Source organism: Acinetobacter sp. YH16040_T (assembly GCF_024605785.1).
Lineage (GTDB): Bacteria > Pseudomonadota > Gammaproteobacteria > Pseudomonadales > Moraxellaceae > Acinetobacter > Acinetobacter amyesii.
Genome location: NZ_CP094541.1, coordinates 2,075,594 through 2,306,279, shown reverse-complemented (window position 1 = coordinate 2,306,279; position 230,686 = coordinate 2,075,594). Strand labels below are relative to the sequence as shown.

Genomic DNA, 230,686 nt, shown 5'->3' with positions numbered 1-230,686 from the left:
CGTTTTGCCCTAAGTTCACTTCGTTTAAATAAGCTTCAAGAATTTCATCTTTGTCATAGTGAAGTTCAATCAGCATCGCCATTAAGGCTTCGTTGGCCTTACGCTTAATGGTTTTTTCAGGCGATAAATAGAAATTTTTCACCAATTGCTGAGTGAGGGTCGAACCACCTTGACGTTTACCACCAGTGACATTACTTACGATGGCACGTGCTGTACCACGAATGGAAATACCATGATGCTGATAGAAATTGCGGTCTTCGGTAGCAATTAAAGCTTGGATTAAAGGCTTAGGTACTTTATCGAGTTTAATCAGCACACGGTCTTCATTGTGCTGAGGATAAATACCACCAATTAACATCGGCTCTAAACGGGCAATACCACTACTTGAAGGTTTGGTCGCACTTACTTCAGTGATTTGATCTTCACCAAAGGTCACTTTAAGGACTTGTTCAGGGTCGACACTATCACCAAAGTCAAAACCACGCGTATGGATATAGGTCACATTGCCAGAAGTAACGTAACTCCCCGTTTTCGCATAGCTGTCTTGAGCGTTATAGCCCAAAAGTTTCAGTTCTTGGTTGAGGTCTGCTTGGCTTACAGGCGCATTGGTGTAAATTTCTAAAGGACGTGCAAATACCTTGGCTGGAATGTCCCAACGTTGACCTTCGAATTTATCCCGTACAATATTATCTAGACGAATAAGATAAATGCTGAACACGAGAAATCCGCCGATAATCAACAGCGAAAAAATCAGTGCAATTATGCCTATGCCACGTTCAGAATTCATAAATAGTGATAAGACCCTGAGAAATTTTGCTAATCATGCGAAGCTTTTCAGTATTTTGCAATATTTAAACTGTTATATGTATGCAAAATATTGGAAGCTACTTCACTAAAGTCGAAACTTTAAAGTTTTTTTAAATCATTTCTGTTAGTGATATGATACCAATGAGGCGAAGCGGAGCAAAAGCGCAGGTGCAAATTTCACATAAATCATTTCGAAACATTGGGTTGATTGGTCGTCCAGACAAATCATCAGTGATCGAAACCCTATGTTTGATCCACGATCATATTTTGAGTTTGGGATTACATCCTGTATTTGATACGCAAACAGCGCAGCTGGTTCCCTACAATAATACTCAGACGGTCAGCCGTAATTTATTGGGTGAAGTTGTCGATTTGGTGATCGTTGTCGGCGGTGATGGTTCATTGCTTCATGCTGCACGTGCCTTGGTGAAATACAATACTCCTGTGATTGGGGTGAACCGTGGTCGTTTGGGCTTCCTGACCGATATCAAACCGACAGAAGTGATTTTCAAGTTAGATCAAGTGCTCAAAGGTGAGTTTCAGCTAGACCGACGTTTCTTGTTGGAAATGGAAATTCGCTCGAAAGGCGAGTCGATTTATGATGCTGTGGCTTTAAATGATATTGTGCTGCATTCAGGTAAATCGGTACATATGATCGACTTTGAACTGAATATTGATGGGCAATATGTATACCGCCAACACAGTGATGGTTTAATTGTTTCGACACCAACTGGCTCTACAGCCTATGCATTATCTGGTGGTGGTCCGATTGTCCACCCAAGTATGGATGCGATTGCCTTAGTGCCAATGCATCCTCATACTTTGTCGTCACGTCCGATTGTCGTGGGCGGACAAAGTGAAATTAAAATTTTGATTCGTGAAAACCGTGTTTTACCAATGGTCAGTGCCGATGGTCAACACAGTGTATCATTGGGTGTAGGCGATAGTTTACATATCCGCAAACATCCATTTAAGCTCAACTTATTACATCCACCTGGTTATGACTTCTATATGGCATGTCGTACCAAGCTAGGCTGGAACCAAGATTTTGACTCATTAAAGCAGGATTAATTATGAATATTGAACAGATGCTTGCCGTACTCGATCCTGAAATTGTTGGTCGATTAAAAACGGCAATTGAAATTGGTAAATGGCCAAATGGCGTAGCGCTGACTCAAGAACAACGTCAAATTTGTATGCAAGCGGTGTATGCATGGGAAATTAAACATTTGCCAGAAGATGAGCGTAGTGGTTATATCGACCGTGGGACCAAAGAAGAAGATGAGCATTGTGACTCGCATGTGGAAGAACCTGAGTTCAAGCCGATTCGTTTCGTTTAATCTATTTTCTTTCTGATTGAAAAAGCCAGCTTAATGCTGGCTTTTTATTGGCTTGATGCATGCCTAAATTTTTTGCTTCATACTGCTTATTTAAACGTGACGATTTGCCCACATGGTTTTGGCAGTTTGCATTGCATCATCAAAACTTGCGACGGCGCCCATGGTATACAGTGCGATTCCCATGGTTTCGGTGACCGCGATTTCACCATATTCATGTGTCTGCTGACCGTCCCAAACGGCTTTAAAAACGGCCAAATCGAGTTCTTCTTCGACTGGACTACGGTTGTCCGTCAGTTTAGGCAACTCATGTTCATACATTTCACCCTCTTTGATGCCACAAATTAAGGTTTTTGCATCGGGGTTACGTTCGAATTCACCACCTTCACCCTTAATGACAGCACTATTTTGATAACCCAATTGGAATGCCGCACGTTGGTGTGATCCACGATAGGCCGGATGGAAAATCGCTTGCATGGTGGCTTTGGCATTAAATGGATTTATCAGACGCGCAAGGGTGTGAATTGGGGAACGTAAGCCCATGACATTGCGTAGTGAAATTAAATCACTGAGTATTGGTGAAATCACGTCGAGCGGAATATAAGCAAAATGACGTTGTATAAGCTGCTGTTCCACATCTGTATCATTTTTGCAAATAGGAAAACCCAAATACTCTAATACTTGTTCTGTATAAAGGCGGTTAATGGTATGACCTGAAGCGCCATGCATTACGACATTGTAGCCGTGTTTTGCCAGCGTTAATGCGGCCAATAAAAACCAAGGATAATGTTTGCGTTTACCTGCATAAGATGACCAATCTAAATCGACATCAAGCTTTTTAAACTTGAGCTGATCACGTGTGGCTTGGACAAAGCCTGTCAGTTCATCGACAGATTCTTCTTTTACACGCAATAACATCAAGAAAGCGCCCAATTGAACGTCTAAAACCTCATCTTTTAAGATCATGCTGAACGCTTGGTATGCTTCATCATAAGTGAGCGAACGTGCACCATTTTTGCCTTTACCCACGATACGGACAAATTGCGCAAAAGGATGTTCAAAATCTTTGTAAATATTTCGTTTATTGTTCATGCAAATACTGGGCTTAAAATTAGGACTTAAGGATAGTTTACTTCTATAGTTGGTATTTTTCAGCCTGATAACAGGTTTAAAAAAGGATGTCTTTAGACTATCGTCTAATAAACTCGGTCTATTATTTAACCGAAATTAACATTTGTGGCAGAACAAGCCCTTAAAAAACAGGTAAAATTTAACCTACTTTAGTATGTGTTTCATCTCCTGATCAATGCGCTGATTTTATATCAGGTCCTGATGTGATTATTTAATCACCATACATATTTCGTTTTTCTGTATTTGGCTAAGTCAAATACCTTTGGTGCTCTTTTGTCGAAGACAAAGGGGTTTTGGGCTGTTTATTTTTTGAAAATAGACAAAAACTGAATATTTCTTTGAAGCAGAAATATATCGTGAAGTAATGTCATGGCTAAAAAACCAATTTATAAGTCACTATATTTTCAAGTGATCGTTGCCATTATTGCGGGTGTTTTGGTGGGGCATTTCTCACCAAGTGGCACGCAAATTATCAATGGTACCGAGCAATACGTAAAAGGCTGGGGTGAATTGTTCTATCCACTAGGACAAGGTTTCATCAAGCTGATTAAAATGATTATTGCACCTGTGATCTTCTGTACCGTGGTAAGTGGTATTGCAGGTATGGAAAGCATGAAATCTGTGGGTAAGACAGGTGGGGTCGCTTTACTATACTTCGAAATCGTTTCGACCATCGCACTCATTATCGGTCTTGCAGTGATTAATATTGCAAAACCTGGTGTAGGCATGAACGTAGATCCAGCATCTTTAGATACTGCAGGTATTTCTAAATATGTTGAATCTGGTGCAGCACAATCTACCCAAGAATTTTTTATGAATATCATCCCAAACACCGTTGTTGGTGCGTTTGCTGAGGGTGAGATTCTTCAAGTTCTATTATTTGCCTTATTATTTGGTTTTGCATTGCATAAACTTGGTGATGCAGGTAAGCCTGTATTGAAGTTTATTGATCAAATTGCACATGTATTCTTTAACATTGTAAACATGATCATGAAGCTTGCGCCAATTGGTGCCTTCGGTGCGATGGCTTATACCATTGGTAAATATGGTATCGGTAGTTTGGCGCAATTGGGTCAGTTGATCATCTGCTTCTATATTACCTGTTTGCTGTTTATTTTCCTTGTACTTGGCTCAATTGCACGTATTTGCGGTTTCAGTATCCTCAAAATGATTCGTATGATTCGCGAAGAACTCTTGATCGTACTAGGTACGTCATCTTCAGAATCTGTACTGCCACGTATGTTGAAAAAACTCGAACTTGCAGGTGCAGAAAAATCTGTAGTGGGTCTGGTTATTCCAACAGGCTATTCATTTAACCTAGATGGTACGTCTATTTACCTGACTATGGCGGCGATCTTTATTGCACAAGCGACCAATACGCCGCTTGATATTTCGCATCAGATCACGTTGTTGTTGGTACTACTCATCTCATCTAAGGGTGCTGCGGGTGTGACGGGTTCAGGCTTTATTGTAATGGCTGCAACACTTTCTGCTGTGGGTCATATTCCTGTTGCCGGTTTGGCATTGATTCTTGGTATTGACCGTTTTATGTCAGAAGCACGTGCATTAACCAACCTTGTCGGTAACTCATTGGCAACGATTGTGGTTGCGAAATGGGTGGGTCAATTAGACAAAGAAAAACTGGATTTTGCTTTAGCAAATCCTGAAGAAATTGACCGTCAGATGCAAGAAGAAGGCAATGCACATCATGCATAACGCTGATGCTGTGATGTAAAAGATGTAATTAAAAAGGAAGCTTCGGCTTCCTTTTTTAATGCAAGGTCAAAGCCAAATTTGAACGCTTTAGTTTTTAGGCATGACGGCTGTTCTAAACTGCAATAGGATGGAGTTCAACAAAACAACAAACTCAACCAAGGAAGAAACACATGCTGGCTTATGATGCAGACTTAGAATTATTTCGAGATAACTTTCGCCGTTTTATGGCAGAGCATGTCGCACCACATTATGAGCAATGGGAACGTGAAGGCATTATGCCGCGTTCAGTATGGAATGCCTTGGGTGAAAATGGCTTTTTATGTGTCGATGTGCCTGAAGAATATGGCGGCTATGGCGTCCCAACGCATTATTCACTGATGCTAGTTGAAGAATCTGCGCGCGCAGGTTTTAGTGCATTATCGACAGGTATTTCATGCCATTCTGAAATTGCAGCACCGTATATTTTGCACATTGGTTCAGAAGAACAAAAACAACATTGGTTGCCGAAAATGGTCACGGGTGAAGTGGTTGGTGCCATTGGTATGACGGAGCCGGGTGCAGGTTCAGACTTACAGTCTATGCGCAGTAGTGCAATTTTGCAGGGCGATCATTATCTTCTCAATGGTTCGAAAACCTTTATCTCAAATGGTCAACATGCAGACCTAGTGGTATTGGCGGCGAAAACTGATCCACAAGCACGTGCTAAAGGCGTGTCATTACTTTTAGTCGATACCCATTTGGATGGATTTAAGAAAGGTACCAACCTCGACAAAATTGGTCTGCATGCGCAAGATACGTCAGAGTTGTTTTATGACAACGTCAAAGTGCCAAAAGAGCAACTTTTGGGACAAGCTGGACAAGGCTTTGCTTACTTGATGCAAGAGTTACCGCGTGAACGTACCGCAATTGCCTCGACTGCAATTGGTGCGATTCGTGGTTCCATTGATGTAGCAACGCAGTATGTTAAAGAGCGTCAAGCGTTCGGGCAGGCAATTGCACAGTTCCAAAATACTCGTTTTGTCTTGGCACAGGCTAAGATTGACGAATTGGCTACAGCGGCATTTTATAATCAAAATGTTGAACTTTATATGCAAGGCAAACTTGATGTTGAAACTGCAGCAGCACTCAAGAGCTTTTCTACCGATATGCAAATGAAAGTGGCCCATAATCTACTTCAATTATTTGGTGGCTATGGTTATATGACCGAATATCCAATTTCACGTTTCTTTGTTGATGCACGTATTCAGCAAATCTACGGTGGCACCAATGAAATTATGAAAGAAATCGTGGCACGAAGTATTTTAGGTCGATAAACAATTTATCAGGCTGAAATTAAAATAGCGAAGTGAAGACTTCGCTATTTTTTTTAGGATGTATTTCTATAGAGACGATGTATTTCTATAGATTTGCGTGTGTGAATTAGATTATGTGGTTGAGTTTGAGTGAATATATTGAGACCTATGACAATGAAGATTGCCCCAAAACTTGCAGACAGACTTCAATAAATTCAGACGTATCTGAAGTACTACGCGACGATATATACAGGTTATTATCATTCACGACCGATTGATCCGACACCACCACACCTGCGTTTAACAAAGCAGATTTCAGCGTTTCAGATTGGGCGAAATGGCGACCTTGTATGACACCAGCTTCTAATAACAACTGTGGACCATGGCAACTGCTTAAGATCGGCTTTTGGCTATCTGCAAAATTACGAACAAAATAGATAAAACGGTCATCTAAAGAGAGTTTCTCTGGGGAATAACCGCCGGGAATAAACAAGGCATCAAAATCATGCACAGAGGCGTCATCGATACTCTGATCAATGGTGATCTGGGAGCGTCGTTTCATGCCGTGAACGATTTTTCCAACCTGATCTTCGATATTGATAATGCTGTGCCGAGCGGCTCGAAAGGCCTCCACAGGCTCAAGGTACTCAATATCTTCAAAATCGTAGGTCACTAACACTGCAATTTTCTTGTGCATACTTGTACCTATGGGTCTGTTATTTTTTTTCTGATATTTAGACTACAAAGCAATGAAAAAAATTACCTGTGTCTTTTGTAATAAATGCGTCAATGACTGTAAACACTAGATGAAAGTGCCTATTAAGTCACTGAAAAAACGATCAATGACCAAGTGTTTATATAGATCATCTTTAAGTTTTAAATTATTTCTATGCCATGAAAGCCAAGTTTTGAATTTTTTCTTTTGCTTCAAGTATTGAAAGCAAAATTTAAAAATGAAATGACCAATGAAACAAATTGATTGATGGGCTTATAAGGGGATGGATCTGATGCAAATTTGGAGGAAAAGAGAAGGTCTATTTATTGTGCTGCTCAAGATGAATGATCAATAAAGCCGTCAAAAGGTAAGATTTGCCTTAATTATGGCTTTACCTATCAGTTTGGCTGTTTTGGCTCTTAAGTTAAGCTGATGAAGCTTTAATCAATTGTCTGTTTTTAAGGCTGAAACCATCAAAGTCGTATTGCGCAACATTTGAAAGCTAACTATTGTTATACTGTTTGCAAAATTTTTTTGAAGGGCGACATAACAATGATCAACGATGATCAAAACACTCCGACTTCTCTGGACTTAGCTCAAATTCGTGAAGATATCGACTCTGTTGATATGCAGATTCAACAACTTATCAACCGTCGTGCGAAACTAGCTGAAGCTGTGGCAAAAGCAAAATTTGCTGCAGAAGAGAATCCATTGTTTTATCGTCCTGAACGTGAGGCGCAAGTTTTACGTAAAGTTATGGATCGTAACGAAGGCCCATTGTCTGATGTGACAATGGCACGTTTATTCCGTGAGATCATGTCGGCTTGTTTAGCTCTTGAAGCACCGCAAAGTATTGCGTTCTTAGGTCCAGTTGGGACATATACACATTCGGCGGTGTTGAAACACTTTGGTCAAGACGCTGTTGTTCGCCCTCTTCCAACGATTGATGAAGTATTCCGTGAAGTAGAAGCAGGCAGTGCGCACTATGGTCTTGTGCCTGTAGAGAACTCATCTGAAGGTGTAGTGAACCATACCCTAGATTGCTTCAAATCTTCACATCTGAATGTTATTGGTGAAGTGGAGCTGCGTATTCATCACCAATTCTTAGTGTCTGAAAACACACGAAAAGACAGCATTAAACAGATTTATGCACATCAACAAACTTTGGCGCAATGCCGTGGTTGGTTAGATGCTCATTATCCAGGTGTAGAACGTGTTGCACTCAGTTCAAATGCAGAAGCTGCACGCCGTATTCGCAATGAATGGCACTCAGCAGCAATTGCTTCTGAAGTCGCTGCGAACATTTACAACCTTGAAATTTTGCATAGCAATATTGAAGACAATCCTGAAAATACTACTCGTTTCTTGGTGATTGGTCGTGAGAAAGTACCGCAATCGGGCAATGATAAAACTTCATTGTTGATTTCTGCGCATGACCGTGCAGGGGCGTTGCTTGAAATTCTTGCACCATTTGCAAAACACAATATCAGTTTGACCAGTATTGAAACACGTCCTGCCTTGCCTGAAAAATGGGCTTATGTCTTCTTTGTGGACTTGGAAGGTCATGTTGAGCAAGAAAACGTGAAAGCGGCAATTGAAGAAATTCGTCCATTGGTTAAAGAAATTCGTGTATTGGGTTCATATCCGATTGCTGTTCTTTAAGATCACAACTGTGATCAATTCCATCAGGAGTTGATCACCTTCATCATTTGAAAAAACTGGAAGTGTAAAATGACGTTTGTCCCAGCCAATGAAGGCATTGCAAAGCTAAAGCCTTACCAACCAGGTAAACCAATTAGTGAACTTGAGCGTGAGTTGGGTATTACAGATATCGTAAAACTCGCATCAAATGAAAACCCATTGGGTTGTTCTGACAAAGTGAAAGAAGCGGTTGCTGCTGAACTTGCAGAAATTGGTCGATATCCGGATGGTGGCGGTTTTATTTTGAAAGACCAAGTTGAAAAACAATTTGGTATTGCACATGACCGCATTACGTTGGGCAATGGTTCAAACGATCTTCTAGAAATTTTCGCTCGTGCTTTTGTTTCAGAGCAAGACTCTGTGGTGTATAGCCAACACGCATTTGCTGTGTATGGTCTGGTGACACAAGCCATTAATGCTGAAGCGATTGAAGTGCCTGCAAAAGGTTTTTCACATGACCTAGATGCAATGGCTGCGGCAATTAAAGACAATACTAAATTAATTTTTATTGCGAACCCAAATAATCCAACAGGTACATGGTTTGAAGAAGCTGAATTTGAAGCGTTCATGCAAAAAGTACCTGCAAATGTGATCGTGGTTTTAGATGAAGCTTATGTGGAATATTTCCCAGAAAACTTCAACAGCTTGAAATTCTTAGATCAATACGCAAACTTAATTGTGAGCCGCACCATGTCTAAGTGCTATGGCCTGGCTGCGCTACGTGTTGGGTTTGCTTTGGCTTCAGTTGAAGTGACGGATTTCCTTAATCGTATTCGTCAACCATTTAACGTGAACCATCTTGCGATGGTGGCTGCAGTTGCTGCACTTAAAGATGAAGCGTTTATTGAAAAATCACGCGTAGTGAACAAAGCGGGTATGGCTCAACTTGAGTCAGGCTTTGATGCTTTAGGTTTAGCGTATGTGCCTTCACGTGCCAACTTCATTTTAGTAAATGTAAAAGCAGATCCTGCACAGACTTTCAATGCTTTATTAAAAGAAGGTGTGATTGTTCGTCCAGTTGGTATCCCTGAGCATTTACGTGTATCAATTGGGACTGAAGCTGAAAATGCTAAATTCTTAGCGGCATTGGCTAAAGTTTTGGGCTTAGAGGTTAAAGCTTAAGTCATGTCTGTGCCACTATTTGAAAAAGTTGCTTTTATTGGGCTTGGACTGATTGGCTCAAGCCTAGCTCGTGTCATGATTGCTGAAGGATTGGCTAAGGAAATTGTGGCGTCTACGCGTTCACAAAAAACTTTAGAAGATGCAAAAGCTTTAGGGCTTATTCAGCAGGGTTATAGCGATCCTGCTGAAGCGGTCAAAGGTGCAGATCTCGTTGTCTTGGCTTTGCCTGTACGTGCGACACAAAAAGTCCTTGAAGCGATCAAACCTTATCTATCCGAACAGACGATTATTACCGATGTTGGAAGTACCAAAGGCAATGTTGTTGATGCAGCTAAAGCGGTTTATGGTGAGCAATTACCTGCTGGTTTTGTACCGGGGCATCCGATTGCGGGGGCTGAACTAACAGGTGTGCATGCCGGTAAGGTAGATTTATTTGCTAATCACAAAGTGATTTTGACACCATTACCTAGCAGTGCAGATTGGGCTGTAGAGAAACTGATTCAATTGTGGCAAGCTGCCAAAGCGGAAGTGATTTGCATGGATGTGGAAAAACACGATGAAGTGTTGGCCCATACCAGTCATCTTCCGCATTTGATGGCATTTAACTTGGTTGAGCAACTTGCGAACCGAGAAGATAATCTAGATATTTTCCGTTATGCCGCTGGCGGTTTTCGTGATTTCTCACGCATTGCTGCAAGCGACCCACATATGTGGCATGACATCTTTTTTGCCAATAAAAAGGCAATTTTAAATGCGGTAGATGGCTTTGAAAAACAATTGGCTATTCTTCGTAAACTGATTGAAGATGAAAACTCACAAGCGTTGATGGGACTGTTGGGGCATGCACAAGCGGCACGTCAACATTTCAATCACATGCTCGCAAAGAAACCACTGATGGAGAAAAATAAAGTGACGACACAGCAATTCAAAATTTTACCGGGTCCAAAGCAATTCCAAGGTAAATTTACTGTGCCAGGTGATAAATCTGTGTCACATCGCTCTATCATGTTTGGTGCTATTGCAGAAGGCACAACGCATGTCACGGGTTTCCTTGAAGGTGAAGATGCCTTGGCAACCCTCCAAGCATTCCGTGATATGGGAGTGAGTATTGAAGGCCCTAAAAATGGCGAAGTCACCATTCATGGTGTAGGCATGCATGGTTTAAAAGCACCTGCAGGCGCTTTGTATATGGGTAACTCAGGCACTTCAATGCGTTTGCTTTCAGGCATGTTGTCGGCACAGAAGTTTGATTCGGTGATGACGGGTGATGCGTCATTATCAAAACGTCCAATGGAACGTATTGCCAAACCATTACGTGAAATGGGTGCGCAAATTCAAACTACAGGTGAGCGTGGTACGCCGCCCGTGTCTATTTCCGGAAGTCAAAACCTGAAAGGTATTCACTACGACTTACCAATGGCATCTGCACAAGTAAAATCTGGTATTTTGTTGGCAGGTCTTTGGGCGGAAGGTGAAACTGTTGTCACTGAGCCAGAACCGACACGTGACCATTCTGAACGTATGCTTCGTGCATTTGGTTATGACGTGAAAACAGAAGGCAACCGCATTTCACTTCAAGGTGGCGGCAAGTTAGTCGGTACGGACATTCAAGTACCCTCTGACATTTCATCTGCAGCATTCTTTATGGTGGGTGCAGCGATTACTGAAGGTTCAGATGTCACACTTGAAGCGGTCGGCGTTAATCCAACACGTACAGGTGTGATCGAAATTTTAAAACAGATGGGTGCTGACCTGACTGTTGAAAATGAACGTATCGCTGGCGGTGAGCCGATTGCAGATATTCGTATTCGTGGTTCACGTACACTCAAAGGCATTCATATGCCAGAAGATCAAGTGCCATTGGCGATTGATGAATTCCCAGCGTTATTTATTGCTGCTGCATGTGCAGAGGGTCAAACCATTTTGACTGGTGCAGCTGAACTTCGAGTGAAAGAATCAGACCGTATTCAAGTGATGGCAGATGGCCTAAAAATTATGGGTATCGATTGTACGCCAACCGAGGACGGCATTATCATTGAAGGTCAAGGCAAAGCGGGTGAGTGGGGTGCAATCTTCACAGGTGGTCAAATCGAATCACATCATGACCACCGTATTGCAATGAGCTTCTCAATGGCAGGTTTACGTACTTCGGGTGAAATTAATATCGTGGGTACAGAAACTGTTGCGACCAGCTTCCCGACATTTACAGAGCTAGCGATTCAAGCCGGTTTAACGATTGTGGTAAGTGAATAAATAATTCACTAAATTTGTATATTTATTCAACAACAGCCAAGCAAATGCTTGGCTGTTTGGTTTGAATTGCTTATGCTAAAACCATACAACAAGAATGTCTTTGGATAGATACATGAGAAAACTACAATTCACCGCCCATAGCGATTCAAATCGAGTTGAAAGCAGTGCTGATACGCAAACTCAAGTGGCTGAGTTTTTAGCAAGTAAGCTTGAGAAATATGGCTTTCAAACGTTATCGCAAAGTGGTGATCAGATTGCAGTCAGTGTCGATCAACATGAATTGCCACTTTCAGTGACATGTCAGGGGCAGGATGAATCAGGTCGTCTAGTCTGTGAAATTACCTCTTATCCAGATGAAGACCAAGATTGGTTAGATCGTATTACTGAGCAAAGTTTGTTGAATCAATTGGCTCAAGCGGTCGAAAACAGTTTAAAAGAAGAAGACTCGTATAGTGAGTTTCAATGGAAACAAATGACGAAATGAACTGAAAAATTGAATTAAAAATCATCTATAAAAAAGCAGCATAGCGCTGCTTTTTTGTTTTTAACAGAATGTATTGAACAAGGTTATAGACATTCAATATTGATTGGATTAATGGTTCGATTGCTCTTTTTCACATAGTCACACATTTTTTCTGACTCTTGTTCATTGAGTCCCCAAAACACAATCACACCACGTTGATCAGTCAATTTGCTATCGCTAAGATAAATATAATGGGTGTCATGATAGTTTTTATCGAGCATATCTTTATATTTTTGATCGGTAAAAGATGAACAAGACGAAATATCTGCTTCTTTACACACCGAGTCACTCGAACAGCGTTGCTTAAAGGTTGAAATCATATTCATGGTGTCAGTGCTGTTGAGTTGGGCTTCACACACTTGGCTGTTGGGAAAGTCATAGACCATCTTTAAGCTAAAATCACGACCATCGACATTCATCTTGTATGACGCAGTCAAATAGGCTTTGGGACCATCGTTCGCTGCAACTGTAGACGATGGCAAATTCGTCGTTGTGGAAGGGGTTGAATTAAAATAATAGACCAAAGCTGCAATGCCTAGACTTAAAATCACAGCAACAATATATTTCATTTTTCCCTCTAAATTTTATCTTAATTTTTCTGGGTATTATTTCTATAGTTGGTCATATAAACAAGTAAATAATTGGTTTTTCGATAAAAAAAATGTTGCGTAATAAAAATTAAACTAGCGACGAATTAGGTCATTACATGTTGAATAGATAATGATGGCCAATGCACTAAAAAGATGGATAAATCGAAGTGCTGTAGGTGAATTTATCTGAAATATGGGTGGGGAATAGAGCGGTCACTAGGCAAGAAAAATGAGCCAGTTAAGCTGACTCATTTTTGGTATTGTTTATACTAAAAAGCGTGAAATCGCGATACGAAGCTGTTTTAGATAACCTGTAAAGAAGTGGTTTGCACCTGGTAAAACCGTGATTAAATGGCGCTGTGGTTTGGCCCACTGAATCAAGTCAGATAACAGTGTGACATTATCTTCTTCACCATGAATAAATAAAATATCACCCTTAATATGCGGAGTCACATAGTGACGCACACCTGCAACTGTTGTGGTTGGTAGGCCACATAAAATAGTTTGTACAGGCTGCAATTCTACTGGCAATAGGGCATAGCATTTAGTCATGACATTTGCACCAAAACTAAAACCGCCTGCATAAAATGGCAGGTTCGGATGTTGGTTACGAGCAAATTCAATGACTTGCATAGTGTCTTTGGTTTCACCATTGCCTTCGTCATGTATTCCTGCACTTTGGCCAGAACCACGGAAACTTGGGCGATAGACAACATAGCCACGCTCTAAGAACATTTGTGCTAAAAGCACAGGGACTTTGTGCTGTGGTGTGCCACCTTGCAATGGGTGAGGGTGTGTAACTACCGCGAATCCTTTCACTTCACCCTGTGGATAATCAACAAAAATTTCAAGTTGACCCATCGGCCCTTGAATGAACATTTGTTTTGACATAATTACTAAAATGTGAAAGCGGGAGAGACTATAGTTTACAGATTAATATTATCTAAAACACAGATTGGCTTTGAAATTACTCTACTGTTATAGTTTGTTTAATTAAAAATTAATCAGGATGTTTATGCTCGCTTTAATTTCTCCAGCAAAAACTTTAGATTACGAAACCGCTTTACCGACTGAAAAATTTACTCAACCACGACTATTAGATCATTCTGAAGAATTGATCTCAGTCGCACGTAAATTGTCGGCGAGTGAAATTTCAAGCTTGATGAGTGTCAGTGAGAAAATTGCGACATTAAATGTTGAACGCTTCCGAGATTGGCAGCCTGATTTTGATTTTGCGAATGCACGCCAAGCAATCTTTGCCTTTAAAGGTGATGTTTATACGGGTTTAGATGCATACAAACTTGCAAATACCGACCTTCAATATGCACAAACCCATTTGCGTATGCTCTCGGGTCTCTATGGTTTATTGCGTCCGCTTGATCTAATGATGCCATATCGTTTAGAAATGGGAACCAAGTTACAAAACCCACGTGGACATAACCTGTACGAGTTTTGGGACAATATCATCACCAATCTGATTAATGATGATTTGGCAAAAGCGGGTTCTGAAATTTTGGTCAACATCGCTTCAGATGAATACTATAAGTCGGTAAAAGAAGCAAAAATCAAAGCCGAAATCATCAAGCCTGTTTTTCTGGACCAAAAGAACGGCAAATATAAAGTCATCAGTTTCTATGCCAAAAAGGCACGTGGCTTAATGGCGCGTTATTTGTTGGAAAATAAAATTGAACGTATTGAAGACATTAAGTCCTTCAATACCGATGGTTATTATTTCGATGCAGAGAGTAGCTTAAAGGGCGAATTGGTCTTTAAGCGAGACGAACAACAAGCCGCTTAATTTCGAAATTGAAAAACTTAGACCGAAAAGAATATGAATAGCCGCTGCTTAGAACTCAGCGGCTTTTTTTATCTTCTTCATTCGAGATGTAATGGTGGGTCTGTGAAATTGATCGTGCTTTAAATTTCGCAGGTGAAATGATCTATGATTTGAGGTTGTTTGCGGAAAAGGCTTCGAAAAAACATTCAGTTATTATCTTGTCTATCAGTCTAAAATATATTACAAAGTTAACATTGATCGAACAAATAGCTTATTAAATGACTTAATAAGATATAAAATTGTGAAACACGTCACTTTTTTGTTTAAGTTTTTTGTTATTATAGCCAAATATTTAAACATGAATAAAATTTTGTTATGAAAAAAATACTGATACCAATTTTTATACTCAGCATTGTGTTTTTAGGGTTTAGTGTTTATAAGAATGCAGAGTTAAAGCGACAGCAAGAAATTAATCAGGTGTTCAATGATGATTTGAGCGCATCACCTTATATGCGCTAAAAAAAATCAATCTTGCTGCTTTTGCATTGAGCTCAAGCATGGTCTTGAAGTGTTCGTTTAAATATTGATATTTTATTTTTATATATAATAATTTGAAACTTTATAAAGAAAACAATGTCTTAAATTTACTAAATTGAAAAGCGATGAAAATGTGGAAACATTAAAAAATCAATGTGTTATAATTTGCCGAAATTAATTTGATCAGTATTTATTGATATTAAATACGAATTAAATGACATAAATAGAGGAGCTGCATAGGTTTATGCAGCTTTTTTGTTTGCAAATTTCAACATTTGTACCGTGTTGTATGTTGTTGAAAATAGGATTTTTTAAAGCCTACAATCTGCCGAATTGGCATATTCGTTGCTTAGGCATACACAAAATTAATGATGAATACATGACATGATTAATTTTGTGGAATGCTTATATGCATAAAGTTTACTTCATAGGGGCTAGGTCATGACGACTCCTAATCCATCTTCCGAGAACATGCTTGAACGTCTGTTTAAACTGAGCGAAAACAAAACCAGTTTCAAAACAGAAGTCATTGCAGGTGTAACTACTTTCTTGACAATGTGTTACATCATTATTGTCAATCCAATGATTTTGTCCGAAACGGGTATGGATCATGGCGCTGTTTTTGTCGCAACCTGTCTAGCAGCAGCCATTGGCTGTTTGGTGATGGGGCTTGTTGCTAACTATCCAATTGCCTTAGCACCCGGTATGGGCTTAAACGCTTACTTTACCTATTCTGTATGTTTGGGTATGGGCGTGGAATGGCAAACTGCTTTAGCAGCTGTTTTTGTCTCTGGCCTTGTTTTTATCGCTATCAGCATGTTCAAAATCCGTGAAGCGATTGTCAATGCGATTCCAATGTCGCTTAAACTGGCGATCGGCGGCGGTATTGGTTTATTCCTTGCACTGGTTTCTTTGAAAAATGCCGGCATTATTGTTGATAACCCTGCAACATTGGTTAGTCTGGGTGATTTAAAACAGCCGTCTGTCTTGTTGGCTTTACTTGGCTTCTTGATGGTTGTGGTTATGCATCACTTCAAAGTACGTGGTGCAATCATCATCAGTATTTTGGTGATTACTGCAATTTCAACCCTACTGGGCTTCAACGAATTTAAAGGTGTTGTAGGTGCTATTCCTTCAATCGCTCCAACATTCATGCAAATGAACTTCGAAGGTCTATTCACAGCAAGTTTGATTGGCGTAATCTTTGTATTCTTCTTGGTTGATTTATTTGACTCTACAGGTACATTGGTCGGTGTATCACACCGTGCAGGCTTATTAAAAGACGGTAAATTACCACGTTTGAAGAAAGCATTATTTGCTGACTCATCTGCAATTGTTGCGGGTGCGGCATTGGGTACGTCTTCGACTACGCCTTATATTGAATCATCAGCAGGTGTTGCTGCCGGTGGTCGTACAGGGTTAACTGCAGTTGTAGTTGCTGTATTGTTTATTTTGGCATTGTTCTTAGCACCACTTGCTCAGTCTGTACCAGGTTTTGCAACTGCGCCAGCATTATTGTTTGTTGGTGTGTTGATGATTCAAGGTATCGTTCATATTGAGTGGGATGATATTACTGAAGCAGTCCCTGCATTCTTAACAATTGTATTTATGCCGTTTACCTATTCAATTGCAGACGGTATTGCAATGGGCTTCATCAGCTATGCATTAGTTAAATTGCTTACAGGTAAAGCGAAAACTGTACCGTATATGGTCTGGATTATTGCTGCACTTTGGGCATTAAAATTTGCTGCATTTGGCGGTTAATACTGTCAAATAGCGAAAGGGTGTAAACTCAGTTTGCACCCTTTTTTATTTTTATGAGGATAAAAGATGGATCAACTTGAGCTGATTCGCGCTTTGCCAAAAGCAGAGCTACATGTGCATATTGAAGGGACATTTGAGCCTGAACTCATGTTTGCAATTGCCCAACGCAACAATATTGCAATCCCTTATCAATCAGTCGAAGAATTAAAAGAAGCGTATAATTTTCATAATTTACAGTCTTTTTTAGATATTTATTATGCAGGTGCAAATGTACTGATTCATGAGCAAGATTTTTATGATTTGGCATGGGTATACTTTGAAAAATGTGCAGAAGATCATGTGGTTCATACCGAAATGTTCTTCGACCCACAAACCCATACAGACCGTGGTGTTGCTTTTGAAACTGTTTTGAATGGCTTACAACGCGCTTGTGATGATGCTAAAACGAAACTGGGCATTAGCTCACATCTGATTATGTGCTTCTTGCGTCATTTATCTGAAGACGCAGCATTTGCAACATTAGAACAAGCTTTACCATATAAAGATCAAATTATTGGTGTCGGTTTAGATTCGAGTGAAGTGGGTCATCCACCATCAAAATTCGAACGTGTTTTTGCAAAAGCCCGTGAAGCAGGTTTTCTTATCGTTGCGCATGCAGGGGAAGAAGGTCCAGCAGAATACGTATGGGAAGCCTTGGATCTACTGAAAGTAAATCGTGTTGACCATGGTGTACGTTCAGAAGAAGATCCTGCTTTGATGCAGCGTTTAATTGCAGAGAAAATGCCATTAACCGTTTGCCCACTGAGCAATTTAAAGCTCTGTGTGGTAAAAGATATGGCTGAGCATAATATTCGCCGTCTCTTGCAACAAGGTGTGCATGTGACCGTCAATTCAGATGATCCATCTTACTTTGGTGGTTATATGAATGATAACTTTGTTGCGATCACCAAAGCGCTTGATTTAAGCAATGTAGAGTTAAAGCAACTGGCAATCAACTCTTTTGAAGCATCATTTATTTCAGATGCTGAAAAACAAGCTTGGATTAAAAAGATTGAAGCGTTGAATTAATAATCAGCGTATAATCTCAGGCAGTGAATATTCACTGCCTTTTTTATGTTTAAATCATGCTTTTCTCTCATTCAAATCGCTCTATATTTGCCTCATCGATTACATTTTTAGCCGTAGTATTGATTTCATCGGCTGCTATTGCAGATAAATCAAGTTTAAGTCAGCGTATGCTAAAGCCCGTGATTGAATATCAATGCTCGCAAGAATTAAATACTTCTAAAATTTGGAAAGGTGCTGCGTTGTTTATGAGTGCTCAACAGAAAAAAGACAATCAAGCTGCGATTTGTCAGTGCGTGAGTGAGCATGCCATGGATGATATCGGTGCGAAAGATCTGATGACTGCTGCTGTGAATGAAACTGAAAAGAATAAACTGATTTCTAAAGCGGTTTTGAATAGTATGCGCGGCTGTGCTCAGCAAGTGCTGAATTAAAAGATGATGCTCACAATAAAAGCCACATGATGTGGCTTTTATTTTGTCTTTATTAGGGTTTTGGTTGTCGTGTCATACTTTTGAGCACATGGTCTTTATCAATAAAATGATGTTTCAACGCTGCCAAAATATGACCCACTAAGAGCAAGCCTGCTGCCCAAGAAATCCAAATATGTAGCGGTTTCACGATGGCTAATAATTCAGGATTATCTTGGACCAAGCGTGGTATTTCAAACAAATACAGGACAGGGGCAGGGTGAGCTGCACTCCAGCTAAATAAGCAACCTTTAATCGGTAAAGCCAGTAGTACAAAATACAGTGCTAAATGACCCAAATGTGCCAAGGTTTTCATGCCGGATGACATACTGTCAGGTAATTCAGGTGTGGGGTGGGTATAACGCCAAAAGATTCGTAGCACCACCATAAAAATAATCGTAGTCGCAATATTTTTATGGAGGGTAATGACTTGCCCTTTAAAGCTACCATCGACGTCATAACTCAGAAAATTGCCACTATAAAAGCCAATTAACCATGCCACGATGAATATGATCGCCATCAGCCAATGTAAGACCTGAGCTGTTCGAGTGTAGTATTGTGTGTTATTGCTCATGTTGATTATTTAAGCGTCCAATCTTATGCAGATTCTAATACAGACCACAAAAATATGCGTCGTTTAAAATCGGGACACTGTGTTGTGAATATGCAACACAGGCTTTGATGATTAACTACACAACTACCGAATTTATTTTAAATAGTCATATCAGATGGTGTGTGATTTGGGGCACAATATGCGCGTTAATTAACAGAACAAAGGAAATATTCGTGAAAAAATTAGTTGCTGTTCTAGCGCCATTAGCGCTTGTTCTTTCTGCATGTGCTGCGACTGGTACAACAGGTACAAGTTCTACAGGTACAACTTCAGCAAACAGCTTGGCAATGATGGCGGTTAAAGTGGGTGTTCAAGCGAAATGCGTGACTGAGCTAAATAACAACAGCTACTGGAAAACAGGTTCAAAATTATTAACAGAAACTCAAAAATCTGAACTACAAACTGAAGTTTGTTCATGTGTAGGCGAGAAAGCGACAACTAGCGTGACTGCAACGGATTTGGTTGTAGCAGCAATGGATAAAACTTCACAAGCTAATCTTGCGGCTAAAATCGTGACAAATACTTTAAATGCTTGCGTGATCGAAACATTTAAAAACTAAGATTTAGAACAATTTATACGACCCAAACAGTGGTATTGCTGAGTATTAGCAAATCCAAATTAAGGGTCGTATTTTATTTTGAGTGAGAGATATATGAAAATTGCTGGTGCAGATGAAGCGGGTCGCGGTCCATTGGTGGGTTCGGTTGTTGCGGCAGCTGTCATTTTAGATCCAAATAACCCGATTGAAGGTCTAAACGATTCTAAGAAACTCACTGAAAAAAAACGTGAAAAGTTATTTATTGAGATTCAAGAAAAAGCCTTGGCTTGGGCGATTGCTGAAAGTTCTGCACAAGAAATTGATGAGATCAATATTTTGCAAGCATCATTACTTGCAATGCGTCGTGCAGTGGAAAAACTCAGTGTGCAGCCAGAACACGTGTTGGTCGATGGTAATAAAGTCCCAACCGGTTTAGCGATGAGCTGTGATGCTGTCGTAGGTGGTGATGCGATTCATCCTGAAATTTCGGCTGCGAGTATTTTGGCAAAAGTGACTCGAGACCACGAAATGGTTGAACTAGATGCAAAATATCCACAGTATGGTTTTGCGAAACACAAGGGCTATCCAACCAAAGCACACTTTGAAGCAATTGCGCAGTATGGGGTGATTGATGAACATCGCCGCAGTTTTGGTCCCGTACGTAAAGTTCTAGAAGGGCAGTAATAAAGCTTAGTTGAACGTCTATAGTAAAAGCATGTTCTAGATAAATTTAAAGCGGCCTAATGAGCCGCTTTATCATTTAAACAACTTAAATCTTAACGATTATAGTTATTTTGGGAATAATCAGTTTCTTCAAAAGATGGCTGATATTCTTGATCAATGTTTTGGAGATGTTCGTGCATTGCGCGTTCATGTTGAATTCGTTGGTAAATTTCTTCACGATGAACAGATACTTCTTTTGGAGCATTCACGCCAATACGAACCTGATTACCTTTAACACCAAGTACAGTCACGCTAACTTGGTCTCCAATCATTAATGTTTCTCCGACACGACGAGTCAGAATCAGCATGTTTCTCTCCTTGCAAAATGCAAAACCTGCAAATGATCTGTTATGTAAAATTCATAACTTGTAAAAGCAAAAAATTTAGCAGTGCATCTGAAACAATCATTGTGACAGTCGCAAACTGAGTAAATTTTAAAATCCTCAGGTTTAATATAACAGAGCCACTATAAAAAAAACTATAGTGGCTCTGAATTTTTACGATGTTTTTCAAAATCTGTCTAACAATGACAAATTTTGACACACAGCAAGGTTAATTAAGCACGTGCGCTTGATTCACCTGTTTCACGGTCTAGACCGAATGCAGTGTGTAGAGCACGTACAGCAAGCTCTAAGTATTTCTCATCAATAATCACTGAAATTTTGATTTCAGAAGTCGAAATCATCAAAATATTAATGCCTTCTTTTGCAAGAGCAGTAAACATTTTGCTTGCAACACCTGCGTGTGAGCGCATACCAACACCAACAATCGATACTTTAACGATGTCTGCGCGAGTTGCAACTTCACGTGCACCAATTTCTTGTGCAGTCGCTTCAAGAATGGCTTTCGCTTTTGATAATTCACTACGGTTAACTGTAAATGTGAAATCAGTTGTGCCGTCTTCTTCAACGTTTTGGATAATCATATCCACTTCAACATTGGCATCACCAATTGGTGAAAGGATGTTTGAAGCGATACCTGGTTTATCCGGTACACCAAGAATAGTTAATTTAGCTTCATCACGGTTGAACGCGATACCTGAGATGATTGGTTGTTCCATGTTGTCTTCCGCTTCAGTGGTGATTAGTGTCCCGACGTTTTGTTTAAAGTTTTCGTCGAATGCGCCATCATCGTCATTATCAAAACTTGATAATACGCGTAAAGGCACTTGGTATTTACCGGCAAATTCTACAGAACGAATTTGAAGGACTTTAGAACCAAGTGATGCCATTTCAAGCATTTCTTCAAAAGAAATACGATCAACTTTTTTCGCTTTTGGAGCGACACGAGGGTCAGTGGTGTAAACACCATCAACGTCTGTGTAAATCTGACATTCATCAGCTTTAAGTGCGGCGGCCAATGCAACACCCGAAGTGTCAGAACCACCACGACCTAGAGTCGTAGTGTTACCTTCGGCATCAAAGCCTTGGAAACCTGCCACTACAATGACACGTCCAGCGTCAAGGTTTGAAGTCAATACATCCGTATCAATCGCTTCAATACGCGCCTTGGTAAATGCGCTGTCGGTTTTAATACCGACTTGACGGCCTGTAAGTGATTTAGCTTCAACACCAATAGAGTTAAGTGCCATTGCTAACATAGAAATCGTTACCTGTTCACCCGTAGACACCATTTGGTCTAATTCGCGTGGATCAGGGGTTTCGGTAATGGCTTTCGCTAAAGCAAGTAGACGATTGGTTTCGCCACTCATTGCAGATACAACAACCACAACTTTGTGACCGTGATCATGCCAACGCTTTACACGACGAGCAACATTTAAAATGCGCTCTGGAGTACCCATTGAGGTACCGCCATATTTTTGAACGATTAATGCCATAACTATCCTTACCAAGTAAATAAGTCTAAAGACTTAAAGCACTTACACATATTTTAAGACCGCACTTGAGCGCGATTTTAATATACCACGTAGCTCATGAACTCCAAGGTAGGAGGAGTTCAAATAGATACTTTGTGTCTGCAGGGGATTCACATGAACCCAGCCTTTTAGACTCCATTTTCATCATTTAGCCAGAGGTTGAATATTGGTTTCAACATGATGATTGAGTTTGCGTTTTCACGCATCAACAGGGTTTAAGCAGGATCCAGCATTAAAAAACACACTACTTAAACCTGTTGATTTGCTCAAAGGAGGTGAGTCACTTTGAGCTATAGGACTTTTGGTCTTATTTTGCAGCTAACCATGCAACGAGGTCAGTCATTACTGCTTCAAGTTTGTCGCTATAAGGCGCACCACCTTGAGCCATATCAGGTTTACCACCACCTTTACCACCAAGCTCTTGACCAAGGTGTTTGATGATGTCACCTGCTTTTACAGCAGCAGTGTATTCTTTAGCAACCGAAGCAATCAGGCTCAATTTGTCGGCATCAACCGCTGCGATCACGATCACAGCATTGTCTAACTTAGATTTCACACCATCGTGCAAGTTGCGAAGTGATTTCGCATCTACACCTTGAACGGTAGTGATTAATGTTTTGCGGCCAGCAATCTCTTGAACTTGACTTAATAACTCAGCTGCTTGGAAGCTTGCTAATTTTTGGTTCAATTGTTCAATTTGTTTTTGCAAGCTAGACGCTGTGTGAGATAAAGCTTCAACTTTTTCTAAAGTTTGATCTTTTTGCGCTTTAAGCAAGTCGTTAATTGCATGAATGTCACGATCAGCTTTTTGCGCAGCTTCAACCGCTTTAGTACCAGTAACGGCTTCAATACGACGTACGCCTGCAGCAACACCGCCTTCAGATGTGATCTTGAATAGGCCGATGTCACCTGTGCGTTTAACGTGAATACCGCCACAAAGTTCGATAGAGAAGTTTTTCTCATCTTTGGTTGTACCCATTGAAAGTACACGTACTTCGTCACCGTATTTCTCACCGAACAACATCATCGCGCCTTTTTCTTTAGCCGCATCGATGTCTAAAAGTTCAGTTGAAACAGCCGTATTGGCAATCACTTCGGCATTGACAATGCGTTCAATTTCTTGAAGCTGTTCAAATGAAACAGGTTGATCATTGGCAAAGTCAAAACGTAAAAGTTCGCTGGCAACCAATGAACCTTTTTGCTGTACATGCGTACCCAAAACTTGGCGCAGCGCTGCATGTAAAAGGTGAGTCGCAGAGTGGTTGCGTGAAGTTGCTGCACGGATATCCGCCTTAACAATCGCTTCAACCGCTTGAGCCGCTTTTAAGTTACCCATGGTCACGATGCCTTGGTGTACAAAAGCGCCGCCTGATTTTTTGGTGTCTTGAACTTCAAAAATACCAGTTTCGTTTTTGAAGATACCTGTATCGCCAACTTGACCGCCGCTTTCTGCATAGAAAGGAGTTTGGTTTAGAACGATCAGCGCTTCATCGCCTTCAAAAACTTCATCAACTTGTTCGCCGTCTTTGTAGATTGCAACAATTTGACCTTGGCCTTGAGTTGCGTCATAGCCGTCAAATTGAGTCTCGCCTTCAACTTTCACAATTGAGTTGTAGTCGACAGCAAATTTACCAGCATCACGCGCACGTTGACGCTGAGCTGCCATTTCAACTTCGAAACCAGCTTCATCAATGGTGAGATCACGTTCACGTGCAATGTCTGCTGTAAGGTCAGTCGGGAAGCCGTAAGTATCGTAAAGTTTAAATACTGTTTCGCCCGGAATCACTGAACCTTTAAGTTGAGCCAATTCACCTTCAAGCAATTTCAAACCTTGCTCTAAAGTTTTTGCAAATTGTTCTTCTTCTTTTAAAAGCTGAGCTTCGATACGTGCTTTTTGTGCTTCCAGTTCAGGATATGCAGCACCCATCACGTTAATTAACGGTTGAAGCATTTTGTGGAAAAATGAACCTGTCGCACCCAATTTGTTACCGTGACGCACTGCGCGGCGGATAATACGGCGAAGTACATAGCCGCGGCCTTCATTAGAAGGGTTAACACCGTCTGCAATCAAGAAGCAGCATGAACGTGCATGGTCAGCCACAACTTTAAGTGAAGCAGGGTATTCAACCGGTTTGTTTTCTGCTTGCGCTTTTGCTTCAAGTTCAGTGGTATCTAAACCGATGATTTCTGCAGCAGCTTTAAGCAGGTTTTGGAATAGGTCGATTTCGTAGTTTGAGTTTACATGCTGTAAAACTGCAGAAATACGCTCAAGGCCCATACCTGTATCTACAGAAGGTGCAGGAAGGGCATGCAGGACACCATCAGCAGTACGGTTGAACTGCATGAATACGTTGTTCCAAATTTCGATGAAACGGTCGCCATCTTCTTCAGGCGTGCCCGGCAAGCCGCCCCAAATGTGGTCGCCATGGTCAAAGAAGATTTCAGAACATGGACCGCAAGGACCTGTATCGCCCATTGCCCAGAAGTTATCTGAAGCGTATTTTTCGCCTTTGTTGTCACCAATACGGATAATACGTGAAGCGTCTAGACCAATATCTTTGTTCCAGATATCAAATGCTTCGTCATCTGTGTGGTAAACAGTGGCATATAGTTTATCTTTTGGTAGACCTAACCATTTTTCGTTGGTTAAGAAATCCCAGGCAAATGTGATGGCATCACGTTTGAAGTAGTCACCAAATGAGAAGTTACCCAACATTTCAAAGAACGTGTGGTGACGTGCTGTATAACCAACGTTGTCTAAGTCGTTGTGTTTTCCGCCGGCACGGACACATTTTTGTGAAGAAGTTGCACGAACGTAGTCACGTTTTTCAAGACCGAGGAAGCAGTCTTTAAACTGGTTCATACCAGCATTTGTGAACAATAGTGTTGGGTCGTTGGCAGGTACCAGAGAACTCGACGCGACACGTGTATGCCCTTGCGATTCAAAGTAGCTTAAAAAAGCTTCGCGAATTTCAGCTGATGTCATAAAACGAGTACTCACAACCAAGTCTCTCCTAATTTCGATTTGGTAATAGCCTATCAAGCAAGTCTCACAAAATTTTAAAGCTGGCTTGAGATGCTGACATAAAATTTAAAAACGCTAAATTATAACGGAAAAAGGTGTAGTGACCAATGATTTTCGGCTATCTCTATGACTTTTTATATGTTTTAAATTTAGCACCTATATTTTTAGATTTTTAAACCTTTGGAACGCTGAAAGTATTCATTGATTAATCTTGTGAGCGCACTGTTGCTGCGTTTTATTTACTGATGTTGCGCAGTAACATCAGAAGCGCAATTTGATCCAAATAAAAGAACGATACGCGGTAACGTCATCCGCAAGTGTTTGAGATAGTGCTACTTTTAATCAAAAATGTTTTTGCGATATTTTCAATAATTTGACGCTAGTGAAAGAGTTTTGTCGGTGAGGTGCATTCACGGCAAGTTGGTTTCCTTACGAAGCACGCTTCTCATTTTGCCGAATGAGAAACAATGTTTCGTAAGAGTACCTCCAGCCGAAGGCTAATACCTTTATCAATTCAAAAATGTAAGACTCCGTCGAATAAACTTAAAAAGCATTTTAAAAATGCTTAATTACTTTTACGACATAACATGAGTTGTTTATATGTCTTGAAAAGCTTTGAAATTTCAAATTCAACATGTTGATGAATGCTCTACATGAAGGTGGGTTGCTTTTATATTTTTCAGTTCATTGGGAAAATTGCATGTTTATACCCAATTTAATCATAGTGTTTGGACTTGATCTTAGTGCTGTACATTTCTAGTGAAGCTAATATTTAGATCTATACAGGTGCTAAAGTTGAACCGTACCGGGTTTGTCGGAGACCAACTTTCTTGAGAGAATGTTCCAATGACAAAACCAAAATATACCCCTGAAATCAGAGAAAGAGCGGTTCAATTATTGATTGAATCTGAAAAAGATTATCCTTCTACTTGGGCTGCAATCACAGCTATTGCACCTAAGATTGGTTGTACTCCTGAAACATTGCGTGTTTGGTATTTAAAGCATATGGATCAACTAAATCCTGCCAAAGTACAACAGATATCTGACCAAGAAAAAATGAAGCAAATGGAACGTGAAATTAAAGAATTAAAACGTGCCAATGAAATTCTACGTAAAGCAGCCGCTTTTTTCGCCCAGGCGGAGCTCGACCGCCCACACAAATAATGGTGGATTTTATCCAGAACAATAAAGATCGATATGGTGTTGAAGCGATTTGTAGAATTTTACCGATTGCAGCTTCGACCTATTATCGGGCTTTAGATCTCGTTGATAACCCAGAACATCGAGCGAAACGTGCTCTGCATGATTTATATCATGCAGAGCAAATCAAACGTATTTGGAAAGAAAGTTTAGGTCGATATGGTGTGCGTAAGGTCTGGCAACAATTGAAACGTGAAGGTTATGTTATCGCACGTTGTACAGTTGCTCGATTGATGCAGAAGCTAGGTATACAAGGTGTTTGGCGTGGTAAGAATAAACAAACCACCCGTAGCCGAGATGATCAAAAACGAGCAGATGACTTAGTAAAACGCAATTTTAATGCAGATCATCCTGACCCTTGCGAAGCAATGCTTCTCAGGTCGCTGACTTCACGTATATTCAAACTCATTCAGGCTGGGTCTATACCGCCTTTATTATTGATGTGTTCTCGCGAGCAATTGTTGGATGGAAAGTATCAACACGTATGAATACAGATATGGTGCTCGATGCACTGGAGCAAGCATTGCATGATCGAGGCATGCCAAAGAACGTGATTCATCATAGTGACAGAGGCGTGCAATATCTTTCCATTCGTTATACCAATCGTTTAGAAGCAGCAAATTTACGAGCATCAGTCGGTACGACCGGTGATTCATACGATAATGCTTTGGCTGAAATGGTGAATGGCTTATACAAAACAGAGGTGATTGAATATTTAAAAGCGGATTGGCAAGGTTTAGCGGATGTACAACTTGCGACACTAAACTGGGTAGATTGGTTCAATAAAGAGCGTGTACACAGTGCACTGGGTTATGTATCACCTTTTGAGTTTGAAGCAATGTACTATGATAAGATTAACCCGTTAGGTCAGGTGGCCTAACTTAAATAAAAAAGTCTCCGACAAACCCGGTACGATTCAAGTTTTATAAAAATAAAGCCCAATAAGCATTAAACGAATAAATGATAACGTTTTCATGTTGAAATCCATTAATATATAGATGCTTTATTTTTGTTTTAAAACGAAGGATTGGTCATGCAGCGAGTGGCAATTAATGGATTTGGTCGAATCGGACGCAATGTATTACGCGCTTGGTTTGAAAATCTAAAGGAATTTCACTATGAAATTGTTGCCATAAATGATGTCGCTGATGTGGAAACCATGGTGCATTTGTTTAAATACGACACCACGCATGGTCGTTTTGCAGGCCAAGTCGACATTCTTGAACAAGATGGCGCTATTTTTCTAGAGATCTCTTGTGCCCAAGCACATCTCAAAGTGCAAGTTTTAAATGAAGCACAGCCGAGTCTTTTGCCTTGGCAACACCTGAATGTCGATGTGGTACTCGAATGTACAGGTTTATTTAGATCGCGAGAGGCAGCCACACAGCATATTGGTGCAGGTGCCAAACGTGTGATTATTGGTGCTGCGCCGTTTGACAGTGTTGATGCTGCGATTGTGTATGGTGTTAATCATCATGAAGTCAAAGCGACGGATCAAATTATTTCGAGTGTGTCGTGTACCACGCAGGCTTTGGTGCCTTTAGTCAAAATTATTGATGATGCCTTTGGTATAGACACAGCACTCATGACAGAAATTCATGCTGTGACTGCGGATCAGTCTGTATTGGATCATGCACATCGTGACTTACGTCGTGCGCGAGCTTCAGGTCAAAATATTATTCCAACAACCTCTTCAGCTCTAGGTGCGTTGAAACGGGTCATGCCGAAAATGGAAGATCGAATCGATGGCTATTCGATTCGTGTGCCGACTATCAATGTTGCTGCAATCGATTTAAGTTTTGTGTCTCAATCAGTTATCACCAAGCATAAGTTAAATGCAGTGTTAAGCAAAGCTGCACGTTTTGATTATCATGAAATTATGTCAGTAACCGATGAGCCCTTGGTCTCAAGTGATTTTAATCATTCACCTTATTCATTGATTGTCGATTTGAATCAAACCATGGTGGTAGGAAAGCAAGCAAAAGTTTTCGCATGGTATGACAATGAATGGGGCTATGCGAACCGCTTGCTCGATTTATGTGAAAGTTTTCACTCTTTATAAAAATTCAAACTTATCCAATATAGAAAACATCTACTAGCTTGTAGGTGTTTTTTTATTTTCTAAAATTAGATGAAAAATCATGCGTAATCTCGTTGATGTATCTCGAAAATATTGAAAAACTTTAAAAAATATTCAAGCACAGCCAATTTATTGTTTAAGATGAAAGTCAAAGAAATATATAAAGAGTATTGAGCATGATGTTGATGTTACTTTGGGGATTTATTTTATTATTGGCGCTGGCGGTTATATTTTTAATTTGGCTACAGTTTAATCGTGACGTATCGCAATCTACCGCGCATGAAACCTTGCCACTTGAAGAAAAAGTGGTGCATTTAGAAGCCAACCTGAAAAAGACCTTGGAAATTATGCAAGATCTTGCAAAGAAAATGCATATCCAGCAAGAAGTATTAGATCAAACCACTCACAAATTACAGCAAGTTGAATTGCAAAATGCAGAGTTGGTGAACCTTTTGGCAAAAGTAGTCAAGACAGACCAAAGCTAATCAAAAAAATACAAAAGACTGCCCACACCTCGATATCTGCATGAAGCATGTGATCTCAAGGTATGGGTATTTTTTATCCAATAAGATGATTCCTAATATTCATCATCATTGGGTTTAAATCGTAGTTCACGCGTTATTCAAAACATGATCGCGTATTACTTAGTTAAATCAAAATTTGTCTTAATACTGCTGCTGAAAGCATGCTAATCACAACGGTAGGCAATAACGAAAAACGTGATGCTGCAAATAGGGTAATAGCCATCGCGATCAAATCAGCAGGATTATCTTTAACAAAATAAGGCGCGATCACTGAGATCAACACACAGCCGGGAACAACTTCCATAATTTGACGTTGTTTGTTGGTGAGGCTACGGTTTTTCAGTAACACATAACCCAAGATACGGGTCAGGTAAGTGGTTAAGGCTATAAATAGAATCGCGATCAGGGTGCTAGTGTGGATCATGCATCATCTCCAATTAGGAAAAATGCAGAAGCAATGCCAGTAACTGCGCCAATCGGAACATACCAGCCCGCAGGGAGATACAAGTAAGCCAAAGATGCGGCAATCAAACTGACCAGCCATGGACGCGCCGCTTTAAAGCCTTTCCACATGCCACGCAGTAAAACAAGAAATACAGCAGGGAAGGCCATATCAAAACCAAGTCGACTAATATCGCCAAGTATCGGCCCGATCATTGCCCCTAGCGTGGTAAAGCCAACCCACATCAAATATAGAGCACAGCATAAGCCTGCATAGAACATCAAACTAAAGGCGCGCTGAATTCCCAAAACATTAGATTTTTTTTGCGCATCGGCCAAACCTACGGCCCAACTTTCATCGCACATAAAAAATAAAGCGGTATAAACCTTACGATTCGGTAGATGTCGTAAATACGGGACAAGGCTCGCCCCCATTAATAGGTGCCGACTATTCACTAAAAACGTAATAAACATCAGCATGAGAATATTAGGGGGATTGGTCCAAACTTCCAAAATGGCAAATTCAGAACCACCGGCAAAGTTAAGGCCAGTCAAAAGCGGAACTTCTAAACTAGAAAAGCCTTTATGTGTTGCCTGAGCACCCAAAACTAATGCAAAAGGAATAATGCCCAGCAGCATTGGAATAGATGTTTTTAGACCTCGTTTAAACTCAATAGAATGCTGTGAGTGGGTGTGATTGAGTGTACTTTGTCTAAACATCAACATGACGTTTTCCATGAAGCGAGATCGAAAGCAATATTTTATGGATATCTGAGCGGCATTTGGCAGCTATTTTATGGAAGATTGCTTTTATTGTGCAATAAAATTGCTAAAATAAAGATTATTGTGAAATTTAGTGCCTTTATTGATGGATCAGATAGATAAACGCATTTTGCAAGCATTACAGCAAAATGGAAAACTACAAAATAATGAATTGGCCCAACTAGTTGGTTTATCACCTTCGCCGTGTTTGAGACGGGTTAAGCAACTAGAAGATGAAGGCTATATTGAGAAATATGTGGCTTTACTGAATCAGTCAAAATTGAATTTAAGTTTAACGGTATTTGCGCGGATTTGGCTAAAAGGTCAAGATGCAAAAACCGTGAATGATTTTGTCGCAGCGATTCAAACGATGCCTGAGGTGGTTGAATGTCAACTCATGGCAGGGGATTGTGACTTTTTCTTACGTATCGTCGTGGCAGATTTAGAAGCCTATCGAAAGTTTCAGATTCATCATTTAACGCAGATCGCCAGTGTGCAAAATGTAAAAACAGAGATACCGTTACAGGCTGTTAAACAAACTACAGCGCTTCCATTGGATTGATGTTCGTGTCTTAAATTAAGTTATTGAGCCTGATCATATTTATAACTTTGTTTAAAACTTCATCTATAGAAAGTAGGATGCTTATTATTTTTTATCAAATGGTTAAAAAATAACGTTCACAGGATTTTAAAATATAAGCATAAACATATATTTATTTGTAAAAATTAAAGCTGTTGATGAAGTAATGAATGCTGAAGCATCTTTTATGAAAAAGTCGTGTGCAAGCGTAAAACTATCGTGCTAAACTAGGAGAAATCGGGTGTGCTCCCGATTTTTTTATGCGGATTTGTTCCGCGCTGACAAGAATTTAGGTTTACAACATGCCCATTTCAGAGACATGGTTATTACCTGATGGTGTAGCTGATGTACTGCCAGAACAGGCGCAAGTGATTGAATCTTTGCGTCGTGAAGCATTAGATTTCCTCGCATCTCGAGGTTATCAGTTGGTGTACACGCCATTCATTGAATACATCGAATCTCTATCTTCTCTTTCAGAATCGAATCAAGATTTAGACTTAGCCACTTTTAAAGTGATCGATCAACTTTCAGGTCGTTTGCTTGGTGTGCGTGCCGATATGACACCACAAGTGGCTCGTATTGATGCGCATGTACATCCTGTCGAAGGTGTAGCTCGTTATTGCTACGCTGGTACAGTACTACATACTAAACCACAGGGTTTTAATACCACACGTGCACCTTTACAGTTAGGTGCAGAATTATTTGGTTCAGACAGCATTGATGCTGACGTTGAACTGATTGATGTCATGATCAACTTGCTTGCTAAAGCAGGTCATGCAGATGGTATCCATCTTGATTTAGGGCATGTCGGTTTATTCCGCAGCATGGTGAAACAAGCTGGCTTGAGCAAAGCAGTTGAACGTCAGTTATCTGACTTGTATCAACGTAAAGCTTTACCTGAACTTGCTGAATTCACACAAAGCATTCCAAATGGTGCTGACTTCTATACTTTAGGTCGTTTTGCAAGTGACTTAGATGCATTGCAAGCCAATTTAACGGCTGATGTATTGGCAAATGAAGCATTTAAACTGGCTTTTGATGCAGTGAAATCGACTCAAGCGGCAATCCAAGCTCGTTGGCCAGACTTACACATTGGTATCGATGTGGTTGAACTTCGTTCATATCATTATCACACTGGTTTAATGTATGCCGTATATGCACCAAACCGTGCTGCGCCATTGGCTCAAGGCGGTCGCTATGACGGTATTGGTGAACACTTCGGTCGCGCGCGTCCAGCTACAGGTTTTTCTTGTGACCTATATGCATTAACTGCAGGTCAAGTTCAGAAAAACCAAGTTTTGGTTGCACCAAAAGGCATCGAAGCAGATTTATTAAAGGCAATTGAAGCAGCACGTACCGAAGGATTCAGTGTTGTTCAATTGTTAGGTAATGATGATTTAAGCTCAGCACCGTATGCAACGCACCAGTTGGTGAATGCAAATGGCGAGTGGACAATCAAACAAATTTAATCTCGGATGTGCCTGCGGGCACACACGTTTTTTCCAATTTTAACAGCATGATGCAATGAGGCTATTATGGGCAAGAATGTTGTGGTACTTGGTACCCAATGGGGCGACGAAGGTAAAGGTAAGATAGTCGACCTGCTCACAGATCAAGCGGCTGCGGTAGTTCGCTATCAAGGCGGACACAACGCAGGTCATACACTTGTGGTTGGTGGTAAGAAAACTGTTTTACACCTCATTCCATCTGGTATTTTACGTGACAACGTATTGTGCTTAATTGGTAATGGTGTTGTTTTATCACCTGAAGCTTTAATCCACGAAATGGAAGTTTTAGAAAAAGAAGGCGTGCCTGTACGTGAACGTCTACGTATTTCTCCAAACTGTCCGTTGATCCTTCCACACCATATCGCCCTTGACCAAGCACGTGAGAAAAAACGTGGCAATGCGAAAATTGGTACAACAGGTCGTGGTATCGGTCCTGCATACGAAGACAAAGTGGCTCGTCGTGCAATCCGTGTTGCTGACTTGGTTCGTGGTGGTGCTCATCTTAAAGCTCAACTAGAAGAGCTTCTTGAATACCATAACTTCCAATTGACTCAATTCTTCGGTGTTGAAGCCGTTAAAGTTGAAGATGTAATCGCTCTATGTGACGAATGGCGTAAAGTCATCGAACCTATGGTGATGGACGTGACTGGCGAACTTCATGCTTACCGTAAAGCAGGTAAGAAAATCATGTTTGAAGGCGCGCAAGGTTCACTTCTTGACGTTGACCACGGGACATACCCGTATGTTACTTCTTCAAACACAACTGCTGGTGGCGTAAGCTCTGGTTCAGGTCTTGGTCCATTGCACCTTGACTATGTATTGGGTATCACTAAAGCGTACACAACTCGTGTAGGTGCTGGTCCGTTCCCAACTGAACTTGTTTATGATGCTGCTAACGATGTTGGTGATGCAATCGGTAAACACTTGGGTACTGTAGGTTCTGAATTTGGTGCGTCTACTGGCCGTCAACGTCGTTGTGGCTGGTTCGATGCTGAAATTCTACGTCGTTCAGTAGAAGTAAACTCACTTTCTGGTATTTGCTTAACTAAACTAGACGTTCTAGATGGTTTAGAAGAAGTGAAAATCTGTGTAGGTTACGAAGCAGCTGATTCTGGTTGTGTAGGTTCTTCTGATGCGCTTGCATTTGAAACTTTAAAACCAATCTACGAAACCATGCCAGGTTGGTCTGAGTCTACTTTCGGTGCGAAATCACTAGATCAATTGCCACAAAATGCAATTAACTACGTGAAACGTTTAGAGCAATTGATTGAATGTCCAATCGACATCATTTCAACTGGTCCAGACCGTGATGAAACAATCGTATTACGTCATCCATTCGACGCATAATGTGCTGTTGAATTAAGATGTAAAAGCCTCGCGAAAGCGGGGCTTTTTTTATATAGCGAAGAACATAACTTCAAAAAACAGCATGTATTATAAACTGATAGTACTCAGTAACATCCGAAGTGCCATTTGATTCAAATAAAAGAATGATACGCGATAATTCATCCGCAAGTGTTTGAGACAGGACTACTTTTAATTAAAAATGTTTTTGCAATACTGTAAATATTTTGACACTAGTGAACGAGTTTTGTCGGTGAGGTGCATTGCACCGCAAGATGGTTTCCTTGCGAAGCACGCTTCTCATTTTGCCAAATGAGAAACAACGTTTCGTAAGAGGTACCTCCAGCCGAAGGCTAATCCCTGTATTTAAACCCAAGATGTAAGACTCCGTTGAATATACTTAAAAGTATTTAAAAAATGTGAAATTATTTTTACGGGGTAACATCAGATATTAAATTTAAATAATGGAAAAATAAAGATTTTGAAAAAAATAAGCATAAAAATATTGAGTCAGTCAATTTTTTGTATATATTTGACACTCTTTATAAATAACTAGAGATCATGATGAATTATAAAAAATCTTTGGCATGCTTTGCCGTAGCAGCTTCTTTATCAGGTTGTACCACGATTGCTGATCTTGCAGGTGCTGATTCTGCATCTTTGAACTTACAAGCAACACAGTCTTATAACGCAATGCTGAAAGACGCGCAGACCAAACAAGTGCTCGATACCAAGTCTGCGACTTATCAAAAAGTAAACCGTGTTTTCTGGAAAATGAAACCGTTTGCAGATCAGATGAATCAAACGGGTCAGGCTTTTGATTGGAAAGTTGCCGTGATCAAGTCTAAAGAAATCAATGCCTATGTCGCACCCGGTGGCAAAGTTGTTTTCTATACAGGAATCGTCGAAACACTCAAACTTACGGATGATGAAGTCGCTGCAATCATGGGTCACGAAATGGTTCATGCCTTAGAAGAACATGCAAAAAATAAAATTGGCGCTTCAGCACTAACCAATCTTGCGGTGAGTATCGGTTCACAATACGTAGGCAACGCTGCAGGCGGCTATGGTGCAACCTTGCTTGATTTGGGTAGTCAGTTCGGTGTGGGCTTGCCGTATTCTCGTAATTTGGAAAGCCGCGCGGATAAAGGTGGCCTAGTGATGATGGCAAAAGCTGGATATAACCCAGAAGCAGCGATCTCGTTGTGGAAAAAAATGAATGCGAATGACAACAGTGGCAATGATGCACTGAGCAAATTTATGTCTACACACCCAAGTAATAATGATCGTATTGCTGCTATGCAAAAAATGATGCCAGAAGCACAGCAATATTATAAAAATGCGACACCTTCGAGTGTACGTCGTTAATATCGGCTGTTTTCAAGACTAAAGTTGCATTTTAGTACGCTATACACTTTGTGGTGAGTTGCTAAAATGCAATTTGAATTAGGAAGAGAAGTGCAGGATGCAAAAGAATATTTCGACCACCATTTTTTATTCTTTATTATTTGCGATGGGGGGTGCACCTACCATCGCTATGATGATCATTCGTGCCCAAACACAAGATCCACAATTGATTTATCAAGCCCTGATTGGATTGTCGGTAATTATTGCCTGTATTCTTGTGCCCATAGTTTTGATACAAAATGCTGTCCTATTTTTTAAGCGAAAAAATGTGCAGTTAGAAGAAAAAATTAAGCCTTTAATGCATGCGTATTTGGGGTTGAATGTGGTTTGTTTAATCTATTGGTTGGTTCTTCAATTTTCGGCTTAAAAAAATTACATAAATACTATTATAAGTCGCTATAACTTCGTTTTAAGCTCTAAATCATAAGAATATAATATGCATAAATTTACTTATATTTTAATGGTCTGGAGTAGCCTAAGTGAAAAAAATAATTTTAACGAGCCTGTGTGTGGCTGGTGTAATGACGATTTCGGGCTGTGCGACAGTGGCAGATATGGCAGGAGCGGATACTGCGACATTGAATGCGCAAGCAACGCAAAGTTATAACCAAATGGTGACGGAAGCTCGTGCTAAAAACCAATTAGATACATCATCAAGTACTTATAAGCGTATTAACTCAGTATTCTTAAAATTACGTCCGATTGCCAACCAGATGAATCAAACGGGTCAAGCGTTCCAATGGCAATTGGCAGTCATGAAATCTGATCAAGTTAATGCTTTTGTTGCTCCAGGCGGTAAAGTTGTATTTTATACAGGTATCGTCAATAAACTGAATTTGACCGATGCAGAAATTGCAGCGGTCATGGGGCATGAAATGGTCCATGCTCTTGAAGAACATGCAAAAAGTAAATTGGGTGCGCAAGCCTTAACTGATCTTGCACTGAATATTGGTTTAAGTGCAGCAGGTAATAATGTCGGTCAATTGGGTACTGCAGCTGCACAGTTGGGTAGTCAAATCGGTGTAGGTTTGCCTTATTCACGTTCTTTGGAAAGCCGTGCTGACCAAGGTGGCTTAATGTTAATGGCACGTGCAGGATATAACCCACAAGCGGCAATTACGCTTTGGGAAAAAATGAACAAGCTTGAAGGTGCGGGAGGTTCATCATTCTTATCAACGCATCCATCAAACTCACAACGTATTGAAGCGATGCGTAAAAATCTACCTGCAGCGCAGCAGATTTATAACCAACGTCGTTAATAGTATGAATGAATTATCCATTTTAAAAAAGCAGGCCGTGGCCTGCTTTTTTTCTATCACGAACAAAAATCATTGATAGATTTTGATGATATTTCATTTAGAGATTTAATTTCATTATCTTTTTTATCAAATTCTTTAAGGTTGTTTTGATAAGTTTTAAAGATTGTACAATTCCATTGCTTTAGCTTTTGATCCGATTCTTTCCATTGATAAGGGTTCCATTTTTTTTCGTTACTTATTTTAATGGATGAATTTTCTAGGTCGGTTAAAAAATATTTTGCAAATTTAGTTCCATACCAAACATTATCTTTAAATACCAGTGAACCATCAATATAAGTTCTCTTTAGAAGCTCATCGGGGACTAAGAATGCATCTTTTTGTTGTTTGAAAAACAAACGCCGCCACATGTGATTATAGTTTTTATTAAAGAATTGCTCATTAACTTGTAATGCATTTTGGGGTAATGCACGTAATTGAGTTGTTTGCGGTGTAATATCACGTCTATAGCCAAATCCTAAAAACTATAGAACAATAGAGATATGGGATATTCAAAAGATTTTAAAGACAAAGTCATAGAAATTATGATTCGAGATGAAATGTCTGTGCGAAAAGCAGCACAGCATTTTAACATCTGTATACAAACGATTCAGAACTGGAAAAAGTCCACTACAAACAAACCTATTCCTGGCCGTCCAGCTAAAATTAGCAGAGAGCAAATATTGAAGGATGTTGAACAATATCCTGATGATTATCAGTATGAGCGAGCTGAACGTTTAGGAGTAAGCACTCATGCGGTATTTAATGCATTACATGCCGCAGGAATATCGCGTAAAAAAAGACGTTAAAGCATCCTAAAGCAGATCAAAATCAACGTCAGCAATTTCAAAATCTCATAGAGTGTTTAGAAGGGAAATTGCCTCTGATTTACATAGATGAAAGTGGTTTTCAAAGTGAAAGTACCAGAACTCATAGTTATAGCCTTCAAGGAACACGTGCTGAAGGTGAATTTAACTGGCAGTTGAAGAATTGCAGTAATGCGATCGGTGCAATTATCGAAAATAGATTGTTGACAGTTGGTGTGTTTAATTGTTCTGTGAATACAGAAGTATTTGAATGTTGGATTGAACAGGATTTATTACCTAAGTTGAAAGAAAGCAGTGTTTTGATTATGGACAATGCGACCTTTCACAAAGGGAAAAGACTTCAGGAGTTGATACGTTGTGCAGGCCATTACATTGTGTGGCTTCCTAAATATAGTCCAGATTTAAATCCAATAGAAAATATGTGGTCACGAGTCAAGGCGATTCGAACTAAGTTTAGAGTTAAAGATATTGATAAATTATTTAAAGATTACTGTAATGATTTATTTGGTATTTAGCTATAAGTGCACGTTCAGCCCAATTAGCCATACTTTCCAAGTACCATGCGTTTTTAAATTGTGCATAGCTATATTGGTATAAATGAAATAATTCGTGAGTGATCGTAGTCCAATAATTTCCAGGAAAGTCTTTTAATTGATTTGAAATAGAAATGCTGATAAAGCAAAGATTATTTTTAAGATTCGTGGCACTTGGCGCTCGAGATGAGTTTTCATAGGCGAGCCCATTTCCTTTTAGTTCGTGTACATATATGGCAATAGCCTTTACATTCTTATATCTTGGGCTTTTTAGAGGATGTCTAAATCCTGCTAGTTTAAAGATATCTCTTGATGCGACTGCTTGGATGGCAATATCTTCGATATAGTCAGGAATTGCATTATTGTTTGTATCGTTCAGATTTTGGATGCGGTCTGTACTTTTCTGTTTATCCGAATAAAAAATATAGAATTCATCTTTTTGATAGACGCGATTGAGTTGCTTTGCGCTTTTTAATTCGAAACTGCGACAAGTATCGCTAGATCCGTATGCTGGAAAAGACATATTTATGAGACATAGACTTAATAGAAGGGTATGAGTTTTCATTCTTATTCAATAAATTATTTGCTTTACATGAAATATAGCAAATAAAAAAAGGCAAAGTAAAAACTTTGCCTTTTTGCACTTGAGATCAGAGGATCTTAGTGGTGGTGACCGCCTGCACCGTGTACGTGACCGTGTTCAAGTTCTTCAGCAGAAGCTTCACGGATTTCAACGATTTCAACTTCGAAAGTTAAATCTTGACCAGCAAGTGGGAAGTTTGCATCAACAAGAACGTTGTCGCCTTCAACCGCTTTAACTGTCACGATTTGAACGCCGTCATCAGTTTGAGCTTGGAATTGCATACCAGGTTGGATGTTGTCCACGCCTTGGAACATTTGAGCAGGAACTTCTTGAACGAGATCAGGATTGTATTCGCCATAACCTTCAGCAGCAGGAACAGTTACAGTGAATTTTTCACCAACAGTTTTGCCTAAAAGTGCTTTTTCAAGACCTGGAATGATGTTACCAGCGCCGTGCAAATATGCTAGTGGCTCACCTTGAGATTGGTCGAGAGTTTCACCCTCTGCATTAGTCAATGTGTAGTGGAAAGAAACCACAGAGTTATTTGCAATAGCAGTCATGTTATTGATCCATTCAATTTTTTAAGGGTTACATCATAAAGTGAAATTGCACTTTTGTAGACTAAATTTATCAAAAAAATGCAATTTTTAAATGTTTATGATGCTTTTTTCATTAATCGGGGCAGATCTGTAAATTTCAATGCAATTTAATTTTAGGCGCGATTTTTCGTGTAACAAAATCTTTAGCCGTTAATAGTCCTGCATGTGCATAGCCGTAAATTGTGGCTTGATGCATTCGATACAATGAAACATACATTGATTTGGCAACAAAGCCTTGAACATTGACCTGACCTAAAAGTTCACCAACCGCTTTATGCTTGCTTAATGAGACTAGGGAGCCTTTGTCTGAAAATACGAATATTGGGAGTTGCTGACCACGGATGCGTGCCTTTAAGCAATCCACGAGAAATGACGCTTGTTGGCTGGCAACTTGAGCGCGTGGGCCGAGGACGGGTTCATCTGCACGCGGTTGGCAATGAGCACAATCACCAAACGCGAAAATGTCAGGGTAGGCTTTGGTTTGTAGTGTTGCATACACACTTAAACGCCCCATACGGTCTTTTTCAAAACCTTCAAGCTTCGAAATCACTTCTGGTGTTTTAATACCTGCCGCCCAAACTTTCAGTTCAGCTTTAATTTTACTGCCATCATTAAAATAAACATGTTCAGCATCGACTTTTTCCACACGTTTAGAGGTTAAGACTTCAATTTTCATGCGTTTTAATTGCTGCTGTGCATGCTCGGCCATTTTTTCAGGGAGTGCAGGTAGAATCCGATCAGCACCTTCAATTAAATTGATCTGTACGCTTTGCGGATGAATTTTATTTAAACCATATTTATAAAAATTATGTTTGGCTTCGACCAATTCTGCGGAGAGTTCAACGCCAGTTGCACCTGCGCCAATAATGGCAATTTTCAACTCACGTGCTGTATTACTATTTTGTGCATCCAAATACAACTGTAAGAGATCTTGTTGGAAGATTTCAGCTTGTTGCAGGCTGTCCAAATAGTGACAATGTTCATACACGCCCGGCGTGTTGAAATCGTTGGAAACTGAGCCTAAAGCAAGAACAAGGGTGTCATAACTCAGTTGCAGTTGTTCTTGAGTAGATTCATATTTACCTTGTTGGACTTTGCTAAGCTGAATGGTTTTTTCAGCAGGCTGAACATTTTCAAACTTAGCCAAGACAAATTCATAATGATGCTTCGCAGCATGCGCATAGTAGTTGATTTCTTCTTCGCTGACTGACATCGTCCCTGCGGCAATTTCATGCAAGAGGGGCTTCCAAACATGCGTGAGTTTCATATCTACGAGGGTAATGCGCGCTTTCTTTTTTTTACCGAGTAAATCACCGAGTTGTGTGACCAGTTCTAAACCACCGGCACCACCACCGACAATGACAATATGGTGTAACTTGGAGTCATCAGCGTTATTCATTGAATTACCTATTTTATTATTGTTGAAAAAAAGAAGATGGCACGAGTATGCCATCTTCTTTTTTGCACGAATAACGAATTGTCTTACAAGTTACATAATCACATCATTGACCTAGAGGGTAGGTTTTAACTTCTGCTGCATCCGTATTAAAGATGCTAAAAAGACCTTTAATCCACATCATGAAACGCTCAAAAATATTGGCTTCTTCAATTTGCACGTCATCTTCAATATCAAAGGTATTGATCAGCTGATTATTTTGATAAACCGTAACGGTGGCTAATTTCATCACTTCAGCCAATGGCGCAGTGAGTTCTTTTTCATTTACTTCAACACTCAGTTTAGTCTGTGTTTCATGAAGTGGTTCAATGGCTTGAATTTGACCATTGCCAGTATTTAAAAGAATACGTTGCTGTGTAGGGTCAAAAGCTTTTAAATCGATGGCATAAGCTTGATCATAAAGTGAAGTTGTAATTAGTTTGGGTTGTTGAGTTTCCACCTTAAACATTTTCAAGGTTGATTTAACCACAGGTAATTCTGCAATTAATTGCTTATCTTTGATTGCAACTTCATTACGTGTATAGGTATAAGCCAAGTTCATGAGGTTGTGTGCTACTTCTGCACGTTTTAATCCACTTTTTGCCCCTAATACTACAACAATCAAACGACGTTCTGGCGCGTCAGGATTCGCGATCAAACGGTTGGCTGTTAAAGCTAAGTTATAACCTGCAGCTTTAGTAAAACCTGTTTTTAAGCCATCAACGGTGGGATCTTGTTTTAATAAGATATTGGTTGCACGGTGGAAGCGTTGGTTATAACTAAAACTTTGTTGTTTTGAATAATACAAATAGTCAGGTGTGTCAGTCACCAGTGCTTGCCCTAAACGTGCAAGGTCAGCCGCCGATGAATAATGTTCTGGCATGGTAATACCGGCTGGATTTTGAAAATTGGTGTCATTCATGCCCAAAGCTTTAGCTTCTTTGTTCATGCGTTCAATAAATTTTGGAATATCACCAGAAATGCGTTCAGCTAAAGTCACAGCGGCATCATTGGCAGACATGACCACAAGACCTGCTAAAAGCTGATCAACTGAAATTTGTTCGCCTGCTTTGAGATACATTTGTGATTCATCCCATTGAACCACTTGTACAACTGGGGTTGCGGTTAGGATTTCATTTTTCTTTAAATGACCTGCTTTAATTTCCTTTAAAGCAATATAAGCCACCATCATTTTGGTAAGTGAAGCAGGGGCACGCTGAACATGGCTATTATGTTCTGCAATCACCTGACCCGACTGAGGATCTAAAATGGTCCAAGCTTCAGCTTCAACAGTTTCAGGGACAATATTTAAAAGGGCAGCATTTGCTATCGTGGAGCATAGAAAACTAAGCAGCGCGATGAGGTAGATCACGTGTTTCAATGAGGTTCCTTAACCAACCATTCCGTTGGTGGTAAAACGAAAAAATTTTTAGGCATGCTATGCCTTTTTTTTTCTGCTGACTAGTCATAATTGTAGACAATTGCGACAGTTCCGCATTCAGTTGTAAAAAATGTTAATCTAATTGATAAGTTATCTTTTACTAATTTTATATCGCCCATTATGTTGCATTATCAAATCGAATTTGACGATTATCGTCAGCATCTAGTCCATGTCACTGCACGTTTCTTGGCAAATCCAACACAGGTGCTTTCTTTGCCAACTTGGATTCCCGGAAGTTACTTAATCCGAGAATTTTCGAAGCATATCGAAGCTGTTCGAGCTTATGATGAAGATGGGCGTTTGTTACAAATAGAGAAATTTGAAAAAAATAAATGGCGTTTATTTAATACTGATCATGAGTTGATCACCGTTGAATATGATGTTTATGCCTTTGACTTGTCGGTCCGTGGTGCTTATGTTGATCAAAGCCGTTTATATGTCAATCCAGCTTGCGCATGTTTAGGTTTAGTTGACCAAGAAGATACAGCCATTGAGGTTGAAGTTTTCTTGCCACCCGAGTTAAAGCATTTCCAACTTGCGACTGGATTGAAGTCAAAAAGTTTAGTGAAAGGTCGTTATACCTTATATGCAGATAACTATGCCCAGTTAATTGATGCACCGTTTGAACTGGCGGAACAAACCCATTTTAGTTTTGAAGCCAACGGCATTCCACACGAATTTGTGGTTTCGGGCAAACATGCCATGAACGCGCAGCGTATGCAGCAAGACATCGAAAAAATTTGTTCGACAGAAATTTCCATGTTTGGTTCAGCACCATTTAAAGACTATACCTTTATGACCATGGCAACGGCCAATAGCTATGGTGGTTTAGAGCATCCAAATAGTACAAGTTTAATTAGCCCGCGTGATGATTTGCCAAAAGCCAATGAACCTGTAGAGCCATCGGCAGATTATCAACGTTTCTTAGGGTTATGCAGCCATGAATATTTCCACTCATGGTTGGTAAAATTTATCCGTCCAGAAAACTTTGTGAATTATGATTTGAACAAAGAAGGCTACACTTCTTTGCTTTGGATTTTTGAAGGTTTTACATCGTATTATGATGATTTGATTTTACTGCGTAGCGGTGTGATTAATCAGGATTCATATATCAAACTTTTGAAAGCACAAATTGATCGCTATTTACAAAATCCAGGTCGTGAAATTCAAACCGTTGCTGAGTCAAGCTTTGATGCATGGGTGAAATTCTACCGTCAGGATGAAAACTCAAATAATGCAGGTACAAGTTACTACAACAAAGGCTGCCTCGTGGCGCTATGTTTAGATCTTGGCTTACGTCTACGTGGTTCAAGTCTTGATGCCCTAATGCGTAAATTATATGCAAATGCGCAAAATGGCATTCAAGTGAATGAACGGACTATTTTCAATTTATGTAATGAATTAACGGGTGATGATTGGTTAGAACAAATCAATCACTTGATTAATACTACAGATGAATTGCCGTTAGATCAGTTGTTCCCTGAGTTTGGCTTAAGCTATACACTCAAAAATGACAAATCATTGCCATTTGGTTTAAAACTGGCTGATAAGCCTGAAGGTGTGTTGGTTCAGTCTGCTCGCCGTGACGGTGCAGCTGCAAAAGCTGGCTTGTCTGCGAACGATGTGATTATTGCAATTGATGGTCTAAAAGCAACCGTTAAATTGGCAGAAAAATATGCCAAGCAAGACGGAACTTATACCGTACTAGCATTCCGCCGTGATGAGTTGATGAGCTTTGAAGTGAAAGCTGCAGGTTCAGAATTAACTGAAGTTGAACTTAAAGTGGAAGATCAGGCTAAAGCTGAGAAGTGGTTGAAGGCTTAATTTGATAAGTATTTAATTTTCATGTAAAACCCATACTTAGGTATGGGTTTTTTATAAGAAAATGAATAGTAAAAATTTAATAATTGGAATTTCGATAACTGTAATTTGGTTCTTAGTGATAGTACTGTTTTGCGTTCAAAACAATTTTGTATTTACCAATAGAGAGCTGAATTCACTAGGGGACTTCCTTGCAGGTATCTTTGCTCCAGTTGCTTTTCTTTGGTTAATACTCGGGTATCTCCAGCAAGGTAAACAATTAGATCAAAATACTAAAGCGTTGGAACAGCAAGAAAAAGCGCTACAGTTGCAAATTGAAGAAATGAAAAATGGAATTGAGCAGCAAAAACAGTTGGTTCAAACACAAAAAGAATAACAGTTGGAACAGCGAAAACAGTTATTTCCAAAAATTTTTATTTCAGATTTTCACGCAAGAGCTGCTTTTGGCAATGATCTATCTGCTGATAATAGCTCGGGTGAGTATATTTACAATAATGTTGTATTTATTACTATATATTTTAATTTAGAAAACTTAGGTGAAGAAGCCTATCACTTTAAAATTATTGAAAAAAATAGTCTAGAGTGTTTGGAGCAAATAGATGTTTTGAAAAGATCAGAAACCTATAAAATTAAATTACATCTATCAACAAAATTGGTTGATCAATTGAATTTAAACAAAATATTAGATGAATTCTTCAATCTTTCTTATGAGTGTAAAAATGGGGTGAAAATTCAAAGAGATTTATTCATGCAATTGTATCCAAGAAATGTAAATTCCCCTTTTTTTCATGTAAACATGTATTTAGATGATTAGTTAAAGTAAATAGTAAAAAAGCCCACATCTGTGAGCTTTAATTTCTATCGAATAAAATTTTTAATTAATAGATAACTGCTTTTTTTGCATGACATTTATAAAAACTCAGTTCTTGAGATTTTGCCCTCAAATCTTCTGCAAGTTGTTGAGTCACGATTTGTTCAATATGTTGAGCATTTAATTTTGGCTTGATATATGCAGCTTCAGTAATCTGCCCAATAGTTTTACGTTGTATTAATTCGAGATCTAAATAATTTTGAATAATTTCATCTTTTTCAGAATATTCACGACAAACTGAAATAACAATGCGACCGGTTTGGATTGATTCGGATAACATCGTTGCACTATCTTCAGTAACAAAAATATATTCACTTCGCTTTAACACATCGCAAATAGAAGTTTTAGAACAAGTATTCACAAGCTCAATATTTTTATCTTTTAACATTTGAATCACATGTTCTGATAACGCAGGTGTTCTACGAGAACATACGACTGACGCCTGAATTTGATGGTGATCTGCGAATTGAACAAATTGCTGAATCATCTCTTCAAAGTCTTGATGGGTAAAAGGGTACTCTTTTGTCGGTCCACCAATTAACAGGCATGCTTCATGATTCGACGGAATATGCGCTAAGCGAGTAATTTTATCAGGTACAGCACCTGTAGGAATAATGATTTGTCGACCTGAATGATCTTCTGGAATCGTTGTAATAGTCCAATCAATAAGTCGCCAATTAAATTTACGTGTACCGCCTGCATAAATAAGTGGGATATTGAAACGTTGAGATAAATAAGCGGCATAAATTAAATTAGGCATACCTGAACAGACGATAACGTCGGTATGCTCTAAATTTCTTGGTAAGAATTTAAAGTATAAGCGCCCAAGTGTGCGAAACAAATTTGGGAAATGAGACAATTTCTTAAAAATACTCACTGTACGTTTAGGTAAAGTGGGGATTGCAAACTGCTCAGATTGTAGATAAAAGCGCTTTTCAATCATTTCACTGACAGCGATTGCTGGATTTAAATGTCCAATTCGGTTGTCATGAATAATTAATACTTTGCTTCTATTGTGTGTAGATGTGCTGCTCATTTTTGAAGTTCAAATAATCAACGTTTATATTAGATCTCTTTCATAAATCAAAAAACGATCTTCTTTTTGGTTAATATTTGCACTCCGGATTTCTTAGCATTCGTGCATAATCTGCGGATGAAATACATCGATTCAAACAAGCTTTCTGATCCTCAGTTCAAGCGATACACAGGAATCTCATGGTCAACTTTCTATTTGATGGTTGAGCAATTGAAGAAACATGTCCCTGCCAAAGGCAGACCGCCCAAGTTAAGCCTGGAAGACCAGGTTCTGCTCTGTCTAAGCTATTGGCGGGAATACCGAACCTTATTTCACGTTGCGACGAGCTACGGGGGTTCAGAGCCCACAGCCTCAAGAATTGTCCGTCATGTTGAAGACTGCCTGATTCGGTCCAATCTCTTTAATTTACCCAAAGATTTACCCGAGGGCGAAGGCATCGATTGGAATGTTGTGATCGTGGATGCCACAGAAATTCCAATCCAAAGGCCTAAAAAAACAGAAGAAAAGCTATAGCGGCAAGAAAAAGACCCACACTTTCAAAGTACAGGCCATCATTCATTATCAAACTCAAAAAATCCTGAGTTTATGTACGAGTCGTGGTGCCGTACATGATTTCGAACTCTTCAAACGTAACTTGAATCAGATTCCTGCAGGTGCATTTATCCTTGCGGATAAGGGTTATCAGGGAATTTATACAGTGTATCCAAATAGCTTGTTGCCATTAAAAGCAAAGAAGCGCTGTAAACTGGATTCCGAACTAAAAATCTATAATCAGGAAATCAATAAAAGAAGAATTGGAATTGAGCATGTATTTGGCAGTTTGAAAACCTTCAAAATTCTTGCTGAGCGATATCGCAATCGAGGCAAAAGACTAGCATTAAGATTCAATCTAATTGCTGGAATTTATAACTTAGAGCTGAGTGAAAAATGACTTATGAAAGAAATCTATTGTTATAACTTATTATAGTGTCGAAATATGAAAATAATCTTAAATAATTGTTAGGTTTATAAAAAAATGTAAAGGCCTACGTAGGTTGTAGGCCTTTTTTGAAGCTTTATATCAACGTCCGTTACGACCGCGGCCACGAGGGGCTTTAGTATTCGGACGAGTTGTGCCATTGGTACGGCGTTTGGGTTTTTCGCTCTCATCCATTTGCCAGATACGTTTTGTACCTGACTTTTTCACTGAGCCATCTTTATTCTTACGAACCATTGGCTTACCACCTGTACCGCCTGGTTTTTTCACATAAGAGCGCGAACGGTAAGGTTCTTCTGCAGGTACATTTTGAAAGTCAGGGTACAGTAAAGGCTCAATTTCTTTGGTTTCACCTGGTTCTAAACCCAATTGAACTAAATCGATGGCACCAATACGTGTACGAATTAAACGTAAAGTCGGGAAACCTACTGCTGAAGTCATACGACGAACTTGACGGTTACGGCCTTCGCAAATTTGGATTTCAACCCAAGAGGTTGGAATGTTTGCACGGAAACGTACAGGAGGATCACGATCCCATAACCATTCTGGCTGTTGCACTTTAATGGCTTTGGCTGGCAAAGTCATACCATCTTTTAGCTCAACGCCTTTACGTAATTGTTCAAGCGCTTCTTCTGTGATGTCGCCATCGACTTGCACTAAGTAGGTTTTGAACTTTTTATTTTCAGGGTTGGTAATGTACTGATTTAAACCACCATGATCAGTTAAAAATACCAAACCTTCAGAGTCCATATCTAAACGACCTGCAATACGTAGACTAGGATCGTCCACGAAGTCAGATATGGTCATATGCGCTTCGTCTTTACGGAATTGGGAGAGCACGTCATATGGCTTGTTTAAGATGACGATTTTCATAGGAAATAACTTCTATTAAATACAATAATTCAAATTGGTTAAGATTTATTCAATAGGGAAATGCAGCTATTTCCCATCTAAATCTCAAAAAAGGTAGATTTGCTTTAGAGTATTATGCGTGAAGCGCAATTAAAAGTCTTATCAAACAGCAATTATTTTTTCACTCGCTTCTCAGGGAGGGTCATAAAAATGGGTTATCAAAAGATCGTCGTTCCAGTGGATGGGACAAAAATTACAGTAAATTCAGACTTATCATTCAATGTTCCCAATAATCCAATTATTCCATTTATTGAAGGCGATGGTATTGGCGTCGATATCACGCCCGTGATGAAAACTGTGGTGAATGCCGCAGTACAAAAAGCTTATGGTGGAAAACGTGCCATAGAATGGATGGAAGTTTATTGTGGTGAAAAAGCCAATAAAATTTATGGTACCTATATGCCCGAAGAAACCTTTGAGGCTTTACGCGAATTTGTGGTTTCAATTAAAGGGCCGTTAACGACGCCTGTCGGTGGTGGCATTCGTTCGCTAAATGTTGCACTACGTCAAGAATTAGATCTCTACGTCTGTGTGCGTCCTGTCCGTTGGTTTAAGGGCGTTCCTTCACCTGTTCAGCATCCTGAACGTACAGACATGGTGATCTTTCGAGAGAACTCAGAAGATATCTACGCTGGGATCGAATGGAAAGCAGATTCACCTGAAGCCAAGAAAATGATCAAATTTCTTAAAGAGGAAATGGGCGTCACTAAGATTCGCTTTGAGGAAAATTGCGGTATCGGTATTAAGCCTGTATCTAAAGAAGGTTCTCAGCGTTTGGTTCGGAAAGCTATTCAATTCGCCATTGATAATGATAAGCCGAATGTCACCTTGGTGCATAAAGGCAATATCATGAAATATACCGAAGGTGCGTTTAAAGAGTGGGGTTATGAAGTCGCACTTGAGCGCTTTGGTGGTGAATTGCTAGATGGAGGTCCTTGGGTCAAAATAAAAAATCCGAAAACTGGCAAAGAGATCGTGATTAAAGATGCGATCGCAGACGCTTTTTTACAGCAGATTCTGATGCGTCCGACCGATTATTCAGTCATTGCTACCCTAAATTTAAACGGTGACTATATTTCAGATGCTTTGGCGGCCGAAGTTGGCGGTATTGGTATTGCACCGGGTGCCAATATTGGTGGCGCTGTGCAAGTATATGAAGCGACACATGGCACAGCGCCTAAATATGCGGGTCAAGATAAAGTAAACCCAGGTTCTATTATTCTGTCTGCAGAAATGTTGCTCCGAAATATGGGCTGGAAAGAAGCCGCAGATCTGATTATTAAAGGTATTGCGGGGGCGATTGAAGCCAAAACAGTGACCTATGATTTTGAACGACTCATGCAAGGTGCAAAACTCTTGCGTTGTTCGGAGTTTGGACAAGCCATCATTGAGCATATGGACTAACTTAATTTGCTAATCTAGGTGTAAAAAAGCTAGATGCATAAAAGGCTAGGTAAAAAGGATTGAATCATTCAGTCCTTTTTTAGGACTAAACATTAAAAACACAGAATCATAGCTTCTCAATACCATTCAAAAAACAGCAATCAAAAGGTGACTTCACGCAATCAATCAGATGGTCTGGCATGCTTGTCATGTTACCAAAAGTTTAAAACCGCACTATTAGCGTGAACTTAGGTAATGCAAAAAAAAGAGGGGGATTGATTTCAAATTAATTATTCGCCAGTGATTTTACAATGACGTAATTCGAAACATTTATCGGCTTGGATCCTTAAAAATTAGCGGTACATTGGTTGTTGTCCTTTAGTAGAAGTACATCTAGTAGTAGTACATTGCGACACTTGTGATGAAAAGGAGAAATGAAATGTCTCGTAAACAGCATCAACAAAACCAACAAACTGATCAACAGCAGCAAACTGATCAGCAACAGCAACAGCAACAGCAACAGCAACAGCAACAAGACCAAAAGAAACAGAAACAACAGCCACATCAACGAAATCAGCGTCAACAACATCATTAATAGGCTAAAGACTTTGTGAGTCAAAGTTCATTTGGCCGAATGGTTTTTAATTGATCGAAATTTAAGTTTTATACGTAGACGAGAAGGAGATGAATTTGTCTAAGAAAACCAAATCACTTAAAAAGGAAATTAAAGCGAGGTTGAACAAAATTTCAAAGCATAATTCTGCTTTGAAAAAGTTAAAGAAAAAGCTGAAAAAAGCTTAGTCCATTCACGATTTATCAAAAAGAAAAGACCTATTTAAATAGGTCTTTTCTTTAAGTTGTCATTAAAAAGTAAACATGTATTCTTTTCCGAATTGGTTTGATACTTTCTCCACCCATTGCTCTATTTTATCAGCTGTCATGACTTGAAAATCTCGCCAATAATATTTCATCTGCTTCCATACCATCTCGATTCGATTTAACTCAGGGCTATAAGCTGGAATAAAATACAAATTCGTCGAAAAGTTACTTTTAAGTAGCTCTCTGTAATCAGCCATCTTTTTACTTCTATGAATCGAGGCATTATCAACAATAAGAACCAATGGAAGGTTATAAGTCTGTTTTACTTGTTGAGCTATTCCAGTTAAATAGGCATAAAACCAAGTGCTTGTAACTGACTCTTGTAAACAACTTGTCACCAGTTTCCCCGTTGAAAGCAAACACCCCATGACATTAACTCGTTTTAATCTTATTGCATCAACCGCATGAACATCACCTATCTTTGTCCACGCATAGCGGTTATCAGGTGTAGATGAAAACCCTGTTTCATCAACATAACCTAATATAATTTCACCACGTGCCGCTTGCTCTCGTAATTTTTCAATCTGCTGTGTTGCTTGTTCAAATGCAATCGGATCTCTTTTTTTTCAAGCTATGACGGGTACGCTTGAAGACCATATCTGAATCACGTAAAAACTTACGAATGGTTTCAACAGACACGGACACTTCGTATTCTTCATGTAGTTTGACTCGGATTTGTTCTGCATTGAGTGGACTTGTATTGACCCAATCTAGGATTTTCGCCTGATAGTCTGAGATCAATGTATTGGGCCGACCTGAGCGACGACCTTCTTTAATCGATTCAAACTCATACAATTCCCAACGTCGGCGTTGTAGCCTTATGGTTTCTGGGATACGTTCTTGTAGAGTGGCAACTTCCGCAACACTTTTACCTTCAGAAAGCCAGAGAATAGTTTGGGCACGTTGTCTTTCACGCCAATGTTTTGCATGCTTGGCCAGAAAAATGAGTCGTTCTCGCTATTCTAAACTAAGTGGTACAGAAACAATTCGAGGCATGTGTGAACATCTGTTAACTAAAAAAACCTTTTCGCATGATTAGTTATTTTTGTCAACTTATATACATGATTGGTGATGTAGTTGAATGTCTTGTGATCTACCTAGACGAGATGCTTACTTAATTTTGCAGTGCGAGTGAACCAAAAGAGTTGTAGTGTTCCAATGAAGAGCACGCATGCGGCCAAAATAAATTGCTGTGAATAATCAATACCGATTCGCTGTAAAAAACTAAAGCTTATACCGCCAATCAATTGAATAGATGCAAAGCACAGGGTTGCAATACTCCAGAGCTTTTTATAGGCGCTACCATAGATTTGCAGAATGGTATAAGAGGTAAGAAAAACCACTGCTGGATTGAGTAGGCCTGTAGCAAAAGAAGATAAAAAAGTAAAAAGTGGATGGATATTAATAATTGCTATAAAAATCGCGAAGACATAGCAGCTATATAAAATTTTAAGAGCGCTGATATTTCCCAGTTTTTGTGCTAGGCAGTAAGCAGCAAATGCCCCTAAAGCACTCCCCAGACCATATAAAATCCAATTGAAATTGATCCCGATCGGGCTCAGGTGTAGGGTGTGAGTTAAATAGTCAATCCAAAATAATGAATGGGGCACGTAAGCAAAAGCACTGGTGCTATACACAATTAAGAGACAATAGAAAATTCCATCGACTTTATGTTCTACTGCAGGAATCGCGGTGAGTGTTGTGAGCTGTAATTTAAAACTCTTCAAAAGCACGCTGAGTAACATACAAATCAGGCTTGAAAAAGCAAACAAAATCAACCAAGCCCACATTGTCGAAATTTGTTGGATGTAAGGCAAAAATAGCGTTGCCATTAACACCCCTAAGCCAATACCACTGAAACCAATAAAGTTGATTTTAAAGCGGTCTTGAAGCTGTGAACATTGGGCCACGACACTTGGGGAGAGGATCATTAGTAAGCCGCCGCTGATCCCTGAAATAACGCGCCAAGTGCTATACCAAAGTTCTGAAAAACCTGAAAATGCACAACTGAGTAAACTGAGTGTCCCTGCAATAGCTGCGAGTTGGATATAATTCACCATGCTTTTATTTTGGGGTAATTTCATGGCCCAAAATGCACCGATCAAGTAGCCGAGCAAATTGGCACTGCCTAAGATGCTGGCAAAACTTGGGCTCCAACCAAATGCTTCACGGGTTGAAGGGAGGAGTGCGGTATAGGAAAAACGTAATATCCCGATGCCTAGGCACATGCTTAGACAGAGAAATAGGCTCAGTTTAATTTTGTTAGAGAACATCCTGTACTCATGTATTTTTATGATTGGTTAAAAAATAACATGAATATGCTGTAGAAAAATCAACAGATCTTAAAGTTTTGACTAAGGTCTAAGCTCAAAATAAATTATTAAAAACTTAACTATTCAAAAAGATAGCTGTGGTGTGAGTACAGTAAGAAGTCAAATTTAAAGATACAGTAATAAAAAACCGTACACGGCGTACGGTTTTTTATTTTTAAAGCACTTATGAATTAACGCATTTTCGCCAAGAAACGACCTAAACGAGTGAGTGCTTCACGTAGTTCATTTTCAGCAGGCAAGAACACCACACGGAAATGATCAGGTGTCGGCCAGTTAAAACCTGTACCTTGAACCAAAAGCACTTTTTCAGCACGGAGGAAATCTAACATGAATTTCTCATCGTCTTGGATTGGGTAAATTTCAGGATCCAATTTAGGGAAGCAGTACATTGCACCCTCTGGTTTCACACAAGATACACCTGGAATATCATTCAACATTTCCCAAGCAATGTTACGTTGTTCATATAAACGGCCGCCCGGACGGATGAGATCATTAATTGATTGATAACCGCCTAAAGCTGTTTGAATCGCATATTGCGCTTGGTGGTTGGCACACAGACGCATCGACGCCAACATGTCTAAACCTTCAATGTAGTCGAGCGCACGTGATTTATCGCCTGTAATTGCCATCCAGCCCGAACGGTAACCTGCAATTCGGTATGCTTTCGATAAGCCATTGAAAGAAATACACAACTGATCACCTGCCAATGACGCAACAGAAACATGTTCAATACCGTCATAAACGATCTTGTCGTAAATTTCATCAGCAAACAAAATTAAGTCGTATTTCTTCGCAAGAGCCACAATTTGCTCAAGCACATGACGTGGGTAAACCGCACCTGTTGGGTTGTTCGGGTTAATCACCACGATACCGCGGGTATTCGGGGTGATTTTACTTTCCATGTCGGCAATATCTGGATACCAGAAATTTTCTTCATCACATTTATAGTGAATGGCAGTACCGCCAGAAAGGTTAACTGCTGCAGTCCACAATGGATAATCTGGCATTGGCACCAGCATTTCGTCGCCATCGTCGAGCAAGCCTTGCATTGCCATCACGATCAGTTCAGATACGCCATTTCCGACATACACGTCATTGACGTGCATGTTTAAAATGCCTTTTTGCTGGTAGTACTGACAAATTGCTTTACGCGCAGGGAAGATGCCTTTTGAGTCGGTATAACCAATTGCATTTGGCAGGTTGAGTGCCACGTCGTTAATAATTTCTTGAGGTGCTTCAAAACCAAAAGGAGCAGGGTTACCAATATTTAATTTAATAATTTTATGGCCAGCCTCTTCCATCTCATTGGCCGCTCGCAACACTGGTCCGCGAATGTCGTAGCAAACATGCTCGAGCTTAGACGATTTCTTAATTTCGCGTGGGGTGTTAAACGTATTCGGCATTTTTATATTCTCGGAAAGAGTGGAGGTCACTTTTGCATAACGGTATAAATAGCTTTTAAATGTCTCGGTCGTTACTAAATCGAGATGATGTTCGTCTCTGAGTAAAGCAACTATTTTTTCATGCGTAAACCCTGCCTGTTGATATTGTTTGATCACGGGCAGCAGATTTTTAAAAATTACGCTCTTTTTCTGCGACATTTTTTTATCCTGAGCAAGAGTAGGGCTAAGATTATCACTAAAGTTGCTCACAAAAAAGCATTTAATTTGGTATTTTGCTCACCACGATTTTATATTTGCTTACTTTTTGCTTTTTTGGTAATTATATAGATTTTGTAAATTGTTGAATAAAGACTAGAAATTTAAGAATGAATGACGTAAATATAGGATTATCCTATTTTAAATACCACGATATAAAGGGACGTCATCATGGGAAAACTCAATAAAACAGAAAGAGAATGGCAAAGAGAATTGTCACCAGAAGAGTTTCGCATAACGCGTCAGAAAGGCACGGAGCAAGCTTTCACTGGAAAATATTGGAATACGAAACAAGCTGGCACGTATGTATGTCGTTGTTGCGGGGAACCGCTTTTTTCTTCTGAAACAAAATACGATAGCGGTTGTGGTTGGCCGAGCTTTTATAAGCCAATTGAACCTGCTGCGGTGGAAGAAAATGTAGATACGACACACGGTATGGTCAGAACAGAAATTGTTTGTCATCATTGTGACGCACATTTAGGGCATGTTTTCCCTGATGGACCACAGCCGACTGGATTGCGTTATTGTATTAATTCAGCATCCTTAGAATTAGAAACAAAACAAAAAAATGATGAGGAAACTTATCCATGACCACCATTCACCAGTTTGAAGCAGAATTACTGGACGGAAGTAATAAATCCTTTGCAGATTATGAAGGCCAGGTTTTATTAATTGTAAATACCGCTAGTAAATGTGGATTTACTCCTCAATTTGCTGGTTTGGAGAAAATTTACGAACAATATAAAGATCAAGGTTTTGAGGTTTTAGGTTTTCCATGCAACCAATTTGGCGGACAAGATCCGGGTTCAAATGATCAAATTGGCGCATTTTGTCAAAAAAACTATGGCGTATCTTTTCCGATGTTTGCCAAAGTGAATGTAAAAGGCCCTGAAGCGCATGTGATTTTCCGTTATTTAACCAATAACTCGAAAGGCGTATTGGGTAATGGTATTAAATGGAACTTCACCAAGTTTTTAATTGGCAAAAATGGGCAAGTTATTAACCGCTATGCACCCACGACCAAGCCTGAAACATTGAATGAAGATATTGAAAAAGCTTTGGCTCAGTAAAATGAAGTGAATCATTGGCCGAACTGAGGTTGATATAAAGGCGCGGAAGCGTCTTTATTTTTTTGGATGTTTATACTGAAGTCTCTTTATTTGAAGGTCATAACATTGTTTAAGCAGATGGTTAAACGTCGAATTTGTGTTTTAACGTTTTTTTTACTTGTATGTGTGGGGATAGCTTGGGCAGATAGCAATCCAAGTGCATCTGAACCTACAAAAATGTCTGTTGTTGCAAGCAATCTAGACCGCACGACAGATGCTCGGGTCAATGCATTATTGCAATTATTAAAAACACCTGTTGAAGAATACCAACCTACGCGTGTTGCCGATGTAATTGATCCACATGTCAAACCGAAAATGTATGAAGTCTCTTGGGTAAATGCACCACAATATGTGCTGTCTGCGTCTGAAATGAAAACATATAAGCATCCTGTCAAACTACAGCTCACTGTGATTGCTGCAACAGGCTATATTGGTAGCTCAAAACTCATCGCAAGTTCAGGCTCTAAAAGCTTTGATCAAAAAGTACAAAAATCCCTATTGGTTGCGCGACTTGAACCTATTCCGATGGTTGATAAAAATCTCAGTTATACCGTTGAATATGAATTTACTCTTCATCCACCTCAATAAGCTTATAGCAGAAGGCAAATTTTGAGTTCCATAAATGATCTGTTATTACTGGTGGATCTAATTGATAAAGAAAGATATTACTTTGCAACTAGCTAAAACCTTTCAGTGTCTGTTTGTCTATACGCTTTACAACAATTCGTTATGACCATACTTATTTTTCATACAGCGTTTAACAGTGAGAGAACCTCGAACATTTAAATTGAGTGCAACATTTGATTTCTAATAGTGTTCAATGATTTCTTAATGATTGTTTATAAATAATTATTGCTAGATGATTAGCTCTGAATGATTGTTAAGAAATGACTCAAATAAAAATGCCCCAAATTTGGGGCATTTTTTGTTTTAAGCAAAACACTTTAAATCAATTAAAGTACTGCTTTTAAGCGACGAATCACTTCTTCACATTGGGTAATATCAGCAACCAGAGCTAAGCGGACATGGTTTTCACCCGGATTACCTTGTGCTGTATCACGTGATAAATAACGGCCTGGAAGCACTTTAACGTGTGCTTTTTCCATCAGCATTTTGGCAAAAGTTTCATCATTATCCACTTTTAACCAGTAGTAGAACCCTGCATCAGGTTTTTGTAATGGTAGTAGGTGACCCAGTTCGCGTTGGAATAATTCAAATTTTGCACGGTACTGGACGCGGTTTTCTTCGACGTGTGCTTCGTCATCCCAAGCTGCAATTGAAGCCAACTGGTGTTGAACAGGCATCGCAGCGCCATGATAAGTACGGTATTGTAAATAAGGTTTTAAAAGCGCTGCATCACCTGCAACAAAGCCAGAGCGCATACCCGGTAAGTTAGAGCGCTTAGACAATGAGTGGAATACCACGCAGTTTTTATAGTCATCACGACCCATTTCAGCACAGACTTCAAGCAGACCAATAGGTGCTTCATCAAACCAAAGTTCTGAGTAGCATTCATCAGATGCAATCACAAAATTATATTGGTCAGATAGTGCTATCAGTTTTTTAAACTGTTCTTTAGAGAGTACGGCACCTGTAGGATTACCCGGTGTGCAGACAAACAGTAAAGCGGTTTTTTCCCAAACTTCAGCTGGTACAGCGTCAAAGTCGCCAAGGTAGTTATTTTCTTCTGTACAGTTGATGAAGTAAGGCTCTGCACCCGCAAGTAAAGTTGCGCCTTCATAGATTTGGTAAAACGGATTTGGCATCACCACATAAGGGGCATCTTCACGTTTAACCAAAGCTTGTACAAACGAGAAGATCGCTTCACGTGTACCTGATACAGGCAGGACGTTGGTATCTGCACTGATGCTATTGAGTTTAAAGCGACGGGTTAACCAATTTGCAATACTTGTGCGGAGCTCAGGTAAACCTTTACTGTTTGGGTAAGTGGATAAGTGCTGAAAATTATCAATAATGGCCTGTTTCACAAACTCCGGTGCAGGATGCTTTGGCTCACCAATCGATAGGGGAATCAAAGGCAAATCTGCGGGTTTCACATCCTGAAATAGCTTATTTAGCTTTTCAAATGGATAAGGGTGCAATAATGACAAACTGGAGTTCATGGAATGGATACCGATCAATTTAAGTTAATGATGACTACAAACCTGATTCGATGCTTCATCGAGTGCTGACTTTAACTGTGCAGCAAACGTTTCCGCTTCTGAATCACTCATAGGTGAGCCATCTTTTTTAGTGACATAGAAAATATCTTCAGCACGTTCACCGAGCGTTGCAATTTTCGCAGAGTGAATATCTAGACCTTGCATCATAAATAAACCACCAACTTTAGCAAGTAAGCCCGGATGGTCAAGTGTCGCAATTTCAACCATATTTTGTTGAAGTGCTTCATTGAAAGAAATACTCACGGTATTTTCAATATCAAAATGACGCAGTTGACGTGGGATACGACGTTGCATCAGGCCTGGATACTTATCAGATTGGCTTAAGGCTTTTTTGAGCGCTTCAATAACAGTTTGCTCACGTTCAGGATCTGTTAATAAGGTGCCAAAACGGTCAAGTACAACATAAGTGTCCAAACTAAATGCAGTGGATGCAGTGATAATTCGAGCATCCTGAACATCTAGATTCATTCTGTCCAAAATAGCCACTGTGGTCGCAAACAAGTTAGGTTGATCTTGAGTGTAAATAAAGATCTGTACCGCATCTTGTGCAAATTTGCGATGTGCTCGCATCATCACCAATGGTTCTGCATTATTGCCATGTTTTAAAATGGCGCGTGTATGCCATGCGATTTCATCGGCAGATTCTTTTAGGAAATATTCATCACCGAGTTCTTGCCAAACAGTTTCTACATCGTAGAGCGCAAAATCATTGACTAACAGTTCGCTGGCCGCAAATTTAGTGTCTTCGATCAGCATTGGATAGTCTACAGGACGACCCAAACCTGAACGAATCACATCACGCGCTTGTGTATACAGTTGACGCATGAGTGATGCACGCCATGTATTCCAAAGTGTCGGATTGGTTGCGTTGATATCAGCAACTGTTAAGGTGTAGAGATAGTCGAGATGTTCCATATCACCCATTTTCTCAGCAAATTCTTTCACCACATCTGGATCGGAAATGTCTTTTTTCTGAGAAGTAACGGACATCAATAGATGGTTTTGAATCAACCATGCGACAAGGTTACATTCACGTTCAGTAAACCCATGGGTACGGCAGAAATCAATTGCATCCGCAGCACCAAGTTCACTATGGTCACCACCACGACCTTTGGCGATATCATGGAAAATTGCCGCTAAATATACGATGTCACGGCGCGCCAGTCGTTGGAATACAGAGCTAACGACAGGGAAGTCCTTGGCAAATTCAGGTTCTTTAAAACGGTTTAAATTACGCAGTAATAACAGGGTATGGGCATCGACAGTATAAATATGGAACAAGTCGTATTGCATGAGTCCCATGATTTGCCCAAAGGCAGGAATATAGTTGCCGAGCACGCCATAACGTTTCATCGCCACCATGGTGTCGTATAAACGGTAGGGTGAGCGAATGATCGCCATAAATAAGGCTTGATGTGCAGGATTGTCACGGAAGTTTTGATCAATACGTTTTGCCGCAAGAGACAATAGACGTAAAGTTCGGGCACGAATCCCTTCAATTTCTGGACGATTCGCCAAGAGGTAGAAAATTTCTAAAATAGCACTTGGATTTTCAGAGAAAATTTTATGATGCTGCACCGCCAATTTGCCATCGACTAATTTGAAGTTGGCATTGATCTCTTCAATCTTACGTTCATAGTCAGGCAAGCGTGGCGTGATGACCGATTCATTGAAATAAGCCAAAAGCATTTCATTCAAAGTCGTCACTTGCTGAGCGCTACGGTAGTAACGTTTCATGAACTGTTCGATTGGATAATTCGGTGATTTGCCTTCTTCACGCTGATAGCCAAATTTAGCGGCAATGTCACGTTGATAATCAAACAGTAAGCGGTTTTCGTCGCGCTTGGTTAAGCGATGTAAATGATGACGGATTTCCCAAAGAAAGCTTTCTGTTTCTTCAAGAACGCCAAGTTCAAACTCTGAAATAAAACCTAGATGTACAAGGTCATAGATGCGATTGACACGGAAATGACGCTTTGCAATCCAACCGATTTGGTTGATGTCGCGGATACCACCGGGCGCATTTTTAATATCGGGTTCTAAGTTGCTTTCGGTATTGTTATGTTGAGCATAGCGTTTGGCTTGCTCTTGCATTTTGGCATCATAGAAGGTTTTATCCGTCCATGTCTGTGACACGATACGGCGTGGCCATTTGGCTAGGTGTTCATTGCCCACAATCAAACGTGCTTCGATCAGCGCTGTTGCCACGGTTAAATCATTGGTGGCTTGAGCAACACAATCGTTAATAGTACGTACACTGATGCCCGGTTTGAAATTACCAACATCCCAAAGTGTTGAAATAAAGCTGGAGATGAGTTTTTCTTGTTCTGGGCTGATTTCATCTTCAGACAAAATCATGATATCGACGTCGGAGTATGGCAGCATTTCACGGCGACCATAGCCACCTACAGCAAACAAACCGAGATCGGTTTGGTCGAGTTCAGCATGTGTCCATAAGAACTTTAAGGCTTCATCGATTAGATTCGAACGAGCCAAAATCACATCACGAATCGACTGTCCATTTTCAAAGCATTCCTGTAGCTGATTTTCAACATCTGAGCGCCATTGGTTAATCGCCTGAATGTCGTGGTTACTTTTAATGTAATTCAGCAGAGGAAGCGTATTGATCATGAACAGTGGTCCGTTAAGGTGTTACAAACTTAGTTTTGTTGAACACTGACTTGTTGTGCAGCATGTTGAGCAAGTTCACGCGCGTGATCTGTGGTTTCAGCGCGTGCTGTTGCTACGCCCATACGGCGACGTTTAAAGCCTTCTGGTTTACCAAAGAGGCGTAAATCGGTGTCTGGATTAGCCAAAGCAAGATTTAAGCCAGTAAATGATAAATTGGTATCATCCACGCCTGCATAGATGACTGCGCTCGCAGCAGTACTGTGTCGAGCAGTATTCACAGGCAGACCAAGAATGGCACGTGCATGCAGTTCGAATTCGCTTTGGAATTGCGATGCAAGCGTGACAAGGCCTGTATCGTGTGGACGAGGTGATACCTCACTAAACCATACTTTATCGCCTTTGACAAACAGTTCCACCCCAAAAATGCCACATCCACCTAATGCAATGGTTACTTTATTGGCAATACGCTTGGCTTCCTCTAAAGCAAGAGCAGTCATGAGTTGTGGCTGCCAACTTTCTACATAGTCACCAGCGTCTTGGCGGTGGCCAATCGGGTCGCAAAATGATGTTTCAATTTCACCTGTTTCTGCATTTTTTGCACGAACAGTCAGCAGGGTGATTTCAAAGTCAAAGTCAATTTGTGATTCCACAATCACAGTACCTTGATTTACACGTCCACCTGTTTGTGCATATTCCCAAGCAGCATCGACTTCATCAAAGCTTTTTACACGTGACTGTCCTTTACCCGAAGACGACATGACAGGCTTAACAAAGTTTGGATAGCCAATGTCATCGCATGCAGCACGGAACGCTTCAAGGGTATTGGCAAATCGGTAGGCTGAAGTCGGGAGTCCAAGCTCTTCGGCAGCTAGACGGCGAATCCCTTCACGGTTCATCGTCAGGTTGACAGCTTTTGCAGAAGGAATGACAGTGGCAATATTTTGTTCTTCGATCTCGACTAAAACTTGAGTCGCAATAGCTTCAATTTCAGGAACAATCAAATGAGGCTTCACTTGAGAAATTAAAGCTTTAAGTGCCTCAGGATCTGCCATATTTAAAGTATGAGAAAAATGTGCAACTTGCATGGCAGGAGCATGGTCATAACGATCGGCAGCATGAACTTCTACACCCAAACGTTGCAATGAAATCACAACTTCTTTACCGAGTTCACCAGAACCTAACAGTAAGACTTTATACGCTGAAGACTGAAGTGGAGTACCAATAGTGACGCTCATGTAAATCATCCATGCTTGATTTTATGGGAATTTAAGCATAGCAGAACTTGTTCGAGAGATAAGAGAGTGTTCACATAAATAAATGATATTGTCCAACAATTTTTTTTATATCTTTATGGGGGAGCGTTCGTGTAATTATTTATCTGTTAAAATCTTTAAAAAGTGGTAATTAGTTGTTTTTAGTTAAATTCACTTTAAATATGCCTACATTTTTTACAGATGCAGGGAGTGGCTCAATATCCAAATTTGCACATTGCAGTGCACGGAGCTGCACAGATGTTTGACGGAAGTTGGGCCAGTACAGCAATCCGAGCAGTGGTACGGCGCATATGCATATAATCAATATTAAGCTAATTAAAATGGCAGTGAAATAGAGCGCGTCTGCAGCTACCGATAGAAGGTGAAATGATGAATTGAGCCATGCGCCAATGCTGAAAATACACAATAGAAAAATCAATAAGAAGTCGGTCAGCTGCAGAAAATTGCTAAACAAGCGGGGTATCGATATGTGTGAAAACATCAGGCGGCGTGGATGTAAGTGCAGAATCTGCTGTGTGTAGTTATATAAGCCCACAATCGTCTTTTGCTGATTTTTCTCTATATAAATGGCGCGGATCAGATCTGCAGGTTGGCAATGTACAGCGCAGAAATTACCACTGAACAGCTGGCTTTGAATGAAGCATTGAAAATATACGCTTTCGATGGGCCTATGCAGTCCCCAACTCAATTTAGATGGTTGTCTAGAATGAATATAAATTTTGCCTTGAATACAATGGTACTTTGCCATCTATGGGGTTTCGCTAGATTTTTATGTTATGCGTTGACTATCTCATAAATATTGCTAATTAAAAGGCACAGGCTGAAGAAGCTTGTGCTTGAGGTTTTTATTTGGATTGTCGCTGACTCAGCTTTAGAGATGAAAAGGTATATAGGTATAGACTAAGCCGTAAGTCAGTGCCGCAGTCAGTGTAGCAGGGACAATTTTTTTAAACTTGAAATACAAGCCTGCAAGCACAGCAAAACCAACCAACATGGCAAAGCTTTTATTTGGTGTCTCAAGCAAAGGTGGTAAGGTTGCAACCACCAACATTGAACTAATTGCGGCAATGCCAATCGAGCCCAAAGCGATTTTGAGCCATAAAGAACCACGCTGCTGTGAACCTTGCTGAAATTTCTGAATTACAAAAAATGGCCCAAACCGTGATGCAAAATTCGCAATTCCGACCAAGATCCCGACCAAGATAATTTCTAGATTCATGATGCTTCACCCATATGTTCAGGATCAGGTTTTTTTAAGACATAATGTTTGAATAAACCGGCAAAAATACCAGAAGAAATACCGATAAAAATCGCGGCAGACAAGTCGATAAAGTAGCAGGCAATTGCAGAAACAATAATTGTAACCGTGACCACAAATGTATGTTTTTTCTCAAATGCTGCGAGTAAAAAGCTTAAAAACAATGCAGGCAGTAGGAAGTCGAGTGCGGCTTGTAAAAATTGTGGAAGGTTGCTGACTTGATCGGCAAATAAACCGCCTAAAAATGAGCCTGTTGCCCAAGACAGCCAACTAAATAAGCTGAGTCCTAACATCCAAGATTCTGACCATTCTTGACGACGTTGCGACAGTTTGATCATGCCTGATGCGAAAACTTCGTCGGTTAAACCCCAAGCCCAAACTGCCGTTTTCTTTAAATTGAGTCGGTCTTGAATCAAGTTTTGTAAGGCAGGGCCATAGAGTAAATGGCGGATATCGAGGGCAATTACAGTAAGAGCAGTCATCCAAATAGATGTTCCACTTCCAAGTAAAGCAACGACGAGAAACTGACTGGCACCTGCATACATAGAGCATGATAAAAATAAGGCTTCCCACGCAGTGAAACCAAATTGAGTCGCGGACACCCCAAATGCAAAAGAAACAGGAAGATAGGTAAAGATAATGGCTTGACTATCTTTAGCACCTTGCCAAAAACCCGCAGGCTGAACTGTAGGAAGTTTGTGCTCAGACACGACACACCTTTGAAAGAGTTGAACAACAGGTCAAATGATGATTGAGTATTGTACGCGAATTCACTAGCATATTGCCGAATATGTTTGCTGAAATGAGCCGGATATGCAGAGGTTAAAGATGCGTGGGATACTGATTGTTTCATTATTGAGCAGCACGGTGTTGTTGCAGGCCTGTGGTAATGATGGAGCTGAACAAGCTCAAGTCGAAATTAAAGCAGCACCTAAATTAACCAATGATGCAACGGAGTATGCTGCCAAAGCTTGGGCGTTTATCAATGAAGTCGATCCGATTGTTTATGCAAAACAAGTCGATCAGATGGAAGAGAAAGTTCGTATTCCAGCGCGTAAATTGAGTACCGAATGGCGTATCAATGTCAAAATGACCGATTCTGTGACTGAAGGTAAATATGCACTGTGTCGTAAGGCTTTAACAAGTCTGGAAATTTGGGCACGTGAAAGCATTGATCAGAGTTCGACTGTTGCACAGAAGCAAGCTGATTATGAGCGTGATAAAAATCAATGCAAAGGTGCGATTGAAAACCCTGAACTTGGAAATACCGATCCGAAAAAAGTAGGCGTTTAACCCGATCAAAGCAGTGAAGATTCACTGCTTTTTTTTGGAAAATATCAAAAAACAAGAATAAATCTATAAGAGAGGATTGGAAAATCCTCCTCAAAGTATCGCTATTTCATATAAAAATTAAATCAGACTGCTGTCTTGGTATTGAGCTAAATTCCAAATTGTATGGTTGTTTTTTGAAGTCAAATAGATAAAAAGCATTGATTATTAAGTACATAATTATTTTTTATAAAGATTCAGTGATAAAAAATACTCCATTTTAGAACGCCAGTCGTCTGTCCTTCCCTTTAATTAATATTTTTAAAATATTAATAATACGAAGTATAGATAATGTGATAAAAAATTAAAATTATCAGTATTTGATAAAATATGTAAAAATAACTGCGTAAAAGATGAAGTATGTAAATTAAATTAAAGACGTTGAATAGGTGATTAAGATGAAAAAAACATTAATGATGTTATCGGTTTTGGCTGTTTTGACTACAGCAGTCAATGTACAAGCAGCAACTGAAGACAAATCAGAAGCATCAACTCAAGAAGTTGCAGCATGTACAAATGGTTTTGACAGTGTAAATGTTTGCCAATTATTGTCTTGATCAAAATTCGATAAAGCGAAGTGCCACAAATAAAAGCAAAATAATTATAAAGAATCATTCTGGTGCAATTAAATGCACTTATTTAAATCACAAATGTCAGACATCATGCACAGGAAGTGCATGAGCAATCTGATGTAACTGCGCTAGATCTAAAATTTCAATTTGTTTAAACGCTACACGAAGCACCTGCATTTTTTCCAACTGCTGAAGCTCCTGATTGACTGATTGTCTTGAGCAATTCATCAGTTGCGCGAGTTGTTCCTGTGAGATGTGTATGGTGTGTTGCTCAATTTCCAAATGATTTCCATATCCATTTAAAATAAACAGCAGACGCTGTGCGAGACGTTGACTTAAACTTTGCGTTTGTAAGGCTATGAGTTCCATAAAGGCATAGCGAAGTTTTTGACTGGTGAGCTGGGCAATATGAAACCAAAACTCAGGGTGTTGTTGTAATAATTGCTGAATTGCTTGAGCCGGTAAGTGTAATAAGGTGGACTTTTTGGTACAGATGGCATCGTGAGAACGTGGTAATTGGTCAACCAAGGATATTTCGCCAAACCACATAATCGGCTCAGCAATGGCGGCAATCGCTTCTTTGCCATGAATATCAATATAGCCTAAGCGAACTGCGCCTTCTAAGACCGCATACATACCATTAAAACGCTGTCCTGATAAAAAAACACGTGCGTCTTTTTCGAAAGTTAAGGTCAGGGCATGGCGGCAGATAAAGTCTTGGAAGGAAATATTTAAGCCTGAATACCACACATTTTTATTGAGTTGATGCACATATTGAGCGTCCAGCACAGCATATCCTTATTTTATGGTCCAACTTGTCTATTAGATGACAACTTTATTGATGCATTTTTTATATAGTGAAATGAGTGAATGAACAAGGAGTAAGTTGATGAGCAAACTTGAAAAGCTGCTAAGCCAATATGCAGCATATCATTTGGATCGAAAAAATGTGCTGACACATTTTGTGGGTATTCCGCTTATTGTATTTTCGATTATGTGTCTAACCGCACGAGCAGGGCTGATGATTTCAGGTTTTGAACTGACCCTTGCATTGTTGTTGATTATTGCCAGTGTCATTTATTACCTGAGTTTAGATAAAATTTTCGGTTTGATTATGCTTTTGGTGTTTGCCGTCACATATCCCTTAGCCTTAATGATCGCAAAAATGAGCCTTATGTCATGGTTGATCTGGAGTGTGGGGATCTTTGTTGTGGGTTGGATCATCCAATTTATCGGTCATTATTATGAAAAGAAAAAGCCTGCGTTTATGGATGATGTTATTGGCTTGGCAATAGGGCCTTTATTTGTCCTAGCAGAATTTGTGTTTCTACTCGGCTTTCGTAAAGAGCTTGAACAACGCATGTTGACAGAAGCAAGAAGACAGCGTGCAGAGATGGATGCAAAAGCATTACATATTGCTCAACCATAAATGAGTTGAATAAAAAAGCCGGATAATTCCGGCTTTTTTTGCGATGTGTTGATTCTCAACTGTTTAGGATTTCACAGCAACTTTATGTTGTTCCGCTGCGACCTTTTGTGCAGCGATTTTTGCTTTTGCGTCAGTATTTGCAGCTTTGGCAGCATGGGCTGAAGTTTTAGCTTCTGATTTTGCTTGTGTTGCAAGATGCTGTGCTTGAGCTGCATCATGTTTTGCTAATTTTTGATTATGTTTCACTTTACTCTGAGCCAATTGGCTGGCTTGTTTTGCATCGTGTCGAGCGACTTTTGCATCATGCTGTGCAACTTGTGCTGCATGTGTAGCAGTACGGTCCTGATGTTTTGCATCTTTAGCAATGGAAACACAAGTACCACCTTTATGGTTTGCACCTGTGCCACCTGTAAGTTTGGTGCCTTGTGGACATGCAAACGCAGTTACACTAAGCATTGTAAAGATACCTGCTGTTAGAATTTTGCTGATTTTTTTCATTGCTATTGTTCTATGAAAATAGGCATTAGTGCCTATGAGTAAATTTATAGCAGAACGGTAGCGATTTAAGTCGTTGCACTGTGGTGACTCAGCAACCAAATCATGTATTCGTGTCGATATAATTTTGTTTTTAAGCAGGTTTTAAGTTTTTAAATATGCTTATTTTTTGGCTTCATCATTTGCCTAAAATTAAAGAAGCCAGCAAATTGCTGGCTTCTTATGGGTGCTGTTTTATACGTTAAAACGGAAGTGTAAAACATCGCCATCTTGAACGATGTATGTTTTACCTTCTAAACGCCATTTACCTGCTTCTTTAGCGCCAGCTTCACCATTGTATTGAACGAAGTCGTTGTAGGCAACACATTCAGCACGAATAAAGCCTTTTTCGAAGTCAGTGTGAATCACACCTGCAGCTTGAGGTGCAGTTGCACCAATTTTTACTGTCCAAGCACGAACTTCTTGTACACCAGCTGTGAAGTATGTTTGAAGGCCGAGTAAGCCATAACCTGCACGAATAACTACGTTTAGACCAGGTTCTTCCATGCCTAAAGCTTCAAGGAATTCCGCACGGTCTTCGTCTTCAAGTAATGAAATTTCTGCTTCGATTTGGTTGCAAAGTGGAACCACAATCGCATTTTCTTCAGCAGCTAATTTTTGTACTGCTTCTAAGTGAGGGTTATTTTCGAAACCATCTTCTGCAACGTTGGCAATATACATGGTTGGTTTAAGGGTTAAGAAGCCATAACCACGCACCAATTTACGTTCATCTTCATCAAGGTCAGCTGCACGCGCAGGTTTACCTTCATCCAGTAAAGGTAAGATTTTGTCTAAAACAGCTTTGGTCGCAATCGCTTCTTTATCGCCACCTTTTGCAGATTTTGCTAGACGTGTAATTGCTTTAGAAACAGCTTCTAAGTCAGCAAGTGCAAGTTCAGTGTTGATTGTTGCGATATCGTCAAGTGGGTCAATTTTGCCATTTACGTGAATGACATTCTCGTCTTCAAAACAACGTACAACATGTGCAATAGCATCCGTTTCACGAATGTTGGCTAAGAATTGGTTACCAAGGCCTTCACCTTTAGATGCACCAGCAACGAGACCTGCGATATCCACAAATTCCATCGTGGTTGGGACAACACGTTGTGGGTTTACAATTTCAGCAAGTTTATCCATACGTGGGTCAGGTACAGGTACAATCCCAGTATTTGGCTCAATTGTACAGAATGGGAAGTTTTCAGCAGCAATCGCAGCTTTGGTTAATGCGTTGAAAAGCGTTGATTTACCAACGTTCGGCAGGCCGACAATACCACAGTTAAAACCCATGAAATAACTCACAAAGTATTATAAAAAAATTGTGGATGATTTTACATGAAAGCCATAATAAAGTCAGGTGATATGGGCAGGAGAATGTATAAGTTGACAAAAATAACTAATCATGCGAAAAGGTTTTTTTAGTTAACAGATGTTCACACATGCCTCGGATTGTTTCTGTACCACTTAGTTTAGAACAGCGAGAACGACTCATTTTTCTGGCCAAACATGCAAAACATTGGCGTGAAAGACAACGTGCCCAAACTATTCTCTGGCTTTCCGAAGGTAAAAGTGTTGCAGAAGTTGCCACTCTACAAGAACGTATCCCAGAAACCATAAGGCTACAACGCCGACGTTGGGAATTGTATGAGTTTGAATCGATTAAAGAAGGTCATCGCTCAGGTCGACCCAATACATTGATCTCAGACTATCAGGCGAAAATCTTAGATTGGGTCAATACAAGTCCACTCAATGCAGAACAAATCCGAGTCAAACTACATGAAGAATACGAAGTGTCCGTGTCTGTTGAAACCATTCGTAAGTTTTTACGTGATTCAGGTATGGTCTTCAAGCGTACCCGTCATAGCTTGAAAAAAAAGAGATCCGATTGTATTTGAACAAGCAACACAGCAGATTGAAGAATTACGAGAGCAAGCGGCACGTGGTGAAATTATATTAGGTTATGTTGATGAAACAGGGTTTTCATCTACACCTGATAACCGCTATGCGTGGACAAAGATAGGTAATGTTCATGCGGTTGATGCAATAAGATTAAAACGAGTTAATGTCATGGGGTGTTTGCTTTCAACGGGGAAACTGGTGACAAGTTGTTTACAAGAGTCAGTTACAAGCACTTGGTTTTATGCCTATTTAACTGGAATAGCTCAACAAGTTAAACAGACGTATAACCTTCCATTGGTTCTTATTGTTGATAATGCCTCGATTCATAGAAGTAAAAAGATGGCTGATTACAGAGAGCTACTTAAAACTAACTTTTCGACGAATCTGTATTTTATTCCAGCTTATAGCCCTGAGTTAAATCGAATCGAGATGGTATGGAAGCAGATGAAATATTATTGGCGAGATTTTCAAGTCATGACAGCTGATAAAATAGAGCAATGGGTGGAGAAAGTATCAAACCAATTCGGAAAAGAATACATGTTTACTTTTTAATGACAACTTATCTTATTGAATCGCGCTGAGATCGAGATAAATTCACGTCTGAATAAAGCTTAAGTTGCACTACGGATGCAGAATATAGCCAAATCCTAAAAACTATAGAACAATAGAGATATGGGATATTCAAAAGATTTTAAAGACAAAGTCATAGAAATTATGATTCGAGATGAAATGTCTGTGCGAAAAGCAGCACAGCATTTTAACATCTGTATACAAACGATTCAGAACTGGAAAAAGTCCACTACAAACAAACCTATTCCTGGCCGTCCAGCTAAAATTAGCAGAGAGCAAATATTGAAGGGTGTTGAACAATATCCTGATGATTATCAGTATGAGCGAGCTGAACGTTTAGGAGTAAGCACTCATGCGGTATTTAATGCATTACATGCCGCAGGAATATCGCGTAAAAAAAGACGTTAAAGCATCCTAAAGCAGATCAAAATCAACGTCAGCAATTTCAAAATCTCATAGAGTGTTTAGAAGGGAAATTGCCTCTGATTTACATAGATGAAAGTGGTTTTCAAAGTGAAAGTACCAGAACTCATAGTTATAGCCTTCAAGGAACACGTGCTGAAGGTGAATTTAACTGGCAGTTGAAGAATTGCAGTAATGCGATCGGTGCAATTATCGAAAATAGATTGTTGACAGTTGGTGTGTTTAATTGTTCTGTGAATACAGAAGTATTTGAATGTTGGATTGAACAGGATTTATTACCTAAGTTGAAAGAAAGCAGTGTTTTGATTATGGACAATGCGACCTTTCACAAAGGGAAAAGACTTCAGGAGTTGATACGTTGTGCAGGCCATTACATTGTGTGGCTTCCTAAATATAGTCCAGATTTAAATCCAATAGAAAATATGTGGTCACGAGTCAAGGCGATTCGAACTAAGTTTAGAGTTAAAGATATTGATAAATTATTTAAAGATTACTGTAATGATTTATTTGGTATTTAGCTATAGGTGCAAAAATGACATTGTGTTTCAATAACACAGTGACTAAAGTATCCCTATAAAATTACTGGGTTTTATAAACCACAGTTACAACAAAAACTTGGAGCATTTATGCGAACTCTCTACCAGTTTCCACTCTCACATTTTTGTGAAAAGGCGCGCTGGTTACTCGATCATAAAGAGTTGGATTATGTGGCTCATAATTTAATGCCGGGTGTACATCGTGCATTTGCACAGCTTAAAACAGGGCAAAACAAATTACCGATTTTACGTGATCAAGATCATTGGGTTGCAGATTCAACTCAAATCGCCTTTTACTTGGATGCGACCTACCCCGAACATAGTCTGATCCGTCCAGATGTCAAACTGCGTGAAGACGCTTTAGAAATTAATGAACTCTCCATTGAGTTAGGCCAACATGTGCGCCGTTGGGGGTTGGCACATGTATTAAATGAAAGTGAAGAATCACTTGATATTTTAATTGGTGAAAAGGGCTATTTACGTCAGTTTGAAAAATATTCCAAGCCCATTATAAAGGCACTGGTTTCTAAAGGTTATCAATTAGATACGGATAAGGTTGCGGCTTCACGTGAGCGATTGGACGAAATTGTGGTTGATTTAAATCAACGTCTGATCGAACAAGGTGGGCGTTATTTTGTAGGCGACCGATTAGGTTTGGCTGATATTGCAGTGTGTTCAATGTTGGCGCCGATATTAGAGATTGTTGGAACGCCGTGGGAAAAAGAGCATGGCGAAACCTTGTCAGAAGAGTTTAAAGCTTACAAAGCCTATTTGAGCGATTTGCCTTTAGGTCAATATGTGCAACGTATATACCAAACAGAACGTAACGCACGTGTAGATTGGCGTGGTGTATAAGCTCTTTATATGAAAACTTTGCGTCATACTGCTTTAAAAAAGCGCGCCTAACAGCGCGCTTTTTCATCAGACATTCAATCCTTAAATATAGCTTTGTTGTTGAATATCCAAAATATTCAGCACTGGACTGATACTATCGGCTTGTAAAGTATTCAGCGGCATAACAGGGTAGAATATATTGCCTAGCGCATCCTTAATACTTGGGATGATGGTGGAGATATCAAAATCACCTTGAGCAGAACCTAAATTTTCCAATAGGTCATTAATATTCGGTAATTGGCCCGTGAGGTTTTCAGTCAATTGGTTGAACTGATCCGTGATAGAACCAAGATCAATTTTTTCAGGAGCAAGATTGCCAAGTAAATCGCCAAGATCTGGAATGGTCAGTTGATCGAGGAACTGAGTCGCTTCACCATTGCTGTCCATCAGAGCAATGACTGGTTTCAACGAGTCAATCACTTGATTTAAATTAGTTGAAAGCGTCAGTAAGGCTGGATTGTTGACCACATCCAAAATGGTGCTCACGCTATTTAATACATCATAAATCGCTTTGACGGTTTGAGCCTGATCCGTATCGATGACATCGCTTTTTGCCAGTAAATCTAAAAGCGGATTAAGTCCTTTGATCACCCCTGAAATGGTCTCAGGGATATTGCCTTGGTTGGCTGATGAAATGGCGGTCACTAGATTGGTCACACTTCCAATCACAGTCGGTAAAGCATGGCTCAACTGTTCCATATCAATAGTTGAGTTATCTTTATTGATTGAGGCTAATAAAGGTAGGAGGGCACTCGTTGCACCTTGTGCAATTTGCCCAAAGTCAATGTTTCCAGAAGACGAGCTCCCAATCATCTGAATAATGGGTTGCGCATATTCTAAAACTTGACTGAGTGTATTGATAATTTGCGTTGAATCCGTTGACCCAGTTGCGCTTCCAAGCATAGCAAGCAATGGTTTGATGGCATTTACAGCACTGCTAATATTGTCAGGAAGATTACCTTGATTATTGGTGCTACTCAGTAAACTTTGCAAGCTGTTGACAATGGTAGGTAAGGATTGAACCAACTGATTCATCTCTGTTGAGCCAGCGTTGCCACCTAAATTTTGTAGGAGCGGTTGCAGTGTTGTCATCAAAGTCTTGAGTGCATCCGAATTTGAACCGTTATTGGATGTAAGACTTTGAATCGTGCTAATCACTTGGGGCAGCGTTTTAGTCAGTGCGCTAAAATCAAAAGACTTTGTGCCACCTAAATTACCCAATAATCCTGTCAGCGTATCCGTGATATTGGTTGTAGGTTTAAGCGGGCTAAGTAGGTTACTGACCGTGCTGCTAATTGTACTGAGCTGTAGGGAAGGGCTTAGTACAGAACTTAATTTTGAGCTGAGTGAACTCAGTGATTTAATTGCCATGTTTATTCTTCCGTTTTTGTTTTTTTTGTATATTTATGAACCGCCGCTATTTTTTAATGTAATTACCAAACCAAGTAAATAAGTGAAAAAAAAGAAATGTGACATAGAGCGCACATTGAAAAATAAAGTAAAAATAAAAAATTGAAAAATATAAATAAAATATCTTTCCCTTTTATCTGAAATTGATTTATTCAGATCAATGGAATGCATTTTTGAAGCTTTATTGGTAGGTTGTCTAAAGGCGTTATTTAGAATATAAAAACTAAACTTTGATGAAAAAACATTCATTTAAACACGATATATATGAAAATTATTATGTTCATAATGCATATGAGCTTTATTATTTTTAATAAATCATGCTATACATGAGAAAACTTGCACATAAATGCTGATTTTAAAACTTAAAATAACATTGAAAATGACAACAGGTGTTTGATGAATCTGGATCATCAGCACTGTTTTCAAAAATGGCTGGAGTAGACTGATGGAACTAGACCGTTTTGATAAACAAATTTTAGAAATTTTGACCCATGAAGATGTCAATTTAAATGAACTGTCAGAGCGAGTGAATTTATCGGTCAGTTCAGTTCATCGTCGGATCAAACAATTGATTGATCACAATATTATCAGTGGTCTAAAACGTGAAATTAATTATCAAAAATTGGGCTTTAGTTTGCATGTGCTGCTACAGGTGTCCTTAAGCAAACATGATACAGATACTTTTGCTAAATTTTTAGAAGAACTTGAAAGTATTCCGGAAGTCATCAATGCATTTTTAGTGACAGGGCAGTCTGCCGATTTTATTGTGGAAGTCGTTGCACGAGATATGGAAAACTATAGTGAAATTTTACTCAAACGCATTGGTAAAATTGAACATGTGGTCGCATTACATTCGAGCTTTGTAATTAAACAATATAATGTTTTTAACTGTAATGGCTTATTAAATAAGGTTTAAATGCAGCCCTCATATATAAACTCAAACAGTTGAAAGCTAGGCAATAAAAAACGCACCGAAGGGTGCGTTTTATACTTCACTCGATTGAATTATAGAGCTTCTAATTCAGCCATCACTTCATCTGTAAATTCAACGTTGGTATACACGTTTTGAACGTCGTCTAGATCTTCAAACATATCAATCATTTTGATGATTTTTTTCGCTTGTTCGATATCTGAAATTAACGCTTTAGTTGAAGGGTTCATGACCACTTCGGCGTTATCAGATTTTAAACCTGCTGCTGCTAGCGCATCCTGAACTTCACCGAAAGTTTCAGGTGTGGTGATAACTAGAATTTCTTCTTCGTCCACTTCGATGTCTTCAGCACCCGCTTCTAAAGCGATGTCCATGATTTGATCTTCTAAAGAAACATCTTCAAAAGTAATCTCACCACGTTTGGTAAACATATAAGCCACTGAACCTGCAGTACCTAAATTACCATCAGTTTTAGAGAAACAGTGACGAACGTCAGGAACAGTACGGTTCAAGTTGTCAGTCATTGTTTCAATGATGACAGCAACACCACCAACGCCATAACCTTCGTAAGTGACTTCTTTTAGATCAGCATTTTCTTCACCGCCTACACCACGTTGGATTGCACGGTTAATGGTGTCACGTGTCATGTTTGCAACTAATGCTTTTTCAACAACAGCACGTAAACGTGGGTTAGACGCTACATCACCGCCGCCTAAACGTGCAGCTGTCACGATTTCACGGATAAATTTTGTGAATACTTTAGCGCGGCTCGCATCTTGTTTTGCTTTACGATGCTTAGTATTAGCCCACTTGGAATGACCCGCCATGCGAAATATGCTCCTTGTAGATTGGCCTTATGCCTATCAAATTGAGCAAATTCTACCATAATGGCTTTTTTGTGTGAAAGTACTGGATTTCAGGAATTGAGTAGTTGAAAAAAAAATATCCAAATTTGAGAAAATAATGCGAAATGTCTAAACGCTCGTACTGTAATTTTTCTTATGATGAGAATTGGGCTGAAAGGAGCGAGGTGATCTTGTTATAAAAGGAAGATATAAATGTACAATGCATGGAGCACGATACATTTATATCTTTAAGTACGTATATCTTAAAAAAACGTGAATGGCACTTAGTCTTTATTTTTAGGTTCTGGGATCACGATGTCTAAACCTACTTTATCTTTATAGAGCTGCTTAATTAAAGCTAAATCGTGATCGAGGTCAGTTGGGTAAATCTTACCGAAAATACCGCCTTGTTTGGTTTTTGAGTTGGCATACATTAATACAATTGGCACACCTGCAGCTTTAGCGATATACCAAAAGCCTGTGCGAATCGGTTTTCGTGCTTCACCATGTTCTGCTCGTGTCGCTTCTGGAGCAATGACTAAATTAAATTTTTCATTGGCTTCAAAATGCTCAACCATTTGAGTCACGATGTCTTTATTGGCTTTACGGTCTACAGGAATACCGCCAATCGCTTCAAGAACAGGTTTAAATGGACCTTTAAAGAGTTCTTTTTTAATCAGCGTGTGAATTTTAATGTCGTAAATTTGGCAAAGGGCCAGTGAAAGAACAGCATCCATCATTGAGGTGTGTTCAAAGCCGACGATCACTTGTTTATTTTCTAAAACATCAGGCTCTACGTGGTATTTCCAGCCTGCCAATTTAAATGCAGATTCGCCAATAAACTTTTTCAACATAGTCGGTGGTACGGTGATTTTAAAAAGGTGTAATTTCTGCTTGTTTGGATCATCAGTCAAGAGGATTTAAGTGAGCTTTGATCTGAATTATGCATATATTTCAAATCGGAATAAGAAGGGGGGATTGAAGAATTATACTTTTTAGCAATAAATCGGTTAAATTTTATATAGCAAAGCTATCATCATAGATAAAAATACTCTTAAAAATTTGCTAAATATGGCTAGGCACCGTCAGAAATTCTTATTAGACTTTTGTCGTAGGTTAAAATTTTTAACCTGTTGGTCTTAACTCGTTTTCTAACGGAGAACTCAAGCATGATTTATTTAACTGCTGTGTTATTCGCTGTTGCTATGTTTGCTTTGATTGTTATTTGGTCAATTGTTGAGTTTTATTTGGACTTAAGAAAGCCTGAACAGGTTGAGTCTTAATATTTGTGCTTTTAAAGTGTGAAATATATAGTATTTCTAAATGTCATGAATCAAAAAACATTTGCTTATAATGAATAAAATAATACCTTTTAAGTATAACAAATCGTGACTTTATTTAAGGGTATCTAGAACTTAAGCTTTTAAATTTTTCTTGAATGTATTTCTTTATAACCTACTTCTCGTATTAACCAATCGTAGCTTACTCAAGTTGACTTGAAGTTTTGTACGTATCTATATGTTATCTGCCATATCTTTTAAAGGCTTAGACAAACTTTACTTAGCTTTTAACATTAAAAAACCCCTCACGATTAATGCACGTAAGGGGTTGTTTTATATGGTGGGCCCACACAGACTTGAACTGTGGACCAACGGATTATGAGTCCGTTAATATAAAAATAAAAAATCAACGACTTAAGTGAATATAATTAATAATATCATCTATTTAATAAATTTTTAAAGTTTACTGTTCACTCTTTTTGTTGATTGATATATATTGATTTTTAGTACTATTTGCTTACCAGATGCTTACTAGAATGAAGTTTACAAAACCAGCTATAGACAAAATTGATTGTACAGATAAGACCAAACCAACTTTTTTTTGGGATGAAAGAACACCTGGATTCGGCGTTAAAGTTACACCTAAAAATAATAAGAGCTACATTTTCCAAGGCCGTATTGGACTTCAAAATCGCCGTATCAAAATTGGCGATGTTAATACGTGGAAATTAGAAGATGCTCGTAAATATGCACAAGAATTAGCGATTATGTGCAATAAAGGCATTGATCCTTTTATTGAGCGTAAGAAGGCTTTAGCTGATAATAAAGAGTTGTTAAAACAAGAAAAACGTAAGACTATTAAATTTAAAGACGTATGGTATGAATATTTAGCAGCAAGGCAACCTAATTGGCGGCCAAGAAGCTATCAGGATCATATCGAATTATCGAGAGGTGGTTATGATCCTGAAAGAAAAAGTGTGTATGCCAGTCAACCCATTTATCAACTGTTTGATTATAAACTTTCTGAATTAACTGCAGATGTATTTTGTGACTGGCTTGATCAAAATGACTACCGTCCAACAACATCAGGTAAAGCATATCGACTCACACGAGCTTTCCTCAATTGGTGTGAGGAACATGAGGATTATGAGAATCTAGTGCCTCCGAAATCATATAACTCTAAAAAGGTTAAAGATAAAGTCCCTTCTCCAAAAGCCAAAAATGATTGTTTAATGAAACAGCACCTAAAACCTTGGTTTGAAGAAGTCAATAAGTTAACTAATAGAAAAATCGCAATTTTTTTGATATGTAGTTTAATCACCGGTTGCAGAAAAAATGAGTTACTTTCATTAAAATGGAAAGATGTCGATTTTCGTTGGAAAACTGCAAAGGTAAAAGATAAAATTGAAGATACAGGTCGCCTAATCCCTCTCACAACATTTGTTGAAATTCTTTTATTAGAGCTAAAGAAAAATTCTGATTCTGAATTTGTATTTAGCAGTAAGGACTCTGAATGTGGCTATATTGTTAATCCCTACGATAGCTTAGAGAAAATATGTAAAAAATTAAATATTGTACTTACCCCCCATGGCTTAAGAAGGTCGTATAAAACGTTAGCAATTTGGGCTCAAATTAATGAAGGATCTTTAGCACAGATTTCTGGTCATAAGCCAAGTGCGTTAGTTGAAAGGCATTACATTGTACGCCCAATGGATATGCTACGCGAAACACTACAAGAATATGAGAATTGGATTTTGAATTGTGTTGGAATATCGTCAATTTAGTTGAAAAATAAGCGATTTATTTCAATTTAAAATATTTTTACCAAAAAAAAAGAGAGAAAATATAGATTTTATCTTTATATAATAGACCACTTGCGTTAGTAAAATTTAAACAGTCGCGAGCTATATTTTATAAGGTTTTTAGCTGATTTAAAAATTAAGTAAAACATACTTTCGGAAGAAGTCTAATATATTGAATAGTTCTATAGTAATAAGTTTAATGGCATCTTTGTTTATCTTTTGCAATTAGATTCTTTTATTTTTAGAAGGTATTACTATTCATTTAGAAGTTGTAGGTAAATAGTAATACTCGTAGAATACGATTTTTAATAAAGTCTCTTTATCCTAAAATCTTTTTATATAGATCTGCAAGGCTCTCATCTATGCAAGGTATTAAATGGCTTGTTTTTGGGTGGGAAATAAGCTCATCTTCAATTTTTTTAGATTTTTCTCGAATTTCAATATCCCAATTACTATTTCTGTATTGTCGCCAATTTAATTTAATTTTAAGTGGTCGATTATATCCCTTTAATTCCATAATAAATATCTGATCACATATTTCATCAAATAAAAATATATGTGATCGCTGAAGATAAGTGGTTTTTTCTAACACTAATTCTAAATTGTTTATAATTAGTGAGCAGCAATCATTTACTAGACTTGTACTTCCAATAGTATATCCCCACTGATGTAATAAATATAATGCACACAGGCTATCTAAAGAGCCATATTTAGCTATTTTTTCTAAATCAGATTTATTAAAACCTTTTATATGTCTATTTTGTATTAAATTTTCAATTATATAATCAGGAAGATTGTTTAGTTCTAGTAGTATTAAATATTCTTCTGTGGTTCGATATTTTAAATTTTTCCATATAGGATGATTGATAATATGAGATGAGCCGATACATTTTGAATCTACTGTTTTAATCCAATCATCTTTAGGTGTTGATAATCCAAATTTATATTTTTTAAATAAATTTGTTACATAGCCATTTTTTGGTTCCTTATAAAGTAACTTCTCTAAACCAAATTCATTTCTAATTTCACCGGAATTTAATAATTTATTATAAAAGAAGTCATACCAGCTTATTGTTTTTGCAAAATCTATCCTAGTTCTTAGTGGTCGGCCCATACATCATTCAGCTTTACTAATATTAATAGGTATGATTATACGAAAAATAGTAATGAAATGGTGTTTAAAATTACAATTTCTTTACTATTTTTAATGTGCTTTTATATCCTTAAATCAATTGGAATAGAAAGATATGGTACTTAAGCATAGGCAAAAGAAGATCACTGAAGATCGACTTTTGCTAACTACGAAAGAAGCAGCGAGATTGCTGGGATATGCAGAACAAACTTTGCGTAAATGGGCATTGTACGAAAACGGACCAATAAGTCCTATTAGGCATGGTCGTAGTCTTCGATGGAGTAAAGCAGAAGTCTATAAATTTGCTTGTGTCAAAGAAGAAGTCTAGAAAAATTGAGCTAGTTTTTCCTGTTTATTAGGTTAATTACATTTAATGTAAAAAGACATGCAATAACAAGAGATGCTAGCTCATCCATAAAATTTTTATCCGTAATTTTTTAAAAATATCATTAGCTTAAATTTCATCTCAATTTAGGCTCTAAGCTTTGTCATGCTCAAAAAAAGGCTTTATGAAATTTTTAGAGGGTTAAATTTGGAGTTAATAATGTCCAAAAATCAAGCTAAAACAAAGAAGAGTTTTAAGCTATCGCGTTTGAAAAAAACTAATTTAATTGAACGTTCGCTAAGAAAATATTCCAATCTAGTCGAGCAGACAGTAAAACTTACTGTTGTTGGAGTTAGTGAGCAAAAGAAGGTAAAAGATCGACTGAAAAATTCAATGATTAATCGCGTTATGAAAGACTATTTGAGCCTTACTCAATATACGTATCTTTTATCCATTGAAGGCAAAAGTCATGAAGATTGGTTTAAGAATCAAGCTAACTATATTTTTTGGTTAGAGCTATTTACTTATCTTCAAAGTCACAAAATAAAATGTGAATATAGAATTAACTTCTATAAGGAACTTTTTGATTATTTAACTAAATTAGAAGATGAAAATTTATTTTATTTAATTAATAAGGAAATCTTGAAGAGGGATAAATATCATATTCCTAAAATAATTTATAAAACAGATTTTATAAATTATTTTAAATTACCTAGAAATATTTTTGAAAACTATAAACTTGATAATATGGAATGCTGAAATGAATAATAAATTGAATTTAGAAATTTTTGAATCAAGATGTGATTGTTTAACTAAAATTTTATCTTCATATAGGGGGGATTTGGTTGTATTGGACTCATGTGGTGTAAAGGATTTTCATAATACTTATATGACTGATGAATTCATGAGAGAATTAAAAGTATTATGTGAAGATATATATTCATATTTGAAAATAAATAAATCTAAGACTCAATATAAGAATATTTTGGGGTCATCAAGTATCTGCATTTTATATAAAAATGTTGAAGATTCGGATGTTATAGATAAAGAAAAACAACTTTCGATTAACCAAAATATTTTGAAAATTTTTAATGTTGTAATTTTTTTAGTTGGGTTGATGTCCAATATAGAGAACTCTCAAGCTAAAATTGAAAGGCTAAACTATAATTTCTATCTAATTTTAAAAATGATGGAAAAAAGTTTTAAAGGTTTTCTTTCTGAAGCTTTACCTATAATTTCTCAATATTTTAATCATGTTATTGAGTTCGATCATACGGCTAAGACCATTAAAGAATTCAATACTTATGCAAAAGCCCAAAATGTACATGTCACAGAATTCTGTAAGCGCCTTGATGCTAATGTTTCAGAAAATATAATCAAATCTCTAACAAGGTATTTAGACGAGTACAGAATCGCAGTTGAGGATATCTTTTATCACAACAATGTAAGAATTAAAAAAACGGATCAGATTGATAGTATTGAAGATTTAGCCGTTGATCCGCAGACTTATAATAACCCGCCTTTAGTCACCGAGAGTCAGTCTGATTACTCAGATGACAAAGATAGTATTGATGATGAAGTTGATGAAGATAAGGTATTTAAGCAGTATGATTATAATCTAAATGAAGATACGCGCAGATTAGCACCGTTTGTCTCACATCCAAAATTGAATCGTCATATAGATAGAACTCAGCAACCAACGGTGAGTAATATTTACTATTTGGACATACCCTTATTAAAAATTGTAAACCAGGTTTTACTTGACCAACTTCATGAAAACAAAGATATCATGGAATCTGCAAAAGCAGCTTGTTGCTTGATGTCAATCTTTACCGGGCAGAGTGCCGTTATATTTCAAGATATCGACCAATTGCTAAAAACTAAGCAATTAAAACGTAGCTCCAATCGTGCCTATTATTTGTGGATCGTTGATGCAAATGTAAATAAAAATTTGAAAGGTCAAATTGCTAAAAAAGACAATAAATATAACGAGCATAGAACTTGGGCATTTCAAATTCCTGCTATGTGGATTGATAGAATTAGAGAGGCTAACCTTTCCAATCTAACGAATACAGATTTCGAAAAGTCTTTATCAGAATGGTTTTATCATCGTCGTATAGGCCCGATATCAGTTACTTCAATTGCTTTACAACTTTCCTTTCATTTGAACCGTATATGTAAAGATGATCTTACGAAAAATTTCTTAATCGGTAGACAGGTTTCACACCAACCTGATCTAGCGTATGGGGGATTTTCTTATAAACATTTAAATGAGGTATATGAGCAGTATATATATCTATGGTTTCAAAATAAAAACGAGGTAAATGTTTTAGATCGTCCGCAATTTATTCAAGTAGAAGAGCAAGCCCGCGTAGGAAGTCAGCGTGTATGGTCATTTGATAAAGCGAAAAAATTCTTAAATACATTAAACTTAAAAGTTGTCCAAGTTTTAAAAGAAGAACAAGACATTGCTGAAAAATTTAATGCTTTCAGTGTTTGGATCTGGTTTTGTTGTTTATTGTCTTCAGGTGCACGTCCTGCTATAGGTGCATCTAGTATCAGAGAAAACTTTGATTTTATTACTAATATTGTATATATCCATGATAAGAGCAGTAGATCTCGTCCACATGGTCGTTATTCACCACTGATCGAATTCGTTGTTAATGAGTTACAGCATTATGATGAATTTATCAAAAACATTAATGCCTTAGAGCTAGCTAATACAGCAGATCATAACTATTACCTTTCTTATTGGAAGAAAGGTTCAGAATTCATGAGCTTCACATTGGAGCCACTTACACAAAAGCATATAGCATCTTATTTATCAGAAAACTTTCCTGAAATTGATGAGTTATATCCCAATTGGACGCGGCATTTTGTAAGGAATTTTTTAGAATTGCCCGACGCGATTTTTAAGAGTTGGTATGCGCACGATCAACAAAATGAAATTGGATTTTCAAAATACTCATCTTTACAGCCTTATACCTACTTGACTGATATTAAATATGCAGTAAATCATCTGTTCAAAAGGCTTGAATTAAAATCGGTGGTGGGCTAATCATGACAGATGAAGAGTTACAGCAAATTCGAACTAAGCTAGAGACTTCGGTGAATATTTTATTTGAAAAAATTTCAGGATTACTTATTCATGAGATCACGGAATCTTGTGGAAAAAAGAAACTCGATGATCAGATTCAAACTGAAATGTATATTGCTAGAGCCAAAGTCGAAAAACACTTTCACAATAGAAAAATCTCAAAAAAAGATTTAGAAGAATTAAGGGAATTTTGGTCTGAATTATGTGTGAAAAAAAAGCAAGAAATTGAGTCAAAAATTCCGTGGTTAAAGGATCAATATGAAATTAAGCTTATTCAAAGAGCATATTCAGCTCCAAATATTAAAGACATTGAATCAACGCAAATTAAGTTGATTAGAGGGCAAAGGTTACATGAGTTTAAGCTCAAGTTGCATTTCTTTTGGGAAGCTGAATTACCGAAAAGGCTTAAAACTGATGTTTTTAATGCTGATTTTACGGATGCGCAAAAGGAATTACTTTTTCGACAATTTTTAATGGCACTAATTATTGATTGTGGGTGTAGTCATAAAGAAGACTTAATGGCGATTTTAAAATCACTCAGAGCATATTTTTCAAATGATCAGTTAAAATGATGTGTGCTTAAAAAACAGGAGGGTTTAACTTGGTAAACTATACATACTCATTAGGAGTTTACCATGAGCAAGAAACAGAAGACTTACACCGCAGAATTTAAAGCTGAAGCCATAAAAGCCATTGAAGAGAACCAAGGTAATGTATCGGAATCCGCTAGACAACTTGGCATTTCAATGCAAACCCTTTCGAACTGGAATAACAAAGCAAAGGCTGGAACTTTAGCAGGCACAAAACAGTATTCGCCCGATCTAAACGCCTTACTCGAAGAAAATAAGAAGCTTAAACAACAGCTCAAAACAGCTGAAATGGAACGTGAATTTTTAAAAAAGGCAGCAGCGTACTTTGCCAAAGAAAGTCAGTGAGGTACGCCTATATGAAATCGCAAAGCCACTTATTTCCGATTATTTTAATGGCTCGATTACTTCGTGTATCCGTTTCTCGCTTTTATGATTGGCTAAAGCGAGGCATGAGTAAAAGATCAATTCAGCGAAATCAGCAGACAATTTTGGTCAAAATAGCCCATGAAGAAACCAAACAAAGCTATGGCTATGTTCGATTAACCAAGCATTTACAAGCGCAAGGTATCAAAATAAGTACGTATGCTGTGCGCCAAATAAAAAAATCAAATCAGTTGTATTGTAAGCGCCATAAGCGTTTCAAAAGAACCACGAACAGTGATCACAACCGTTCTATTTATGACAATTTACTCAAGCAACAGTTTTCAATGACGAAGCCTAATCTTGCGTGGTCGAGTGACATTACCTACATTTGGACGGCTGAGGGCTGGTTGTACTTGGCAGCTGTCAAAGATCTTTACACGAAACAGGTTGTTGGCTATAGCTTAAATGAGCGCATGACAGCCAAGCTTGTTTGTGATGCATTGAATATGGCTATTCGCAATCAGAAACCTGCTAAAGATCTCATTGTACATTCAGATAGAGGCAGCCAATATTGCAGTAATGAATATCGAAACTTACTTGAGAAATTTGATTTTCAGGGTTCAATGAGCAAAAAAGGCGACTGCTTTGATAATGCACCGATAGAGAGTTTCTGGGGCATACTCAAAAATGAACTAGTCCATCATCGCAACTACAAAACAAGGGAAGAAGCCAAAGCGGATATTACAAAATATATAGAGTTATTTTATAATCAGGGAAGAATTCAAAAAGGCTTGGATTTTAAGACACCAAATCAAATGGCAGAAGACTTTTATCGGTTAGCTGCCTAGAATCTCCCAAGTGAAAGTCTCCTGCTAATTCAGCACACATCAAAACCATCAGAATTGTCGAGTGGACTTGTATCCTTATATTGTCAAGGTTCACCAAAAACGGGTTACTTATATAATTATCCAGTAGAAAATGAGAAATATGCGAATTTAGTATATCTCGATAATCCATTTCAAATTAAACAAATTTATCTCACACCAATCAGCCTATTAATGATGGTGCGACTCGTTAATATTATAGAATCTGAAACTCAGGTTGAAAAACGTCAGAATGAGAAATGGCTCATTCACATTTTGGATGCAATTGATACTCAGAATGAAGATCACTTAGATCAATATATTGATTTGGCTATATTGGATGTTGATCAAAATAGTGTGTTGCGCAATTATTTTTCTAAGGAAAAATATAAGTTATTTGAGCATATCGATTACGTGCAGTATTTTAGTCAAAAGAATACGCTTGACGGTTTTACAACGGCATTATCTACGGGGACGTTAGACAGCGCTGCACTATCATTGTCAACCTTAAAAATGCTTGAGACACTTCATGCATTTAAAGACAAGAAATCTTTAATAAAGAAATCGATTACTTCCGAAAATAAGTTTGATGATCCGACCGATATTTATCGAAAGCCTAAGTCTGAAAATATCCAAAAGTTGAGCACAGGGTATCATTGTGCCGCAGAAATTAAAAAAGGATTGATAGGGCAATTTCAAGGTAGAAAAAAGACCGAGACAATTAAGCAATTGTCAGAAGATATTCAGTCACTTAAAGAAAGTTACAATAATCAGAAGTATGAAATAGCTAAAGATATTGCGCTTGTGAGTGTTCAGATTGCCTTGATGACATGGTATCGGGATTACCTCGTGAGTGGTCAATCTTCAAATGTTTCTAGAGCAAAAGACGGAATTGCACTGAGTTCCTTGGATACCTACAAATCATCATTCGCTGAAGATCTTTTTATGTATGTTGTTACTCATGACCTTGATCTTCTGAAGATGGATGAAGAACAATTTGAGGGAGCATATGAGTATATTTTAAGTGAAAAATTTATTGCTGATAAGCGACGACAACATAAAGCATCTAAAAATAATGTTAGGGAGGTGAAATATAATAGCTATGGTAAAGCTGTAAAAAATTTAAAAAAATTTCATAGCAGTTTAATTCACAATTTTGGTGCTCCTCGAGTAAATTATTTAGACCAGTTAAAATCTGATGATCTTCAGATGTGTAGAGCATCATATATAACTCCAGTGATGTGGGTGCATTTTAATAATTTGATTGATCGCCAAGTTGATTTGAGTAAAGAACAAAAAAGTATATTCAAAATAATTTGTATGCTTGCTTACCGCACAGGTTTAAGGATTGGTGAGATTCTTGGGTTAAGGCTGAGAGATTTGGCTATGACGGATTTGGATGTTAAAACAATTGGCTATGAGCGATATTATTATTTAACAGCAAGCAATCCTCAATTTTTTAAAATCTTCATTCATAATAACTATTATCGTCAGGTTAAAACGGAAAATGCAAAACGAGGAATCCGTCTTGATGAGTTGCTAACTGAACGTGAACTGAATGAATTTATTGGCTTAATCAAAAAGCATCTTAATGTAAAAGTTGATCAAAGAAGGTTGGGGGCAGAAGATTGTTTTATCTTCCAAGATGAATTTGGTCAAATTTTTTCATCTCGTTTTATTGGTGCTAAGACAAAGGAAATTTTTGATACTTTATTCAATAACGAACCACACGATTATTCCTTTCATAGCTTTAGGCATACTGCGACAAACAATTTAGCTTTAATTTTGAAAGGAAGTGAAGCGTTAATCAGAAGTTGGATTGGCTACTCACCTGATCAGATTGCCAAAATTAAAAATTATTTATTGGGTGATACAGACAGTATTGCTGGACGTCAGGATGTTTGGAAGATTTTGGCACATTTTATTGGCCATTCATCTATTGAGATGACAGCCAACTATTACCTGCATTTTGGTTCAATGTTAGTCGGGGATGCATTATGTCCAGATGAAAGTAAAATATCAGCAAATATTGTAAGAGCTTTACTCTCTTGCAGAGTATTCAAGAAACAATTGAATACGTCGCAAATGAAAGAGAAGCTTGAATTAAAAGAAATCTTAGAGAAGATAGCTCCCAATTCAAAGATTATTCAAGACGTAATATTTCCTGATCGGTGGCATACTCAGATATTAAAACGAGAAGATGTAGAGCAAACAGATCATGTAACCGAAAGGCTCAAACTGACATCAGAATTGAATGATATTATAGATGTACTTTCAGGAAAAAATGAAAATCTGAAGTTGAAAGAAATTGGGAGAGACTTGGCCTCAAACCTGTATAAAAATAGACACTCTCAACACAAAAAAGATATTTCTAAAAGTAATCCTTTAGACATGCTGTTAAAGCATATCAATAGAAATAAGTCTGGAAATGTATTTAGCGAAGCTGATTTTAAAATTTTCACAGCTTTACTGGATAGCAACTTTATGTTGGATTATTTTGAGCGCCGTATTCGTCTTATAGATGCTCGTATGGAGGTGTATATCCAAAGCGAAGTAGAGTATCAGGAGTTTGATAAATTTTGTCGTGAGTTAAAATTTATATACAAGCAGTTTAAAGAAAAAATTAAAATATCAAAACTGTCATGGAAGGAAATTAAAGCTGAACTTGAAGCGGCTAAAAGTAAGAAAGGGGTAATCTTAAAAATTAGTAATGACAACTATAAAGATAATACCTGCCAAAAAATCTTTAGTGATTTATTTTTAGCAGTCATCTATCGCCGTTGGAGTTTAGCCCAGATTAATGATTAATTACTGCGTTAAATAATTTAACAGGTTTGGAAATCCCATTACTTAAAAATGGAGGCGAATTCAATGAAGCATACGTATATAGATGTAGATTACTGTATTCAAGAAGCTTTACAAGGAAATATTGTCCACTTAAACGATAATTTATATTTTTTAAGTGCTGAAACAGCCTTACAGCAAGTCCTTTTACCTGAGTATGTTTGCTGTACAGCACCATACTGGATCATTGGATATGAGTTGCCTAAGCCGATTCAAAATAAACAGGAATTAGAGTCATTATTCGCATGGCATAACTTTTTTGTTAAATTTGCTAGCAATGCTGATGAGTTTAAAGATTTTAATTCTAGGGATGAGTAATGAACTTTTATAGTGTGCCATCCGCTATAATTTTTAAATTGATTAGTGTGAGTACACGATAACTTCAGTCTGAACTGGATATAAAAGGATGATTTGTGACTAGGAGTGTAAAGAGGCAACTCAGTTTCTTTTTAATCGTACTTTGCGGATTCATTACATATAATTATATTGCTGCTCGTCAAGTTGAAAATACGGAGTTGAATTCCCGTGTTCAAGAGCGTGAGCGAGCATTTATGCTAAAACGAGCTGAATACATAAAAAATCATGGCGAGACTAGTATTGCCGAGCAAGAGATGACTCAAGAATTAGCATTCAGAAGTGGGCATGCTTTAATGAATAGTTCGTCTTCATATCAGCGTGTTGAAGAGCAAGATCCTGAACAATTTGTAAAGTGAGGTAAATATGATGGTAGATCGGATTGCTTCTAAAGAGAACACAAATATAACCGCTGAGTCCGAAGTAAAAAATCAGCAAGATGTAATAATAAAAGAGAATTATATCAAGTTGATACTAAATGCAACTCATCATCTTCCTATGAAAGTCGTTAGAACTGAACAAGATATGATAGAGTTTTTAGAAGACTGATTTTAAATGCATTGATCAAATTTTATTTGATCGCCGTGATTAAAAAGGGGGATTATCTGATCGCTAGATCATTCCCTCATTTCAATTTATATTGTAATTTGTTGGTCTTATTTAAAATAAAAATCAAGGGGGGTAATTGATGTCGAGAAAAACAATAATGACCACAAATGAAAGACGTCTTCAAGCATTAAATCAAATGCGTGCTAGCTACCGTGGTGTACAGCTTTTAAGGCAAGATAGAACTAGATTTATGCAAGATGAGTCTATTGTTCAATCCAGCTTATCTTCTACAAGCGATAGTAGATATCCTGCATGTGATGAATTATCAATGGAAACGGATGATAGAGATGTGTTGAAAGAAACTGCTGAAGCTATGTACGCATCTACAGGTGATACAATTTGGTTAAGCTTTTAAATATAAAATTCAAGCGCTTTATATCGTTTCAATGAGCAGAGTTCAAAATTGCTTGAGTACGTCATCAATTGATATTTCCTCTTCTACATAGAAAACACCATTTTGGTCTGCTTTCATTTTTTTAATAGTATTACCTTGGATTTTATGGATATCGAGTAGATCTTTAAGTATTTGATCTGCAATTTTATTCTTCCAATCATTTTCAGGATCTAAAGGAATCGACATGAGTTTCTCCTAGTTCGGATGTGGTATAAATTTCATTATCAGTATCACAGAAAATTTGAAATAAATTGATGTAGTGGAAAAAGTGGCCAAATATAGGTATGAACATTTAAACGTGGATAATGAGCTTTATTTATAGGCAAGCTTTTGTAGTTCATCTCTATGTTGATGAATTACACGTTTTAAATGATGTAGTACAATACGTTGTGTTGCTTGACTGTTGTCAAATGCCATAGGTATAACTTCAATAATTGGGCGTGATCTTTGTTCAATATTTTTAAAATCGATCGGTCTTCTCATTTTGCCATAAAACTTTATTGGTGTTATGTAATTTTATACTAATTCTAACTATGAGCTAAAGCTTAAAAGTCCTAACAGCACTATTGAGTACCAAAAAACATGTGACGACACTTATTTTAGGTTTTGATAGGACTAATGCTTCATCATTAATATTGCAGACAATTTTAAAATCGAGTTATCTGATGCTTTAAAAAGGTTTCAGAAAAAATATCTATTTAAACTTCGATGATCAAATTTTCTCTAAACCCATTTTTACCTTGCTCTGGTGGATAACCCAAAGGATTGATCACTAATCTACATCCATCGACTACAGTATCCACTGATGTATGCGTATGTCCTGCAATCCATAACTTAAACCCTTTTACATCTAGATCATTAATAAAATAGGGATTGAGGGCTGATGCAACAGGGTGCGTACCCCAATATGGATCAAGACAAGCTAAATGAGGTGGAAAATGCGTAATAACGATCACATGATCTTGCCCTCTAAACTGCAAAATATTTTGATGATATTTGTTAAATAGTTTTATGTAGTCATCGGCGGTTATAGGTCTATTTTCATTGCTAATCATGATTTGATCAAAATCATAAATCGATTGTTCAGCATCTTTTTGGGACTGTAAAAGCACCTCAGGAGATATAAGTGGAGAATTGGAGCGAAAGTTCGTAAACAGCGTGCCACCTACAAATATTTTATCTTGAATTTTGATATGGTTGTCATCAAGTAGTGCATTTTTTGGGTAGTTTTCTTTCAAGAAATTCACGACTGAACTGTAGTTAGAGCTGTAGTAATCATGATTACCTAAAACAAAGATAAATTTTTTATTCAGAGATTTACATTTTTCGGCAAACTCAATTGCACCACTTAAGCGATTAGAAAAATCGCCAGCGTGAATAATGACATCAGCTTGCTCTGATATTGAATATTTAGAATTGTGAGTATCCGATAAAATTTGCAGTTTCAATCTACTTCCTTTATTAAATCACGCTGCTTAAATATATAGAGTTTCATTGCGATTAGTTTACAGCAACTAAATATTGTAGAAATTATAAGATACTTATCTGTATTCTTAAGCCTCTAAAAATATAGGTAATTATTTTTGAATCAATTGATTAAATATTGATCATAAAATTTGACCAATTGAATTTATGCACATAAGATAAAGATGTTACAGCAAAATCTGTGACCAGGCGTGGAAACCTGTTACTCAACGAACTAAAGAGTCGCTTTTAGTGGCTCTTTTGTGTCTACATGGCGCTTTTATGGTAAGCCAGGTAGGGCAGTCTTTGACTGGCCGTTTCGTTGAGCGGTATTTCCACACCCTATTTGGTTTGCCTCCATCTCGTGGAAAAGATGTTGGCAAACGACAATCTATCAACGAGGTTTAAAATGCATCTTTATATTATTTCTATCTGTTTTTTCTCTAGCAAAAAGATACTTCTGAGTTGATGAGTTTTTAATTCATTTATCACTGATTTTAATTTTAATTACTTCTAATTTCGTAATCTCACGAGATCTAGAGAAGTATTGCCTAGAGAAAATAAAATGGCTCGTACTAAGCTTTTAACCAATATTATTCAAAGAAAAATGATGCTGCTTGACGAAATGTCGCACTCAAATCTGCACCATAACTTTGAAATATCACTTTATGACTTCGCCAACCATGAGATCCTAGAAAAACTATATAAAGCAGACAATCAACGCTCCACAGAGTGTTGGAGCCCTGCCGAAATTCAGGAGTTTATTCTAAACTGTTTGAATGATCGTAATGTCAATTTATGCGTTCGCTATTGGAAAGATGCTGCTGGTAATATTTATATCATCGATGGTGGGCACAGGATTTCAATTATCTATGCTTGGATCAAAAGATACTTTATTGATGAGCAAGTAGCAGGAGCCCCAAAATTCACGGCACCACAAAAACGAGATATTCGTCAGATTCGTAATCGATTAGGTGGATTAGCTGATTTTCAAGAGTTATGTGGCGATTCTGAGTTTCAGCAAAAATTAAAATCAACCAAAATTAATTTTATTGAAGTCATTGGGACACCTGAGGAAGCTCGAAAAGCCTTTTGTTCAATCAATTCGGATACGAAGCGATTAGATCCAGATGAAGAATATCATTTACAAAATAGGGGGAGTGATGCTTTTTATGTGATTTATGCGTGTTGTTATATAAACGATAATAAATCCAACTTGGCTGAACTGAATTACGAGCGGATAAATGAAGTGATCACTTTGGGTGAGCAAATTCATGATCATCTTTTTAAGATAATACTTTTAGAGCCGGATTTAACACACGGTAAAAAAATCGGCTTGGTCAATGAACTCCTGAATATCATGTTTGGTGATACTTGTCAGAATAATGTGAGTATAGACCAAGGTCAGCGTGTAGAAAATTTAATGCTAAAACTTAGAGTTGTGCTGTGTCGTATCGCTACACCAGCAATTAGTATTCGGATTCCAAGTCTGGGCTTACACCCAAAACTATATTTTTATAAAGATAATCGTTTTCAAGTGACATCCTTTTTGGCCTGGTTCTCTATCGTCTGTGAAATTGAAGAAGACTGTTTTGAAATACAGAATAAAAAGATAGATTTTATTGGATTTACTCGAGCACGCCGTGGTGTTGAAAGTTTAATTGAAAAAATTCCTGTGGCCATCAAAGAAACTGTCGGTAAGTTTGGTAGCGGGATCAGATCACATGAGCGATTGAAGAACGTGTATCAAGCCTTTATCTGTATTGGACTCAATATGGAATTAGATTTTGAAGATGAAGTTTGTTTGAACACCGTCATTCTTTCGATGAGTCAATCATTTGATTATATTAATTTTAATGATTTTTACCTTGACCGTTTTGGTGGTGATTATGATGAGAGCATTGTGGATGATGTTGTTAGCTTTGTGAAATCAGTAAGACTAACAAAGAAGAAAAAACCTCTAAATTTTTCACTCGCGACCAAAAGAAATCTTTATCAACGTGAGGAAAGGAAAACATGGAGCTATTGTGAAGTATGTGATAGCGCTTTATACCTTGAATCGACTGAAGTAGATCATCGAGAATCGAAAGCAGAAGGTGGTTACGGTGTTTTAGAAAATGGAGCAATTATTCATCCCATATGTAATCGTTTTAAGTCAGATCGTGCTTTGGAAGAAGTAAGAGCAGATTTATTTGACTAAAAAGATAAGGGAGCAAATGCTCCCTTATTTTTTTGTTTTTTAGTAGACTGGGGTCAGTGTTTAGCCTAAGCAATCAATATGAAAACAATAGACTATTACAACCAATACGCAGATCAATTTTTACAAGCCACGTTGTATGTGGATATGGAAAGTCTATACCAACCATTTTTAGCTGAGTTGCCAGATTCTGCACGGATCCTGGATTTAGGCTGTGGCTCAGGGCGTGACACTTTGGCTTTTAAAAATAAAGGCTATCAAGTTGATGCTATCGACTATTCTGAAGTATTGGTCGAACGAGCGAGCCAACTGACTGGTATCGCTGTTCAGCAGCAAAGTTTTTATGAGCTTGATATACACGATGTTTATGATGGGGTATGGGCATGTGCCTCTTTACTACATTGTGCTCGTAATAGACTCCCTGATGTTTTAAAACGTATTCATGCTGCATTACGCCGTGGCGGTGTGTGCTATATGTCTTTTAAATATGGAACAGCAGATAGAGTAAAAGGCGGTAGGGCGTTTACTGACTTAAATGAAGAGCAGGCTCAGGAATTGTTAGAACAGTTGAATGGGGTTAGGGTACTAAAACAGTGGATTACAGTAGATCAGCGACATGATCGTGATGAACAGTGGCTGAATATACTTTGGGAAAAACATGCCTGATTTTATTCTTACAGCTCAAAAAAATTGAAATTCTTAAAAAATATCCAACTGGTTCTATAGTCGGAGAGTTTTAGTAGTCATTATAAATTTGCACTATTGATTATTCTCAAACGATTAGCTATTGAAAAATGGCAGGACACAAGGACTACATAACTGATTGGGTGTGGCATTCGAATCATGAAAGACCACAACAAGCTAACAAAGGAAGATCACCTTTAATGGCTGCTTAACCTCTACTTATAACTTCGGTTATTTATAGGCTACCGAGGATTCCATGGTTTTTAATCCGCGTCTGTTTATGAAGTTATTTTACTGTACAAGTTTCCAAGTTATATAGAAAATTATGGTTATCAATATGATTTAATTACCCCCATAATATCAAGATATGTGTGGCGATTTAAGAAATCTCTAAATAACTTATATTTACATTCTTAATTAAAAAAAATATGATCAAAGTTCAGACAGAGGATTTTGATATTTAATAAATATAAAAAGACCTCTTAGTGCCAACTTTATCATGGAAAAACTTAATGCAATTAAATAACAATGGTTCTAGTACAGAACTAAGTACACTCGCACCTAAAATAATTCTTTCCCCTTTATTAAAAGCCATGGTGGGGACTCTTAAAAACCATCAACCAGCTCATTTCTTTAATTATTATGGGCCTTCTCATAATCTGCATTTTGATGCGACCGCTTTTGTGTCTGCAGTATTTAAGCAAATCGGGACTAAAAACGACTCAAAGCCAATCTATAACATCATCAAAGATATTCAATTATTACCTGAAGATTCAAAACTTCGAATTAGTACCTTATTTGATAAGGAATCTGAAGCTAAAACTGCCCAGACCTATCGTGATTTAGACCAAGTGATGTCTGAAATTGTTCGGCAAGTACTTCAAAATGCTCCGACAGGTATGGCACTGAATTCTCTCAACCAATTCTTAGGCGATCTCAAATATTCTGATCCAGTGATTGCCAAAAATTCTCAGTATCCTATGCAAGTCAAAGGACAATCTAAAGTAGCTTCTTTGCAATATACAAACGACTTAAAAGCAAAAGATGGCGAATTACGACTTTTCACTGTTACTGAAGAAATCAGCAAACCTCAATGGGTGAAAGAGGTTTGCGAGGCAATCAAAGCCATTGTGAAGCAGTCCTACTCAGCTGGTGAAAAGATGCCATTAGAGGTTGCTGAACGTATGCAGGAAATTCTTGATGATGAATGTTCTGCTGAAAATAATGATATCCAAAATCTACTTCATTTCGTAGAAATCAAAGCACTATCACGAGCTCGTATCCGAAATTGCTTCAAAATAATGGAGATCATTGCTGATCACATTGAGAAGACTGAGCGTAACGATTTCAAGCGTGAGTCCGCTGTTTCCTATATCCGTAAAGCAATTGCTTTCTTTGAGATTTTTGGTAATCGAATTGCTCCATGGAATGAGGAAACAACGGAAACCATTAAGGACTATGGTATTGACTTTAGTGCTATCTATGGCGCTGTAGGTAAAGTAGATTTTAATGGTTTGCTGGCCTATGTTGGAGCAACAGATGCTTTGCCAATCTGGGTAAAACCAAAAATTGAAATGAATGATATTCGTCATGAGGATAAGGAAGGGCTATCTCTAAAACGTGAAGTCACTTATGCCTTTCGGGTGAATGGGGAGTTTGTTAAAGAGGAAAAAGTAAGTTCATTTAATTCTAAGTTGCAGATCAATTATAAGACAAGCAAAGGCAACCGTTCGGGTACAGATACCATGCTGACTGCTTATGAAGCTCGTCTGCATACTATCAATAAAGCATTGCTGCTGAAGGATATTGTGGATGATAAAGGTCAGCCGATTTCTGAAGAGCGATTAAGCAAAGAGTGCTCAGATCGCGTTGCTCAAGTAGAGATGTTCCAGCTCATTATGATGTACTTCGTCCTATCTGGGGCAGACATGAAGATTTCAGATTTTGAAGGGGCATTCAATAAACTGGTTGATGCATTCAAGAATCCTCAAAAAATCCGACTTAACCTTACTCGTATCTTAGACGAAAAGCTCAATACCGAAAAAATGCATGAGCGAATGGAGGTGATCACGTCTACGATCACTACAGCGCTAAAAGCGAATCTGGATTCCATCATTAGTGAGATGGAAAAGGATAGTAGTCTTAAAACTGTACTCTACATCCTTCCAAGTATTGTGAATCTAGATGTATTCAAGAGTTCAATTGGTGAAGATGCTGAACAGTTCTTTAGTATATTTAAGGGTAAAGAATCGAACTTTTACAGCTATATCTCGATGGTGGATGCTAGCCGTAAAAAGTTGGCGAAAATGTGCCAAGACGAAATCATTCGAAAGAATGATTATGCTCGTAAAGCCCTAAGCGAGATTGAGTTTAATTCCACACTGAAAATTCGCACGTTGGTACCGATTGAGAATCCTAATACCGACCTAGATCAATTTGATGTCGCTCGTAATCTGAATATTCCTTGTTTACCAGTATTGATGGTGCCGACCAACAAGAAGGTCAGCGACAATGGGCTGCCACATTTTTATCATCCTGAGAGCTTAAGTTATGACAACTTGTTATCTAAATACAAGGTCATGATTCATTATTCATCTAAGCTATTTCGATTGAGTGACTTAAAAGGCGGCCATGCTCAATTATGTTTGGATGAAAAAGAAAATGCTTTGATCATCAGTACGTCATGTTTTTCGATTGCGATTCATCTATTCCTTAAACATCTGATTAAAGAAGTAAAAAATCAACTGGGTATTGAAGAGCGCTTATATGTACCTGTAATGCGAATTGACTCAGTTGATGAACATGAGAATGAAGAAAAAGCCCAATTTCAAAGGAAATCAAAAAAGATCCAAAAAGGTGGGTTTAATCCTGAGTGTAAACGAGCGTATGCCACCGCTTATACCCTTGAGAAGTTGCTGAACAATGATGATGCTATTGTGAAGGTACAGGGCCTTAAGTATCAACCAGATCCTATGCCTTATGGTAATCAAAATGGTGAGCGAGTTTGTGCCCCGGTGAATCTCGCTATGGATAAAACAGTGACTTACCGTATTCAGGCTGCAATTGAAGCACTGTCAGGATATTCAGAAATCATCATCCCATTTGAGGGCACTAAGGACAAAATTGCCTGTATTAGTTATAACTCTCGACCTGAGAATGATGTGGAATTTAAGTATCAGCATCAGAAGGATTTGCTACTTCTTAAACCAGATTATGGCTACATCTGCTACGTCTATACACTTGAGCGTATCAACGATAAACAGGGTCGCTTATCACTACAGAAGGTCAGTCATGCCCCAGTTGCTGAAGACAATCTGAGAACAAGTAAGGCGATGCACCGTATCATCGAAAAACTGCAGTCAGATGGTTTTGAAGATGTTGTATTGCTTTCACACCATTTTGCACAGCGTAAGATCGGTAAGACTGAAACCAGCAACTTGATTCATGAAAGTGAAAGTGCTTTGGATCAACTTGATCAGTTGTTCCCGAATATGAATTTCTATCCATTCCAGTCTGATACGATCCCAGCACTGAGCTTAAAAACCAGTGATAACAGTCGTGTCTATGAGGTACCGCACCATCAGTACCATACTGCGATCATCAATCAAAAAGAATATAAACAATCCTTGTCCGTATATAGCTTTGCGACTAAACGTACTGTGGGTGTTCGTACTCAGAATGGTATTTGCTCGTATTTCTATATGCTAACCAGTCAGGAGCATTCGATTCATAACGATAAGCGAATCAGATTGCACAGTAAAATTATTGATGTGAATGATTCCAATGAAATGAAATCAATTCGCTCTGTATTGCGTGGTCTGCATTACTTTGAGTCTGAACGTCCTACAGCTGGCAAAAACTTCACTCCGGTACTTGAGCCTTCCCATATTCGTGGCACTACTGGCATTCAAGAGCTTGGTGAAGTCATAGTGTCGAGTCGTCTAAACAAAGGCGAAGTCGTCATGAGTCTGCCAGCCTTAATCGGCAAGCTCGAAGAATACGTTATTCTGATGAATGAAGACTTGATTGAGCCAATCGAGCCGTCTCCAGAGGGAGCTGAAGAAATTTTAGCGACTGATGTGGAGTAAGCGCCGTGGTGAACAATGAAGCCAAAGTTTGGGGCGAGGTTTATGAGATCGCTGTTAAACGTGGTTCGATTATGGCTTTGCTTGATGCAAAGCTATTATCAGCCAGCCATCCTGTAGTAGCAGAATGGAATAGTAAACAGATTGCTGATGTCTTTCAGGAAATGAAGGAAGCGCTATATAGCGATGTCATTAATGCCGCTATCCATGAAAATATCGAAAGCTATTTTCAGCAATTGATAAAAACTGGATTCGGGCATGGTTATACCAATACTCGTGAGTTTCTAAGAAAGATCAAGCCAAAAGGTATTGCAAGGGCTAAAACGGCGAATGCAAGACCAAATTGGAGCTTATCTGGCATCTGGTGTCCACTGACGATGCCAAATGATATAACCCAGACTTGGATTGATGACTATACGACTGAAGCAGAAATAGAAGCGATTGCGACCTTTAAAGAGAAAGCAGTTGAATCATGGAATCAGCAATTTGGAGTTTCTAATGCCAAATTGTTTGGTAAGGGCATGTTTGGCCGTGCTGATTTCTTGGCGGTAATCAAAGTCAAATCCAACTATCATGTGCTGGTTCAGGAATATTCATTATTTTACGTTTTAGGTGAACCAGAACAATTCAACGCCAAGGATTCTTGTACCTATTTGCAAGAGTACAAGCGTTACATCAAACATTCTGAATCCCAAAGTGTTTTCTCATACGTGAATGCAGAAGCTCAAGAGATCCCATTTAAGTTCTCAAAAAAACTACGTGAATACTTGAGAGCCTATGTCCGTAAGGAAAAAGTCCTATTTAAGATGGCGCAAGGCTGTTCGTATGCAACCACTTTTGTTGATTCTTTTAAATGGAAGTTTGAACAAGATGACATGCCAAATATTCGTCTGAGTGTGATGGCGATCACCAGCCGGGGAAGTGAGTACATCTCTGCTGAATTTGCGGATAAAGATAAATCACCAGAGCTGGAAATTATGTATCAGCTGGGCAAGGAGTATCAGGATAACGTTCTGAGTCTGGACGATATGGATGAACGCACGAAACTGCAAGTTGAGATTCTGAATTATCTGGTGAATGAACCTGTCAAAAACATCTCGGAAATCGTGTCCAAAAATATTAGCGATATTTCCTACGGTCAGGATCTTACTTTCACTATTACTGAAAGGCTTAAGGATTTTGTGAATCCTAACCAGCCACTGGCTTTAGAGTGGGTTTTTGACTTGATAGATCGGCAAGTCGATGACGAAGACCATAACCAAAAACTTAAAGATATGGTGCGGGCTGAGTTTAAAACAATTCGTAAGGGAAAAATTGAGAATAAAACTTCATTCACCTTACGTGATTTGCATAAATGCGCCGTAGTACTGGCACTGAAGGAAAGTAAACAAGGTCGGGTGAATTTCATCTGTTTGACTGGTACGCCGGGGATTGGGAAAACATCGAGCGTTAAGACCTTGTTGGTAGATTTGGAAGGGTTTTTCTTCTTCTACGCCAGTCCACGAGTGTTGATTAACGATGATGTGGTCAGTGATTTATCTAAAATATCAGCTACGATTACCAGTAACAGTGATGTGGTGACACAGGCACAGCAAATCTATTCGAAGATTCACAATACGGATTGTAAGGTGAATGCTCGTGGTGCCGCTATTGTGGGTGGTGTTGAAGATATGAAGATAGATCATGGCTCAAGTGTTCTATTGTTCAAACAAGATGAATACCGGAAGCTCAAAGACCTGGAACAGAGTGCAAATGCCAATAGACGCTATGCCAATACCTCAGAATCTAAAATTACGGCAACCAATAAGAAGTTTGCCAGAGTGTTTGATTCATTAGGGGAAGCGACCCAGCAATTACTTGTATTCCATCCAGAGCTCAATAAACTGACGATGACTGTAGCAAGTCAGGCATTCATGCCATATAACACCACACCAGCTGGGCCACGAAACCCAAGGGAAAACCAAAATAAAACTGTGGCAGCTTCCAGTTTGGATGGGCTGGAAAAAATGTTCCAATACAAAATCGATAAGAAGCCGACAGAGGCCAAAATCGAACGGAGAGAGTTTGCCAAAAAGTTCCCTAACATTGTGGTGATGTTTGATGAAATTACAGGGGATTCAGGCACTCGTACTTTTATCAATGAGATGTTGAAATTCCTTTCCAAAAACTTCATTGAACCGTTTCAAGGTAATTCACCATTTACGGTGACTGTGATTCTTGCTGATGCATCCCTCAGTAATGTGAATGCAATCCAGAATTACATGAAGAAACAGGATCAGTTACCAGCAAAAATGTTCATCTCTCCATCTTTGGGTAATTTCCCATTCAAGATGCAGACTGCAGATCTGGATGATGGTAACTGTGTTCGTTCTAGTATCCATATCATGGCGAACTGTTACCCGGCAAGTGATCTTAAAATCCAATATATGCTCAAGCAATACGCCGTAGTCCCTGAAACAGATGATTTTGGATTGGATAAGAACCTGACTCATCTATTTCGCCAGAAAGCTGGGGAAAGGACTCAACAGACTGCTATCGAGCTTATTCAAAAGAATCTTGAAGATGGTAAAAAGCAAGTTATCTACTTTGCTCAGGATAAAAATGCATTGGCTGCACTCAGAGATGCATTAGTCGATGAAGGAGTGGTTGAACGCTCTAAGATTGGCATTTTTGATAGCCAATTAATAGGATACCATCGTTCAGAGTTGCTGGATCGCAAAGAGACATTGCAAGTCGTACTGATTACTTCGACTGCAGCTAGGGGTATTTCGTTCCCGAACTGTGATTCAATCATTGCTGCCATGCCTCGTTTCGCAATTGAAGCCTCTTTAATGGAAATCGCCCAGCTTGTTTACCGGGGACGTGGTGGATATTTGGATAAAGAGAAAAATGAGTGGGTCAACGGCGATGAACGTGATCGTCTGCTGACGATTCTGGTAGAAGATTTCTACTTGGTATCTAATGATGAAACTCAGACAGAGCTTGAATATAAAGTTAAGAGCTCATTGGATATGCTCTCAATTTTTATGCTTATTCGTGGAACTTTATATACTCGTATTACTGGGGATGCTGGCTTCAAAAAAACTCAGATTGCCATGATCCCAATTGGTGAGGTGAAAGATAAAGCCAGTGATAAACCGGGTTTAGCTTCTTTGATTAGGGATTTTATGAAGGACGTGAATAGTGTTCTTTATAAAATTGTTGCAACTGAAGGTGAGTTGGTAGGTAGGCTTAAGGCTGTGGTAGAGAAGGCCCAAACGGTTTATTCAGCAAATAAGCTCAGTTCCACCTATAGCACTAAGACCAACAAATACCGAAGTTTTTACACACCTACATTAACGCCTGAGTTAAAAGAACTTCAGTTCTACGAGAAATGGTGCCGGGACAATCATTCGCTTAAGTCCAGATTACTCACTATTAGCGATCAAGAAGATGCTTTGACCATTCCTGAAAATATCTATATCTGTGGGCCTATGATCATGGAAGATCGCTCGAACTTTGGTAATAAGGAGTCTTTCGATATTGCCAATGATAATCTCTCACAAGATTCTTTAAGGAAATTCCGAAATGAGTTAATCGCCCTGCAGAGAGGATTCCCACAGTTGAATGTTTACAAGAACATTCAAAAGCACATTCGGGAAATTACGAATATGATTTCTTCTGTTCTTGAGTCAGAAACGGATAGCTATACAAAGGAAGTTGAGCAACAGGGAATGATGCGTAAGCTCTGGGTGACGTACCCGGTAGCGGCAAACGAGCTGGTTAAACTTAAAGATAAGAGCTTTGATAAAGACTGGTTTGATGCATTGAGCTTTGAGCTGAGAGTGAAGAATGCAGAGTTTCCGGTAATGGCAGAATATCGGGATCATCCATTTCGTGGTACTCAGCAATTATCAGGGCATCCAGTGTTTGAAAGGTTGTTCGAGCAGACAAATTTCATGCTTTGTCGTGAATTAAACTTGGTGAATACTTTGACTATGTTTAATGAATGATCCAAATTATATTATCTATTTAGTAGAGGATTAATGTGCATATACCTACTGCACAAGAACAACTTAAATTTCTAAAAAATATTCAGCTGATTTTACAGTCGGGTAGTTTTAGTAGCACCTATAAATTTGCATTGCTGATTAGCCTAAGCCGATTAGCTATTGAAAAAGGTGAAGATTCAGGTGAGAGTCTATCACTCGAATATACGGATATCGCTGAGAAGTTTATCGAGCTGTATTGGAAGCAAGCAGTACCCTATACCTTTAATGATGAAGGGCAGCTGATTTTAAATCAGAACAATGGAAAACAAGCTGCCATTGTGAATCGCATTATACAGCTTCGGCAAAGCTACTCTTCTTTGGGGTTATTAAGACGAGATTCATTGGTGTGGTTGAAGCTCGTTAAAGATGTCGCTCGCACTGTAAAAGACATGCCAGTCCGCTACTTGCAAAACATCAATGGTCAAAATTTTGAGTTTTTATATCAGCTTGATCGGTGTGGAAAGCAGCTCATCCTTTTGCCTCAAGTCATGTTTTGCTTACGACAGTTCAGTGAAATCATCGAAGAGCTTTGCCAGAAACGTTGGATTGACTATATCCGTAAGAACAGCAGCAATGCACCTATTTTGAATCAGTTGCCGAATCTTGAACAATTCATGTTTGAGCCAAGTCGAAATCAGTTAAATGCTGTAGCAAATATTTTGGTTGAGCTACAAGACTGTAAATGTTTCTACTGTAATAAGCCGATGCGCAATGGCAATTACGCCGTTGATCATTTCATTCCATGGTCTATGTATCCATCTGACACAGGACACAACTTTGTACTTGCTGATTCAAGTTGTAATTCTAAGAAAAGTAATTTACTGGCATCAGATGAGTTTTTGCATAAGTGGCAAGAGCGTAATGAAGAACAGGATTTGATTATTGTGGATCGAATTTCTGTGTTGGGATTTCTGACCGATAAAGAACGCTCACATAAGGTGGCTGAGTGGGCGTACGTTCAAGCAAAAAATAATGGATATATTTACTTCAGCTCATAATTGAAGTTGTTAAGTTAGGATTACTGCTTACTCGACATTTCAATATTTAAGCTATCGATTAAGAAGTTTTTTTGCTTTAATTAGAAAAGTTTTAATAGAACTATTTACAAAGTAGTTTGCGAGAGCTACTATTTGCTTCAGGAAATTTAAAAATAGTTTTTTTAAAACTATATTTGGAGTAGTTATGAAACTAAATGAAATATGTTCAAGTATTACAGTTGGAATCAATAAATTCAATGATACTCATGAGGAGAATTTAATCCAAGTCAGTTTATTGACAGGTCAAAGCCTAAACGATAGAGGTTTTCTGGATGTAAATACTCGTACAACGAAAACAGTATTTGTCGATGAGGAGCTTATTGAAAAAAAGAAATTAAAAGAAGGTGACATTGTTTTTTTATCAAAGGGCACAAATCTACGAGCTTCAATTGTGACTGCGGAACAGGAAAAATTAAATTTATTTGCTCCTGCAACATGTCTAGTCATCAAGGTAGATTCGGAAGTTGCTTTACCAGAATTTTTAACTGTTTTCTTAAACAGTGAATATGGTCAAGCAGTGATCACCATTCTGAATAAGGGTACTACGATTATGAATATCCCTGTGAGCAGTCTAAAGGATATTGAAATTTCAGTACCAGACTTAGGCATACAGCATAAATTGGCAGAAGTATTTCACAAAAATAATCAAGTCTTGCATGCAATAGAGCAACTGAAAGTTCAACAAATTAAAGCAACCAATGCCGCTTTTCAAAAGTTGATGGCCTAAATAGGAAATTAAAAATGAAAAATACAATCGAATATTTAGATGCCTTATCGACTATGACAGGCATGATGACACGTAGTGCTGCATTAGAACTATTTACTTTGATTGCTTATCTTGTAAAAGAGAATGGAGAAGAAAGTAAAAATATCCTTTTATCAACACACGATAACATCTCAACTTTTATTTCTGATTTTGTAGCGGAAAAAGAATTTCACTGGTTTTCAAAGGATGTAATTCGTTGGAACGCCAATCTGCTTGTGAATATTGTTCAGGTGTTTTTAAGCCTGCGGGAAGAGTGTTCGAATAATCAAAATTATGGTGAAAAAGCTTTTGAAGTATTAAAAGCTTTTGCACTTAATTCAAATAAAAATTGGGACATGTTTAATATTGATTCACAAAATATTCTAAATATATTCACATCTATTATAGGGTCTGTCGAAGACAAAACACTTTACGATGGGGCATGTGGCCTAGGATTATTAGCACACGAGCTTAATACTCAAAAGCCTATATTACGTGATATCAATGAAGCAACAGTAGGGGTGACAAAACTGCTTTTTGCCTTAAGTGAAAAAGAGGCAGATATTCAGCGGGCAGATTCATTAAGTGAAGGCTCTTCAAGCTATGGTGTTGATCTTGTAGTGAGTACGCCACCAGTCAATATGAGGGTCTTAGAATCCTTGGTAGCAGGACAAAATTATTTAAAAGAATTATTTATTACTGCTCGTATTCCTACCAGTGCATCTGAGAGTCTGTGGATTCAACAAGCACTATATAACTTAAATGCGCATGGTAAAGCATACCTTCAGATTATCCCTGGCTGGCTATTCAGAGGTGGGTATGATGCAGAGTTGCGTGAAAAAATAGTGCAATTAAATTGGGTCGAAGCTGTTGTTTTACTTCCTGCTGGTATTTTGACTGATTCAAATATTGAAATGAGTTTACTTATTTTAAATAAAGCCAAAGCTAAAGATACCATTCGCATGGTGGATGCACGAGGTTTAGGCGAGCGTCAGCGTAGAAAGCTTCATTTAAGCCTGAATGATGCACAGAAAATTAAGGAACTGCTCACTGTTGATCAGGAGAATGAGTGGTCAAAAGATGTCACTATCCAACAGGTCAAAGCCAATAAATATAGCTTACACTGTAAGGAATATTTTGATGTGCATATTGAAGTTGAGCAGTTAGATCTTGAGCATGAGCTCGCAGTACTGCAAGAAAAGCAACGTCAGTATTTGAGTGTGAAGGATGAATTTAATCAGCTCTTAAACAACATTTGAATGAGTAATCTTACTTAAATAAATGTTACTCATATCACTGAATTTAGATTTAAACATTTGAAACAGATTTCAGGTGTCAGAGCGGAGTCATGATGAATCAGCTCTCACCCAAACGTATGTTCACTAAAAAATTAACCGCATTTCATCAAACAGTACCGATTACTACACAGCAGGCAAATAGCCTATTAGAAAAAGCGGATAGAGCCCTACAGCCTTTAATGGCAGAAAAATCTAATTCATATTTAATGCCAAATGATTTGTATTGTTCATCTATGGTACTAAATTTATCCACTAAATAAGCTATAGGCAGAGCATGGTTAACGTGCTCTGTTTTTTCATGAAAAACGATAAAGTGGTTTATTTATTTCACATTTGTTTTGGTAGAAGTGGCTAAAAACATGCATTAATAAATGTTTAAATGTCAGTTAAAAGAGAGATGTTATACTTAGTTCAATTGTCACCACCTTTAAATGAAATTAGCGCGTTAACTGTTTATTTTATGGCTAGGATCAATCCATAAGCCTTGAAGTTAAAGAATTATTGGGCTTTGTTGCAAAATACTTAACTATATGATTATATTTATTTTTGTTAAAATTTTCGAAAACCCATAGGAAATCAGTATTTTGCAAAATATTTTTGCAACAGCCATTCTGAATTAGACTTATGTACAAAATATTTTTCTTAATAAAAATAACGTGAACTGATATGCTTATTTTAAGGGGAGCTTTGTATAAAAGCATAATAAAGTACAGATAGTTGTAAATAATATGATGAATTTAACTGAGTCTCAGTTTGATTTTTTAAAGGACGTAGATCCTTTGATGCATGCTTTATTAGTCAGTGCGGAAGCAGCATACTACACAGCACCAGCGCATACACTTGTACAAACCCGAAAATTTGCTGAGATTCTGGTTAATAAAGTAGCCCAAGCCAATCAAATTGGAATCTCTGAACAGGCAGATTTTCTCTCCCGTATTCGTTTACTTGAGAATAGACTCAAGTTGAAAGCTGACTTTATCTCTGTTTTACATACCTTGCGTGTTAATGGTAACAAAGGTGCGCATGATGCCGAAACCGATCATAGTGATGCTTTGACTTCTTTACGGTTGTCATATCGAATGGCACAGTGGTTGTATATTCTGACTACTCAAAAAACCAAATTGTTCCCTGAGTTTGAAGCACCTGTTGATCCAACGCTTGAAGCACGGCGCATGCGTTTTGAATTGATGGAGTTACAGCAGCAGTTGCGTACGGCACAGGACAAGCAAACTGTTCACTCAGATATTCAACATAAATTGGCAGAACTAGAAGCAGAGAATCTACAGCTTAAGCACCAGCAGCAAGTAGAAGCACAAACCCTACAGGCTCAACTCGCTGCCTATGAAGCAAAAGTAAAAGAGCTGGAACAGCAGGCAACCATGCCTACTTTAGAGACACCTATTGAAGATGAGCAATTGGATATAGCCAATGCTTCATTTGAATTGTCCGAGGCTGAAACACGAGAGCTCATTGACCGTCAGCTTCAGCTCGCAGGTTGGCAGGCAGATACACAGCTTTTAAGGTATAGCAATGGCGTTCGCCCGCAAAAGGGTTTAAACCTTGCAATAGCAGAATATCCGACGTTACTGGATGGTGAAGAGGGTTTTGCGGATTATGTACTTTTTGAAGGCTTGATGCCTGTTGCAGTGGTCGAGGCAAAAAAGCAGAACAAAACCGTCAGTCAGTATATTCGTCAGGCGGAGCGTTACTCACAAGGCTTTCAATTTGCGTCTGATTTAGACAAGCCATACAAGAATACGCCGTGGACATCTGAGGAAAAGGTCTACCACATTCCTTTTGTGTATGCATGTAATGGTCAAAAGCAGTCTAAGCGTCTAGCTGATGAGGGCGGAATCTGGTTCCGTGATGTACGACATCCATCTAACATTTCTAAGGTGTTGCAAGGTTTCCATTCACCAGCAGGGTTGAAGCGAAAGCTTGAGCAGGATATTGCTCGTGCAGATGAATATTTAGAACAGACCGAGATTCTGCCATTTAATGATCGTGTCTATCAACGTGAAGGAATTAAAGCGGTTGAGCAAGCAATTGCCAAAGACAAGCAACGTATTTTACTTGCTATGGCAACAGGTACAGGTAAAACGCGTTTAGCGACTGGCCTAATGTACCGATTAATCAAAAGCCAGCGTTTTAAGCATATATTGTTCCTGGTTGATCGTTCTACTTTAGGCACACAGGCATTTGATGCATTTGGCGCTGAAGTGATTGAGCAAGGCCAAACCCTAGCTCAAATCTATACGGTTGCCGATTTAGGTGTAGATACGACTGAACATCCTGAAGTTCAAGTTGCTACAGTGCAAAGCTTGGTACATCGTCTGTTTAACAGTGATGCACCACTGCCAATCGATTTTTATGACTGTATCATCATTGATGAAGCACACCGTGGTTACACCCTGGATAAGGAAATGACTGAAGGTGAGGAAACGATTCGTGATGAAGCGCAGTACTTGTCTACCTATAAGCGTGTAATCGACTATTTTGATGCCACCCTGATAGGTTTGACTGCAACGCCTGCACTACATACAACAGAGATTTTTGGTAAGCCTGTCTTCACCTACAGTTTTACTCGTGCTGTAGAAGAAGGTTATCTAGTTAACTATGATAAACCGATTCGCTATATCACCAAGCTTAGTCAGGCAGGTATTGAAATACCTAAAGGGACAAGCGTTCAAGTGATGACTAATGCCACCGGACAAAAGACCACGGCACTGATACCCGATGACATGGATTTTGATGTCGCAGACTTTAACCGACGCGTGATCAATGAAAGCTTCAATAAAGTCATATGTCAGGCATTGGTAAAGGATCTGAACCCGTTAGGTGATGAGAAGACCATGATTTTCTGCGTGACGGATCGTCATGCGGATCAGGTGGTAGCATTGTTAAATGAGCTTTTCAAAGAGAAATATGGGAAAGACTGGAATAATGATGCTGTGGTGAAAATCACAGGCAATGCAGATCAGCCGAGCAAACTGGTAGAGAGCTATAAAAAGAATAAGTTTCCGAATATCGCCGTCACCGTAGATTTACTGACCACGGGTATTGATGTACCGAAAATCTGCAATTTGGTGTTTATGCGTAAAGTTCGTTCACGTGTGCTGTTTGAACAGATGCTCGGTCGTGCAACCCGGTTATGTCCTGAAATCGGTAAAACAGAATTCCGTATATACGACGCCGTAGATATCTTTGCGACCTTACAAGCAGTGAATACTATGCAGCCGATTGTTGTGCGTCCAAATATCAGTATTGATCAGCTGATTCGTGAGTTAAGTAATCCGGAGTTGATGCAGAAAGCTAAAGCAATCAATGTTCCTTGTATTGATGAAGTCAAGCGTACGCAAGCGGATATCGTTCTCGATGAATTTATTCAGAAAGTGACCCGTATTTTAGGTAAGGCTGAGAAGTTCAAGCATCATCCTGATCAGGTCAAACTGCGTGAAGCACTTGGAAAAATCAAAGAAAACTTTAAGGTTGATTCATTTAAGCTACCACAAATGCTGCGTGCTAAAGGCGTGGATGATCTTGGCAATTGGCTACAGCAAAACAGTGCGATTTTAGAAGCACGTTTGGCTGAGGTTCGTAGTGCTCTCGGCACCTTGGATTTACCAATTATCTCGGACGAGAAAGACGAACTGATTGAACGCGTCGTAGATACGGCACATCAACAGCCTGAAGATTATCTGGAATATTTTGATAGCTTCATTAAAACAGCCGTGAATGACAATGCTGCGATTAAAGCAGTTGTTACAAGACCATCAGATCTGACTCGCGAGCAGTTGCGAGAACTGGAAAACTTGTTGACCAGTAAAGGCTTTACCCAAAGCAAGCTAACCCAGGCACTAGGTGGCAATGAGTCCAATCAGACTTATGCATCACAGATCATCTCTATGATTCGACGTTCAACATTGGGTGAAGAAATTTCTTCTGTCGAAGAGCGTTATCAGCGGGGTCTAAACAGGATTCTACAGCAGCGTGCTTGGACTGAGGATCAAAAGCAATGGTTGGCACGATTAACCCTGTTTATTGCCAAAGAGGTGGTGGTTGACAAGAATATGATTCACCATCAGTTTGCTAAAGATGGTGGTGTAAAACGCCTGAGCAAGTTGCTTGATAGTGACGTTGAAAAACTGGTCGATGATATTCATGACGGGTTGTGGCAAGCCTCTTAACTGCTACAATCCACTCGTAATAAAATTTCTATATTTTTCACATTTTCTGATGAAGTGCAGCACATGACACAAAATGATATTGTCCAAAAACTCTGGAATCTTTGCGACGTATTAAAAGATGACGGGATTAACTATAGCGACTATGTGTCTGAACTGGTGATGCTACTCTTCGTCAAAATGGTCGATGAACTGGATGACGAGTTTTCTACGCTTGCCAAGATTTATCCTGAACAATATAAATGGATGCACTTTAAAGATCATAACGGCATTGAATTACTCAATTTCTATAAGCAGATGTTGCTTGATCTATCGCAAAATCAGAATGAGCTGATTGCATCAATTTATGCCAATGCTCAAACTCGCTTACGTGAACCTCGCCATTTACAGCAACTGATCAATGAATTTGACAAGCTGGACTGGTTTAGCATTAAAGCGGATGGTCTAGGCGATTTGTATGAAGGCTTACTTGAGAAGAATGCCACTGAAACTAAATCAGGGGCAGGTCAGTACTTTACTCCACGCCCGCTGATTAACAGTATTGTGCGTTGCATACAACCTAAGCCAAGTGAAGTGATTCAAGACCCTGCATGTGGTACGGCGGGCTTCCTGATTGCTGCGGATGCGTATATACGACAGCAAAATGATTTATATGCACTGACTGAACAAGAAACTCAGTTCTATACTTTAGATGCATTTGTTGGTGTAGAGCTTGTACCGAATACGCGCCGTTTAGCACAAATGAACTGTTTGTTGCATGATATTGGTGGTGAGCAGGGGGCAATTAAGCTGGGTAACTCGCTTGGTCCTGTAGGGCAGGCTTTGCCAAAAGCGGATGTGATTTTAGCCAATCCGCCATTTGGTACGTCTAAAGGTGGTGAAGCAAGTATTACGCGTGATGATTTGCCATTTAATACCTCAAATAAGCAATTGGCATTCTTGCAGCATATTTATAAGAACTTAAAACCAGGTGGTCGTGCCGCCGTGGTATTACCTGATAACGTGCTGTTTGAAGCTGGACAGGGTACAGCAATTCGTCAGGACCTGATGAACAAATGTAATGTGCATACGATTTTGCGTTTGCCGACAGGGATTTTCTACGCGCAAGGTGTAAAAACCAATGTGTTGTTCTTTACCAAAGGTACAGAAGCAAATCCGCTACAAGATGAACACTGTACTGTAGATACTTGGGTTTATGACCTGCGTACCAATATGCCAAGTTTTGGTAAGCGTACACCATTTACTGAAACACATCTGAAAGGCTTTGAAACGGTTTACGGCGCTGACCCTAAAGGTTTAACACCACGTACTGAGGGTGAGTGGTCTTTAACTTTGGATGAGCAAGAGCAAACACTTGAGAACAGTCGTTGGCGTAAGTTTAGTCGTGAATGGATTAAAGAGCAGAAGGGTGATTCTTTAGATATTTCATGGTTAAAAGACAATGACGCCGTGGATGCTGCGAATTTACCGGAACCGCATGTGTTGGCGAGTGAAGCAATGTCTGAGCTGACTCAGGCGTTGGTTGAGTTAGATGCCTTAATGAAAGCATTAGGTCAAACTGATGAAGCCAATACACAAAAACAGCTATTAGCAGATGCACTAGGTTTGAACGCTGAGGAACAGGCATGAGTTTAGATAATTTGCCTGTTGAATGGTTATCTTTACCGATTGAAAAGGTTGCTGAAGTTAAGGGAGGGAAACGTCTTCCAAAGGGAAAAACCTTTTCATCTGAAAAGACAAAGCATCCTTATATCCGTGTAACTGATATGGGTAATGGAAGTGTTGATCTAAGTGATTTACGTTATATAGATGAAGAAACTTATCAACATATTAGTAACTATATTATTTCAATAGATGACCTATATATAAGTATCGCTGGAACAATTGGTTTAGTAGGGAGCATTCCTGATTGCTTAGATGGGGCAAACTTAACTGAAAATGCTGCAAAAATTTGTAATTTGCAAGGAATTGAAAGACCTTATTTAAAGTATGTGTTGAATAGTCAAATAGCTATAGATCAATTTGATGACAAAGTGACGTCAAGTGGTCAACCTAAACTAGCTTTGTTTAGGATTAGAGATTGTAGATTTCCTTACCCTCCTTTAGCCGAACAACAAGAAATCGTTCGTCAGCTTGATATGATGCTTGCGCAAGTCGAGCAAATTAAAGCGCGTTTAGATGCAATTCCTGCCATTCTAAAAAAATTCCGTCAGTCGGTTTTAGAAAGTTATTTCAATAATTTAGCATCAGTTCAGCAGGTTAACTTAGATGATCTAGTGGTGAGTATTGATCAAGGCTGGAGTCCAAAATGTTTAAATACTCCAGCTAGTGCAGAGCAATGGGGAGTTATAAAAACTTCAGCCATTCAGCCTCTCTATTTCGATGCTAGCGAAAATAAAGAATTACCAAGTAATTTGAAACCAAGAGAAGCGTTGTCTTTGATATCAGGAGATGTGTTAATCACACGTGCAGGACCACGTGCTCGGTGTGGTGTGACCTGTATAGTTGATAAGGATTACGATAACTTAATGATATGTGACAAAGTATATCGAGTTCGATGTGATTCCAAAAAGATATCGGCGGATTATCTGAATCTCTATCTCAATTCATTAACAGGGCTTAGTTTAATTGAAAAGATGAAGACAGGTTCTTCAGAAAGTGGGATGAATTTAACTCAATCTAAATTTAAAGAATTAGTTATTCCATTGGTAAGTTTAAAGCAGCAACTTGCTTTTGCAAAAGACATAAAAAAATTCTTCCAACTTGCAAATCATATTGAAGAAACTGTTCAATCAGCTCAAAAGCGAGTCAATTTACTTACTCAGTCTATTCTTGCTAAAGCCTTTAGCGGTGAACTGACTGCCGAATGGCGTGAACAGCATCAAGAGCTGATTACAGGTGTCAATAGTGCGGAAAGCTTGCTTGCTAAAATACAGGCGGAAAGAGAAGCGAGTAAGTCTGCTAAAAAGACGCGTAAAAAGAAAGAAGTTTGAACAAAAAATGCATCGAGGGGACGAGGCATTTTTTTTAATTGTGTTAAAGAGGAAATGATACGTTCAAATTATTTGAGTTATTAATCAATAGGCTTAATTAATCATTTTAAAAGTAACGTATTGAATATGATAGTGATGAGTATTTTAATATTTAAAATTCGAGTGTTTTAATAATGAGCAATTTAAATTTTAGTCCAAGAAAATATTTAGAGCAGATATTAACAACACGAGGATTAACATCTGCTGATGGGCGGGTACTTTATCAATATCAATTATCAGTTGGTGAATTTAAAGAAATTGAAAACATTCTTAAAAAAAGTTTCCCATTTCAAAATTTAAACCGTATAGGCGATGAATGGGCAAGGTTGTTTACACTGTATGCTGCCGAGTGGTTTAGACGTGAATATACTGCAAAATGGACATGGGATCCGATTTTAACTGCATTAAATATCGTCGATTTACCCGTAAATACCAGAAATGAAGTTGTAATTAAAGGGCTGAGATTCTGGAAGCGCCCGATTATAAAATATAGTAAAGCCAATAACTACCTGGGTTCGATTTTTAAAGAGGGTGGGTTCCCGGCACGCCTGTTAAAAGAGGATGGCAATCGCTATATCTCGATTTTTCAAAAAGTGACCTCATTATATTTAAACAATAAATATGATATTGATGAATTAAGAGCTGAAATTCAGCAAGAATTAAAAACGCTGCCCCAAGCATTTGAGCATGATGAGACATTATCTTTAGTAATTGATATTGTAAAATTAATCATCGAAAAAGTGGAAAAGTATGGATTAAATGTACAGCATGATCCAATTACCATTTTAGATCAAGAATCAAGGAGTTGGCGTAAAGAATTTCCATTGCCAATTGATGAAGATCAAAGCATTGTAGATGATTTCTTAAGGCATTTATTTAAATCTACCACTGAAGAAATTTCTAAACATCACCAATTACACCAGGCTTTCAAATGTACACATAGCTTGTCTAAGGATTTTAGAGAGCTATTTAGTACGGTTTATTTGCCTGAAGAACTTTCTTTTATATTGAAAGAGAACACTGAGTTACTTCGAACACGGGGTCATTTGGTGATTAAAGAAGGCTTGAATAATAAAAGCCACTTTTTATGCGTTGCTTATCTTTCTTTGCAGGAGTGCCAACAAGTCATTGCAGAAATTAACCGAGGGTTTTCAAAAGACATTCGCCGACAATCCTGCAATGAAACCTTATATTTGTGTTTAGAGGTAGATGGGGTAGTACTTAGCTATAAGGAATTAGAAGACAGTTCTCTGGATTTTGAAACTTTACCTATAGCTTTTGAAATACAGGAAAAACCAAAGTATATTGCACAAGGTGCGCTAAAAACTAAGGCATCTGAAGTCTTACTTAGTCTGCCGGCTGGCGCAAAGTTTATCCATACAGAATCAGAAGACTCACCACAGTATATAGGGCAATTTTTAGCATTTGATCTGTATAAAATTAGTGGCCAACAACGGATTCTGACACAAGATGGTGATCAAATTTTCATTAAATGCGGTCACTCTCAAGTTGAATTTGAACAGTTATTATTTAGAACAAATAATATCAGCGCATTACAAACTTCACCCAGTTTAGCATTCACAGGAAAACCAGTATTAAAAACATTTGATACACATACTTTGTTTTGTGGCAAAGAGCCGATTGAAAGTATCCTTTTGCATCGGTTACTTGGAGAACAGATGCTAACTTTAAAAAATAGACAGGGTGAAAGTCTATTAAAAAAGAGAGTAATTGTTTTACCAAAACATTTTGAAGTAAATGTAAGAGCAGGTGCTGTACTTAATCAAGCTATACTTGATATTGAATCAGATGCTGAAATTCAAATTGAAGTCTTGAATCCTCATTCAAGCTTAGTCTATGAAAAGACTGGAATATCGTATAAGTGCCAAGTGGAATGTGCAGTTGTACCTTTAGCATTAAACTTAAAAATAACCTTTAAATTTGGTGGAGAGTGTATTGTTACAGTTCCTTTTCCTGCAAGAGGATTCAAACTGATTCGTGAGCAGCAAGAGTTAATATCTACAGATTTAGTCATTCATGATTTATTAAATACAGAATTAACGGTTTATTCATACGATAGACCTGCTAAATTAGGCTTTGATCTTGTCTTAAAAACAAAAAATAATCAAAAACATGCTTTACCTTTTTATCGTACACAGCTGAAAGTAAAACAAGGAATTTCTTTAATTAATTTATATGAGTTTATGGAAGATGTGAAAAGTGTATTGAGTGTCGATGATGACTTGGATAGTTATGTTGAATGTACCGTCAGATATCAGCAGATTGAAAAAAAATTCAATATCCGTCATTACGCACATCAGTTAAATTGGGGGAAAAGTATTCAGGCGTACTATGCTGAAAATGCCTCAAATCATACCGAATCTTTATGCTTTAAACCGCAAGTGATGTCATTGGTGCAACCACAGGTTACACCACTCGATTTAATTGAAAAAAATGAATGGGTAGGGAAAGCTTTTCAAATACCAGAGTTAGATATGAGTCTTGCTCCTTATTTATTAATTCCGAGCAAAGGTTCTACATTATTTAGAGCAAAACTCATTCATAAGTTTGATTATCCTCAAGATGAAGACATTGAGCCTTTAACTGTCGCCACACGTGCATTTGGTCAGAATAAACTATCGATTAAGCAGTTTATACGTACAGTAAATTATGAAAATAATGAGGTGTTTTGGGAACATGTGAAAGCTTTATTACATAATTATGACCATTTGCCTTTAAATACTTTTGAAGTATTAAAAGGTCTAGCAAGTAATTATGATCAATTGGCTATCGCAATATTTAAACTTGATTTATCTCTCGATATTTTACGTCGTTTCGAAACCGAACTGTCGGTGATGTGGTATTTAATTCCTGTCTCATCATGGTTGAATGCAATCAATCAATTGATTCAGTATTGGCAGAAAATACTGATGGATGATGGAACATATGGTCGAGCAAAGGCAGAAAATATCTTAAAAAGATTGAAGAATTTTACTCCTTTATTGGCTGAATCATTTCATACATTCTATTTGAGCAATCAACGTTCATTTGGGCCTGAATTTAATTTTCACTTTTTAAATGACTGGATATTTGAAGGTAACTTTATAGGTGGTTTAGAAAACTCTGAGTATCAACGTATGTTGCAACGAAATCATAGTGCAACAGAAGATCAAGCGTGGCCAACGGCACTTTCGCAGAATAAATGGGCTTACTTTGACTGTATGCAGAAGCTCCCTTTTAGTTGTCAATTGGCAAGTCAGTGGAATAAAGATGTGGTCTATTTACCATTTTGTTTAGCATATATGAACGTTAAGCATCATTCTAAACTGCAATTGAGTGCCTACGATATATTGCAACTTAAGCAAATCATTGCATTTGATGAGCAATGGTTTAATCAAATTTTTAGTTCAATTGTTAAATATTTAATTTTAGAAGCGAAGTAACAATGTATAAATATTTTAGTTCTTTAACACAAGAAAGTATTCAAAAAAATAAAGAAGCTACACTGAGTATATTGGGTATCTCGCATCCTGAACTACGTAATGTTCTAGAACAGCAGATGTCTCAAGCTGTGGGTGAAGATCAATCATTTTTATCTTCACCTGTAATTGAACAGATGTTTGCATGGAAGAAAGGTCAGCCTACTTTAGAAGATTTGGGTGGTGAATTACTTCATGCAAATGTGATTGATGCTTTAGATCATAAAGAAAACGGCGCATATCGGTTTAATCGTAACTATCAACCTTATGTACATCAATTACAGAGCTGGAATGCTTTGTTAGAAGATAAAAAATCGATTGTTGTGACTTCAGGAACGGGTTCAGGTAAGACGGAATGTTTTATGGTGCCCATTCTAAATGACTTGTATGAAGAATTTATTCAAGCAGGGCAATCCTTAACTGGTGTGCATGCATTGTTTTTATATCCACTCAATGCACTGATTAACTCACAACAAGAACGTTTAGATGCTTGGACGCGGCATTTCCTACCATCGAATGCTATTCGTTATTGTTTATATAATGGTAATACACCAGAGCATAAATCACAGAAAACTGGAGAACAAAATCTTCATCCGAATCAAGTATTCACACGTGAAGAACTAAGATCGAATCCGGCTCCTATTTTGGTGACAAATGGCACCATGTTGGAATATATGATGGTGCGCCAAATCGATGCACCTATTTTGCAAAAATCTCAAGGAAAATTGCGTTGGATCGTATTGGATGAAGCTCATAGTTATATGGGCTCACAAGCAGCTGAGCTTGCGATGCAACTACGTCGTGTTCTACATGCATTTGGTGTAGAAGCAAAAGACGTTCGTTTTGTCGCAACATCTGCAACGATTGCAGGTGCAGATGCAGAGGAAAAACTGAAACAATTTTTATCAGAGATTTCAGGTCAAAGTATTGAGAATATTTTGGTGATTGGTGGTCAACGTGAAGTACCTCCATTAGCTTCGGTTGAGAGTAATCTTCTGTCTTTTGATGAATTAGTGTCTATTGATGAAGGACAAGAAATTTCTTTTGAGCGTTATCATAAACTGTCTGGACACCCAATCGCACTGACTTTACGTGAATATATTTGCTCAGAACGTGCTTTAACACTAGAAGATTTATTCAAAAAAAAACTAGAAAAGGATTTTCAGCTATCTCAACAAGAGATTTTAAAATGGTTAGATCTATTAACCTTTACAAAACCTTCTATTACGGAACAAGCTTTTCTCAAGATTCGAGTTAACTATTATCAACGTGTAACTCATGGATTATGGAGTTGTATAAATGATAAGTGTGATCAAAAATCTGAAGATCTAAAAAACTGGAGCTTTGGCCAGGTGTATGCGACACATCAAGAAAACTGTGCGTGTGGAGCACCTGTATTGGAATTAACGTTCTGTAAGAGTTGTAAGGAACCACATTTATTAGGTTTATTGGGTAGGGAAGATGTTCTTAAACAATGGACTGTTGAAGTTGAAGATGAATTTGCATTACTTATTGATAATGAAACGGAAGAGCAAGAAGAACGTGAATTTAAAAATGCTATAAAGAATCGTTTAGTGGTATTTTCTTCAAATGAAAATAAAGAGAAAAACTATCGTCGACAACAACTGAATCTAGATAATTTAAAACTTGGGCAAATTTCTAAAAATGCGTTAAATGTGCATTATTTTGAGCCGCTTAACACTGGTGATTCTGTTGAATGTAGCAATCCTGAATGTGGCTCGAAAGGAACAAAATATGATTTGCCATTTAGACGTGCGATTTTAGGTGCACCTTACTATATTACACAGACTGTTCCACATCTTTTACAATATTGTCCAGATATTGATCAGGATGATATTGATGAAGCAAGCAAAAATTTTAATGATCCAGAATTTATTGAAGGTGAATTCAAAGATCTCAAAGACTGCACACCATGGGACATGCCAGCTAAGGGTAAGCGCTTAATTACCTTTACGGATAGTCGTCAAGGCACTGCACGCTTGTCTGTCAAAATGCAACAAGAAGCAGAACGGTCGCGCTTACGTGGTGCTGTACTTAAAGCTTTAATACAACATACGAAAGCACAAACTATAACTATGGATTCGACGGAGGTATTTTTACGTCAGAAGATAGAAGAAGCAGAAAAATCAGGAAATGACTTTTTAATTAATCTATTTCAAAAAGAATTAGATGGTTTTATAAATAATAAAGCCCCAGTTGCGCTACCTGAAATAAGTTGGGAAGAGCTATATCGAGTCTTAGCAAAAGATTTTGATTTCCAAAATGGTATTTTACTCGCAAATCGTCATATAGCAGGTGATATTTTTGATGATGCAGGACCACTTAAACTGGCACAAATGCTACTAACACGTGAGTTTTCACGTCGACCTAAAAACGCCAATAGCTTAGAAACTTTGGGGTTAGTAAAAGTTAATTACCAAGGATTAAAAGACTTAAGTGATCTACCTAACTATTGGAAAGAGCAAAAATTAAGTATTCAAGATTGGCAGGATTTTATTAAAGTTATTCTAGATTACTATATTCGTGAGAATACAGTGATTGATCTTGCTGAAGAATGGAAACAATGGATGGGTGGACCTGTACGCCCTAAGCATGTTGTAACTCATGAAGATCGAGACAAGTTTAAACAGCGAGATGATGGTTCGAAAAATAATAGTATTTTGGCATGGCCAATGGCATCGGTGTCTAAAAATCACCGTCTAGTCAAACTTTTAGTGTTAGGTGCAAAATTAGATCTAAGCTTGCAAGCACATCGAAATATAGCTGATGATTGGTTAAAAAAAGCATGGCAAGTATTAGAAGCTGAATTCTTAGTTGAAGATGGAAATTCAAAATATCATCTTAGAAAGGAAAAACTAACCTTTAGTTTACTGGATAAAGTCTTTTTATGCCCAATTACGCATCGTTTAATAGACACTACTTTTAAAGGATTTACTCCGTATTTACCGATAAGTTTGCCACAAAATACTGATAAATATAAAACCGAAGAAATGGCTTTTCCAAAGCTATGGCAGTTTGATCATGAAAATCTAACTGCACTTCACCAAGATTTAGCAGTGAGCAAGCTAAGATCACTAAATTTATGGACAGACCTATCAGATAGCGCAGTATTGGGAGGTTTCTTCTATCGTACAGCAGAACATTCTGCACAACAGTCGGCAAATTTACTCAAGCAATATGAAACTTACTTTAAGGCAGGTAAGGTCAATGTCCTAAACTGCTCTACAACCATGGAAATGGGGGTTGATATTGGAGGGATCTCAACGGTAGTTATGAACAATGTTCCTCCACATCCTGCCAATTATTTACAACGTACAGGGCGTGCAGGACGTGGCAGTCAATCACGTGCTATTTCTTATACGATTTGTAAAAATAATCCACATGATCAGCAAGTGTTTAAGCAACCATTATGGGCTTATACCACAGCAATTCAGGCACCTCATGTAAGCTTTAATTCACAACGGTTGATTCAGAGACATATCAATGCACAGTTACTAGCCATCTTTTTAATCAAAGAAATTGGGGATACAGATATTGATCGACCCAAACTAGATTTAAAATGGTTTTATCTTAAACAGGATGATCAATCTGATTCAATTTGCGACACCTTTGAAAAATGGTTGGTGGGCAAAGCAGTAAAAGATTATCAACAAGTATTAAAATTTTTGAAAAAAGGCACAGCATTAAAAGATATTGATAATGCAGAAATCATAGATGCTTGTGTGACAAAAATCCGAGAACTTAAGATAGAATGGTTGGAAGAATATGTCATCGTTGAAAGAGAGTATCAACAAGAACTGGCTACGAATCCTAATAGTAGCTATCTACATCGCCTGACACATGAAAAATACCGTTTGACACAAGCATATTTATTATCTGAGTTAGCGATGCGTAACTTTTTACCAAGTTATGGTTTCCCAACGGATGTGATTACCTTTAATAATATTACTAAGCTAGAGAAAGATCGTTGGGATAAACTTTCAAAGAACCGAAAAACAAAGGATTTGGAAAGTTGTCTTGATCGTGAAGATAATTTATCGCGTGTAAAAGGCTTACCAAGCCGTAATATTGCGATTGCGATTCGTGAATATGCACCAGGTGCAGAAGTTATCGTTGATGGTCGTGTCTATACATCGAGAGGCATATCACTTGCATGGCAGAATACTCATAATGAACACGATAAGAAATCCCAGAAATTTGATTATGCTTGGATGTGCCATCACTGTGGTCAAACAGGGTTGACATCAGGTGTTTTGCTGAATGAAGAACAGTTGATATGTACAAATGCTAAATGTGGCGAAATTATAAAAGATGTTAAAAAAGTATTACGTCCAAACGGATTTAGTGTTGATTATTATGATAAACCCAATAATGATGTCACGATGCAAAAATATATCCCTGTCCAGAAACCTTGGGTAGGGCTTTCAGAAACAGCTCAAAGTTGGCCATTGCCACATGCTAATTTAGGATATTTTAACGTAGACCCTGATGGACATGTATTTCAATATAGTTCAGGATTGAACGGCACAGGATTTGCTATTTGTATGCAATGTGGTCGAGCGGATTCAATGGAAGAAAGTTATGACGGTGAAGCGAAGTTTCCAAGTACTTTAACTCCAGATCGTCCACATAAGGCACTTAAAGCTCTAAAAGATGGTGATAAATTTAAACGACCAGATTGCGGTGGTTCAAGCGTCGTTAAAGCTAATATTCATTTAGGCTGCCAAATTAAAACCGATGTATTGGAAATTGTTTTAAAACATCCGACCCGTAATGAATATATTTTAAACAATGAAGATGGTCGAATTATTGCAACAACATTAGTTGTAGCTTTACGTCAGGCAATAGCAACTAAATTGGGTATTGCTACTGATGAGTTGGGTTATGCAGTAAAAGTGAAGAAAATTGATGATCAAGCAGTTTTAGTTTTACAAATTTTTGATGACCTAAGCGGTGGAGCGGGTTTTTCGACTACTGCTGCTCATTATATTGCTGAAGTTTTAAGATCATTAGTTGCGGAAAAACTAAATTGTATAGACGATAGTTGTGATTCAGTCTGTGGCAAATGCTTGCTTGATACTCAAACAAGACATGACATTGAAAACTTAGATCGTACTTTGGCATTGGTATGGTTAGGAGATGAGTTTTTAACTTACTTAGATTCTCCAATTGCTAATACAGATTTTATCGCGGGTACTCCATTTACGATCATTGAGCAATATGTAAATCATGGTGCAACACAAATCACATTCAACCTCACCGGTAATAGTGAAGATTGGGATGTTTTGTGTACTGCAATCAGAAAAAAACTATTTAAATTTTTGAATAGTAATATAAAGCTAGTGGGGGTGGTCTCATTAGATATGAGTTTGACACCACAAATACAGCAAGAAATGTTGGCATTGGAAAAAATCGGTATTTCATTTACGGTGAATAGCAATATTACCCCTGAATATTTGTATGCTCAGATTGTAAGTCAGGAGAAAGTAATCACCTTATACAATCAGTCGACAGAAGTAAGTTGTTTTAATGAGTTCTGGTTGGAGGGTCAAAGCCCAAGCTATAAATCAATTACTTCCCCAGAGTTGCAATTACAAAAATTTAGTTTTGATTTTAAAGCTATTGAATCTTATGAAAATGAGTTTCAACAAATCAAAGTTGGTAAAGATTTTGATGGTGAATCAGTAAATGATTTTGCTGAAAAATTTTGGGCTAAAGTTTTACCAATATCTAAGCTACACGATTTGGTGAATGATGAGGTTATAGAAATAGAATATTCAGATCGATATTTGCAATCCCCAGCAAATATTATTCTGATAACCAGTTTGTTAAAAGGAATAAAGAAATTATTAGGTATTCGCCCTCGATTAACGATAACAACTTGTTTTAGAAACAAACAAATACAAGATGAAAAATTATATTCAGATTTTAGCAAGCGTGAAGTATTTGAGAGTTTCTTTATAAATTATTTTGAAGATCAGTTATCTCAGAAGCTGAATTTGCAGATACCCGACTCAAAAATTGATCATGCGAGATTTTTACTTTTTAGATTGAAATCTGGGAAGAAAATTGAGCTTCGATTAGATCAAGGAGTTGGATTTTGGCAGATAAAATACATTGAGTGGCCAAAAGTGAAAGAAGACAGAGATTTTCCATTTAATGAAAGTTTCCAAAAACAATTGTTGTGGGTAAAACGGCAAGAGACGAATCTATGTGTAAGAAGTGAAGAGAATTTTAAGACTGATTTATATATCACTAAATCTTAAAGTGCATATAAATAGAGTCATTATAGATTGCTAAGAGTATTCATAAGCCTGTACTTTTTACTAATGCTGAAAAGAAAGTTTCAGCATTAGTAAAGGAAGCTCATGAAGCCTTGGAAATCTTTAAAGAGTTAGGAAAAATTTACCATCGATGTTATGAGTTTATTTCTTAGATTGTTGCCTGTGGTGATAAAACCTTGAGTATCTAAGTGAACTCACACTGTATTGTTCCAGATGCTACGTGAGCAAGATGTCAGAGAACACTGGTATGATAACTCAAATTCACAATAATCCACGTGAACAAGCGCTGTTAGGTGAATTTGATACAGCACTTGAGACGCTGTCCTGGCATAGCAATGCCGCATATGGAGCAAATGACACAGCTTATGAGCAATTCAACAAAGCCAGGCTGAAAGAGAAGCGAGTAAGCCTGTGAATAAGATGCGTAAAAAGAAAGAAGTTTGATTTTTAAAATGTAATCATTCGTGGGTACATTTTTTGTTGAATGTTCAACTATTAGGAGAAAAAATGAAAATCATAGAGTTAGATCGAAAAACAAGAGACTACTTAGAGAGTTTAAATATTGATTTAACTTATAATGAAGAGCGATTCATAGCAATAAACGCATTAATAAAAGCCAATATTGCATTTAAAACCAAACTTGAAAACTTTAAACAATTTATTGACTGTTTAAGTGCAGATCGTTGCTTTGCCTTATGGATTTGGGAAACAGAAGAAATACTTCAAAAGTCCGAGGATTCTTTGCAATATTTTGCACATATGAGCGTGACAGAACAACAATTTGTTGAAGAACATATTGCTTTAGCAGATCGAATGCTAGAGTTGGCAAAAGCTCGGCTTTACGAAGGGCATTGGGAATATGGGGTTTCAAGTGCTGTAGATCGGCAATTTGATGATCTTACCGAATTATGTAGACGTATTTGGTCAAAAGAAAATAAAGCTTGGGTTAAATTGGCTAAGGCATGGAAAAGTTGTAACTCAAGGGTAATATGATTTGGCTAGCGATCAAAACAATTGCCCATTTCATTATTCTAATGACTGCCGCTGCTTAATTATGTGTAATTAATTTACCCTTTAATTAGCTTATAGATCATCGTTCACAAATAATGATGATCTATAAAAAGAAAATAAGGTTTAAAAAATTCTGTTGGTCACATCAGTTCAGAAAATAATAAAGCCTCTTCCTTTCTAAAATTTTCAATCGCTTGATCGAGTTGATTAAACTGCTGTTCATTGAGTGTGAGATATTGAATATTTTGATTGGTATTAATTCTTTCCCAAACATTTGGCTGCATGTTTAAGCGCTGGTGGTGATCTAGCTTCAAACGTACAGTTGTTCCAGTGTTTAAAGGCAATTCAATATGTGTATCATCCGCTTTCCACACGTGTTCAATATCTTCTACAGAAAATACCGTTAAATCTTCTAAGAATGGAACAAAGCTGCGTGGAAAATAAATATTGGTCGGTGAGTCTTTAAATAAAGGGCCAATTTGATTTAGGCTGAAATTGGCAAACCCACAGCCAATCTCAGTGAGATAGAACTCAAGATGAGGATTGCTTTTGGCATATTGCTTAAAGTTATTGATATAGTTTTGGATAAGATTTAAATCTAAGACTTCCCCATTTTTAGCAATGGTTGGAATGCCATAAGACTGGCCTTGTCTTCCTTCACCTTGACCTAGTTTTGCACCAAAATGATGTAGAGCCGTTTGTGCATATCCAGAGTAATGCTTACCTAACTCATGACAGCCAAATACTAAGATTTGATCTTCGGAAAAGTTATAGTCTTTAATTTCTTGATAATACTGATAAATCATAAAATGCCTACTTGAAAAACGTTTCGTTGAAGAATGCATATCTATGTATGAGTCAAATCCAATCCAGATCTGAAAAGTACATAACTATCTAGCGAATAAATGAAGTAAAGTATTTAAAAGATTTGTTTAATTTTCCATTAAATGTTAACACAGAATAACTTCAACTGAAGTGCGGTAGGTTCAATAAACAATAGTTGGACGACAACTAATGTCGCAAAGATGCTCGATAGGTTTGCTAATTCAATATCTAAATCGTAGAGTAAGTTATGAAATTAATCCTTATAAACCAAACAACTATAATTCGCTTATCGTGAGGAAAAAAATATGGGTGTACATCAAACTAAAAAAACAGTTCAGGATTTAGATATTATCAATCAACTGATATTGGGCGATACTTCTAATGAAAAATCAGGAATCTATATCCTTCCAGTCTTCACCCGTAAAGTCGAAATCGCAGCTGCTTTATTTGGCTTAAAATATACGTTTGAACAGCTGAGTCTGCATTATTCAAATGCTAATGAAAAAGAAAATGGACAATTGTTTTTTTGGGTGAAACAACCTAAGGATTGTGAAGATTCAGTCTTTAATCAAAATATTCTAAAAATTTGTCACTACTTTCAAATCACATCGAAATGTTTACTCAGCATTCAAGATGAGGGCGCCAATATTAGACTTTACGTCAACAAAGAACCTTCACAAACAATCGTTAAAGTGAAAGAGGCTGCAGAATGGTTAATGACTTTATTCTTGGATAAATTCCAAAATGAATCTCTAGGAACATTTGTTGTCACTCCGGCAAATGAATATGTAGCCGTAGCTGAACCACAAACCAATATGGGCAGAATGGCAAGGAAATTGAAAGCTGATCAGCTTGTAAAAGAATTAGATTTAACCCAGATAAATTTGCCTAATGAGACGACATAAATTGACGTAATAGCTATGATTGAACTTTATTTATTTGCTGTAATTGATTAATATAATTGAATAAAATTTGATTAAATATAAAGGGAATATCATATCGGTACTTTAGAAAAAGCAATTTCCTTCGCAACTGAACGGCATTTGGGGCAAATAGATAAAGCAGGGCAACCCTACATCCATCACCCCTTGCGTGTCATGCAAAATGCACAACATCCTGATGCCAAAATTGTCGCTGTTCTGCATGATATTTTGGAAGATACAGCAACATCGGTAACTGATTTAAGATTACTAGGGTTTGATGAAAATATTATTCATGCAGTTTTAGCTGTCACAAAACAAGATGGTGAAAGTCGTTTTCAGGCAGTGCAAAGAACAGTAAAAAATCCGATTGCTTGCGAAGTTAAACTTGCAGATTTACGTGACAATATGGATTTATCGCGCCTGCCCAAAATATCTGCCAAAGATTTGATTCGCTATAAACAATATCAAAAGGTTCAGAAAATACTAAAAGAGGCTTATGCAATTCATCAGCATATAAATACTTTAGATCTGGATTCTGAATATCCAGAGTTTGAATACGGCAGTATGCAGTTTAATTTTCAATATCTACTGAATGCTCTATTTGATCAATTACATCCAATGGGTGGAAACCAAATTGGTAGTCCTCAGGAATGGTGGATTATATTCGAAGATGCAAGTGAGTATTTTGCCTACTGTAAGCGTAAAAAATTAAAACCTTTTCTAAAACATTTTATTCAATTATTTAATTCGACTGATCGTGATTTTTTTGGCAGTTCATTCCAAACACCGGAAGATCAAGATATCTTGATGGAAATCTACAATAATGTTCTTGGTCATCATTTTAAGAAGGATATCGTATGATTTTGAAAGAGGACTTAATGATTGATGGATTGCACTACATACTCAAATTTGATCATTATAGTTTTTCCTTTTCTTTAAATAGACCACCCCGTGCCAGAGTCCAGATCAATTACCGTAAACATCCTGAATTAGCCCTATTTAGAGATGATCCCATATATGAAGATATCAACTTAAAGTTACCTGCCATGAAAGTTTTTAATGCGATTAGTAAGAGAGTTGAGGAGCTTATTTATAAGCATGATATTCATTATTGGTCTTTTAGTGCGACCTCTACGAAAAAAGCGAATGTCTACGAAAAACTTTTAAAGCGATGGATGAGTCGTAACACCATGGTCTTTAAATATGATCGAGTGGAAAATGATTTTTATGTATATGTAGAGAACAATTTTAATGATTTATACCGCTAATATAGCGGATAATTTAATGTAAATTTCATTTTTCCGTTTTTGAATCGTACCGGGTTTGTTGGAGGAGTTTATTAAGATAGGCTGCCTGACCTAACACAGCGATTAAATTGAGACTGTAAATTAAATTCTACTTTCTCGCATTTTTTGAGCAGTCAATGTCAACAAGTTCTAATGTAATAGATATACTACATTAAGTAAAAATTATATAATGAAGGGGTAAATAAGATGCCAATGATAATCCAACATATAGACGCAATTGCGAGAAAAAAAGGAAGTGATGTACTTTTTGTTAGTTTTAGTGAAATGACAATAGAAAATCACAATTATAAAGAGTTAACTGAGCGAAATGAATTAATACAATGGCTAAATTATAATAATATTTCATTTGAGTTTTGTTACGGTATGGCTAGTGATAATGTTATACAGCAACCATATCTAGGTAATTTATTCTTAGATGTCAGTTTTGATAAAAATGATCCTTTATATATTAAACTAGAAAAACATTTGGAAAATCGAGATGGAAGTCCAAAAATTCCAGGGGTGCATTTTTTTTATTGTCCATTAGATGTAGCTATGCAAAATTCACATTATGATTCCCCAGATTTTTTTCATGAATAGAATGTTTAACAATAGACCTTGCGGAGTATGCTTTTACCTAATTTTGAATTGGTTAAAACCTTATAAAATATAGTTTGTGGCTGTTTAAATTTTGACTAATGCAAGGTCTAATATATTTTTTAAGGCGACTGATGCAAAAATCTATTTTTTGTTAAAGGATGGCTAATCATTGTATTTCAACCGCAGATTATGCACGAATGCTAAAAAATCTGGGATGCAAATATTAACCAAGAAGAAGATCGTTTTTTGATTTATGAAAGAAGTCTATAGTAGTATTTGTTTTTTTAGTACTTTATAAAAATAATTGGGGTAAATATGAAACTGCATAATGATAATTTAATTTTTTCTCCCTCAGATTTAATTTTGTTTTTAGAAAGCCCTTTTGCTTCTTGGATGGAACATTACAGTCTTATTATTCCTGAAACTTTAGATTTAAAAGATCAAGATGATGCAATGATGCTCATGCTTCAAGATAAAGGTGCGGAGCATGAATCATCTGTATTGGAAGGATTGAAGGGACAAGGCTTAACAATTACAGATATAGGATTAAGTTCAGATAAGAAAGCTGCAACGATACAGGCCATGAAAGAAGGTGCAGATGTTATTTTTCAGGCTTGTTTGAGTAAAGGTAAGTTTGACTCAAATGTACGATAGCTAACCTATTATATGATAGTGGATACTTTGAAAGCACAACGCTAAAGAACACATCTCTATCTTTTTCATATGTTAAATGATCAACAGTATTTTCTATCAGCTTTAAATAGCCAGATTCAGAAGAGAATTCATAGCCTATTGAGAAATTGAAGGATACTGTTTCAGTATTCGATATCGTATTAAGGTAGGCATGGAGTTGTTGTTCATAACTAACATTATCTTGCAATATTTCATGGATATTGATGTATCGATATCCATATTCAAATGAATCAGAATTAAAAAAATCATAAGTTTCAAGAAAATAATCAGCAGAGAAATAAAATTTAATAAAACCATGATACAGCTTTTCCAAAGCTTGTTGAGATGACATGGATTGGTCATGCTCAAATATTAGGGCATTTAGATCATTTTCTAATTTATTCTTTGAAAATGCCGGCATGATAAGATGAATATTATTGCAATTTATTTGTAAATTGCTAAGTTCATCATAGGACTCTAGGATGACAATATGGATTTTATTTTCAGTCTTTCTAGGGATCTGTTTTAAAGTTTTAATTGTAAATAATATAGGGTTAAGTCCCTCTTCAAATGATTGAGAGAAATCAAGAGAAATCTCTGTATCTGTATAAATAACAATATCTTGCAATGTATTATAAGCTGTATGGGTCATGTTCTATAATGGTATTCAAAATTTGTAAAAAAGGTTTCATTCATAGCATGAACGATGTAATAAAGATACTTGTAAACCAAAATTATAATTCAGTTTATATCGTTGGAGATCTTCACGGGTCTGAACCGTACCGGGATTGTCGGAGACTTTTTATTTAAGTTAGGCCACCTGACCTAATAGGTTAATCTTATCATAGTACATTGCTTCAAACTCAGAAGAGGCTAGTAAGTTCTCTTCTTTATGGGATTGTAGACTGGCATAAAAAGCAACTTGAATTGAGTTGGTTTTCTCAATCAATATATGAACTAAAGATTACAGTAGTAATCTTTAGTTGTTCAAATTAATTTGGGTGAAAATGGGTGCAACATTTTCTTTTTATCTTACTAAAGAAGATGTTAGCAATGATTTCAACTCCCACCACCTCCAAATTGGAGTGGATCAATGCTTTTGGAGTAAGACATTTGTCCTTCATTATTATTTTTAGAACTTAATGAGATTATTCGGTGTCCCCCGGTAATCCCCCCTTAATGAAATAAAAGTGTTAAAGATAATTTAGACTAAGGCATGCAACAAAAAGAGACACAAAGTTTCGCTTAAATATAAATCAATATAGACTTAACAAGACTGAATTTAGTAAAATTGGTCACAGATTAAACCAACAAAAAATAAATAGAATGCCCAATAATATTTATGCTGAATTAGAGCAACTTGGACTTACCGCACAAAAACGTGCAATACACGTACAGTTGAGTAACGGCACGCTCAACGACCAAGTCTTCCTTCAGCGTATTGAAGGCACGCATGAATTAAATAAGGGTATTTATTTACAACTCATCTGCCTTTCGACCTCAGCGAATATACCTTTAAAGCAGTTCATTGGTGCACAAACAGCAATTGATATTGTCAACGACAAATCCGAACTCAATCGTATTTCTGGTATTGTGACAAAAGCCGATATTGGTGCAAGTGATGGATCGCTCACGATTTATCGCTTAATCGTAGAGGACCCAACAGCACTCTGGAAACACCGTCGAAACTCACGCGTGTTCATGAATAAATCTGTGGTTGACGTAGTGCAAACCATCTTCTCTGAGTGGCAACAAAAAAGTCCATTATTTGCTTCAAGTCTGACATTGGATAAAAGTGGACTCACTAAAGACTACGATATTCGTCCATTTATCATGCAGATGAATGAGCGGGATATAGACTTTGTTCAACGGCTTCTTGCATCTGAAGGTATTAATTGGCTCATTGACGAAGCACAACTCAAAGTATCTAGTTCAAGTGAACAAATACAACCCCAAAAACTCCGTTTGATTGATGATAATGCCCAGTACAAAGCTTTGGATCGACGTAATATTCGCTTCCATAGAAGCTCGGCAGTAGAACAAACTGATTCGATCACCAATTTTATTGGACGGCGTAGTATTCAACCGACTGCGGTTCACATCCAACGCTGGCAAGCTGATGCACTCGAAACCGAAGAAGGCGCAGGCTCAGTACAAAGCAAACACAGCCATAGTGAAAACCAAGACAATGTAAGCCTTGGCTTAGAACAGGCATGGCACTTTTCCCCTGCATGGATACAAGACCTCAAAGGTGAAGATGGTGCAACCAAATCAGGCAATAGTCAGATTGAAAAGTTTAATGAAAACCTGAGTAACTACTACGACTCACAAGCCAAACAATTTACTGCAACCTCAACCGTGCGTGATGCACAGGTAGGTTACTGGTTTGAATTCAATGAACACCCAGAAATTGATGAACATGATGGCGCGGATAAAGAATTCTTAATCACCGCGAAGTCCTTCTATAACCAAAATAATCTTCCCAAAGACTTAACCGATCAAGTCACAGCCTTGCTTAAACAAAGTAATTGGCAACAATTTGATATTCAAACCAATAACCAAGATGAACGTCAAGCTAACAACCTCGTATTGCAACGACGTAATATTGCCACCGTTCCTGAGTATAATCCTCTCACCCAAAGACCAACAGTACATCCCATGCGTGCCAAAGTGGTGGGTTTAAGTGGAGAAGAAATTCATGTCGATGAATGGGGACGCATCAAAGTTCGATTCCTATTCACCCGAAATGAAGATAATACTCATGATGGTGGTGCAGGCTCAAACGACAATGACACCGATTCCGCTTGGGTCGATGTACTGACGCCATGGGCAGGTGAAGGCTATGGAGCAAGATTCCTACCGAGGGTCAATGAGATTGTCGTCATCGACTTCTTTGACGGTAATATCGACAGACCATTTGTGGTGGGACGCATCCACGAAGCACAACGTCACCCAACCAAATTCGATAACAAAGGCAAACTACCTGATACCAAAAAACTGGCAGGTATTCGTTCTAAAGAAGTCAAAGGCGAAGGTTTTGGACAACTACGCTTTGATGATACAACTGGACAGATCAGCACCCAACTGCAAAGCAGTCATGGTGCAACGCAACTAAATTTAGGTAAGCTGAGTCATCCTAAAGATAAGGCAGAAAGTGAAGACCGTGGTGAAGGTTTTGAATTGCGTACAGACCAATGGGGTGCGGTACGTGCAGGGCAAGGGTTATTAATTAGTAGTGAAAATCAATCGAATGCTTCAGATATTCAATTAAATATTAAAGGGTTATTAACTCAGATATCTGAATCATTAGATCAACTAAAAACTTTAGAAAAAAATGCAAGAACAAGCAAAGCGTTTCAAGATGAAAATTATCAAATTAGTGAGGACATAGCAAAACAAGTTGAAACGACTTTGGCAAAATTTGAGGAACCTCATATTTTAATGAGTTCCTCCAAAGATATTATTTCTGTAAGCCAACAGAATCAGACACATGTAGCTAAAGAGAATATAAAAATTATTTCAGGTAAACAGTTAGATTTAAGTTCTTCAGGGGAGCTAACAGCCCATGCTGTAAAAGGTTTAAGTATATATACACAAGAAAACGGTATTAATGCTATTGCTACGCAGGGGCAAATTAAAATTCATGCGCAAAATGATGAACTTGATGTAGCCTCATTAAAAGACTGTAAAATTATGAGTACAGAAAATGCAGTCACGATAGTAGCTAAAAAAGAGATTATGCTAACTTGTGGTGGTGGCTATATTAAAATTAAAACGGACGGTTCAATTGAAATCAATAGCCCTGGATTGATTGAAGTCAAATCTGGACAAACAAAATTTACGGGAGGAACGCGTCATAATTTCCAAATCCCAAATATTTCAAGCAAAATCTGTATCCCTTGTTTATTAGATGCAGCAAGAAAGTCATTGCCTTTTGTTCATAGGGAAATTTGATATGAACAGCACTAAATTATTTGAACAAATAGCTAAAAGTGATTCAGAAAATAATTTTTTCCTTTTGCTGGATACTGCGAAAAATTATCTTTTTATACGTCGCTGGTTAAAGAAGCTTTCGTTCAAAAAACTTAAACAAATTGGAAATTTATTTGAAGGCACTATTGATGAAACTTCACCATTGGAAGTCTCACCTTTATTGATTCCTATTCATTTTGAAACTAAAGATGAACTTAATAAGCAATTTTTAATTGAAGAAAATATAGGAATGTTTTCAGTTCTAGAAACTCCTTTATCAAAACATGAGTTAATTCAGCACTTACAGCCATTTTTACAAGCTGAACTTCCTACAGGTGAACTAGCACTATTTCGATTTTATGATCCCTTTATTATTCAAGTATTAAATCAGATGTTGAATGAACAGGAATATAGTGATTTATTGAAACCTATTACTAATTGGTGGGTTCAACAAATGGATAATACTTTTCTGAATTTAGAGAGTCATTGCTATGCCGATTAAATTTACACAGGAACAAGTAGATTCTTTTATTACAGATCGTGAAGAAATATTAGCTAGCATTGCTTGGAATGATTATAAAGAAATGTTCCCTGAACGTGCTGAAAAGATAGCATTAACTGATGCAGATGGTATTTCCTATATGACTAAGGGAGTGAAGAAAGCCAAAATATATATGGCTGGTTATGAAAATGACTCTCAATTTAATCGTTGGCTGTCAGGTTATCTAGGATTACAGTTTCATATAGGTGAAAATTTTGATGAACACCCTTTTACGCAAAAAATTCTAACTGAAAAGTTATGGCATCCTTATAAACGTGTCGATATTTTAATGAAAATATTAGCTGTGATCACAGTAGAGCCAGCACAAAAAGAATTTTATAAACAATTAGAAAAATTGGTATAAGTCATGGGTATAGTAGCAACGGCTCCATCAATAACGACAGCAGAAATTGGCTCTAAAGTTACAGAAATCGCTTCTAAAATGGGCGATGGAATGAAAGTCGGTGGGGCAGGATTATTACGTGTTGCGGGTGTTGCTGTTACAGCAATTTTTTCAACTCAAAGTTTAGGCGTCGATTCTGATAAAATTCCAGGTGTTTTGGGTCAACCAGATGTTGGATTAGATCAAGATAAAGTTGGCATATTTATGGGTTCTAAAACTAAAGCTGAACCAAAGGTAAAGGAGAAAGCAGATACATGTACTGATACAGTAGGCGGAACTCCAAGTAATAAAAAATGTAAGGATGAAAGCCATCGTGGTAATATTCAAGCACAGGAAGAAACAGGAATGCTTGTAGTAACACCAGCAATATCTCGCTGGGATTTACCAACCCCACCTGGGTTTGTATTTGCAACTGCAGCAGCTAATGCTGTTCGATTAGCTTTGTTTGCTCAAGGCGAGAATGGGATTGACCTAAATCCAGAGCTTGGTTTGGTTAAAGGTGATAGAGGAAAAGATTTTCAAAAAGGTGCTGATAAAGCACATGCAAATATCTTAAAAATTTTAGAACAAAATAAAACAACAGGAATTTATAGTAAATATGAAATAAGTTGTTATTTTAATGGAACTAAAGCTTTTGGTGCAAATAAAGCTTTAAAAAAGGCTGCCTCTCGCAGAATTGATTTAACAGTTCATAAAGGTCAACTTATGGGACCTGGTACACTCTAATGAATATATTAAAGTCAAGAATTGAATTATTGCAACAGCACCCACTTTACCCATTTTTGTCTTGGAACAATGATATTAATCAGTATGTATTAGCGAATTATTTTTGGATAAATGTTCTAAAGGAAATTAGTCATTTTAAGGATTGGACTTATTACGATTCTTATATAAATTTTGATACAGATCATGAAGTCTCAAACCCTGCCATAAAATTATACAATTATTACGAAAAAAAAATTCTAACTATTTTTCATATGGGGAATTATGAAGAAGAATTTGATTACCCATATTTTTTGGTTGGAGCTGGAAATACAGCTCTTGAGACTGAAAATGGTGAAGATAATTTTATAGAGTTATCATTAATGGTTGATTTGCGTCATTCAAAATCATTAGATTCGGCAATAGGATTTATCTCAAAATTTTTGGACGATAAAATACAATTGGAACAATTAGACCAAATAATTAATGAATTTGAATTAAAATATGAAAATGATTTTAGTAGATTGAATTCAATATAATAAAGTTGGATTGAAAAATTTAAATATGATGCACAAGGTAATTTACTCAGCTATACTGATTGTTCAGGCAAAGAAACAAAATGGCAATACGATGAACGTGGGCGTGTTAAATCCGTAGAAAATGCGCTAAAACAAAAAGTCGAATATTTCTATACAGAATTTAGTGCTGAGAAGCGTGAGTCAATCATCAAAGGCTTACCTTTAAATGCCTTTGGTCAGCTTGAAAAAATCAAACATGCTGATGGGACTGAAGAACATTTTGTCCATGATGCTGAAGGACGGTTACTTGCTCACGTTGATGCTAAGCAACAGCAGACACGCTATGAATACGATGCAGCAGGTTTAATAACCAAACGCATCGATGCATTAAACCATACGTTAAAATATCAATGGGATCGTTTAGGACGTCTAAAACGATTGACGAATGAAAATGGCGCAAGTTACGAATTTGTTTACGATGCTGGCGGTCGTTTAATTAAGGAAATCGATTTCGATGGCAAAGAAACAATTTATCATTATGATGAGTTAAATGGTCGGCTCACCACAAGTATCGAGGTTGCGTCAGCTTATGGACAAGATTTAAAAGACCGTGCAGCACCGAAAGACCGAATTCAACAATTCATCTTTGACAGTATGGGACGTTTGGAACAACGTACCGCAGGCTATGGGCACTGTGGCTTAGAACTAGAAGAGAAACAGACTGAAGAATTTGCTTACGATTACATGGGACGTATTCTGCATGCCAAGAATGCAGAAAGTAACCTACAATGGTTCTACGATGCTGCGGGTAATGTGATCAAAGAACACCAACAGGATTATAAGAGCAACACAACAGCGGTATGGAAACACAGCTACGATGAAATCAATGACCGAATCAAAACCATCCGCCCTGACGGACAAAATATTGATTGGCTCACCTACGGTACAGGTCACGTACAAAGCCTGATTGTCAATGGACAAGATTTAGTCAGCTTTGAACGAGATGACCTACACCGTGAAGTTGTACGACACTACGCGAATGGAATCAGCCAAGAACAACAATTTGATCTTGCGGGACGCTTACACAGCCAAATCATGCTCAATGAACATGACAATGGCTACCAAAGCCAGTACAGAGAAAAAAACAAAAGACAGAACAATGCACTGCAACAGACCCGTCAATTGGTACAACGGCTGTATCAATACGACAAAACGGGTGAACTGACAGCCATCAAAGATACCCGTCGTGGCAACATTGCCTACAAATACGATCCTGTAGGACGTTTACTTGAAGCAAGCAGTAAACTGGGTAAAGAGACCTTTAACTTTGACCCTGCTAGTAACATCATAGATCGTTACAATGATGACAAAGCTCAAAGCCACCAACAACAAGCAGAAGAAAAAGGCTTTGGCTACAACCGTCTAGTCAATAACGTGGTGAAAGAATATCTCGACCAACAATACCAATATGATGCATACGGGCAACTCATTCGACAAAAATCTACGCAAGGTGATTTAAACCTTGAGTGGGATGTGTATGGGCGAATGATCAAAAGCCGAAACAGCCAATATACTGCAGAGTATCGTTATGATGCATTAGGTCGCCGTATTCAAAAACGTAGTAAGCACCATCATACGGGGGATGAACATAACATCATCTACGGATGGGATGGTGACACACTGGCTTATGAGTCAACGGAACACGCCACCAAACATTACATTTACGAAAAAGACAGTTTTGTACCTATGCTACAAGCGGTCTATCAAAGCCCAATAGAGTTACACCAAACGCCTGATTGGTCAGACAAGCCGTATAACGTGCATCGTGATCCATTGTGGAGAACTACGAAGCAAAGTAAAGGCTTTGATGATGTATGGTTCTACCATTGTGACCATTTAGGTACACCACAAGAAATGACTGACCATACAGGTTCGATCATTTGGAAAGCTGAGTATAAGGCTTGGGGTGAATGTAAGGCTGAAAAGGCTAAATCGAATTTCTTTGAAAATTCAGAAATTATTTCAAACAACATTCGTTTTCAAGGTCAGTATTTCGATCAGGAAACAGGATTGCATTACAACCGTTATCGGTATTATTCGCCTTATGTGGGAAGGTTTGTAAGTAAAGATCCGATTGGATTGTCTGGTGGGATGAATATTTATGCATATTCAATAAATCCAATTACTTGGGTTGATGCACTTGGATTAGCACCTAAAAAGCCAAAACCACAGCAGAGTTCGGAACCTACTGGTGTTGTCTGCAGTTTGACGAATACTTTAAAATCTTCTGCACAAGGCTTAACTTTAATAAAGCCAGGTACAAAACAATGGATGCAAGCGGTTCAATCTATGAAAAATGGTGGTAATACAAATTTCTTAGTGAGTGATATTGATGATGCAAAAAAACTACTTTCTGATGCCCGTGGAAACATGAACAAGATGCCTAGATATACTGAAGTTGGATATACTAAAGGGTATGAAGTTCACCCTTCAGAAGCGACGACTAATAACGCACCGCATAACAATTTAGATCATTTAAAATGGAAAGATTTTAGTAAAAAAGCTAAGAGTGCAAACAATTGTGGAAAGGGGCATATTTTCTTTGATAGTAAAGGTGCAGTACCTCCATTAAGAAAAGGTGAATAAAATGAATAAAGAAGAATTATATAATCTATCTAAAGAGCGATTGTATATAATCTATCAAGATTTAAAATCATCTAATGTTGATAAAGATATTTTACATTCTATTCAATTTTTTGACGTTATACCTAGCGAATCAATTTGGGAGAATTATATTTCTAAAAATGAAAATAAAGTAATTCATTTTAATAATGACTTGAAAATAAGTGAAAAGTATAGAAACTATACTGATATTGAAAAAGCATTGGATGATTTAAAGTGGTTTACTGATAATAATAAACTGTTTTTTTTATTTTATAATAAGAAAAATACTATTTTATTTGATTTTAATTTTTTTGATTTAATTATTAAAAAATCAAATTTTTTAGATAATGAGGATTATTTATTATATTGTTTTGATACGAAAAAAATTATTACAGGAGGATGGCAAGGTTTTGCAATTTGGGAAAGACCCATTAATTAATTATAATACTTTTACTTCGGTTTACTGATTGGTCAGAAAACCATATAGCGTACATCGTGCCCCATTATGGAAAACTGCGAAACAAAGCAAAGGCTTTGATGATGTATGGTTCTACCATTGTGACCATTTAGGTACACCACAAGAAATGACTGACCATACAGGTTCGATCATTTGGAAAGCTGAGTATAAGGCTTGGGGTGAATGTAAGGCTGAAAAGGCTAAATCGAATTTCTTTGAAAATTCAGAAATTATTTCAAACAACATTCGTTTTCAAGGTCAGTATTTCGATTTAGAAACAGGACTTCACTACAACCGTTATCGCTATTACTCGCCTTATGTGGGGAGATATGTAAGTAAAGATCCGATTGGGTTGTTAGGTGGGTTTAATACTTTTGTTTATGTATCAGATCCTAATGGATGGGTTGATCCTTACGGTCTTTATGGTACGAGAGGAAAACAAAATCGCATGCCAGGCGATAAGCACATGCCAACAAAACAAGGATATCAGCGCCAACATATTATCCCTTATTCTTTGAAAGACCATGAAATTTTTGCTAAATCAGGAATGAATATTAATGGATCGTCTAACCTTATGTACATGCCTGTATGTGAAGGAATTGATAAAAATGAAAAGCTTGGTTTACATCGAGGTTGGACTTCAGAGCATGCAGAATATAATAGAAAAGTTGAAAGAAAACTGGATGCAATACAAGCAAGATCCCGTGGGCAAAATTGGGATTATAGAAAATATCAAAGTGAAGTGTTAAATTTACAAAGAGAATTGAGAGCAGGGACGAAAAATGGTATTTATACTTGCGCATTACCTTTGAAAAAGAAATAGGACTAAAATTATGAATTTTTACACAATTTATCCATCCGAACATGTAAATCGAGATTTTTCTTTTTACTTAAAAGGAAATCAAGATAAAGTTGTTGACTATTTTAAGTTTAATGATAGTAGCACAGGATTTCTAAAGAATCCTAGAATCAATATGACATATGATAATGACTTTGAAGGTAATTTAGATGAAATACTAAATGCTGACTTTTATTATTCTGCTTCAGGTATTTTATTATTTTCGAAAAATTTTTATGAAAAGTTGAAAGATGAATTAGCTTCAGAATGTGATTTCTTTAGATGTTTAGTTAATAATACTGAGGTAGATATTTATGCGTTATATATCAAAAATACTGTGAATATATTAGATGATGATGAAAAAATAATAGAAACTAAGAACATAGATTCAACTTTTATCTTAAAAGATAAATCTAAACCATACATTTATATGGTTACTGAAAAATTTGTAAAATTAGTAGAAGAAAATAAGTTAGAAATGCAGTTTTTAGATTTTAAATGATAATTTCATTCAAGCCGCTGGTTTATCAGATAAACACCGATAGTGTACATCGTGATCCATTGTGGAAAACCACAAAACAAAGCAAAGGCTTTGATGATGTATGATTCTATCACTGTGACCATTTAGGCACACCACAAGAAATGACAGACCATACTGGTTCGATCATTTGGAAAGCAGAATATAGGGCTTGGGGTGAGTGTAAGGTTGAAAAAATTAAATCGAATTTCTTTGAAAATTCAGAAATTATTTCAAACAACATCCGTTTCCAAGGTCAATATTATGACCATGAAACTGGATTGCATTATAACCGATATCGTTATTATGAGCCACATAGTGCAAGGTATGTGAGTAAAGATCCGATTGGGTTGTTTGGTGGGTTAAATAATTCAATTTATGTGAGCGATCCGAATCAATGGGTCGATTCGATGGGGTTGATGGCACAAGGGGAAAGGGAAAAAGTTGCTGCGAATAATGCGTTAGTTGAAAAGCATGCAGCTGAAAGATTCGCTCAACAAAAAGCTGCTTGGCAAGTTTCAAAAATAAAAGATGCAAGATCCAAACAACAAAATAGACCAAGTACTGGAATATTGGGTGCATTATTGCCAGGAACTATGTCAAGTGTTGCGAAAAATAAGCAAGATGCAAATGTTTTAAGAAATCAGCAAGGAATGAGAAATGTAGGTACAGTTGGAGCTGCCGCCGCTACTTTACCATATGGAGTTACAGTAATTAGTGGCGGTTTTGGAGCAGGTGCAAAGGCACCAATAATGGGTGCTGTTGGTTCTGCTGCAGTAGACGGTGGTTTTCAAACATTTGATAGTGTTAGATGTAAATGCAATGCCTATAATTATAAGCGAACTCTTGGTGTAGCTGGTGTGGGAGCATTAGCAGGAGGAGTTGGCGCAAATCTTGCAAAAGCAAATGGAGTAGAATATGTTACAGCTATGAATTTCTATAAAAATACTACAAATACTATTGGAAAAAGAATATTTTATGGTCAAACAGCAGTAAAATCTATTACAACAAAGCCTATTAAAGAGAATCCGAGTCTAAAGTTAGATGAACCACAGTACAGTAAATAATAAAGGAAGTACTTTTATATGTTCAATATAATTATTGAAATTGTGTTAGGTACATTTATATCTAATCTGAAAGCAGATAATCATCCCTATTTGTTTTGTTTTATAAAGGGGGTTTTACTGGGGTTGACAGGATTTTTTTTAGCCGTTATTTATAATTATTTTAATGATGATTATATAATGCCTTTTAATGATCTAATGTTTTTCTTTTTAATAACTCAAACGATAGGTATTGTAGTTTCAGTAATTTTTCTTATAATTGAATATTTGTTTCCAGATAAAAAAAACGAAGACTTTTAAAATATTTTAGGTGTAGGTGTTTGAAAAATATGTGTATTAAATTTACCAAAAAAATGTGATTGAAACCAGCCAAATAAGCAGAAACCTTAATCGCTTAATCCAAAGTGATCACAATAGTCAAATCACCATTTATGGTTATGATATATTTGGAAGACGAATATCTGAACAAAGTCAAATAGTTAATCAAAATTAAGTGGAACACAGCCTGACATTATTTGGTTGGGATAGTGATTTGACGATTTTCGAGTCGCAACATTACACTCAAAGCAATAATAAAATACAAGAGAACTTACAGCATACAAGTTACACCAAGCATTATTTTTTGAACCAAATAGTTTTACCATTTTTTCAAACAGGCTATGCAGGTTTTATTAAGTAGATTGAAACCTCAGACTATTCACGTTTCCAAACAGAACCTTATTCAATTTTATAAAGACCCGATATGGAAAACCGAAAAGAGAAAAAACAGAGCTGAATGGCTTTGTTGCACAAAGCTGTTCTTGAGGGCTTTTTCAGCGATATAATTTTCAAATGAAGAAGCCTACATACAAAATCTACCGCACAACCAATTGGCCCGCATATAACCGAGCACTCATGAGTCGCAGAAATATTGCCATTTGGTTTGATTCTGCTACGCAATGGTATGCGCCATCAAAAGGCAAACAAGGGCGAAATCAAACCTACTCCGACGCAGCCATCCAATGCTGCTTAATGATTAAATCCTTATTTCGTCTGTCTTTACGTATGGTTACTGGCTTTGTGCAAAGTCTGATTAAACTTTGCGGATTAAATTGGATAGCTCCAGATTACACCACGCTTTGTAGAAGACAAAAGCATATTGATATTGTAATCAGCTACCAAAAAAGTAGCGATGGGCTGCATCTACTCATAGACTCTACAGGCATGAAGTTTCTAGGTGAGGGCGAATGGAAGCGCAAGAAACATGGACCTGAATATCGTCGCCAATGGCGTAAACTTCATATTGGTATAGATGCTGAAACCCTTCAAATACGCGCCATTCAACTCACTACAAATAATGTGAGTGATTCACAAGTGCTTGGTGATTTACTCGATCAGATTCCACAAGATGAGCAGATTGACTCTGTTTATACCGATGGAGCTTATGACACCAAGCAATGCCGTCAGGTCATTGCAGATCGGCAAGCGCATGCGGTGATTCCACCTAGAAAAAATGCGAAACCATGGAAAGATACAAAGATCAGCTCGCTAGCGCGAAATGAATTACTTCGAACAGTTAAACGTTTAGGCAGGACATTATGGAAAAAATGGTCCGGCTATCATCGCCGCAGTTTGGTGGAAACCAAGATGCATTGCATCAAATTATTAGGTGATAAATTAATGGCAAGAAGCTTTTCTAGTCAGGTGAATGAAATTCATGCACGTGTAGCAGTCCTCAACAGATTTACGGAATTAGGTCGACCACTTACCCAAGTTACGCCTTAAATTTGGCTCAATTAGGGGGCTTTGTATTTCAAATCTTTGTGCAACAAAGCCGTTATAAATTGGCTCTGTTGCACAAGCAGCGCCAATAAATTATTTTGTGTTTTTTTATTATCTAATCAAATGAATATACTCATGCTTCAGCAATTTTAGGCAGAATTATTGATTTTATGTCATTTAAATCTTATTCATTACAAAATTCTGCCCAATCAGCCATTAAGCCTTTTCGTTTTTCAAAATATGCTCCACGTAAGTCAGCAGCTTCTACCTCATCTGGTAGTTTATGTACGAGTGCATTCTCATAGATTTTACGTGGGTAATCGGTTTTATCAGCAGCAAAATTACTTGGAATTGGTCCCTTTTCTGCACGGTTGCGTGTTAGTGCAGCCATTACAATTCGATTGTTAAGTTCAATATTGTCCCAATTGATAAGAACTAAAACACTAATACCTGAAGGGTATCAGGTGCACTACATAATTCCAAAAAGCACAGATTCATTACGAGATGTTAATAAATTGTGTAAAAATTTTGATGTGCATAATGTAAATAAATTAATTGCTTTACCTAAAGATGCAAATGTTCCACTTAAAACTGGGGGAGGTTTTGGAAAAACTACACACTTTGGATATCATTCTGGATATAACGAAGCTGCTATTGGCGCTATGAAAGTTGCAGCAAGATTTAAACCAAATGTCGGTAGGTGTAAGAAATTAGCTGTGGTTCAGGGGGCATTAAAAAAACAATTGCAAGCAGGAGGGCAAACAATGTATGGCAATGCATACCCTAATGGTACTGGTGGTGTTGAAAAAGATTGGATGAATACGGTTAGAAACCACGTGAGAGGAAAATAAATGAAGACTTGGGATCAAGTAGTAGAAAGTGCAGCTGAATTTATATCTTTTTTGGAAAAAGGTAATTTTTATAATACTAAGTTTAGTACTGAAAAAGATTACAAGATTATTTTTGATGCTAATTTAGGAATAGATTATGCGACTAATGACAGTTTTGATGATTTTGATGAATGGGAAACTGTGACTGATACCCCCGATATTTTTCCAGAAAGCTTTGAATGGAACGATCAGATTAAATATAAACTAAAACAAAAAAATTATTTTGGATTTGAAAATCAAGAATTTAACGGAGCTAAAGAAAAATGGATAATGGGTGAAGCTTGTCTGATAGTAGAGTTGATGTATAGAGATATAGGTATAATATTTCAATGTTATGCAAATGACTATTTTCCTACAATCTGGAAAGAAATTTTAGAAATATATTTAAATAGTGGTTTTCCGTGTGGATGGGATGGTCATCTACCTGAAGGGAAAATTGTAGTTTTTTCTAATCAATAAAATTTAAAATCAGTACGCTATTTCAAATTATACAAAGCTCAATGATAGCTTCATTGAGCTTATTTTTATTTTAATAATTCATATAACGTACGCCAAAATTTGCTATCGAAAACCACAAAACAGAGCAAAGGCTTTGATGATGTATGGTTCTATCATTGTGATCACTTAGGCACAGCACAAGAAATGAGTGACCATACAGGTGCAATCATTTGGAAAGCTGAATATAAGGCTTGGGGTGAATGTAAGGCTGAAAAGGCTAAATCGAGTTTCTTTGAAAATTCTGAAATTATTTCAAACAACATTCGTTTTCAAGGTCAGTATTTCGATCAAGAGACAGGTTTACACTATAACCGTTACCGCTATTACTCGCCTTTTGTGGGGCGGTTTGTAAGTAAAGACCCGATTGGATTGTCTAGTGGGAGTAATAATTATGCATATGTACCAAATCCAACGAGTTGGGTTGATCCAAATGGGTTAACATGCCAGAAATATCGTAGGGAAAGTCTTCGTGAGATAAGACGCAAATTGGGAATTCCAATGAGTCAACAACCTATTAGTCAAAAAATGGTACCTTTAACTGATAAAAATGGTAAAAGAATTCTTAATGATAAAAATATGCCAATTATGACGCGAGAAATGACTTATAGCGCAAACGGAAAAATTTTTATAATTCAAGATCATTCAGCAGGTCATGATTTTGGCGAAGCAGATGGGACTGGTAATCAGCCTTCTCACCACAATGTTAGACCACCAGACAATACAAGAACTGGTAATGTTGAAGGAATGGATGATCATTATTATTTTGACTGTAGGAATCGGAAATGATTGAGCAAATAAATTTATTAAACCCGATGGCACTTAATAAATATTCTTTAGACTGTAATAATGTAGAAATTTACAAGATAATGATTACAAACAATGATCCTACTTTAGAAATTAAGTTTAAATTTGAAGGTGGGATTGAATCCATATTTGTTGATATTAGTTTTATTGGAGTTGATGATTTATTGATTAAGAATATATCATTAAATAATATTGTTAAAGACAATAAAATATTAAATGATTATTTTGAAATACATACTTTAAATTTAGGTACTATACAATTTAAATATGAATGGGGTAGAGTAGAATCAATTAAAAAAATTAAAGAAGGAACATTTTAATTTAGTATTTAAATACGGCTTTGTTGCACAAAGATTTGAAATACAAAGCCCCCTAATTGAGCCAAATTTAAGGCGTAACTTGGGTAAGTGGTCGACCTAATTCCGTAAATCTGTTGAGGACTGCTACACGTGCATGAATTTCATTGACTTGGCTATCAAATTTTCTTGCACTGAGTTTATCCCCCAATAATTTGATGCAATGCATCTTAGTTTCGACCAAACTTCGGCAATGATAGCCGGACCATTTTTTCCATAATGTCCTGCCTAAACGTGTAACTGTTCGAAGTAATTCATTTCGCTCTCGCGAGCTACTCTTTGTATCTTTCCATGGTTTCGCATTTTTTCTAGGTGGAATCACCGCATGCGCTTGCCGATCTGCAATGACCTGACGGCATCGTTTTGTGTCATAAGCACTATCTGTATAAACAGAATCGATTTGTTCATCTAAGGAAATTTGATCGAGTAAATCACCAAGTACCTGTGAATCACTTACATTGTTAGTTGTAAGCTGAACTGCACGTATTTGGAGAGTTTTAGCATCTATACCAATATGTAATTTACGCCATTGACGACGATATTCAGGCTGATGTTTCTTCCTTTTCCATTCACCTTCACCTAAAAACTTTAGACCGGTAGAGTCTACCAGCAAGTTAAGCCCACCACTGCTTTTTTGATAACTAATCGCAATATCAATATGTTTTTGTCTTCTGCAAAGCGTACTGTAATCTGGTGCGGTCCAATTTAATCCACAAAGTTTAATCAGACTTTGCACAAAGCCAGTGACCATACGTAAAGATAGAAGGAATAAGGATTTAATCATTAAGCAGCATTGAATAGCAGTATCGGAGTAAGTTTGATTTCGTCCATGTTTGTCTTGTGATTGTGCATACCACTGGGTCTTAGTGTCAAACCAAATGGCAATATTTCCGCGACTCATGAGTGCTCGGTTATATGCGGGCCAATTGGTTGTGCGATAGATTTTGTGTGTAGGCTTCTTCATTTGAAAATTATATCGCTGAAAAAGCCTTTACAGATAGGTTTGTGCAACAAAGCCATGAAAATGAAGTAAGTTTAATCATGTGAAAAAGAAATAGGACTAAAATTATGAATTTTTACACAATTTATCCATCCGAACATATAAATCGAGATTTTTCTTTTTACTTAAAAGGAAATCAAGACAAAGTTATTGACTATTTTAAGTTTAATGATAGTAGCACAGGATTTCTAAAGAATCCTAGAATCAATATGACATATGATAATGACTTTGAAGGTAATTTAGATGAAATACTAAATGCTGACTTTTATTATTCTGCTTCAGGTATTTTATTATTTTCGAAAAATTTTTATGAAAAGTTGAAAGATGAATTAGCTTCAGAATGTGATTTCTTTAGATGTTTAGTTAATAATACTGAGGTAGATATTTATGCGTTATATATCAAAAATACTGTGAATATATTAGATGATGATGAAAAAATAATAGAAACTAAGAACATAGATTCAACTTTTATCTTAAAAGATAAATCTAAACCATACATTTATATGGTTACTGAAAAATTTGTAAAATTAGTAGAAGAAAATAAGTTAGAAATGCAGTTTTTAGATTTTAAATGATAATTTCATTCAAGCCGCTGGTTTATCAGATAAACACCGATAGTGTACATCGTGGTCCATTGTGGAAAACCACAAAACAAAGCAAAGGCTTTGATGATGTATGATTCTATCACTGTGACCATTTAGGCACACCACAAGAAATGACTGACCATACAGGTTCGATTATTTGGAAAGCTGAGTATAAAGCGTGGGGTGAGCTCGTGTCAGCAAAGCAACGCTGTGCACGAGCGCAAGACGAGAGCTATGCTCGAAGTGGTGAGGCTGAAAAAGCGAAATCGAGTTTCTTTGAAAATTCTGAAATCATTAGCAATAACATCCGTTTTCAAGGACAGTATTTCGACCAAGAAACAGGATTGCATTACAACCGTTATTACTCACCTTGTGTGGGAAGGTTTGTAAGTAAAGATCCTGTAGGATTAAGTGGTGGGTATAATATTTATGCCTATGCTCCAAATCCAATACAATGGACAGATGCTTTAGGATTGGCTAAAACACCCACTAGAACTTTACAAAGAAATTGGAAGAATTATGTAGGATGCAAACATACAAATTCTGATATTCATCACGGTTTCCCAGAGGAATATGCAGAAAAATTCAAAGAGTTAGCTGGTATTGATGTAAATAATCTACAGTATTACTATAATTTGCCAAAAGAGAAACATACTAAAACTCCAGGAATACATACTAATGGGTCTAGGACAGGGCAAAATTGGAATAAAACATGGGGAGGAATATTGAATCAAGTAGAAGCTATGAATTTGAGTAAAGCAGAGTCTAAAAAGATGCTTGAACAGACTTTGAGAAGACTAGCTAGAAATGAAAGAATTAGTAAGCATAATGCCACAGCCGTCAAAGGTGCCAATTTGTGTTGCTGCAGTTAATTATAAAGAGTTGTAAATGTTCGATAAAGTATTTGAAATTGATGAAATAAAAGAAATTTTTATTCAACGTAAAAGCGCGTTAAAAAATTTTAATAAAATAACTGTAAATGACGATTTTTATTTAAGTTTTTTAAGTGAATTTCAAACTACAGAATTTACAGCGGATATAATAATATTTGGATATGAAGAAGCAATTAAAGAAAATAAATATGTTGAGGAAATCAACCCTTTTATTAGTGAAAATTTTTGGATGATTGGTCGTACAGGTCAAGGTGATGAGTGGTTTATTGATAAAGTTAAAGGAGGGATATCGTTCTATGATCACAATCAAGGAGACTATGCGGATATAAGTCAATTTCAAAAAATTAATATTGATTTTACCGATTTTGTGAAAATGGCTTTTTTATTTAGAGAGCTAGAAAGCGAATTGGACCGAGAAGAAAATATATCTCATGAAAATCAAAAAAAACTCATTAATCAAATAAATTCAATAAAAAAAGGATTATATGAATTATATCCATTTAAATACTTTTAAGCTAATGATTTATAAAAATATTAAATTTGAAAAAATTTCAAAAAGTGAACAACAGCTTCAATCATTGTCATTAATTGGAATTAATTATGATAAAAGATTAAAAAAAATGCTATTGGAAGAGTATAAGAAACCCTCAGAAGTTAATGATGTTATGCTCAATCAATTTGAGGGAGAGTCTGGTATTAACTTTCCAATTGAATACAAAAAATTTTTACTAACAACAAATGGTGGTAGCCCTTCAAAAGATACATTTGATATTTCTCCAAAAAATAATCGAGTAATACAAAACTTTTTTACATTAAATTCAAAAGTAGTCTCATATACATTAAAACATAATAATAGTGGAGAACTAATATCATTCCCTAAGTACTATTATGCTATTGCGTATACTGTAAATGGTGATTTTATTAGATTTCTTTCATAAGTCATTTTTCACTCAGCTCTAAGTTATAAATTCCAGCAATTAGATTGAATCTCAATGCTAGTCTTTTGCCTCGATTGCGATATCGCTCAGCAAGAATTTTGAAGGTTTTCAAACTGCCAAATACATGCTCAATTCCAATTCTTCTTTTATTGATTTCCTGATTATAGATTTTTAGTTCGGAATCCAGTTTACAGCGCTTCTTTGCTTTTAATGGCAACAAGCTATTTGGATACACTGTATAAATTCCCTGATAACCCTTATCCGCAAGGATAAATGCACCTGCAGGAATCTGATTCAAGTTACGTTTGAAGAGTTCGAAATCATGTACGGCACCACGACTCGTACATAAACTCAGGATTTTTTGAGTTTGATAATGAATGATGGCCTGTACTTTGAAAGTGTGGGTCTTTTTCTTGCCGCTATAGCTTTTCTTCTGTTTTTTTAGGCCTTTGGATTGGAATTTCTGTGGCATCCACGATCACAACATTCCAATCGATGCCTTCGCCCTCGGGTAAATCTTTGGGTAAATTAAAGAGATTGGACCGAATCAGGCAGTCTTCAACATGATGGACAATTCTTGAGGCTGTGGGCTCTGAAACCCCGTAGCTCGTCGCAACGTGAAATAAGGTTCGGTATTCCCGCCAATAGCTTAGACAGAGCAGAACCTGGTCTTCCAGGCTTAACTTGGGCGGTCTGCCTTTGGCAGGGACATGTTTCTTCAATTGCTCAACCATCAAATAGAAAGTTGACCATGAGATGCCTGTGTATCGCTTGAACTGAGGATCAGAAAGCTTGTTTGAATCGATGTATTTCATCCGCAGATTATGCACGAATGCTAAGAAATCCGGAGTGCAAATATTAACCAAAAATAAGATCGTTTTTTGATTTATGAAAGAGATCTATTATGTTAAATGTTGATGATGATTCTAATGATTATGGTGGTGTTTATATATATTTTCATGATAAAGAGAACTCTTTAAAAAAAATAGCATCGTCATTTGATGATTTTTTAGATAAATTACATGACTGATTTGATAAATATATCGATATAAAGTGACTTCAATTTTGTAGATGATATTTATGTTTCAATGATCAAAAGTCGAAATAACCATAAACTGCTGACTATTGCTATGTGAAGTTTTCTGAAATAACAGGATACTTCCACTTGGGAGATTTAAAGAGCTTTGTTGCACAAAGATTTAAAAATTCAGATTTCCCATATCTACTCAAATTTAAGTGACAATTTGGGTATGAGGTTGGCCTAATTCCGTAAATTTATTTAACACCGCCACACGTGCATGAATTTCGTTGACTTGACTGTCAAACTTTCTAGCATTCAGTTTATCGCCTAATAATTTCATGCAATGCATCTTGGTTTCGACCAAACTTCGGCGATGATAGCCTGACCATTTTTTCCATAGTGTCCTGCCTGAGAAGCACTGCTTCGCAAGATTAACCGTTCGAAGTAATTCCTTTCTCTCCTAAGTATGAGCTTTTGTATCTTTCCAAGGTTTCGCATTTTTTCTTGGCGGAATCACTGCATGCGCTTGCCGATCTGCAATGACCTGACGGCATTGCTTGGTTTCATAAGCTCCATCTGTATAGGCAGAATCGATTTGTTCATCTAAAGGGATTTAAACAAGTAAATCTTCCAGTAACTGTGAATCACTGACATTATTTGTCGTAAGCTGAACGGCACGTATTTGAAGGGTTTCAGCATTGATACCAATATGAAGCTTACGCCATTGGCGACGCTATTCAGGTCCATGTTTTTTATGCTCCCATTCACCTTCACCTAAAAACTTTAGGCCAGTAGAGTCTACGAGTAGATGGAGACCACCACTACTTTTTTGATAGCCAATTGCAATATCGTTATGCCTTTGTCTTCTGCACAGTGTGGAGTAATCTGGCGCTATCCAATCTAATCCACAAAGCTTAATCAGACTTTGGACAAAGCCTGTGACCATTCGCAAATATAATTTAAATAAAGATTTGATCATCAAGCAACATTGAATAGCCTTATCGAAGTAAGTTCGATTCCCCAGATAATTTAACTTGGCATCATTGAACCGTACCGGGTTTGTCGGAGAGTCAATATTCTGAGAGACTATCCCGATGACAAAATTAAAATATACCCCTGAAATCAGAGAAAGAGCGGTTCAATTATTGATTGAATCTGAAAAAGATTATCCTTCTACTTGGGCTGCAATCACAGCAATTGCGCCTAAGATTGGTTGTACTCCTGAAACACTTCGTGCCTGGCATCAAAAGCATTTAGATCAGCAAAATCCTATTAAAGTACAACAGATATCTGATCAAGAAAAAATGAAACAAATGGAACGAGAAATTAAAGAATTAAAGCGTGCCAATGAAATTCTACGTAAAGCAGCCGCTTTTTTCGCCCAGGCGGAGCTCGACCGCCCACACAAATAATGGTGGATTTCATCCATAACAATAAGGCGTTATATGGTGTTGAGGCGATTTGTAGGATTTTACAGATCTCAGCTTCTACCTATTACCGGACTTTAGATCTCACAGTAAATCCAGAACATCGAGCGAAACGAGATTTACATGACTTGCAGCATGCTGAGGAGATTAAGCGAATTTGGAAAGAAAGTTCAGGTCGATACGGTGTGCGTAAGGTCTGGCAACAACTGAAACGTGAAGGCTATGTGATTGCACGTTGTACAGTTGCTCGATTGATGCAAAAGCTAGGTATACAAGGTGTTTGGCGTGGTAAGAATAAACAAACCACCCGTAACCGAGATGACCAAAAACGGGCAGATGATTTAGTGAAACGTAATTTTAATGCTGATCATCCTGACCAACTGTGGGTGAGTGACTTTAGTGTGCCGCAGCAAGCGGCGTAAGAGATGAGGGTATGGCCCCTCGCTATCGGCTTGCAGGAGCAGGTAGCAAACCACCATAAGCGGCTTGGATCAAAAGTCCCGGTCGTGAGCGTTATGGAAAAGGCATCGTAGAGATGTCAGGTAAGAATTAGGAAGGCGAACAACAGTGAACTGCCGTTCAAGTGTCGAAAGTACTCAAATGACATCAAAACCGGGGATGGAAGTTACCCCGCGATTAGTTTGGCCGTTACCTGCTTACGGGCCATTCGGTGTCCGGCGTAGAGGCAGCGCGATCCTAATTCAGGCTCTTACGTTGAACTGCGGGAACCTTCGGTGGCGATGTCAAGCGAAAGGCACAAGCTCAAAAGGCAAGGCTGATAATAGCAATGCGTCACCAAGGGGCGGAGCAACTCGTAGTAGTGTTGAAGTTACTGTAATGGTAATGGAGCGAAGGGGTTGCATTATCCAGGTCTACGGATTTGTCAACTGTGCAAGCAGGAGGAGCAAAACTTTATGACCAAACCATTTAATATTCCTAAAGCGTTAATCTGGGAGGCATTTAAAAAAGTCAAAGAGAATGGTGGCGCTCCAGGCGTTGATCATGAATCTATTGAGCAATTCGAAAAGCATTTAAAGAACAACCTATACAAACTATGGAATCGACTTTGTTCTGGCAGTTATTTTCCACCGCCAGTTAAGGCTGTTCCGATTCCAAAGAAGTCAGGTGGCGTGCGTATACTAGGTATTCCAACAGTTGCAGATCGAGTCGCGCAAACAGCAGTTAAGCTCTTATTAGAGCCGAAAATTGATCCATTATTTCATCCAAACTCATATGGATATCGTCCGGGGCGTTCTGCCCATGATGCAATTGCGATAGTGAGGAGACGAAGTTGGGATTATGACTGGGTTGTGGAATTTGATATCAAAGGTCTCTTTGATAACATCGACCATGATTTACTAATGCGTGCACTCAAGAAACACTGTGAAATTCCATGGATTCTTTTATATGTGCAACGTTGGTTAAAAGCACCAATGCAACACATAAATGGCCATCTTTTAGAAAGGAATCGCGGCACACCACAAGGTGGTGTTGTGAGTCCTTTATTGGCGAATTTATTTATGCATTATGCTTTTGATATGTGGATTACGAAACATCTTCAAAGTGTACGGTTCTGCCGTTATGCAGATGATGGCGTAATTCATTGTCGGAGTTTATCTCAAGCCAAACTTGTTTTACAAAAGATCGATGCACGATTTCGTGAATGTGGTCTCGAATTGCATCCAGACAAGACAAAGATTGTTTATTGCCAAGATATTAATCGTCGTAAAGCATATCCCGATGTTCAATTTACTTTTCTCGGGTACACGTTTAGGCCCCGTAAGGCTGTGGACAAGTATAAAAGAGTTTATGTAAATTTCTCTCCTGCAGTCAGTCGTGATGCACTTAAAGCAATGCGACAGACTATTCGGAAATGGCATCTACATCTGATGTGTAATCGCGAATTAAGTGATTTATCTGCAATATTCAATCCAATTCTTCAAGGTTGGCAGCAATACTATGGTCGATTCCATGGTTCAGCAATGTCAGCGATCTGGCAACACATGAATGCTTATCTTATACGCTGGATGAGGCGTAAGTATAAAAACTTGGCCCGTCATAAAAGACGGGCTAGATATGCCTTAGGGCGACTTGCGCGTGATTTTCCAAATGCCTTTGTGCACTGGAAAATGGGATGTTTACCATCGGTTGGATAATGGGAGCCGGATGAGCTGAGAGGTTCATGTCCGGTTCTGCGAGGGGCTAAGGGTGAAATTCCCTTGGTCTACTCACCCGTATATTCAAACTCATTCAGGCTGGGTCTATACCGCCTTTATTATTGATGTGTTCTCACGAGCAATTGTTGGATGGAAAGTATCGACACGGATGAATACAGATATGGTGCTCGATGCATTAGAGCAAGCCTTGCACGATCGAGGCATGCCAAAGAATGTGATTCATCATTCCGATAGAGGTGTTCAATATCTTTCTATTCGCTATACCAATCGTTTAGAAGCTGCAAATTTACGAGCATCAGTCGGTACAACTGGTGATTCATACGATAATGCTCTGGCTGAAACGGTGAATGGCTTATACAAAACAGAGGTGATTGAATATTTAAAAGCAGATTGGCAAGGTTTAGCAGATGTACAACTTGCGACACTAAACTGGGTAGATTGGTTCAATAAAGAGCGTGTACACAGTGCACTGGGTTATGTATCGCCTTTTGAGTTTGAAGCAAGGTACTATGATAAGATTAACCCGTTAGGTCAGGTGGCCTAACTTAAATAAAAAAATCTCCGACAAACCCGGTACGGTTCACTTTCCCACTAATACGAATAATTATCTTTCAATCTTTGCGCTATTTCTTTATATTTATGAAGTTTTACCTAACTATATAAATATTGAGGGATTTTTGTGAAACATTTTTTTCTTATACTAACTTTTGGGTTGTTAATCACTACACTTTCAGGATGTGCAACATCTCGTGGACTTATCCAAGTTCCAACCTCTAATCAAGTTTCTACACAAGAGGCCAGTAATTCTAAAAAAGTGATTATTGCACTTGTTGAAGATGAAAGGTCTTTTCAAGATAAACCACCAACTGCTGATATCCCATCTTTAAAAGGTGGTTTAGCAAAGGCTACGGCTGAAGAAAAAGCAAAAGCTGTAGCTCGAAAGCGTAACGGTTATGGAAAAGCTTTAGGTGATATTCTTTTAGAGAAAGAAACGGTTTCTGAATTATTAAAGAAACGTACAACTCTAGCACTTAAGAAATCAGGCTATGAAGTTCTTGAAGATAATGCTGCCAATCGGGCGAATGCAGACCTAGTTTTGAATATTAAAATTAATAAATTCTGGTCTTGGTTCCAGCCAGGATTTGCATCTATTAAAATCCATTCTGAAATTGATACCGATATCTTCAATACGAAGAAATCGCCAGCTGAACCTATTCACGTTTACAGCAAAGTTGTTAGATCAGCACAGGTAGCCAATGGTACAAAATGGATTGAAAATATTGATAATGTTTTGAATGACTATGAAGCTAAATTAATTTTATCTTTGCCTAGAGTTACCCCCTAATAAATCATTTTAGATCCAAATTATAGACTCTTAGAATAAAGCTCTTTTAGAAGAGCTTTATCATTTTATCTATCTGTTAGATTTCCCAGTCTACATTCAACTTCACATAGGCTTTGTTGCACAAACCTATCTGTAAAGGCTTTTTCAGCAATATAATTTTCAAATGAAGAAGCTTACATACAAAATCTACCGCACAACCAATTGGTCAGCATATAACCAAGCACTCTTTAATCGTGGGAATATTGACATTTGGTTCGATCCAAAAACACAATGGCATGCAGAACCGCAAGGCAAATAAGGTCTAAGTAAAACTTACTCCGACATAGCGATTCAATGTATTTGATGATCAAATCTCTATTTAGACTCACTTTACACAGGGTTACTGGCTTTGTTCAAAACTTAATTAAACTTTGCGGATTGGACAGCACCAGATTACAGTATGCTTTGTAGAAGACAAAAGCATATTGATATTGCAATTAGTTATCAGAAAAACAGTGATGGGCTTCATCTACTCGTAGACTCTACAGGCATGAAGTTTGTGAATGTACAATGAGGTCCTTAGCTGGTTTTTGATTGTGAATAGCCATATTCGATGCATCACAAACAAGCTTGGCTGTCATACGCTCATTTAAGCTGTAGCCAACCACTTGTTTCGTGTAAACGTCTTTTACAACTATTAAGTACAACAAGCCTTCAGTCGTCCATATATACGTAATATCACTCAATCACGCTTGGTTTGGTTTAATCATTGAGAATTGTTGCTCAAGCAAATTTGGATAGATCGCTCAGTTATGGTCACTGTTCGTCGTTCTTTTGAAACGTTTGTGGTACTTACAATGCAGCTGATTTAACTTTTTTATCTGACATACTGCATATGTACTAATTTTTACGACCTGAGCCTGTAAATGCTTGGTTAAGCGAATATAGTCATAGCTCTGTTTCGTTTATTTGTGCGCTATTTTGACCAAATTTGTTTGTTGATTTCGCTGAACTAATCGTTTATTCACACCTCGTTTTAGCCAATTATAAAAGTGTGAAACTAATACATGAAGTAATCGTGCCATCAAAATAATCGGCAATCAGTGTTTTTGCGATTTCATATAGGCGTACCTTACTGACGTACTTTGGCAAAGTACGCTGCTGCCTTTTTTAGAAATTTACGTTCCATTTCAGCGGATTTAAGCTGTTTGTTTAAGTTGCTTATTTTCTTCGAGCAAAGCGTTTAGGTCAGGTGAATACTGTTTAGTACCAGCTAAAGTCCCTGCCTTTGCCTTATTGTTCCAATGCGAAAGGGTCTGCATGGAAATGCCGAGTTCTCTAACTGTTTCGGATACATTGCCTTGATTGGCTTCTAATGCTTTGATGGCTTCAGATTTAAGTTCTACCGTATACGTCTTGTGTTTCTAGCTCATGGTAAACTCCTGATGAGTATGTATAGTTTACCAAGTTAAAACCTCCTGTTTTTTCAGCATACAGCAATTGATAATTGAATGGATTTCACAGTTTTATTTTTGAAAACAACATGGTTTTGTTATTTTTTGTGAAAAATTTAACTCGGTGTTATAATTACACACCTGATAATTGTCAATTTTTTAATTACTGATCATGATGATGCAACTCCACGTGTCCCACTTAAATCTAAGTTCGATTGATCAAGTGTTATCAGCTATACAACACATTCCTGCGATGCAACGCCGGCGCTTATCGCGCCTAGCAAAGCTGGCTATGAATAGTGCAATACAGACTTTAAATACACACAAAGTCGATTATATTGTTTGGGTGTCGCAATATGGTGATGAAGCCAAAACGCTGAATATATTAGAAGATGTCTTGAGAGGGCAAACGCCTTCACCGACTCAATTTTCAACCTCGGTACATAATGCAATTTCAGGCTTATATTCTATTTTATGTCAGGATGCGACACCTGCGACCAGTTTGGCAGGTTCGTGGAATGATGGGTTGATTGAAGCTTATGCATGGTTAAAAACAAGGCCAGAAGCCTGTCAGGTTTTGCTGGTGTATTATGATGAAGCCTTGCCTGAAATGTATATCGAGCATCAGCCATTTTCTGCTTTTGCGATGGCAGCGATGATTTCATTAGCGCCTGCAAATTTGATATTGATGCCAAAGCATACGAATGCAACGCCAGCCTATCAGCAAGCTTTAGCATTTAACACGTTTTGGACTAATCCTGAGCAAACTGAATCTGAAGCGTGGACGAAATGCTGAAATTAAATCGAATCAAGCAAAAAGCCAACTATGCATGGCGGGTTGGGGCGACAGGATTTAGCTTTGCCAGCTTTGGCTTAGGCGGTGTGGCGATTGGCGGTTTGGTTGCCCCTCTGGTTAAGCTGAGTTCGTCTGATCTGGATGTCCGAAAACAGCGCACTCAAAAGGTGATTAAACACAGTTTTAAAGGTTTCACCGAAATGATGGTGAAACTGGGCATTATGACTTATACGGTTGAAGGTTTAGAGAAATTAAAAAACAGTCAACAGGAGTTGGTGATTGCCAATCATCCGACACTGATTGACGTGGTGGTTTTAATTGGTTTAATGGAGCAAGCAAACTGTGTCGTTAAGCAGGCACTGTGGTCAAATCCATTTACCAAAGGTCCTGTGCAAAGTGCGGGCTATATTTTAAATGCGGGTTCTGAACAATTTATTCAGGACTGTGTACACAAATTGCAGCAGGATCATGCCGCGTCCTTGTTGATCTTTCCTGAGGGAACAAGAACAGCAAAAGGTGAGCAGTTGAACGAGTTTCAGCGCGGCGCAGCCAATATTGCACTAAGGGCAGGGGTACCGATTCGGCCTGTGCTAATTAGCTGTACGCCCTCGACACTCACCAAAAACGAAAAATGGTATCACATTCCAGAACAGCCTTTTCATATCCATGTAAAAGTCTTGGATGCGATCCAAGTGGAAGACGTATTGGATGACGTAACGGTTAATCCAAAAAATGTACGTCAATTAAATCAACAATTACAATGGTTTTTTAACCAAGAGTTATCCCTAAATGACGAATCTTGCTGATGAATTAAAGCAAATGATTATTGATGTCCTTGCCCTTGAAGACATCAGTATTGAAGACATTGATACAGACGCGCCTTTGTTTGGCGATGGTCTAGGTTTGGACTCGATTGATGCCCTTGAATTAGGCTTGGCATTGAAAAAACGTTATGGCATTCATTTGAATGCAGAGTCTGCAGAAACCAAAGAACATTTTAAATCAATTCAAAGCTTAGTGGCTTTGGTTGAAGCACAGAAAACAGCATAAGAGGTTGCTATGCTTGCACAAGAAACCGTGTTAGAAAAATTACGTGAATGGATGGAAGAGTTGTTTGAAATTGCGCCTGAAGATGTGCAATTAGAGTCAAACCTAGCTTTAGACCTCGATGTTGACAGTATTGATGCCATTGATTTGGTGGTAAAAATTAAAGAGTTGACAGGCAAACAAGTCAACCCTGAAGATTTTAAAAATGTGCGCACCATTCAAGATGTGGTGGTCGTGATTCAGAATATGTCAGTTGCATGAACAACATCTTAAAAGGGGTAGCAGGGATCGGTTTGATCCTCTATCCTTTTTTTGTCGCTTATGCTTTGGCACATGGACAGTATGTCTGGGTCAGTGCGGTATTGATTGTACTGGGCATTTTACGTCTCTTGAGTAAGGGCAATGCCCTGCTGTGGCCATTGACAGGTTTTGCCATTTTATGTGGCGGGCTGAGTTTGATTTTAAAAGATCATGCGTGGCTTAAACTCTATCCTGTCTTTATGAGTCTTGGGGCGCTGTTTATTTTTGCCAGCACCTTGATTCGACCGCCTTCAATGATTGAGCGTTTTGCACGTTTGGCAGAGCCTAATCTGCCAGAAGAAGGAGTCGAATGGACCCGTCAAGTGACCAAAGTTTGGTGTGGTTTTTTTTGCATCAATGCGGTCATTGCCCTGATCACTGTTTTCTTTGCACCGATGAAAATTTGGGTGATGTATAACGGCTTGATCTCTTATGTCTTGATGGGTGGACTGTTACTGGGTGAGTTTGTGTTGCGTAAACGCCAGCAACGACTGCATCAGGCACAGAAATAACAGCATTTCCGTCAGGGCAACTGAAACAGTGGCCTCGAACTATAGCGATTAGAAATACGGTTTTTAAAAACAAATTTTATGTCTTGTCATTTTCAACACCATCTCCATTCATCGCGTCCCTTGTGTATTCAGGCGGACTCAAGTTTTGTGTCCTTTCACACTTTTTGGTTGGATGTAGCTGAGCAGGCTACGCAAATTCAGCAGTTGGAACAGCCAGTATGGGCGCTTTGGGAACAAGACAGTTATGAGTTTTTGGTATTGTTGTTTGCAGCCTTGCAAGCAGCTAAGCAAGTGCTGTTGCCGCCGCATCGGGTCAGCGACTTAGAAAAAGAATTGGCTGAACAGCAGATTTATTTTTTAAAACGTTTGCCGTCGACAGCCGCGTCAACCTTTGAGCTTCAATTTGATGCTGCCTTTCTCAATCAGGCACAGCTGTATTTCTATACTTCGGGTTCAACAGGGCAGCCGAAAAAGATTCCGCGCACCTTGCAACAATTGTTCAATGAAGTCTGTGGTTTGGAAGCCAGTTTTGATTTGCCTGAGCGGGCAGTTGCGATTGCCACGGTGAGTCATCAACATATTTATGGTTTGTTGTTTAAGTTGTTGTGGCCCTTAGCCAGTGGACGCAGTTTCTATCAAAAACAACAGGCTTTCCCTGAAGATGTGGTCGATCTTCAAAAGAAAATTGCCCATCTGCAACTGCCCAATTACCTGATTTCAAGTCCTGCATTGTTGAAGCGCTGGACCACAGATGTAGTGTTGCAAGACTGCCATCGGGTCTATTCCTCTGGTGGAAAGTTGGATGCAGGCGTGCGTCCTTTGCTGAACCGTCCGATTACTGAAGTGTTTGGTAGTTCTGAAACAGGCGGGATTGCTCACCGTCAGGCGGATGATGCACTATGGACACCCTTTGCCAATGTCGAAATTAACTGCGCCGAGCAGCAAGAGTTAGCCGTTAAAACCAACCATGCCTATAGCGAGGATTGGATTCTGACGGGAGATAAAGTGCAGGTTATGGATGCAGATAATCCCAAAAGTTCGTTTCAGTTGTTGGGGCGTTTGGACCGCATTGTCAAACTCGAAGAAAAGCGGTTAAGTCTCGATGCGATTGAAGCAAAAATCGCTGAGTTGGCAGAAATACAGCAGTGCCATGTTTTAATTCATGAAAAAGAACAGCGTCAGATGTTGGCGGTGGTGGCAGTGTTAACGGATGATGCAAGGGCGCTGCTCATTGAAAAGGGTAAAGCTGCCTTTACCGCACAGCTGAAAAAACACTTACAACTGAAATTGGAAAGTATCGCGATTCCGCGGCAGTGGCGGTTTTTAACGCAAATGCCACAAAATGCACAATCGAAGCTGAACAAACAGTATTTAAAATCACTCTTTCAGCCGATGACTCTGCCTGTGGTATTGACACAGCAGTCACAGGATATGCAGATCACTTATGCTTTGGAGTTTGTGCCTGAGCTGGAATGCTTTAAAGGGCATTTTCCGAACTTCCCGATTTATCCGGGCGTAGGGCAAATTGGATTTATTCAACATTTTGCCAAACAAAACTGGGCAGATTTACTGTGGTGCAATGGTTTTGAGCAGTTAAAATTTCAAGGACTGATCCAACCCTATCAAACGCTGGAACTGGTGCTCAGCCGTAAAGCACATAAGATCAGTTTTGAGCTGAAAAATCATGACAAAATATTGGCATCAGGACGTTTGCTGTTTGCTGTCCCTGTAGACGTTTAAGCCGAGAGACAAAAATGAAACACTGCTTTGTGATTCCTGTGTATAACCATCCGCATTATTTGGCTGCGTTACTGTCACATTTAAGCGCTTTTGAGTTACCCATTATTATGGTGAATGATGGCAGTGATGCTGATTGTACAACAGTGTTACATCAGCTTGAGCAGGACTACCCAAGGGTCGATTTGGTTGAACATACCCACAATCAAGGGAAGGGGCAGGCGGTGATCACGGGTCTCAAGCATGCCTTTCAATGTGGCTATAGCCATGCTTTGCAACTGGATGCGGATGGACAACATGATTGGCAGGATGTGCAACGCTTTTTAGACACCTCTATCCAGCATCCCGAAGCCATGATTATTGGTCAGCCGATCTTTGATGCGACTGTTCCAAAAAAACGTCTCTATGGACGTTATGCAACCCATATTTGGGTGTGGATTAACAGTCTGTCTTTTGACATTAAAGACAGCATGTGTGGCTTTCGTGTTTATCCTTTGGCGCAGACGGTGAACATTCTAAATACAGCCAAGTTTCAACCGCGGATGGGCTTTGACTCGGAAATTTTGGTGCGTTTGAAATGGGATAATGTGCCGTTTATCAATTTGCCCACGCATGTCGTTTACCCTGAAGGTGGCATTTCACATTTTGATGTTTGGCGTGACAATTTGGGCATGGCGCGCGCGCATAGTCGCTTGTTAGGTGGCATGCTGCTGCGGTTCCCCAAACTGATTTATCAGAAAGTTAAAGGCTAAGGCGGTCAGAGAAGCATATGCAGAAATGGAGCGCCGTGAAAGAGCGGGGCGGGATGTTGCCGCTGATGCTGATGCTGGGTTTCTACCGTTTGGGTGGGCGCTGGCTGTGTCGGGTCATCTTGTACTTTGTGATTTTATGGTACTGGCTCTTTTCCAATACCGCGCGTCAGGCTTCTCTGTTGTACTTAAAAAAACTGCATCATTTTGCAGGTGCACAGTCACCGTTTCAGGCTGAGCCGCAGCTTTGGCATAGCTATACGCATTTGATGCAATTTGGCGAATGTATTTTAGATAAAATTGAGGGCTGGCTCGGGCATATTCCTGAGCAGAACTTAAAGCTGCATGGTCATGCGCATTTTCGTTCGCACTATCAAAAAGGTGCGGTGATTGTGGTGTCACACTTTGGCAATATTGAATTGCTTCGTGCCGTCAAAGCAGAGCATCCGCAGAGAATTAATGTGTTGGTCTATCAAAAACATGCCACCAAATTCAATGAGTTTTTAAAAAAGCTGAATGAACATGCCGATGTCAATTTGGTTTCGGTGGATGAGTTGGGAATTGAAACAGCACTGATTTTACAGGATAGGTTGGATCAAGGTGAATGGGTGATTGTGGCTGCAGACCGCGTACCTGTGCAGTCAGATCGGGTACAATCGGTTGCGTTTTTAGGTGAGCAGGCGCTGTGGCCACAAGGTGCATGGATTTTGGCCAGTTTGTTGAAAGCTCCTGTGCTGGCAGTGTTTTGCTATCGAGTTGATACACATTTTGAAGTGCATATTCACCCAGTGGCGGAGCAGTTAAATTGGCCACGTAAAGAGCGTTTACAGGCCATGCAGCAGACCACACGACAGTATGTGGAACTTTTGGAACAGCATTGCATACGCGCGCCCTTTCAATGGTTTAATTTTTATAATTTTTGGAATAAAGGATAAGTCTTGTGTTAATTGTTGGGGAAACTCCGCTCAGTATTGAAGATGTTGTGGCTGTAGCGCGTAAAGAAAAACAGGTGGCATTGCCTGCCTCTGCTGAATGGACAGCATTGATTCAACGTGGCGCAGATTTCCTCGATCAGCTGTTGCAAGACGAAGGCGTCATTTATGGCGTGACCACGGGCTATGGAGACTCGTGCTTGGTTGAAATTCCGGCCCATCAAGTGCATGAGCTACCACTACATTTGTCGCGTTTTCATGGCTGTGGCATGGGACAAAACTTAGACTTAATTACCGCACGTGCTGTCGTGGTGGTGCGTTTATGTTCATTGGCGCGCGGCTATTCGGGTGTTTCGCATGCCTTGTTACAGCGTTTGGTCTGGATGCTGAATGAAGATGTCATTCCGGTGATTCCCTCAGAAGGTTCGGTGGGTGCCAGTGGTGACTTGACGCCTTTGTCTTATATTGCTGGGGCCTTGGTCGGTGAGCGCGATGTGTACTATCAAGACCAGATCGTACCGATTGCACAAGTGTATGCCGAAAAAGGTTTGGAGCCTTTGGTGATGCGTCCTAAAGAAGGTTTAGCCCTGATGAATGGTACAGCGGTTATGACCGCGATTGCCTGTTTGAATTATAAAAAAGCCGAACAGATTTCTTTTGCCAGTACTTTGATTACCGCCCTGAATGTTTTGGCTTTAGAAGGGAATCCAAGCCATTTTGATGAAGTCTTGTTTGCGCAGAAACCACATCCGGGACAACAACATATTGCAGCTCAGTTACGTGACTGGTTAAACAGTGACGTGCAGACCGAACACCAAAGTTCGCGCCTGCAAGACCGTTATTCACTGCGCTGTGCACCGCATGTGATTGGGGTGTTTGAAGATTCTAAAGTCTGGCTGCGTCAGTTTATTGAAAATGAGCTGAATTCAAGTAACGACAACCCATTGATTGACCCAGTGAACCTGCGGGTACTGCATGGTGGACATTTCTATGGCGGACATATTGCCCAAGCCATGGACAGCCTGAAAATTATGATCGCGAATATTGCTGACTTGATGGATCGTCAGTTTGCGCAGTTGGTCGACTATAAAATGAACAATGGTTTGCCGCGCAATTTAACCGGTTCAAGCCCTGAGCGTTTGCCGTTGAATCATGGCTTTAAAGCGGTGCAAATTGGGGTTTCGGCATGGACAGCAGAAGCCTTGAAACAAACCCTCGCTGCGTCGATTTTCTCACGCTCAACCGAATGTCATAATCAAGACAAAGTCAGTATGGGTACCATTGCTGCGCGTGATGCCAGTCGAGTGATTACCCTGACTGAACAAGTGATTGCGGCACTCAGCTGTGCAGCGGTTCAGGCGGTCAAACTCAAAGGGGTAGATACAGAACTCAGCCCTGTTTTAACAGCATTTCAACACTGGGTGCTTCAGAGCTTCACCTATGTAGTGGAAGATCGTCCTTTGCAACAAGAGCTTCAGGCATTGGTTCATCGCTTTGAGGATTTAGAACTGTTAGACAGCATTGCTGTTCAATATTCATAGGAAATGAGCATGCATGCTGATGTAATCATTGAAGTGCCTTTTCATGATGTCGACACCATGAATGTGGTGTGGCACGGGCATTATTTAAAATATTTTGAAATTGCACGCTGCAAATTGCTGGATCAATTTCACTATAACTATAACCAAATGCGTGACTCGGGCTATGCATGGCCAGTGATTGAAAGTCATGTGCGTTATGTACAAGGCATTGAGTTTGAGCAAAAAATTCGTGTGCGCGCCGTTTTGAAAGAATGGGAAAATCGCTTAAAAATCGAATATCTGATTTTCGATGCAGTTTCAGGCAGAAAGCTGACCAAGGGTTATACCTCGCAAGTGGCGGTACATATTGAAAAACGTGAAATGTGCTTCCAGTCACCACAGGTGTTGCTGGACTGTTTAAATGCATGGCCTGAATTTAAAGCGGAGTAATGCAAGCATGATTCGATACAAATTTTTTAAGCCGATTTTGGTTGCGTGTACAGCCAGTATGATGACTGTGCTTGCTCCCGCAGTGAATGCACAAAATACTGAATTGAAACAGGTGTTTGCTCAGCTCGGTGCAACGCCTGTGGTGCGTGCCCAATTTGAGCAGCAGAAAAAACTGGCCGCTCTGAATAAAACCTATGTGTCCAAAGGCACGGTGCTGTTCAGCAAAAACCAAGGGGTGCTGTGGCAGATTCAAAGTCCAGTCAAAGCCGATTTGGTGGTGACACCGCGTAAGCTGGTACAAAAGACGCAGCGCACGTCCAGTCAAATTGAAGTCGATAAGACTCCTTATGGCTCTGTAGCGACGATGTTTTTGCAGTTGATGTCGGGCAATGAAGCGGCACTCGCTAAAAACTTTAACGTGGTGTCTGCCAATTACAGTCCGACGCAGTGGAATGTCAGCTTAACGCCGAAAAGCAGTCTATTTAAAAAGCTTTTTGTCCAAGTCGATGCGCAAGGTCAGCGTTATGTGGACCGTATTACGATTTTGGAACAAGCCAATAATCGCACCATCATTCGTTTTAGCCAGCAAACGGCTCAACCTCAAACTTTAACGGCTGCGGAAAATGCGCTTTTCCAATTGGCAAAATAAATTTAGCGCCCTGTGGTTGTTGCTGTTGTGTGTCATTGCTTTGGCACTGGGCGTGGCTTGGCTGAATAAAGGCATTAAGATTGAGACCAATATTTTTGCTTTGTTGCCTGAGGCCCATCAAGATGCTCATCTGGAACAAGCACAGCAATATGTCAGTCGGCAGTTAAATGACAAAGTTTTTGTGGTGTTGGATGCCAAAACAGATCAGCAATTAGAACAGGCAACGCAAGTACTCAAAACCCAAGCCGACCAAAGTCAGCTGTTTTTACCCGTTCGTCCGCAGCTTGATCCTGATCAATTTGCCCAAGCGCTGTATCAACATAAGGCGGGGTTGTTATCCAAGACAGATCAACAGATTGTGCAGAAGCAGGATGATGTCGCACTGACAGAGCAAGGCTTATTACAACTGATGAGTCCGGGCATGCCAATCACGGCTGAAATTCTCAAGCAAGATCCCTTGCTGCTGTTTCCCCGTTATGCAGTGGGTTTAAGTGCCTTACAAAATAATGCCGATATCAATTTAGAGCAGGGCTTTGCGACCATTCGTGATGAGCAGGGCATCTCGCGCCTGATGGTGCTTCAGCTCAATAGCAGTCCCTATAACATTGCCTACCAAGAGCAGACTGCTGCATTTATTCAGAATATCAATCGGCAGCTCAACCAGTTGCAGGTTAAACCGCACTGGACAGGCACGTTATTGTTTGCACAGTTTGGCACCAATTCTGCCAAAGAGGAAATCTCGACTATTGGCGTGGGTTCGACCATCGGAATATTACTACTGGTCTGGTTTGGCTTCCGTTCGATACGCCCGATGCTGACGGAAATGGTTGCAGTAGGTACCGGCAGTCTGGTGGCCTTTGCGGTGACGTATTGGGTTTTCGGTGAAATTCACCTGATGACACTGGTCTTTGGCGCCAGTCTGATAGGGGTTTGTGTCGATTTTTCATTTTACTTTATGGCCATGCAGTCTCAGCACCGACAGGTGGATGGATTTGCAGTTTTAAAACCATTATTGCCAAGCCTATTTGTGGGTTTGATGACTACATTGTTGGCTTATGTAGTGCTGAGTTTTACCCCATTTCCGGGTTTTAAGCAGATTGCGGTCTTTTCCATGGTTGGACTGAGCGCCGCATGGGTGACCAGTATTTTATTGTTGCCACGTTTGCCTGCGCTGAATGCGGAACCTGCGATACGTGCTTTGGGCTTTATTGGCAAAGCACGCAGTTATGTGCAGAGTCGAAATACGCTGCGTTATGGCATGATTGCACTGATTCTACTGGTGATGGGTAGTAGTCTCACCTTGCTGAAAAGCAATGATGACATCCGTAATTTACAAAGTATGGATGCCACTTTAAAGCAGGAAGATCAATATATTCGTTCTCGTTTTATGCAGCAGCAAAGCAGCGAATACTTTGTGGTACGGGGCAGAAGCTCAGCAGAGTTGGAGCAGCGCGAACAGCAACTACTGGCAGAGCTTGCGCCCTTACAACAGGCTGGCAAGTTGGATGCTGTACAAGCTTTAGGGCAGTGGATTCCATCGCTTGAGCAGCAAAAAAAGAATGTTGAAATGTTACAGGCGATTCCTCAGCCGGCTTTAGTGGAATATGCGCAAGCGTTGCAGCTCAACGCAGCGGATATTTTAAACTGGCAAGCGCATTTAAAAGACCAACCGTTATTGACCGAAGCGGTCTTTAAAGATCATCCTCTGCATTTTTTGCAGATGAGTCCGACACAACGTTTGGTGATGCTGCAAAATGTGCATGACGTCAAAGCCGTGCAACAGCTTGAAAATGCGGATGTACAACTGTTACGCCCCGTTCATCAACTGTCTGAATTGTTTAAACAACACCGTGAGCAGGCACAGTGGCTATTACTCAGCGCTTTGCTGATTTTAGCCATTGGCTTAGGGACACTATATGGCAAAAAATCCATTCTGCCTTTGGTGTTGCCTGTCAGCATGGCCTTAATGACCACGTTTGCGATTCAAGCATGGCTGGGTGTCGAGATTAATTTATTCAGCATTATGGGTACCTTCCTAATCATTGGGATTGGGGTGGACTATGCGATTTTCTACCGCCACGGACATGATCATCCGCAGGTGGTGGGGATGGCTTTATTCCTGTGCATGATGTCGACGTTTTTTAGTTTTGGTTTGCTGTCCTTTAGTCATACCTATGCCATTCACAGTTTTGGCTTAACAGTGTTGCTGGGCGTTATTTTTTCATTTATTTATGCCACACTTTTTACATCCTCCGATGCAAAACATGTGGTGGTTCAACAATATCAGCCAAAGAGCTGAGTCAAAGGGTACAGTGCAATGAGCACCATGCAACAGACAGATGTTTTAATTATTGGGGCGGGACCATCAGGCAGCTCGGCTGCAGCTTTGTTGCGCCAAAAAGGTTACCAAGTCACGGTCATTGAAAAGCAATATTTTCCGCGTTTTTCCATCGGCGAGTCTTTATTGCCGCAGTGTATGGTGTTTTTAGAAGAAGCGGGTTTATTGGAAACGGTGCGTGCACATGCCGACGAATATGCCTTTCAGTTTAAAAATGGCGCGGCTTTTTTAAGAGGCAGACAGCGTAGTTTTTATGACTTTACCCAAAAATTTAGTGAAGGCCCAGGCACTACATGGCAGGTCCGACGTGCCAACTTTGACCAGCTTTTGGCACAGCAAGCCGAAAAAATGGGCGCGGACATCCGTTTTGGCCATGAAGTCTTGGCCGTCGATGTCACATCCACACAGCCGATTTTGACGGTCAAAGATGAGCAAGGCAACAGCTACCAAATTCAAGGCAAGTTCCTGTTAGATGCCAGTGGTTTTGGCCGTATTTTGCCGAAGTTTCTCGACTTAGAAAGCCCGTCGGACTTTCCTGTGCGCCGTGCAGTCTTTACCCATATTGAAGATGGTTTGTTGGATGACCCTGAGTTTGACCGTGAGAAAATTTTAATTACTGTGCATGAAAAAGATCATCGTGCGTGGTATTGGCTGATTCCCTTTGCTGATGGGCGCTCTTCATTTGGCATCGTGGCGGAGCAAGATTTCTTTGAAAAATATGGTTATGACGGCAGTGCAGATTATGACCTTGAGGCCTTGCAGAAACGTATTTTAGCCGATGATGCCAGTTTGTCACATGTACTGCGTCACGCCAAACATGATACTTCTGTCCGTACTTTGGTGGGCTACTCTGCCGATGTGAAACATTTGGCTTCCAACAACTATGCACTACTGGGCAATGCCGGTGAGTTCCTTGATCCTGTCTTTTCTTCGGGAGTGACTATTGCTTTGAAATCGTCCAGTCTAGCCGTACCATTGGTCGAGCAAGTGCTGCAAGGTCAGGCAGTAGACTGGATGGAGCAATATGAAAAGCCACTACGTAAAGGCATTCAAGTATTTCGTGCCTATGTCGAGTCATGGTATTCGGGGGAGTTTCAGGATGTGGTGTTCTCCACTCATCAGGATGAAAAAATCCGCCGTATGATTGCTTCCTTACTGGCAGGTTATGCGTGGGATGCAAGCAACCCGATTCATCGTAATGCCAAGCAACGCTTGAGCACTTTGGCCGAATATTGCCGAGAAGAACAACCGCAAAAAGAGTCGTTGACTGATGAAACTTAAGCTGCGTTTGAAAACCGTCAGTTGGGTTTTAGCCAGTGCTCTGCTCTGTAGTGCCTGCCAAAGCTGGATTCCCAAGGCGCAGGGACTCGCGACCCCGCAGTGGGCTGCGCAAAATTATCAACGTCAAGATCAAATCGAAGTGCAGTGGAAAACCCAGAGTTTCAGCTTTTTACTGTATCAGCAACAACGGGGGCAGTCGCTTGATATGTTAGCGCTCAGCCTCACAGGGCAACAGTTGTTTAAACTCAGTTTTGATGGTCAAAAGGTCGAAGTTGAACAGCGGATTGATCCAATGAAACGGTTGCCTTTTGATTATGTGGTGCGTGATATTCTGTATGCCACTTATCCAAATTTTGCTGCCTTACATACTGCTCAAAATGCTGTCGTGCAGAAAGACGATACCATTTATATACAGCAGCAACCCGTGTTGAAAATTCAGCAAAATGAAGGAGCAATTGAACTGGATAATCTGCAAGTGCCTTATCAAATGGTGATCAGCACGGTGAGCAATACTTTAGAAGATGATCAAGGTGACCATCATGACTAAAAATCTACAGCATGTTTCAGCCATGGGTATTCAGTTCAGTGTGGCGCTGTCGGCTTTGGGGCAAAATGCCACTGAGCTTCAGCATGCCTTAACAAGCACAGAAAATACTTTGTCACAACGAGAGGATTTGATCGCGGGGCGTTCGGTCTGGGTCGGTGCATCGGATCAAGCCTTGGTTCAAGCAGTGCCTGAAAGCTTGAGCAGTGCAGATTCACGGAATCTACGCTTTGCCCTGACGGCTTTGGCGCACATTGAAACTGAAATTCATGCTTATACAGCACAGTTTGCTAAACAACGTCTTGCTGTGATTATCGGCACGTCAACCTCAGGCATCGCAGATAATGAGCCTGTCTTAAAAGACCAGTTTCAACAGTCTGTACCGCAGTCTGTACAGCACCAAAAGCAAGAAATGGGCAGTTTAGCGAAAGCCTTACAACAGTATTTGGGCTGGGAAGGGCCTGCCTATACCATTTCTACCGCTTGCTCCTCGGCAGCTAAAGCGCTGGCGGCGGGGCAACGTCTGCTGAATGCAGATCTGGCCGATGCTGTCTTAGTCGGTGGAGTCGATACCTTGTGCAAGCTGACTTTAAATGGTTTTGATAGTTTAGAAAGCTTATCGAGCGGAATTTGTCAGCCCTGTGGTGCCAACCGTGACGGCATCAATATTGGCGAAGCTGCAGGACTATTTTTACTGTCCAAAGCACCTGCAGCTGTGATGTTGCTGTCGAGTGGTGAGTCAATGGATGCATGGCATATTTCAGCACCGCATCCAGAAGGACGAGGGGCTGCGGAGGCGATGCAAAAAGCTTTAGATATGGCACAGCTTGAAGCAGGCGATATTGGGTATTTAAATTTGCATGGGACTTCTACACCGCAAAATGATGTGATGGAGATTAAGGCGGTGCAGACTGTTTTTGCAGATTATCCAGTTGCACTTAGTAGCACCAAACATAAAACGGGACATTGTCTGGGGGCGGCGGGTGCAATCGAAGCCTTTATTTGCCAGCAGGTTTTATTAGATCAATCTTGGTTGCCGCTGCATCATGCAGGTGAATTGGACGATGCTTTGGCTGGGCAAAATTATGTGTTTACACCGCATTTAGCTGCACCGATTCGCTATGCGATGAGTAATTCTTTTGCTTTTGGTGGGAGCAACATCAGTTTAATTTTCGGGACGGTTTTGTCATGATGGACGCAGTACAGTTTATTCCACATGCGAAACCGATGGTTTTCGTGAGTCATTTGATTGAAGCCAATGATACATTTGCGATTGCAGAACTTCATATCACAGCTGATTTGATGTTTTGTGAGCCAAATGGCTTGCCCACATGGAGCAGTATTGAGCTGATGGCGCAGACCATTAGTGCCTATGCAGGCTATAAAGGGCAAACCAAGGGTTGGCCACCGAAAATTGGCTTTTTATTGGGAACGCGTAAAATGCAGTTGCCTTGTGCCTATTTTAGTTTGGGCACAACCGTGCGGATTCGAGTAGAACAAAGTTATCTGCACGAGGGTTTGGGGCAGTTTCATTGTGAAATTGAATATCAAGAACATCGGTTCAGCGCCATGTTGAGCGTATTTGAGCCTGAAAATATGAATGAAATCATCGGAAAATTAGTGTGAACAGAAGAATTTTAGTCACGGGTTCGAGTCGTGGGATAGGTAAAGCGATTGCTTTGGAGTTGGCAAAGGCAGGCTTTGATGTCACGGTCCATGCCCGTTCAAGACAGTCTGAGGCCGAAGCGGTGGCTCAGGAAATTCAAGCGCTTGGACAGGCCAGTCATGTACTGATGTTCGATGTGAATGAGCGTGAAAAAATTGCCGCTATTTTAGAGCAAGATATAGCACAGCATGGTCCTTTTTACGGTGCAGTGCTGAATGCAGGATTAACCCGTGATGGTGCTTTCCCCGCACTGACTGATGAAGACTGGGATGATGTGGTCTCGACCTCTCTGAACGGTTTTTATAATGTGTTGAAACCATTGATGATGCCAATGATCCGCTTTAAAAAGGGTGGACGTATTGTGACATTATCTTCAGTGTCTGGAATTATGGGGAACCGTGGTCAGGTCAATTATAGTGCTGCCAAAGCAGGCTTAATTGGTGCGACCAAAGCATTGGCACTAGAGTTGGCAAAACGCAAAATTACGGTGAACTGTGTGGCTCCGGGCTTGATAGAAACCGAAATGGTCACAGAGGAAGTCAAAGAACATGCCTTGAAAATGATTCCGATGCAACGTATGGGGCAGGTGGAAGAAGTCGCTAAAGCGGTAAAGTTTTTATGTAGTGATGATGCCAGTTATATCACCCGCCAAGTGCTTTCAATTAATGGAGGCCTGATCTAATGAAACGTGTTGTTGTAACAGGCATGTCTGGGATTACTTCTTTGGGTGAAACCGCAGAGCAAATTTTTGAGCAGTTTACACTCGGTAAAAGTGGCATTCGCTATATGCCCGATTGGGAGATCTATCCTGATTTACGTAGTAAATTAGCTGGTCCAGTTGAGTCATTTACTGTACCGAAGCATTTTAACCGTAAAGTTACTCGTGGTATGGGGCGTGTTGCCTTAATGTCCACGGTATGTGCTGAAAAAGCATTGGAAGACGCAGGTTTACTCCATGCTGATATCTTAAGAAGTGGCGATGCAGGCGTGGCTTTTGGTTCTTCTGCGGGCAGTGTGGATGCTGTGCGTGAGTTTGGTACCATGTTGCTTGAGCATGATATGAGTCAACTCAATGCCACGACCTACATTCGTATGATGTCACATACCAGCGCGGTCAATATGACGGTGTATTTTGGGCTAAAAGGTTTAACGCTGCCGACCTCAAGTGCGTGTACTTCCGGTTCGATGGCCATTGGACAAGCTTATGAAGCGATTAAATACGGCAAGCAAACTGTGATGATTGCAGGTGGAGCAGAAGAGCTCAGCGCTGCGGGTTCAGCTGTGTTTGATGTACTGTTAGCGACCAGCGTTCAAAATGATCATCCAGAGAAAACTCCGCGTCCCTTTGATGCAAATCGGGATGGTTTGGTTGTTGGTGAAGGTGCAGGCTGTTTGATTTTAGAAGAATATGAACATGCTCAAGCACGTGGAGCGACTATTTATGCTGAGATCATCGGTTATGGTAGCAATACTGATGGTCAGCATGTGACGCGACCTGATTCTGAGATGATGGGACGCTGTATGCAATTGGCACTGAAAGATGCACAGCTTACTGCTGCGGATATTGATTATGTTAATGCACATGGCACTTCGACTGATCAGGGTGATATTGCTGAATCACAAGCAACTGTGCGTATATTGGGTCAAAAGCCAATCAGTTCATTAAAAAGCTATTTTGGTCATACTTTAGGTGCATGTGGTGCAATTGAAGCATGGCTCAGCATTGAAATGATGCAACGTAATCAATTCGTGCCAACTTTAAACTTAGATAACATTGACCCTGCGTGTGCGGAATTAGATTATATTTGTGGTGATATTCGCCCGATGTCAGCAAAAATTATTATGACGAATAATTTTGCCTTTGGTGGCATTAATACATCATTAATTTTCAAAAATAATATAGACCATAACTGAAACAGAGGGTAAAAAATGGGGTTTAAAAAAACACTATCTATCTTATCAGCAGTGAGTATGCTGGGATTAACAGCTTGTAGTACTGTAAAAATTTCTGATTATCCGCAGCGGCAATTAATGACAGCAAAATATGCGACTGCGGCTGATATTGTGAACAATATTCGACTTGGTGTTGGGCAAAATGCGCGCACTGGTTGGGTAGTTGAACAGGCAGATCAGACAAAGGTAGTTGCGGGTTTAACCCGTCGTAGCCATTATTTACAAGTAACCTATCTCATCTCAGGTAATCAAGTCAGTTCACAAATTACAGGTAGCCGTAATCTCGATCAACGTGGTAATAAAATTCATAAAAATGCGATGGCATGGAAGGCACGTTTAGATAATTCGGTATTTACACAACTTTCAAAAACGTTAAATTAAATAAGAGAGCAATTACTATGAATATTAAGCAATTTGGCTTCACAGCTATTCTGGGGCTAGCTGCATTTACATCAGCACATGCAGCTGACCAAATGCATGATTTCAATTTCCAAGAAGCTGTAAGCCGTGCTGTTGCTGATGGGGTTTTGGATGGTTCAGTAAAATTTTATTTGGCGGGAACCAAGTCGGGCGGTAAGGTGATTGAAAAAGGCTTAGTGACCAATAAAAAGACCAATGGTTTTGCCAAATCTGCGGAAAGTTCATGTGATCATGTACTTCGTTCGGCATTGATTCAATTTCAAAATACAGCCAAAGCCAAAGGCGCCAATGCGGTGACCAATCTGGTGAGTTTCTATAAGTCCAATGAAACACGTAGCACCACGACTTACCAATGTGCGAAAGGTACGGCATTAGCAGGGGTGGCATTAAAAGGTGACTTAGTAAAGTTCTAATATGGTCTGATAGCATGGTCTTTCTAGAAACAAGAGAAAGACCTTATCTGACTGGATTGGTCGCTGCGGTGTGGAACTGGAACCTTTGGCCAATGCTTTAAAAGAGGTGGTGCTGCAACAGCAGGTGCTGCATGCCGATCAAGCGCCGGTCACCATTGTTAGCGGCAGTGTAAAAATGACCCCCTAATGGCATTTAAAAACTGCCCCCCCTTGGTTAATATAGCGGTCATTTTGGACTGCTCAACATGTTAACTTTGGAGCAAGCAGTGACAATCCAAATACTTCATCAGCAAGGTAAATCTATTAAAGCTATTACTCGTGAACTGGGGGTGTCCAGAAATACCGTACGTAAATATTTACGGCAAAACACCACACCTCAGTATCAGCGTATACAGCCTAGAATAAGTATCCTTGACCCATATAAAGCCTATTTACTCCAACGTGTAAACGCAGCTCATCCTGAATGGATTCCTGCTGTTGTGCTCTACCAGGAAATTTTAGGGTTGGGATATCCAGGAAAGATCAGGATCTTGAGGGAATATCTTGCAACATTAAAACCAGCTGCTCAACCGGAACCGATCATTCGTTTTCAAACCCAACCTGGCCAACAAATGCAGGTAGATTTCACGACAATTCGACGCAACAACACGACTGAACCGTACTGGGTTTGTCGGAGACTTTTTTATTTAAGTTAGGCCACCTGACCTAACGTGTTAACCTTATCATAGTACATTGCTTCAAACTCAAAAGGCGATACATAACCTAGTGCACTATGTACACGCTCTTTATTGAACCAATCTACCCAATTTAGTGTCGCAAGTTGTACATGTGCTAAACCTTGCCAATCTGCTTTTAGATATTCAATCACCTCTGTTTTGTATAAGCCATTCACCGTTTCAGCCAAAGCATTATCGTATGAATCACCCGTTGTACCGACTGATGCTCGTAAATTTGCTGCTTCAAAACGATTGGTATAGCGAATAGAAAGATATTGAACACTTCTATCGGAATGATGAATCACATTCTTTGGCATGCCTCGATCGTGCAATGCTTCTCATCACAGAGATCTAGAGTCCGATAATAGGTTGAAGGGGCGATCGGTAAAATTCTACAAATCGCCTCGACTCCGTACAGCTCTTTATTATGGATAAAATCCACCATTATTTGTGAGGGCGGTCGAGCTCCGCCTGGGCGAAAAAAGCGGCTGCTTTGCGTAGAATTTCATTGGCACGCTTTAATTCTTTAATTTCACGTTCCATTTGCTTCATTTTTTCTTGGTCAGATATCTGTTGTACTTTGGCAGGATTTAGTTGATCCATATGCTTTAAATACCAAACACGCAATGTTTCAGGAGTACAACCGATTTTAGGAGCAATAGCTGTGATTGCTGCCCAAGTAGAAGGATAATCTTTTTCAGATTCAATTAGTAATTGAACCGCTCTTTCTCTAATTTCGGGGGTATAGTTTGGTTTTTTCATCGGAATAGTCTCTCAGAATATTGAGTCTCCGACAAACCCGGTACGGTTCATTTTCAATTCCAAACATATCATGTTCTTCATGACCACTTGGAAGATCAAGAATTTCGATTTCCTTGTTAAAAATTTCTTTGAGGCTTTGCATTAAAAGCTCTGTTTTACCAGACTGCATCATAAAATCTGTACTAAGTATTGTAATTTTCTCAATATCGCTTTTATTTTCTAGAAAATAACGTGCAGATTCTAAATTTGCTTCAGGATGTCCCGTTGTGCTTAGTAAAAGTATGCTCATATCGATTTTTATAATAAAAATAATGCATTGAGTATGGTAAAGGATTGCAGCACAAGTTAGAAGCTTTAATAGAAGAAGGAGTGTGCTGTGATGCTTTATCTCAACATGCTAGCTCATATTGCTTCCTTTTAGTAATTTAATCTCTGTTGCACTTCATTTGAGAATCTAAGAGTTTAAAAAATATCTTGATGAAAAAACCTTATCTTAATGTGACATTAGTCGAGACGCTTAAAAAATGGTGGAGTTCTAAAAGTTATGCTGGCTTCAGTTGTCAATAAAATTATAGAAAATATTCTGATGGAAAACATCTTATTTTCAAGGCTTCACGACATTTGATTGGTAATTAAAATAGCATCAGCATACTTTTTGAAACACTACCAAAAAATTGAGCCATTTTTATTCAGTGGTAGAAAGGCTTTGTTGTACAAAGATTTAAAAATTAAAGTTTTAACTACGCTATCCAAATTTAAGATACAGCTAGGGGGTACCTAAATTTGTTCTCTAATAAAGTTGATTGATTTCGCTTACCATTTGCTTACCAGAATCAAGAAACAAAAAACCCCTCACGATTAATGCACGTAAGGGGTTGTTTTATATGGTGGGCCCACACAGACTTGAACTGTGGACCAACGGATTATGAGTCCGCTGCTCTAACCAACTGAGCTATAGGCCCTATATTCTGAATGTGTTATTTATCAACAAGTTCAGACGCAAAGCATACTAGCGAAGATTTTTTTAAAAGACAAGCCTTTTTCTTCACGGCTGCACACTAACACAACAAATTTGCTGTAGTTGCAGCAGTTGAGCTTGGATTCGACCAAAATGCACAAAGTGTCGAATCCTATCGTGATGTAAATCACGACAAAAGTTATCAAACAGTCAAAATAACCTTATAATAATGCCCATTCTTGTCAGTACCGTGCCCAACAGCGCTTAGATTGGTACTGGCCTCACATTTTTAAGTCAATGTCCTACAGTTATTCGGCTTATGTTTTCATTTTTATGTGTTGCACTGACACATAAGAATATTTAGGTGCCCACATGGAAATTAAGGTTAATTATCTCGATAACCTTCGACAAGAAGCCAAATTTGATGACTTCACGGTAATTGCCGACCAACCTATTCGCTATAAAGGCGATGGCTCTGCTCCCGGACCATTCGACTACTTTTTAGCGTCATCAGCATTATGTGCAGCGTATTTTGTAAAAGTGTATTGTGCAGCGCGAGACATTCCGACAGACAATATTCGCCTATCTCAAAACAATATTGTTGATCCTGAAAACCGCTATAAGCAAATTTTCAAAATCCAAGTCGAACTACCTGCGGATATTTCAGAAAAAGACCGTCAAGGCATTTTGCGTTCAATTGATCGCTGTACGGTTAAAAAAGTGATTCAAACTGGTCCTGAGTTTGTCATTGAAGAAGTAGAAAGCATTGATGCAGATGCACAAGCTTTACTTATGCCAAATTTAGCGTCAGACAGTACCACGTTTATTCCGGGTAAAGATCTGCCATTAGAAGAAACCATTGCCAATATGTCAGGTATTTTGGCAGGTTTAGGCATGAAGATTGAAATTGCGTCATGGCGTAATATCGTACCGAATGTTTGGTCACTACATATTCGTGATGCACAATCGCCAATGTGTTTTACCAATGGTAAAGGCTCAACCAAAGAAAGCGCATTAGCTTCGGCTTTGGGTGAATTTATTGAACGTCTCAATTGCAACTTCTTCTATAACGACCAGTTCTGGGGTGAAGAGATTGCCAATGCTGACTTTGTGCATTACCCAGATGAAAAATGGTTCCAACCCGGCCCAGAAGGCGAGTTACCTACTGAAATCTTAGATGACTATACACGTGAAATTTATAACCCAGAAAATGAGTTATTAGGTACACATCTATATGACACCAATTCAGGAAATATAGCACGCGGTATTTGCTCTCTTCCATTTGTCCGTCAGTCCGACGGTGAAACAGTGTATTTCCCATCAAACTTGATTGAAAATTTATACTTGTCAAACGGGATGAGTGCAGGGAATACCTTGGCTGAGGCTCAAGTGCAATGTTTATCGGAAATCTTTGAGCGTGCGGTCAAACGTGAGATTTTAGAAGGTGAATTGGCTCTACCAGATGTACCAGAAGAGGTTTTAGCCAAATATCCAAGTATTGTTGCGGGTATTCAAGGCTTAGAAGAACAAGGTTTTCCTGTATTGGTAAAAGATGCTTCACTTGGTGGTCAGTACCCTGTGATGTGCGTAACCTTAATGAACCCACGTACTGGTGGGGTTTTTGCATCTTTTGGTGCGCACCCTAAACTCGAAGTAGCTTTAGAGCGTAGCTTAACCGAGCTTCTACAAGGCCGAAGCTTTGAAGGTCTAAACGATCTACCAAAACCAACTTTTAGCTCAAATGCAGTCACTGAGCCAAATAACTTTGTAGAACACTTTATTGACTCAAGTGGTTTGGTATCTTGGAAATTCTTTAGCGCACAATCAGACTATGATTTTGTAGAGTGGGATTTCACTGCAGAAGGTGAAAATGCCAATGCGGAAGAAGCTGCAGCGATGTTTGCGATTCTAGAAGACATGGGCAAAGAAGCGTATATGGCGGTCTACCAGCATCTAGGTGCTACGGCATGTCGTATTTTGGTTCCGGGTTATTCTGAAGTGTATTTGGTTGAAGACTTGGTTTGGGATAACACCAACAAAGCTTTGGACTTCCGTGAAGATATTTTAAACATTCATCGTTTAGATGAAGACGAGTTAGTGTCATTGGTTGAGCGCTTAGAAGAGCTTGAGGTGGATGATTACACGGATATTGTGACGCTCATCGGGATTGAGTTTGATGACAATACCGTATGGGGCCAATTAACAGTACTTGAGCTCAAACTACTGATCTATATTGCCTTACAAGAGTTTGAAGAAGCAAAAGAGTTGGTTGAAACTTTCCTTCAATACAACACCAATACGGTCGAACGTGGTTTGTTCTATCAATGTATGAATGTGGTTTTAGAAGTTGAATTGGACGATGACTTAGATCTCAATGACTATGAACATAATTTCCGTCGTATGTTTGGTGACGAACGTATGGATGCAGTGATTGGTTCAATGGATGGCAGTCTTCGCTTCTACGGTTTAACTGAAACCAATATGCAACTTGAAGGTTTAGATCGTCATTTACGTCTGATTGATAGCTATAAAAAATTGCATGCTGCACGTGCGAAGTTTGCCAGTCAGAACGTTTAAATCTGGGCTTGTGAATAACGTTACTCGTGTGATCATCTATTTGAAAGAACTCTCCTAAGGGGGAGTTTTTTTGTGCGAAATTTGCTGAAAATTAATCTATATCTGTGATGTTGATATTAATAAAAATCCTTATAACTCAGGTGAATATAAGGAAGGCTTAAGAATAACCGATTATCCGAAATTGTGTCATTTTAAAGTAAAGATATTTGACTCATTGGAAAAATATGATAATAAATTAGCTATGGCGTGTTTAGGCATGGTCATAATATTTCAGGACGAAATATTTAGAAGCACATTAATAAATAAACGGGAGTTTTAACAACATGCTTCAATTATTCAGAAAACTATTTTGCATGCATATTTACGAATACGAGCAAATGGAAGAAATCGGTTCGCACAAGGAATGTCGTAAGTGCGGTGTGACAAAGTAATGCAGAGTCTAAGCCGAAAAAAAAGTGAGCGAAAGCTCACTTTTTTAATGCCGGTCAATATTGAAATCATTAAAATAGAATCACATCCACAGTTTTCATGCAGATATGAGTAAAGATTTTCAAGCCGAGCGTTATACCGTTGATGCCAATATGGCAGATACCATTGCATGGTTATTACAACATCAAGATTGCTTTGAATCTTTTCATTATGATGTGATTCAGCAGCAATTGGTGGTTCAACATGCTAATGGTCAAGACATTATTCGTGAAGGGGATTATTTAAATGCAGGCTATGGAATTTTAATAACAGCACATAACTTTGTTAAGTAAACGATATATTTTCCCTACTCATCGTGATTCAACCATTCATTTATTCGCACCATCTCTTGCATTGCACTTTGATACCTATCACTGATCATTCAATGAACTAAGCCCCGAACTTCGGGGCTTATTTTAAGCCATTTGCATGGCATCAGTTGAAAGCTGTGCAGCATTTGGTTTGGGCTGTTCAGCCACTAAACCGAGTTTGCTAAATAAAAGCTGATCTTTGCCTTCGCCTGCATTTGGCGTGGTCAGTAGTTTTTCACCAGAAAAGAGTGAATTTGCACCTGCCATAAATGCCAAAGCTTGTTCTGAATCACTCAGGGATTCACGACCTGCAGAGAGTCGAATATAGCTTTTTGGCATAATGATCCGTGCGACTGCAATGGTGCGAATCCATTCGATCACATCGAGTTTTTCTACATCAGCAAGTGGGGTACCTTGAATAGGCACAAGGAGATTAATCGGCACGGATTCAGGATGAATCGGTAGCGTTGCCAACTCCATCAGGAAGGCAATTCGGTCATCACGGCTTTCACCTAAGCCCACAATTCCGCCGCTACAGATTTTCATTCCAGATTGGCGAACATAGTCTAGCGTCGTTAAACGGTCATCATAGCTACGCGTGCTAATGACATTGGGATAATACTCACGAGAGGTATCGAGGTTATGGTTGTAATAATCTAAGCCTGCCTCATGTAGGCGCTCTGCTTGAGACTGATTCAGCATGCCAAGTGTCATACAGGTTTCAAGTCCCAGCGCTTTGACTTCACGCACCATTTCTAGCACATAGGGCATGTCCCGTTCATGTGGATTGCGCCATGCAGCGCCCATACAAAAACGCGAAGAACCTGAGGCAAGCGCAGCTTTCGCTTCATTGATGACTTTTTCCACGGCCAGACGTTTTTCAGCCTCTAATCCAGAATCATAATGTGCGGACTGTGAGCAATATTTACAGTCTTCAGGGCACTTACCAGTTTTAATCGAAAGTAAGGTGCTGACTTGAATATGATTGGCTTGGAAATATTCACGGTGAATGGTCTGTGCTTGGAATAATAAATCCATCAATGGTTGTTGATACAACTCTTGTATTTCTGGGTGTGTCCAGTCATTTCGGTAGCTCATAAATAATCCATATTTTCTGCCTAATGCAAATCATCATACGTAAAATTTGCAGACTTCCAAGACTATTTTGTAACATTGAAAGTTGGCTATAGTGCATTAAAATGACTTTTTTAAAGAAGTTTTGATATTTAGGATACTTGCAAAGTTGTGTTAAATGTCAGCACAATCGCTACAATGTTTATTTTAGGCTGAAAAATTGATTTTCTTTGATTGCGCCACTAAGTTTTAGCTTAAATGAAAACTTTGTAAGGATCTGGAAAATATAGAATCAAATCCATTAAAGCATTTTTGAATTTTGTTCTGTAATTGCCCAATCAATATGAACTTGCACGATCGCGTCATGTTTTTCGCGAGAATTTTTTAATGATTGAACAATATTTGAACTGTATGGTGCATTGCCTAAGCCAATAACGATATTTCGCATAAAGCTTTGATAGCCTGTTCGTCGGATAGGACTGCCTTCCGTGCAGCTTAAAAAGGTGGCTTCATCCCATTGCCATAGATCTAATAAACTCACTTGGTCGAGACCATGACGTGGATAAAAGTCCTCAATTTGAGTTTTATGCGCAAAGCTATTCCATGGACAGATAAGTTGACAGTCATCACAGCCAAACACACGGTTGCCAATGCCACGGCGTAATTCTTCAGGAATGATGCCTTTATATTCGATAGTTAAGTAGGCAATGCATTTACGTGCATCTAACATATAGGGCTCAACGATGGCCTGAGTTGGACAGATGTCAATACAGGCTGTGCATGAACCACAATGTTTGGTTGCCGGAGAATCAAAAGGCAAATCGAGTGATGTAAACAGCTCACCTAATACAAAAAATGAGCCTGATTTTTTATGGATCAGTAAGGTGTGTTTGCCTGTCCAGCCCATGCCTGCATTTTCAGCTAAAGATTTTTCAAACACTGGTGCAGAGTCGGCAAAGGGTCTAGATTCAAAATCTCCGATTTTTTCACGGATGATATTCGACAAGGTTTTTAAACGACCACGCATGACTTTGTGGTAGTCACGACCTCGTGCATAGCGTGCAATGATGGCTGAGTTTGGTTCATCTGGAACATAACGTGGTTTTGGTGTCTCGACCAAATAATCCATGCGGACACAAATGATACTGCGGGTACCGGGGACTAAAAGTACTGGATTGGCACGTTTTTCAAGGTTTTCCTCTAGGAATTTCATATCGCCATGATAACCACGTTCTAAATATTCTTTAAAACGAGGGAGTTCCTCTTGAGCATCTGGCTTTGCGATGACACAATCAGAAAAACCTAAATTTAAGGCTTGTGCTTTAATCCATGCTTTTAGGGTTTCTGGATCATATTGATCGACAGGAATTTTTTGTGCAGGAGTTGAAGCGGCCATAATCATAACAAGGAAAAACAATGCGTCTGCAAGTTTACCATAGCCCTGTTTATCTTAGCCAAAGTATTCAAGCTTGGGAGCAGCGTTGGTTTGCTCAGCACAATAGCAGTTATGGCCTGATGCAGCAGGTTGCATGGTCGATTGCTCAGCAACTCATTCCAATGTTAAAGCAGCAAAATTTAAAAAATATTGCAGTGTGTTGTGGGCAGGGCAACAACGCAGGTGATGGCTATCTTACAGCGCAATACCTACAGCAAGCAGGCTTTCAAGTTGATATCTATGCCGCTGAAATAGGGGCATCGAAGGACTTACATTCTGCAGTACAGGAAGCATTAGATCACAAGCTCAAGATCTATACACATTTTGATTTTCAGCGTGACTATGACGTTTATATCGACGCATTATTTGGTATAGGGCTCAATCGTGAACTTTCTAGCGAATGGCAAACCATTATTCAACGATTGAATGCATGCACGGGACTCAAAGTTGCGATTGATATTCCAAGCGGTTTACATGCCAATACAGGACAGCCTTTACCCATTGCATTTCAAGCTGATTATACCTTTACGGCATTGGGTCTAAAAGCAGGGCTATTTACAGGTCAAGCGAAGGAATATGCAGGTGAAGTTTCGGTGATGGCATGTATACCGACTGATGCAGAGCTAGAGCCACTCGCTTATTTGTCTGCGCAGAAAATAGCCTTACCTGCGCGTCAAGCTTTTGGTCATAAAGGCAGTTATGGCCATGTTTTGGTTGTTGGAGGGCATGCTGAAATGGGTGGGGCGGTGATTATGGCTGCTGAGGCTGCATTCCATGCAGGTGCAGGTAAGGTTACGGTTGTTTGTGATGCACGACATCACACCGCTATTTTGGCGCGCGCACCGAATATTATGCTACGCGATATCAATGCATTAAATGTAAAAGCGATTCAGCAACTGATCGATCAAGTCGATGCGATTAGCTTTGGCATGGGGCTTGGTCGTGACGATTGGGCACAACAGCAGTTTCAGTCATGGTTTCCATTGATTCAGCAGTCAACCTTGGAAATTGTTTTGGATGCAGATGCCTTATGGTTTATAGCTGAAGCACCTAAAAATTTGAATGCACGAACCTATGCAACGCCACATCCCGGTGAAGCTGCGAAATTATTGGGTATTACTATTGCTGAAGTTGAAGCAGATCGTATACAAGCAATTCAACATTTAAAAGAAAAATTTCAAGGTCAATGGGTGCTTAAAGGCGCAGGCAGCTTAATACTTGAAGATCAGCTTTGGATTTGCACCGCAGGTAATGCAGGAATGGGTACAGGCGGTATGGGAGATGTGCTTGCAGGGATGATTGCGAGTTTAAAAGCACAATTCCATCAGCAAATTCATCTGCACGAAATCGTAAGCTTGCATGCTTTAGCAGGTGATGTATTGGCGCAGTCGGGGATGCGTGGTTTGCAGGCACAGGATATGGCCCAAGCGGTTTATCATGTGGTCAATCATTCAGGAGTTGAAGACTAAAATGCATGCAGTTAAATTGCGAATTCAAGGTAAAGTGCAGGGCGTTGGCTATCGTCGTTGGTTTGAACAGCAAGCGATTGCACTTGGTTTAAATGGCTATGTGAAAAATCTAGCGACGGGCGAAGTTGAAGCACTGATTATTGGAACTGAAGACGCCATTCATAAAATACTGAAACACAGTCTGGTGGGGCCTTTACGAGCAGACGTAACTAAAATCGATCAGCAAGAAATTCCAATGCATGAATTAGACTATAGCAATTTTAAAATGATCCGCTAAATTTGATCACTAGATTGAGTGGGCTTTTGAAAACAATCTGAATTACTGAGCTATATGTTTTGACGATTATTTATCGACGTCGAGTGCTTACACGACTTCGACCACGAGCCATACCACCTAAGGCATTCAGTACAGCCATTTTACTCATACTACCAGACGCATGCGCATGACAAATTGCGGCAGCCAAAGCATCGGCTGCATCCTGCTGTGGTTTGATGCTTAGGTTCAGAATGCGCATAACCATCATTTGGACTTGTTCTTTGTCTGCCGCACCATAGCCGACCACTGATTGTTTTATTTGACGCGCAGTGTATTCAGCGACTTGTAAATCTAAATTGGTTAAAGCAGCAATAGCAGCGCCACGTGCTTGACCTAGTTTTAGGGCTGAGTCAGGGTTTTGAGCCATAAAGACTTGTTCAACCGCAGCTTCAGTAGGCCCGTGAAACTTTACGATGCGATCAATACCAGCAAAAATACGTTTTAAGCGTTCAGGCATTTCTGTCGTTTCGGTACGAATGGTGCCAGCATCGACAAAACGTAGTTTAGAACCATCCTTTTCGATGATGCCGTAACCAGTTAGGCGAGACCCAGGGTCAATACCGATAATTAATGACATGTTTGCCCTATTTGCCCTTTAAAAATAAAATAATGCCCATATTGTTACATAAGCGTGTCAAAAAAGCTTGATAGTGATTGGGCAGTTGAACGCAACACCTTAAATTAATTTACTGAGATTTGTTTAATTTTCATGAAATTATTTCTTCTGATTTTAGCAGGCTTGATCCTGGAAGTGTTTGTCTGGATCGGTGTGGGCGACCTCGTCGGCAGCATGTGGTATGTCTTTTTCTGGTTCGTGGCGGCCTTCTTTATAGGGATGAATATTATCCGTAAATATTCATCAGGTCTGATGCCTCAAATGCAGCAAATGCAAGCAGGTCAAATGAGTAATGATCCAGCTTTAACTGGAAATTTACCAAAAATTTTGGCTGGTTTCTTATTGCTGTTACCGGGTCTAATCTCAGATATTATGGCATTACTTATTTTGATTCCACCTGTACAAAATGCCATGAAAGCAGTCATGATGAAAACAATGATGAAGCGTCAGCAAGCCATGATGGAAAAAATGATGGGTGGCATGATGGGCGATATGGGAGGCATGGGCGGTGCTCAAGGTCAGAACCCATTTGCAGATATGATGCGTCAAATGCAAGATATGCAAAATCAGCAATCAGGTCGTGATTCATCCGTTATTGATGGTGAAGCTCGTGAAGTGACGCCAGATGCGAAACAAATTGAACTGAAAGATGTCAATAAAAAATAATTAACTCAGTATGAAAGGCCGAATGTGTATTCGGCTTTTTTTTTGCGTAAATTTTGATACGGCCTAAAAATAAACCTTGTGTTGCCAACAAAAAAATTGAACAAGCGATATAATCTTCACGTTTTAATTCAAATGAATCAGCTTGCATGTCACTGTTATTCACCATCTGTGCGCTTCATTTTGTTGCGCAGTTGAGTCCCGGTCCAGATGTATAGCCAAATCCTAAAAACTATAGAACAATAGAGATATGGGATATTCAAAAGATTTTAAAGACAAAGTCATAGAAATTATGATTCGAGATGAAATGTCTGTGCGAAAAGCAGCACAGCATTTTAACATCTGTATACAAACGATTCAGAACTGGAAAAAGTCCACTACAAACAAACCTATTCCTGGCCGTCCAGCTAAAATTAGCAGAGAGCAAATATTGAAGGATGTTGAACAATATCCTGATGATTATCAGTATGAGCGAGCTGAACGTTTAGGAGTAAGCACTCATGCGGTATTTAATGCATTACATGCCGCAGGAATATCGCGTAAAAAAAGACGTTAAAGCATCCTAAAGCAGATCAAAATCAACGTCAGCAATTTCAAAATCTCATAGAGTGTTTAGAAGGGAAATTGCCTCTGATTTACATAGATGAAAGTGGTTTTCAAAGTGAAAGTACCAGAACTCATAGTTATAGCCTTCAAGGAACACGTGCTGAAGGTGAATTTAACTGGCAGTTGAAGAATTGCAGTAATGCGATCGGTGCAATTATCGAAAATAGATTGTTGACAGTTGGTGTGTTTAATTGTTCTGTGAATACAGAAGTATTTGAATGTTGGATTGAACAGGATTTATTACCTAAGTTGAAAGAAAGCAGTGTTTTGATTATGGACAATGCGACCTTTCACAAAGGGAAAAGACTTCAGGAGTTGATACGTTGTGCAGGCCATTACATTGTGTGGCTTCCTAAATATAGTCCAGATTTAAATCCAATAGAAAATATGTGGTCACGAGTCAAGGCGATTCGAACTAAGTTTAGAGTTAAAGATATTGATAAATTATTTAAAGATTACTGTAATGATTTATTTGGTATTTAGCTATATTATTAATTGCTAAAAGTGCAGCATCAACAACGCGTGCAAATACCTTAAAAATTATTGCGGGGATCTCTGTCGGGATTGTGGTGTGGGTCGTTTTAACCTTATTGGGCTTTACGGTTCTGGTTGAGCAATTTCCATGGATACAACAAGTTTTAATGGCTGTTGGTGGATTTTTCTTAGCGAAAATGGGTTGGGCAATGTTTAGTGGCGGGCTTAAAAGTTTAAATCAAACAGCCAATTTAGAAGATGGGCAGGCCTTAAGTCAGCAGAATACTGAAAATTATTTCTTATTAGGTTTATTTACGAATTTAGCCAATCCGAAAACACTGATCTATTTTAGTAGTGTGTTCTCACTGGCGTTGAGTTCATCAGCCAGTAGTAACCTAAAAGCACAGCTTGCTGTCATCATTCCGATTCAAACTTTTATTGTGTTTAGTCTGTTTATGATGATTATGTCTTTGCCTAAAATTAAAGCACTCTACCAACGTTCGGGTAGTTATATTGATGTGGTTTCAGGGGCGTTATTTTTAATTTTTGCGATTTGGCTGTGGTTCGACGCAATTAGAATGTTCAATCTTCAATAGCTGCAAACATATTGCTGTCAGCAAAGCGAAAGCCAAGTATTAGAACTTGGCTTTTTTTATGTGCCAATTTTATTGCTCTGGATTGGTTTGATCTTGGTCTTTAGACGGTGCTATATTTGATGGATCTTGTGCAACATTGGTAGTTTCAGCATGATCACGATAACGGTTCGGTTTGAGGGTGGTTTCGGTATTTTCAGAGCCTTTGTATGATCGGCTACGATTGGCGCGTTCACGCAAACCGCCTTTTTTGATTAACTGCACCATCGTCTAGAACCTCATTGCTATTGCCATAGTTTAAAGAATTTTCCTCGTGAAGATAAGTGAGCAGGGCGATGCTAGCGCATAAAAAAGCCTGAAATCATTCAGGCTTTCATCATTTTAATTTATCTCTTTGAATGACTTTAAAGCAACTGGATAATAGTGCTTAGATTTAGCTTGGCTAAATTTTACACATTGCCAGCCTGTTCATACGGCTGTATTTGGCTGTTGTAAAAAAGCTTAATTTTTACCATCTTGCTTGAGTACTTCAAAGATGTTGAGTTGGGTCGAAGCTTCAGTATCATGCTGTTGCAAATACACTTGGACACTCTTAAATAGAATGGCAACAGCCAAACAACTGAGTATGCAAAATATCCAAAAGCCATATGGGCTACGGATATTATGCGAGCCACATTCGGAACATTCTTTATCGCTTGAAGCCAATACTTTATTGCAACAAGCACAGTGATATTGATAGTGCATTGCTTTTCTCCATTTAGTCGAATTTGACCAACATTCTTGTTGTTATTGTCAACCACCAATCCGTGATGATTGTTTTATCTTAATGTGCAAATAAGCTGCTGTACAAGTTTTAAACGGTTTGTTTTGCTCATTATTGTGTAAGTAAAAAGCGTCAGAGAGTTAAATATTTGTTTTATTGCTAATTTATAAATGAAACAAGACATGAATTTTTAGTCATAAAAAAGCCAGTTCGAAAACTGGCTTTTGCTGTTCTGTCTAAACTGAATTATTGACCAGAACGGATGATGTAATCAAAAGCAGATAATGATGCTTTCGCGCCTTCACCTGTCGCAATAATGATTTGTTTGTACGGTACTGTTGTACAGTCACCTGCAGCAAATACACCTTTTACATTGGTTTCATTGCGCTCGTTAATTACGATCTCACCACGGTTTGAAAGTTCTATAGCTGTTTCTTTTAAGAAATCCGTGTTTGGTAACAAACCAATTTGTACAAAGATACCTGCCAATTCAATCGTTTTGATTTCATCAGTTGCACGGTCTTTGTAGTTCAGTGCAGTCACTTGTGAACCATCACCAACCACTTCTGTAGATAATGCATTCATGATCACAGTGGTATTCGGTAAGCTGTTTAACTTGTCTTGAAGGACTTGGTCAGCACGAAGTTTGGTATCAAATTCAACAAGTGTTACATGTTCCACAATACCTGCAAGGTCAATCGCCGCTTCGACACCTGAGTTACCACCACCTATCACTGCAACACGTTTACCTTTAAACAATGGACCGTCACAGTGTGGGCAGTAAGCTACACCACGAGTACGGTATTCTTGCTCACCTGGAACATTCATCTCTCTCCAGCGTGCACCTGTTGAAAGAATCACTGTTTTAGATTCAAGTTTTGCACCATTCTCTAAAGTTACTTCAACTAGACCATTGGCTGTTTGATCTGCACCTTTGATGTCTGATACACGTTGCAAGTTCATGATGTCCACACCGTACTCACGTACATGTGCTTCCATTTCAGCAGCAAACTTAGGACCTTGGGTCTTTTGAATCGACGTGAAGTTCTCAATGTCCATAGTATCCATGACCTGACCGCCCATGCGTTCAGCCACGATACCGGTTTTAATACCTTTACGTGCTGCATAGATTGCAGAAGTATTACCTGCAGGGCCACCACCAATCACAAGGACATCAAATGCTTCTTTGGCATTTAGCTTTTCAGCATCTTTTGCAGCAGAGTTGGTGTCTAATTTGGCAATGATTTCTTCCAAGGTCATACGACCTTGACCGATGTGATTGCCGTCTTGGAATACCATCGGTACAGCCATGATTTTGCGTTCTTCCACTTCTTCTTGGAAGAATGCACCATCAATCATGGTTGCAGTTGTGCCAGGGTTGTAAATTGCGATCAAGTTTAGTGCTTGAACTACGTCAGGACAGTTATGGCAGCTGAGTGATACAAATACATCAAAATCAGCTTTAAGACCTAAACCTTTAATGGTATTCAGTACTTCGTCAGAAACTTTCGGTGCATAACCTGAAGTTTGTAGCAAAGCTAGAATCAAAGACGTGAACTCGTGGCCCATCGGTAGACCTGCGAAGAATACGCGTGGTGTTTCACCTGCTTTTGCAATACCAAAACTTGGCGCACGGCTGTTGTTACCGCCAAAACGTGCAGTCACTAAATCAGATAAGGCAGCAACTTCAGTTACCAATTCTTTAATTTTGTCTGATTTGTCCGTGCCGTTTAAAGTCGCGACGATTTCAATCGGGCCTTCAAGGCGTTCAAGTAAGGTTTTTAATTGAGCAGAAGTATTTTGATCTAACATTGCTAACGTCTCCAGAGGAGTAAATTTATTTGATGAGAGAATGATAGAACAAACCATTAAATAGGTGAAACGGTTTGTTTTTATAAAATTAATCGGTTTTACAAATCAAATAGTTAAATTTCTTTCTAAATCATAAGAATATACCGATGTGAATGCAGTCAATATTGGGCCACTATCGAGAAATACAAGTTAAATAGTGGAAAAATAAACGAATTCATCGCGCTTTAAGCGAGAGAATGCTAGAGTCAACGCTATTGTATTGAGAACTTTTTAAGGAAATGACATGCAGGTTAAGAAAGGGATTTATCAGCATTATAAAGGTCAGTTGTATCAAGTCTTTCATGTTGCAACACATAGTGAAACGCGTGAAAAAGTTGTGGTCTATCAGTGCTTGTATGACGACTATTCCATGTGGGTCAGACCCTTAGAGATGTTTATGGAAACCGTTGAAATTGATGGTGAAGTAATTCCACGTTTTAAGCTGATCCAAGAAACCCACTAAGTAGATATTTAGTACTTCAATTTATAAATATGAATGAAATAGCAAAAGGATAGAATCATAAGCATGGATACAAATTTTAAAAACTATACGCAACAACTCTATGCAGACTTTAGTGCTCACGATGCTGCGCAAAATCACCGACTTGCGCGTTACCGAAATATTGAGCCTGAGTCTGCACTGTTTTTGGCTATGCAAATTCGCTTAAAACAAGCCAAACAAATCTTGGAAATTGGAACATCTACAGGCTATTCCACGCTGTGGTTAGCAGATGCTGCGCAGTCTACACAAGGGCGGGTCGAAACCATTGAAATTGATGCAGCGCGTATCGAACAAGCTAAACAACATGCGGCAAATTTAAGCTTAGCCGAATACATCGAATTTCATCAGGGCGATGCACTGCATTTTTTACAGCAGTTAAATCAGCGTTATGACTTCATTTTATTAGATGCAGAACGTGATGCATATGTGGCGTATTGGCCATATTTAGCTGAATTGATACAAGCTCAAAGAGGCGTGTTAGTCGTGGACAATGTGCTATCACATGCCAATGAGGTCGCTGAATTTATCCAACGTGTTGAAGCGGATGATCGTTTTATCAGTACGACATTAAATGTGGGTGCAGGGCTTTTTATGGTGAGTTGGCGCAACTAAAAATCAGGGCATTCAGCCCTGATTTGATCGAAAATATTTTTTAATTAATAAAATACTGTTGCTATAGCGCTAAGCTTGTAGCGGTTTAACCCTGTAAGCTTACTCGTGAAAAATGTAGATCATATTCTAGATATTTGTGGACAAATGCCGTTTTATCACTACATCGAAGTAAATTATCATAAATAAAAGGTGAAACTGGATAAAAGAGATCCCCAGAACCATTCGCATAAAATATTTTTAAGTAACGTGAAGAAGAACTGTATTTCCAAGAAGTTACAACAGTTGTTGTCATAAGCCACCCCCTTATTGCGTTGTTATAGTCATACTGCAGTTAAAGGTTTATCTCATTTGAAATTAAGACAAATTCAGGGCGTGGAGTATTGCAGAATTGTTAAAAAATAATGTTTTATCTCACATTTTTTTTCATTTCTTTATCAACTAATTTGATAAAAATAATGCCAGTTCAGAGAAATGCCATAAGCGTCATTCTCCCATATTAGTGTAAGGAGAGTTAAAAACTACGGCATTGTTCTGATTTATTGCCTTTGACTTGGTTGTTGCTGCCATTAATTGAAAAAGCATTTTCAAGACAAATTAAATTACCTGCGATTTCATTATTATTTAGCACAATATTGCCATTATTTTTCTTTAATGTGAGGTCGCCTGAAATTTGGTTATTGAGGAGTTGGATGTTTTTCCCTGTCGTAAAATCGACATTGCCACTGATATTGTTATGATTGGCAATGATCTTAGTAAAATTTTTATTCGATTCAATATTGCCTTTGATGTGGTTGTCATGCAGTTCAACACTGGCGCCATTTTCTAAAATAACGTTGCCATGAACAATTAAACCTTCAAGCTGACAATTTTTTTTGACTTTAATATCTTCACGAATACTTTGGTTTTTAATTTCACCTTCGCAGTTCACGGCAGCAAAAGTCGTAAACGAACATAAAATTAAACTGATCGAGACGAAATATTTTTTCATGGGCTTACATCTTCCTGAAATAAGCAATTGACCTAAAATTCAAGTTAAAAATACTGAAATACCGACAAAGATGTAAGTCTAAACCATCAGGTATGAGGCGCATTTTTATTATATTTGTGTAAGTGCTAAGTTGATGAATATCTATAGATAGATGGAAAGTGCTAGGGCGTTATAGCTGTATGAATAAAGTGTGAACTGCGTAGGGTGTATAGAGGTACATACTCGCCAATAATAGGCATAAAAAAACCACGCTAAAAGCGTGGTTTTTGAATCAGTTCAATCTAATACAGATTAGATTTTACCAACTAGGTCGATTGAAGGAGCAAGAGTTGCGTCGCCTTCTTTCCATTTAGCTGGGCAAACTTCGCCTGGGTGAGCGTGTACGTATTGAGCTGCTTTAACTTTACGAAGAAGTTCTTGAGCATCACGACCGATACCACCAGCGTTGATTTCAACGATTTGGATTTTACCTTCTGGATCGATAACGAAAGTACCACGATCAGCAAGACCGTCAGCTTCGATTAATACGTCAAAGTTTTTAGCAAGAGTCCAGTTCGCATCACCAACCATTACGTATTGGATTTTTTTGATTTCTTCTGAAGAATCGTGCCAAGCTTTGTGAGTGAAATGAGTGTCAGTAGAAACTGAGTAGATTTCAACACCTAGTTTTTGGAATTCTGCATAGTTGTCAGCAAGGTCACCAAGTTCAGTTGGGCAAACGAAAGTGAAGTCAGCTGGGTAGAAGAATACAACAGACCATTTACCTTTAAGATCAGCTTCAGTTACTTCGATGAATTGACCATTTTGGAATGCAGTAGCTTTAAACGGTTTAACTTCAGTATTAATTAAGCTCATCATTGTCTCCATGATTGAGGTTTGTTTTTGATTTCCAATAGGGTACAGAAATTTTTCTTATTGCTGAAATAGTATTTTTACATAACTAATATCGGAAAATCCGAATTAATAGTGATTTACTCATTTCCCAATAGACCAGTATTTCATCTCATTTAACCGCAGTTGTGTGAGGATTAAATGACAGGAACTACCCTAAACGCCCTACACAGACATGAAGTCACACCCCTTAAAATTCAAGGGTAAAATTTAAAAAAAGTGATTTAAATTTTTCTATTGTTGATTTAATCCATCTTTAGGCATGCCGATTCGCTCATCAGCGAAGCATTTCTTTTGTTCAATTAGGCGGATGAAGGGGGATATGGCGAATTCATCCTATTTTCAGATTTGAGATCTAAACCGCACCACGCCAGTCGCGCCAGATAAATTCACTTCGGGTTTTCAATTGTTGCATTGGGAAATGCGATGAAACCGAGTAGAATATCGGGTTTCATGTAGTTGTAAGGCGTATTCTTGGTGGCGAAAGATTTAAATGTAGATCAGATGGTGATGGCTCGTGATGTTCACCGTTTAAATCGATTGCGTAAGGGAAAAGACGCCAACGAAAAGCAGCATAAAGAACTGTTTGAAAAGTCGAATGCGAAAGTCCGCGAACGGATTGCCCGCATCCCAAATATTAAATTAAATCAAGACTTACCTGTTACGCAGTATGCAGACAAACTGATCGATGCGATTCAAAAGCATCAAGTGATTATTGTGGCAGGTGAAACCGGTTCGGGTAAAACCACACAGTTGCCTCAAATTGCCATGCTTGCAGGTCGTGGTTTAACGGGTTTGATTGGCCATACTCAACCCCGTCGACTAGCAGCGCGTAGTGTTTCGCAACGTATTGCAGAAGAAGTGGGCGAAAAGCTGGGGGAGTCGATCTCCTTTAAAGTTCGTTTCAATGAACAAGGTTCACAAGATTCCATCGTTCGGTTAATGACCGATGGTATTTTATTGGCTGAACTGGCCAATGACCGATTCTTAAATAAATATGACACGATTATTATCGATGAAGCACATGAACGTTCGCTGAATATCGACTTCATCATGGGCTATCTCAAACAGCTCTTGCCTCGTCGTAAAGATCTCAAAGTCATTATTACTTCAGCAACTTTAGACGTAAATCGATTCTCGAATTACTTTAATGGGGCACCTATTTTTGAGGTCGAAGGTCGAAGCTTCCCTGTAGAATTGCGTTATCGTCCGATTTCAGAGCTGAGCATTGTCGGTAGTGATGATGATGAATTTGACGATTTTGAAGAAAATTTACCTCGTGCCGTGGTTTCAGCTGTAGAAGAATGTTTTCAAGATGCGCAGGAAAAAGGTCATCCTGAACATGCCGACATTTTGATTTTTGCCAGCACTGAACAAGAAATTCGTGAGTTACAGGAAACACTGCAAAAGTTTGGGCCAAGACATACCGAAGTTTTACCTTTATATGCTCGATTGGCTTTGGCAGAACAGCAAAAGATCTTTAATCCATCAGGCGGTGGGCGACGTATTATTATTGCCACCAACGTGGCAGAAACGGCTTTAACCGTACCGAATATTCGCTACGTAGTTGATAGTGGCTTTGCACGGATATCCCGTTATAACTATCGCTCACGTGTACAGCGTCTACCGATTGAGGCTGTATCACAGGCGGCAGCAAATCAGCGTAAAGGTCGTTGTGGTCGTATCGCGCCGGGTGTGTGTATTCGACTATATTCAGAAGAAGACTTTATGAGTCGTCCTGAATTTACCGAGCCTGAGATTAAACGAACCAACTTGGCCTCGGTTATTTTGCAAATGCAAAGTTTGGGCTTTGGTGAATTAGAAGACTTTGATTTTATTGAGCCGCCAGATCATCGTTTGGTGAATGATGGTCGTAAGCTTTTGATTGAGCTTGGGGCGATGGTTGAGAAAGGGAAAGCCCCTCTTTCGCAAAGAGGGGTTGGGGGAGATTCTATTGAAAGTAATCCCCCTAAATCCCCCTTTACAAAAGGGGGGCTTCCTCCGGCGAAGGGTGGTGGTTTAACCAAAATTGGTCAGCAAATGGCAAAAATGCCGATTGACCCACGTCTTGCACGGATGATTTTGGGTGGAGCGCATTTTGGCGTATTAAATGAAGTCTTAATTATTGTCGCTGCTTTAGCGGTACAAGATCCACGTGAACGTCCTGCGGATAAACAAATGCAGGCCGATCAGAAACATGCTTTGTTCCGTGAAGCTGACTCGGATTTCTTGTTCTATATCAAATTATGGGAAGCTCTAGTCGCAAATCGTGACATGAGTGAAAATAAGCGTCGAACTTTTGCACGCAACCATTTCCTGAGTTGGTTACGCCTCCGTGAGTGGAAAAAAACCCATGAGCAATTGGTGGATTTGGCTCAGGGCTTAAAACTGTCCTTTAATGAAAAGAAGGCCAATTATGAAAATCTGCACCGTGCGTTATTAACGGGTTTACTTTCATTTATTGCCAACAAAACCGATGAACGTAATGTGTTCATGGCAGTGCGTCAGCAAAAGGCACGCATTTTCCCTGCATCAACTTTGCATAAAACCAATACACCTTGGGTCATGGCTTTTGAGATGGTGGAAACCTCTCAGGTATATCTTCGTACATTGGCGAAAATTGAACCTGAATGGATTTTATTGGCTGCAGGCGATTTATTGAAGCATCATTATTTTGAGCCGCATTGGTCGAAAAAATCTGGTGTAGTCAATGCCTATGATCAAATTTCTTTGTTTGGTTTGATTATTGAGCCACGTCGTCAAATAAATTATGAAAAAGTGGATCATCCTGCGGCGCATGAAATTTTCCTACGAGATGCGTTGACGACGGGACATTTGGGTATTACGCCACCGTTCTTAAAACACAATTTATTAAAACTCGAAGAAGTTGAGCGCGTTGAAGATAAACTGCGTCGTCGTGATTTGGTGGTGGATGAAGAAACCATCTACCAGTTCTATGCTGCTAAAGTGCCTGAAGAGGTGGCAAGTCGTCGTAGTTTTGAAGACTGGCGTGCAACGGTAGAACCGCAAAATCCGCGTCATTTATTTATCGATGATGATTCGCTTTGGATGAATGACCGTCCAACGACTCAGCAATTTCCAGACTACCTACGCAATGGTGAGCTGCGTTTGGCTGCAAGTTATCGTTTTGACCCAAGTCATGATGAAGATGGTGCAACGGTCAAAATTCCAGTTCAAGCTTTGCCGCAAGTGGATGAAAATATTTGGTCATGGGGTATACCTGGTTGGCGACAAGACCTGATTGAAGCCTTGCTTAAAGCATTGCCTAAGGATAAACGCCGTCACTTGGTGCCAATACCAGATACAGCGCGTAAATTAATGGATCGTGTCGATGCCGTGCATTTGCGCGAGCATATTTTTAGTTTCTTGGCGTTCCAACTACGTGGTGAGCAAATCACAGATAAGGACTTTTCTTGGGAGCGCGTTGAGCAATATCTGCTGCCTTTAATCAAAGTCATTGATGAAAAAGGCCGTGTGATTGAGCAAGGTCGTGATCTAGATGAACTCAAAGCACGCTGTCGTACGGAAACTCATAGCCCAGTCAAACAGTTAAAAGGTGAGTTTAAAACCTTCCCTGATAATTTTGTGTTCGAAGCATCACAAAAAGTCACGGGTGTGGTGGTGAAACAATACCAAGCGCTTGTTCCAGTCAAAGGCTTTGCAGAGTTGGATGCCAAAGATGAATCGGGTGTGGTGATTCAGACTTTCAATGACCAATTTGAAGCAGTCAAACAACACCGCGAAGGAATCATTCGTTTGGTTCATATGCAGTTGGGTGACTTAGTTCGTCAGTTGAAAAAACAGATTTCTAAACCCTTGGCATTGGCTTATTCACCGCTAGGCGACAAAGCCAAACTAGAGCAAATGTTAGTTTATGCCACACTTCAGCTTGCAATAAATGAGCTACCTGTCAATGTGCAGGAGTACCAAAACCTGATTTTGAATGTAAAGAAATCTTTCTTAACCCATGGGCAACAAGCATTAGCCGTTTTAACTGAAACCTATATTCAATGGCAGGATATACGTCGGAAATTGTTGGTTTTAGATGATTCTGTGTTTGGAAAGAACATTGATGACATTGAAGATCAACTCGATTTGATGCAACTTTCAGATTTTGTTTATGGCAAAACTTCCGATGTGTGGCTCGAATTTCCAAGATATTTGAAGGCATTAGTCTTGCGTTTAGACCGCTTGCCAAATAACCTACAAAGGGACAATTCTGCCATTGATCAAGTTGACCCATGGATGGAAAAATTATTTAAGTTTAAAAATGACACTCGCCTTAAAGAATTGTATTTCATGGTTGAGGAGTTACGCATCTCTATTTTCTCTCAACCAATGAAGACCAAGATGCCAATTTCTCCATCCCGCTTGCAAAAAGTATGGGATAAGCTCGGAATCAGTTAAGATATAGGTAATTTCTAAAAGGAGTTTTACATGGGCATCCGCATTACGGGTACAGGTCTTTATCATCCAGAAGACGTAATTACTAACGAAGAGTTAGTTGAAGCTTTAAATGCTTATGTGGAACAGTACAACAGCGACAATGCTGAAAAAATTGAAGCCGGTGAGCTAGAAGCGCGCCGTGGTTCAAGTGCAGAATTTATCGAAAAAGCGTCTGGCGTGAAAGCACGTTATGTTGCTGAAAAAAGCGGTATTTTAGATCCAAAACGTTTACGCCCAGTGCTACATGAACGTCCAAATGATGAAATTTCGCTACAAGCGGAATGGGGTGTTGCTGCGGCTAAACAAGCGATGGAAAATGCAGGCGTGACTGCAGAAGACATCGATGTAGTGATTTTGTCTTGTTCAAATATTCAACGTGCTTATCCTGCTGTAGCGATTGAAATCCAAACTGCATTGGGTATTCAGGGCTATGCATATGACATGAACGTTGCATGTTCAGCTGCAACTTTTGGTATCAAACAAGCCTATGACGCGATCAAATCAGGTGCTCGTCGCGTGTTATTGGTGAACGTTGAGATCACGTCTGGTCATACAGATTTCCGTATGCGTGACTGTCACTTCATTTTTGGTGACGTTGCAACGGCTTCGATCATTGAAGAAACTGAAACCAAAGCTGGTTTTGAAGTGTTGGATATTGACCTGTTTACTCAGTTCTCAAACAACATTCGTAACAACTTCGGTTACTTAAATATGAGTGAAGTCGATGCTGACATCGACAACAACCGTTTCCGTCAAGACGGTCGTAAAGTATTTAAAGAAGTGTGTCCATTAGTGGCGAAAATGATCACTAAGCAATTGGATGACAATAAAATTGCGGCAACAGATGTAAAACGCTTCTGGTTACACCAAGCAAATGCCAGCATGAATGAATTGATTCTGAAACTGGTTGTAGGTAAAGAACATGCTCAGCCAGACCTTGTGCCAATCATTCTTGATGAATTTGCCAATACTTCTTCTGCAGGCGTCATTATTGCATTGCACCGTACTGCGAATGAAGTAAACCATGGCGAATACGGTGTACTTTGCTCATTTGGTGCAGGCTACTCAGTAGGTTCTATACTTGTTCAAAAACATGATGCTGCCTAAGGTCGGTACATTTGCAGGTTGAACATGATGCAAAATGGATAAAGCGTTTAAGCGCTTTATCCCGCATGTATTTCACGCCAACATTTTTAGGCGCTGAATACATCGATGCATCTAAACCTGCAATGTATGTAGGGAATCACACAATTTACGGTGTACTCGATTCACCGGTGATTATTGATTATCTCTACAATGAACATAAAGTGGCTGTGGTCAGTATTGCTGATCATAGCCATTTTTATTTGCCCGGTTGGCGTGGCATGGTCAAAAAGTTCGGTGCAGTCCAAGGTATTCAGGACTATGTCAGAACAGTGATGCAACAAGGCTATTCCATTTTAGTTTTTCCCGGCGGCGGTCGAGAGGTATTGAAGCGAAAAGGCGAAGCCTATCAACTGATCTGGAAGCAACGTTATGGCTTTTTAAAACTGGCTCAAGAATTTAATTATGACATCGTGCCTTTTGCCGCTTTAGGTGGGGATGAAGTCTTTGAACTGGGTTTCGATGCCAGTGTGATCGTTGAACATCGTTGGTTTAAACAACTATTAAAAATACAAAAACTCGATAAATTATTACGCCATGGTGATGTGATTCCGTCTTTACCCAAACGGATTATCCCCAAGCGCATTCCGTTCTATTTTCAATTTTTACCCCGTCAAAGTTTAAGTCATATTCAGAGTGTGGAGGATTTAAAGCGTTATCGAGAGGCTCTACAACAAGATATTTACACTGCGATAGAACAGCTCAAAAGAATCCGTGCAGAACAACATTCTACAGATCAATAATAGTGACTACTCTGAAACTTTATCTATTTTTTATCCGTCACAGCTCAAAATCATAGAGAATGAGTCACAACATTTGTCTTTCGGTATTTCAAACTAATGCCTTTGCATTGACCTTATGAACATCATTTTGGCCGATTAATGGCAGTAGTCGGAGTATTAAACTTTGACTATAGTGAAGGTTGAAAAATAATCAACGATCGTTAGGGCGGAAGATGGAACAGAACAGCTTGACCCCGCAGCTTGAGCATATTGCTCGGCAACTTATTCGAATATCTCCAAGTTTAAAGCAGTTGTATCAAGAGCAAATGGATCTTGCTACAGCACTCAATTCACAAAATATCTTTAAAATTGAACAAGAGCAGCACCGCATTCAACTGTGTAATGGACTGTGGACCTTACAGCTACAAAGTCGTGAATCGATTGGCTATCAGTTTCCTAGAAGTCCATTTAGACCCATCAAAATTGCTGAATTGCATACGACAGTGCCATGTATTGAAGTAGTAGAAGATTTCTTATTTCATGAATTGTATTTTTTTACTGGCGACCTAAAGCCGCAACATTCACTCTTGCTCAGAGAAAAAGCACAGCAATTTAGACAATTGATCTTACAGTCGATTTTTCAACATCTAAATGGGCCAGCGCGTGTTCAGCAGTTTTTAGCACAGATGACAGCAGTTGAAGCGCAAATTTTTGATCAGCTGATGCAAGAGCAGCAGATTTATCAGACACCGCTATTACAAACGTATATCGAATGCCAAATCTGTCTACCACATTGGTTGATGCAAAAGATTGAGCAGATGTTTGCGCTTCATTCACTTACAGAAGCTGAAATATTGCCGATACAGCTCTTGATGGATAGTTTGGACGAGATTTGTTTTGCTACAGCACAATTTTTAGATCCAACGATTTACCGGATCATGAGTTTGAGTTATGAAGATCGGTTCAATTTACAAGAATTAAATGAACATATAGAAGATATTATTTTGTTGCTCGACCATGCATATGAGCGTCCCAATTTGTTGGGTTTTATTCGTTTGATGCATCGGGATGTTTGGGCAGAGCAGGACATATTAAGCCACAGTAATTTTGTGCAAGCTACAGCAATTTGGCAAAAAAAATGTGGAAAACTCCCTTTACTCGATAACAACCGTGCAGTGCGATGGGTGTTCAAGCAGTCAGTCGAAGTGTTGGATTGGCTGAGTCGTAATTTTCAACACAGTAATGTACGAGTGGCTGTGACGGCATTAAGTTTTGTCGATACGCAGCATATTCATCCCGCATTGATTCTTACAACCTTACAACATTTTCAATTTGTTGCAGCGCGCTTATTTATTCAAAATTGTCATACGATTGCGCATGAACATGATTGGTTTAATCATGAAAAAAATCTACAGTTTGTTTTACAGCGAAAATATCAGCAGCATGATGACCATCGTGTAGTGATCAGCCCATCGATTTTGTATTTAGATGAGTGGTTGATCTTAATGCGACAGGTGTTAGGCGCAGAGGATCAGGCCATAAAAAAAGTCTATCTACCTTTGAGCCGTATTATGCAGGCCTATCTGCAACATTTAGTACGTTGTACGCAGCATTTACCGCAGGCTTTGATGGATTATATCCATCCAGAAACCCAAGAAAATCGCCAGTTTTTAAGTATGTTACGACAGCATAAAATTCAACTGCAGGATTTTCGAAATTTATTTTATTTAAAGCATGCTAATTTAAGAGTATCTGTATTTGATGCATATGTGCGTGACTATGTTAGTGCGACTTATTCTACAGGTCATACAGTCCCTAAAAATATTACCTGGAATGGGGTCTTTCATCAGGCGGTGCATTGGCATGCTAAGCAACAAAAGCAAGAAGTGTTAACTCAATTAAAGCGTAAATTTCAGACAACAGTCTGGCAGCCATTTACAACAGAAGACAAAATATATTTTCAAGAGTGGGTCTTTGAAGAATTAAAAACCATCGATCGAATTATTGATGAATCTATTCACTTTAAACATTGTTTGGCATTAAGTTATAGCGCCAGTATCATTGCAAGAGTATATGTAGCTTTTCATATGTACCATCCCATTTTGCATGTATCGATGACTTTGGGCTGTCATGTGCAAAACCACATTTTGGTTTTTGATCAACTTGAGTATTCAAATAATACCCAAGCAGAAATAGAAAAAGTAAATATCGCCAAAGAATTTTTAAATAGGTTCAATAGCTTAAAGTAAGATTGGCGAAATACGGATTTAGTAAACTGTGTTGTGCGCTTAACTTTTGAGTCAAAAATCGTTAGGCTATAGCCGTTCTTTTACGGTATAGGTCTTATGAAACAAGAAACTGCACTCAAGCTGCTCAAAGCAGGCGAAAATGTGTTTTTAACAGGTTCGGCTGGTGCAGGTAAAACTTATACTTTAAATCAGTACATCAATTATCTAAAAGCGCGCAAAGTGCCGGTGGCAATTACGGCTTCTACAGGGATTGCTGCAACCCATATGAATGGCATGACAATTCATACATGGGCAGGGATTGGGATTAAAGATGCGATTTCCGAAGATGAGTTAAAGCGCTTAAAAGAACGTAAATATTTAAAAGAGCATTTGGAAAATGCCCAAGTTTTAATCATCGATGAAATTTCGATGTTGCATGCCAAGCAATTAAACTTGGTGAATAAAGTTTTAAAATTTTTTAAAGACAGTGAAGATGCTTTTGGGGGGATTCAAGTCATTGTTGCAGGTGACTTCTTCCAGTTACCCCCTGTGGGACGCAAAGGTGAATTAAACCGTGACAAGTTTTGCTTTATGTCTGAGGCATGGGTAGAAGCGAAGTTTCGCGTGTGTTATTTGACCGAACAACATCGTCAGGGTAATGACTATCTCAATGATATTCTAAATGCGATTCGTGCTCAGCAAATTACGGGCGATCATTTGCATGCTTTAAGGCAGACAAGTTCACAAAATATAGGTGAAACCTTTACGCGCTTGTATACCCATAATATGGATGTAGATAGTATTAACTATAAACATCTAAATGAAATTGAACAGGAATCTCGCCAGTTTGATGCTCAATGCGATGGTAATGACAAACTGATTGAAACCTTAAAATCTTCAGTGCGTGCGCCGGAAACTTTGACCTTAAAGAAAAATGCCAAAGTGATGTTTGTAAAAAACAACTTTGACGTGGGCTATATCAATGGCAGCCTCGGTGAAGTGATAGGTTTTGAAGAAGATGATGAATATGGCATCTTGCCTAAAGTAAAACTCACTGATGGCACGACCTTGGTGGTAGAACCTGAAACATGGTCTGTCGATAATGATGATGGTAAAACCATTGCCAGTTTCCAACAAATTCCACTGCGTTTGGCTTGGGCGATCACCATTCACAAATCTCAAGGGATGACCCTGGCAGCGGCTGAAATTAACTTGACGCATACTTTTGAGAAAGGTCAGGGTTATGTGGCATTGTCGCGTTTAAAAACATTAGATGGTTTGCGTTTACTTGGTTTTAATGAACAAGCCTTAGAACTCGACAGTTTGGCCATTAAAGCTGATCGACGCTTTCAGGAACTCTCTGATGAAGCGGAAACCAATTTTGCAGAGGCTGATTTAACCGTACAACATAAAGCCTTTATTCGTCATTGTGGTGGAACGCTGAATGAAGTGGAAATCGAGCGCAATGAAAAGAAAATAGCCAAAACTGGTGCAAAACAAAGCTTTGCCACAGCGACTTTAGATCAAACTCGGGAGTTGTTTGAGGAAGGTTATGAAATTCAAGATATTGCAGTGGAGCGTGGCTTAACACCAGCCACCATTATTAACCATTTGGCTCGTCTGCAAAAAGAGCAAGGTTTAGATATCTCGGTGGCACATCCGGGAGAAGATGTGGTTGAGCAGGTGCGTAAAATCTATAAACGCTTGGCGAAGCGACAAGACCCAGCACATTATAATGATGACGGCACGGTTAAGTTGCGTCCAATTGTGGAGTTAACCAGTCCACGCATGGGATATGACCAAGTTCGTTTGGCTTTATTATTTGTGGAATAATGGATATATGGTGCATACGAAAAATACTGATGAATAAAGTGTGGTTAATATCGTTCAATAGATTTAACAGTAGACTGTCTAAAGGATTCGTATTTTTCCTAAGCGATGGTTTACACTGTAGCAAGTTAATTTGCTAACGATTTGAATTATGACTTTTAGTGCATGGTATTCACTGCGTAAATTTGTCTATAACAATTTACATAATGATGATTATGAAACTAAATTTAGTCATTTTCTCAACTATGCTTTGATATTGCTGATTTTAGGTAATGCTGCTGCGGTTTTACTCGAATCGGTCAATGATATTTATTTGTCTTATCAAGTTTACTTTGATTTTTTTGAAAATTTTTCAATCATTGTATTTAGTGTTGAATACGTATTGAGGCTTTGGTCGATTGCAGATAAAGACCCATTTTACTCCGCTTGGCGTAATCGTTTGAATTGGGTAAAAAGTGGTGGCGCAATTATTGATTTATTGGCAATTTTACCTGCATATCTAAATTTCTTTGTCCATTTTGATTTGCGTTTTTTACGTATTTTACGATTACTGCGTTTATTAAAATTAACTCGATATTTTGTGTCGTTGCAAATTTTGTTACGTGTCATTGAACGTGAAAAAGGTTCATTTCAAGCTGTTGTTTTTATTTTATTTATTATGATTATTATGGCCGCAGCTGGGGTGTATTTAGTTGAGAGTAAAGCACAGCCAGAGGTCTTTAGTTCTATTCCTGCGTCCATGTGGTGGGCTGTTGTTACTTTAACGACGGTCGGTTATGGCGATGTAACACCGATAACCCCTGTTGGGCGGATATTAGGTGCAATGATTACGATATTAGGGGTTGGCTTGGCAGCATTGCCAGCAGGTATTTTAGCCAATGGTTTGGCACATGAATTGGAGCAACGCAAACAACAATTAGAACTCAGTTTTCGTGAGTTGATTCAAAATCGTGAAATTGATTTTGTACTTGAGCCTGAAAAAATCGAAGAAATCCGAAAAACAGTGGGTTTAACCCGTGAGCAAACACAGGATATTATTTGGCAATTGTTACGTGAGCAAAAAGAGGAATCATTAAAGCAGGAGCGTGAGCAGTATGCATATTGCCCGCATTGTGGAAAAAAATTACCTGATTTGTAATGTGAAAAAAACACATTAGCTAAAGATGATTCAGTAAAACTTGATGAAGTATATTCATGTTAATAAAAAATAGTTAAATAAAATTTATGATGAATATGATTCATAAATATCATGATATGATAAATATAATTTAAAAATACTGATTTTCAGCTCATTCAGTATGTCGTTTGTGGAACTCATTATGTTGGAATTACGCCATCTCAAAACATTATTGGCACTCAGAGAACACGGTTCTTTGGTCGCTGCATCTAATGATCTGTGTTTAACGCCTTCTGCACTTTCACACCAGTTGAAAGAGCTAGATCATTGGTATGGGGTAGAGGTGGTGAACCGACGCACACGTCCTGTTACTTTTTCGAATGTTGGGCAACGTTTACTACGCCTTGCCGATGACATTTTGCCGCAAGTTCAAATTGCGCAATCGGACATTACACGTATTGTGCATGGTCAAACCGGCCGAATTATTTTTTCTTCAGAATGTCATAGTTGCTTTGATTGGCTCATGCCGTTATTGAATGTCTACCGTCAGCAATACCCCGATGTAGATTTGGACTTTGCCTCTGGCTTTGAAGCCAATCCGCATGAACTATTACAAACGGGCGAGTTTGATCTTCTGATTACGGCAGATCCGATCAATTTAAAAGGTGTGGAATATTTCCCTATCTTTGAATATGAGTCTCGTTTGGTATTGTCAAATACACATCCATTGGTTCGTGCGACAAATGTGACTGTTCAAGAATTAGCAGAAGAAACGCTGATTACCTATCCGGTCGATAAACATCGTTTAGATATCATGGCAAAATTATTTTTACCGGCCAATATTCAGCCTAAACACGTTCGTACTACAGATTTGACCCAGATGCTGATTCAGTTGGTTGCAAGTGGTCGTGGTATCGCGGCATTACCTGATTGGGTGGTAAATGAATATGAGCAAAAAGGTTGGGTGACCTCTCGGCGCTTAGATTGTGTTTCACCTGAAGGTTTAAGACGGACTTTGTATGCGGGTTATCGTACCGAAGAGGCTGAAAAAAGCTATTTTGAAGGCTTCCTAAAACAGTTGGCGAAATTCTCACAAAAACGCAATCAATATTATTCCAACTAAGGGGGATCTATGACTCAGAGTCTTTTTGTATACGGGACATTACGTCTAGGTCAGCCCAATGCTGATGTAATGGAGCGCATAGGTGGCGTGTGGAAGAAAGGTGTGGTTTGGGGTGAATTAGAACATAAAGGCTGGGGTGCGGTTATGGGCAGTCCGGGCGTTCGTTTATCGAAGGCAGGTCAAGCCATTGAAGGCTATGTTTTTATCTCTGAAAACTTAGCAGCACATTGGGCGGCTTTAGATGAATTTGAAGGTGCTGAATATCAACGTGTGGCTGTAGATGTGCAATTGGAAGGCGGAGAATGGATGCAGAGTGAAATTTATGCATTGAAATAATATCCAGGGGGAGAGTCGTAAAATACGTGGGCCATCCATACATCATGACTTTCCCCAACCTTCGATATGTGTATCGATGATTCTGCTTGCTCTGTTGTTTCCTTGAGTGCAATTTTTTAAAGAGCCGTATCTAAAAGAGTTGTATCTAAAGTGCTTGAATGCACAGAAATCACTTTAAGATCGCTATACAAGTGGATGAATAATTTTTAGAATTGAGCTGTATCTCACATTGAACCCTGTTTGAACTCAATCATGCCCAATTCTATAGAACCCTCACCAACTCAACTCATGTCTGTGATTCAAACTCAGACAGCTATTGCCAAACTGGGTTTAGATCTAAATGCAGTGATGACCGTAGTGGCAGAACAGGCGCAGCAGATTACACATGCTAAAGGTGCAGTTGTAGAGTTGGCTGAAGATGGTGATATGGTCTATCGTGCAGTGTCTGGTGGGGCGAGTCATTTACTGGGTTTAAGACTTCATATTGAAAATAGTTTATCGGGTCTATGTATAGCGCAAAAACAAACACTGTATTGCCAAGATTCGGAAACAGATGCACGGGTAGATCGCGTGGCATGTCAACGTGTTGGATTGCGTTCGATGGCAGTAGTGCCATTGATTCATTGTGATGAAGGTGTCGGTGTTTTAAAGATTTACTCTGACCAAGTCGATGCCTTTCAGGAAGCCGATTTACATATATTGAGTTTGATGTCTGAGTTGATCGCTGCGGCGATGTACCATGCAACACGTTTCGGTGCGACAGAGTTATATAAATTGGCGACTCAAGATAGCTTAACAGGTTTAGCTAATCGGGCTTTGTTTGTCGACTTTTTACGCCAAGGTATAGAAAAAGCACGTGCGCAGAAAAAAGTGCTAGGTATCTTGATGATTGATATGGATGGTCTGAAGCCGATTAATGATCAGTTTGGACATCGCATTGGGGATGCTGCACTGAAAGAAATTGCACAGCGCATTTTGCGTGAAACACGTCAAGATGACTTGGTTGCACGCTTGGGTGGTGATGAATTTGCTGTGATTTTAACCAATATTGCCAACTTAGAGCGTGCGCAAACGGCGATGAATCGAATCGCAGAAAGTTGCGGACTACCGTTTGCATTTGAGCAAATGAGTTTGAAAATTGGTGCCAGTATTGGCATGGCTTTATTTCCAGAAGATGCCGAATCCATCGATCAATTGGTCGAAATGGCAGATTTGAAAATGTACGCCAATAAGCGTGAACGGAAACAAGTAAATATTGAATAACTCACTGCTTAAATAATTCACTAATTGTTATGCAGGTGAATTCCTTCACTACCGCCAAATTATTGAAAGTATCAGAAAAAACATTTTTGATGGGAATACGTGTTGTCTCAAATAATTGCAGATGACATGACTAAGTATCGTTGTTTAATTTAAATCAAAGTGCGCTTAGCATGTGACGGTGCAAGATGATTAAATAATTGAAAAATCATCTAAGGTCATTTGTTTTTTGACTCAAAATAATATTTTGAATTGTTAAGCTGTGCACTATTGCATGGCGAAAAGAGCATGACAATTCAATGAAAGGGATGTCAAAAGATTTATTCATTATTGCGGCAGGTTTTGTTGCTGCAATGCATATCGGGAAACTACCGCCCGCAATACCTGTATTACAACAGCAACTCGGCATTAGCTTTATTCAGTCTGGTTTATTGCTCTCACTAGTACAGGGTGCAGGAATGTGCTTTGCATTGTTGATTGGTAGTTATATCCAAAAAATTGGATTTAAACTGTGTATCTTATTGGGCTTAAGTCTATTGACGATAGCAAGTGCATGGGGGAGCTTTGCACAAAGCTTTGATGTCTTGTTGCTACTGCGTGTCATAGAAGGATTTGGCTTCTTATTGGTGACACTCACAGGGCCTGCATTTATCCGTCAGCTTGTACCGCTACAGCACATCAGCGCAAAGATGGGACTGTGGAGTGCTTATATGGGCGGAGGTATGGGCATAGCCTTATTGGTTGCGCCATTTCTAATTGCTCAATATGGTTGGAGTGTGGTTTGGCTCAGTTTCGCTATGATTACTGCAGCATTACTACTCTGTATCGCTATGTTTATTCCTCAGCCTAATGTGGCGCTGAATACAACACCTATTATTGGTCTCATTCGGGATACTCTGAAACATCCAGCAGCATGGCTTTTGGCGCTCATTTTTGGGACATATGCAGGGCAGTGGTTTGCATTGGTGGGTTTCTTACCGATGATTTATGCACAAAACCAAATTTCAGCTGAATTGGCAGGCGCTTTAACAGCCAGTGTTGCCGTTGCGAATGCAGTGGGCACATGGGGGTGTGGACTGCTATTACAGCGTGGTTTTCAAGCTAAAACTTTAGTCCAACTGGGTTTTGCCGTCTTGATCATTTGCTCCTTAGGATTTTATCTCTTTAAAGACGCGTTACCGTTTTTATTGCAATATTTAACAGTGTTCAGTTTTTCGCTATTTGGTGGCTTAGTTGCTGCGACGGTCTTTGCGCAAGCACTGCATTTTGCACCTTATCCTGCGGCAATTAGTACGACGATCGGCATGATTTTACAATGTTCTGCCATTTCACAATTTGTTCTGCCTCCCGTGATTGCCACCGTAGTTTCACAGACTGGAGCGTGGTTTTGGGCGGGTATCTTGATGTCAGCGTTGTCATTCGTTGGAATCATGCTTAGTCGACGTTTATTTCAAATGCAGCATGGCTCAAATTAACATTTTGTTAAACCGCTATGTCAGCAACGGCCTTATTGCTTAATCCCAATCAGTAAAGACAAGATGCCTGCTGCAATGAGTGGGCCGACAGGTACACCGCGCAGCATCGCAACACCTGCGACTGTCCCAATCAACAGTCCAGCAACCACATCTGGCTGATTGGACATCAGTTTGACACCGCGACCGCCTAACCATGCGACAAAGACGCCAATGGCGATTGCGACGAGGGATTTCCAACTTAAAAAGGATTTTAAAATTGAATCGCCGGGTATTTTCCCGCTAGCGATCGGTGTGAGTACGCCAATGGTTAAAATAATAATGCCAATGTTTAAGCCATATTGTTGCAGATAGGGGAAAAATTCACTTAAAGGCGTGATGCGGAAAATAATCAAGACACCTGCTGCTATGGTGATCGCTGTATTGTGGCTAAAGATGCCACAAGCCAATAACACCAATAACACGATCAGATTTAAATCCAACTGAGACATAGGATATTCGTGAGAAACTTCAATAAATAATCAATAGTGTAGCGCAGAAACATTAAAAACTGGCGTTCAAGATCATTTCCGCTATTTTTCCTGCAAGTTGAGTCACTGTTCAGTATAAAATAGCAATATATGGTGTTTATTAGGTTGTTCTATGTTTTTGGAAAAAATGCTGCAATCACAAGGTTTTGGTTCGCGTAAATATTGCCAACAGTTGATTAAAAATGGTACGGTCGAAATACACGGTGAGATTGTAGATAATCCAAAGCAAAAACTGGACTTAAATGATTTAACTTACAGTGTGCATGGTCAGGACTATACCTATCGTGAGCATATATATATTGCGTTAAATAAACCTCAAGGTTATGAATGTTCGCATCAGGCAACCCATCATTTTAGTGTTTTTGAATTATTTGATGATGTGCTGTTAAATCGTGGTTTGCAATGCGTAGGGCGGCTGGATCAAGACACCACTGGACTGTTGCTGCTTACGGATGATGGTCAATATCTGCAAGCACTGACACACCCTAAAAAGCATGTTGCCAAAGTGTATTCGATGCATACCGCAGATCCTGTGACGCCTGAGCAAATGCAACAATTGCAACAAGGCGTGGAGCTGCGAAACGAAAAAGGCATTTTCGCTGCAACCAATGTACAGCTATTGGCTTCACATCAATTGCAAATGACTGTCCATCAAGGGGTATATCATCAAGTGAAGCGGATGTTGGCGGCTGTCGGCAATAAAGTTGAAACATTACATCGTGCTCAAATAGGACAATTAAAGCTTGAAGATATTGCTGAGGGTGAATGGATCTATTTGAATGCAGCGCAAATTGAACAATCGAAATTTCGTGAAAATCTAAATTCACAGTAATAGGTACAGGGCTTTGATACGTCATCATTTGAAGGATGAATGTGCGGTATTAAAGCCCTTTAATATGTCTGCTATCTACTGATCGAAAGATTCGTTTTTCAACATGCTTTGTTGATGTATTTTAATGCTGAGCAATGCATTAGCGAATAAAGTAATGATAAGTTTGAAATTCATCGTCTTTAATGAAGCCCATCGATTCATAGAGCTGATGCGAGTGATAGTTATTTTTTTGAGTTTCGAGGCTGATTCGAAGCGCACCTTCATGTTGTGCAAAGAGAACAGCGGTATCGATCAATTGTTTGGCTGAACCCTGACGACGATATACAGGGCTGACATAGACATCATCTAAAATATAGTAGGTTGAACAAGCCACAGATGAAAAGCCCAAATATAGTAAGATAAACCCAGTAATCACATCATCTTTTAAGCAAATAAAAATTACGCTTTCATTATTTTCAAAACGTTGTCTTAGAAATTTATATGAAATATCAAGATTAGAAGAGGTGCCATAAAATTGGCGATATTCATCAAATAAAACAGCAAGTGGATGAAGGTCTGCTTCTGTTGCGCGTCGAACGATCATTTTTTTCTATACTCCCTGCTATTTTTATCAGTCTTGCATGAAGCATATCGAATTTTCGAAATTGGTTGATTTATAAATTGTTTATAAATGCGACAGTGTTAAGTTTTGTCACCTTCACCCAAAATTGCATTGAGCTCTTCAAACAAGTCGAGATGATCATCATCTAATAATGGATCATTATTTAAAATTTCTAATTCCGCAGGGCTAATTTCAGTGGTTGAAATGGCTTGAGCTTCTTGTTGTTTTAATTTACGTAACTTAATCAATTGTTCAATATTGATATTTTGGTTTTCAATAGAGAAGGGGATCGATTTGGTTAAAACAACTTGTTTAAAGAATAGACGTACAGCCTGTGCAGGTGTAATGCCTAATTGCTTAAACACGGCAAAGGCCTGTTTCTTTTCCTGTGAATCGAGGCGGATTTGGTAGACTTCAGTTTTTCTCATATTCTTAGAAAGCTTTAAAATACTTAACTTTTCGCATTTATTCTAATCAAAACTGTTATAAATTCAAGAAAGTTTGGCAGTATTTTATCAATTTAATGTAATGACAATAGATTTACAGTGTCAATTCATAGGCAGAACTGAATTGAAAAGCCTGCTCTGTCACAGGATCGATAAACTCAAGATGTTTCGCAAGTAGTTGTAAAGGTTGGCTGAAATCATCCTCTGCCTTATGTTGCACTACAGGATAAAAGGGGTCGTTTTGAATTGGAATGCCCAAAGCATTTAAATGCACACGGAGTTGGTGCTGCTTGCCGGTATGTGGCTTTAATTCATACTTGGCATGGTTTCCATGCTGCTGGATCAGCTGAATGAAGGTTTCGCTGTTAGGTTCACCATCTACTATTTGCATTGTATAAAAAGGTTGACCTTTTTCCATGCGATAGCGAGTTGTCATTGGGAAATTTAATTCATCTCGATAAGCTGCAATGGCATGATAGGTTTTTTGAACTTGCCGCTTGGCAAACATCTGTTGATATAGCCCACGGCTTTCGACACATTTGGAAAACAGCACCACGCCGGCAGTTTCACGGTCTAAACGATGAATCGGCGTTAGCTGTTCAAGCTGCGTTTGCTTTTTGAGTCGAACCAATAAGGTTTCTTGTACATACTGACCGGTTGGACTCATGGTGAGAAAATGTGGTTTATCGGCCACAATGAAATGATCATTTTCAAATAAAATCTGATGTTCAAAAGGAACATGGATTTCATGCGCTAAGAATCGATAATAATAAACATGACGATTGGCTTCAAAAGGACTGTCTAGTGTTAAAACGTCACCATTTGCGGCATAGACCAATCCATCTTTAAATCGTTGTTGCCACTCTGCTGCTAGGATATGAGGAAATTGCTCACACAAATATCCATAGACGGTAGAGGCATGTGTGTGTTGACCGTCAAGGAAGACTTTGCTGGCACTGACACCATTGATCATCGGGGGGGTAAATTCAAAACTGTGCATGAAGAAAGATCTAAAAACTGAGCAAATAAAGCAGAGAACACATCATGAAAAATGCTCAATCTGTAGTGTGAACATATCCATTTTAGCCAGTGCGATGCTATCATATTTAATTCTTATGTACATGTTGTGAGTAATATGCAGTATTCATTCAGTCTGGAACTTAATAGTGAAGTCGATACCCAAAACTTAGCTACCGTACTGGCGACGCATTTTACGACGGGTGTAGCGTATTTAATTGGTGACTTGGGTGCAGGAAAAACCACGTTAACCCGTTATTTTTTACAACACTTGGGTCATCAAGGTGCGGTAAAAAGTCCGACCTATACATTGGTTGAACCTTACAATATTCAAGGACAAGATATTTTTCATTTTGACTTATATCGTCTCAACGACCCCTATGAGCTTGAACTCATGGGCATCCGTGATTATTTAGAAACGCCGAATGCCCTATTTTTATTTGAATGGCCATCAAAAGGGGGCGACGAAATCCCTGCGGCTGATTTAATTATTAATATTGAAAAGTCTGCGGATGAAACCACCCGTACAGCGACTTTAAGCTCTACTTCAGAAACTTTGCAAAACGCTTTGGAGCAAAAATTTAACCATGCTGAATGAAATCAGTGCCCGCCGCATTCGAACGCTTGATCCTGCCTTAGCCAACCAAATTGCCGCAGGGGAAGTGATTGAACGTCCTGCTTCTGTGGTCAAAGAATTACTGGAAAATGCCATTGATGCAGGGGCGACTGAGCTGATTGTTCGTATTGAACAAGGCGGCAGTACACTGATTGAAATTATAGACAATGGTCGGGGCATCCACCCTGAAGATTTACCTTTGGCGGTCATGCGCCATGCCACAAGTAAAATCCAAACTGCTGAAGATTTACATGCCATTGTCAGTTTGGGCTTTCGTGGGGAAGCCTTGGCTTCGATCGCTGCGGTGTCTCGTTTGACACTGACCAGTAGCCAAAATGATGACGGTGTAGGCTATCAGGTCGAAGTAAATGGCACCGCATTTGATTCGCAAGAAATTCAGCCTGTGGCAGCGACGCAAGGCACAACCATCCGTGTGCAAGATTTATTTTTTAATGTACCTGCACGGCGTAAGTTCCTCAAAAAACCGGGGACTGAGTTTGGACATATCGAAGAAATTGTCCGTCGTTTAGCACTGACCCATTTTGATATACGTTTTGTCCTTGAGCATAACAATAGCATTAAGCTGAACTTGCCTATTGCAGATAGTGGTGCGCTGCGTTTTCAGCGGGTGCAACAATTATTAGGCCGTCAATTTACTGAAAATGCGTACTGGATGGATGCTGATAGCGTCAATATGCGTCTCAGTGGGTGGTTAGGTCATCCTTCAGATGCACGTGCGCAAGCCGATATGCAATATGTCTATGTGAATGGACGTATCGTAAAAGACAAGACAGTTTCACATGCACTTCGCATGGCCTATGACGGTATTTTGCATGGACATCAACATGCGGCTTATTTGTTATTTATGGAAGTTGATCCAGAAAATATCGATGTGAATGTGCATCCAACCAAGCATGAAATACGTTTTCTAAATCAACGTGAAGTACATGAATTTGTCCGACATTTTGCCAAATCGACTTTAGCGCAATTTCAAACCGCGACCGCCGAATTGTCTTCTGCAATGAAACTCGACGGGCAGGCACATGAAAATATTATTCCGCAGCCGCGTCATCAGGAACAATTTTCATTACATCAACCCCAGCCAGTTGCAGAGCAAGGCACAAATTTTGTCAGTCCAGAGATCGCAGGTGGACTCACTGACTTTAGTTCGCCAGCAAAGGTGCAATATGCTTCAAATCAAGCGTCAACAGGGCTGGAAGCGTATACACAGCAATATTCAAATGCGTCGAATAATAGCGCTGGATATCAGTCAAATTTAGCGGGTTCCAGACAGCTCAACAATGCATTGCAAAGTTATTTAGCGCCTCTACGTCAAACTGAGTCTTCAAATGATCCTAATATCGCTTTAGCTGAGCATATTCAGCAGAAAGTCGATGAGCATCCTTTGGGGATTGCCATTGCGCAATTGCATGGCATTTATATTTTGGCGCAGAACACAGAAGGTTTAATCATTGTTGATATGCATGCGGCACATGAACGCATCGTTTTACAACAAATGAAAGCGGCTTGGGATAAACCTGAGTTTTGGACATCACAGCAATTGCTGATTCCTAAAGTCGTCAATATCAGTCGGATGCAAGCCATGCGCGTCGATGAGCTCAAAGAACAATTGGCACGATTAGGTTTGGAAATAGACCAATATGGCGATGAGCAAGTTATTGTCCGAGGTGTTCCTGCCATTTTGCATAAAGCAGACTTTGATGCGCTGATTCCAGATTTATTAAATGATTTAGACCCAAGTGATCAGGTTGCAGGGTTACTACAAAAGCGCGATCAAATATTGGCAGGCATGGCCTGTCACGGCGCTGTACGCGCACACCGTATTTTAAGTCTATCTGAAATGAATGCATTACTGCGTCAGATGGAACAAACTGAATTTGCCAGCCAATGTAACCATGGACGTCCGACGTGGCGTGCGTTTCCATTGGCACAGCTAGATAAACTTTTTGCTCGGGGAGAGTAGTTTTACATGTCAAATCAATTGCCGGTCATCAACTTAATGGGACCAACTGCAAGCGGTAAAACCGCCTTGGCATGTGAATTATACGAGCAAGGTGGATTCGAATTAATTTCTGTCGATTCTGCTTTGGTTTTTCAGGATATGGATATTGGTACGGCCAAGCCGAGTAAAGCTGAGTTGGAGAAATATCCACATCATTTGATTGATATTATCAGTCCGCTAGAAGTGTATTCGGCAGCGAACTTTGTGGAAGATGCGTGTGTACTGATTGATGATATGCATGCACGAGGTAAAACACCGATTTTAGTCGGTGGTACAATGTTGTATTACAAGGCTTTATTGGAAGGGTTGTCTTCAAATTTACCAAGTGCAGACTATGCTGTACGTGCTGAAATTGAAGCCAAAGCTGAGTCGCAAGGTTGGGATGCTGTATATGCAGAACTGTGCAATGTAGACCCATTGGCAGGTGAAAAATTTAAACCGAGTGATAAGCAACGAATTATCCGTGCGCTAGAAGTTTTTAAGTTAACCGGTAAACCCATTACTCAGTTACAAGCTGAGCAACCTAAAAACGTACCATACCGATACAATTTTCATAATTACGCATTATTGCCAGACCGATTAGAATTACATGAGCGTATAGCTCAACGTCTAAAAACAATGTGGGAAATTGGATTTTTAAATGAAGTGAAAGCTCTCATTGAAAAATACGATTTAGATGAAAATTTACCCTCTATGCGCTCAGTTGGATATCGTCAAGCTTTAGATTTTTTGAAAAATAGTGATCAAAGTAGCGAAAAACAGCGTGAAATGGAGGATAAGGCACTTTTTGCAACACGACAACTTGCAAAACGTCAATATACTTGGTTAAGATCTTTGCAAGAAACGCATAAATTTACTACATATTTAACTGCGCAGCAGGCTCAAGAAGACTTGCGAAAGTGCTACGGATAAAGCAAAATTTACAGACTACCTTTTTGATAATTTTTAATTGAAAAGTAAAGGTAGCTTTTGCGCTGATTTTTATTATTTTTTGGAGTTATAACATGTCTAAAGGTCAAACTTTACAAGATCCGTTCTTAAATTCTCTCCGTAAAGAACGTATTCCTGTGTCGATCTTCCTTGTCAACGGTATTAAATTACAAGGTCATATTGAATCTTTCGACCAATACGTTGTTTTATTAAAAAATACTGTAAGCCAAATGGTTTACAAACACGCTATTTCAACTGTTGTTCCAGCACGTAACCCACGTCCTGCTGGTGCTCCTGCTGGTGCTCAAGGCGCTGCCGGCTTCGGTGGTCAACAAGGCGGCTTCGGCGGCGGTCAACAAGGTGGCTTCGGTGGTCAAGGTGGCTTTGGTGGTCAAGGTGGCTTCGGTGGTCAAAGTGGCTTTGGTGGTCAAGGTGGCTTCGGTGGTCAAGGTGGCTTCGGTGGTCAAGGTGGCTTTGGTGGTCAAGGTGGCTTCGGTGGTCAAAGTGGTTTCGGCGGTCAAAATGCTGGTTTTGATGGCGAAACTAAATTTGAAGATGCTCAAGACGACGAAAACAACAATCGTTAATTGAGTTAAAAAAACCTCCCAAATGGGAGGTTTTTTTTGCCTATAAAAAGAGTAGATGGTTTAAATACTGGTTTTTTAATAATTACTACAACTAATAATTACTACAACGCTGAATAATGATAAGAATCGACATAAAAAAACCAGCCGAAGCTGGTTTTTTGTTTATTCACTTATTTCTTTTTACGATCTAGAGCAGGGTCTTTAATTTCAACATAGGCATTGTTGCGTATTTCACGTAACCAGCTGTCCAGTTCAGTGTCAAATTGACGCTCACCTAAAATCTGACGTGCCATACGTTCTTGTACTTCATGTGTCATGTCTTGTTGACGTGTATCTGTTACTTGCAGGATGTGCCAACCAAACTGAGATTGGAAGGGTTTGCTGATTTCACCTTTCGCTGTTGATTTCATCATCGCTTCAAATTCTGGAACCATAACACCTGGGCTAACCCAACCTAAACTACCACCATTGGCAGCAGAACCGGTGTCATTCGAGAATGTTGAAGCCAAGACAGCAAAATCTTCACCTTTTTGCAGGCGGTTATACAAGCTGTCTATCATTTGTTTTGCGTTTTCAGGACTCACCACTTCAGAAGGTTGAATCAAGATATGGCGAGTTTGGTATTGTGGAACAATGGCTTTTTGTTCGCCACCTTTACGGTCAACCAATTTTAAAACATGAACGCCATCACGTACTGAAATCAGTTCAGTGGTTTGACCGACTTGTAAAGGTGCTACACGTGCAGCAAGTTCATCTGGAATATCAGATAAGTTGCGGAAGCCCATATCTGCACCGTCAACTTTAATGTCTTTAGTGCTGTATTTGCTGGTAATCGCTTTAACATCGTTGCTTGTTGCCAGTTCTTTGCGAATGTCTTCAGCGATTTTAACGGCATTATCACTGCTAGCAACGCGTACATGTAAGACGTGGACTTGATTACCTAGCGCAGCTTGACCTTGTGGTGAACTTAAGAAGTTTTTCACATCTTGGTCACTGATTTGAATGCGAGAAGTGACTAACTGTTGGCGTAGGCGTTGTAACGCGATGTCTTCAGCGATACGTGCACGTAAACCAGCATAGGTATTTGGTGCAACAGCATCTAATTTTTGCTGAAACGCTTCTAAGCTTGGAGAACCTGCGTCTTTTGCAACTTTAAGTACGGCTTCATTGAGCGATTTTTCATCCGCTTTGACGTTATAGCGTTTCACTTGTTCAAGCTGTGCTTGGCGCGTAATCAGCTGTTCTAAAGCTTGTTGCTGCAAGTATTCGGTCGGTGGGACGGTTTGTTTTTTTGCTTGAAGTTGGTGAGTAATTTCGGCAATGCTTTGATCAAGATCACTACGTAGAATCACGCTATTGTCAACGACAGCTACAATTTCATCTTTAGGTTGCGCAGCAGCAAATACAGATACAGAAGTCGATAGGCAAAGTGCCAAAGCTGACGCTTTAAAAATTTGTTTTAACTGTTTTGTCTTCATTAACGTTCTGTCCAAGATTGATTAATATTGTTAAAACCCAACACTCGGTTTTCAAGCAAAGAGGTTAATTTATTGTTGAAGCCACCTAAACCTTTTAGGGTGAACTCCGCCATAATGGCACGTTTTGGTTTAACATCTGAAGATGTTACATCATCTAAATCGTTATAGTACGAACGACCATAAACTGAAACACCCCAGCAGCATGACTCGTAGTTCACACCAAGTAAATATTCACGCGCAATACTGTTGTCGAGGTCATATTGTGCATGACCGATAATACGCCAGTTATTGTGAATAGGTTGAATAAACGATGCTACTGCTTGGTCATAGCTGTCTTGGCGGTTCGGAATGTCTTTACGATAGAAATAACCGACATTGTATAAATTGCCTTTATTTCCTGTGTAATACATTTGAATATCGCGCTGAGCATTATCACCATTCGCCATCCATGCAGAATTGGCATTGACACTGATGCTGTCAGATAGCTGGCTAGAAATGCTCACGACAGGGCCAGTATGGCGTTCGGTATCAAATTTATCAGAGACGTTGTTTAGCGTGACGCGACGGTCTTCAAAATAGAAGCTTTGACCAACACTGGCTTTTAAACGCTCAAGACCTACATCATCAAATAAACTATAGCTTAAACCTAGAGATGCGAAGTTGTTGTCTTCTAAACGGTCATTACCGTAGAAGCGACGCGGGCTAAATAATTGGTCATAGTTAATTGACGCTGTGGTTGAGTCAAAGTTCGGGTTAGTGTCTTGGTTTTTGTATGGAGAATACGCATAGAAGAAGCGAGGCGTTAAGGTTTGTAGATAACGACCTTCGCGCTCCATCACAAGACCCGCATCTAAAGTGAATTGCGGTACAACGACCGATTTACTTTCATTTGATGAACTAATGTTTTGTGCATTAACGGTGTCTTGATCGTAAATGGTGTTGACGTTACGAATCGTTGCTTCAGGAATCACAAATGACCATGGGGTACGATAGTTATAACGTACACTAAAGTCGTTATAAATACGCGCGCCGCTTGGCTCATACATTGGCGAATCGACAGTGCTGCTTGGAATATCGTTGCTACGTAAGTTCTTTTTGAAGTAAGCCGTATCATTGTTAAATTCGTACTGTAAGCCGAGCGGATTACCAGTCTTGTAGTTCAGTAGGAATTGTGGCAAGCGCGCATATGGACGGTCTTCATCACTGACAGTTTTATCCAGTGTTTGGAAGTCTTCCACTTTAAGCTGTGCTTTTAGGCCAGGGATACCATTTTTATAATTGAGTTCCCATGCACGGCGTAAGTTCAGGTCAGTTTTTGAGTTTGGATTATTATTGAGATCTGAGAAATAGTCTTTATCAGATGCATAATTGTATTCTAAATTTGTCGTGAATTGATCGTTAATTTTCCAGTTATGTAGGAAATGTAAGTCTTTACGATCCTGATCATCATACTTTTGGTCGGATGGTAAATAACCCCCCCACACCATCCCTGAACCAAAGTTTTTGGTCAAATAACGGAATTCACCTTCCATCATTGCGCCACGGTCTGCAATATAACGTGGTGTTACTGTAGCATCATAGTTTGGCGCAAGGTTTAGGTAAACTGGTACTGCAAGTTCAATACCGCCATCATTGGTAAAACCAAAGCTTGGGGTCAAAATACCTGTGGTACGGCGGTCATCAATCGGGAAGTTGAAGTAGGGCACAGCCATCACAGGTACGTTTTTTACATATAATGTTGTACCTTTGGTTTCACCGCGGCCAGTTTCTTGATTCAGCTTAATTTTGTCTGCTTGAATTTTCCACGTTGGTTTTTCATCGGGTGGACAGGTGGTATAAACCGCATTTTCTAATTCAAGGGTTTCGGTTGAAGTACGCGAAATTTTTTCAGCACGACCATGCGCATGCTGCTGTTCAGCAATAAAGAAGCTGTTATTTAAATCACCCTGTTGGGTTTTTAAATTGTAATCAATCGAATCACTTTGCGAAATCAGCCCAGACTGTGCCATTTGCACGCGGCCAGAAGCATTGGCATAAGTTTGGGTTTTATCAATTTTGATTTGATCGGCACGAATTTGACGACCTTCTTGGTCAATCAGAACATTACCTTCAAGAATGGAATCGCCATTCGGGTCAAAATGACCATAGTCTGCGGTAATGGTAGAGGTTGCATCTTCAGGTGCGACTGCTTTCGTTGTTGGAGCAACTGGGGTAATCCAGGTGCCTGTACAAAACGCAGAACTTAATTGATTGGTGTTGCGAATCTGTGCTTCAGGTGCAGATTTATCGACATAATATTGTTCGAAGAACTGCTGCCCCGGATAAGCTTCTGAAATGCTTTGTTTGAGTTGTTCTGTATCGTCATCCGTGGACGGGTTTGAAACAGGTGCTGCATAGCTTGGTAACGAGCTACCACATAGAAGGGTTAAGATCGCAGTCGCTAAAGGATTAAATTTAAACTGATGCTTCATTTGTCTCATTAACCAGGTATGCTTAATCGCAATTAATTATTGTCGCATCATAGAGAAAAAGTTGATAAGTAGCTACACTTAGCACTTTAAAAACTCAGCCTGTATTAGAATTTATCGCAAATGAATACACAACGTGAACAATTGATACAAACATGGATTTCATCTGTACTCGGTTCAGATCAATTTGAAATTAACTTCTTAGCAGGCGATGCAAGCTTCCGTCGTTATGCACGAATCAAATTGAATAATAAAACATTTATGCTCATGGATGCACCACCAGAAAAAGAAGATTGTGGTCCTTTTGTGTCGATTGATGAATTTTTTGATGCACATGGCGTGCGTGTACCACATATCATGGCCAAAGACCTCGATCAAGGCTTCTTATTGTTAGAAGATTTTGGTGATGTTTTATTGTCCACGTTGTTGAATGATCAAACCGTAGACGCACATTATGCTCAAAGTTTTAAACAGTTGATTCAATTACAGTCAATTGATGGTACTGCTCATTTTCCTGCATATGCCTATGAAAAGCTGATTTCTGAAATGGAGCTGTTAACCGATTGGTTATTGCCATCTCTACAAGTGCAGCCTACTGAAGAAGAATCGGCACTGATTAAACGTACCTTTGCTATCTTAGCCAATGCTGCATTGGCTCAGCCTCAAGTGATTGTGCATCGTGATTTTCATAGCCGTAATTTGATGGTACTAGATGGTGAGCAAGATCAGGGCGTGATTGATTTCCAAGATGCTGTGATTGGTGCAGATACTTATGATTTGATTTCTATTACACGTGATGCCTATGTGCAGTGGAATGCAGTTCGCGTTTATGCATGGTTTAAGACGTTCTATGATTTGTTGCCTGCATCGGCTAAAGATGGTCGTAGCTTTGAGCAATTCAAACAAGACGCCGACCTGATGGCGATTCAACGTCATATCAAAATTTTAGGTATTTTTGTGCGCTTATTTGAGCGTGATGGTAAGTCAGGTTATCTCAAAGATTTGCCGCGTGTGATGTGGTATTTACTTGAAGAAAGTAAACCATATGCAGAATTACAACCTTTTATGCAATTTATTCAGGCTAAAGTATTGCCGAAATTTGAAGCCAAATACGGCACTTATGAGGTTGTTGCATAATGAAAGCCATGATTTTAGCGGCGGGTCTCGGAAATCGGATGCGCCCTTTAACATTGTATAAGCCAAAGCCTTTGCTTGAAGTGGGTGGAAAACCACTGATTGTTTGGCATATAGAAAAGTTAAAAAAAATAGGTGTCACTGAAATCATCATCAATTCTGCATGGCTTGCAGATATCCTGATTGGTACTTTGGGTGATGGTTCGCAGTTTGGTGTAGATATTCGTTGGACACGTGAAGCGGAAGGTCTGGAAACAGCCGGTGGCATTATTAATGCTTTACCTTTGCTTGGGACAGAACCGTTTATTTTAGTCAATGGTGACGTTTGGACGACCTACGATTTTTCAGCTTTGCTCAATATTGAGCTAAAAGATGACTTGGCACACTTGGTCTATGTGACTAACCCAACGCAACATCCAAAGGGTGATTTTATCTTGGATGCTGGGCGTAGTTATACCTTTGAGCAAGAACATGCAGGCGAGGCACTCACCTATAGCGGAATCGCAGTTATACATCCAAACATGTTTAATGGATTGGAAGCGGGTAAGCGTCCGCTCGCACCTTTATTGAAACAAGCTATGTTGGATGGAAAAATTTCTGCAGAGAAAATGCAAACTGCGTGGGTTGATGTTGGCACACCTGAGCGTTTAAGTGATCTAGATCTACAGATTCGCCAAGGCATGTACGATTAAGTGCATATTCGCTAAGCGTTAGCTACTGTTCCACGGCTTAGAAATCGGTATACTTCAGTTAATTTTTATTGAGATGTCTTCTTTATGCATCCTTTTTTTCAAGACTTAAAGCAAGGTAGTCAAAAGCTTGGCTTAGATTTGAGTGAAGAAGCATTAAATCTATTGCTGAAATACCAAGATGCCCTAGTGCTGTGGAACAAAGCGTATAACTTGACCGCTATTCGTGATCCTAAAGAAATGTTGGTTAAGCATTTATTGGATAGCTTAAGTATCCTAAATGATTTGCCTGCAGGTCGTTTATTGGATATCGGTACGGGTGGTGGCATGCCGGGCATGATCATTGCACTGTGTCAGCCTGAACGTGAATGTGTGCTTTTAGATGCCAACGGTAAAAAAATTCGATTCTTAAAACAATTTATTGCTGACTTAAAACTAAAAAATGTCATTGCGGTACAAACACGTGTCGAAAATGAAGACAGCATTAATGAACTGGGGCAGTTTGATGTGATCACCAGTCGTGCTTTTGCATCGTTAACGGATTTTGTGGATGCGTCTAAACCGTATATGCATGCGCAAAGTATTATCGCGTCGATGAAAGGCTTAATTCCTGAAGAAGAAGTTGAAACACTAAAAAGTGATTTCAAGATTGATATCGTTGCATTAAAAGTTCCACGACTTGATGAGCAGCGTCATTTAATTTTTCTTAAACGTATTTAAAATTTTCAAAGGACTGGGGTTACCATGGCTCAAATTATTGCGATTGCAAACCAAAAGGGTGGCGTAGGTAAAACCACAACGGCTGTGAACTTGGCTGCATCTTTAGCCATATTAAAAAAACGAGTTTTACTTGTGGACATGGATTCACAAGGCAATGCCACGATGGGTTCGGGCATTCAAAAAAATGATTTGTTGTATTCAGTCACGGATGTCTTACTTGGTGAAGTGCCGATTGAAACCGCCATATATAAAGCGGAAGTGGGCTATAAAGTTTTAGGTGCAAACCGTGACTTGGCCGGTGTTGAACTGGCGATTGCGGATCAAGACGGTCGTGAGTTTATTTTGCGTGAAGCGTTGGCAAGTGTTGAAAAAGACTTCGACTATATTATTGTCGATTGTGCGCCAAGTTTAAGTTTGATCACTGTCAATGCACTTGCAGCGGTACGTGCGGTGCTGATTCCAATGCAGTGTGAATATTATGCATTGGAAGGTTTGGCTGACTTAACCCAAACCATTGACCGTATTCAGCAAGCTTTAAACCCAGATCTAGAGATCGTGGGTGTGCTTCGTACCATGTACGATGCGCGTAATGCCTTAACACGTGATGTGTCTGCTGAGCTTGAACAATACTTCGGTCAGAAACTTTATGACACGGTCATTCCGCGAAATATTCGTTTGGCTGAAGCGCCTGCGCACGGTTTACCAGTAATTTATTTTGAAAAAAGCTCGAAGGGTGCAGTTGCTTATTTGAACTTGGCAGCTGAGATGTTAAAAAAAACCAAAGTAAAAAAAGGAACTAAAGCATGACCGTAAAAAAACGCGGACTGGCTAAAGGTCGTGGTCTGGATGCCTTACTCGGCTCAATCCAAAAAGAAAAACTACAGCTCGAAGCAAAAGCTTTAGATCATGGACAGTTAAAACAAATTGATGTGCATTTATTGAAACGTGGTGAGTATCAACCGCGTCGTTTCATTAAAGAACAAGATTTACAAGAACTTGCTGCATCGATTGAAAAGCATGGTGTCATGCAGCCAATCGTGATTCGTCCTGTAGAAGATGAAAAGCATCCCTACGAAATTATTGCAGGTGAGCGTCGTTGGCGTGCGGCTCAGCTTGCAGGTTTAACTGAAGTTCCTGCCATTGTTCGTGACTTGAGTGATCAAGTGGCAATTGCCTTGGCATTGATTGAAAACATTCAACGTCAAGATTTGAACCCAATCGATCAAGCCATGGCTTTACAACGCTTCCATGACGAGTTTGGTTTAAGTCATCAAGAGATTGCCGATACGGTAGGTAAAGCACGTACCACAATTAGTAACTTGCTACGCCTCTTGTCTTTAGCGGATCAAGTCAAAGACTTTATGCAGCAAGGTTTGCTCGATATGGGGCATGCACGTGCGATCTTGACGTTAAAAGCCAAAGATCAGCTTAAAGTTGCTGAAATGGTGATTGAAAAAAGTATGTCTGTACGTCAAACCGAACAATTTGTTCGTGATTTGAATGCACCAAAACAACAAAAAGCGAAACCAAGTGTTTCATCAGACATTCAGCAACTGACACAACGTCTCTCTGATCGTTTCAGTGCAGATGTGAAAATTGATCATAATAAACAAGGGAAAGGCAAGCTGGTGATTAGCTACCATACTCTTGAAGAGCTAGATGGCATTTTAAATATTTGTCTAGCTGAATAATTTTTAAATTCGATTTATTGGGGAAAATCAAATGTGGGAATTAGTCAAAGCGGGCGGGTGGTTAATGATCCCGCTCGTCATTTGTTCGATCTTTACGGTAGCCATTACCATTGAGCGTTTTATTCGTTTAAAAAAATCAATGGTGTTACCAAAAGACTTGATGATGAATGTAAACACATCGGTGAAAGATGTGGTGCAGCAGCTAAAGCAAAGTCCAACTTTACAACAAAGTACATTGGGTCGTGTATTGGGCGCAGGTTACGCTAGTAAAGATCAAAACGAGCAATATGCACGTGCGCAAATGGAAGTCACAGCGTCACAAGAAATTGGTTATTTAGAAAAAAATATCAACTTTTTGGGCACTTTAAGCGCTGTTGCACCTTTACTAGGTTTGTTGGGTACGGTGATCGGTATTATTGAAGCATTCTTAATGATTGATATAGGCACCAATAGTGATCCAGTATTGATGATGCCGGGTATTTCTAAAGCCTTGATTACCACTGCTGCCGGTATGTTAATTGCGGTACCTGCATTATTTGCACATCGCTATTTCCAACGTTTGGTTCAGGAATATGTGGCTGAGTTAGAACAGCAGTCGACGTTATTTCATGCCGCTTTGTTTTATAAAAAAACACCTGAAGTAGAAAGTCAGGACATTCAGAAAGCCAGCTGAGTGGAGACTGCGCATGAAATTTAAACGTCGTCAGGTTGAAGATATTCATATCAACCTCACACCGATGATTGACTGTTTGATGTTTATTTTGGTGTTCTTGTTGCTCTCGACTACCTTTAATCAGATGAGTCGAATGAACCTCACTTTGCCAGATGCACAAGGTGTTCCACCTAAAAACTATGATCAAAAAATTGAAGTTGTGGTGGATTCATCAGGCCATTATTCTGTCAATGGTCAGTCATTGGCCAGTAAAGAAGTTTCTGATTTGAATACTGCAATTAAACAGACAGCCAATGATCGTCGTGATTTAATGTTTGTGATTGCCGCAGATGCAAAAGCAACACATCAAGATGTGATTCGGGTGATGGATGTTGCAGGTCAACTTGGATTTGTGAATGTCAACATCAGTACTAAAGTTCCAACTCGAGGTTATTAGTGAAGCACGATTTTAAGGTCTATTTACGCCTATTAAGTTATTTAAAACCTTTTTGGGGAATCGGCCTGCTGGTTTTGCTTGGTTTCGGTATTAATGCTGCGACAGAAGTTTCTGTCGCAAAATTATTGGAACGCATTATTGAAGCCATTCAAAACAAAGATCAAAGCTTTACAACCTTATTTCCACTCTTGGTGGTTTTATTGATGTTCTTCCGTGGACTCGGTTTGTTCATGGGGGGATACTTTACCGCAGTGATTTCTCGAAACTTAATCTTTAATATTCGTCAGCAAGTGTTCGCAAAACTCATGCGTTTGCCTTCGCAATATTATTTAGATAATTCGAGCGGTCATATCACTGCAAAAATTATGTATAACGTTGAACAGTTGACGGCAGCATCATCTGAGTCACTGAAAACGATTGTACAACAGGGTCTGATTACCATCGCATTATTGGGTTATTTGCTGTATACCAACTGGCGTTTAACTCTATGTATTTTAATTTTTGGCCCAATTATTGGGCTGATCATTCGTAAAGCGTCGAAACGCATGCGTAAATTATCCATGCAAGTACAAAGTACCATGGGTGACGTTAACCATGTGGTGCAAGAGACAGTACAAGGCAACTTGGTAGTGAAGGGCTTTGCAGGGCAAGATTATGAACAAAAACGTTTTTATGAAAGCTCAATGGAGAACTTACGCCGCGGCTTAAAAATGGTTGTGGTGCAGCAACTCAATAGCCCAATTGTTCAGCTGATTATGTCGATCGCGCTCAGTATCGTGATGTATATCGCGCTACGCCCAGAGATTCTACAAGATACAACAGCAGGTGAGTTTGTAGCGTATATCACTGCCGCAGGTATGCTGAGTAAGCCGATTAAAACCTTAACGGATGTCAATGAAAAACTACAACGAGGCATGGCAGCAGCTTATTCAGTTTTTGAATTGCTTGATATGCCTGAAGAAGTAAATAACGGCACGCTTAAGCCTGCTTTGAAAGGTGATGTCGAATTTAAAAATGTTAATTTGATCTATGCCGATGGTCACCATGCGATTCATGACTTCAATTTAAAAGTGAATGCAGGGCAAACTGTTGCATTGGTTGGGCGTTCAGGTGCAGGTAAAACCTCACTGGTCAATCTGTTGGTGCGTTACCAAGAGGTATCCTCAGGCCAATTGTTGCTTGATCAGCATGATATTCACGACATAGAGCTCAATAGCTTGCGTACTCAGATTTCGATGGTCAATCAGCAAGTGGTTTTGTTTAACCGTACAGTGCGTGAAAATATTGCTTATGGTCAGCTCGAGCATGCAACAGATGAACAAGTCATTGCTGCTGCTAAAGCTGCATTTGCACATGATTTTATTATGGATTTACCGCAAGGTTATGACACGCCATTGGGTGCACAAGGGTTAAACCTGTCTGGTGGACAACGTCAACGGATTGCGATTGCTCGTGCGATTTTGAAAAATGCACCGATCTTAATTTTAGATGAAGCGACCAGTGCGCTAGATAACGAGTCTGAATTTTTCATTCAGCAAGCATTTGACGCTGCGATGCAAGATCGTACCACGATCGTGATTGCGCATCGTTTATCGACCATTGAAAATGCAGACTGTATTGTGGTGATGGATAAAGGGCGTATTATTGAACAAGGTTCGCATACGGAATTGATGGCACAACGTGGTGCATATTACCAACTTCATCAGCGTAATTTTGAGGAAAATTAAGTCATGTCTTTTACACAATTGATTCAGGATGCTTGGAATGAACAGGCAAAGTGGCTCGTTGTGTTTAGACCTTTGTCATGGCTTTATCGTGGCGGCTTTTTACTCAATAAAAAACTCTATCAATCAGGTATTAAGCAAAGTTATAAAGCGCCTATTCCAGTCATGGTCATTGGAAACATCACAGTGGGTGGGAGTGGTAAAACCCCATTACTCATTCACTTGGTCAGTTATTTAAATAGCTTAAAGCTGCGAGTTGGTGTGATCAGTCGTGGCTATGGTGGTCAAGGACCATTTCCGGCCTATGTAGATTTAGACTCGACGGCTGAAATCGTGGGTGATGAACCTAGCTTAATTGTTCAATCTACTGGCGTTCCAATGGCGGTCGGTCCTAACCGCCAGCAAAGTATCGAGTTGCTGCTCTCTAAGCATGAATTGGATTTGATCATTTGTGATGATGGTTTACAGCATTGGGCGCTTCAACGTCAGCTGGAGTGGATCGTACTGGATAATAACCGTGGTTTAGGCAATGAAAAATTATTACCCGAAGGTTATTTACGTGAACCGAAAAAGCGCCTTGCCAGTGGAACGGTCATTGAGCATTCAGCAGATCCAAGTTCTCCACTGAATATGCACCTAGAAGCGGCGCAGCCTTATTTGCTCAATAAAGATCTTGTGACAACATTTGATGCAAATAAAGATTTTTATGCTGTGGTGGGTATCGGCTTTCCGCAACGATTTTATAAAACCCTTGAAAACATGGGGATTCATCAATTTCAATGTCATGAATTCCCAGATCATTATGAATATGAACTGAGTGATTTGCAGTTTGAAGATGCCAATCCCATCATTACCACTGAAAAAGATGCAGTGAAAATTTTAGCGATCCTCAAAAATAATCCAGATTTTAAAAGAGAAATATGGGTTGTTCCTGTAGATGCAGTGTTATCACCTGCGTGTTATGAAACTTTGCATGCGCAGTTGAAACAACTGGGTCTGAAACTTCCCGAAGGCATTTAATTTATGAAACATATTGTTATTCCTGCACGTTTTTCAAGTTCACGTTTACCAGGTAAGCCATTGCTTGAAATTCACGGCCGTCCGATGATTTTACGTGTAGTCGATCAAGCCAAAAAAGTTGCAGGATTCGATGATCTTTGTGTTGCTACAGATGATGAACGTATTGCCGCAGTGTGTCGTGCGGAAGGGGTTGATGTGGTATTGACCTCTACAGAGCATCCATCTGGGACAGATCGTTTAAGTGAAGTTGCGCGTATCAAAGGTTGGGCAAGTGATGACATTATTGTCAATGTGCAGGGTGATGAACCTTTGCTTCCCGCTCAATTGGTAAAGCAAGTTGCACAATTACTCGTTGATCAGCCGACATGTTCAATGTCGACACTCTGCGAGCCGATTCATAGTCTAGATGAGTTTCAACGTGACAGTATCGTCAAAGTGGTGATGTCAAAGCACAATCAAGCGCTGTATTTCAGTCGTGCGACTATTCCGTATGACCGTGATGGTGCAAAGCTAGCTGAACAAACCTTGCATGATCAGGCTTATCGTCATTTAGGTCTTTATGCATACCGCGTAAAACTGCTTCAAGAATATGTCACTTGGGATATGGGGGTGCTAGAAAAATTAGAAAGCCTTGAACAATTACGCGTTTTGGAAAATGGTCACCGTATTGCCATTGCTGTGGCAGAAGCGAACCTACCACCGGGCGTAGACACTCAAGCTGACCTTGATCGTTTGAACCAAATGGATGTTTCAAACTTCGAATAAGGTTAAACGATTTATGCAAAATGACATTGTGGCGCAAGTGTACCCTTGGCAGCAAAATACATGGAATACATTAACCAGCCGTTTTCCACAACTGGGACATGGCGTGCTTTTGTATGGCAAAAAAGGCTGTGGTAAAGAGGCATTTGCAAAACAATTTCTTGCTTGGGTGCTGTGTCAAAAACGTGATGAGCGAACTGAGCCATGTGGTGAGTGTGGGAGTTGCCAGTGGTTAAAGTCAGATACACATCCAAATTTTGTCCATATCAGTACAGATGAAGACAATAAAAAGCAAAACGCCAAAATTAAAATCGAGAAAATTCGTGATTTATTGCCTTTTGTACAGCAAACCGTAGACGGTTGGCGAGTTGTGTTGATTGAGCCTGCTGAAGCATTAAACATTGCATCATCAAATGCATTGCTGAAAACATTGGAAGAGCCGGGCGAGCGGATTGTGATTATGTTATTGGCAGAGCATTATTTGAAATTGCCGGCAACCATTCGCAGTCGAATGCAGCACTATGCATTGGATCGTATTGAACCGGAACAATCACAGCAATATTTACAGCAGCATTTGCCCGATAGTGGTGAAACCCAGCGCAAAGTTCTCATGAACTTAGCTAGTCAAATGCCATTACAAGCGATTTCATTGGCAAGTAGTGAATGGCTAAATATGCGCCAAGAGTTTCTACAAGATTGGCAAAAACTTGTGACACAAAAAAATATGCCGATGGCAATTGCGACCAAGTGGAATAAAGCTCTGAGTTTTAGTGATTTTAGTCAAATGTTTGAATACTTGTTGTCCGATATAATTTGTGTCAAGCTAAATCAATCCATAAAAAATATAGATTTGGATTTTGGGGTGTTGGCAGAGCAATATTCGCTCGAAACACTCTTTGGGATTTATACAGAATTACAGCAGTCTAAGCAGTTCATTGAGCAGAACGTACAGGGGAATCTGGTCGTAGATGAGCTTTGCATCAAACTGATGAATGTTTAATTAAGGGGAAACATCATGCAACCACGTATGGGCGGGATCGTTCACGCTAATATTCCAGATGTGGAAACACTTTTTGCGAGCTACATGCCTTATGTCGTTGGTGGCGGTTTATTTGTACCATCAAAGCAAGCTGTGAAAATGGGTGATGAGGTTTTCTTATTGGCGACTTTGCCTGAACAAAGTATAAAAATTCCTTTGACAGGGAAAGTGATTTGGATTTCGCAAAAGCAAAATGGCATTAAACCACAAGGCTTTGGAATTCAATTAAGCGGCGAAAAAGGCGTTTATTTCAAAACAGAAGCAGAACGTTTACTTGCAGGGCTTAAATCTGAGGGGCGTAGAAGTTACACTATGTAGTTACAACAGTGAAGACTTGTAGGTACATATTGTGTTTGTAGATACCCATTGCCATTTAACCATGCTTGACTTAAGCCCTTATGAGGGTAATTTAGATCTTGCATTGGATCAGGCTCGTCAAGCCGGGGTCTCAAAATTTATGAGTATCTCGGTTGATCTAGATGACCATATCGAACTTTCAAAAATTGCATCACGTCATGCTGATGTGGGTTATTCCGTTGGGGTTCACCCATGTGAAGATCCTGCAACGATGGCTCGGGCAACAGAAGAATATCTCATTGAATTAGCACAACCTGAAAAGGTTTGGGCGATTGGTGAAACAGGGCTGGACTATTTTCATAGTACAGACTTTATTGCAGAGCAAAAAGAATGCTTTGCCCGCCATATTCACGCATCACAAGCTGTAAAAAAACCAGTGGTTGTTCATACCCGTTCTGCAAAGCATGATACGGTGGATATTATCCGTGCAGAGAAATCCACTCACGGTATTTTGCATTGTTTTACTGAAGATTGGGAAACGGCAAAAGCGGTCTTAGATTGCGGTTATTACGTGTCATTTTCAGGCATTGTTTCTTTTAAAAATGCACAAGATTTGCGTGATGTGGCCAAGCAAGTGCCACTGGATCGAGTGCTCATTGAAACAGATAGTCCATATCTTGCACCGATGCCCTATAGAGGAAAGTCTAATGAACCAAAATACGTTCCTTATGTAGCCAAAGCCTTAAGTGATGTATATGATAAGTCAATTGAAGAGATGGCTTTCATTACAATGCAAAACTTTGAAAATCTCCTCAATCTTAAGTAAATAATTTGAATTGATATAAGAGTAAGAGAGTATAGGGTGAAGATGGATCGTCAAGCTCAGTTTAGAGCAAGAGAGGCATTAATTTTCCAAGTGGCAGAGCAGCTGCTATTGGAAAATGGCGAAGCAGGGATGACACTAGATGCGCTAGCGGCAGAACTCGACTTGGCAAAAGGGACGTTATATAAACATTTTCAAAGTAAAGATGAACTATATATGTTGCTCATTATTCGTAATGAACGCATGTTATTGGAAATGATTAAAGACACCGATAAAGCTTTTCCTGAACACCTTGCTTTCTTTATGTTGCATCACTTACATCACCCAGAACGTACAGTGTTGTTTCACCAAATTGAAGAGCGTTTATCGACAACGGGTGTGGGTATTCAGCACTTGTTTAGTGAACTATATCAAGTGCGCAAACAACGCCTACGATTGATCATTCGTATGACTGAGCGTTATTTGGAGTCGATTCAAAGTAGCATGCCAGTACGTGATTATCTTGCTTCGATTTGGTCACTTACACATGGCGCCGCAGCAATTTTGAACTCTAGTTTTTATCAGCGTTATTTGGGTTCAAGAGACACCTTGCGGGTTGCTTATATTGATCAAGCCTTGGCCTTACCAAAACAAGTGCATGCGGTTGCTCAATTCGCTTAAAGGCTGCTTATGAAAAGTGCATCACCATCATCGGTTCGTGGATTCACCCTCGTAGAATTGATGGTGGTGATTGTGATTATGGGCATCATGGCCTCATTGGTGCTTTTAAATATCGGTGGGACAGATCAACGCAAAGCCATGCAGGCACGTGAAGTGTTTGTAATGGATCTGAAACGAATTTTACGCGATGCAAATGATCAAGCTTTGATATTGGCCTTACAGCAAAACGCTGGAACGGATGTCAACACGCAAAGCTATGCGGTACAAGAATATTTACCAGAACAAAAACGTGTAGAAAATAGTATTTTAAATCAGAATAATAAATGGCAAAACTATAAAGATTTTGAAACCCGAGTATTACCTGAAAATGTCTCTTTTACGATTCAGCCTTTAGATCAGCAGTATGCAAATGCCAATAATGATGATTTGTTAAATACCAATGCACCCAAGTTGATTTGGTTGGGCAATGGTGAGGTAAAGCCTGTGCGTATACAGTTTTATTTTGAAGAACGTCCCATTGGTAATGAAATCGAAATCGATCATTTAGGGAAAGTTAATGCGGGCTAAAGGGTTTACACTACTTGAAGTCATGGTGGCATTGGCGATTTTTGCGACTGCGGCAATGGCTTTGTCTAATGTTGCGATGCAATATACACAGTCGACAGCACACGCAATTTTAAGAAATAAAGCACAATTTGTCGCGTTGAATGAAATCGCTAAGATGGAAATCAATCGTGAATGGATGACGGGTACTGCATCTAAACAAGTCACTGAACAAGGCGAACAATGGCAAATTGACAAAAAAGCCCAAGCCACCATTAGTCCAAATGTACAACGGATTGATATCCAAGTGAGTTTGATGAATGCTGAAACAGGCGATGTTGAAGCAGGGATTAGCAGTTTGGTGTTCTTTAACTATAAGGCTCCGTTGGATGAAAATAATAACTAGAAAAAAACGTACATCTCAAGATATGCCTGTGCTTGTACAGCAAGGAATGAAGAATCAAGCAGGATTTACCTTAGTTGAGCTTTTGGTTGCGATTGCTATTTTCGCAGTGCTGTCTGCTTTGGGTTGGAAGGTTTTTGATTATGTCTCGAAAGTGAAGGAACGAAACGCAACCCATGAGGCAAGGCTGAGTCAGTTGCAAGATGCCCATCAGCAAATTCTCAGAGACACAGTACAAGCTGTGCCCTTAACTGCCAATATTAATGGAGATATTCAACCAGCGTTAGTATTGCAAAATGGCCGATTTAATTTCAGTAAGACAGGTGTCACTGATCCATTAAATCAGGGCATTGCACCTGACGAGCGAGTGGAATATCAATACAAAGCTGATGAAAAAAAATTGTATCGGCTAAAATTTAAAAATCTCAACCAAACGGGGCATGATCAGCCAGATTCGAGTGTTTTACTGGATAATATTGAACAATATAAAATCACGGTACTCAATCCAAATGAGTTGGACAGTTGGCCAGATTCAGCTGCAGATATGAATAATGAAAAAACCATACAACTGTTACCACGCGGTATCAGGATGCAACTCACAGTCGATGGGACAGACTATGAATGGCTATTCAGTTTGTTAAATACTGATTTTTTATTGGATAAAAATAAGAATGGTTAACGGTCAGGTTGTGGGGTCATTTGAAGTTCGGAGTTGCTTATGAAACAGCAACGCGGCATTGCTTTATTAACCATCCTGATGATGGTGGCTTTGGCAACCATTGTTGCAGCAGGCATCGCAAAACAACAAGCCAATACTTCTGAAAATACCGCCTACGTGATGCGCCAAAATCAATCGATGTTATATGCGAAAAGTGCCGAAGCATTTTTTGCCGAACTTCTGGTAAATGATGCTGAAAATGCAGGGCAGGTGGATCATTTACAAGAAAATTGGGCTCAGCCTATGCCAGCCTTTCCTGTGGAAGGTGGAACTGTTGCAGGTGTGCTCCAAGATGAATCTGGCAAATTTAACCTCAATAGTTTGGTTTCAGAGGAGGGTGTGGTAAATGACAAAGCAAAGTTATGGTTTGAAAAAATATTGCAGCGTGTTGGTTTACCCGCAGAATTAAGTCAAGCTGTGATCGATTGGCAAGATGAAGATGATGAGACCTCTGGCCCGATGGGAGCTGAACTGGCGTACTATCGTGGTTTAAATAATGCGGCACTACCGCCAAATGCAAAATTTCATAGTGTGGAAGAGTTGAAATCAGTCCGTGGTTTTGAAGGTGCTCAATATAAACTGATTGCACCCTATGTGAGTAGCTTGCCCTCGCATGAAACAACGGTAAACATTAATACCGCTCCTGCATTTTTGTTGGCAACCATGGATGATTGTTTAGATGTCAATGCAGTCGAACAAGCTTTGCAACAAAAAGCTGCCAAATTTGAACATTTTGAAAATATCAATGATTTATGGGCAATGGAGCCATTTGCACAGGTGAGCACAGAAAATCGAGAAGTTTTAAACTCACAATTGGGTGTGCAGTCGAACTATTTTAAAGCGCAAATTGAAATTATTTTAAATGAAAGAAAGCGTCAATTTACCAGTGAGTTAGTGCGAAAAGATAAAGATGTATATGTGGCTTTTCGCAGTATGGCACCATTTTAGGTCTTAAATATCGCTAAATTTTCATGATGCCTTTTCCCAATTGTGCTGAACAGCAAAATTAATGCCTCTTGTTAGACTTTTGCATTATAATCTCTGAGAACCCATAGATTATTTGATTGCATTACGACATATGTTAATTCGTAAGTTATTTAAGTTTGAAAACGCGCATATCGTGCGTAATTGCACGTCAGACCGCTGCAAACGTTCCATTCATGGACACAGTTATAAAGTCGAACTATTACTCAAAGCGTCGAAACTTGACCATGGACAAATGGTTTACGATTTCGGTTTGCTCAAAGGGGTTATTAAAGACTTATTTGACAGTTTTGATCACGCGATTTGTTTTTGGCAACACGATGATGCTGAGTACATTCGTGCCTGCAAACAGTTCAGTGCACGTTGGGTTGAACTACCCGTATCGCCCTCAGCAGAACAGTTTTCACGAATCTTCTTTTATTTAGCACAACAAGTTCTAAAATCAACAGAAACTCAAAATGGTGAGGGTGATGTTGAGGTGTATTCTGTGATTGTGCATGAGACAGACACAGGCTATGCGCAAAGCTTCTTAGAAGATATCAACAACGCACAAATGGGGTTGTTGCAGTTAGATCAAATTATCTTCTCCGAACAGGTTCAGTCGGAATGGAACGATACCCAGATGTATGAAAAATTAAAACAGGGTCAAAAATTTTTAAACCCTGCAGTTGATTTACAAGTTAAAATTTAAGTAAATATTTGGTTTTATTAGGATTGGTTAACAGTGATGTCTTTAACAGAAGAGCAACAAGCAAAACTCGCTAAAGTGCAGCTTGAGCCTAGCTGGAAATATGCCCTAAGTGAGTTTTTGCTTAGCCCCCGCATGGATGAGTTAAAAGACTTTCTGCTACAACAAATCAAACAGGATAAAGTGATTTATCCACCGAATCCGCTGATTTTTAATGCCTTAAACACGACGCCTATGGCAAATGTAAAAGTGGTGATTTTAGGCCAAGACCCGTATCATGGGCCAAATCAGGCACATGGCTTGAGTTTTTCGGTACAAAAGGGGGTTGCATTACCACCTTCTTTACGTAATATTTTCCATGA

The 230,686-nt window shown here is 39.0% G+C and carries 215 protein-coding genes, 1 tRNA gene, 17 pseudogenes and 3 other annotated features (2 of these 236 cut by a window edge); of the genes and pseudogenes, 170 read left to right on the top strand and 63 right to left on the bottom strand.

All coding sequences use genetic code 11. The features are described 5' to 3' along the window. Positions 1 to 787, bottom strand: the 5' end (the start) of a protein-coding gene (gene mrcB / locus MST16_RS11360) for a penicillin-binding protein 1B (protein WP_180010867.1). The gene continues 1,607 nt to the left of window position 1, outside the view; 787 of the gene's 2,394 nt are visible here — the first part of the coding sequence; its start codon is at positions 785 to 787; its stop codon lies beyond the left edge, outside the window. Positions 788 to 939: 152 nt separating this feature from the next. Between mrcB and MST16_RS11355 the strand changes: the two genes are divergently transcribed. Continuing rightward, positions 940 to 1,878, top strand: coding sequence for an NAD(+) kinase (locus MST16_RS11355; protein WP_078189100.1), 939 nt, complete (start codon positions 940 to 942; stop codon positions 1,876 to 1,878). A 2-nt stretch (positions 1,879 to 1,880) separates the two neighbouring features. Next, positions 1,881 to 2,147: a YeaC family protein gene (locus MST16_RS11350; protein ID WP_078189099.1), complete on the top strand. Its 267-nt coding sequence runs from the start codon at positions 1,881 to 1,883 to the stop codon at positions 2,145 to 2,147. A 90-nt stretch (positions 2,148 to 2,237) separates the two neighbouring features. On the opposite strand, the gene MST16_RS11345 is transcribed toward MST16_RS11350, so the two are convergent. After that, positions 2,238 to 3,236 carry a glycosyl transferase family protein gene (locus MST16_RS11345; RefSeq protein ID WP_180010865.1) on the bottom strand — a complete coding sequence of 333 codons (999 nt, stop codon included), beginning with the start codon at positions 3,234 to 3,236 and terminating at the stop codon, positions 2,238 to 2,240. A gap of 408 nt (positions 3,237 to 3,644) precedes the next feature. On the opposite strand from MST16_RS11345, the gene MST16_RS11340 reads away from it, so the two are divergent. Further along, complete coding sequence (locus MST16_RS11340; RefSeq protein WP_180005246.1) at positions 3,645 to 4,991, top strand: dicarboxylate/amino acid:cation symporter; 1,347 nt, start codon at positions 3,645 to 3,647, stop codon at positions 4,989 to 4,991. 170 nt (positions 4,992 to 5,161) lie between these two features. Then, entirely contained in the window at positions 5,162 to 6,304 is a 1,143-nt protein-coding gene (locus MST16_RS11335) for an acyl-CoA dehydrogenase family protein (RefSeq protein WP_180010863.1), read from the top strand. 145 nt (positions 6,305 to 6,449) lie between these two features. On the opposite strand, the gene MST16_RS11330 is transcribed toward MST16_RS11335, so the two are convergent. Beyond that, positions 6,450 to 6,980, bottom strand: a complete 531-nt coding sequence (locus tag MST16_RS11330) for a DJ-1/PfpI family protein (protein WP_180010860.1) — start codon at positions 6,978 to 6,980, stop codon at positions 6,450 to 6,452. Positions 6,981 to 7,550: 570 nt separating this feature from the next. Between MST16_RS11330 and pheA the strand changes: the two genes are divergently transcribed. The 4 genes from pheA to MST16_RS11310 all read left to right on the top strand — a co-directional run bounded on the left by pheA (position 7,551) and on the right by MST16_RS11310 (position 12,558). After that, complete coding sequence (pheA, locus tag MST16_RS11325) at positions 7,551 to 8,660, top strand: prephenate dehydratase (protein WP_078194414.1); 1,110 nt, start codon at positions 7,551 to 7,553, stop codon at positions 8,658 to 8,660. A 69-nt stretch (positions 8,661 to 8,729) separates the two neighbouring features. Then, on the top strand, positions 8,730 to 9,821 hold the full coding sequence (hisC, locus tag MST16_RS11320) for a histidinol-phosphate transaminase (RefSeq protein WP_180010858.1): 1,092 nt from the start codon (positions 8,730 to 8,732) through the stop codon (positions 9,819 to 9,821). A 3-nt stretch (positions 9,822 to 9,824) separates the two neighbouring features. Beyond that, positions 9,825 to 12,074, top strand: coding sequence for a bifunctional prephenate dehydrogenase/3-phosphoshikimate 1-carboxyvinyltransferase (locus MST16_RS11315; RefSeq protein WP_180010856.1), 2,250 nt, complete (start codon positions 9,825 to 9,827; stop codon positions 12,072 to 12,074). Between the two features lie 112 nt (positions 12,075 to 12,186). Further along, the gene (locus tag MST16_RS11310; RefSeq protein WP_180010854.1) at positions 12,187 to 12,558 is read left to right on the top strand and encodes a hypothetical protein; all 372 of its coding nucleotides are present in this window, start codon (positions 12,187 to 12,189) and stop codon (positions 12,556 to 12,558) included. A gap of 83 nt (positions 12,559 to 12,641) precedes the next feature. On the opposite strand, the gene MST16_RS11305 is transcribed toward MST16_RS11310, so the two are convergent. Together MST16_RS11305 and MST16_RS11300 are read right to left on the bottom strand one after the other, a co-directional pair. Continuing rightward, a complete protein-coding gene (locus MST16_RS11305) occupies positions 12,642 to 13,166 on the bottom strand; it encodes a hypothetical protein (RefSeq protein ID WP_180010853.1) in 525 nt (174 codons plus the stop codon). A 285-nt stretch (positions 13,167 to 13,451) separates the two neighbouring features. Next, the gene (locus MST16_RS11300) at positions 13,452 to 14,078 is read right to left on the bottom strand and encodes an alpha/beta hydrolase (RefSeq protein WP_180010851.1); all 627 of its coding nucleotides are present in this window, start codon (positions 14,076 to 14,078) and stop codon (positions 13,452 to 13,454) included. 124 nt (positions 14,079 to 14,202) lie between these two features. Between MST16_RS11300 and yaaA the strand changes: the two genes are divergently transcribed. The 4 genes from yaaA to MST16_RS11280 all read left to right on the top strand — a co-directional run bounded on the left by yaaA (position 14,203) and on the right by MST16_RS11280 (position 18,764). Beyond that, positions 14,203 to 14,985, top strand: coding sequence for a peroxide stress protein YaaA (yaaA, locus tag MST16_RS11295; protein WP_168379341.1), 783 nt, complete (start codon positions 14,203 to 14,205; stop codon positions 14,983 to 14,985). Between the two features lie 957 nt (positions 14,986 to 15,942). Continuing rightward, positions 15,943 to 17,265, top strand: a complete 1,323-nt coding sequence (locus tag MST16_RS11290; RefSeq protein ID WP_111885323.1) for an NCS2 family permease — start codon at positions 15,943 to 15,945, stop codon at positions 17,263 to 17,265. A 66-nt stretch (positions 17,266 to 17,331) separates the two neighbouring features. Beyond that, on the top strand, positions 17,332 to 18,333 hold the full coding sequence (locus MST16_RS11285; protein WP_180010849.1) for an adenosine deaminase: 1,002 nt from the start codon (positions 17,332 to 17,334) through the stop codon (positions 18,331 to 18,333). Between the two features lie 56 nt (positions 18,334 to 18,389). Then, a complete protein-coding gene (locus MST16_RS11280; RefSeq protein WP_180010847.1) occupies positions 18,390 to 18,764 on the top strand; it encodes a hypothetical protein in 375 nt (124 codons plus the stop codon). A 52-nt stretch (positions 18,765 to 18,816) separates the two neighbouring features. On the opposite strand, the gene MST16_RS11275 is transcribed toward MST16_RS11280, so the two are convergent. Further along, a complete protein-coding gene (locus tag MST16_RS11275; protein WP_180010845.1) occupies positions 18,817 to 19,374 on the bottom strand; it encodes a cytochrome b in 558 nt (185 codons plus the stop codon). A 212-nt stretch (positions 19,375 to 19,586) separates the two neighbouring features. On the opposite strand from MST16_RS11275, the gene MST16_RS11270 reads away from it, so the two are divergent. Further along, positions 19,587 to 19,973: a hypothetical protein gene (locus tag MST16_RS11270; protein WP_168379346.1), complete on the top strand. Its 387-nt coding sequence runs from the start codon at positions 19,587 to 19,589 to the stop codon at positions 19,971 to 19,973. Between the two features lie 93 nt (positions 19,974 to 20,066). Further along, complete coding sequence (rnhB, locus tag MST16_RS11265; RefSeq protein ID WP_111885320.1) at positions 20,067 to 20,636, top strand: ribonuclease HII; 570 nt, start codon at positions 20,067 to 20,069, stop codon at positions 20,634 to 20,636. Between the two features lie 92 nt (positions 20,637 to 20,728). Here the strand turns inward: rnhB and csrA are convergent, their stop codons facing one another. The 3 genes from csrA to alaS form a co-directional block, all read right to left on the bottom strand. Further along, positions 20,729 to 20,983, bottom strand: a complete 255-nt coding sequence (csrA, locus tag MST16_RS11260; protein WP_078189080.1) for a carbon storage regulator CsrA — start codon at positions 20,981 to 20,983, stop codon at positions 20,729 to 20,731. Between the two features lie 248 nt (positions 20,984 to 21,231). Continuing rightward, positions 21,232 to 22,512, bottom strand: a complete 1,281-nt coding sequence (locus MST16_RS11255; protein WP_078194395.1) for an aspartate kinase — start codon at positions 22,510 to 22,512, stop codon at positions 21,232 to 21,234. 346 nt (positions 22,513 to 22,858) lie between these two features. After that, on the bottom strand, positions 22,859 to 25,552 hold the full coding sequence (alaS, locus tag MST16_RS11250; RefSeq protein WP_180010843.1) for an alanine--tRNA ligase: 2,694 nt from the start codon (positions 25,550 to 25,552) through the stop codon (positions 22,859 to 22,861). 870 nt (positions 25,553 to 26,422) lie between these two features. Here alaS and MST16_RS11245 point away from each other — a divergent pair. From MST16_RS11245 to MST16_RS11235, 3 genes and pseudogenes are all read left to right on the top strand, one after another. Then, positions 26,423 to 27,656, top strand: a pseudogene (locus tag MST16_RS11245) (IS3 family transposase). Next, positions 26,698 to 26,814 (top strand) — a sequence feature (AL1L pseudoknot). (Overlaps the previous pseudogene by 117 nt.) 153 nt (positions 27,657 to 27,809) lie before the next feature. Then, complete coding sequence (locus tag MST16_RS11240; RefSeq protein WP_180012240.1) at positions 27,810 to 28,838, top strand: type I glyceraldehyde-3-phosphate dehydrogenase; 1,029 nt, start codon at positions 27,810 to 27,812, stop codon at positions 28,836 to 28,838. A gap of 200 nt (positions 28,839 to 29,038) precedes the next feature. Then, positions 29,039 to 29,341, top strand: coding sequence for a hypothetical protein (locus MST16_RS11235; RefSeq protein WP_078189224.1), 303 nt, complete (start codon positions 29,039 to 29,041; stop codon positions 29,339 to 29,341). A 163-nt stretch (positions 29,342 to 29,504) separates the two neighbouring features. Here MST16_RS11235 and MST16_RS11230 read toward each other — a convergent pair whose 3' ends face one another. Together MST16_RS11230 and MST16_RS11225 are read right to left on the bottom strand one after the other, a co-directional pair. Further along, entirely contained in the window at positions 29,505 to 29,804 is a 300-nt protein-coding gene (locus MST16_RS11230; protein WP_180012238.1) for an AzlD family protein, read from the bottom strand. Beyond that, entirely contained in the window at positions 29,801 to 30,547 is a 747-nt protein-coding gene (locus MST16_RS11225) for an AzlC family ABC transporter permease (RefSeq protein ID WP_180012236.1), read from the bottom strand. The genes MST16_RS11230 and MST16_RS11225 overlap by 4 nt, the downstream gene beginning before the upstream one ends. Positions 30,548 to 30,689: 142 nt before the next feature. Between MST16_RS11225 and MST16_RS11220 the strand changes: the two genes are divergently transcribed. The 6 genes from MST16_RS11220 (at position 30,690) to MST16_RS11195 (ending at position 36,681) form a co-directional block, all read left to right on the top strand. After that, positions 30,690 to 31,145: an Lrp/AsnC family transcriptional regulator gene (locus MST16_RS11220; protein WP_078189073.1), complete on the top strand. Its 456-nt coding sequence runs from the start codon at positions 30,690 to 30,692 to the stop codon at positions 31,143 to 31,145. 320 nt (positions 31,146 to 31,465) lie between these two features. Continuing rightward, the gene (locus MST16_RS11215; protein WP_168379351.1) at positions 31,466 to 32,632 is read left to right on the top strand and encodes an ATP phosphoribosyltransferase regulatory subunit; all 1,167 of its coding nucleotides are present in this window, start codon (positions 31,466 to 31,468) and stop codon (positions 32,630 to 32,632) included. 66 nt (positions 32,633 to 32,698) lie between these two features. After that, on the top strand, positions 32,699 to 34,018 hold the full coding sequence (locus MST16_RS11210; protein WP_078189071.1) for an adenylosuccinate synthase: 1,320 nt from the start codon (positions 32,699 to 32,701) through the stop codon (positions 34,016 to 34,018). 561 nt (positions 34,019 to 34,579) lie between these two features. Continuing rightward, positions 34,580 to 35,383, top strand: a complete 804-nt coding sequence (locus MST16_RS11205) for a M48 family metallopeptidase (protein WP_078194387.1) — start codon at positions 34,580 to 34,582, stop codon at positions 35,381 to 35,383. Positions 35,384 to 35,480: 97 nt separating this feature from the next. Further along, the gene (locus MST16_RS11200) at positions 35,481 to 35,789 is read left to right on the top strand and encodes a hypothetical protein (protein ID WP_180012234.1); all 309 of its coding nucleotides are present in this window, start codon (positions 35,481 to 35,483) and stop codon (positions 35,787 to 35,789) included. 154 nt (positions 35,790 to 35,943) lie between these two features. Then, positions 35,944 to 36,681, top strand: coding sequence for a M48 family metallopeptidase (locus tag MST16_RS11195; RefSeq protein ID WP_180012243.1), 738 nt, complete (start codon positions 35,944 to 35,946; stop codon positions 36,679 to 36,681). Positions 36,682 to 36,737: 56 nt separating this feature from the next. Here the strand turns inward: MST16_RS11195 and MST16_RS11190 are convergent, their stop codons facing one another. After that, positions 36,738 to 37,088 carry a hypothetical protein gene (locus tag MST16_RS11190; protein ID WP_180012232.1) on the bottom strand — a complete coding sequence of 117 codons (351 nt, stop codon included), beginning with the start codon at positions 37,086 to 37,088 and terminating at the stop codon, positions 36,738 to 36,740. A 132-nt stretch (positions 37,089 to 37,220) separates the two neighbouring features. Between MST16_RS11190 and MST16_RS11185 the strand changes: the two genes are divergently transcribed. Together MST16_RS11185 and MST16_RS11180 are read left to right on the top strand one after the other, a co-directional pair. After that, the gene (locus MST16_RS11185) at positions 37,221 to 37,526 is read left to right on the top strand and encodes an IS630 transposase-related protein (RefSeq protein WP_087547287.1); all 306 of its coding nucleotides are present in this window, start codon (positions 37,221 to 37,223) and stop codon (positions 37,524 to 37,526) included. Between the two features lie 47 nt (positions 37,527 to 37,573). Next, entirely contained in the window at positions 37,574 to 38,059 is a 486-nt protein-coding gene (locus tag MST16_RS11180) for a transposase (protein WP_227554803.1), read from the top strand. Here the strand turns inward: MST16_RS11180 and MST16_RS11175 are convergent. From MST16_RS11175 to MST16_RS11160, 4 genes are all read right to left on the bottom strand, one after another. After that, positions 38,025 to 38,600 carry a hypothetical protein gene (locus tag MST16_RS11175; protein ID WP_180012280.1) on the bottom strand — a complete coding sequence of 192 codons (576 nt, stop codon included), beginning with the start codon at positions 38,598 to 38,600 and terminating at the stop codon, positions 38,025 to 38,027. The two genes, MST16_RS11180 and MST16_RS11175, sit on opposite strands and share 35 nt — an antisense overlap. Positions 38,601 to 38,737: 137 nt before the next feature. Then, the gene (locus tag MST16_RS11170; RefSeq protein ID WP_078189067.1) at positions 38,738 to 39,220 is read right to left on the bottom strand and encodes a peptidylprolyl isomerase; all 483 of its coding nucleotides are present in this window, start codon (positions 39,218 to 39,220) and stop codon (positions 38,738 to 38,740) included. Positions 39,221 to 39,356: 136 nt separating this feature from the next. Next, entirely contained in the window at positions 39,357 to 40,658 is a 1,302-nt protein-coding gene (locus tag MST16_RS11165) for an NAD(P)/FAD-dependent oxidoreductase (RefSeq protein WP_180012278.1), read from the bottom strand. A 103-nt stretch (positions 40,659 to 40,761) separates the two neighbouring features. Beyond that, positions 40,762 to 42,075, bottom strand: a complete 1,314-nt coding sequence (locus MST16_RS11160; protein ID WP_180012276.1) for a D-alanyl-D-alanine carboxypeptidase PBP6B — start codon at positions 42,073 to 42,075, stop codon at positions 40,762 to 40,764. A 180-nt stretch (positions 42,076 to 42,255) separates the two neighbouring features. Between MST16_RS11160 and MST16_RS11155 the strand changes: the two genes are divergently transcribed. From MST16_RS11155 to MST16_RS11145, 3 genes are all read left to right on the top strand, one after another. Further along, entirely contained in the window at positions 42,256 to 43,959 is a 1,704-nt protein-coding gene (locus MST16_RS11155; protein WP_180012274.1) for a M61 family metallopeptidase, read from the top strand. A 61-nt stretch (positions 43,960 to 44,020) separates the two neighbouring features. Next, on the top strand, positions 44,021 to 44,332 hold the full coding sequence (locus MST16_RS11150) for a hypothetical protein (protein WP_257222730.1): 312 nt from the start codon (positions 44,021 to 44,023) through the stop codon (positions 44,330 to 44,332). Positions 44,333 to 44,335: 3 nt separating this feature from the next. Continuing rightward, the gene (locus MST16_RS11145; RefSeq protein ID WP_257222731.1) at positions 44,336 to 44,770 is read left to right on the top strand and encodes a hypothetical protein; all 435 of its coding nucleotides are present in this window, start codon (positions 44,336 to 44,338) and stop codon (positions 44,768 to 44,770) included. Between the two features lie 64 nt (positions 44,771 to 44,834). Here MST16_RS11145 and MST16_RS11140 read toward each other — a convergent pair whose 3' ends face one another. Further along, positions 44,835 to 45,863, bottom strand: coding sequence for an ELM1/GtrOC1 family putative glycosyltransferase (locus tag MST16_RS11140; protein ID WP_180012272.1), 1,029 nt, complete (start codon positions 45,861 to 45,863; stop codon positions 44,835 to 44,837). Positions 45,864 to 45,980: 117 nt separating this feature from the next. Between MST16_RS11140 and MST16_RS11135 the strand changes: the two genes are divergently transcribed. Continuing rightward, positions 45,981 to 46,376, top strand: a complete 396-nt coding sequence (locus tag MST16_RS11135; RefSeq protein WP_257245627.1) for a transposase family protein — start codon at positions 45,981 to 45,983, stop codon at positions 46,374 to 46,376. Continuing rightward, positions 46,324 to 46,794 (top strand): IS5/IS1182 family transposase, encoded by a 471-nt coding sequence (locus MST16_RS11130; RefSeq protein WP_039254797.1) that lies wholly within the window; start codon positions 46,324 to 46,326, stop codon positions 46,792 to 46,794. The genes MST16_RS11135 and MST16_RS11130 overlap by 53 nt, the downstream gene beginning before the upstream one ends. Before the next feature lie 129 nt (positions 46,795 to 46,923). On the opposite strand, the gene MST16_RS11125 is transcribed toward MST16_RS11130, so the two are convergent. Next, the gene (locus MST16_RS11125; protein WP_078194376.1) at positions 46,924 to 47,712 is read right to left on the bottom strand and encodes an rRNA large subunit pseudouridine synthase E; all 789 of its coding nucleotides are present in this window, start codon (positions 47,710 to 47,712) and stop codon (positions 46,924 to 46,926) included. Positions 47,713 to 47,901: 189 nt separating this feature from the next. On the opposite strand from MST16_RS11125, the gene icd reads away from it, so the two are divergent. Then, a complete protein-coding gene (icd, locus tag MST16_RS11120) occupies positions 47,902 to 49,155 on the top strand; it encodes an NADP-dependent isocitrate dehydrogenase (RefSeq protein WP_180012438.1) in 1,254 nt (417 codons plus the stop codon). A gap of 418 nt (positions 49,156 to 49,573) precedes the next feature. Continuing rightward, positions 49,574 to 49,729 (top strand): hypothetical protein, encoded by a 156-nt coding sequence (locus MST16_RS11115; protein WP_180012436.1) that lies wholly within the window; start codon positions 49,574 to 49,576, stop codon positions 49,727 to 49,729. A gap of 268 nt (positions 49,730 to 49,997) precedes the next feature. Here the strand turns inward: MST16_RS11115 and MST16_RS11110 are convergent, their stop codons facing one another. The 4 genes from MST16_RS11110 to MST16_RS11095 all read right to left on the bottom strand — a co-directional run bounded on the left by MST16_RS11110 (position 49,998) and on the right by MST16_RS11095 (position 53,947). Continuing rightward, positions 49,998 to 50,537: an IS630 family transposase gene (locus MST16_RS11110; RefSeq protein WP_257245708.1), complete on the bottom strand. Its 540-nt coding sequence runs from the start codon at positions 50,535 to 50,537 to the stop codon at positions 49,998 to 50,000. 16 nt (positions 50,538 to 50,553) lie between these two features. Beyond that, entirely contained in the window at positions 50,554 to 50,958 is a 405-nt protein-coding gene (locus MST16_RS11105; protein WP_257245707.1) for a helix-turn-helix domain-containing protein, read from the bottom strand. A 152-nt stretch (positions 50,959 to 51,110) separates the two neighbouring features. Continuing rightward, a complete protein-coding gene (locus MST16_RS11100) occupies positions 51,111 to 52,286 on the bottom strand; it encodes a YbfB/YjiJ family MFS transporter (protein WP_180012098.1) in 1,176 nt (391 codons plus the stop codon). A 230-nt stretch (positions 52,287 to 52,516) separates the two neighbouring features. Then, positions 52,517 to 53,947, bottom strand: a complete 1,431-nt coding sequence (locus MST16_RS11095) for a pyridoxal phosphate-dependent aminotransferase (RefSeq protein WP_078189059.1) — start codon at positions 53,945 to 53,947, stop codon at positions 52,517 to 52,519. Between the two features lie 228 nt (positions 53,948 to 54,175). Here MST16_RS11095 and msrB point away from each other — a divergent pair, with 228 nt between their 5' ends. The 3 genes from msrB to MST16_RS11080 all read left to right on the top strand — a co-directional run bounded on the left by msrB (position 54,176) and on the right by MST16_RS11080 (position 55,701). After that, complete coding sequence (msrB, locus tag MST16_RS11090; RefSeq protein WP_180004102.1) at positions 54,176 to 54,595, top strand: peptide-methionine (R)-S-oxide reductase MsrB; 420 nt, start codon at positions 54,176 to 54,178, stop codon at positions 54,593 to 54,595. Then, positions 54,592 to 55,074, top strand: a complete 483-nt coding sequence (locus MST16_RS11085; RefSeq protein ID WP_180004104.1) for a glutathione peroxidase — start codon at positions 54,592 to 54,594, stop codon at positions 55,072 to 55,074. The genes msrB and MST16_RS11085 overlap by 4 nt, the downstream gene beginning before the upstream one ends. 105 nt (positions 55,075 to 55,179) lie before the next feature. Next, on the top strand, positions 55,180 to 55,701 hold the full coding sequence (locus MST16_RS11080) for an energy transducer TonB (RefSeq protein ID WP_180067007.1): 522 nt from the start codon (positions 55,180 to 55,182) through the stop codon (positions 55,699 to 55,701). 365 nt (positions 55,702 to 56,066) lie between these two features. Here the strand turns inward: MST16_RS11080 and dapC are convergent, their stop codons facing one another. The 6 genes from dapC to MST16_RS11050 all read right to left on the bottom strand — a co-directional run bounded on the left by dapC (position 56,067) and on the right by MST16_RS11050 (position 63,169). Continuing rightward, positions 56,067 to 57,236, bottom strand: a complete 1,170-nt coding sequence (dapC, locus tag MST16_RS11075) for a succinyldiaminopimelate transaminase (protein WP_180012094.1) — start codon at positions 57,234 to 57,236, stop codon at positions 56,067 to 56,069. Between the two features lie 24 nt (positions 57,237 to 57,260). Further along, positions 57,261 to 59,927 carry a [protein-PII] uridylyltransferase gene (gene glnD / locus MST16_RS11070; protein WP_168379649.1) on the bottom strand — a complete coding sequence of 889 codons (2,667 nt, stop codon included), beginning with the start codon at positions 59,925 to 59,927 and terminating at the stop codon, positions 57,261 to 57,263. Between the two features lie 29 nt (positions 59,928 to 59,956). Next, positions 59,957 to 61,171, bottom strand: coding sequence for a formate-dependent phosphoribosylglycinamide formyltransferase (gene purT, locus MST16_RS11065; RefSeq protein ID WP_171263820.1), 1,215 nt, complete (start codon positions 61,169 to 61,171; stop codon positions 59,957 to 59,959). A gap of 160 nt (positions 61,172 to 61,331) precedes the next feature. After that, entirely contained in the window at positions 61,332 to 61,949 is a 618-nt protein-coding gene (locus MST16_RS11060; protein WP_180012092.1) for a hypothetical protein, read from the bottom strand. A 123-nt stretch (positions 61,950 to 62,072) separates the two neighbouring features. Beyond that, positions 62,073 to 62,420, bottom strand: a complete 348-nt coding sequence (gene ygaH / locus MST16_RS11055) for an L-valine transporter subunit YgaH (RefSeq protein WP_078189050.1) — start codon at positions 62,418 to 62,420, stop codon at positions 62,073 to 62,075. Next, complete coding sequence (locus tag MST16_RS11050) at positions 62,417 to 63,169, bottom strand: AzlC family ABC transporter permease (RefSeq protein WP_078194362.1); 753 nt, start codon at positions 63,167 to 63,169, stop codon at positions 62,417 to 62,419. Before MST16_RS11050 ends, ygaH begins: the two co-directional genes overlap by 4 nt. Before the next feature lie 103 nt (positions 63,170 to 63,272). On the opposite strand from MST16_RS11050, the gene MST16_RS11045 reads away from it, so the two are divergent. Together MST16_RS11045 and MST16_RS11040 are read left to right on the top strand one after the other, a co-directional pair. Beyond that, on the top strand, positions 63,273 to 63,752 hold the full coding sequence (locus MST16_RS11045; RefSeq protein ID WP_180004110.1) for a hypothetical protein: 480 nt from the start codon (positions 63,273 to 63,275) through the stop codon (positions 63,750 to 63,752). A 434-nt stretch (positions 63,753 to 64,186) separates the two neighbouring features. Then, the gene (locus MST16_RS11040) at positions 64,187 to 64,345 is read left to right on the top strand and encodes a hypothetical protein (protein ID WP_180133541.1); all 159 of its coding nucleotides are present in this window, start codon (positions 64,187 to 64,189) and stop codon (positions 64,343 to 64,345) included. A gap of 96 nt (positions 64,346 to 64,441) precedes the next feature. Here the strand turns inward: MST16_RS11040 and MST16_RS11035 are convergent, their stop codons facing one another. Next, the gene (locus MST16_RS11035; RefSeq protein WP_168379643.1) at positions 64,442 to 65,149 is read right to left on the bottom strand and encodes a Crp/Fnr family transcriptional regulator; all 708 of its coding nucleotides are present in this window, start codon (positions 65,147 to 65,149) and stop codon (positions 64,442 to 64,444) included. A gap of 100 nt (positions 65,150 to 65,249) precedes the next feature. Between MST16_RS11035 and MST16_RS11030 the strand changes: the two genes are divergently transcribed. Beyond that, on the top strand, positions 65,250 to 65,789 hold the full coding sequence (locus MST16_RS11030; RefSeq protein WP_180012090.1) for a DUF962 domain-containing protein: 540 nt from the start codon (positions 65,250 to 65,252) through the stop codon (positions 65,787 to 65,789). Between the two features lie 63 nt (positions 65,790 to 65,852). Here MST16_RS11030 and MST16_RS11025 read toward each other — a convergent pair whose 3' ends face one another. After that, positions 65,853 to 66,245, bottom strand: coding sequence for a hypothetical protein (locus MST16_RS11025; protein WP_257223002.1), 393 nt, complete (start codon positions 66,243 to 66,245; stop codon positions 65,853 to 65,855). 273 nt (positions 66,246 to 66,518) lie between these two features. Next, complete coding sequence (ychF, locus tag MST16_RS11020; protein ID WP_078189045.1) at positions 66,519 to 67,610, bottom strand: redox-regulated ATPase YchF; 1,092 nt, start codon at positions 67,608 to 67,610, stop codon at positions 66,519 to 66,521. Between the two features lie 149 nt (positions 67,611 to 67,759). Here ychF and MST16_RS11015 point away from each other — a divergent pair, with 149 nt between their 5' ends. From MST16_RS11015 to MST16_RS10995, 5 genes are all read left to right on the top strand, one after another. Then, positions 67,760 to 68,215, top strand: a complete 456-nt coding sequence (locus MST16_RS11015) for a helix-turn-helix domain-containing protein (RefSeq protein ID WP_004973749.1) — start codon at positions 67,760 to 67,762, stop codon at positions 68,213 to 68,215. After that, the gene (locus MST16_RS11010) at positions 68,205 to 68,771 is read left to right on the top strand and encodes an IS630 family transposase (protein WP_111886146.1); all 567 of its coding nucleotides are present in this window, start codon (positions 68,205 to 68,207) and stop codon (positions 68,769 to 68,771) included. The genes MST16_RS11015 and MST16_RS11010 overlap by 11 nt, the downstream gene beginning before the upstream one ends. A 120-nt stretch (positions 68,772 to 68,891) precedes the next feature. Continuing rightward, on the top strand, positions 68,892 to 69,197 hold the full coding sequence (locus tag MST16_RS11005; protein WP_257245635.1) for a transposase: 306 nt from the start codon (positions 68,892 to 68,894) through the stop codon (positions 69,195 to 69,197). A gap of 47 nt (positions 69,198 to 69,244) precedes the next feature. Further along, positions 69,245 to 69,730 carry a transposase gene (locus MST16_RS11000; protein ID WP_227554803.1) on the top strand — a complete coding sequence of 162 codons (486 nt, stop codon included), beginning with the start codon at positions 69,245 to 69,247 and terminating at the stop codon, positions 69,728 to 69,730. A 108-nt stretch (positions 69,731 to 69,838) separates the two neighbouring features. Then, positions 69,839 to 70,603, top strand: a complete 765-nt coding sequence (locus tag MST16_RS10995) for a glutathione S-transferase family protein (RefSeq protein WP_180012150.1) — start codon at positions 69,839 to 69,841, stop codon at positions 70,601 to 70,603. Positions 70,604 to 70,684: 81 nt separating this feature from the next. Here MST16_RS10995 and MST16_RS10990 read toward each other — a convergent pair whose 3' ends face one another. Then, complete coding sequence (locus tag MST16_RS10990; RefSeq protein WP_180012148.1) at positions 70,685 to 72,013, bottom strand: hypothetical protein; 1,329 nt, start codon at positions 72,011 to 72,013, stop codon at positions 70,685 to 70,687. 484 nt (positions 72,014 to 72,497) lie between these two features. On the opposite strand from MST16_RS10990, the gene MST16_RS10985 reads away from it, so the two are divergent. Next, complete coding sequence (locus MST16_RS10985) at positions 72,498 to 72,968, top strand: Lrp/AsnC family transcriptional regulator (protein ID WP_067763303.1); 471 nt, start codon at positions 72,498 to 72,500, stop codon at positions 72,966 to 72,968. Between the two features lie 89 nt (positions 72,969 to 73,057). Here the strand turns inward: MST16_RS10985 and MST16_RS10980 are convergent, their stop codons facing one another. Beyond that, the gene (locus MST16_RS10980; protein WP_078189042.1) at positions 73,058 to 73,810 is read right to left on the bottom strand and encodes a YebC/PmpR family DNA-binding transcriptional regulator; all 753 of its coding nucleotides are present in this window, start codon (positions 73,808 to 73,810) and stop codon (positions 73,058 to 73,060) included. Between the two features lie 302 nt (positions 73,811 to 74,112). Next, a complete protein-coding gene (locus tag MST16_RS10975; RefSeq protein ID WP_180012152.1) occupies positions 74,113 to 74,682 on the bottom strand; it encodes a 1-acyl-sn-glycerol-3-phosphate acyltransferase in 570 nt (189 codons plus the stop codon). Positions 74,683 to 75,644: 962 nt separating this feature from the next. Between MST16_RS10975 and MST16_RS10970 the strand changes: the two genes are divergently transcribed. After that, the gene (locus tag MST16_RS10970) at positions 75,645 to 76,892 is read left to right on the top strand and encodes an integrase family protein (RefSeq protein WP_180092602.1); all 1,248 of its coding nucleotides are present in this window, start codon (positions 75,645 to 75,647) and stop codon (positions 76,890 to 76,892) included. 337 nt (positions 76,893 to 77,229) lie between these two features. On the opposite strand, the gene MST16_RS10965 is transcribed toward MST16_RS10970, so the two are convergent. Beyond that, a complete protein-coding gene (locus tag MST16_RS10965) occupies positions 77,230 to 78,024 on the bottom strand; it encodes a hypothetical protein (RefSeq protein WP_180092605.1) in 795 nt (264 codons plus the stop codon). Positions 78,025 to 78,157: 133 nt separating this feature from the next. Between MST16_RS10965 and MST16_RS10960 the strand changes: the two genes are divergently transcribed. The 10 genes from MST16_RS10960 to MST16_RS10915 all read left to right on the top strand — a co-directional run bounded on the left by MST16_RS10960 (position 78,158) and on the right by MST16_RS10915 (position 87,442). Then, complete coding sequence (locus MST16_RS10960; RefSeq protein ID WP_180005595.1) at positions 78,158 to 78,370, top strand: helix-turn-helix domain-containing protein; 213 nt, start codon at positions 78,158 to 78,160, stop codon at positions 78,368 to 78,370. A gap of 216 nt (positions 78,371 to 78,586) precedes the next feature. Then, positions 78,587 to 79,126 carry a hypothetical protein gene (locus MST16_RS10955; protein WP_180005596.1) on the top strand — a complete coding sequence of 180 codons (540 nt, stop codon included), beginning with the start codon at positions 78,587 to 78,589 and terminating at the stop codon, positions 79,124 to 79,126. 1 nt (position 79,127) lies between these two features. Next, positions 79,128 to 81,425, top strand: coding sequence for a hypothetical protein (locus tag MST16_RS10950; RefSeq protein WP_180092608.1), 2,298 nt, complete (start codon positions 79,128 to 79,130; stop codon positions 81,423 to 81,425). Positions 81,426 to 81,427: 2 nt separating this feature from the next. Beyond that, the gene (locus tag MST16_RS10945) at positions 81,428 to 82,036 is read left to right on the top strand and encodes a hypothetical protein (RefSeq protein ID WP_180092611.1); all 609 of its coding nucleotides are present in this window, start codon (positions 81,428 to 81,430) and stop codon (positions 82,034 to 82,036) included. A gap of 63 nt (positions 82,037 to 82,099) precedes the next feature. Then, a protein-coding gene (locus MST16_RS10940; RefSeq protein WP_180006168.1) for an IS3 family transposase occupies positions 82,100 to 83,265 on the top strand; the annotation gives its coding sequence in 2 pieces (ribosomal slippage) (positions 82,100 to 82,358 and positions 82,358 to 83,265; 1,167 coding nt in all). A 54-nt stretch (positions 83,266 to 83,319) separates the two neighbouring features. After that, a complete protein-coding gene (locus tag MST16_RS10935) occupies positions 83,320 to 86,088 on the top strand; it encodes an integrase (RefSeq protein WP_257245634.1) in 2,769 nt (922 codons plus the stop codon). A 63-nt stretch (positions 86,089 to 86,151) separates the two neighbouring features. After that, on the top strand, positions 86,152 to 86,442 hold the full coding sequence (locus MST16_RS10930) for a hypothetical protein (RefSeq protein ID WP_180092322.1): 291 nt from the start codon (positions 86,152 to 86,154) through the stop codon (positions 86,440 to 86,442). 95 nt (positions 86,443 to 86,537) lie between these two features. Further along, a complete protein-coding gene (locus tag MST16_RS10925; protein WP_180092325.1) occupies positions 86,538 to 86,837 on the top strand; it encodes a hypothetical protein in 300 nt (99 codons plus the stop codon). Between the two features lie 7 nt (positions 86,838 to 86,844). Beyond that, complete coding sequence (locus MST16_RS10920; RefSeq protein ID WP_180092328.1) at positions 86,845 to 87,027, top strand: hypothetical protein; 183 nt, start codon at positions 86,845 to 86,847, stop codon at positions 87,025 to 87,027. A gap of 139 nt (positions 87,028 to 87,166) precedes the next feature. After that, complete coding sequence (locus MST16_RS10915) at positions 87,167 to 87,442, top strand: hypothetical protein (protein ID WP_180005639.1); 276 nt, start codon at positions 87,167 to 87,169, stop codon at positions 87,440 to 87,442. Between the two features lie 42 nt (positions 87,443 to 87,484). On the opposite strand, the gene MST16_RS10910 is transcribed toward MST16_RS10915, so the two are convergent. Together MST16_RS10910 and MST16_RS10905 are read right to left on the bottom strand one after the other, a co-directional pair. Beyond that, positions 87,485 to 87,667, bottom strand: a complete 183-nt coding sequence (locus MST16_RS10910; RefSeq protein ID WP_180035932.1) for a hypothetical protein — start codon at positions 87,665 to 87,667, stop codon at positions 87,485 to 87,487. Positions 87,668 to 88,179: 512 nt separating this feature from the next. Further along, a complete protein-coding gene (locus MST16_RS10905; protein WP_180035931.1) occupies positions 88,180 to 88,929 on the bottom strand; it encodes a metallophosphoesterase in 750 nt (249 codons plus the stop codon). 581 nt (positions 88,930 to 89,510) lie between these two features. On the opposite strand from MST16_RS10905, the gene MST16_RS10900 reads away from it, so the two are divergent. The 16 genes and pseudogenes from MST16_RS10900 to MST16_RS10830 all read left to right on the top strand — a co-directional run bounded on the left by MST16_RS10900 (position 89,511) and on the right by MST16_RS10830 (position 121,015). Next, entirely contained in the window at positions 89,511 to 91,145 is a 1,635-nt protein-coding gene (locus MST16_RS10900) for an HNH endonuclease (protein ID WP_180009560.1), read from the top strand. Positions 91,146 to 91,223: 78 nt separating this feature from the next. Continuing rightward, positions 91,224 to 91,808 carry a class I SAM-dependent methyltransferase gene (locus MST16_RS10895; RefSeq protein WP_180009559.1) on the top strand — a complete coding sequence of 195 codons (585 nt, stop codon included), beginning with the start codon at positions 91,224 to 91,226 and terminating at the stop codon, positions 91,806 to 91,808. Beyond that, positions 91,801 to 91,949, top strand: a pseudogene (locus MST16_RS17475) (HNH endonuclease); the annotation flags it as partial. The gene MST16_RS10895 and the pseudogene MST16_RS17475, both read left to right, overlap by 8 nt. 389 nt (positions 91,950 to 92,338) lie before the next feature. Then, the gene (locus MST16_RS10890; RefSeq protein WP_180092331.1) at positions 92,339 to 95,914 is read left to right on the top strand and encodes a hypothetical protein; all 3,576 of its coding nucleotides are present in this window, start codon (positions 92,339 to 92,341) and stop codon (positions 95,912 to 95,914) included. A gap of 5 nt (positions 95,915 to 95,919) precedes the next feature. Further along, complete coding sequence (locus MST16_RS10885) at positions 95,920 to 99,903, top strand: hypothetical protein (RefSeq protein WP_180092334.1); 3,984 nt, start codon at positions 95,920 to 95,922, stop codon at positions 99,901 to 99,903. Positions 99,904 to 99,938: 35 nt separating this feature from the next. After that, complete coding sequence (locus MST16_RS10880; RefSeq protein WP_373683900.1) at positions 99,939 to 100,940, top strand: HNH endonuclease domain-containing protein; 1,002 nt, start codon at positions 99,939 to 99,941, stop codon at positions 100,938 to 100,940. Between the two features lie 184 nt (positions 100,941 to 101,124). Continuing rightward, a complete protein-coding gene (locus MST16_RS10875; protein WP_180092337.1) occupies positions 101,125 to 101,706 on the top strand; it encodes a restriction endonuclease subunit S in 582 nt (193 codons plus the stop codon). Between the two features lie 14 nt (positions 101,707 to 101,720). Beyond that, a complete protein-coding gene (locus MST16_RS10870) occupies positions 101,721 to 102,983 on the top strand; it encodes a class I SAM-dependent DNA methyltransferase (protein WP_180092340.1) in 1,263 nt (420 codons plus the stop codon). 89 nt (positions 102,984 to 103,072) lie between these two features. Further along, positions 103,073 to 103,282: a hypothetical protein gene (locus MST16_RS10865; RefSeq protein WP_180092344.1), complete on the top strand. Its 210-nt coding sequence runs from the start codon at positions 103,073 to 103,075 to the stop codon at positions 103,280 to 103,282. Between the two features lie 468 nt (positions 103,283 to 103,750). Then, positions 103,751 to 107,209, top strand: a complete 3,459-nt coding sequence (hsdR, locus tag MST16_RS10860; RefSeq protein WP_180092347.1) for a type I restriction-modification system endonuclease — start codon at positions 103,751 to 103,753, stop codon at positions 107,207 to 107,209. A 63-nt stretch (positions 107,210 to 107,272) separates the two neighbouring features. Then, on the top strand, positions 107,273 to 108,835 hold the full coding sequence (locus MST16_RS10855; protein WP_180092350.1) for an N-6 DNA methylase: 1,563 nt from the start codon (positions 107,273 to 107,275) through the stop codon (positions 108,833 to 108,835). Beyond that, positions 108,832 to 110,199, top strand: coding sequence for a restriction endonuclease subunit S (locus tag MST16_RS10850; protein ID WP_180092353.1), 1,368 nt, complete (start codon positions 108,832 to 108,834; stop codon positions 110,197 to 110,199). Before MST16_RS10855 ends, MST16_RS10850 begins: the two co-directional genes overlap by 4 nt. Before the next feature lie 173 nt (positions 110,200 to 110,372). Beyond that, a complete protein-coding gene (locus MST16_RS10845; RefSeq protein WP_180092356.1) occupies positions 110,373 to 113,681 on the top strand; it encodes an STY4851/ECs_5259 family protein in 3,309 nt (1,102 codons plus the stop codon). 2 nt (positions 113,682 to 113,683) lie between these two features. Then, on the top strand, positions 113,684 to 120,004 hold the full coding sequence (locus MST16_RS10840; protein WP_180092358.1) for a DEAD/DEAH box helicase: 6,321 nt from the start codon (positions 113,684 to 113,686) through the stop codon (positions 120,002 to 120,004). A 265-nt stretch (positions 120,005 to 120,269) separates the two neighbouring features. Continuing rightward, the gene (locus MST16_RS10835) at positions 120,270 to 120,437 is read left to right on the top strand and encodes a hypothetical protein (protein ID WP_180092360.1); all 168 of its coding nucleotides are present in this window, start codon (positions 120,270 to 120,272) and stop codon (positions 120,435 to 120,437) included. 92 nt (positions 120,438 to 120,529) lie between these two features. Next, positions 120,530 to 121,015 (top strand): hypothetical protein, encoded by a 486-nt coding sequence (locus MST16_RS10830; RefSeq protein WP_180092362.1) that lies wholly within the window; start codon positions 120,530 to 120,532, stop codon positions 121,013 to 121,015. A 158-nt stretch (positions 121,016 to 121,173) separates the two neighbouring features. On the opposite strand, the gene MST16_RS10825 is transcribed toward MST16_RS10830, so the two are convergent. Beyond that, positions 121,174 to 121,839: a hypothetical protein gene (locus MST16_RS10825; protein ID WP_180092364.1), complete on the bottom strand. Its 666-nt coding sequence runs from the start codon at positions 121,837 to 121,839 to the stop codon at positions 121,174 to 121,176. A gap of 324 nt (positions 121,840 to 122,163) precedes the next feature. On the opposite strand from MST16_RS10825, the gene MST16_RS10820 reads away from it, so the two are divergent. The 5 genes and pseudogenes from MST16_RS10820 to MST16_RS10800 all read left to right on the top strand — a co-directional run bounded on the left by MST16_RS10820 (position 122,164) and on the right by MST16_RS10800 (position 125,321). Next, positions 122,164 to 122,763, top strand: a complete 600-nt coding sequence (locus MST16_RS10820) for a hypothetical protein (RefSeq protein WP_257225791.1) — start codon at positions 122,164 to 122,166, stop codon at positions 122,761 to 122,763. A gap of 93 nt (positions 122,764 to 122,856) precedes the next feature. Further along, positions 122,857 to 123,267 (top strand): annotated as a pseudogene (locus MST16_RS10815) (guanosine-3',5'-bis(diphosphate) 3'-pyrophosphohydrolase); the annotation flags it as partial. A gap of 371 nt (positions 123,268 to 123,638) precedes the next feature. Continuing rightward, positions 123,639 to 124,049, top strand: a complete 411-nt coding sequence (locus tag MST16_RS10810; RefSeq protein WP_004962518.1) for a hypothetical protein — start codon at positions 123,639 to 123,641, stop codon at positions 124,047 to 124,049. A gap of 225 nt (positions 124,050 to 124,274) precedes the next feature. Next, positions 124,275 to 124,667 (top strand): hypothetical protein, encoded by a 393-nt coding sequence (locus MST16_RS10805; protein WP_257225793.1) that lies wholly within the window; start codon positions 124,275 to 124,277, stop codon positions 124,665 to 124,667. 315 nt (positions 124,668 to 124,982) lie between these two features. Beyond that, on the top strand, positions 124,983 to 125,321 hold the full coding sequence (locus tag MST16_RS10800; protein WP_257225794.1) for a hypothetical protein: 339 nt from the start codon (positions 124,983 to 124,985) through the stop codon (positions 125,319 to 125,321). Here the strand turns inward: MST16_RS10800 and MST16_RS10795 are convergent. Next, the gene (locus MST16_RS10795; RefSeq protein ID WP_180092369.1) at positions 125,269 to 125,991 is read right to left on the bottom strand and encodes a hypothetical protein; all 723 of its coding nucleotides are present in this window, start codon (positions 125,989 to 125,991) and stop codon (positions 125,269 to 125,271) included. The two genes, MST16_RS10800 and MST16_RS10795, sit on opposite strands and share 53 nt — an antisense overlap. A gap of 674 nt (positions 125,992 to 126,665) precedes the next feature. Here MST16_RS10795 and MST16_RS10790 point away from each other — a divergent pair. The 12 genes and pseudogenes from MST16_RS10790 to MST16_RS10735 all read left to right on the top strand — a co-directional run bounded on the left by MST16_RS10790 (position 126,666) and on the right by MST16_RS10735 (position 138,779). Next, positions 126,666 to 129,293, top strand: a complete 2,628-nt coding sequence (locus MST16_RS10790) for a type VI secretion system Vgr family protein (protein ID WP_180092372.1) — start codon at positions 126,666 to 126,668, stop codon at positions 129,291 to 129,293. A 1-nt stretch (position 129,294) separates the two neighbouring features. Continuing rightward, positions 129,295 to 129,813, top strand: coding sequence for a DUF4123 domain-containing protein (locus MST16_RS10785; RefSeq protein ID WP_180092375.1), 519 nt, complete (start codon positions 129,295 to 129,297; stop codon positions 129,811 to 129,813). Continuing rightward, on the top strand, positions 129,803 to 130,216 hold the full coding sequence (locus tag MST16_RS10780; protein ID WP_180092379.1) for a hypothetical protein: 414 nt from the start codon (positions 129,803 to 129,805) through the stop codon (positions 130,214 to 130,216). Before MST16_RS10785 ends, MST16_RS10780 begins: the two co-directional genes overlap by 11 nt. A 3-nt stretch (positions 130,217 to 130,219) precedes the next feature. After that, a complete protein-coding gene (locus MST16_RS10775) occupies positions 130,220 to 130,981 on the top strand; it encodes a hypothetical protein (RefSeq protein ID WP_180092382.1) in 762 nt (253 codons plus the stop codon). After that, complete coding sequence (locus MST16_RS10770) at positions 130,981 to 131,496, top strand: hypothetical protein (protein ID WP_180092384.1); 516 nt, start codon at positions 130,981 to 130,983, stop codon at positions 131,494 to 131,496. The genes MST16_RS10775 and MST16_RS10770 overlap by 1 nt, the downstream gene beginning before the upstream one ends. Before the next feature lie 21 nt (positions 131,497 to 131,517). After that, a pseudogene (locus tag MST16_RS10765) lies at positions 131,518 to 134,121 on the top strand (RHS repeat-associated core domain-containing protein); the annotation flags it as partial. A gap of 1 nt (position 134,122) precedes the next feature. Further along, positions 134,123 to 134,578, top strand: a complete 456-nt coding sequence (locus MST16_RS10760) for a hypothetical protein (RefSeq protein WP_180092387.1) — start codon at positions 134,123 to 134,125, stop codon at positions 134,576 to 134,578. Between the two features lie 37 nt (positions 134,579 to 134,615). Next, positions 134,616 to 135,419: pseudogene (locus MST16_RS10755) on the top strand (RHS repeat-associated core domain-containing protein); the annotation flags it as partial. Between the two features lie 10 nt (positions 135,420 to 135,429). Then, positions 135,430 to 135,936: a hypothetical protein gene (locus MST16_RS10750; protein WP_180136596.1), complete on the top strand. Its 507-nt coding sequence runs from the start codon at positions 135,430 to 135,432 to the stop codon at positions 135,934 to 135,936. A gap of 41 nt (positions 135,937 to 135,977) precedes the next feature. Next, positions 135,978 to 136,370, top strand: a pseudogene (locus tag MST16_RS10745) (RHS repeat domain-containing protein); the annotation flags it as partial. Positions 136,371 to 137,036: 666 nt separating this feature from the next. After that, positions 137,037 to 137,315 carry a hypothetical protein gene (locus tag MST16_RS10740; protein ID WP_180036263.1) on the top strand — a complete coding sequence of 93 codons (279 nt, stop codon included), beginning with the start codon at positions 137,037 to 137,039 and terminating at the stop codon, positions 137,313 to 137,315. A 531-nt stretch (positions 137,316 to 137,846) separates the two neighbouring features. Further along, a complete protein-coding gene (locus MST16_RS10735) occupies positions 137,847 to 138,779 on the top strand; it encodes an IS5 family transposase (RefSeq protein WP_180092656.1) in 933 nt (310 codons plus the stop codon). Between the two features lie 181 nt (positions 138,780 to 138,960). On the opposite strand, the pseudogene MST16_RS10730 reads toward MST16_RS10735, so the two are convergent. Next, positions 138,961 to 139,119: pseudogene (locus MST16_RS10730) on the bottom strand (integrase); the annotation flags it as partial. Positions 139,120 to 139,240: 121 nt separating this feature from the next. Between MST16_RS10730 and MST16_RS10725 the strand changes: the two are divergent. The 5 genes and pseudogenes from MST16_RS10725 to MST16_RS10705 all read left to right on the top strand — a co-directional run bounded on the left by MST16_RS10725 (position 139,241) and on the right by MST16_RS10705 (position 141,288). Further along, the gene (locus tag MST16_RS10725) at positions 139,241 to 139,627 is read left to right on the top strand and encodes a hypothetical protein (protein WP_180092653.1); all 387 of its coding nucleotides are present in this window, start codon (positions 139,241 to 139,243) and stop codon (positions 139,625 to 139,627) included. Continuing rightward, positions 139,628 to 140,125 (top strand): hypothetical protein, encoded by a 498-nt coding sequence (locus MST16_RS10720; RefSeq protein ID WP_180064263.1) that lies wholly within the window; start codon positions 139,628 to 139,630, stop codon positions 140,123 to 140,125. A 102-nt stretch (positions 140,126 to 140,227) separates the two neighbouring features. Further along, positions 140,228 to 140,602, top strand: a pseudogene (locus MST16_RS10715) (RHS repeat domain-containing protein); the annotation flags it as partial. Between the two features lie 60 nt (positions 140,603 to 140,662). Then, positions 140,663 to 140,950 (top strand): HNH/endonuclease VII fold putative polymorphic toxin, encoded by a 288-nt coding sequence (locus MST16_RS10710; RefSeq protein WP_306669537.1) that lies wholly within the window; start codon positions 140,663 to 140,665, stop codon positions 140,948 to 140,950. After that, positions 140,947 to 141,288 carry a hypothetical protein gene (locus MST16_RS10705; RefSeq protein WP_180092647.1) on the top strand — a complete coding sequence of 114 codons (342 nt, stop codon included), beginning with the start codon at positions 140,947 to 140,949 and terminating at the stop codon, positions 141,286 to 141,288. Before MST16_RS10710 ends, MST16_RS10705 begins: the two co-directional genes overlap by 4 nt. A 67-nt stretch (positions 141,289 to 141,355) precedes the next feature. Here MST16_RS10705 and MST16_RS10700 read toward each other — a convergent pair whose 3' ends face one another. Then, positions 141,356 to 142,288, bottom strand: coding sequence for an IS5 family transposase (locus MST16_RS10700; protein ID WP_180092644.1), 933 nt, complete (start codon positions 142,286 to 142,288; stop codon positions 141,356 to 141,358). A 104-nt stretch (positions 142,289 to 142,392) separates the two neighbouring features. On the opposite strand from MST16_RS10700, the gene MST16_RS10695 reads away from it, so the two are divergent. From MST16_RS10695 to MST16_RS10680, 4 genes and pseudogenes are all read left to right on the top strand, one after another. Then, a complete protein-coding gene (locus tag MST16_RS10695) occupies positions 142,393 to 142,899 on the top strand; it encodes a hypothetical protein (RefSeq protein WP_180136595.1) in 507 nt (168 codons plus the stop codon). Positions 142,900 to 142,949: 50 nt separating this feature from the next. Next, positions 142,950 to 143,780 (top strand): annotated as a pseudogene (locus MST16_RS10690) (RHS repeat domain-containing protein); the annotation flags it as partial. Between the two features lie 16 nt (positions 143,781 to 143,796). Continuing rightward, complete coding sequence (locus MST16_RS10685; RefSeq protein WP_180092763.1) at positions 143,797 to 144,315, top strand: SMI1/KNR4 family protein; 519 nt, start codon at positions 143,797 to 143,799, stop codon at positions 144,313 to 144,315. Continuing rightward, positions 144,287 to 144,739 (top strand): SMI1/KNR4 family protein, encoded by a 453-nt coding sequence (locus tag MST16_RS10680; RefSeq protein WP_180092766.1) that lies wholly within the window; start codon positions 144,287 to 144,289, stop codon positions 144,737 to 144,739. The genes MST16_RS10685 and MST16_RS10680 overlap by 29 nt, the downstream gene beginning before the upstream one ends. 1 nt (position 144,740) lies before the next feature. Here MST16_RS10680 and MST16_RS10675 read toward each other — a convergent pair whose 3' ends face one another. After that, positions 144,741 to 145,211, bottom strand: a complete 471-nt coding sequence (locus MST16_RS10675; protein WP_039254797.1) for an IS5/IS1182 family transposase — start codon at positions 145,209 to 145,211, stop codon at positions 144,741 to 144,743. Further along, complete coding sequence (locus MST16_RS10670; protein ID WP_257245633.1) at positions 145,159 to 145,554, bottom strand: transposase family protein; 396 nt, start codon at positions 145,552 to 145,554, stop codon at positions 145,159 to 145,161. Before MST16_RS10670 ends, MST16_RS10675 begins: the two co-directional genes overlap by 53 nt. A gap of 89 nt (positions 145,555 to 145,643) precedes the next feature. Here MST16_RS10670 and MST16_RS10665 point away from each other — a divergent pair, with 89 nt between their 5' ends. Further along, the gene (locus MST16_RS10665; RefSeq protein ID WP_257225816.1) at positions 145,644 to 145,769 is read left to right on the top strand and encodes a hypothetical protein; all 126 of its coding nucleotides are present in this window, start codon (positions 145,644 to 145,646) and stop codon (positions 145,767 to 145,769) included. A 202-nt stretch (positions 145,770 to 145,971) separates the two neighbouring features. Here MST16_RS10665 and MST16_RS10660 read toward each other — a convergent pair. After that, a pseudogene (locus MST16_RS10660) lies at positions 145,972 to 146,778 on the bottom strand (IS5 family transposase); the annotation flags it as partial. 76 nt (positions 146,779 to 146,854) lie between these two features. On the opposite strand from MST16_RS10660, the pseudogene MST16_RS10655 reads away from it, so the two are divergent. From MST16_RS10655 to MST16_RS10635, 5 genes and pseudogenes are all read left to right on the top strand, one after another. Further along, positions 146,855 to 147,597, top strand: a pseudogene (locus tag MST16_RS10655) (IS3 family transposase); the annotation flags it as partial. Next, positions 147,130 to 147,246 (top strand) — a sequence feature (AL1L pseudoknot). Its footprint overlaps the pseudogene before it by 117 nt. A 504-nt stretch (positions 147,598 to 148,101) precedes the next feature. Continuing rightward, positions 148,102 to 149,343 (top strand): group II intron reverse transcriptase/maturase, encoded by a 1,242-nt coding sequence (gene ltrA / locus MST16_RS10650; RefSeq protein ID WP_004826931.1) that lies wholly within the window; start codon positions 148,102 to 148,104, stop codon positions 149,341 to 149,343. Between the two features lie 79 nt (positions 149,344 to 149,422). Beyond that, a pseudogene (locus MST16_RS10645) lies at positions 149,423 to 149,908 on the top strand (IS3 family transposase); the annotation flags it as partial. Between the two features lie 135 nt (positions 149,909 to 150,043). Continuing rightward, positions 150,044 to 150,709, top strand: a complete 666-nt coding sequence (locus MST16_RS10640) for a flagellar biosynthesis protein (protein ID WP_180003145.1) — start codon at positions 150,044 to 150,046, stop codon at positions 150,707 to 150,709. A gap of 163 nt (positions 150,710 to 150,872) precedes the next feature. Further along, positions 150,873 to 151,250 (top strand): annotated as a pseudogene (locus MST16_RS10635) (transposase); the annotation flags it as partial. On the opposite strand, the pseudogene MST16_RS10630 reads toward MST16_RS10635, so the two are convergent. Continuing rightward, a pseudogene (locus MST16_RS10630) lies at positions 151,249 to 152,073 on the bottom strand (IS3 family transposase); the annotation flags it as partial. The pseudogenes MST16_RS10635 and MST16_RS10630 overlap by 2 nt on opposite strands. 244 nt (positions 152,074 to 152,317) lie before the next feature. Between MST16_RS10630 and MST16_RS10625 the strand changes: the two are divergent. The 22 genes and pseudogenes from MST16_RS10625 to MST16_RS10520 all read left to right on the top strand — a co-directional run. Beyond that, positions 152,318 to 152,938, top strand: coding sequence for a beta-ketoacyl synthase chain length factor (locus MST16_RS10625; protein ID WP_180007391.1), 621 nt, complete (start codon positions 152,318 to 152,320; stop codon positions 152,936 to 152,938). Further along, positions 152,932 to 153,744 carry a 1-acyl-sn-glycerol-3-phosphate acyltransferase gene (locus tag MST16_RS10620; protein ID WP_005090856.1) on the top strand — a complete coding sequence of 271 codons (813 nt, stop codon included), beginning with the start codon at positions 152,932 to 152,934 and terminating at the stop codon, positions 153,742 to 153,744. The genes MST16_RS10625 and MST16_RS10620 overlap by 7 nt, the downstream gene beginning before the upstream one ends. Then, complete coding sequence (locus MST16_RS10615; protein WP_005090854.1) at positions 153,728 to 153,988, top strand: phosphopantetheine-binding protein; 261 nt, start codon at positions 153,728 to 153,730, stop codon at positions 153,986 to 153,988. Before MST16_RS10620 ends, MST16_RS10615 begins: the two co-directional genes overlap by 17 nt. Positions 153,989 to 153,997: 9 nt before the next feature. Beyond that, a complete protein-coding gene (locus MST16_RS10610; RefSeq protein WP_180092549.1) occupies positions 153,998 to 154,246 on the top strand; it encodes an acyl carrier protein in 249 nt (82 codons plus the stop codon). Continuing rightward, the gene (locus MST16_RS10605; protein WP_005090850.1) at positions 154,243 to 154,797 is read left to right on the top strand and encodes a septation protein IspZ; all 555 of its coding nucleotides are present in this window, start codon (positions 154,243 to 154,245) and stop codon (positions 154,795 to 154,797) included. Before MST16_RS10610 ends, MST16_RS10605 begins: the two co-directional genes overlap by 4 nt. Positions 154,798 to 154,875: 78 nt before the next feature. Continuing rightward, on the top strand, positions 154,876 to 156,537 hold the full coding sequence (locus tag MST16_RS10600) for an AMP-binding protein (RefSeq protein ID WP_180007370.1): 1,662 nt from the start codon (positions 154,876 to 154,878) through the stop codon (positions 156,535 to 156,537). A 14-nt stretch (positions 156,538 to 156,551) separates the two neighbouring features. Next, entirely contained in the window at positions 156,552 to 157,286 is a 735-nt protein-coding gene (locus MST16_RS10595; protein ID WP_168369547.1) for a glycosyltransferase family 2 protein, read from the top strand. Positions 157,287 to 157,303: 17 nt separating this feature from the next. Beyond that, complete coding sequence (locus MST16_RS10590) at positions 157,304 to 158,218, top strand: acyltransferase (RefSeq protein WP_168369546.1); 915 nt, start codon at positions 157,304 to 157,306, stop codon at positions 158,216 to 158,218. A gap of 5 nt (positions 158,219 to 158,223) precedes the next feature. Further along, positions 158,224 to 159,756: a histidine ammonia-lyase gene (hutH, locus tag MST16_RS10585; RefSeq protein ID WP_168369545.1), complete on the top strand. Its 1,533-nt coding sequence runs from the start codon at positions 158,224 to 158,226 to the stop codon at positions 159,754 to 159,756. 9 nt (positions 159,757 to 159,765) lie between these two features. Continuing rightward, a complete protein-coding gene (locus MST16_RS10580; protein ID WP_005012597.1) occupies positions 159,766 to 160,185 on the top strand; it encodes a thioesterase family protein in 420 nt (139 codons plus the stop codon). Positions 160,186 to 160,192: 7 nt separating this feature from the next. Beyond that, entirely contained in the window at positions 160,193 to 160,834 is a 642-nt protein-coding gene (locus tag MST16_RS10575) for an outer membrane lipoprotein carrier protein LolA (protein ID WP_168369544.1), read from the top strand. Next, positions 160,809 to 163,133: an MMPL family transporter gene (locus MST16_RS10570; RefSeq protein ID WP_180092546.1), complete on the top strand. Its 2,325-nt coding sequence runs from the start codon at positions 160,809 to 160,811 to the stop codon at positions 163,131 to 163,133. Before MST16_RS10575 ends, MST16_RS10570 begins: the two co-directional genes overlap by 26 nt. An 18-nt stretch (positions 163,134 to 163,151) precedes the next feature. After that, positions 163,152 to 164,453, top strand: a complete 1,302-nt coding sequence (locus MST16_RS10565) for an NAD(P)/FAD-dependent oxidoreductase (RefSeq protein ID WP_168369542.1) — start codon at positions 163,152 to 163,154, stop codon at positions 164,451 to 164,453. Further along, entirely contained in the window at positions 164,443 to 165,000 is a 558-nt protein-coding gene (locus tag MST16_RS10560) for a DUF3261 domain-containing protein (protein WP_168369541.1), read from the top strand. The genes MST16_RS10565 and MST16_RS10560 overlap by 11 nt, the downstream gene beginning before the upstream one ends. Next, entirely contained in the window at positions 164,993 to 166,189 is a 1,197-nt protein-coding gene (locus tag MST16_RS10555) for a beta-ketoacyl-[acyl-carrier-protein] synthase family protein (protein WP_180092543.1), read from the top strand. Before MST16_RS10560 ends, MST16_RS10555 begins: the two co-directional genes overlap by 8 nt. Then, positions 166,186 to 166,623 carry a 3-hydroxylacyl-ACP dehydratase gene (locus tag MST16_RS10550; protein WP_180003139.1) on the top strand — a complete coding sequence of 146 codons (438 nt, stop codon included), beginning with the start codon at positions 166,186 to 166,188 and terminating at the stop codon, positions 166,621 to 166,623. Before MST16_RS10555 ends, MST16_RS10550 begins: the two co-directional genes overlap by 4 nt. Then, positions 166,620 to 167,345, top strand: coding sequence for a 3-ketoacyl-ACP reductase FabG2 (locus MST16_RS10545; RefSeq protein ID WP_180003138.1), 726 nt, complete (start codon positions 166,620 to 166,622; stop codon positions 167,343 to 167,345). The genes MST16_RS10550 and MST16_RS10545 overlap by 4 nt, the downstream gene beginning before the upstream one ends. Next, the gene (locus MST16_RS10540; protein WP_180003137.1) at positions 167,345 to 168,577 is read left to right on the top strand and encodes a beta-ketoacyl-ACP synthase; all 1,233 of its coding nucleotides are present in this window, start codon (positions 167,345 to 167,347) and stop codon (positions 168,575 to 168,577) included. Before MST16_RS10545 ends, MST16_RS10540 begins: the two co-directional genes overlap by 1 nt. A 57-nt stretch (positions 168,578 to 168,634) precedes the next feature. Then, positions 168,635 to 168,997: a hypothetical protein gene (locus tag MST16_RS10535; RefSeq protein ID WP_227515218.1), complete on the top strand. Its 363-nt coding sequence runs from the start codon at positions 168,635 to 168,637 to the stop codon at positions 168,995 to 168,997. A 17-nt stretch (positions 168,998 to 169,014) separates the two neighbouring features. Next, on the top strand, positions 169,015 to 169,449 hold the full coding sequence (locus tag MST16_RS10530) for a hypothetical protein (protein ID WP_005090826.1): 435 nt from the start codon (positions 169,015 to 169,017) through the stop codon (positions 169,447 to 169,449). 34 nt (positions 169,450 to 169,483) lie between these two features. Beyond that, positions 169,484 to 169,609, top strand: a pseudogene (locus MST16_RS10525) (transposase); the annotation flags it as partial. A gap of 85 nt (positions 169,610 to 169,694) precedes the next feature. Further along, positions 169,695 to 170,102: pseudogene (locus MST16_RS10520) on the top strand (helix-turn-helix domain-containing protein); the annotation flags it as partial. Between the two features lie 38 nt (positions 170,103 to 170,140). Here MST16_RS10520 and MST16_RS10515 read toward each other — a convergent pair. From MST16_RS10515 to MST16_RS10505, 3 genes and pseudogenes are all read right to left on the bottom strand, one after another. Next, positions 170,141 to 170,927: pseudogene (locus tag MST16_RS10515) on the bottom strand (integrase core domain-containing protein). Further along, positions 170,539 to 170,652: a sequence feature (AL1L pseudoknot), on the bottom strand. It overlaps the preceding pseudogene by 114 nt. Then, positions 170,896 to 171,216 carry a hypothetical protein gene (locus MST16_RS10510; RefSeq protein WP_180003135.1) on the bottom strand — a complete coding sequence of 107 codons (321 nt, stop codon included), beginning with the start codon at positions 171,214 to 171,216 and terminating at the stop codon, positions 170,896 to 170,898. The pseudogene MST16_RS10515 and the gene MST16_RS10510 overlap by 32 nt, the downstream one beginning before the upstream one ends. A 596-nt stretch (positions 171,217 to 171,812) precedes the next feature. After that, positions 171,813 to 171,889 (bottom strand) — tRNA-Ile (locus tag MST16_RS10505). A gap of 368 nt (positions 171,890 to 172,257) precedes the next feature. Between MST16_RS10505 and MST16_RS10500 the strand changes: the two genes are divergently transcribed. Together MST16_RS10500 and MST16_RS10495 are read left to right on the top strand one after the other, a co-directional pair. Continuing rightward, on the top strand, positions 172,258 to 174,462 hold the full coding sequence (locus MST16_RS10500; RefSeq protein ID WP_180012146.1) for an OsmC domain/YcaO domain-containing protein: 2,205 nt from the start codon (positions 172,258 to 172,260) through the stop codon (positions 174,460 to 174,462). Positions 174,463 to 174,998: 536 nt separating this feature from the next. Then, a complete protein-coding gene (locus MST16_RS10495) occupies positions 174,999 to 175,223 on the top strand; it encodes a hypothetical protein (RefSeq protein ID WP_180007368.1) in 225 nt (74 codons plus the stop codon). Positions 175,224 to 175,346: 123 nt separating this feature from the next. Here the strand turns inward: MST16_RS10495 and bioB are convergent, their stop codons facing one another. Together bioB and queG are read right to left on the bottom strand one after the other, a co-directional pair. Beyond that, entirely contained in the window at positions 175,347 to 176,339 is a 993-nt protein-coding gene (gene bioB, locus MST16_RS10490) for a biotin synthase BioB (protein WP_180012144.1), read from the bottom strand. Between the two features lie 277 nt (positions 176,340 to 176,616). Further along, positions 176,617 to 177,711 carry a tRNA epoxyqueuosine(34) reductase QueG gene (gene queG, locus MST16_RS10485; RefSeq protein ID WP_180012142.1) on the bottom strand — a complete coding sequence of 365 codons (1,095 nt, stop codon included), beginning with the start codon at positions 177,709 to 177,711 and terminating at the stop codon, positions 176,617 to 176,619. 20 nt (positions 177,712 to 177,731) lie between these two features. Here queG and MST16_RS10480 point away from each other — a divergent pair, with 20 nt between their 5' ends. Both MST16_RS10480 and MST16_RS10475 read left to right on the top strand, forming a co-directional pair. After that, positions 177,732 to 179,219: an NAD(P)H-hydrate dehydratase gene (locus tag MST16_RS10480; RefSeq protein ID WP_180012140.1), complete on the top strand. Its 1,488-nt coding sequence runs from the start codon at positions 177,732 to 177,734 to the stop codon at positions 179,217 to 179,219. A gap of 1 nt (position 179,220) precedes the next feature. Then, positions 179,221 to 179,496: an acylphosphatase gene (locus MST16_RS10475; protein WP_180012138.1), complete on the top strand. Its 276-nt coding sequence runs from the start codon at positions 179,221 to 179,223 to the stop codon at positions 179,494 to 179,496. 70 nt (positions 179,497 to 179,566) lie between these two features. Here MST16_RS10475 and ruvC read toward each other — a convergent pair whose 3' ends face one another. After that, a complete protein-coding gene (gene ruvC / locus MST16_RS10470) occupies positions 179,567 to 180,112 on the bottom strand; it encodes a crossover junction endodeoxyribonuclease RuvC (RefSeq protein ID WP_078189034.1) in 546 nt (181 codons plus the stop codon). 132 nt (positions 180,113 to 180,244) lie between these two features. Between ruvC and MST16_RS10465 the strand changes: the two genes are divergently transcribed. The 4 genes from MST16_RS10465 to MST16_RS10445 all read left to right on the top strand — a co-directional run bounded on the left by MST16_RS10465 (position 180,245) and on the right by MST16_RS10445 (position 182,490). Beyond that, positions 180,245 to 180,817, top strand: a complete 573-nt coding sequence (locus MST16_RS10465) for an FxsA family protein (protein ID WP_078192890.1) — start codon at positions 180,245 to 180,247, stop codon at positions 180,815 to 180,817. Between the two features lie 247 nt (positions 180,818 to 181,064). Beyond that, on the top strand, positions 181,065 to 181,370 hold the full coding sequence (locus tag MST16_RS10455; protein WP_087547287.1) for an IS630 transposase-related protein: 306 nt from the start codon (positions 181,065 to 181,067) through the stop codon (positions 181,368 to 181,370). Between the two features lie 47 nt (positions 181,371 to 181,417). Beyond that, positions 181,418 to 181,903: a transposase gene (locus tag MST16_RS10450; RefSeq protein ID WP_227554803.1), complete on the top strand. Its 486-nt coding sequence runs from the start codon at positions 181,418 to 181,420 to the stop codon at positions 181,901 to 181,903. Beyond that, positions 181,891 to 182,490 carry a LysE family transporter gene (locus MST16_RS10445; RefSeq protein WP_180010348.1) on the top strand — a complete coding sequence of 200 codons (600 nt, stop codon included), beginning with the start codon at positions 181,891 to 181,893 and terminating at the stop codon, positions 182,488 to 182,490. The genes MST16_RS10450 and MST16_RS10445 overlap by 13 nt, the downstream gene beginning before the upstream one ends. 69 nt (positions 182,491 to 182,559) lie before the next feature. Here the strand turns inward: MST16_RS10445 and MST16_RS10440 are convergent, their stop codons facing one another. From MST16_RS10440 to ahpF, 3 genes are all read right to left on the bottom strand, one after another. After that, a complete protein-coding gene (locus MST16_RS10440) occupies positions 182,560 to 182,754 on the bottom strand; it encodes a hypothetical protein (protein WP_180010280.1) in 195 nt (64 codons plus the stop codon). 234 nt (positions 182,755 to 182,988) lie between these two features. Further along, the gene (locus MST16_RS10435) at positions 182,989 to 183,231 is read right to left on the bottom strand and encodes a hypothetical protein (RefSeq protein ID WP_180010281.1); all 243 of its coding nucleotides are present in this window, start codon (positions 183,229 to 183,231) and stop codon (positions 182,989 to 182,991) included. 265 nt (positions 183,232 to 183,496) lie between these two features. Further along, entirely contained in the window at positions 183,497 to 185,062 is a 1,566-nt protein-coding gene (ahpF, locus tag MST16_RS10430; protein WP_180092076.1) for an alkyl hydroperoxide reductase subunit F, read from the bottom strand. Between the two features lie 283 nt (positions 185,063 to 185,345). Here ahpF and MST16_RS10425 point away from each other — a divergent pair, with 283 nt between their 5' ends. Both MST16_RS10425 and MST16_RS10420 read left to right on the top strand, forming a co-directional pair. Next, positions 185,346 to 185,564 carry a DUF1653 domain-containing protein gene (locus tag MST16_RS10425; protein WP_180010283.1) on the top strand — a complete coding sequence of 73 codons (219 nt, stop codon included), beginning with the start codon at positions 185,346 to 185,348 and terminating at the stop codon, positions 185,562 to 185,564. Positions 185,565 to 185,621: 57 nt separating this feature from the next. Further along, a complete protein-coding gene (locus MST16_RS10420) occupies positions 185,622 to 186,215 on the top strand; it encodes an O-methyltransferase (protein ID WP_373683457.1) in 594 nt (197 codons plus the stop codon). An 85-nt stretch (positions 186,216 to 186,300) separates the two neighbouring features. Here the strand turns inward: MST16_RS10420 and MST16_RS10415 are convergent, their stop codons facing one another. From MST16_RS10415 to ahpC, 3 genes are all read right to left on the bottom strand, one after another. Further along, a complete protein-coding gene (locus MST16_RS10415) occupies positions 186,301 to 186,507 on the bottom strand; it encodes a KTSC domain-containing protein (protein WP_078189026.1) in 207 nt (68 codons plus the stop codon). A 219-nt stretch (positions 186,508 to 186,726) separates the two neighbouring features. Next, positions 186,727 to 187,203, bottom strand: a complete 477-nt coding sequence (locus MST16_RS10410; protein ID WP_180010285.1) for a hypothetical protein — start codon at positions 187,201 to 187,203, stop codon at positions 186,727 to 186,729. Positions 187,204 to 187,494: 291 nt separating this feature from the next. Then, complete coding sequence (ahpC, locus tag MST16_RS10405; protein WP_005097370.1) at positions 187,495 to 188,058, bottom strand: alkyl hydroperoxide reductase subunit C; 564 nt, start codon at positions 188,056 to 188,058, stop codon at positions 187,495 to 187,497. A 513-nt stretch (positions 188,059 to 188,571) separates the two neighbouring features. Between ahpC and MST16_RS10400 the strand changes: the two genes are divergently transcribed. From MST16_RS10400 to MST16_RS10355, 10 genes are all read left to right on the top strand, one after another. Further along, complete coding sequence (locus MST16_RS10400) at positions 188,572 to 192,522, top strand: DUF3418 domain-containing protein (RefSeq protein ID WP_180010286.1); 3,951 nt, start codon at positions 188,572 to 188,574, stop codon at positions 192,520 to 192,522. 30 nt (positions 192,523 to 192,552) lie between these two features. Beyond that, entirely contained in the window at positions 192,553 to 193,668 is a 1,116-nt protein-coding gene (locus MST16_RS10395; RefSeq protein WP_180010287.1) for a beta-ketoacyl-ACP synthase III, read from the top strand. A gap of 11 nt (positions 193,669 to 193,679) precedes the next feature. After that, positions 193,680 to 194,447 carry a 1-acyl-sn-glycerol-3-phosphate acyltransferase gene (locus tag MST16_RS10390; protein ID WP_180010288.1) on the top strand — a complete coding sequence of 256 codons (768 nt, stop codon included), beginning with the start codon at positions 193,680 to 193,682 and terminating at the stop codon, positions 194,445 to 194,447. A 212-nt stretch (positions 194,448 to 194,659) separates the two neighbouring features. Then, positions 194,660 to 196,675 carry a hypothetical protein gene (locus tag MST16_RS10385; RefSeq protein ID WP_180010289.1) on the top strand — a complete coding sequence of 672 codons (2,016 nt, stop codon included), beginning with the start codon at positions 194,660 to 194,662 and terminating at the stop codon, positions 196,673 to 196,675. 96 nt (positions 196,676 to 196,771) lie between these two features. Next, positions 196,772 to 198,487, top strand: coding sequence for an AAA family ATPase (locus tag MST16_RS10380; RefSeq protein WP_180003112.1), 1,716 nt, complete (start codon positions 196,772 to 196,774; stop codon positions 198,485 to 198,487). A 148-nt stretch (positions 198,488 to 198,635) separates the two neighbouring features. Beyond that, positions 198,636 to 199,622, top strand: a complete 987-nt coding sequence (locus MST16_RS10375; protein WP_180007353.1) for an ion transporter — start codon at positions 198,636 to 198,638, stop codon at positions 199,620 to 199,622. A gap of 181 nt (positions 199,623 to 199,803) precedes the next feature. Beyond that, positions 199,804 to 200,724: a LysR family transcriptional regulator gene (locus MST16_RS10370; protein ID WP_078189020.1), complete on the top strand. Its 921-nt coding sequence runs from the start codon at positions 199,804 to 199,806 to the stop codon at positions 200,722 to 200,724. 9 nt (positions 200,725 to 200,733) lie between these two features. Next, entirely contained in the window at positions 200,734 to 201,060 is a 327-nt protein-coding gene (locus MST16_RS10365) for a gamma-glutamylcyclotransferase (protein ID WP_180010290.1), read from the top strand. Between the two features lie 252 nt (positions 201,061 to 201,312). Next, positions 201,313 to 202,323: a sensor domain-containing diguanylate cyclase gene (locus MST16_RS10360; RefSeq protein WP_180003108.1), complete on the top strand. Its 1,011-nt coding sequence runs from the start codon at positions 201,313 to 201,315 to the stop codon at positions 202,321 to 202,323. A gap of 305 nt (positions 202,324 to 202,628) precedes the next feature. Continuing rightward, positions 202,629 to 203,795 (top strand): CynX/NimT family MFS transporter, encoded by a 1,167-nt coding sequence (locus tag MST16_RS10355; RefSeq protein WP_257222648.1) that lies wholly within the window; start codon positions 202,629 to 202,631, stop codon positions 203,793 to 203,795. A 32-nt stretch (positions 203,796 to 203,827) separates the two neighbouring features. Here MST16_RS10355 and MST16_RS10350 read toward each other — a convergent pair whose 3' ends face one another. Next, positions 203,828 to 204,283 (bottom strand): DUF441 domain-containing protein, encoded by a 456-nt coding sequence (locus MST16_RS10350; protein ID WP_180010292.1) that lies wholly within the window; start codon positions 204,281 to 204,283, stop codon positions 203,828 to 203,830. Positions 204,284 to 204,434: 151 nt separating this feature from the next. On the opposite strand from MST16_RS10350, the gene MST16_RS10345 reads away from it, so the two are divergent. Continuing rightward, positions 204,435 to 205,154 (top strand): pseudouridine synthase, encoded by a 720-nt coding sequence (locus MST16_RS10345; RefSeq protein WP_180010293.1) that lies wholly within the window; start codon positions 204,435 to 204,437, stop codon positions 205,152 to 205,154. Positions 205,155 to 205,293: 139 nt separating this feature from the next. Here the strand turns inward: MST16_RS10345 and MST16_RS10340 are convergent, their stop codons facing one another. The 3 genes from MST16_RS10340 to MST16_RS10330 form a co-directional block, all read right to left on the bottom strand. Continuing rightward, complete coding sequence (locus MST16_RS10340; protein WP_168378877.1) at positions 205,294 to 205,737, bottom strand: GNAT family N-acetyltransferase; 444 nt, start codon at positions 205,735 to 205,737, stop codon at positions 205,294 to 205,296. Positions 205,738 to 205,835: 98 nt separating this feature from the next. Next, the gene (locus MST16_RS10335; RefSeq protein ID WP_078189014.1) at positions 205,836 to 206,183 is read right to left on the bottom strand and encodes a type II toxin-antitoxin system RelB/DinJ family antitoxin; all 348 of its coding nucleotides are present in this window, start codon (positions 206,181 to 206,183) and stop codon (positions 205,836 to 205,838) included. 112 nt (positions 206,184 to 206,295) lie between these two features. Next, positions 206,296 to 207,201: a pseudouridine synthase gene (locus tag MST16_RS10330; RefSeq protein ID WP_180054598.1), complete on the bottom strand. Its 906-nt coding sequence runs from the start codon at positions 207,199 to 207,201 to the stop codon at positions 206,296 to 206,298. Between the two features lie 135 nt (positions 207,202 to 207,336). On the opposite strand from MST16_RS10330, the gene tsaE reads away from it, so the two are divergent. The 4 genes from tsaE (at position 207,337) to hfq (ending at position 211,374) form a co-directional block, all read left to right on the top strand. Then, positions 207,337 to 207,816, top strand: coding sequence for a tRNA (adenosine(37)-N6)-threonylcarbamoyltransferase complex ATPase subunit type 1 TsaE (tsaE, locus tag MST16_RS10325; protein ID WP_180010295.1), 480 nt, complete (start codon positions 207,337 to 207,339; stop codon positions 207,814 to 207,816). Further along, positions 207,806 to 209,818, top strand: a complete 2,013-nt coding sequence (mutL, locus tag MST16_RS10320) for a DNA mismatch repair endonuclease MutL (RefSeq protein WP_180010296.1) — start codon at positions 207,806 to 207,808, stop codon at positions 209,816 to 209,818. The genes tsaE and mutL overlap by 11 nt, the downstream gene beginning before the upstream one ends. A gap of 6 nt (positions 209,819 to 209,824) precedes the next feature. Continuing rightward, positions 209,825 to 210,769, top strand: a complete 945-nt coding sequence (gene miaA / locus MST16_RS10315; protein WP_180010297.1) for a tRNA (adenosine(37)-N6)-dimethylallyltransferase MiaA — start codon at positions 209,825 to 209,827, stop codon at positions 210,767 to 210,769. A gap of 92 nt (positions 210,770 to 210,861) precedes the next feature. Then, positions 210,862 to 211,374: an RNA chaperone Hfq gene (gene hfq / locus MST16_RS10310; RefSeq protein WP_180007345.1), complete on the top strand. Its 513-nt coding sequence runs from the start codon at positions 210,862 to 210,864 to the stop codon at positions 211,372 to 211,374. A 170-nt stretch (positions 211,375 to 211,544) separates the two neighbouring features. Here hfq and MST16_RS10305 read toward each other — a convergent pair whose 3' ends face one another. Both MST16_RS10305 and MST16_RS10300 read right to left on the bottom strand, forming a co-directional pair. Beyond that, positions 211,545 to 212,852, bottom strand: a complete 1,308-nt coding sequence (locus tag MST16_RS10305) for a peptidylprolyl isomerase (protein ID WP_180010298.1) — start codon at positions 212,850 to 212,852, stop codon at positions 211,545 to 211,547. After that, on the bottom strand, positions 212,852 to 215,323 hold the full coding sequence (locus tag MST16_RS10300; protein ID WP_180003089.1) for an LPS-assembly protein LptD: 2,472 nt from the start codon (positions 215,321 to 215,323) through the stop codon (positions 212,852 to 212,854). Before MST16_RS10300 ends, MST16_RS10305 begins: the two co-directional genes overlap by 1 nt. Positions 215,324 to 215,443: 120 nt before the next feature. Between MST16_RS10300 and MST16_RS10295 the strand changes: the two genes are divergently transcribed. From MST16_RS10295 to ung, 20 genes are all read left to right on the top strand, one after another. After that, positions 215,444 to 216,457 carry an aminoglycoside phosphotransferase family protein gene (locus MST16_RS10295; protein ID WP_180010299.1) on the top strand — a complete coding sequence of 338 codons (1,014 nt, stop codon included), beginning with the start codon at positions 215,444 to 215,446 and terminating at the stop codon, positions 216,455 to 216,457. After that, on the top strand, positions 216,457 to 217,146 hold the full coding sequence (murU, locus tag MST16_RS10290; protein WP_180010300.1) for an N-acetylmuramate alpha-1-phosphate uridylyltransferase MurU: 690 nt from the start codon (positions 216,457 to 216,459) through the stop codon (positions 217,144 to 217,146). The genes MST16_RS10295 and murU overlap by 1 nt, the downstream gene beginning before the upstream one ends. An 84-nt stretch (positions 217,147 to 217,230) precedes the next feature. After that, on the top strand, positions 217,231 to 217,863 hold the full coding sequence (gene rsmG / locus MST16_RS10285) for a 16S rRNA (guanine(527)-N(7))-methyltransferase RsmG (RefSeq protein ID WP_180003083.1): 633 nt from the start codon (positions 217,231 to 217,233) through the stop codon (positions 217,861 to 217,863). Positions 217,864 to 217,887: 24 nt separating this feature from the next. Then, positions 217,888 to 218,670 carry a ParA family protein gene (locus tag MST16_RS10280; RefSeq protein WP_078188958.1) on the top strand — a complete coding sequence of 261 codons (783 nt, stop codon included), beginning with the start codon at positions 217,888 to 217,890 and terminating at the stop codon, positions 218,668 to 218,670. After that, positions 218,667 to 219,554, top strand: a complete 888-nt coding sequence (locus tag MST16_RS10275; protein ID WP_168378888.1) for a ParB/RepB/Spo0J family partition protein — start codon at positions 218,667 to 218,669, stop codon at positions 219,552 to 219,554. Before MST16_RS10280 ends, MST16_RS10275 begins: the two co-directional genes overlap by 4 nt. A 31-nt stretch (positions 219,555 to 219,585) precedes the next feature. After that, positions 219,586 to 220,227, top strand: a complete 642-nt coding sequence (locus MST16_RS10270; protein WP_078188956.1) for a MotA/TolQ/ExbB proton channel family protein — start codon at positions 219,586 to 219,588, stop codon at positions 220,225 to 220,227. Positions 220,228 to 220,240: 13 nt separating this feature from the next. Next, a complete protein-coding gene (locus MST16_RS10265; protein WP_180010301.1) occupies positions 220,241 to 220,663 on the top strand; it encodes a biopolymer transporter ExbD in 423 nt (140 codons plus the stop codon). Beyond that, positions 220,663 to 222,390, top strand: coding sequence for a lipid A export permease/ATP-binding protein MsbA (msbA, locus tag MST16_RS10260; protein ID WP_180007340.1), 1,728 nt, complete (start codon positions 220,663 to 220,665; stop codon positions 222,388 to 222,390). The genes MST16_RS10265 and msbA overlap by 1 nt, the downstream gene beginning before the upstream one ends. Positions 222,391 to 222,393: 3 nt before the next feature. Continuing rightward, on the top strand, positions 222,394 to 223,407 hold the full coding sequence (gene lpxK, locus MST16_RS10255) for a tetraacyldisaccharide 4'-kinase (RefSeq protein WP_180007339.1): 1,014 nt from the start codon (positions 222,394 to 222,396) through the stop codon (positions 223,405 to 223,407). A gap of 3 nt (positions 223,408 to 223,410) precedes the next feature. After that, entirely contained in the window at positions 223,411 to 224,172 is a 762-nt protein-coding gene (gene kdsB / locus MST16_RS10250; RefSeq protein ID WP_180010302.1) for a 3-deoxy-manno-octulosonate cytidylyltransferase, read from the top strand. A gap of 13 nt (positions 224,173 to 224,185) precedes the next feature. Next, positions 224,186 to 225,169 (top strand): DNA polymerase III subunit delta', encoded by a 984-nt coding sequence (locus tag MST16_RS10245; protein WP_180010303.1) that lies wholly within the window; start codon positions 224,186 to 224,188, stop codon positions 225,167 to 225,169. Positions 225,170 to 225,184: 15 nt separating this feature from the next. Then, positions 225,185 to 225,526, top strand: coding sequence for a PilZ domain-containing protein (locus MST16_RS10240; RefSeq protein WP_111885061.1), 342 nt, complete (start codon positions 225,185 to 225,187; stop codon positions 225,524 to 225,526). A gap of 31 nt (positions 225,527 to 225,557) precedes the next feature. After that, the gene (locus MST16_RS10235) at positions 225,558 to 226,331 is read left to right on the top strand and encodes a TatD family hydrolase (protein WP_168378895.1); all 774 of its coding nucleotides are present in this window, start codon (positions 225,558 to 225,560) and stop codon (positions 226,329 to 226,331) included. A 42-nt stretch (positions 226,332 to 226,373) separates the two neighbouring features. After that, complete coding sequence (locus MST16_RS10230) at positions 226,374 to 226,988, top strand: TetR/AcrR family transcriptional regulator (protein WP_168378896.1); 615 nt, start codon at positions 226,374 to 226,376, stop codon at positions 226,986 to 226,988. Positions 226,989 to 226,997: 9 nt separating this feature from the next. Next, positions 226,998 to 227,555 (top strand): type II secretion system protein, encoded by a 558-nt coding sequence (locus MST16_RS10225; RefSeq protein ID WP_180010304.1) that lies wholly within the window; start codon positions 226,998 to 227,000, stop codon positions 227,553 to 227,555. Beyond that, positions 227,545 to 227,937 (top strand): type II secretion system minor pseudopilin GspI, encoded by a 393-nt coding sequence (gene gspI / locus MST16_RS10220; protein ID WP_078188947.1) that lies wholly within the window; start codon positions 227,545 to 227,547, stop codon positions 227,935 to 227,937. The genes MST16_RS10225 and gspI overlap by 11 nt, the downstream gene beginning before the upstream one ends. Before the next feature lie 46 nt (positions 227,938 to 227,983). Further along, entirely contained in the window at positions 227,984 to 228,613 is a 630-nt protein-coding gene (gene gspJ / locus MST16_RS10215) for a type II secretion system minor pseudopilin GspJ (protein WP_180003180.1), read from the top strand. A 39-nt stretch (positions 228,614 to 228,652) separates the two neighbouring features. Beyond that, complete coding sequence (gene gspK, locus MST16_RS10210; protein WP_180010305.1) at positions 228,653 to 229,600, top strand: type II secretion system minor pseudopilin GspK; 948 nt, start codon at positions 228,653 to 228,655, stop codon at positions 229,598 to 229,600. A gap of 130 nt (positions 229,601 to 229,730) precedes the next feature. After that, the gene (locus tag MST16_RS10205; RefSeq protein WP_180010306.1) at positions 229,731 to 230,327 is read left to right on the top strand and encodes a 6-carboxytetrahydropterin synthase; all 597 of its coding nucleotides are present in this window, start codon (positions 229,731 to 229,733) and stop codon (positions 230,325 to 230,327) included. 36 nt (positions 230,328 to 230,363) lie between these two features. Then, on the top strand, positions 230,364 to 230,686 hold the beginning of the coding sequence (gene ung / locus MST16_RS10200) for a uracil-DNA glycosylase (RefSeq protein ID WP_078193660.1). It continues 391 nt past the right edge of the window; the window shows 323 of its 714 coding nt (coding positions 1–323); its start codon is at positions 230,364 to 230,366; its stop codon lies beyond the right edge, outside the window.

Bases quoted from the DNA above. Each gene is read 5' to 3' on its own strand.
- MST16_RS10870 (WP_180092340.1), top strand. From the start codon at position 101,721: ATGAAAAATACAATCGAATATTTAGATGCCTTATCGACTATGACAGGC.
- MST16_RS11280 (WP_180010847.1), top strand. From the start codon at position 18,390: ATGCTTTTCTCTCATTCAAATCGCTCTATATTTGCCTCATCGATTACA.
- MST16_RS10570 (WP_180092546.1), top strand. From the start codon at position 160,809: ATGCGCTTTTCCAATTGGCAAAATAAATTTAGCGCCCTGTGGTTGTTG.
- MST16_RS10355 (WP_257222648.1), top strand. From the start codon at position 202,629: ATGTCAAAAGATTTATTCATTATTGCGGCAGGTTTTGTTGCTGCAATG.
- MST16_RS10800 (WP_257225794.1), top strand. From the start codon at position 124,983: ATGAAACTGCATAATGATAATTTAATTTTTTCTCCCTCAGATTTAATT.
- MST16_RS11255 (WP_078194395.1), bottom strand. From the start codon at position 22,512: ATGGCATTAATCGTTCAAAAATATGGCGGTACCTCAATGGGTACTCCA.
- ahpF (WP_180092076.1), bottom strand. From the start codon at position 185,062: ATGTTAGATCAAAATACTTCTGCTCAATTAAAAACCTTACTTGAACGC.
- MST16_RS10895 (WP_180009559.1), top strand. From the start codon at position 91,224: ATGAAAACAATAGACTATTACAACCAATACGCAGATCAATTTTTACAA.
- MST16_RS10230 (WP_168378896.1), top strand. From the start codon at position 226,374: ATGGATCGTCAAGCTCAGTTTAGAGCAAGAGAGGCATTAATTTTCCAA.
- MST16_RS10225 (WP_180010304.1), top strand. From the start codon at position 226,998: ATGAAAAGTGCATCACCATCATCGGTTCGTGGATTCACCCTCGTAGAA.
- MST16_RS11220 (WP_078189073.1), top strand. From the start codon at position 30,690: ATGGATCAGATAGATAAACGCATTTTGCAAGCATTACAGCAAAATGGA.
- MST16_RS11025 (WP_257223002.1), bottom strand. From the start codon at position 66,245: ATGCTTAGTGTAACTGCGTTTGCATGTCCACAAGGCACCAAACTTACA.
- MST16_RS11210 (WP_078189071.1), top strand. From the start codon at position 32,699: ATGGGCAAGAATGTTGTGGTACTTGGTACCCAATGGGGCGACGAAGGT.
- MST16_RS10540 (WP_180003137.1), top strand. From the start codon at position 167,345: ATGAAACGTGTTGTTGTAACAGGCATGTCTGGGATTACTTCTTTGGGT.
- ruvC (WP_078189034.1), bottom strand. From the start codon at position 180,112: ATGTCATTAATTATCGGTATTGACCCTGGGTCTCGCCTAACTGGTTAC.
- tsaE (WP_180010295.1), top strand. From the start codon at position 207,337: ATGCAGTATTCATTCAGTCTGGAACTTAATAGTGAAGTCGATACCCAA.
- MST16_RS10920 (WP_180092328.1), top strand. From the start codon at position 86,845: ATGATGGTAGATCGGATTGCTTCTAAAGAGAACACAAATATAACCGCT.
- icd (WP_180012438.1), top strand. From the start codon at position 47,902: ATGGGTTATCAAAAGATCGTCGTTCCAGTGGATGGGACAAAAATTACA.
- MST16_RS11205 (WP_078194387.1), top strand. From the start codon at position 34,580: ATGAATTATAAAAAATCTTTGGCATGCTTTGCCGTAGCAGCTTCTTTA.
- MST16_RS11335 (WP_180010863.1), top strand. From the start codon at position 5,162: ATGCTGGCTTATGATGCAGACTTAGAATTATTTCGAGATAACTTTCGC.
- MST16_RS10750 (WP_180136596.1), top strand. From the start codon at position 135,430: ATGAATTTTTACACAATTTATCCATCCGAACATGTAAATCGAGATTTT.
- MST16_RS11150 (WP_257222730.1), top strand. From the start codon at position 44,021: ATGAATAGTAAAAATTTAATAATTGGAATTTCGATAACTGTAATTTGG.
- MST16_RS10375 (WP_180007353.1), top strand. From the start codon at position 198,636: ATGACTTTTAGTGCATGGTATTCACTGCGTAAATTTGTCTATAACAAT.
- MST16_RS10330 (WP_180054598.1), bottom strand. From the start codon at position 207,201: ATGCACAGTTTTGAATTTACCCCCCCGATGATCAATGGTGTCAGTGCC.
- MST16_RS10345 (WP_180010293.1), top strand. From the start codon at position 204,435: ATGTTTTTGGAAAAAATGCTGCAATCACAAGGTTTTGGTTCGCGTAAA.
- msrB (WP_180004102.1), top strand. From the start codon at position 54,176: ATGGGAAAACTCAATAAAACAGAAAGAGAATGGCAAAGAGAATTGTCA.
- MST16_RS10530 (WP_005090826.1), top strand. From the start codon at position 169,015: ATGAATATTAAGCAATTTGGCTTCACAGCTATTCTGGGGCTAGCTGCA.
- MST16_RS10700 (WP_180092644.1), bottom strand. From the start codon at position 142,288: ATGAAGAAGCCTACACACAAAATCTATCGCACAACCAATTGGCCCGCA.
- MST16_RS10595 (WP_168369547.1), top strand. From the start codon at position 156,552: ATGAAACACTGCTTTGTGATTCCTGTGTATAACCATCCGCATTATTTG.
- MST16_RS10245 (WP_180010303.1), top strand. From the start codon at position 224,186: ATGCAAAATGACATTGTGGCGCAAGTGTACCCTTGGCAGCAAAATACA.
- MST16_RS11200 (WP_180012234.1), top strand. From the start codon at position 35,481: ATGCAAAAGAATATTTCGACCACCATTTTTTATTCTTTATTATTTGCG.
- MST16_RS10615 (WP_005090854.1), top strand. From the start codon at position 153,728: ATGACGAATCTTGCTGATGAATTAAAGCAAATGATTATTGATGTCCTT.
- hisC (WP_180010858.1), top strand. From the start codon at position 8,730: ATGACGTTTGTCCCAGCCAATGAAGGCATTGCAAAGCTAAAGCCTTAC.
- MST16_RS10775 (WP_180092382.1), top strand. From the start codon at position 130,220: ATGGGTATAGTAGCAACGGCTCCATCAATAACGACAGCAGAAATTGGC.
- hsdR (WP_180092347.1), top strand. From the start codon at position 103,751: ATGATGAATTTAACTGAGTCTCAGTTTGATTTTTTAAAGGACGTAGAT.
- MST16_RS11195 (WP_180012243.1), top strand. From the start codon at position 35,944: ATGACGATTTCGGGCTGTGCGACAGTGGCAGATATGGCAGGAGCGGAT.
- MST16_RS10840 (WP_180092358.1), top strand. From the start codon at position 113,684: ATGTATAAATATTTTAGTTCTTTAACACAAGAAAGTATTCAAAAAAAT.
- MST16_RS11355 (WP_078189100.1), top strand. From the start codon at position 940: ATGATACCAATGAGGCGAAGCGGAGCAAAAGCGCAGGTGCAAATTTCA.
- MST16_RS10795 (WP_180092369.1), bottom strand. From the start codon at position 125,991: ATGACCCATACAGCTTATAATACATTGCAAGATATTGTTATTTATACA.
- MST16_RS11015 (WP_004973749.1), top strand. From the start codon at position 67,760: ATGCCTCGGATTGTTTCTGTACCACTTAGTTTAGAACAGCGAGAACGA.
- MST16_RS10365 (WP_180010290.1), top strand. From the start codon at position 200,734: ATGACTCAGAGTCTTTTTGTATACGGGACATTACGTCTAGGTCAGCCC.
- MST16_RS10980 (WP_078189042.1), bottom strand. From the start codon at position 73,810: ATGGCGGGTCATTCCAAGTGGGCTAATACTAAGCATCGTAAAGCAAAA.
- MST16_RS11290 (WP_111885323.1), top strand. From the start codon at position 15,943: ATGACGACTCCTAATCCATCTTCCGAGAACATGCTTGAACGTCTGTTT.
- MST16_RS10890 (WP_180092331.1), top strand. From the start codon at position 92,339: ATGCAATTAAATAACAATGGTTCTAGTACAGAACTAAGTACACTCGCA.
- MST16_RS10975 (WP_180012152.1), bottom strand. From the start codon at position 74,682: ATGTTGAAAAAGTTTATTGGCGAATCTGCATTTAAATTGGCAGGCTGG.
- ltrA (WP_004826931.1), top strand. From the start codon at position 148,102: ATGACCAAACCATTTAATATTCCTAAAGCGTTAATCTGGGAGGCATTT.
- MST16_RS10295 (WP_180010299.1), top strand. From the start codon at position 215,444: ATGAATACACAACGTGAACAATTGATACAAACATGGATTTCATCTGTA.
- MST16_RS11005 (WP_257245635.1), top strand. From the start codon at position 68,892: ATGGGATATTCAAAAGATTTTAAAGACAAAGTCATAGAAATTATGATT.
- MST16_RS10695 (WP_180136595.1), top strand. From the start codon at position 142,393: ATGAATTTTTACACAATTTATCCATCCGAACATATAAATCGAGATTTT.
- MST16_RS10395 (WP_180010287.1), top strand. From the start codon at position 192,553: ATGGGCATCCGCATTACGGGTACAGGTCTTTATCATCCAGAAGACGTA.
- MST16_RS10440 (WP_180010280.1), bottom strand. From the start codon at position 182,754: ATGGTGCAGTTAATCAAAAAAGGCGGTTTGCGTGAACGCGCCAATCGT.
- MST16_RS10360 (WP_180003108.1), top strand. From the start codon at position 201,313: ATGCCCAATTCTATAGAACCCTCACCAACTCAACTCATGTCTGTGATT.
- MST16_RS10735 (WP_180092656.1), top strand. From the start codon at position 137,847: ATGAAGAAGCCTACATACAAAATCTACCGCACAACCAATTGGCCCGCA.
- MST16_RS11285 (WP_180010849.1), top strand. From the start codon at position 17,332: ATGGATCAACTTGAGCTGATTCGCGCTTTGCCAAAAGCAGAGCTACAT.
- MST16_RS11175 (WP_180012280.1), bottom strand. From the start codon at position 38,600: ATGTCTTTTCCAGCATACGGATCTAGCGATACTTGTCGCAGTTTCGAA.
- MST16_RS11340 (WP_180005246.1), top strand. From the start codon at position 3,645: ATGGCTAAAAAACCAATTTATAAGTCACTATATTTTCAAGTGATCGTT.
- MST16_RS10240 (WP_111885061.1), top strand. From the start codon at position 225,185: ATGCAACCACGTATGGGCGGGATCGTTCACGCTAATATTCCAGATGTG.
- hfq (WP_180007345.1), top strand. From the start codon at position 210,862: ATGTCTAAAGGTCAAACTTTACAAGATCCGTTCTTAAATTCTCTCCGT.
- MST16_RS10560 (WP_168369541.1), top strand. From the start codon at position 164,443: ATGAAACTTAAGCTGCGTTTGAAAACCGTCAGTTGGGTTTTAGCCAGT.
- MST16_RS10790 (WP_180092372.1), top strand. From the start codon at position 126,666: ATGCCCAATAATATTTATGCTGAATTAGAGCAACTTGGACTTACCGCA.
- MST16_RS10915 (WP_180005639.1), top strand. From the start codon at position 87,167: ATGTCGAGAAAAACAATAATGACCACAAATGAAAGACGTCTTCAAGCA.
- MST16_RS11330 (WP_180010860.1), bottom strand. From the start codon at position 6,980: ATGCACAAGAAAATTGCAGTGTTAGTGACCTACGATTTTGAAGATATT.
- MST16_RS10565 (WP_168369542.1), top strand. From the start codon at position 163,152: ATGAGCACCATGCAACAGACAGATGTTTTAATTATTGGGGCGGGACCA.
- MST16_RS11225 (WP_180012236.1), bottom strand. From the start codon at position 30,547: ATGTTGATGTTTAGACAAAGTACACTCAATCACACCCACTCACAGCAT.
- MST16_RS10455 (WP_087547287.1), top strand. From the start codon at position 181,065: ATGGGATATTCAAAAGATTTTAAAGACAAAGTCATAGAAATTATGATT.
- gspK (WP_180010305.1), top strand. From the start codon at position 228,653: ATGAAACAGCAACGCGGCATTGCTTTATTAACCATCCTGATGATGGTG.
- MST16_RS11125 (WP_078194376.1), bottom strand. From the start codon at position 47,712: ATGAAAATCGTCATCTTAAACAAGCCATATGACGTGCTCTCCCAATTC.
- miaA (WP_180010297.1), top strand. From the start codon at position 209,825: ATGTCAAATCAATTGCCGGTCATCAACTTAATGGGACCAACTGCAAGC.
- MST16_RS11345 (WP_180010865.1), bottom strand. From the start codon at position 3,236: ATGAACAATAAACGAAATATTTACAAAGATTTTGAACATCCTTTTGCG.
- MST16_RS10785 (WP_180092375.1), top strand. From the start codon at position 129,295: ATGAACAGCACTAAATTATTTGAACAAATAGCTAAAAGTGATTCAGAA.
- MST16_RS10930 (WP_180092322.1), top strand. From the start codon at position 86,152: ATGAAGCATACGTATATAGATGTAGATTACTGTATTCAAGAAGCTTTA.
- purT (WP_171263820.1), bottom strand. From the start codon at position 61,171: ATGATTTACATGAGCGTCACTATTGGTACTCCACTTCAGTCTTCAGCG.
- MST16_RS10465 (WP_078192890.1), top strand. From the start codon at position 180,245: ATGAAATTATTTCTTCTGATTTTAGCAGGCTTGATCCTGGAAGTGTTT.
- MST16_RS10855 (WP_180092350.1), top strand. From the start codon at position 107,273: ATGACACAAAATGATATTGTCCAAAAACTCTGGAATCTTTGCGACGTA.
- MST16_RS10510 (WP_180003135.1), bottom strand. From the start codon at position 171,216: ATGAGCATACTTTTACTAAGCACAACGGGACATCCTGAAGCAAATTTA.
- MST16_RS10720 (WP_180064263.1), top strand. From the start codon at position 139,628: ATGAAGACTTGGGATCAAGTAGTAGAAAGTGCAGCTGAATTTATATCT.
- MST16_RS10300 (WP_180003089.1), bottom strand. From the start codon at position 215,323: ATGAAGCATCAGTTTAAATTTAATCCTTTAGCGACTGCGATCTTAACC.
- MST16_RS10550 (WP_180003139.1), top strand. From the start codon at position 166,186: ATGATGGACGCAGTACAGTTTATTCCACATGCGAAACCGATGGTTTTC.
- MST16_RS10265 (WP_180010301.1), top strand. From the start codon at position 220,241: ATGAAATTTAAACGTCGTCAGGTTGAAGATATTCATATCAACCTCACA.
- MST16_RS10985 (WP_067763303.1), top strand. From the start codon at position 72,498: ATGGAACTAGACCGTTTTGATAAACAAATTTTAGAAATTTTGACCCAT.
- MST16_RS11170 (WP_078189067.1), bottom strand. From the start codon at position 39,220: ATGACTGCTATTGCAAATAACTCTGTGGTTTCTTTCCACTACACATTG.
- MST16_RS11040 (WP_180133541.1), top strand. From the start codon at position 64,187: ATGAAAAAAACATTAATGATGTTATCGGTTTTGGCTGTTTTGACTACA.
- mutL (WP_180010296.1), top strand. From the start codon at position 207,806: ATGCTGAATGAAATCAGTGCCCGCCGCATTCGAACGCTTGATCCTGCC.
- murU (WP_180010300.1), top strand. From the start codon at position 216,457: ATGAAAGCCATGATTTTAGCGGCGGGTCTCGGAAATCGGATGCGCCCT.
- MST16_RS10835 (WP_180092360.1), top strand. From the start codon at position 120,270: ATGATAACTCAAATTCACAATAATCCACGTGAACAAGCGCTGTTAGGT.
- MST16_RS10335 (WP_078189014.1), bottom strand. From the start codon at position 206,183: ATGAGAAAAACTGAAGTCTACCAAATCCGCCTCGATTCACAGGAAAAG.
- MST16_RS10910 (WP_180035932.1), bottom strand. From the start codon at position 87,667: ATGTCGATTCCTTTAGATCCTGAAAATGATTGGAAGAATAAAATTGCA.
- MST16_RS10340 (WP_168378877.1), bottom strand. From the start codon at position 205,737: ATGATCGTTCGACGCGCAACAGAAGCAGACCTTCATCCACTTGCTGTT.
- MST16_RS10370 (WP_078189020.1), top strand. From the start codon at position 199,804: ATGTTGGAATTACGCCATCTCAAAACATTATTGGCACTCAGAGAACAC.
- MST16_RS10605 (WP_005090850.1), top strand. From the start codon at position 154,243: ATGAACAACATCTTAAAAGGGGTAGCAGGGATCGGTTTGATCCTCTAT.
- MST16_RS11140 (WP_180012272.1), bottom strand. From the start codon at position 45,863: ATGAGCAGCACATCTACACACAATAGAAGCAAAGTATTAATTATTCAT.
- MST16_RS10590 (WP_168369546.1), top strand. From the start codon at position 157,304: ATGCAGAAATGGAGCGCCGTGAAAGAGCGGGGCGGGATGTTGCCGCTG.
- MST16_RS10665 (WP_257225816.1), top strand. From the start codon at position 145,644: ATGTTAAATGTTGATGATGATTCTAATGATTATGGTGGTGTTTATATA.
- MST16_RS10965 (WP_180092605.1), bottom strand. From the start codon at position 78,024: ATGGGCCGACCACTAAGAACTAGGATAGATTTTGCAAAAACAATAAGC.
- MST16_RS10620 (WP_005090856.1), top strand. From the start codon at position 152,932: ATGCTGAAATTAAATCGAATCAAGCAAAAAGCCAACTATGCATGGCGG.
- MST16_RS11130 (WP_039254797.1), top strand. From the start codon at position 46,324: ATGCCACAGAAATTCCAATCCAAAGGCCTAAAAAAACAGAAGAAAAGC.
- MST16_RS10875 (WP_180092337.1), top strand. From the start codon at position 101,125: ATGAAACTAAATGAAATATGTTCAAGTATTACAGTTGGAATCAATAAA.
- MST16_RS11190 (WP_180012232.1), bottom strand. From the start codon at position 37,088: ATGTGGCGGCGTTTGTTTTTCAAACAACAAAAAGATGCATTCTTAGTC.
- pheA (WP_078194414.1), top strand. From the start codon at position 7,551: ATGATCAACGATGATCAAAACACTCCGACTTCTCTGGACTTAGCTCAA.
- MST16_RS10280 (WP_078188958.1), top strand. From the start codon at position 217,888: ATGGCTCAAATTATTGCGATTGCAAACCAAAAGGGTGGCGTAGGTAAA.
- MST16_RS10275 (WP_168378888.1), top strand. From the start codon at position 218,667: ATGACCGTAAAAAAACGCGGACTGGCTAAAGGTCGTGGTCTGGATGCC.
- MST16_RS10580 (WP_005012597.1), top strand. From the start codon at position 159,766: ATGCATGCTGATGTAATCATTGAAGTGCCTTTTCATGATGTCGACACC.
- MST16_RS10685 (WP_180092763.1), top strand. From the start codon at position 143,797: ATGTTCGATAAAGTATTTGAAATTGATGAAATAAAAGAAATTTTTATT.
- lpxK (WP_180007339.1), top strand. From the start codon at position 222,394: ATGTCTTTTACACAATTGATTCAGGATGCTTGGAATGAACAGGCAAAG.
- MST16_RS10435 (WP_180010281.1), bottom strand. From the start codon at position 183,231: ATGCACTATCAATATCACTGTGCTTGTTGCAATAAAGTATTGGCTTCA.
- rnhB (WP_111885320.1), top strand. From the start codon at position 20,067: ATGAAAATTGCTGGTGCAGATGAAGCGGGTCGCGGTCCATTGGTGGGT.
- MST16_RS10495 (WP_180007368.1), top strand. From the start codon at position 174,999: ATGAGTAAAGATTTTCAAGCCGAGCGTTATACCGTTGATGCCAATATG.
- MST16_RS11085 (WP_180004104.1), top strand. From the start codon at position 54,592: ATGACCACCATTCACCAGTTTGAAGCAGAATTACTGGACGGAAGTAAT.
- yaaA (WP_168379341.1), top strand. From the start codon at position 14,203: ATGCTCGCTTTAATTTCTCCAGCAAAAACTTTAGATTACGAAACCGCT.
- MST16_RS10970 (WP_180092602.1), top strand. From the start codon at position 75,645: ATGAAGTTTACAAAACCAGCTATAGACAAAATTGATTGTACAGATAAG.
- ygaH (WP_078189050.1), bottom strand. From the start codon at position 62,420: ATGAATCTAGAAATTATCTTGGTCGGGATCTTGGTCGGAATTGCGAAT.
- MST16_RS11215 (WP_168379351.1), top strand. From the start codon at position 31,466: ATGCCCATTTCAGAGACATGGTTATTACCTGATGGTGTAGCTGATGTA.
- MST16_RS11315 (WP_180010856.1), top strand. From the start codon at position 9,825: ATGTCTGTGCCACTATTTGAAAAAGTTGCTTTTATTGGGCTTGGACTG.
- ychF (WP_078189045.1), bottom strand. From the start codon at position 67,610: ATGGGTTTTAACTGTGGTATTGTCGGCCTGCCGAACGTTGGTAAATCA.
- MST16_RS11060 (WP_180012092.1), bottom strand. From the start codon at position 61,949: ATGGCAAAGTACCATTGTATTCAAGGCAAAATTTATATTCATTCTAGA.
- MST16_RS10680 (WP_180092766.1), top strand. From the start codon at position 144,287: ATGAATTATATCCATTTAAATACTTTTAAGCTAATGATTTATAAAAAT.
- rsmG (WP_180003083.1), top strand. From the start codon at position 217,231: ATGCATCCTTTTTTTCAAGACTTAAAGCAAGGTAGTCAAAAGCTTGGC.
- MST16_RS10600 (WP_180007370.1), top strand. From the start codon at position 154,876: ATGTCTTGTCATTTTCAACACCATCTCCATTCATCGCGTCCCTTGTGT.
- MST16_RS10995 (WP_180012150.1), top strand. From the start codon at position 69,839: ATGCGAACTCTCTACCAGTTTCCACTCTCACATTTTTGTGAAAAGGCG.
- MST16_RS10415 (WP_078189026.1), bottom strand. From the start codon at position 186,507: ATGACAACAACTGTTGTAACTTCTTGGAAATACAGTTCTTCTTCACGT.
- MST16_RS10945 (WP_180092611.1), top strand. From the start codon at position 81,428: ATGACAGATGAAGAGTTACAGCAAATTCGAACTAAGCTAGAGACTTCG.
- MST16_RS11305 (WP_180010853.1), bottom strand. From the start codon at position 13,166: ATGAAATATATTGTTGCTGTGATTTTAAGTCTAGGCATTGCAGCTTTG.
- MST16_RS11030 (WP_180012090.1), top strand. From the start codon at position 65,250: ATGAGCAAACTTGAAAAGCTGCTAAGCCAATATGCAGCATATCATTTG.
- gspJ (WP_180003180.1), top strand. From the start codon at position 227,984: ATGAAGAATCAAGCAGGATTTACCTTAGTTGAGCTTTTGGTTGCGATT.
- MST16_RS11165 (WP_180012278.1), bottom strand. From the start codon at position 40,658: ATGAATAACGCTGATGACTCCAAGTTACACCATATTGTCATTGTCGGT.
- MST16_RS11155 (WP_180012274.1), top strand. From the start codon at position 42,256: ATGTTGCATTATCAAATCGAATTTGACGATTATCGTCAGCATCTAGTC.
- MST16_RS11095 (WP_078189059.1), bottom strand. From the start codon at position 53,947: ATGTCGCAGAAAAAGAGCGTAATTTTTAAAAATCTGCTGCCCGTGATC.
- kdsB (WP_180010302.1), top strand. From the start codon at position 223,411: ATGAAACATATTGTTATTCCTGCACGTTTTTCAAGTTCACGTTTACCA.
- MST16_RS10850 (WP_180092353.1), top strand. From the start codon at position 108,832: ATGAGTTTAGATAATTTGCCTGTTGAATGGTTATCTTTACCGATTGAA.
- MST16_RS10780 (WP_180092379.1), top strand. From the start codon at position 129,803: ATGCCGATTAAATTTACACAGGAACAAGTAGATTCTTTTATTACAGAT.
- MST16_RS10770 (WP_180092384.1), top strand. From the start codon at position 130,981: ATGAATATATTAAAGTCAAGAATTGAATTATTGCAACAGCACCCACTT.
- MST16_RS10830 (WP_180092362.1), top strand. From the start codon at position 120,530: ATGAAAATCATAGAGTTAGATCGAAAAACAAGAGACTACTTAGAGAGT.
- MST16_RS10350 (WP_180010292.1), bottom strand. From the start codon at position 204,283: ATGTCTCAGTTGGATTTAAATCTGATCGTGTTATTGGTGTTATTGGCT.
- MST16_RS10710 (WP_306669537.1), top strand. From the start codon at position 140,663: ATGAGTCAACAACCTATTAGTCAAAAAATGGTACCTTTAACTGATAAA.
- MST16_RS11310 (WP_180010854.1), top strand. From the start codon at position 12,187: ATGAGAAAACTACAATTCACCGCCCATAGCGATTCAAATCGAGTTGAA.
- MST16_RS10475 (WP_180012138.1), top strand. From the start codon at position 179,221: ATGCATGCAGTTAAATTGCGAATTCAAGGTAAAGTGCAGGGCGTTGGC.
- MST16_RS10410 (WP_180010285.1), bottom strand. From the start codon at position 187,203: ATGAAAAAATATTTCGTCTCGATCAGTTTAATTTTATGTTCGTTTACG.
- MST16_RS10740 (WP_180036263.1), top strand. From the start codon at position 137,037: ATGTTCAATATAATTATTGAAATTGTGTTAGGTACATTTATATCTAAT.
- MST16_RS11350 (WP_078189099.1), top strand. From the start codon at position 1,881: ATGAATATTGAACAGATGCTTGCCGTACTCGATCCTGAAATTGTTGGT.
- MST16_RS11300 (WP_180010851.1), bottom strand. From the start codon at position 14,078: ATGTCAAAACAAATGTTCATTCAAGGGCCGATGGGTCAACTTGAAATT.
- MST16_RS10535 (WP_227515218.1), top strand. From the start codon at position 168,635: ATGCTGGGATTAACAGCTTGTAGTACTGTAAAAATTTCTGATTATCCG.
- MST16_RS10205 (WP_180010306.1), top strand. From the start codon at position 229,731: ATGTTAATTCGTAAGTTATTTAAGTTTGAAAACGCGCATATCGTGCGT.
- MST16_RS10705 (WP_180092647.1), top strand. From the start codon at position 140,947: ATGATTGAGCAAATAAATTTATTAAACCCGATGGCACTTAATAAATAT.
- MST16_RS11240 (WP_180012240.1), top strand. From the start codon at position 27,810: ATGCAGCGAGTGGCAATTAATGGATTTGGTCGAATCGGACGCAATGTA.
- glnD (WP_168379649.1), bottom strand. From the start codon at position 59,927: ATGATCAATACGCTTCCTCTGCTGAATTACATTAAAAGTAACCACGAC.
- MST16_RS10305 (WP_180010298.1), bottom strand. From the start codon at position 212,852: ATGAAGACAAAACAGTTAAAACAAATTTTTAAAGCGTCAGCTTTGGCA.
- MST16_RS11230 (WP_180012238.1), bottom strand. From the start codon at position 29,804: ATGATCCACACTAGCACCCTGATCGCGATTCTATTTATAGCCTTAACC.
- MST16_RS10820 (WP_257225791.1), top strand. From the start codon at position 122,164: ATGGGTGTACATCAAACTAAAAAAACAGTTCAGGATTTAGATATTATC.
- dapC (WP_180012094.1), bottom strand. From the start codon at position 57,236: ATGAACTCCAGTTTGTCATTATTGCACCCTTATCCATTTGAAAAGCTA.
- MST16_RS10760 (WP_180092387.1), top strand. From the start codon at position 134,123: ATGAATAAAGAAGAATTATATAATCTATCTAAAGAGCGATTGTATATA.
- MST16_RS10575 (WP_168369544.1), top strand. From the start codon at position 160,193: ATGATTCGATACAAATTTTTTAAGCCGATTTTGGTTGCGTGTACAGCC.
- MST16_RS10960 (WP_180005595.1), top strand. From the start codon at position 78,158: ATGGTACTTAAGCATAGGCAAAAGAAGATCACTGAAGATCGACTTTTG.
- MST16_RS10810 (WP_004962518.1), top strand. From the start codon at position 123,639: ATGATTTTGAAAGAGGACTTAATGATTGATGGATTGCACTACATACTC.
- csrA (WP_078189080.1), bottom strand. From the start codon at position 20,983: ATGCTGATTCTGACTCGTCGTGTCGGAGAAACATTAATGATTGGAGAC.
- MST16_RS10825 (WP_180092364.1), bottom strand. From the start codon at position 121,839: ATGATTTATCAGTATTATCAAGAAATTAAAGACTATAACTTTTCCGAA.
- MST16_RS10270 (WP_078188956.1), top strand. From the start codon at position 219,586: ATGTGGGAATTAGTCAAAGCGGGCGGGTGGTTAATGATCCCGCTCGTC.
- MST16_RS10480 (WP_180012140.1), top strand. From the start codon at position 177,732: ATGCGTCTGCAAGTTTACCATAGCCCTGTTTATCTTAGCCAAAGTATT.
- MST16_RS10950 (WP_180092608.1), top strand. From the start codon at position 79,128: ATGAATAATAAATTGAATTTAGAAATTTTTGAATCAAGATGTGATTGT.
- MST16_RS10955 (WP_180005596.1), top strand. From the start codon at position 78,587: ATGTCCAAAAATCAAGCTAAAACAAAGAAGAGTTTTAAGCTATCGCGT.
- MST16_RS10675 (WP_039254797.1), bottom strand. From the start codon at position 145,211: ATGCCACAGAAATTCCAATCCAAAGGCCTAAAAAAACAGAAGAAAAGC.
- MST16_RS10380 (WP_180003112.1), top strand. From the start codon at position 196,772: ATGAAACAAGAAACTGCACTCAAGCTGCTCAAAGCAGGCGAAAATGTG.
- MST16_RS10900 (WP_180009560.1), top strand. From the start codon at position 89,511: ATGGCTCGTACTAAGCTTTTAACCAATATTATTCAAAGAAAAATGATG.
- MST16_RS10845 (WP_180092356.1), top strand. From the start codon at position 110,373: ATGAGCAATTTAAATTTTAGTCCAAGAAAATATTTAGAGCAGATATTA.
- MST16_RS10865 (WP_180092344.1), top strand. From the start codon at position 103,073: ATGATGAATCAGCTCTCACCCAAACGTATGTTCACTAAAAAATTAACC.
- MST16_RS10385 (WP_180010289.1), top strand. From the start codon at position 194,660: ATGGAACAGAACAGCTTGACCCCGCAGCTTGAGCATATTGCTCGGCAA.
- MST16_RS11045 (WP_180004110.1), top strand. From the start codon at position 63,273: ATGCAGAGGTTAAAGATGCGTGGGATACTGATTGTTTCATTATTGAGC.
- MST16_RS10610 (WP_180092549.1), top strand. From the start codon at position 153,998: ATGCTTGCACAAGAAACCGTGTTAGAAAAATTACGTGAATGGATGGAA.
- MST16_RS10670 (WP_257245633.1), bottom strand. From the start codon at position 145,554: ATGAAATACATCGATTCAAACAAGCTTTCTGATCCTCAGTTCAAGCGA.
- MST16_RS10500 (WP_180012146.1), top strand. From the start codon at position 172,258: ATGGAAATTAAGGTTAATTATCTCGATAACCTTCGACAAGAAGCCAAA.
- ahpC (WP_005097370.1), bottom strand. From the start codon at position 188,058: ATGAGCTTAATTAATACTGAAGTTAAACCGTTTAAAGCTACTGCATTC.
- MST16_RS11185 (WP_087547287.1), top strand. From the start codon at position 37,221: ATGGGATATTCAAAAGATTTTAAAGACAAAGTCATAGAAATTATGATT.
- MST16_RS10990 (WP_180012148.1), bottom strand. From the start codon at position 72,013: ATGGCAATTAAATCACTGAGTTCACTCAGCTCAAAATTAAGTTCTGTA.
- gspI (WP_078188947.1), top strand. From the start codon at position 227,545: ATGCGGGCTAAAGGGTTTACACTACTTGAAGTCATGGTGGCATTGGCG.
- MST16_RS10625 (WP_180007391.1), top strand. From the start codon at position 152,318: ATGATGCAACTCCACGTGTCCCACTTAAATCTAAGTTCGATTGATCAA.
- MST16_RS11275 (WP_180010845.1), bottom strand. From the start codon at position 19,374: ATGAGCAATAACACACAATACTACACTCGAACAGCTCAGGTCTTACAT.
- bioB (WP_180012144.1), bottom strand. From the start codon at position 176,339: ATGAGCTACCGAAATGACTGGACACACCCAGAAATACAAGAGTTGTAT.
- MST16_RS10805 (WP_257225793.1), top strand. From the start codon at position 124,275: ATGCCAATGATAATCCAACATATAGACGCAATTGCGAGAAAAAAAGGA.
- MST16_RS10425 (WP_180010283.1), top strand. From the start codon at position 185,346: ATGCAGGTTAAGAAAGGGATTTATCAGCATTATAAAGGTCAGTTGTAT.
- MST16_RS11135 (WP_257245627.1), top strand. From the start codon at position 45,981: ATGAAATACATCGATTCAAACAAGCTTTCTGATCCTCAGTTCAAGCGA.
- MST16_RS10555 (WP_180092543.1), top strand. From the start codon at position 164,993: ATGACTAAAAATCTACAGCATGTTTCAGCCATGGGTATTCAGTTCAGT.
- queG (WP_180012142.1), bottom strand. From the start codon at position 177,711: ATGGCCGCTTCAACTCCTGCACAAAAAATTCCTGTCGATCAATATGAT.
- MST16_RS11115 (WP_180012436.1), top strand. From the start codon at position 49,574: ATGTCTCGTAAACAGCATCAACAAAACCAACAAACTGATCAACAGCAG.
- MST16_RS11100 (WP_180012098.1), bottom strand. From the start codon at position 52,286: ATGTTCTCTAACAAAATTAAACTGAGCCTATTTCTCTGTCTAAGCATG.